209 protein-coding genes, 11 tRNA genes and 2 pseudogenes (1 of these 222 running past the window's edge) are annotated in these 230,686 nt (G+C 59.0%); 136 read left to right on the top strand and 86 right to left on the bottom strand.

The features are described 5' to 3' along the window. From L861_RS11115 to L861_RS11100, 4 genes are all read right to left on the bottom strand, one after another. Positions 1-458: the start of a WD40/YVTN/BNR-like repeat-containing protein gene (locus L861_RS11115; protein WP_144063009.1), read on the bottom strand. The gene continues 580 nt to the left of window position 1, outside the view; 458 of the gene's 1,038 nt are visible here — the first part of the coding sequence; it begins with the start codon at positions 456-458; its stop codon lies beyond the left edge, outside the window. 199 nt (positions 459-657) lie between these two features. Next, the gene (locus tag L861_RS11110; RefSeq protein WP_016416056.1) at positions 658-1,248 is read right to left on the bottom strand and encodes a hypothetical protein; all 591 of its coding nucleotides are present in this window, start codon (positions 1,246-1,248) and stop codon (positions 658-660) included. 241 nt (positions 1,249-1,489) lie between these two features. After that, the gene (locus L861_RS11105; RefSeq protein WP_016416055.1) at positions 1,490-1,771 is read right to left on the bottom strand and encodes a hypothetical protein; all 282 of its coding nucleotides are present in this window, start codon (positions 1,769-1,771) and stop codon (positions 1,490-1,492) included. After that, positions 1,768-2,478 carry a hypothetical protein gene (locus tag L861_RS11100; RefSeq protein ID WP_021029172.1) on the bottom strand — a complete coding sequence of 237 codons (711 nt, stop codon included), beginning with the start codon at positions 2,476-2,478 and terminating at the stop codon, positions 1,768-1,770. The genes L861_RS11105 and L861_RS11100 overlap by 4 nt, the downstream gene beginning before the upstream one ends. Positions 2,479-2,505: 27 nt before the next feature. Between L861_RS11100 and L861_RS11095 the strand changes: the two are divergent. Then, positions 2,506-2,750: pseudogene (locus L861_RS11095) on the top strand (IS3 family transposase); the annotation flags it as partial. A 924-nt stretch (positions 2,751-3,674) separates the two neighbouring features. On the opposite strand, the gene L861_RS11085 reads toward L861_RS11095, so the two are convergent. From L861_RS11085 to L861_RS11065, 5 genes are all read right to left on the bottom strand, one after another. Then, positions 3,675-4,064, bottom strand: coding sequence for a hypothetical protein (locus tag L861_RS11085; RefSeq protein WP_016416051.1), 390 nt, complete (start codon positions 4,062-4,064; stop codon positions 3,675-3,677). Continuing rightward, positions 4,057-5,256 carry a LysM peptidoglycan-binding domain-containing protein gene (locus tag L861_RS11080; protein ID WP_161629061.1) on the bottom strand — a complete coding sequence of 400 codons (1,200 nt, stop codon included), beginning with the start codon at positions 5,254-5,256 and terminating at the stop codon, positions 4,057-4,059. Before L861_RS11080 ends, L861_RS11085 begins: the two co-directional genes overlap by 8 nt. Before the next feature lie 29 nt (positions 5,257-5,285). Then, entirely contained in the window at positions 5,286-6,194 is a 909-nt protein-coding gene (locus L861_RS11075) for a DUF4123 domain-containing protein (protein ID WP_161629060.1), read from the bottom strand. Continuing rightward, positions 6,157-8,253 (bottom strand): type VI secretion system Vgr family protein, encoded by a 2,097-nt coding sequence (locus tag L861_RS11070; protein WP_016416048.1) that lies wholly within the window; start codon positions 8,251-8,253, stop codon positions 6,157-6,159. The genes L861_RS11075 and L861_RS11070 overlap by 38 nt, the downstream gene beginning before the upstream one ends. A 277-nt stretch (positions 8,254-8,530) precedes the next feature. Next, the gene (locus L861_RS11065) at positions 8,531-9,160 is read right to left on the bottom strand and encodes a LysE family translocator (RefSeq protein ID WP_016416047.1); all 630 of its coding nucleotides are present in this window, start codon (positions 9,158-9,160) and stop codon (positions 8,531-8,533) included. Positions 9,161-9,297: 137 nt separating this feature from the next. Between L861_RS11065 and L861_RS11060 the strand changes: the two genes are divergently transcribed. Then, positions 9,298-9,792, top strand: coding sequence for an Lrp/AsnC family transcriptional regulator (locus tag L861_RS11060; RefSeq protein ID WP_016416046.1), 495 nt, complete (start codon positions 9,298-9,300; stop codon positions 9,790-9,792). Positions 9,793-9,810: 18 nt separating this feature from the next. Here L861_RS11060 and cysK read toward each other — a convergent pair whose 3' ends face one another. Further along, on the bottom strand, positions 9,811-11,295 hold the full coding sequence (gene cysK / locus L861_RS11055; protein ID WP_016416045.1) for a cysteine synthase A: 1,485 nt from the start codon (positions 11,293-11,295) through the stop codon (positions 9,811-9,813). Positions 11,296-11,505: 210 nt separating this feature from the next. Here cysK and L861_RS11050 point away from each other — a divergent pair, with 210 nt between their 5' ends. Together L861_RS11050 and L861_RS11045 are read left to right on the top strand one after the other, a co-directional pair. Then, positions 11,506-11,775: a hypothetical protein gene (locus tag L861_RS11050; protein ID WP_016416044.1), complete on the top strand. Its 270-nt coding sequence runs from the start codon at positions 11,506-11,508 to the stop codon at positions 11,773-11,775. Between the two features lie 155 nt (positions 11,776-11,930). Next, complete coding sequence (locus L861_RS11045; protein ID WP_016416043.1) at positions 11,931-12,299, top strand: SPW repeat protein; 369 nt, start codon at positions 11,931-11,933, stop codon at positions 12,297-12,299. Between the two features lie 49 nt (positions 12,300-12,348). Here the strand turns inward: L861_RS11045 and L861_RS11040 are convergent, their stop codons facing one another. Continuing rightward, the gene (locus L861_RS11040) at positions 12,349-13,071 is read right to left on the bottom strand and encodes a YebC/PmpR family DNA-binding transcriptional regulator (protein WP_016416042.1); all 723 of its coding nucleotides are present in this window, start codon (positions 13,069-13,071) and stop codon (positions 12,349-12,351) included. Between the two features lie 234 nt (positions 13,072-13,305). Between L861_RS11040 and dbpA the strand changes: the two genes are divergently transcribed. The 12 genes from dbpA (at position 13,306) to L861_RS10980 (ending at position 28,238) form a co-directional block, all read left to right on the top strand. Further along, on the top strand, positions 13,306-14,691 hold the full coding sequence (dbpA, locus tag L861_RS11035; RefSeq protein ID WP_016416041.1) for an ATP-dependent RNA helicase DbpA: 1,386 nt from the start codon (positions 13,306-13,308) through the stop codon (positions 14,689-14,691). Between the two features lie 85 nt (positions 14,692-14,776). Then, positions 14,777-15,634, top strand: a complete 858-nt coding sequence (locus L861_RS11030; RefSeq protein ID WP_016416040.1) for a PA4780 family RIO1-like protein kinase — start codon at positions 14,777-14,779, stop codon at positions 15,632-15,634. Positions 15,635-15,717: 83 nt separating this feature from the next. Continuing rightward, entirely contained in the window at positions 15,718-16,500 is a 783-nt protein-coding gene (locus tag L861_RS11025; protein ID WP_016416039.1) for a protein-L-isoaspartate(D-aspartate) O-methyltransferase, read from the top strand. Positions 16,501-16,506: 6 nt separating this feature from the next. After that, complete coding sequence (locus L861_RS11020; RefSeq protein WP_016416038.1) at positions 16,507-18,864, top strand: hypothetical protein; 2,358 nt, start codon at positions 16,507-16,509, stop codon at positions 18,862-18,864. Between the two features lie 61 nt (positions 18,865-18,925). After that, positions 18,926-19,684 carry a DUF72 domain-containing protein gene (locus L861_RS11015; protein WP_016416037.1) on the top strand — a complete coding sequence of 253 codons (759 nt, stop codon included), beginning with the start codon at positions 18,926-18,928 and terminating at the stop codon, positions 19,682-19,684. 53 nt (positions 19,685-19,737) lie between these two features. Beyond that, positions 19,738-22,293: an ABC transporter substrate-binding protein gene (locus L861_RS11010; protein WP_016416036.1), complete on the top strand. Its 2,556-nt coding sequence runs from the start codon at positions 19,738-19,740 to the stop codon at positions 22,291-22,293. Next, complete coding sequence (locus L861_RS11005; protein ID WP_016416035.1) at positions 22,290-23,408, top strand: ABC transporter permease; 1,119 nt, start codon at positions 22,290-22,292, stop codon at positions 23,406-23,408. Before L861_RS11010 ends, L861_RS11005 begins: the two co-directional genes overlap by 4 nt. Then, positions 23,405-24,739 carry an ABC transporter permease gene (locus L861_RS11000; protein ID WP_027947838.1) on the top strand — a complete coding sequence of 445 codons (1,335 nt, stop codon included), beginning with the start codon at positions 23,405-23,407 and terminating at the stop codon, positions 24,737-24,739. Before L861_RS11005 ends, L861_RS11000 begins: the two co-directional genes overlap by 4 nt. Next, positions 24,739-25,713 (top strand): ABC transporter ATP-binding protein, encoded by a 975-nt coding sequence (locus L861_RS10995; RefSeq protein WP_016416033.1) that lies wholly within the window; start codon positions 24,739-24,741, stop codon positions 25,711-25,713. Before L861_RS11000 ends, L861_RS10995 begins: the two co-directional genes overlap by 1 nt. Continuing rightward, positions 25,710-26,720: an ABC transporter ATP-binding protein gene (locus tag L861_RS10990; RefSeq protein ID WP_016416032.1), complete on the top strand. Its 1,011-nt coding sequence runs from the start codon at positions 25,710-25,712 to the stop codon at positions 26,718-26,720. Before L861_RS10995 ends, L861_RS10990 begins: the two co-directional genes overlap by 4 nt. Positions 26,721-26,888: 168 nt before the next feature. Next, positions 26,889-27,068, top strand: coding sequence for a hypothetical protein (locus L861_RS10985; protein ID WP_016416031.1), 180 nt, complete (start codon positions 26,889-26,891; stop codon positions 27,066-27,068). A gap of 165 nt (positions 27,069-27,233) precedes the next feature. After that, positions 27,234-28,238 carry a ribose-phosphate diphosphokinase gene (locus tag L861_RS10980; RefSeq protein WP_016416030.1) on the top strand — a complete coding sequence of 335 codons (1,005 nt, stop codon included), beginning with the start codon at positions 27,234-27,236 and terminating at the stop codon, positions 28,236-28,238. A gap of 129 nt (positions 28,239-28,367) precedes the next feature. On the opposite strand, the gene L861_RS10975 is transcribed toward L861_RS10980, so the two are convergent. The 12 genes from L861_RS10975 to L861_RS10925 form a co-directional block, all read right to left on the bottom strand. Beyond that, a complete protein-coding gene (locus L861_RS10975) occupies positions 28,368-29,363 on the bottom strand; it encodes a phosphotransferase family protein (protein ID WP_016416029.1) in 996 nt (331 codons plus the stop codon). A 75-nt stretch (positions 29,364-29,438) separates the two neighbouring features. Further along, the gene (locus L861_RS10970; RefSeq protein WP_016416028.1) at positions 29,439-31,733 is read right to left on the bottom strand and encodes a thioredoxin domain-containing protein; all 2,295 of its coding nucleotides are present in this window, start codon (positions 31,731-31,733) and stop codon (positions 29,439-29,441) included. 70 nt (positions 31,734-31,803) lie between these two features. After that, a complete protein-coding gene (locus tag L861_RS10965) occupies positions 31,804-32,484 on the bottom strand; it encodes a DUF6064 family protein (protein WP_016416027.1) in 681 nt (226 codons plus the stop codon). Beyond that, the gene (locus L861_RS10960) at positions 32,484-33,422 is read right to left on the bottom strand and encodes an aldo/keto reductase (RefSeq protein ID WP_236617144.1); all 939 of its coding nucleotides are present in this window, start codon (positions 33,420-33,422) and stop codon (positions 32,484-32,486) included. Before L861_RS10960 ends, L861_RS10965 begins: the two co-directional genes overlap by 1 nt. 493 nt (positions 33,423-33,915) lie before the next feature. Then, complete coding sequence (locus L861_RS24510; RefSeq protein WP_021029171.1) at positions 33,916-34,641, bottom strand: calcium-binding protein; 726 nt, start codon at positions 34,639-34,641, stop codon at positions 33,916-33,918. A gap of 9 nt (positions 34,642-34,650) precedes the next feature. Next, a protein-coding gene (locus tag L861_RS24145) for an IS3 family transposase (RefSeq protein WP_144062932.1) occupies positions 34,651-35,828 on the bottom strand; the annotation gives its coding sequence in 2 pieces (ribosomal slippage) (positions 34,651-35,532 and positions 35,535-35,828; 1,176 coding nt in all). Next, positions 35,816-36,268, bottom strand: a complete 453-nt coding sequence (locus tag L861_RS24505; protein WP_144063008.1) for a hypothetical protein — start codon at positions 36,266-36,268, stop codon at positions 35,816-35,818. Before L861_RS24505 ends, L861_RS24145 begins: the two co-directional genes overlap by 13 nt. A gap of 309 nt (positions 36,269-36,577) precedes the next feature. Then, positions 36,578-36,988: a hypothetical protein gene (locus tag L861_RS24500; protein ID WP_144063007.1), complete on the bottom strand. Its 411-nt coding sequence runs from the start codon at positions 36,986-36,988 to the stop codon at positions 36,578-36,580. 206 nt (positions 36,989-37,194) lie between these two features. Further along, positions 37,195-38,682, bottom strand: coding sequence for a TolC family outer membrane protein (locus tag L861_RS10940; RefSeq protein WP_016416024.1), 1,488 nt, complete (start codon positions 38,680-38,682; stop codon positions 37,195-37,197). Beyond that, positions 38,682-40,058: an HlyD family type I secretion periplasmic adaptor subunit gene (locus L861_RS10935; protein ID WP_016416023.1), complete on the bottom strand. Its 1,377-nt coding sequence runs from the start codon at positions 40,056-40,058 to the stop codon at positions 38,682-38,684. Before L861_RS10935 ends, L861_RS10940 begins: the two co-directional genes overlap by 1 nt. After that, positions 40,051-41,754: a type I secretion system permease/ATPase gene (locus L861_RS10930; protein ID WP_371827893.1), complete on the bottom strand. Its 1,704-nt coding sequence runs from the start codon at positions 41,752-41,754 to the stop codon at positions 40,051-40,053. The genes L861_RS10935 and L861_RS10930 overlap by 8 nt, the downstream gene beginning before the upstream one ends. A gap of 444 nt (positions 41,755-42,198) precedes the next feature. Next, on the bottom strand, positions 42,199-42,969 hold the full coding sequence (locus L861_RS10925) for an SDR family oxidoreductase (RefSeq protein WP_027948164.1): 771 nt from the start codon (positions 42,967-42,969) through the stop codon (positions 42,199-42,201). Between the two features lie 254 nt (positions 42,970-43,223). Between L861_RS10925 and ada the strand changes: the two genes are divergently transcribed. Further along, positions 43,224-44,324 carry a bifunctional DNA-binding transcriptional regulator/O6-methylguanine-DNA methyltransferase Ada gene (ada, locus tag L861_RS10920; RefSeq protein WP_016416020.1) on the top strand — a complete coding sequence of 367 codons (1,101 nt, stop codon included), beginning with the start codon at positions 43,224-43,226 and terminating at the stop codon, positions 44,322-44,324. A 301-nt stretch (positions 44,325-44,625) separates the two neighbouring features. Beyond that, positions 44,626-45,168, top strand: coding sequence for a hypothetical protein (locus tag L861_RS10915; RefSeq protein WP_144063006.1), 543 nt, complete (start codon positions 44,626-44,628; stop codon positions 45,166-45,168). 106 nt (positions 45,169-45,274) lie between these two features. Here the strand turns inward: L861_RS10915 and L861_RS10910 are convergent, their stop codons facing one another. Next, on the bottom strand, positions 45,275-45,817 hold the full coding sequence (locus L861_RS10910; RefSeq protein ID WP_016416018.1) for an Lrp/AsnC family transcriptional regulator: 543 nt from the start codon (positions 45,815-45,817) through the stop codon (positions 45,275-45,277). Positions 45,818-45,884: 67 nt separating this feature from the next. Between L861_RS10910 and L861_RS10905 the strand changes: the two genes are divergently transcribed. After that, a complete protein-coding gene (locus L861_RS10905) occupies positions 45,885-47,042 on the top strand; it encodes an MFS transporter (RefSeq protein WP_016416017.1) in 1,158 nt (385 codons plus the stop codon). Positions 47,043-47,071: 29 nt separating this feature from the next. Here L861_RS10905 and ftsH read toward each other — a convergent pair whose 3' ends face one another. Further along, a complete protein-coding gene (ftsH, locus tag L861_RS10900) occupies positions 47,072-49,024 on the bottom strand; it encodes an ATP-dependent zinc metalloprotease FtsH (protein WP_081645820.1) in 1,953 nt (650 codons plus the stop codon). Positions 49,025-49,179: 155 nt separating this feature from the next. On the opposite strand from ftsH, the gene L861_RS10895 reads away from it, so the two are divergent. From L861_RS10895 to L861_RS10870, 5 genes are all read left to right on the top strand, one after another. After that, positions 49,180-53,508 (top strand): DEAD/DEAH box helicase, encoded by a 4,329-nt coding sequence (locus tag L861_RS10895; protein ID WP_016416014.1) that lies wholly within the window; start codon positions 49,180-49,182, stop codon positions 53,506-53,508. Positions 53,509-53,663: 155 nt separating this feature from the next. Then, positions 53,664-54,365 (top strand): hypothetical protein, encoded by a 702-nt coding sequence (locus L861_RS24495; RefSeq protein WP_144063005.1) that lies wholly within the window; start codon positions 53,664-53,666, stop codon positions 54,363-54,365. A 98-nt stretch (positions 54,366-54,463) separates the two neighbouring features. Further along, positions 54,464-56,512, top strand: coding sequence for an elongation factor G (gene fusA / locus L861_RS10880; RefSeq protein ID WP_016416011.1), 2,049 nt, complete (start codon positions 54,464-54,466; stop codon positions 56,510-56,512). A 45-nt stretch (positions 56,513-56,557) separates the two neighbouring features. Beyond that, complete coding sequence (locus tag L861_RS10875) at positions 56,558-56,779, top strand: hypothetical protein (RefSeq protein ID WP_016416010.1); 222 nt, start codon at positions 56,558-56,560, stop codon at positions 56,777-56,779. Positions 56,780-56,829: 50 nt separating this feature from the next. Next, complete coding sequence (locus tag L861_RS10870) at positions 56,830-57,048, top strand: GNAT family N-acetyltransferase (protein WP_035568116.1); 219 nt, start codon at positions 56,830-56,832, stop codon at positions 57,046-57,048. Here L861_RS10870 and L861_RS24705 read toward each other — a convergent pair. Then, positions 57,035-57,199 (bottom strand): hypothetical protein, encoded by a 165-nt coding sequence (locus tag L861_RS24705; protein ID WP_016416008.1) that lies wholly within the window; start codon positions 57,197-57,199, stop codon positions 57,035-57,037. The genes L861_RS10870 and L861_RS24705 overlap by 14 nt on opposite strands. Before the next feature lie 209 nt (positions 57,200-57,408). On the opposite strand from L861_RS24705, the gene L861_RS10865 reads away from it, so the two are divergent. Beyond that, positions 57,409-58,416 (top strand): zinc-dependent alcohol dehydrogenase family protein, encoded by a 1,008-nt coding sequence (locus tag L861_RS10865; protein ID WP_016416007.1) that lies wholly within the window; start codon positions 57,409-57,411, stop codon positions 58,414-58,416. A gap of 27 nt (positions 58,417-58,443) precedes the next feature. Here L861_RS10865 and L861_RS10860 read toward each other — a convergent pair whose 3' ends face one another. Continuing rightward, positions 58,444-59,319: a LysR substrate-binding domain-containing protein gene (locus tag L861_RS10860; protein ID WP_016416006.1), complete on the bottom strand. Its 876-nt coding sequence runs from the start codon at positions 59,317-59,319 to the stop codon at positions 58,444-58,446. Between the two features lie 108 nt (positions 59,320-59,427). On the opposite strand from L861_RS10860, the gene L861_RS10855 reads away from it, so the two are divergent. After that, positions 59,428-60,657, top strand: a complete 1,230-nt coding sequence (locus L861_RS10855; RefSeq protein ID WP_016416005.1) for an MFS transporter — start codon at positions 59,428-59,430, stop codon at positions 60,655-60,657. Between the two features lie 164 nt (positions 60,658-60,821). After that, complete coding sequence (locus L861_RS10850; protein WP_016416003.1) at positions 60,822-61,427, top strand: rhomboid family intramembrane serine protease; 606 nt, start codon at positions 60,822-60,824, stop codon at positions 61,425-61,427. Positions 61,428-61,565: 138 nt separating this feature from the next. Here L861_RS10850 and L861_RS10845 read toward each other — a convergent pair whose 3' ends face one another. The 3 genes from L861_RS10845 to L861_RS10835 all read right to left on the bottom strand — a co-directional run bounded on the left by L861_RS10845 (position 61,566) and on the right by L861_RS10835 (position 63,549). Further along, the gene (locus L861_RS10845; protein WP_016416002.1) at positions 61,566-61,991 is read right to left on the bottom strand and encodes a VOC family protein; all 426 of its coding nucleotides are present in this window, start codon (positions 61,989-61,991) and stop codon (positions 61,566-61,568) included. Positions 61,992-62,078: 87 nt separating this feature from the next. Further along, a complete protein-coding gene (locus L861_RS10840) occupies positions 62,079-62,810 on the bottom strand; it encodes a DUF899 domain-containing protein (protein ID WP_016416001.1) in 732 nt (243 codons plus the stop codon). A gap of 100 nt (positions 62,811-62,910) precedes the next feature. Then, on the bottom strand, positions 62,911-63,549 hold the full coding sequence (locus L861_RS10835; protein WP_016416000.1) for an NAD(P)-dependent oxidoreductase: 639 nt from the start codon (positions 63,547-63,549) through the stop codon (positions 62,911-62,913). Positions 63,550-63,677: 128 nt separating this feature from the next. On the opposite strand from L861_RS10835, the gene L861_RS10830 reads away from it, so the two are divergent. Continuing rightward, positions 63,678-64,580: a LysR family transcriptional regulator gene (locus L861_RS10830; protein WP_016415999.1), complete on the top strand. Its 903-nt coding sequence runs from the start codon at positions 63,678-63,680 to the stop codon at positions 64,578-64,580. Positions 64,581-64,595: 15 nt separating this feature from the next. Here L861_RS10830 and L861_RS10825 read toward each other — a convergent pair whose 3' ends face one another. Beyond that, the gene (locus L861_RS10825; RefSeq protein ID WP_016415998.1) at positions 64,596-65,327 is read right to left on the bottom strand and encodes a DUF899 domain-containing protein; all 732 of its coding nucleotides are present in this window, start codon (positions 65,325-65,327) and stop codon (positions 64,596-64,598) included. A gap of 62 nt (positions 65,328-65,389) precedes the next feature. Between L861_RS10825 and L861_RS24695 the strand changes: the two genes are divergently transcribed. After that, complete coding sequence (locus tag L861_RS24695) at positions 65,390-65,533, top strand: hypothetical protein (RefSeq protein ID WP_154658837.1); 144 nt, start codon at positions 65,390-65,392, stop codon at positions 65,531-65,533. Positions 65,534-65,563: 30 nt separating this feature from the next. Here L861_RS24695 and L861_RS10820 read toward each other — a convergent pair whose 3' ends face one another. Next, on the bottom strand, positions 65,564-66,010 hold the full coding sequence (locus tag L861_RS10820; RefSeq protein ID WP_016415996.1) for a GNAT family N-acetyltransferase: 447 nt from the start codon (positions 66,008-66,010) through the stop codon (positions 65,564-65,566). A 98-nt stretch (positions 66,011-66,108) separates the two neighbouring features. After that, positions 66,109-66,828 carry an FMN-dependent NADH-azoreductase gene (locus L861_RS10815; protein WP_016415995.1) on the bottom strand — a complete coding sequence of 240 codons (720 nt, stop codon included), beginning with the start codon at positions 66,826-66,828 and terminating at the stop codon, positions 66,109-66,111. A 139-nt stretch (positions 66,829-66,967) separates the two neighbouring features. Here L861_RS10815 and gcvA point away from each other — a divergent pair, with 139 nt between their 5' ends. Further along, positions 66,968-67,888 carry a transcriptional regulator GcvA gene (gene gcvA, locus L861_RS10810; protein WP_016415994.1) on the top strand — a complete coding sequence of 307 codons (921 nt, stop codon included), beginning with the start codon at positions 66,968-66,970 and terminating at the stop codon, positions 67,886-67,888. On the opposite strand, the gene L861_RS10805 is transcribed toward gcvA, so the two are convergent. Next, positions 67,883-68,128 (bottom strand): sigma-70 family RNA polymerase sigma factor family protein, encoded by a 246-nt coding sequence (locus L861_RS10805; RefSeq protein ID WP_016415993.1) that lies wholly within the window; start codon positions 68,126-68,128, stop codon positions 67,883-67,885. The two genes, gcvA and L861_RS10805, sit on opposite strands and share 6 nt — an antisense overlap. 141 nt (positions 68,129-68,269) lie before the next feature. Here L861_RS10805 and L861_RS10800 point away from each other — a divergent pair, with 141 nt between their 5' ends. Continuing rightward, on the top strand, positions 68,270-68,506 hold the full coding sequence (locus L861_RS10800; protein ID WP_016415992.1) for a hypothetical protein: 237 nt from the start codon (positions 68,270-68,272) through the stop codon (positions 68,504-68,506). Between the two features lie 105 nt (positions 68,507-68,611). On the opposite strand, the gene L861_RS10795 is transcribed toward L861_RS10800, so the two are convergent. Continuing rightward, on the bottom strand, positions 68,612-69,559 hold the full coding sequence (locus L861_RS10795) for a LysR family transcriptional regulator (protein ID WP_016415991.1): 948 nt from the start codon (positions 69,557-69,559) through the stop codon (positions 68,612-68,614). A gap of 110 nt (positions 69,560-69,669) precedes the next feature. On the opposite strand from L861_RS10795, the gene wrbA reads away from it, so the two are divergent. Both wrbA and L861_RS10785 read left to right on the top strand, forming a co-directional pair. Continuing rightward, positions 69,670-70,284 carry an NAD(P)H:quinone oxidoreductase gene (wrbA, locus tag L861_RS10790; protein ID WP_016415990.1) on the top strand — a complete coding sequence of 205 codons (615 nt, stop codon included), beginning with the start codon at positions 69,670-69,672 and terminating at the stop codon, positions 70,282-70,284. Further along, positions 70,281-71,210 carry a glutathione S-transferase family protein gene (locus L861_RS10785; protein ID WP_016415989.1) on the top strand — a complete coding sequence of 310 codons (930 nt, stop codon included), beginning with the start codon at positions 70,281-70,283 and terminating at the stop codon, positions 71,208-71,210. The genes wrbA and L861_RS10785 overlap by 4 nt, the downstream gene beginning before the upstream one ends. A 53-nt stretch (positions 71,211-71,263) precedes the next feature. Here L861_RS10785 and L861_RS10780 read toward each other — a convergent pair whose 3' ends face one another. Both L861_RS10780 and L861_RS10775 read right to left on the bottom strand, forming a co-directional pair. Further along, positions 71,264-71,779: a VOC family protein gene (locus L861_RS10780; RefSeq protein WP_201766422.1), complete on the bottom strand. Its 516-nt coding sequence runs from the start codon at positions 71,777-71,779 to the stop codon at positions 71,264-71,266. Beyond that, entirely contained in the window at positions 71,776-72,729 is a 954-nt protein-coding gene (locus L861_RS10775) for a helix-turn-helix transcriptional regulator (RefSeq protein WP_016415988.1), read from the bottom strand. The genes L861_RS10780 and L861_RS10775 overlap by 4 nt, the downstream gene beginning before the upstream one ends. Before the next feature lie 114 nt (positions 72,730-72,843). Between L861_RS10775 and L861_RS10770 the strand changes: the two genes are divergently transcribed. Then, positions 72,844-73,551, top strand: a complete 708-nt coding sequence (locus L861_RS10770) for a glutathione S-transferase family protein (protein ID WP_016415987.1) — start codon at positions 72,844-72,846, stop codon at positions 73,549-73,551. A gap of 76 nt (positions 73,552-73,627) precedes the next feature. On the opposite strand, the gene L861_RS10765 is transcribed toward L861_RS10770, so the two are convergent. Continuing rightward, entirely contained in the window at positions 73,628-74,032 is a 405-nt protein-coding gene (locus L861_RS10765; protein WP_016415986.1) for a VOC family protein, read from the bottom strand. 239 nt (positions 74,033-74,271) lie between these two features. Further along, complete coding sequence (locus tag L861_RS10760; protein WP_016415985.1) at positions 74,272-74,598, bottom strand: rhodanese-like domain-containing protein; 327 nt, start codon at positions 74,596-74,598, stop codon at positions 74,272-74,274. Positions 74,599-74,733: 135 nt separating this feature from the next. On the opposite strand from L861_RS10760, the gene L861_RS10755 reads away from it, so the two are divergent. Next, positions 74,734-75,630, top strand: coding sequence for a LysR family transcriptional regulator (locus tag L861_RS10755; RefSeq protein ID WP_027948159.1), 897 nt, complete (start codon positions 74,734-74,736; stop codon positions 75,628-75,630). On the opposite strand, the gene betA is transcribed toward L861_RS10755, so the two are convergent. Continuing rightward, positions 75,631-77,319, bottom strand: coding sequence for a choline dehydrogenase (gene betA, locus L861_RS10750; RefSeq protein ID WP_016415983.1), 1,689 nt, complete (start codon positions 77,317-77,319; stop codon positions 75,631-75,633). It abuts the gene before it with no gap. A gap of 37 nt (positions 77,320-77,356) precedes the next feature. Further along, complete coding sequence (gene betT, locus L861_RS10745; protein WP_016415982.1) at positions 77,357-79,435, bottom strand: choline BCCT transporter BetT; 2,079 nt, start codon at positions 79,433-79,435, stop codon at positions 77,357-77,359. Positions 79,436-79,620: 185 nt separating this feature from the next. Between betT and L861_RS10740 the strand changes: the two genes are divergently transcribed. Continuing rightward, complete coding sequence (locus L861_RS10740; protein WP_016415981.1) at positions 79,621-80,499, top strand: bifunctional nuclease domain-containing protein; 879 nt, start codon at positions 79,621-79,623, stop codon at positions 80,497-80,499. A 13-nt stretch (positions 80,500-80,512) separates the two neighbouring features. Here L861_RS10740 and L861_RS10735 read toward each other — a convergent pair whose 3' ends face one another. Then, on the bottom strand, positions 80,513-81,121 hold the full coding sequence (locus L861_RS10735; RefSeq protein ID WP_021029169.1) for a TetR/AcrR family transcriptional regulator: 609 nt from the start codon (positions 81,119-81,121) through the stop codon (positions 80,513-80,515). A 232-nt stretch (positions 81,122-81,353) separates the two neighbouring features. Here L861_RS10735 and L861_RS10730 point away from each other — a divergent pair, with 232 nt between their 5' ends. The 5 genes from L861_RS10730 (at position 81,354) to L861_RS10710 (ending at position 84,773) form a co-directional block, all read left to right on the top strand. Further along, on the top strand, positions 81,354-81,710 hold the full coding sequence (locus L861_RS10730; protein WP_016415979.1) for a YciI family protein: 357 nt from the start codon (positions 81,354-81,356) through the stop codon (positions 81,708-81,710). A gap of 90 nt (positions 81,711-81,800) precedes the next feature. Then, the gene (locus tag L861_RS10725) at positions 81,801-82,349 is read left to right on the top strand and encodes an NADPH-dependent FMN reductase (RefSeq protein WP_016415978.1); all 549 of its coding nucleotides are present in this window, start codon (positions 81,801-81,803) and stop codon (positions 82,347-82,349) included. Between the two features lie 14 nt (positions 82,350-82,363). After that, entirely contained in the window at positions 82,364-83,485 is a 1,122-nt protein-coding gene (locus L861_RS10720) for an arylamine N-acetyltransferase family protein (RefSeq protein WP_027948157.1), read from the top strand. A 140-nt stretch (positions 83,486-83,625) separates the two neighbouring features. After that, entirely contained in the window at positions 83,626-84,366 is a 741-nt protein-coding gene (locus L861_RS10715; RefSeq protein ID WP_016415976.1) for a 3-oxoacyl-ACP reductase family protein, read from the top strand. A gap of 92 nt (positions 84,367-84,458) precedes the next feature. Next, positions 84,459-84,773, top strand: coding sequence for an antibiotic biosynthesis monooxygenase family protein (locus L861_RS10710; RefSeq protein WP_016415975.1), 315 nt, complete (start codon positions 84,459-84,461; stop codon positions 84,771-84,773). 99 nt (positions 84,774-84,872) lie between these two features. Here the strand turns inward: L861_RS10710 and L861_RS10705 are convergent, their stop codons facing one another. From L861_RS10705 to L861_RS10690, 4 genes are read right to left on the bottom strand one after another with little or no spacing between them, the layout of a single operon-like run. Further along, positions 84,873-86,063, bottom strand: a complete 1,191-nt coding sequence (locus L861_RS10705) for a branched-chain amino acid ABC transporter permease (RefSeq protein ID WP_016415974.1) — start codon at positions 86,061-86,063, stop codon at positions 84,873-84,875. 3 nt (positions 86,064-86,066) lie between these two features. Beyond that, on the bottom strand, positions 86,067-87,134 hold the full coding sequence (locus L861_RS10700; protein WP_016415973.1) for a branched-chain amino acid ABC transporter permease: 1,068 nt from the start codon (positions 87,132-87,134) through the stop codon (positions 86,067-86,069). A 2-nt stretch (positions 87,135-87,136) separates the two neighbouring features. After that, a complete protein-coding gene (locus L861_RS10695; protein WP_021029168.1) occupies positions 87,137-87,844 on the bottom strand; it encodes an ABC transporter ATP-binding protein in 708 nt (235 codons plus the stop codon). Beyond that, a complete protein-coding gene (locus L861_RS10690) occupies positions 87,825-88,664 on the bottom strand; it encodes an ABC transporter ATP-binding protein (protein ID WP_016415971.1) in 840 nt (279 codons plus the stop codon). The genes L861_RS10695 and L861_RS10690 overlap by 20 nt, the downstream gene beginning before the upstream one ends. A gap of 221 nt (positions 88,665-88,885) precedes the next feature. Here L861_RS10690 and L861_RS10685 point away from each other — a divergent pair, with 221 nt between their 5' ends. Then, entirely contained in the window at positions 88,886-90,229 is a 1,344-nt protein-coding gene (locus L861_RS10685) for an ABC transporter substrate-binding protein (RefSeq protein WP_016415970.1), read from the top strand. Between the two features lie 130 nt (positions 90,230-90,359). Here the strand turns inward: L861_RS10685 and L861_RS10680 are convergent, their stop codons facing one another. Next, positions 90,360-91,070: an FMN-dependent NADH-azoreductase gene (locus L861_RS10680; protein WP_027948154.1), complete on the bottom strand. Its 711-nt coding sequence runs from the start codon at positions 91,068-91,070 to the stop codon at positions 90,360-90,362. Between the two features lie 151 nt (positions 91,071-91,221). On the opposite strand from L861_RS10680, the gene L861_RS10675 reads away from it, so the two are divergent. Next, positions 91,222-92,136 (top strand): LysR substrate-binding domain-containing protein, encoded by a 915-nt coding sequence (locus L861_RS10675; protein ID WP_016415968.1) that lies wholly within the window; start codon positions 91,222-91,224, stop codon positions 92,134-92,136. A 35-nt stretch (positions 92,137-92,171) separates the two neighbouring features. Here the strand turns inward: L861_RS10675 and L861_RS10670 are convergent, their stop codons facing one another. Further along, positions 92,172-93,239, bottom strand: a complete 1,068-nt coding sequence (locus L861_RS10670; RefSeq protein ID WP_016415967.1) for a patatin-like phospholipase family protein — start codon at positions 93,237-93,239, stop codon at positions 92,172-92,174. Between the two features lie 326 nt (positions 93,240-93,565). Here L861_RS10670 and L861_RS10665 point away from each other — a divergent pair, with 326 nt between their 5' ends. From L861_RS10665 to L861_RS24690, 5 genes are all read left to right on the top strand, one after another. Beyond that, complete coding sequence (locus L861_RS10665; RefSeq protein WP_016415966.1) at positions 93,566-94,717, top strand: TRAP transporter substrate-binding protein; 1,152 nt, start codon at positions 93,566-93,568, stop codon at positions 94,715-94,717. A gap of 142 nt (positions 94,718-94,859) precedes the next feature. Then, positions 94,860-95,474, top strand: a complete 615-nt coding sequence (locus L861_RS10660) for a TRAP transporter small permease subunit (protein ID WP_016415965.1) — start codon at positions 94,860-94,862, stop codon at positions 95,472-95,474. Continuing rightward, on the top strand, positions 95,471-96,892 hold the full coding sequence (locus L861_RS10655; protein WP_016415964.1) for a TRAP transporter large permease: 1,422 nt from the start codon (positions 95,471-95,473) through the stop codon (positions 96,890-96,892). The genes L861_RS10660 and L861_RS10655 overlap by 4 nt, the downstream gene beginning before the upstream one ends. After that, positions 96,882-98,237: an amidase gene (locus L861_RS10650; protein WP_016415963.1), complete on the top strand. Its 1,356-nt coding sequence runs from the start codon at positions 96,882-96,884 to the stop codon at positions 98,235-98,237. Before L861_RS10655 ends, L861_RS10650 begins: the two co-directional genes overlap by 11 nt. Beyond that, the gene (locus L861_RS24690; protein ID WP_016415962.1) at positions 98,234-98,398 is read left to right on the top strand and encodes a hypothetical protein; all 165 of its coding nucleotides are present in this window, start codon (positions 98,234-98,236) and stop codon (positions 98,396-98,398) included. Before L861_RS10650 ends, L861_RS24690 begins: the two co-directional genes overlap by 4 nt. A 19-nt stretch (positions 98,399-98,417) precedes the next feature. Here L861_RS24690 and L861_RS10645 read toward each other — a convergent pair. Then, positions 98,418-98,493: transfer RNA gene (locus tag L861_RS10645), tRNA-Thr, on the bottom strand. Between the two features lie 292 nt (positions 98,494-98,785). Between L861_RS10645 and L861_RS10640 the strand changes: the two genes are divergently transcribed. From L861_RS10640 to L861_RS10625, 4 genes are all read left to right on the top strand, one after another. After that, a complete protein-coding gene (locus L861_RS10640; RefSeq protein ID WP_016415961.1) occupies positions 98,786-99,541 on the top strand; it encodes a TerC family protein in 756 nt (251 codons plus the stop codon). A 106-nt stretch (positions 99,542-99,647) separates the two neighbouring features. Further along, positions 99,648-100,385 (top strand): sulfite exporter TauE/SafE family protein, encoded by a 738-nt coding sequence (locus L861_RS10635; RefSeq protein WP_021029166.1) that lies wholly within the window; start codon positions 99,648-99,650, stop codon positions 100,383-100,385. Positions 100,386-100,542: 157 nt separating this feature from the next. After that, entirely contained in the window at positions 100,543-101,523 is a 981-nt protein-coding gene (locus L861_RS10630) for a multicopper oxidase domain-containing protein (RefSeq protein ID WP_201766421.1), read from the top strand. Beyond that, positions 101,520-102,674 carry a ZIP family metal transporter gene (locus tag L861_RS10625; protein ID WP_016415958.1) on the top strand — a complete coding sequence of 385 codons (1,155 nt, stop codon included), beginning with the start codon at positions 101,520-101,522 and terminating at the stop codon, positions 102,672-102,674. Before L861_RS10630 ends, L861_RS10625 begins: the two co-directional genes overlap by 4 nt. Before the next feature lie 17 nt (positions 102,675-102,691). Here the strand turns inward: L861_RS10625 and L861_RS10620 are convergent, their stop codons facing one another. Beyond that, a complete protein-coding gene (locus L861_RS10620) occupies positions 102,692-103,510 on the bottom strand; it encodes an acyl-CoA thioesterase (protein WP_016415957.1) in 819 nt (272 codons plus the stop codon). Positions 103,511-103,575: 65 nt separating this feature from the next. On the opposite strand from L861_RS10620, the gene tadA reads away from it, so the two are divergent. Further along, positions 103,576-104,043 carry a tRNA adenosine(34) deaminase TadA gene (gene tadA / locus L861_RS10615; protein ID WP_016415956.1) on the top strand — a complete coding sequence of 156 codons (468 nt, stop codon included), beginning with the start codon at positions 103,576-103,578 and terminating at the stop codon, positions 104,041-104,043. Here tadA and L861_RS23615 read toward each other — a convergent pair. Further along, positions 104,040-106,025 (bottom strand): GGDEF domain-containing protein, encoded by a 1,986-nt coding sequence (locus L861_RS23615; RefSeq protein WP_016415955.1) that lies wholly within the window; start codon positions 106,023-106,025, stop codon positions 104,040-104,042. The genes tadA and L861_RS23615 overlap by 4 nt on opposite strands. A gap of 12 nt (positions 106,026-106,037) precedes the next feature. Further along, on the bottom strand, positions 106,038-107,504 hold the full coding sequence (mltF, locus tag L861_RS10605) for a membrane-bound lytic murein transglycosylase MltF (RefSeq protein ID WP_016415954.1): 1,467 nt from the start codon (positions 107,502-107,504) through the stop codon (positions 106,038-106,040). 167 nt (positions 107,505-107,671) lie between these two features. Here mltF and purL point away from each other — a divergent pair, with 167 nt between their 5' ends. The 14 genes from purL (at position 107,672) to nadA (ending at position 126,927) form a co-directional block, all read left to right on the top strand. Next, positions 107,672-111,607, top strand: coding sequence for a phosphoribosylformylglycinamidine synthase (gene purL / locus L861_RS10600; protein WP_016415953.1), 3,936 nt, complete (start codon positions 107,672-107,674; stop codon positions 111,605-111,607). Further along, entirely contained in the window at positions 111,607-113,439 is a 1,833-nt protein-coding gene (radD, locus tag L861_RS10595) for a DNA repair helicase RadD (protein WP_081645845.1), read from the top strand. Before purL ends, radD begins: the two co-directional genes overlap by 1 nt. An 88-nt stretch (positions 113,440-113,527) precedes the next feature. Further along, positions 113,528-114,472, top strand: a complete 945-nt coding sequence (locus L861_RS10590) for a segregation and condensation protein A (protein WP_016415951.1) — start codon at positions 113,528-113,530, stop codon at positions 114,470-114,472. Next, positions 114,469-115,353 (top strand): SMC-Scp complex subunit ScpB, encoded by an 885-nt coding sequence (gene scpB / locus L861_RS10585; protein WP_016415950.1) that lies wholly within the window; start codon positions 114,469-114,471, stop codon positions 115,351-115,353. Before L861_RS10590 ends, scpB begins: the two co-directional genes overlap by 4 nt. After that, the gene (gene rluB, locus L861_RS10580; RefSeq protein WP_016415949.1) at positions 115,350-116,207 is read left to right on the top strand and encodes a 23S rRNA pseudouridine(2605) synthase RluB; all 858 of its coding nucleotides are present in this window, start codon (positions 115,350-115,352) and stop codon (positions 116,205-116,207) included. The genes scpB and rluB overlap by 4 nt, the downstream gene beginning before the upstream one ends. A gap of 171 nt (positions 116,208-116,378) precedes the next feature. Next, positions 116,379-123,212: a two-partner secretion domain-containing protein gene (locus L861_RS10575; RefSeq protein WP_016415948.1), complete on the top strand. Its 6,834-nt coding sequence runs from the start codon at positions 116,379-116,381 to the stop codon at positions 123,210-123,212. Between the two features lie 350 nt (positions 123,213-123,562). Continuing rightward, positions 123,563-124,027 carry a hypothetical protein gene (locus tag L861_RS10565; protein ID WP_021029164.1) on the top strand — a complete coding sequence of 155 codons (465 nt, stop codon included), beginning with the start codon at positions 123,563-123,565 and terminating at the stop codon, positions 124,025-124,027. A 17-nt stretch (positions 124,028-124,044) separates the two neighbouring features. Further along, positions 124,045-124,230 (top strand): endonuclease toxin domain-containing protein, encoded by a 186-nt coding sequence (locus L861_RS25310; RefSeq protein WP_371827877.1) that lies wholly within the window; start codon positions 124,045-124,047, stop codon positions 124,228-124,230. Beyond that, complete coding sequence (locus L861_RS25305; protein WP_371827879.1) at positions 124,203-124,454, top strand: endonuclease toxin domain-containing protein; 252 nt, start codon at positions 124,203-124,205, stop codon at positions 124,452-124,454. Before L861_RS25310 ends, L861_RS25305 begins: the two co-directional genes overlap by 28 nt. Positions 124,455-124,573: 119 nt before the next feature. After that, positions 124,574-124,951 (top strand): contact-dependent growth inhibition system immunity protein, encoded by a 378-nt coding sequence (locus tag L861_RS10560; RefSeq protein WP_016415946.1) that lies wholly within the window; start codon positions 124,574-124,576, stop codon positions 124,949-124,951. A 38-nt stretch (positions 124,952-124,989) separates the two neighbouring features. Further along, the gene (locus L861_RS10555; RefSeq protein ID WP_016415945.1) at positions 124,990-125,325 is read left to right on the top strand and encodes a hypothetical protein; all 336 of its coding nucleotides are present in this window, start codon (positions 124,990-124,992) and stop codon (positions 125,323-125,325) included. Positions 125,326-125,469: 144 nt separating this feature from the next. After that, positions 125,470-125,545, top strand: a tRNA-Lys gene (locus L861_RS10550). Between the two features lie 44 nt (positions 125,546-125,589). Continuing rightward, positions 125,590-125,665, top strand: a tRNA-Lys gene (locus L861_RS10545). A 233-nt stretch (positions 125,666-125,898) separates the two neighbouring features. Then, positions 125,899-126,927, top strand: coding sequence for a quinolinate synthase NadA (gene nadA, locus L861_RS10540; protein WP_016415944.1), 1,029 nt, complete (start codon positions 125,899-125,901; stop codon positions 126,925-126,927). Positions 126,928-126,995: 68 nt separating this feature from the next. Here the strand turns inward: nadA and L861_RS10535 are convergent, their stop codons facing one another. Next, on the bottom strand, positions 126,996-128,444 hold the full coding sequence (locus L861_RS10535) for a M48 family metalloprotease (RefSeq protein ID WP_016415943.1): 1,449 nt from the start codon (positions 128,442-128,444) through the stop codon (positions 126,996-126,998). A gap of 125 nt (positions 128,445-128,569) precedes the next feature. Between L861_RS10535 and L861_RS10530 the strand changes: the two genes are divergently transcribed. Next, a complete protein-coding gene (locus tag L861_RS10530) occupies positions 128,570-128,818 on the top strand; it encodes a sulfurtransferase TusA family protein (RefSeq protein WP_016415942.1) in 249 nt (82 codons plus the stop codon). Continuing rightward, a complete protein-coding gene (locus tag L861_RS10525; RefSeq protein ID WP_016415941.1) occupies positions 128,815-129,915 on the top strand; it encodes an AI-2E family transporter in 1,101 nt (366 codons plus the stop codon). The genes L861_RS10530 and L861_RS10525 overlap by 4 nt, the downstream gene beginning before the upstream one ends. A 2-nt stretch (positions 129,916-129,917) precedes the next feature. Here L861_RS10525 and L861_RS10520 read toward each other — a convergent pair whose 3' ends face one another. Next, positions 129,918-130,391 (bottom strand): peroxiredoxin, encoded by a 474-nt coding sequence (locus L861_RS10520; protein ID WP_016415940.1) that lies wholly within the window; start codon positions 130,389-130,391, stop codon positions 129,918-129,920. Positions 130,392-130,577: 186 nt separating this feature from the next. Between L861_RS10520 and dapA the strand changes: the two genes are divergently transcribed. From dapA to purC, 4 genes are read left to right on the top strand one after another with little or no spacing between them, the layout of a single operon-like run. After that, positions 130,578-131,462 carry a 4-hydroxy-tetrahydrodipicolinate synthase gene (gene dapA, locus L861_RS10515; protein WP_016415939.1) on the top strand — a complete coding sequence of 295 codons (885 nt, stop codon included), beginning with the start codon at positions 130,578-130,580 and terminating at the stop codon, positions 131,460-131,462. Positions 131,463-131,506: 44 nt separating this feature from the next. Continuing rightward, positions 131,507-132,472: a hypothetical protein gene (locus L861_RS10510; protein ID WP_016415938.1), complete on the top strand. Its 966-nt coding sequence runs from the start codon at positions 131,507-131,509 to the stop codon at positions 132,470-132,472. 23 nt (positions 132,473-132,495) lie between these two features. Then, entirely contained in the window at positions 132,496-133,275 is a 780-nt protein-coding gene (locus L861_RS10505) for an MBL fold metallo-hydrolase (RefSeq protein ID WP_027947689.1), read from the top strand. A 22-nt stretch (positions 133,276-133,297) separates the two neighbouring features. After that, entirely contained in the window at positions 133,298-134,011 is a 714-nt protein-coding gene (gene purC, locus L861_RS10500; RefSeq protein ID WP_016415936.1) for a phosphoribosylaminoimidazolesuccinocarboxamide synthase, read from the top strand. A 20-nt stretch (positions 134,012-134,031) separates the two neighbouring features. Here the strand turns inward: purC and tsaA are convergent, their stop codons facing one another. Next, positions 134,032-134,793 (bottom strand): tRNA (N6-threonylcarbamoyladenosine(37)-N6)-methyltransferase TrmO, encoded by a 762-nt coding sequence (gene tsaA, locus L861_RS10495; RefSeq protein ID WP_016415935.1) that lies wholly within the window; start codon positions 134,791-134,793, stop codon positions 134,032-134,034. Positions 134,794-134,903: 110 nt separating this feature from the next. Here tsaA and L861_RS10490 point away from each other — a divergent pair, with 110 nt between their 5' ends. The 4 genes from L861_RS10490 to L861_RS10475 are packed head-to-tail and all read left to right on the top strand — an operon-like array spanning position 134,904 to position 137,334. Then, on the top strand, positions 134,904-135,521 hold the full coding sequence (locus L861_RS10490; protein ID WP_016415934.1) for a methylthioribulose 1-phosphate dehydratase: 618 nt from the start codon (positions 134,904-134,906) through the stop codon (positions 135,519-135,521). Positions 135,522-135,552: 31 nt separating this feature from the next. Beyond that, a complete protein-coding gene (locus L861_RS10485) occupies positions 135,553-136,140 on the top strand; it encodes a 1,2-dihydroxy-3-keto-5-methylthiopentene dioxygenase (RefSeq protein ID WP_016415933.1) in 588 nt (195 codons plus the stop codon). Next, on the top strand, positions 136,137-136,817 hold the full coding sequence (gene mtnC, locus L861_RS10480) for an acireductone synthase (protein WP_016415932.1): 681 nt from the start codon (positions 136,137-136,139) through the stop codon (positions 136,815-136,817). The genes L861_RS10485 and mtnC overlap by 4 nt, the downstream gene beginning before the upstream one ends. Further along, positions 136,810-137,334 (top strand): GNAT family N-acetyltransferase, encoded by a 525-nt coding sequence (locus tag L861_RS10475; protein WP_016415931.1) that lies wholly within the window; start codon positions 136,810-136,812, stop codon positions 137,332-137,334. Before mtnC ends, L861_RS10475 begins: the two co-directional genes overlap by 8 nt. A 53-nt stretch (positions 137,335-137,387) precedes the next feature. Here the strand turns inward: L861_RS10475 and nadC are convergent, their stop codons facing one another. Beyond that, on the bottom strand, positions 137,388-138,242 hold the full coding sequence (gene nadC, locus L861_RS10470; protein ID WP_016415930.1) for a carboxylating nicotinate-nucleotide diphosphorylase: 855 nt from the start codon (positions 138,240-138,242) through the stop codon (positions 137,388-137,390). A 76-nt stretch (positions 138,243-138,318) separates the two neighbouring features. Here nadC and ampD point away from each other — a divergent pair, with 76 nt between their 5' ends. The 7 genes from ampD (at position 138,319) to L861_RS10435 (ending at position 147,069) form a co-directional block, all read left to right on the top strand. Continuing rightward, positions 138,319-138,876 carry a 1,6-anhydro-N-acetylmuramyl-L-alanine amidase AmpD gene (gene ampD, locus L861_RS10465; protein ID WP_021029163.1) on the top strand — a complete coding sequence of 186 codons (558 nt, stop codon included), beginning with the start codon at positions 138,319-138,321 and terminating at the stop codon, positions 138,874-138,876. Positions 138,877-139,224: 348 nt separating this feature from the next. Then, positions 139,225-141,897: a pyruvate dehydrogenase (acetyl-transferring), homodimeric type gene (aceE, locus tag L861_RS10460; RefSeq protein ID WP_016415928.1), complete on the top strand. Its 2,673-nt coding sequence runs from the start codon at positions 139,225-139,227 to the stop codon at positions 141,895-141,897. A 101-nt stretch (positions 141,898-141,998) separates the two neighbouring features. After that, entirely contained in the window at positions 141,999-143,990 is a 1,992-nt protein-coding gene (gene aceF, locus L861_RS10455; protein ID WP_016415927.1) for a pyruvate dehydrogenase complex dihydrolipoyllysine-residue acetyltransferase, read from the top strand. Between the two features lie 249 nt (positions 143,991-144,239). Beyond that, positions 144,240-144,896: an adenylate kinase gene (adk, locus tag L861_RS10450; protein ID WP_016415926.1), complete on the top strand. Its 657-nt coding sequence runs from the start codon at positions 144,240-144,242 to the stop codon at positions 144,894-144,896. Between the two features lie 94 nt (positions 144,897-144,990). Further along, the gene (gene tsaB, locus L861_RS10445) at positions 144,991-145,692 is read left to right on the top strand and encodes a tRNA (adenosine(37)-N6)-threonylcarbamoyltransferase complex dimerization subunit type 1 TsaB (protein ID WP_016415925.1); all 702 of its coding nucleotides are present in this window, start codon (positions 144,991-144,993) and stop codon (positions 145,690-145,692) included. Between the two features lie 26 nt (positions 145,693-145,718). Then, positions 145,719-146,450, top strand: a complete 732-nt coding sequence (locus L861_RS10440) for a class I SAM-dependent methyltransferase (RefSeq protein WP_016415924.1) — start codon at positions 145,719-145,721, stop codon at positions 146,448-146,450. Between the two features lie 304 nt (positions 146,451-146,754). Then, complete coding sequence (locus tag L861_RS10435; protein WP_016415923.1) at positions 146,755-147,069, top strand: hypothetical protein; 315 nt, start codon at positions 146,755-146,757, stop codon at positions 147,067-147,069. A gap of 176 nt (positions 147,070-147,245) precedes the next feature. Here L861_RS10435 and plsB read toward each other — a convergent pair whose 3' ends face one another. Beyond that, on the bottom strand, positions 147,246-149,711 hold the full coding sequence (gene plsB / locus L861_RS10430) for a glycerol-3-phosphate 1-O-acyltransferase PlsB (protein WP_021029162.1): 2,466 nt from the start codon (positions 149,709-149,711) through the stop codon (positions 147,246-147,248). Between the two features lie 124 nt (positions 149,712-149,835). Here plsB and L861_RS10425 point away from each other — a divergent pair, with 124 nt between their 5' ends. From L861_RS10425 to L861_RS10400, 5 genes are all read left to right on the top strand, one after another. Continuing rightward, on the top strand, positions 149,836-150,957 hold the full coding sequence (locus tag L861_RS10425) for a phospholipase D-like domain-containing protein (protein WP_016415921.1): 1,122 nt from the start codon (positions 149,836-149,838) through the stop codon (positions 150,955-150,957). A 390-nt stretch (positions 150,958-151,347) separates the two neighbouring features. Then, a complete protein-coding gene (locus L861_RS10420; protein WP_016415920.1) occupies positions 151,348-153,003 on the top strand; it encodes a methyl-accepting chemotaxis protein in 1,656 nt (551 codons plus the stop codon). A gap of 249 nt (positions 153,004-153,252) precedes the next feature. Then, positions 153,253-154,122 carry a CheR family methyltransferase gene (locus L861_RS10410; RefSeq protein WP_016415918.1) on the top strand — a complete coding sequence of 290 codons (870 nt, stop codon included), beginning with the start codon at positions 153,253-153,255 and terminating at the stop codon, positions 154,120-154,122. 3 nt (positions 154,123-154,125) lie between these two features. Continuing rightward, positions 154,126-155,271, top strand: coding sequence for a protein-glutamate methylesterase/protein-glutamine glutaminase (locus L861_RS10405; RefSeq protein WP_016415917.1), 1,146 nt, complete (start codon positions 154,126-154,128; stop codon positions 155,269-155,271). Between the two features lie 452 nt (positions 155,272-155,723). Continuing rightward, positions 155,724-156,722 (top strand): helix-turn-helix domain-containing protein, encoded by a 999-nt coding sequence (locus L861_RS10400; protein WP_016415916.1) that lies wholly within the window; start codon positions 155,724-155,726, stop codon positions 156,720-156,722. Positions 156,723-156,732: 10 nt separating this feature from the next. Here the strand turns inward: L861_RS10400 and L861_RS10395 are convergent, their stop codons facing one another. Further along, positions 156,733-157,380: a YecA/YgfB family protein gene (locus L861_RS10395; RefSeq protein WP_016415915.1), complete on the bottom strand. Its 648-nt coding sequence runs from the start codon at positions 157,378-157,380 to the stop codon at positions 156,733-156,735. An 84-nt stretch (positions 157,381-157,464) separates the two neighbouring features. On the opposite strand from L861_RS10395, the gene L861_RS10390 reads away from it, so the two are divergent. The 3 genes from L861_RS10390 (at position 157,465) to L861_RS10380 (ending at position 161,078) form a co-directional block, all read left to right on the top strand. Further along, on the top strand, positions 157,465-158,013 hold the full coding sequence (locus tag L861_RS10390; RefSeq protein ID WP_016415914.1) for a SprT family zinc-dependent metalloprotease: 549 nt from the start codon (positions 157,465-157,467) through the stop codon (positions 158,011-158,013). Positions 158,014-158,186: 173 nt separating this feature from the next. Beyond that, positions 158,187-160,136: an acetate--CoA ligase gene (gene acs / locus L861_RS10385; protein WP_016415913.1), complete on the top strand. Its 1,950-nt coding sequence runs from the start codon at positions 158,187-158,189 to the stop codon at positions 160,134-160,136. Positions 160,137-160,412: 276 nt separating this feature from the next. Continuing rightward, complete coding sequence (locus L861_RS10380; RefSeq protein WP_016415912.1) at positions 160,413-161,078, top strand: LuxR C-terminal-related transcriptional regulator; 666 nt, start codon at positions 160,413-160,415, stop codon at positions 161,076-161,078. Positions 161,079-161,271: 193 nt separating this feature from the next. Here L861_RS10380 and L861_RS10375 read toward each other — a convergent pair whose 3' ends face one another. The 4 genes from L861_RS10375 to L861_RS10360 all read right to left on the bottom strand — a co-directional run bounded on the left by L861_RS10375 (position 161,272) and on the right by L861_RS10360 (position 168,139). Further along, entirely contained in the window at positions 161,272-165,222 is a 3,951-nt protein-coding gene (locus L861_RS10375; RefSeq protein WP_016415911.1) for a hybrid sensor histidine kinase/response regulator, read from the bottom strand. A 253-nt stretch (positions 165,223-165,475) separates the two neighbouring features. After that, entirely contained in the window at positions 165,476-165,991 is a 516-nt protein-coding gene (locus L861_RS10370; RefSeq protein ID WP_016415910.1) for a hypothetical protein, read from the bottom strand. Positions 165,992-166,090: 99 nt separating this feature from the next. Continuing rightward, positions 166,091-167,872: a sodium:solute symporter family protein gene (locus tag L861_RS10365; RefSeq protein ID WP_016415909.1), complete on the bottom strand. Its 1,782-nt coding sequence runs from the start codon at positions 167,870-167,872 to the stop codon at positions 166,091-166,093. 6 nt (positions 167,873-167,878) lie between these two features. After that, positions 167,879-168,139 (bottom strand): DUF4212 domain-containing protein, encoded by a 261-nt coding sequence (locus L861_RS10360; RefSeq protein ID WP_016415908.1) that lies wholly within the window; start codon positions 168,137-168,139, stop codon positions 167,879-167,881. A 732-nt stretch (positions 168,140-168,871) separates the two neighbouring features. Between L861_RS10360 and L861_RS10355 the strand changes: the two genes are divergently transcribed. The 3 genes from L861_RS10355 to ttcA all read left to right on the top strand — a co-directional run bounded on the left by L861_RS10355 (position 168,872) and on the right by ttcA (position 172,330). Next, positions 168,872-170,689, top strand: a complete 1,818-nt coding sequence (locus L861_RS10355; protein WP_016415907.1) for a DUF294 nucleotidyltransferase-like domain-containing protein — start codon at positions 168,872-168,874, stop codon at positions 170,687-170,689. Between the two features lie 33 nt (positions 170,690-170,722). Continuing rightward, the gene (locus L861_RS10350) at positions 170,723-171,343 is read left to right on the top strand and encodes a 3'-5' exonuclease (RefSeq protein ID WP_016415906.1); all 621 of its coding nucleotides are present in this window, start codon (positions 170,723-170,725) and stop codon (positions 171,341-171,343) included. Positions 171,344-171,427: 84 nt separating this feature from the next. Continuing rightward, entirely contained in the window at positions 171,428-172,330 is a 903-nt protein-coding gene (gene ttcA, locus L861_RS10345) for a tRNA 2-thiocytidine(32) synthetase TtcA (RefSeq protein WP_371827878.1), read from the top strand. A 182-nt stretch (positions 172,331-172,512) separates the two neighbouring features. Here ttcA and fnr read toward each other — a convergent pair whose 3' ends face one another. From fnr to ccoN, 11 genes are all read right to left on the bottom strand, one after another. Further along, complete coding sequence (gene fnr / locus L861_RS10340; RefSeq protein WP_016415904.1) at positions 172,513-173,256, bottom strand: fumarate/nitrate reduction transcriptional regulator Fnr; 744 nt, start codon at positions 173,254-173,256, stop codon at positions 172,513-172,515. A 71-nt stretch (positions 173,257-173,327) separates the two neighbouring features. Then, positions 173,328-174,749: an oxygen-independent coproporphyrinogen III oxidase gene (gene hemN, locus L861_RS10335; protein ID WP_016415903.1), complete on the bottom strand. Its 1,422-nt coding sequence runs from the start codon at positions 174,747-174,749 to the stop codon at positions 173,328-173,330. An 84-nt stretch (positions 174,750-174,833) separates the two neighbouring features. After that, positions 174,834-175,550 (bottom strand): sulfite exporter TauE/SafE family protein, encoded by a 717-nt coding sequence (locus tag L861_RS10330; RefSeq protein ID WP_016415902.1) that lies wholly within the window; start codon positions 175,548-175,550, stop codon positions 174,834-174,836. Beyond that, the gene (ccoS, locus tag L861_RS10325) at positions 175,550-175,795 is read right to left on the bottom strand and encodes a cbb3-type cytochrome oxidase assembly protein CcoS (RefSeq protein ID WP_016415901.1); all 246 of its coding nucleotides are present in this window, start codon (positions 175,793-175,795) and stop codon (positions 175,550-175,552) included. Before ccoS ends, L861_RS10330 begins: the two co-directional genes overlap by 1 nt. Next, positions 175,792-178,272: a heavy metal translocating P-type ATPase gene (locus tag L861_RS10320; RefSeq protein ID WP_016415900.1), complete on the bottom strand. Its 2,481-nt coding sequence runs from the start codon at positions 178,270-178,272 to the stop codon at positions 175,792-175,794. Before L861_RS10320 ends, ccoS begins: the two co-directional genes overlap by 4 nt. Before the next feature lie 49 nt (positions 178,273-178,321). Further along, complete coding sequence (locus L861_RS10315; RefSeq protein WP_016415899.1) at positions 178,322-178,864, bottom strand: FixH family protein; 543 nt, start codon at positions 178,862-178,864, stop codon at positions 178,322-178,324. Next, complete coding sequence (ccoG, locus tag L861_RS10310) at positions 178,861-180,297, bottom strand: cytochrome c oxidase accessory protein CcoG (protein WP_027947681.1); 1,437 nt, start codon at positions 180,295-180,297, stop codon at positions 178,861-178,863. Before ccoG ends, L861_RS10315 begins: the two co-directional genes overlap by 4 nt. 107 nt (positions 180,298-180,404) lie before the next feature. Continuing rightward, positions 180,405-181,334, bottom strand: a complete 930-nt coding sequence (gene ccoP, locus L861_RS10305) for a cytochrome-c oxidase, cbb3-type subunit III (protein WP_016415897.1) — start codon at positions 181,332-181,334, stop codon at positions 180,405-180,407. Further along, entirely contained in the window at positions 181,331-181,558 is a 228-nt protein-coding gene (locus L861_RS10300; RefSeq protein ID WP_021029161.1) for a CcoQ/FixQ family Cbb3-type cytochrome c oxidase assembly chaperone, read from the bottom strand. Before L861_RS10300 ends, ccoP begins: the two co-directional genes overlap by 4 nt. A gap of 2 nt (positions 181,559-181,560) precedes the next feature. Continuing rightward, positions 181,561-182,169: a cytochrome-c oxidase, cbb3-type subunit II gene (ccoO, locus tag L861_RS10295; protein WP_016415895.1), complete on the bottom strand. Its 609-nt coding sequence runs from the start codon at positions 182,167-182,169 to the stop codon at positions 181,561-181,563. Between the two features lie 22 nt (positions 182,170-182,191). Next, the gene (gene ccoN / locus L861_RS10290) at positions 182,192-183,616 is read right to left on the bottom strand and encodes a cytochrome-c oxidase, cbb3-type subunit I (RefSeq protein ID WP_016415894.1); all 1,425 of its coding nucleotides are present in this window, start codon (positions 183,614-183,616) and stop codon (positions 182,192-182,194) included. Between the two features lie 174 nt (positions 183,617-183,790). Between ccoN and L861_RS10285 the strand changes: the two genes are divergently transcribed. The 10 genes from L861_RS10285 (at position 183,791) to L861_RS10240 (ending at position 192,622) form a co-directional block, all read left to right on the top strand. Further along, positions 183,791-184,513, top strand: a complete 723-nt coding sequence (locus L861_RS10285; RefSeq protein ID WP_236617143.1) for an alpha/beta family hydrolase — start codon at positions 183,791-183,793, stop codon at positions 184,511-184,513. 130 nt (positions 184,514-184,643) lie between these two features. Continuing rightward, a tRNA-Val gene (locus tag L861_RS10280) sits at positions 184,644-184,719 on the top strand. 39 nt (positions 184,720-184,758) lie between these two features. Beyond that, a tRNA-Asp gene (locus L861_RS10275) sits at positions 184,759-184,835 on the top strand. Between the two features lie 84 nt (positions 184,836-184,919). Further along, positions 184,920-184,996: transfer RNA gene (locus L861_RS10270), tRNA-Asp, on the top strand. Between the two features lie 47 nt (positions 184,997-185,043). Beyond that, a tRNA-Val gene (locus tag L861_RS10265) sits at positions 185,044-185,120 on the top strand. Between the two features lie 3 nt (positions 185,121-185,123). Continuing rightward, positions 185,124-185,200 (top strand) — tRNA-Asp (locus L861_RS10260). A 176-nt stretch (positions 185,201-185,376) separates the two neighbouring features. Then, on the top strand, positions 185,377-187,389 hold the full coding sequence (locus L861_RS10255; RefSeq protein ID WP_016415892.1) for an NADPH-dependent 2,4-dienoyl-CoA reductase: 2,013 nt from the start codon (positions 185,377-185,379) through the stop codon (positions 187,387-187,389). Between the two features lie 398 nt (positions 187,390-187,787). Further along, on the top strand, positions 187,788-189,710 hold the full coding sequence (locus L861_RS10250) for a PrkA family serine protein kinase (protein WP_016415891.1): 1,923 nt from the start codon (positions 187,788-187,790) through the stop codon (positions 189,708-189,710). Positions 189,711-189,764: 54 nt separating this feature from the next. Then, positions 189,765-191,048 (top strand): YeaH/YhbH family protein, encoded by a 1,284-nt coding sequence (locus L861_RS10245; RefSeq protein WP_016415890.1) that lies wholly within the window; start codon positions 189,765-189,767, stop codon positions 191,046-191,048. A 23-nt stretch (positions 191,049-191,071) separates the two neighbouring features. Continuing rightward, complete coding sequence (locus tag L861_RS10240) at positions 191,072-192,622, top strand: SpoVR family protein (protein ID WP_016415889.1); 1,551 nt, start codon at positions 191,072-191,074, stop codon at positions 192,620-192,622. A 71-nt stretch (positions 192,623-192,693) separates the two neighbouring features. Here L861_RS10240 and L861_RS10235 read toward each other — a convergent pair whose 3' ends face one another. Continuing rightward, positions 192,694-193,011 carry a high-potential iron-sulfur protein gene (locus L861_RS10235; protein ID WP_016415888.1) on the bottom strand — a complete coding sequence of 106 codons (318 nt, stop codon included), beginning with the start codon at positions 193,009-193,011 and terminating at the stop codon, positions 192,694-192,696. 231 nt (positions 193,012-193,242) lie between these two features. Here L861_RS10235 and L861_RS10230 point away from each other — a divergent pair, with 231 nt between their 5' ends. The 3 genes from L861_RS10230 to L861_RS10220 all read left to right on the top strand — a co-directional run bounded on the left by L861_RS10230 (position 193,243) and on the right by L861_RS10220 (position 195,050). Beyond that, positions 193,243-193,734 (top strand): methylated-DNA--[protein]-cysteine S-methyltransferase, encoded by a 492-nt coding sequence (locus L861_RS10230; protein ID WP_016415887.1) that lies wholly within the window; start codon positions 193,243-193,245, stop codon positions 193,732-193,734. 87 nt (positions 193,735-193,821) lie between these two features. Continuing rightward, positions 193,822-194,097 (top strand): Lrp/AsnC family transcriptional regulator, encoded by a 276-nt coding sequence (locus tag L861_RS10225; RefSeq protein WP_016415886.1) that lies wholly within the window; start codon positions 193,822-193,824, stop codon positions 194,095-194,097. 98 nt (positions 194,098-194,195) lie between these two features. Further along, a complete protein-coding gene (locus L861_RS10220) occupies positions 194,196-195,050 on the top strand; it encodes a DNA/RNA non-specific endonuclease (protein WP_016415885.1) in 855 nt (284 codons plus the stop codon). A gap of 61 nt (positions 195,051-195,111) precedes the next feature. Here L861_RS10220 and L861_RS10215 read toward each other — a convergent pair. The 3 genes from L861_RS10215 to L861_RS10205 form a co-directional block, all read right to left on the bottom strand. Beyond that, positions 195,112-195,198 (bottom strand) — tRNA-Leu (locus L861_RS10215). Between the two features lie 35 nt (positions 195,199-195,233). After that, positions 195,234-195,320: transfer RNA gene (locus tag L861_RS10210), tRNA-Leu, on the bottom strand. Positions 195,321-195,412: 92 nt separating this feature from the next. Then, positions 195,413-195,499 (bottom strand) — tRNA-Leu (locus L861_RS10205). A 221-nt stretch (positions 195,500-195,720) separates the two neighbouring features. Here L861_RS10205 and rnr point away from each other — a divergent pair. From rnr to hemH, 16 genes are all read left to right on the top strand, one after another. Further along, the gene (gene rnr, locus L861_RS10200) at positions 195,721-198,153 is read left to right on the top strand and encodes a ribonuclease R (protein ID WP_035568286.1); all 2,433 of its coding nucleotides are present in this window, start codon (positions 195,721-195,723) and stop codon (positions 198,151-198,153) included. After that, a complete protein-coding gene (gene rlmB, locus L861_RS10195; RefSeq protein ID WP_016415883.1) occupies positions 198,153-198,950 on the top strand; it encodes a 23S rRNA (guanosine(2251)-2'-O)-methyltransferase RlmB in 798 nt (265 codons plus the stop codon). Before rnr ends, rlmB begins: the two co-directional genes overlap by 1 nt. Positions 198,951-199,215: 265 nt before the next feature. Further along, positions 199,216-199,602 (top strand): 30S ribosomal protein S6, encoded by a 387-nt coding sequence (rpsF, locus tag L861_RS10190; protein WP_016415882.1) that lies wholly within the window; start codon positions 199,216-199,218, stop codon positions 199,600-199,602. Between the two features lie 24 nt (positions 199,603-199,626). Continuing rightward, a complete protein-coding gene (gene rpsR / locus L861_RS10185; RefSeq protein ID WP_016415881.1) occupies positions 199,627-199,854 on the top strand; it encodes a 30S ribosomal protein S18 in 228 nt (75 codons plus the stop codon). A 12-nt stretch (positions 199,855-199,866) separates the two neighbouring features. Further along, positions 199,867-200,718 carry a hypothetical protein gene (locus tag L861_RS10180; RefSeq protein ID WP_016415880.1) on the top strand — a complete coding sequence of 284 codons (852 nt, stop codon included), beginning with the start codon at positions 199,867-199,869 and terminating at the stop codon, positions 200,716-200,718. 15 nt (positions 200,719-200,733) lie between these two features. Beyond that, positions 200,734-201,180, top strand: coding sequence for a 50S ribosomal protein L9 (gene rplI, locus L861_RS10175; RefSeq protein ID WP_016415879.1), 447 nt, complete (start codon positions 200,734-200,736; stop codon positions 201,178-201,180). A gap of 141 nt (positions 201,181-201,321) precedes the next feature. Then, a complete protein-coding gene (locus L861_RS10170; RefSeq protein ID WP_016415878.1) occupies positions 201,322-202,098 on the top strand; it encodes a FadR/GntR family transcriptional regulator in 777 nt (258 codons plus the stop codon). Then, positions 202,095-203,243 (top strand): galactonate dehydratase, encoded by a 1,149-nt coding sequence (dgoD, locus tag L861_RS10165; protein ID WP_016415877.1) that lies wholly within the window; start codon positions 202,095-202,097, stop codon positions 203,241-203,243. The genes L861_RS10170 and dgoD overlap by 4 nt, the downstream gene beginning before the upstream one ends. Before the next feature lie 11 nt (positions 203,244-203,254). Then, entirely contained in the window at positions 203,255-204,220 is a 966-nt protein-coding gene (locus tag L861_RS10160; RefSeq protein ID WP_016415876.1) for a 2-dehydro-3-deoxygalactonokinase, read from the top strand. Between the two features lie 12 nt (positions 204,221-204,232). Then, a complete protein-coding gene (locus L861_RS10155; protein WP_016415875.1) occupies positions 204,233-204,844 on the top strand; it encodes a 2-dehydro-3-deoxy-6-phosphogalactonate aldolase in 612 nt (203 codons plus the stop codon). Then, positions 204,841-205,719 (top strand): SMP-30/gluconolactonase/LRE family protein, encoded by an 879-nt coding sequence (locus L861_RS10150; protein WP_016415874.1) that lies wholly within the window; start codon positions 204,841-204,843, stop codon positions 205,717-205,719. Before L861_RS10155 ends, L861_RS10150 begins: the two co-directional genes overlap by 4 nt. A gap of 242 nt (positions 205,720-205,961) precedes the next feature. After that, the gene (locus L861_RS10145) at positions 205,962-207,455 is read left to right on the top strand and encodes a carbohydrate porin (protein ID WP_016415873.1); all 1,494 of its coding nucleotides are present in this window, start codon (positions 205,962-205,964) and stop codon (positions 207,453-207,455) included. A 198-nt stretch (positions 207,456-207,653) separates the two neighbouring features. Next, on the top strand, positions 207,654-209,042 hold the full coding sequence (gene dnaB / locus L861_RS10140) for a replicative DNA helicase (protein WP_016415872.1): 1,389 nt from the start codon (positions 207,654-207,656) through the stop codon (positions 209,040-209,042). Between the two features lie 240 nt (positions 209,043-209,282). Continuing rightward, positions 209,283-209,570: a hypothetical protein gene (locus L861_RS10135; protein WP_016415871.1), complete on the top strand. Its 288-nt coding sequence runs from the start codon at positions 209,283-209,285 to the stop codon at positions 209,568-209,570. A 211-nt stretch (positions 209,571-209,781) separates the two neighbouring features. Beyond that, entirely contained in the window at positions 209,782-210,084 is a 303-nt protein-coding gene (locus L861_RS10130; RefSeq protein ID WP_016415870.1) for a DUF6482 family protein, read from the top strand. A gap of 272 nt (positions 210,085-210,356) precedes the next feature. Then, entirely contained in the window at positions 210,357-211,346 is a 990-nt protein-coding gene (gene hemH / locus L861_RS10125; RefSeq protein ID WP_016415869.1) for a ferrochelatase, read from the top strand. Positions 211,347-211,505: 159 nt separating this feature from the next. On the opposite strand, the gene L861_RS10120 is transcribed toward hemH, so the two are convergent. Genes L861_RS10120 through L861_RS10095 form a run of 6 tightly spaced genes read right to left on the bottom strand, consistent with a single transcriptional unit; the run spans position 211,506 to position 217,446 of the window. Then, the gene (locus L861_RS10120) at positions 211,506-211,898 is read right to left on the bottom strand and encodes a Na+/H+ antiporter subunit G (RefSeq protein WP_016415868.1); all 393 of its coding nucleotides are present in this window, start codon (positions 211,896-211,898) and stop codon (positions 211,506-211,508) included. A gap of 20 nt (positions 211,899-211,918) precedes the next feature. Continuing rightward, positions 211,919-212,188 (bottom strand): K+/H+ antiporter subunit F, encoded by a 270-nt coding sequence (locus L861_RS10115; protein WP_016415867.1) that lies wholly within the window; start codon positions 212,186-212,188, stop codon positions 211,919-211,921. Next, a complete protein-coding gene (locus tag L861_RS10110) occupies positions 212,182-212,679 on the bottom strand; it encodes a Na+/H+ antiporter subunit E (RefSeq protein ID WP_016415866.1) in 498 nt (165 codons plus the stop codon). The genes L861_RS10115 and L861_RS10110 overlap by 7 nt, the downstream gene beginning before the upstream one ends. Then, the gene (locus L861_RS10105) at positions 212,676-214,193 is read right to left on the bottom strand and encodes a monovalent cation/H+ antiporter subunit D (protein WP_016415865.1); all 1,518 of its coding nucleotides are present in this window, start codon (positions 214,191-214,193) and stop codon (positions 212,676-212,678) included. The genes L861_RS10110 and L861_RS10105 overlap by 4 nt, the downstream gene beginning before the upstream one ends. After that, positions 214,190-214,537, bottom strand: coding sequence for a Na+/H+ antiporter subunit C (locus tag L861_RS10100; RefSeq protein ID WP_016415864.1), 348 nt, complete (start codon positions 214,535-214,537; stop codon positions 214,190-214,192). The genes L861_RS10105 and L861_RS10100 overlap by 4 nt, the downstream gene beginning before the upstream one ends. After that, positions 214,537-217,446 (bottom strand): monovalent cation/H+ antiporter subunit A, encoded by a 2,910-nt coding sequence (locus L861_RS10095; RefSeq protein ID WP_016415863.1) that lies wholly within the window; start codon positions 217,444-217,446, stop codon positions 214,537-214,539. The genes L861_RS10100 and L861_RS10095 overlap by 1 nt, the downstream gene beginning before the upstream one ends. 324 nt (positions 217,447-217,770) lie before the next feature. On the opposite strand from L861_RS10095, the gene L861_RS10090 reads away from it, so the two are divergent. From L861_RS10090 to L861_RS10055, 8 genes are all read left to right on the top strand, one after another. Next, a complete protein-coding gene (locus L861_RS10090) occupies positions 217,771-220,101 on the top strand; it encodes a putative monovalent cation/H+ antiporter subunit A (RefSeq protein WP_016415861.1) in 2,331 nt (776 codons plus the stop codon). Then, positions 220,094-220,522 (top strand): Na+/H+ antiporter subunit B, encoded by a 429-nt coding sequence (locus L861_RS10085; RefSeq protein ID WP_016415860.1) that lies wholly within the window; start codon positions 220,094-220,096, stop codon positions 220,520-220,522. The genes L861_RS10090 and L861_RS10085 overlap by 8 nt, the downstream gene beginning before the upstream one ends. A gap of 33 nt (positions 220,523-220,555) precedes the next feature. Beyond that, complete coding sequence (locus tag L861_RS10080; RefSeq protein ID WP_016415859.1) at positions 220,556-220,903, top strand: Na+/H+ antiporter subunit C; 348 nt, start codon at positions 220,556-220,558, stop codon at positions 220,901-220,903. Next, positions 220,900-222,420 carry a Na+/H+ antiporter subunit D gene (locus L861_RS10075; RefSeq protein ID WP_016415858.1) on the top strand — a complete coding sequence of 507 codons (1,521 nt, stop codon included), beginning with the start codon at positions 220,900-220,902 and terminating at the stop codon, positions 222,418-222,420. Before L861_RS10080 ends, L861_RS10075 begins: the two co-directional genes overlap by 4 nt. Then, on the top strand, positions 222,417-222,905 hold the full coding sequence (locus L861_RS10070) for a Na+/H+ antiporter subunit E (RefSeq protein ID WP_016415857.1): 489 nt from the start codon (positions 222,417-222,419) through the stop codon (positions 222,903-222,905). The genes L861_RS10075 and L861_RS10070 overlap by 4 nt, the downstream gene beginning before the upstream one ends. Next, a complete protein-coding gene (locus tag L861_RS10065; protein WP_016415856.1) occupies positions 222,902-223,171 on the top strand; it encodes an MrpF/PhaF family protein in 270 nt (89 codons plus the stop codon). Before L861_RS10070 ends, L861_RS10065 begins: the two co-directional genes overlap by 4 nt. Beyond that, entirely contained in the window at positions 223,164-223,568 is a 405-nt protein-coding gene (gene mnhG / locus L861_RS10060) for a monovalent cation/H(+) antiporter subunit G (protein ID WP_016415855.1), read from the top strand. The genes L861_RS10065 and mnhG overlap by 8 nt, the downstream gene beginning before the upstream one ends. A gap of 78 nt (positions 223,569-223,646) precedes the next feature. Then, positions 223,647-224,939 carry a lytic murein transglycosylase gene (locus tag L861_RS10055; protein WP_371827876.1) on the top strand — a complete coding sequence of 431 codons (1,293 nt, stop codon included), beginning with the start codon at positions 223,647-223,649 and terminating at the stop codon, positions 224,937-224,939. A 3-nt stretch (positions 224,940-224,942) separates the two neighbouring features. Here the strand turns inward: L861_RS10055 and L861_RS10050 are convergent, their stop codons facing one another. Beyond that, positions 224,943-225,656, bottom strand: coding sequence for a 16S rRNA (uracil(1498)-N(3))-methyltransferase (locus L861_RS10050; protein WP_016415853.1), 714 nt, complete (start codon positions 225,654-225,656; stop codon positions 224,943-224,945). Positions 225,657-225,737: 81 nt separating this feature from the next. Here L861_RS10050 and phaR point away from each other — a divergent pair, with 81 nt between their 5' ends. From phaR to L861_RS10030, 4 genes are all read left to right on the top strand, one after another. After that, positions 225,738-226,187, top strand: a complete 450-nt coding sequence (phaR, locus tag L861_RS10045) for a polyhydroxyalkanoate synthesis repressor PhaR (protein ID WP_016415852.1) — start codon at positions 225,738-225,740, stop codon at positions 226,185-226,187. A gap of 105 nt (positions 226,188-226,292) precedes the next feature. Next, entirely contained in the window at positions 226,293-227,579 is a 1,287-nt protein-coding gene (gene purD, locus L861_RS10040) for a phosphoribosylamine--glycine ligase (RefSeq protein WP_016415851.1), read from the top strand. 59 nt (positions 227,580-227,638) lie between these two features. After that, on the top strand, positions 227,639-228,511 hold the full coding sequence (locus L861_RS10035; protein WP_016415850.1) for a phosphoribulokinase: 873 nt from the start codon (positions 227,639-227,641) through the stop codon (positions 228,509-228,511). A gap of 44 nt (positions 228,512-228,555) precedes the next feature. After that, positions 228,556-229,536, top strand: coding sequence for a LacI family DNA-binding transcriptional regulator (locus tag L861_RS10030; protein WP_016415849.1), 981 nt, complete (start codon positions 228,556-228,558; stop codon positions 229,534-229,536). Positions 229,537-229,587: 51 nt separating this feature from the next. Here the strand turns inward: L861_RS10030 and L861_RS24130 are convergent. Further along, positions 229,588-229,704: pseudogene (locus tag L861_RS24130) on the bottom strand (thiamine pyrophosphate-binding protein); the annotation flags it as partial. A 48-nt stretch (positions 229,705-229,752) separates the two neighbouring features. Then, positions 229,753-230,686, bottom strand: a 934-nt coding sequence (tal, locus tag L861_RS10025; protein ID WP_016415847.1) for a transaldolase, incomplete at its 5' end; no start/stop codon positions are given.

The raw sequence follows: 230,686 nt of genomic DNA, 5'->3' as shown, positions 1-230,686 counted from the left end.
TCGTTCCAGTGCTCACCACCATCCGTGGTACGCCAGATCTTCGGCCCCCAGCCGATCAGATAGCCGCGTTGGGCATCGAGAAAGTGCAGAAAGGTGATGTTCTGGTCTTCGGGCCAGCGGAGTCTTTCCCACTCTCGACCCTGATCGGTGGACTTGAACAGCTGGGTGAGTTCGGGGCGGTAGCGCTGCCCAGACGGCATCTCCGTAGTGCGATCCGACCAGCCGGTGGCTAGATAAAGGGTGCTCCAGTCCGGTGCCAGCCACCAGTCGGACCGTTGGGCTGGCTCTTCGAAGCGCCGGGCGATCTCACCATCCAGGTTTCCATCCAGGATACGCACCGAGCGGCGGTTGGCCGTCTCACCCGGGCTATACATCCACTGTTCGGTAAACTCAGCCTTGGTCGGATCACTGCGCTCTTCTTGAGGCTTTGTTGTTACCTCAGGGTTCGTAAGCTTCATGGAAAGCAGCCGATCGTTGCGAATCCGAAAATCTCCCGGCCCATAAGGTCTGTCTTCCTGCATAAAGTCGTTGCTGACGCTCTCCCAATTCGTATCGTTACCCAAAATGGATGAGGCAGCGATTACGGCTGTCAGCAAACTCAACACGCCGAACCTTTTCTTGTGGGTTAACTTGGTTTTTCGCTGACTGTCTCTACGCTTAAACACGTTTTATCTCATTCCCTGTCGAAAATGCTTTTCCCTTGTTTGCCCATGAAGATGCCATGGCAGTCGAGTTTTGTTGTTCCCGATAGACCGCCATCTCGATCTTGCCGAGTTGCGGGGTGAGCTGGCAGCGCTGGCGATTCCAGGGGTAGTCCATTTGTGCCTTGAGCTGCTTGGCACCTTCGTTTTCCTTCCAGGTGTCCAGGTCGAGGTCGCGCCAGTAGCGCGGATTGCGCCCCGTTTGGCGGTCATGCTCGGCGGTGGTGGGGTCAAGGTGCCGGAACGGCTCCAGACGTGGTACGTCGGGCATCGGCTGGCTGACATCCATATAACGCTGCAGCATGTCCCATAGCGCCCGCACTTCATGGTGGTGATCGACGATGGTGCTAAGCGAGGTCTTGTTGAAGACCTGACCGCTATAACGATGCACGAGCATCAATCGGTAGAAGATCCCGCCCCGTTGCACCACGCGTTCCACATAGCCATCAAACTCGACGAAGGGGGCTTCCAACGGCGACTTCTTCTTACCTTGGGCAAAGCGCACCATACCGGTTTGGCGATTGAACTCGCTGCATTGATTCGCCATATGGCGGTCGGCTCGTCTTGCGATGAAATCATGAAAGGGTGTCGTTACTCGGACAACCCCCTTCATGATCCATTGAGCTATATGTGGAATGGTGGCAATAAGGATAAGAAGCCTAATGCAAAAAATAAAAGACCAGATAAAACCCCGAGGGTTGGATGCTCTTCCAGAAAAAATGTGATCTTGATTGCTAAAAATAATAGAGTTGCTCCTAGACCACAAAAAATCAGATAAGGGATCGTCATTAAAAAAATGACATTCCTAAATTGTTTTTCAAGAAACGAATACGTTGATGGTCCCACCACCAGCTATCCGATTCGTAGAATGTCTTGTTCTGTTGGTCCTGCTGTTGAACGAACTCAGTATCCTCACAGAGCTGCTGATAAGGATCGATATCAGCATAATCACCGAAGGGCAACAAGTCCTCGCCAATACGCTCGCGCTTTTTGGGAGAGGGGGGGAGTGAGGGAATGGCTCCGGCGCGATAACTGCCGGAGCCGTAACCTGAGGATGTGTTGGCACTCATACCTGCACTTCCTTGATGTACCAGTAGTCGGGATCCTCATCTTTCCCGGTCAGTGAACGAATGAAGGCGCTGATCGGATTGTCTACCGTGCGGTGTGTACGAGCCGGCAGTTCATCATGCTGGCCTTCTTGATAGGGCTCGTATTGCGTCAGTGTTGGTGTGGGCAGGACCATTTCGCCCAGTTCCCAGTCAACTCTAGCCTGCAAGGCGATGCGCAGCCGTGCTGTGGAAGTAACAGAGGTTCCGCCCATATTGAAACTCTCCTCGACCACCTTGCGCTTGACCAGGAAGCGTACGGCACTTTGCTCGGGCAGTAACTGACGCTTGCCGATTTCGAAGGGTTCCGGTGCATGGGTAATATAGGAAAGTTGGCTATAGGTTCCCAATTGGGTCACGGTGCCACTCGTGGTCTGTTCCAGCTCTTGCACCGCTAGCGTGAGTGTATCGCCGATCTTGTAGCGACTGATTAGTGGCGTGCTGATGGTGACCACATAGTCTCGCCCGCTCGGGATTTCTCTGGGTGTTTCCCACACGCTGGCCAGCAACGTTTGCTTGTCGTTCGCGCTCAAACTTTCATAACGCTGTACATCGATCTCGATGGGACTCAGCAGGGTCATCAGTTGCGGGTAATAGATGGCATCGTCAACCGTACCGATATCCGTATCAGGGTGGGTGCCGATAGGGCCCTGTTTGAGCAGTTGCTTCATGAGCGGCCTCAGCGGTGTGGCAGCGACTTGATCCATCACAGTGACAGGGGCGTGCAGCTTAGGTTCAAGGGCAACTGCTACGACAACGCCTATGCCGAGAGTCTCTTCTATAGCCTCAAGGTCGAGGCGATCCATGGCGAGCGATTCGAGACTCGGGAAACGATGCGCCGGCAGGTGTTCGAGTACGTTGAGTTGGACTACAACCGGCAACGCCGGCACAGTGCGATTGGATGATCAGCCCCGAGGCCTTCGAGGCCAGGAAAGTCACGTAGACCGGTGTCCACGACTACTGGGTAAAATCAGGTGTTTGGGCACGCTACCGCTGGGGCAGGCAAGTAAATGCCTTCCCTGGCGGGCGAGAATGGGGCGCCACGTCCGTATGGCGCTGGGTGTGGATAACTCAATGTGCCCAGTTAGCCCGAAACGTCATGGTACAATGGCTTGCCGAGAGCGTCCGGGTGCCAAATAAACATTACGACATTAAAAAAACCAATCCCTTATGTAAATATACGAACCGCTTATCCATAAAAAAACTGCGCAAGGCATCACTGTATAAATAGGAAATACCACCATGAATCTTATTTTGAAAGGTATTCTGTTGATAATGATGCTTTTACATGCTACGGGGCGCTTTCTTTTAATGTAACCACTGTTTTTGAATAACAAAAAAACACCATAGCTAAGAGACCTCCCCATACCCCATGGCCATACACCAGTATAACCCCTTAATGGAAAGTCAGGGCTGTCAAAGTAAAAGTCCATTTCCTTGATGTTGGAAAAAATAAAAAAGAACCACACAATTAACGACGCAACGCAAAACCACAAATAAATAAAGCTAAAAATATAAAATACATTAAGAAGGTTAATCATCTGAACCTCTGTAAATTAACTCGCCTACAGCTTCACCGAAGGCAGCTCCACCCGCTTGCCCTGCCATCCCTCCGGCATACCCCCGCGCCACCTACCAGCACTACCCCGCACGCAAGGGTAGCTAAACCACCCGTAGGGATCCCCAAAGCTAGACAGATATCTGCAGCGCCCGTTCCTGCAGCAGCGCCTGCTGCAGCACCGCCAGCGACACTGCCGCCGAAGCCAGTCCATTCTCTAACCCGCGCAATATTGCATTCTTCTTCACGCCCGGATGCGCACGCTGCTCGTACAGTAGATTGGGTTGATGCTGCTTGGCAGGTGGTCAATTAAAACAACCATTTCTTTATGTAAAGAACCACCCCTCCCATCAATAGAAATGACGAAGAAGGGACATTCGTATACATAGGGAAGGCCACCATGAGTTTTATTTTTCTGGGTAGCTCGTCAACCTTAATGTTTTTACAGGCATGTGGAAATTTTTTATTAACAAACCTTGAATTTGGAAACAATAAGAAAACACCATAACTAAAGGCCCTTCCCATCTCCCAAGGCCATAACCCTTTATACCCTCTATTTGGAAAATCTGGGCTGTCAAAATAACTGTCTATCTCTTCCATATAAAAAAGCAGCATCACGCCCCATATAACAAGAGATAAGAGGCTAATAACTATTGTTGTAACTATAAATATGCCCAGCATATATTTAAATTCAATCATTTTGATTGCCGTATATGATTTCGCCTACCAACTCTCCACCCAACTCCCCTATCTCTCCCCCTGCAACCCCTCCGGCATACCCCGCGCCGCCTACCAGCACTACTCCACATGCAAGAGTAGCTAAACCGCCAGTAGGAACACCCAGCGCCAGACAGACACCCGACGCACCAGCACCTGCTGCATAGCCTACTGCAGTGCCGCCAGCAACACTGCCGCCAAAACCAGTCCACTCCCTAACCCGCGCAATATTGCATTCTTCTTCACGCCCCGATGCGCACGCTGCTCGTACATTAGAATGGGTTGACACTGCACTAAACCCTAGCCCTACGTAACCGGCCCGTCCTAGCCATTTGCTCGCACTGGCGATGCCCGCATAATTATCAGCATAGCCTGGGATGCCTGATGCTGCTGACCCTGCTTGGCGCCAGTGATGCACCGTACTTTTCGTCGAAAGGCCAAGCGCATGGCGTAGGTCCGGGTGCTCTGGAATTCCTAAGCCCATGCGTGTAACTCGATCGAGCAAGGAGTCTAGCTCTCCAAAAAGAACTCTGCGCCTGGAGTAGAACTCTTCTCCTCCAAGCCGTCCTGTCCGCTCATAGGTACGTTGATATAGTGCTTCTATTTGCCTTAACTTTGACGCAACTTGCTGGGCATGTTGCTTTATACCTGATGCAGTATTACCGATGGCTGCCCCAGCACCTCCTGTGGCTGCTCCTAAAAGGTCATAATAGTCAACCGTTCTCTGAGCTTCTTCGTAGCTCAGCTCCGAATTTACTTCATTGACCTCTTGGGCGATCTGCATCAAAAGGTTTTCTTCTTGCGTGCACTGCATACTCCTGGGATCACTGAGCACAATGACCTGACCAGGACTCACGCCATCCTCCAGCCATGGGTTCAAGCGCTCCAGCATAGCATTTATTTCACCGTCTGCGTGACCTGCGAATAGATAGTCTTTGAGCTCTTCAATCGTCTGCGGGCTTTCCACAATATGGAATCCTGGCTCAATTTCTTCGACTTCGACGCATGGACCAGCCCCCATGATCTCCTCCGGGCAGCGATTATCTCGCACTTCACTGGTCTCTGGGAGAGTCAAGGATTCCCCAGCCTGAATACGATTGGGGTTCCCAAGAGCAGGATTTAACTCCATGATAGAAGAGAGCGACACCCCTTTTTTCCGGGCAATATCCGTCATGGTCTCTCCAGACCGTACCGTGTATTCCATTATGCGCTCTCCTCTTCCCTTATCCCGAAAAGCGCCGACTCTAACTTGTCAAGGCGCTCCATTGGCGGACGTCCGATATCCTCAATTATTACGCGATATTCCGCAGAGTTCATGACATCAGGATATTTCAAGCAAAGAAAAATGAACCTCTCTAACTCAGATGCTCTTTGAAACCCATGTCCTTTAGCAAAATCGAAGAGATTTGAGATGTCATCTCTCAATGGACTTTCTGCCGACAATTCACCCAGCTCCTCATCAGCCCTTTCTTCAATCTGGCGGATGAAGCTCTTTCTTTTACCATTTTTCCACGTCTCAATATACGCATCAGAAAGATGGAGCCAGCCCTCATCTCTACTATGAATTGGGTCTTCAGAAACTGGCGGCCGATATAGCTTCCAACCATTTCCCGTGTATGCAGCCCATTGGTTAATCGGGCCAGTAAAATTTTTCAGGTCTTCTTTCTCAAACACCTCCATTACCGATGCAAGCCAGCTTGGAGAGTAAAACCTCCAGTAAGCAAGCTGCCCAGAAGAAAGGCTCACGCTTATCAGGCTCTGCACATGCCTTAATACGTCAAAAAAAGAGTAGCGACTGGTGAATATGACGACTTTGTCACGCCAATTTTCCGAGCACTCCCATATTTTACTTTCGCTTCTTGGCTCGTATAGGCAAGGGCTTACCTCCAGGGATGTCTCATGACGTGTTCCATAGTATATGGGGCACGCCTGAGGCGATGTTTCATATTCGTATATGCTTTGCATGGCGGGAAAGAGCGCACCATCAAGCAAGACAAATAAGGATTCATCGCTAGGCCTGGCATCTTGTAATCTCCCCAGGATAGTTGACATATCCATTATGCAGACCTCAATCCTATTTGCATGGGCACGAAGCCAGCGGGCAACTGCCATCAGCTTGCTGGTGGCACTGAGCGCTGAGTAATAGCCCATCTACCGCAACTTGCCTTAAATGCTTGGCCGAGCTAGGAAAGACAGGCAGTATCGCCTCGTGACTTTCTGTCATCGCGTCTCTTGATAGTATCGGCCCCTGCACCGCTTGCCCGCTGCCCGTGCCCGGGCTGCCGCCGGAGTTGATCTTGATCTGTGGGCCGACGATGGTCACGCCGCTGGGGTCGAGCTTGAGGAAGCTGCCGCCGGCCTGGAGGGTGATTTCGGCGCCGGCGTCGATGACCGTGGTCTGCCCGGCCTTGTGGTGGACTTCCTGACCGGCTTCGACCAGGTGGGCGCGACCATACTTCTCATGGCGGGTCTGGCCGACGTTCAGGTGATCGTCGCCGTCGATCTGGGTATGGTGCTTGCCATGCACGCTGAGGTGATCGTCACGGTCGATCTCGCTGACTCGGTCGCGCTTTACCTTGAGATGGCTGTCATGGCGGATCTCTTCGGTGCGGTCGTTCTCGGTGAGCAGTTCGAGATCCTTCTGGGCGTGCAGCCAGATCTGCTCGCCATCCTTGGCGTCTTCCAGGCGCAGCTCATTGAAGCCTTCCCCTTGGTGCGTCTGGGTACGGATCACGGTGCGCGTCTTGTGCTCGGGCAGGGCATAGGGCGGGATGTTCGCCGCGTGGTAGGTACGCCCGGTGATCAGCGGCTGATCGGGGTCACCTTCCAGGAATTCCACGATCACCTCGTGGCCGATCCGGGGTAGGGCGAGTATGCCGTAGCCGCCCCCCGCCCAGCCCTGGGCCACGCGCAGCCAGGCGCTGGCGGTGTCGTCGGGGGCCGCGTAGCGGTCCCAGGGGAACTTGACCTTGACCCGGCCATGTTCGTCGCAGTGGATCTCTTCGCCTTCGGGGCCGACCACGAAGGCCACCTGGGGGCCATCGACACGCGGTTTTGGCTCCGGCGCGGGGCGCCAGGCGCGGTCGCCAGGCAGCAAGGTCACCCGGTTGTAGTAGCGGGTGGCGTCGCCCATGCCATCACGGTCGGCGGCAGTGATGCCGACGGCGTCCTCTTCCACGGCCTGGGGCTGGGTGCCGATATGGGTGACCCACACCACCTGCCAGTCGCGATTGCAATCGTCGCTGTCGTGGCCGGTCAGGTCGAAACGCACGCCGGGCCGCAGTTCGGGCAGGTCGCTGGTGGCCGTAGCGACATCGGCCTGGTTGCGCAGGTGCTCCAGACGAATGCGAGTGAAGGCTTGGCCCGAGGCATCCTGCTTGTAGCGCCCCGGGTAGTCGTACCATTCGTAACCGCTGCGCTGGGCGTGATTCTCCAGGCCGTCGGCCTGGTGCTCGTGAAGATGCGCATAGGCAGGGTTCTTGAACGAGTAGTCCTTCAGCGTCGCCGAGGCGGGCATGACCCGTGCGGCGCGCGCCAGTTGACGGATATGCCGCTTGGCGGCGGTGCCCCCGGCTCGAGCGTGATAGAGGCGTTCGCCAAGATTGGGCAGCATTCGCGGGGCATCGGTGAACACCAGTTGGTGGCCGTCTTCGAATTCATGGTGGAAGGCGAGCCCTTCTTCGGCGGCCAGCCGCTGGATGAAGGCCAGATCGCTTTCCCGGTACTGCACGCAGTATTCGCGCTCCAACGGCTCGCGGGTCGCGGCGAAGGCGACATCGGTGATGCCGTGCTCGGCACACAGGGTATTGATGATGGTCAGTGGCGAGACGTGCTGGAAGATGCGCGAATTCTGGCGCAACGAAAGTCGCCATAGCGCGGGGCGGATCGTGACCTGATAGAAAGTGCGGCGGTGGCCGCTATCGCCGCGTTCGAATTCGCTGACGATACCGTGGATATGGCGCAACGGCTCGCCGTGCTCCTCGATCGTCAGGCTCGCTTCGCGGTCCAGCCAGTCGGCGTGCGACAGGTTGGGATTGCGGCTGGCAAAGCGCACGCTGAGCTTGAAGGGGCGGGAAAGGTGCTCACGCTGTTTGAAGGAAACCACCGCCAGGTCGAGACTGTCGGCGCCATTGAGGTGAAGTGTGAAGCGGAGCCCGGTCGAATCGGACATGATAACGTCCCTGTTGCCATGTATCGGAGCGTAACGCTATGCAAAACGACCGGGAAAAGGAAGGGCGAGCGGCTAATTGACGATATGGCTTACAAGGAATGTCGGCAATCTCTTACAAATATCCCCTTAGAACACTCTTCCGGTGCCGGTGACCGGGGCCACTTTTCGAGTCGATGTCATTGTCTGCATCCCTATATCCGGTTGATTGCTGAATGGCCATTGATGGCCGTTAGATAACCTCACCCGGCTGTCGGTCGTCAAACGGGGCGTGTTTCCTTCACTGAGGTAGGCGATGGGTGGCCAGGCGCAGGCCAAAACCGATCAACAGCGAAGCGAAGGTCCAGCGCTGCAGACGTTCCCTCATCGAGCTACCGGCGAGCCATTGTCCCAACCATGTACCGGTGGTGGCATAGAGGGTGTCGAACAGGACTCCCGTGCCGACCAGCAGCACGCCCAGCAAAGCGAATTGCGCCAGTATCGAGCCTTGCCCAGGCAGCACGAACTGCGGCAACAGCACGGAACAGAACAGCAGTGACTTGGGGTTCAGTAGGTTGGTCAGCAAGCCGCGTCGCCAGGCGAGGCGATGAGAGACGGCAAAAAGTCCTTTGCTCGTGTCGTCCGCTGATAGGCCTGGCCCTGAGCGCAGGATCTGCACCCCCATCCAGATCAGGTAGGCGGCCCCCACATAGCGCACCACATTGAACGCCCAGGGGGCCGCCTGGAATAGCGCCGCGAGGCCGAGTGCCGCCAGGGCGACATGTAGCCCGCGGGCCGTGGCCAGGCCGGCCACGGTAGCGAAGGCTTGTGAGCGCCCCTGCAGAGCGCCGGTCTGCAACACGAGAATCATGTCCGGGCCGGGTAGCAGATAGGCTGCTGCCAGGGCTCCGAGGAAGATCCACAGTTCCATGCTCTTGCCCCTTTGGACGTTGCGTCAACAGGGCATCAGTCTATCGCTTGATTCGAGGGCAAGTCCTTGCGAAGTTGACCTCAAAATGGGTTATGGTTGGCATAAAATATCAATAATGTTCTCTATGGATGATATTCATGCCAAAAAATCGACTTGATGCCATTGACAGGCGAATCCTGGCCGCGTTGCAGCGCGATGCCCGACTGACCAATGTGGAGTTGGCCGAGGAGGTCAGCCTGTCGCCGTCGCCCTGCCTACGCCGGGTTCGCCAACTGGAAGCCTCGGGCCTGATACGTGGCTACCATGCCGAGCTGGATCGTGGTGGGGTGGGGTTCGGGCTTACCGTCTTCGTCGGTATCAAGGTCGAACGTCACCATGAAGAACAGGCGCATGCGTTTCGGGAAGCGGTCATCTCGCTACCGGAAGTGATCTCTGCGCATCTGGTCTCGGGTGAGGCCGATTTCCTGCTGCAGGTCGTGGTGCCTGACCTGGCGGCATACGAACGATTTCTGATGCAGACACTGCTGCGGTTGCCCGGCGTCAGCGACATTCGCAGCAACTTCGCCATTCAGACGGTCAAGGACCAAGGGCCGCTGCCGCTGGAGCGTTTGCCTGACGCCGATATGCCCTGAGTTCTTTCGCCCAGCCACTTACCTAGGATGCAACCAACTGGGCAGCATGCTGTAAGGATCGACCGTCTTTCCGGCGTCATGTGGGACGTTCAACGCTTGGAGGCGCTCGAACAATGTGCCTTCCTTGCACAGGTCGAACAACTCGGTGCAGCCGCCGATGAATTCGCCACCGATGAATAGCTGGGGCAGGGTCACGCTGCCGGTCATGTCTTTCAGCACGGCGCGAATCTTGCCGCCTCGGTTGTCCTGCTGATATTCCACCGAGTCCAGGTCGATACTGCGATAAGGGATTTCATAGTGCTGTAGCACCTTGCGCACCGACCAGCAGAATTCACACCACTCCAGGGCAAACATGACGACGGGATGCTCGACGTCGCTGATGATGCGTTCCACCTCGGCTTTCGCTTCCAAGTCGAGTGCCACCGGTTCGGCGCTGGCTGGGGTGGGGGCCGAGGAGGCATCGAATCGATACCCCGGGGTGGAGCGTGACAGCGCCATTTCCTCTTGCGTCATTTCGACGGCGATGCTCTCGAACAGCGGCGTAGTCAGGTAGCGCTCTCCGGTATCGGGCAGCATGCACAGGATATTGGCGCCTGGCGGTGCTTTCGCGGCGATGTGCAGTGCTCCGGCGAAGGTTGCCCCGGCAGAGATGCCGACGAAGATGCCTTCCTTGCTGGCCAGGTCGCGGGCACAGCTCAATGCGTCGTTGCCGTTGATGGCCAAGTATTCGTCAATACGGTGCTCCTCCAGCACTTCCTCTGCCAGTTTGGGAACGAAGTCAGGCGACCAACCCTGCATCAGGTGAGGGCGGAAACTGGGGTGGCTCTGGCGATGAGAACCGTCGCTATTGCGTTGTTGGGGAATACCGCTGGCCAGGATCGCGGAGTTATCGGGCTCGCAGACCACGATGCGGGTTTCGGGGCTGCGTTGGCGCAGCACTCTGGATACCCCATTGAGAGTCCCGGCCGTGCCGAAACCGGTCACCCAGTAGTCGAGCGTGACGTCGTCGAAGTCCTCCAGGATCTCGACGGCAGTGGTGCGAGCATGCATATCCGCATTGGCCGGGTTTTCGAACTGGCGTGACTGCCACCAGCCATGGGCCTCGGCCAGCTCCCGAGCCTTGGCGACCATGCCCGAGCCTTTTTCCGAGGCCGGTGTCAGCACGACCTTGGCGCCCAGGAAGCGCATCAGCTTGCGGCGTTCCACGCTGAAGTTCTCGGCCATGGTCACGACTAGCGGATACCCTTTCTGGGCACAAACCATGGCCAGGCCGATTCCGGTATTGCCACTGGTGGCTTCGACGATGGTTTGGCCCGGCTTCAATTCGCCCCGACACTCTGCATCTTCGATGACGCCCAGTGCCAGGCGATCCTTGACAGAACCCATGGGGTTGAACGCTTCGATCTTGACGAACAGGTTCACCCCGGCGGGTGCCAGGTTGTTGATGCGTACGACCGGTGTATTGCCGATCGTGTCGAGAATGCTGCGGTAACGTTTGGCCATGATTCCTTCCCCGCAAGTGTGATACTGGCGACTCGGATAATGTATTCCCGGCCAGCCTTCGCAGCTATCAGCCGTTTTCCTGAGAATGGGCTGGGAAGAGCGTGGTGGGTGTCGTAGTACTAGCGGTGGGCTAATCTGAACGTTGGTGCTATGAACGATGTGTCGTTGACGGCTTTGCCCACGCCATTCCTGGCGGGGAAGGAGGCAAAGATGGACGATGACCTGGAAGCCATGACACGCGAACAACTCATCGCGGAAGTGAAGGCGTTGCGCGAGGGAATTCGTCGGCACCGGGACTGCAGCAAGCACGAGCTATGCTGGCATCACCCCAACCTATGGGGGTTGTTGCCGGACCCCAGCGATCCGATCCCGGTGGTGCCCGAATGGCCGGAATTCATCAGGGGTTGCATTCGCTACCGGCAATCGCTGGATGAACAGGCACCGAGCGCACCACGCACGGATGAGCCATACGAAGAGTGATGCGTGGCGTTGGACTGGCAATGAGGCCTGCTCATCGGCGTCGATCGCGCCGTCAATGCCCTTGAAACGTGCAAAATCGGCAATACTGTTGTCTAAGTACCTGCCAAAACGGCACTTGATCGGATAAACCGGTATCCGGTTAGGAGGTGGGTAACATGCAATCCATACAGTTGAAGACACATTGGCGTGATTGGTTGATGCTGCTGTTTGGTGTCTGGCTGGTCATTTCACCCTTTGTCTTCGGCCATGCCGAAGCGGGCGCTGGTGCCGTCGTGTGGAACCCGGTGCTCGTCGGTGTAGCGGTAGTGGTGTTTGCTATCGCTGTGCTCAGGAAGACTCAGGAGTGGGAAGAATGGATTCTGCTCGCCCTGGGCGTGTGGATGATCCTCGCGCCTTTCCTGCTGGGCTATGCCGGCATCGTCGAGGCAATGTGGAACAGCGTGATCATTGGCCTGCTGGTGGGAGCCGATGCCATCTGGTCCTTGATCGAGATGCATCGCCACGGCGGCAAGAAGACCGCTTGATGACAATCGCGCCATGAATGGCTGAGAAGGGGGCATGATGCCCCCTTCTTTAGCTTTCCAGCTCGGCGTTGTGGAAGACGTTCTGTACGTCGTCCAGGTCGTTGAGCATGTCGAGGAATTTCTCGAACATCGCCACGTCGTCGCCTTCGACCGGGGTGGTGGTCTGCGGTACGAACTGGATTTCATCGACTTCGAAGTCGAGCTCGCCGAACGCGTCGATCAGCGCCTGCTTGGCCTTGGCATATTCGGTATGGGGAGCGAACACGGTAATTTGCCCGTCTTCGTTCTCGATATCGGTCACGTCGACATCGGCTTCCATCAGTGCCTCGAGGGTGCCTTCTTCGTCTTCGCCCTTGAAGGCCAGGATCGCACAGTGGTCGAACATGTGGCTGACGCTGCCCGGCGTGCCGATCTTGCACTTGGTCTTGGTGAAGCAGGCGCGCACGTCGCCGAAGGTACGGTTGGGATTGTCGGTCAGGCAATCGACGATCACCATGCAGTTGCCCGGCCCGAAGCCCTCGTAGCGGGTCGGGGAGAAGTCCTCGCCACCGGCGCCCTTGGCCTTTTCGAGGGCCTTGTCGATCACGTGCGAAGGCACCTGGTCTTTCTTGGCGCGTTCGATCAGGCCACGCAGGGCCAGGTTGCCGGTTGGATCGACACCGCCCGACTTGGCGCATACATAGATTTCACGACCGTATTTGCTATAGACCTTGGTCTTGGCGGCGGCCGTCTTGGCCATGGATTCCTTGCGGTTCTGGAAGGCCCTGCCCATTTCGTTATCCCGTTACGTCATCATCGAAAGGGCAAATCTTACTCAACAACCGAAATCGGGAACAGGGTTATTTGCCGGGAAGCCTGTCCGTATGATGGGCATTGACGGCCCGTCTCTGTTATTCTGCTCGCCTTTCATCCGGCTCTTCATGGCCTCTGTTTCCAGGTGCCTGTCACGGCTCCCTACTTAGCCCGCTCACCGCACTGCTACTACCTCCATCACAGGACCACCACCGTGCCCGATTCCACTTTTGCCTCCCTGCCATTGGCACCGGAGTTACTGACCAATCTGGAATCGCTTGGCTATCACGCCATGACCCCGATTCAGGCCGAGAGCCTGCCTACGATGCTGGCGGGCCGGGATGTCATTGCCCAAGCCAAGACCGGTTCGGGCAAGACGGCGGCTTTCGGCCTCGGGCTGTTGTCGCGGCTCGAGGTGACACGTTTCCACGTGCAGGCGCTGGTACTGTGCCCGACCCGTGAATTGGCGGGGCAGGTGGCAGGGGAGTTGCGACGGCTGGCGCGAACCCTGGCCAATGTCAAAGTGCTGACGCTGTGTGGTGGCGCCCCCTTCGGCCCGCAGCTCGGCTCGCTGGCGCATGGAGCGCATGTCATTGTCGGCACACCGGGCCGGGTGGAGGAGCACCTGCGCAAGGGCTCTCTGAGCCTGGCCAAGCTCAACACCCTGGTGTTGGATGAGGCCGACCGTATGCTCGATATGGGATTCCAGACTGCATTGGAGGCCATCATTGACGAGACGCCATCCACTCGTCAGACGCTATTGTTCAGTGCTACTTATGCTGACGGCATTCGCCTGATCGCCGAGCGAATGATGCACGAGCCGGTGGCGGTTGAGGTTGCTGAGACCCATGACAGTTCCAGTATTCGTCAGCATTTTCATCGGGTGACAGACGAGCCGGCGCGGCTCGAGGCACTGCATCGGTTACTGCTCACTCACCGCCCCGAGTCCAGCGTCGTATTCTGCAACACCAAGCGTGAGACACAGGAGGTTGCCGATGCCTTGTGCGAGCATGGCTTCAGTGCCTTGGCACTACATGGCGACCTCGAGCAGCGCGACCGCGATCGGACCTTGGAAGTGTTCGCCAACAAGAGCGCTTCGATCCTGGTGGCCACCGACGTGGCGGCGCGTGGTCTGGATATCGAGGCGCTCGACGCGGTGTTCAACTTTCAGATCGCGCGTGATCTCGAGGTGCATGTACACCGTGTCGGTCGTACCGGTCGGGCTGGCAGCACGGGTGTGGCCTATACCCTGATCACCGAGAAGGAAGACTATCGGCTGACGCGACTCGCCGAGTTCCTTGGTCAGAAACTCGAGGCGGAGCCGCTGCCGACTGGTCGGGGGCTCGAACAGGCTCCCTTTTCACCCGCTATGGCGACGCTGCAGCTCGACGGTGGTAAGAAACACAAGCTGCGCCCCGGCGATATCCTTGGCGCGCTGACGGGAGAAGGGGGGATCAACGGCGACCAGGTGGGCAAGATCAAGGTCCAGGAGCGTAGTGCCTATATCGCTATCCACCGTGACGTCGCCAAGGCAGCGCTGCGGAAATTGAGCGAAGGGAAACTCAAGGGACGTTCATTCCGTGTTCGTCGGGTCATCTGAAAAGGTTTACACATTCTGAAAAGGCTTACACATTGCTCGTATCTAGAGAGGGCTGATTACCAAGAACCATGAAAGTACCCAAGAAATGAAAGTACCCAAGAGATTACAGCCGCTGATCGACGACGGCATGATCGATGAGGTCATTACCCAGTTGATGAGCGGTAAGGAAGCGCAGGTGTATGTGGTGCGTTGCGGCGAGCACTTGCGCTGCGCCAAGGTCTTCAAGGAAGCCAAGCAACGTAGCTTCAAGCAGGCGGTGCAGTACCAGGAAGGCCGTAAGGTACGTAACAGCCGCCGTGCCCGAGCGATGTCGAAAAAGACCCGCTATGGCCAGAAAGAGCAGGAACAGGCGTGGTTGAACGCTGAGGTCGAGGCGCTGTATCGGTTGGCGTCGGCCGGCGTGCGCGTTCCCCAACCATACGGTTTTGTCGATGGCGTGCTGTTGATGGAACTGGTAGCCGACGACGAAGGGTACGCTGCCCCGCGGCTGGATGATGTCACCCTGAGCGCTGAGCAGGCTCGCGATTACCATGCCCAGGTGATGGCCGGCGTGGTGCGCATGTTATGCGCTGGCCTGGTACATGGCGATCTTTCCGAGTTCAATGTGTTGGTCGACCGACAAGGGCCGGTGATCATCGATCTTCCCCAGGCAGTGGATGCGGCTGGCAATAACAACGCCGCCATGATGCTGGAGCGCGATGTCGCCAACATGCGTGCCTATTTCGGCCGCTTTGCCCCGGAACTGTTGACTACCGATTACGGCAAGGAGATCTGGGCGTTGTTCGAAACCGGCGAATTGCACCCGGACAGCCCGCTCACCGGTTGTTTCGAGCACGATACGACCAGCGTCGATGTCGAGGACCTGATGGCCGTCATCGATGACGTTCGTGCAGAACAGGCTGAGCGCTTGGCACCGGACTGGGACGCACAGGACGACGATTGACGTAGGCTGCGCAGCTCGGGTTTCGCACGTCACGTGGAAGCTGGCCTATTCTTTGAATTCCGGAGTCCTTAGAGGAGCCGGAAATGGTCCAGGCATACCCACAGGCCGGTTGGATTGGCAGCGTATCGCTGTTGGTCCTGCTTGCTTGCGCTCCCGCCGTCGCGCAGAACGTCACGGTGCTGCTGGAAGCCACGCGTGAGGACGGAACACCCCAGCGCCCGAGTTTCGACGACGAGTTCGCCGAGCTCAGAGCGGAGATGGTGCGTGATCAAATCGAGGACCGAGGAGTGAGTGATGAGACGGTGCTCGAGGTCATGTATCGGGTGCCGCGCCACCGCTTTGCGCCGATGGTCTCGGCGGAGCGCGCTTACCAAGACAGCCCCCAACCCATCGGTCACGGCCAGACGATCTCCCAACCGTATGTCGTTGCCTACATGACCGAGCGCCTGGAACTGGAAGCCGACGATCGCGTGCTGGAAGTGGGCACGGGGTCCGGCTACCAGGCAGCGATCCTCGCCGAGATCGTCGACGAAGTGGTAACCATCGAAATCATCCGCGATCTGGCCGAAAGTGCTGCCGAGCGCCTCGGGCGAATGGGCTATCGCAACATCACCGTGCTGCACGGCGACGGCTACTACGGCCACGAGGCTCGTGCACCGTTCGATGCCATCGTCGTCACGGCGGCGGCGTCGCACACGCCGCCCCCCTTGGTGGCCCAGCTTCGTCCCCACGGGTACATGGTGATTCCGGTAGGGCGTAGCGGCTGGATCCAGAACCTGCTGCTGGTGGAAAAGAACGCCGATGGCGAGGTGAGTAGCCGCAACCTGACCTCGGTGCGCTTCGTGCCACTCACCGGTGGGCACTGAGTGGGGATGATGGGAACGCCGCGTCGACTCGATCTTGTGGCCGTGGCTGGTGTCTCCGCAGCACTGTTGGCCCTGGAAGTCCTGTTGTTGCGATTGTTCGAGTTCAGCCACTGGTATCACTTCGCCGGGCTGGCCATTTCCCTGGCGTTGTTGGGCCTGGGGGCGGCGGGTACTACCCTGGCGCTGGTTGGCCGCTACCGCTTCAGCCGTGGGGATGGCTGGTTTCTTGCTGGCTTGGCCATCACTGGTGGCGGATTCCTGTTGCTGCTCCTGGTGCAATCGAGAGTCGCGTTGCGGCCGGTGTTTGCCGGTTGGAACATGCGCGAGCTCGTGCGCTTGCTGCTGGTGGACTTCGTCGCTTTCATCCCCTTTTATGGCGCCGGCCTGGCGATTGGCCAGGTCTTCCTGCGCTGGCCCGAGAATACCCGTGCGCTGTACGCGGCCAACCTGCTTGGCAGTGGGGCCGGTAGCCTGGGGGCCGCGGCATTGCTGGCCATCGCCCCGGTGGCCATGGCGTTAGCGGTGGTCGCCGCGCTGCTGTTCGCGTTGGGAAGCATGCTGGGGTTCGCTCGCAATCGGTGGCCTACAGGCGTGATATGTTGCCTGGGCTTGGTACTGGCGCTGGTCGCCAGCGTTCGGCCGCCGGAACCAGCGGTGTCGGACTTCAAGGCCTTGTCCGAGATCCGTGACTTGCCGGGTGTCGAGACGTTGGCGGTGCGCTCTGGCCTGCCTGGCCGACTCAGCCTGTTTCGGGCCGACAGCCTGCGCTTCGCACCAGGCCTGAGCCTGGGTTGGACTAGCAGCGTGCCGTCGGTGGATGCGGCCGTCATCGGCAGTGATCGGGTGGTGCCCATGCCTCGTCAGTGGCCAGCGAATGCCGAGTATATGCGCGGCTCGTTGGCCGGATTGCCCTTGCAACTGCGCCCGGAGGGCCGGGTACTGGTGCTGGGTAGTGGCGCCTGGCAGACGCTCATCGCGGCCCAAGGGCGAGATGTCGCCTGGGTGGAGCCCGATGCTCGGCTTCTCGGTATTGCCCAGGCGCGTGGCGCGAGCAAGGCCGGGGTGAGATTGATCGAGGATGGTACCTGGCGCCACCTGGTCATCGCTGCCGATGCGCCTTACTCGATCATCGCTTTCGACGCCGCCTGGGAAGAAGGCGATGCCGCTGCCGAGGACTATACGCTTACGGTAGCCGGCCTGGAGCTGGCGCTGACACGCCTGAACACCAATGGCCTGCTCGCCATTCCGCTGCCGCTCGACTATCCACCCCGATACTATCCTCGCGTGATGGCCACGCTGGATCGGGCGTTACGCCAGCATGGCGCGGCAGAGCCGGGTGATCGAGTGGCCGTGCTGCGTGGCTTGCAAGCACTGTTGATCTTGGCTTCGCCACAGCCATTGGACGAGGCGGATCTCGCTGAGCTGCGGGAGTTTTCGGAGAGGTGGCGGTTCGATACTGCCTGGTTGCCTGGCATAGGACGCGGACAAACCAACCGCTATCATCGGCTGGACACGCCTGTCTTCCACGATATAGCGCGGGCACTATTCGAACGCCAGCCGCTGCCACGAGAGGCAAGCCTGTTCCACGCCGCTCCGGCCGAACTCGACAGCCCTTACCCATGGCGTTCCCTGGCTTGGGGAAAGGCATCGCGGATCGTTCGAGAGCTGGGCGGTCAGGGCTGGAGCTATCTCGACTGGACGTTGATCCTGTTAGTGGTCACCACCGTTGTCGTGGCGATGCTGGCGTTCTTGTTGATCCTGGTGCCCTTGGGCCGGTTGCCGCAGATTCAACGCCCCTTCAGCCGGCTGTCGGTCGCTGGTTATTTCATCGCCCTCGGTATGGGCTACATCCTGGTCGAATTGGTGATCTTCCAGCGCCTGATCCTGTATCTGGGTGAGCCGGTGCTTGTCGCGGCGCTGGTCTTCGCCACCTTTCTGATCGGTTCCGGTATCGGCAGTGCCATGACGCCCGAAACCGCTAGCCATGGCAGTCTGATACGAGTCTATACTGCCGTGGCTCTTGGCCTGGCGTTGGCTTTGGTGCCTTTCCTCGCCGTTCATGCGTTGAGCACTCCGGCCTTCCCTCTGCGCATCGCGTTGCTGGTCATGCTGTTGTTGCCTTTGGCGTGGGCCATGGGCCGTCCTTTCCCCTGGGCGTTGCGTCAGCTTGCCGGCCAGGATCGCTGGATTCCCTGGGCCTGGGGGATCAACGGCTTCGCCTCGGTGCTTGGTGCCGCGCTGGCACCGCTATTGTCCGTCCACTTCGGCCAGAGTTCGACCCTGGCGGCGGGGGGAATCTGCTATGTACTGGCCTTTGCCATTGGCAGCGTCTGGCTATCACGCATGAACCCCAAGCATGCATGAACCCAAGCCAATCTAGCTTGCCCAACCGCAGTGGATAGCCCGACTACACACGAGGTGATACATGGCAAGGCAAGATGCTACACATGGTCGGCAACGGACTGGTCGTTTGCGCATCGGCACGTCCGGCTATCAGTACCGCCACTGGAAAGAGCGCTTCTATCCCACCGATCTGCCGCAGAAGGCGTGGTTTGACTACTATGCCGAACGCTTCGATACGGTGGAAATCAACAACACTTTCTACAACCTGCCGAAAGTCGAGACCTTCGACCACTGGCAGCAGAGTGCGCCTGAAGGGTTCGAGTACGCGCTCAAGTTCAGCCGTTACGGCACTCATATCAAGCGCCTCAAGGACCCGGAACAGAGCATTCCGACCTTCATGGATGTCGCTCAGTGGCTAGGGAATCACCTGGGGTCGATACTGGTGCAATTGCCACCGAAGTGGCAGCCGCAGCCACAGTGTCTGGAACGCTTTCTGGCCAAAGCGCCGAGCCGGATCCGTTGGGCCTTCGAGTTTCGTGATCCCTTGTGGCTCAACGACGAAGTCTTCGCTGTCCTCCGCGAACATGGGGCAGCGCTATGCATTCACGACATGATCGAGGAACATCCACGTGAGTTGACCGCGGACTGGACCTATCTGCGTTTTCATGGCGAGCAGTATGCCGGGAGTTATTCCTCCCAGTTTCTTACCGCTGAAGCGAATCGTATCGTCGCTCTGCTAGAGGAGGGACATGACGTTTACGCTTACTTCAACAACGATGAAGAGGCCCATGCCGCACACAATGCGCAGGCCTTGAAGCGTTATATCAACGATCGACTATAAGCATTTTCCTTATCCCGTCTCCTTCACCTACTGTGATAGGAAAGGGAGATGTCATGCATAAGAGCCTGCTTGTGGCCGTGACGCTGCTGTTCGTAGTGGCGTTGATCGCCGTCCTGGTTCCGGAGCCTACTGCGCCACCTCGACAGGCGGCCGCGCCGGGCGGGACGAGCACTGATTCGAGTACCGAGCGCACTGACAAGAGTGTCGAGCGGGATATCGCCGATCGACGCGGGGCCTTGGTGGATCAGATCGTGTTCACCGAGGAGCCGGACTCCGGCCAGGTGGTGGGACTGATAGAGGCGGGCACTCACCATGCATTCGCTCAGGGGATCACCAATACCACGGTATACCAGCGGCTACGCGATTCTCCGCAAGCGGCGTACAACGTTTCCTATGGCGCCAATGCCGAGCTCACGCTGAATCCTGCGGGGCCGACCTTTTCCAACGGCGAGCTCAACCCCTTTCACGTTCCGGAAATCCGCGAGGCACTCAATCGCCTGATCGACCGTGATTACATCGCCGAGGAGATATACGGCGGTCTGGCCGTACCTCGCTTCCTGCCTTTGAGTACCGCGTTTCCGGACTATGCCCGTTTGGCTGGCGTGGCGCGGAAGCTAGAGCTGCGCTACACACATGATCCGGAGGCGGCACGAGAGGTGATCCACCGCGAGATGCAAGCGCTCGGTGCCCGGTTCGAGAATGGCCGTTGGCACTATGAGGGAAAGCCGGTGCGTGTCATCGTGTTGATCCGCACCGACGACGAGCGTCATCGTGTGGGCGATTACGTTGCCAATCTCATGGAAGAGGTCGGCTTTACCGTCGAGCGGCGTTATCGCACGGCGGATGAGGCTTCACGTATCTGGATCGGCGGCGACCCCAAGGCCGGGCGTTGGCATATCTACACCGGTGGCTGGATCATCGCCGTGATCCAGCGCGATGAGGCGGACAACTTCAGTTATTTCTACACACCGCGAGGTCGCGCCGAGCCGTTGTGGCAAGCTTACGATCCGGTTCCGGAATTCGACGAGCTAGCTGAACGTTTGCAACAGCGCGACTACCAGAGCTGGGAACAGCGTCAGTCCATGATGGCGCGAGCCCTGGAACTGGCGATGCAGAATTCGGTGCGCATCTGGCTGGTGGATCAGCTCAACGTCTCGGCGCGCTCGCGAAACGTCGAGGTTGCCACCGATCTGGCGGGGGGGCTGTCGGGATCGTTTCTGTGGCCTTACACCATTCGTTTCAAGGACCGTGTGGGCGGTGAGATCGTGTTTGGTTCGCCCGGTTTACTGACCGAGCCCTGGAATCCGGTGGCGGGCAGTAACTGGCTCTTCGATCAGATGATCGTCCGTTCGCTACAGGACATGGCGCTGATTCCAGACCCCTATACCGGCCTGTATCGTCCCCAGCGCGTCGAAGCGGCGGAAGTGACGGTTCAAGAGGATGTACCGGTCACCCGCACGCTGGACTGGCTTAGTGTGGAGACCGCTGCCGAGATCCAGGTACCCGAGGATGCCTGGATCGACTGGGATGCCCAGGCCGGACGTTTCGTGACGGTGGGCGAGAAGCACCCCGCTGGGATCACCTCACGCACCTGTGTGCGGATTCATTTCGAGCAAGGATACCTCGAGCGCCGCTGGCACGATGGATCGCAACTCTCGCTGGCCGATGTGGTACTGCCGTGGATTCTGACCTTCGCGCGCGCCGACGAAAACAGCCAACTGTACGACGTGGCTCATCTCCCTACCTTCGAAGCCTTCCAGCGGCATTTCCGGGGCTGGCAAATCGTTTCCACCGAGCCACTGGTAGTCGATATCTACACCAACCAGATCTATCCCGATGCAGAAACCATCGTGGCCTCCTGGGCGGTGGATCCCCTTCCTTGGCATGTGCTGGGCCTGGGGATCCTGGCCGAGCGCAGTGGCGAACTGGCGTTCTCCTCGAACAAGGCCGACCGTTTGCGTGCGGATTGGATGAGTCTTGTGGCGGGCCCCAGTATCCCGGTTCTGGAGCGGCATCTACGCCGTGCAAGCGAACGAGGCTTCGTACTTTTCCCGAAGGTCATGGAAAAGCTGATGCGCGAGGGAGAGGCCGCCGAGCGTTATCGTGCTTTGACCGACTGGCATCGGCAGCGGGGCCACTTCTGGGTCGGGGATGGTCCCTTCTATCTGCACTCGGTGCACCCGGTATCGGGTAGCGTGGTATTGCGCCGAAATGAGGATTTCCCCGACCCGGCCGACAAATGGCTGCGCTATACCCGGCCCGAGGTGCCGGAGTTGGATCTCGATGGCCCCATGGTCGTGGAAAAGGGAGAAGCCGCAGAATTCTCGTTGAATATCACCTTCGAAGGTGAGCCCTATGATCGAGAGGCCATCGAGAAAGTCCGCTTCCTGCTCTTCGACGGCAATGGTGAGCTGGCCAGACAGGGCAATGCCAAGGCTCTTGGCGAGGGCCAGTGGAAGATTTCACTGGCACCGCGGGCGATCGAGGCGCTAGGCGTGGGTGCCAACAGCCTCGAGCTGGCTGTTACCAGCCAGCGAGTGGCGCTGCCATCATTCGCTTCGCATGTCTTTGCCACGGTTCCGGAAAATGGTCGGAGGCCAGCACCATGAACCCGGAAAGCCCGGTGCAACCCCCAGCCAGGCATGGCCTCATGCGCGATTTGCGACGTTTGCTGGTCTATTCGGGCAAGCGTCTGCTGGCGTTGTTTCTTACCGTTCTGGTCGGGGTCTACCTGACCATCGTCGTCGCCAACATGGGCGGGGAAGTCGACGAGCTTCGCATGGTGCAGATTCGCAGCGAGGCGGCTGAGATGGTGCGCGCCAATCCCGACTTCCAGGACATGCCCAGTGAAGAACGCAACCGATTGATCCAGCGTCAGGTGGAACTGGAGGTGGAACGGCTGCGCCTGGACGAACCCTTCATGCTGCGCAGCATCGACTATCTCCGGCAAGCAATCAGCCTCGACCTGGGGCGTGCCGAGCAGATGCACAGTGACCGCGGCTCGCGCGAAGTCTACGACATCATCGTCGAGCGTTTGCCAGCGACATTGTTGCTGTTCGGCACTGCCAATCTGCTGGTGTTCTTCGTCTCGGTGTTCATGGCGCTTTCGCTATCGAGGCATTACGGCAGCTTGCTGGATCGCTGTGTGATCGCCTTGGCACCGAGTTCGGCAGCGCCAGGGTGGTTCTATGGCATTTTCCTGATCCTGCTATTCGCTTTCGTGTTTCCGTTACTACCCGCCAGCGGCATGGTGGCGGCACCTCCGCCTGAAGGCACCTGGGCCTATACGCTGAGCGTACTACGTCACATGCTGCTGCCGCTTGCTGCGATGTTCGTGTCGCAGTTGTTCGTTTCCATCTATTCGTGGCGTACCTTCTTCCTGATCCACTCCAGCGAGGATTACGTGGAGATGGCGCGAGCCAAAGGGCTTCCCGTTGGACTCATCGAGCGGCGTTACATCCTGCGCCCGACCCTGGCACCGATCATCACCAGTTTTCTGCTGATGTTGGTTGGGCTCTGGAGCGGCGCCATCATTCTCGAGCAGGTATTCAATTGGCCGGGGCTGGGGTCGTTGCTGTTCCAGGCCATTGGCCATCGGGATACGCCAGTGATCATCGGCTCGGTGGTGATCTTTGCCTACTTGCTAGCGCTGACGGTGTTCCTGCTGGATATCCTCTATGCGCTGTTGGACCCGCGTATCCGCATCGAGGGGGGCGAGCGATGAGAAGGTGGCTCGGCGGTATGCGGGAATTGCGCCGTTACCCCTCGGCGATCCTGGGCATGGTGGTCATTGCGTTGTTGGTGGGGTTGTCGCTTTATACCGTTATTTCCATTCCCTATCCCCAGGCACTGGAGCTGTGGCGCGGCGGCGACCAGTGGCGGATGACGCCGGCCAATGCCGAACCGGTTTGGCTCGACCGTCTGACCGGTGGCCGGGAGCCCACCACCATCACCGTGTCCAGTGACGATGCCGACATCGAAGAGCAGCCCTTCGAGGGTGGCCGTCGTTTGCGTATCCCGTTGACCTTCGAATACGACTACGAGGGCTTTCCCAGCGAGATCAATCTGTTCTTGCGTGCCGAGGGCCACGAGCAGAGACCTTTCGCGCGCTTGCTTTGGGAGACGCCCGACGGTCGTGAGATATCGCTGGGCGGCTATCGCATCGGTCGCGAGGATCGGGTTTCGATTTCCCAGGATCGCACCCTCGAGCGCCGGCTGGGGGGCATGGTGCCCCACGTGGGATTGCTGGCCGAGCCCGAGACACAGCAGGCTCCTCAGGTCCAACCGGGGCGCTACACGCTGATGCTGGATGCCGTGGTATTTGACGAGCAGGCGGATATCGAGGCCAACCTGGTGCTTTATGGCCGTGTGCATGGCATCGCCGGCACCGACCATCAACGCCGCGACCTGTCAGTCGCGCTGATGTGGGGTACCCCGGTGGCCTTGGCCTTCGGTTTGCTGGCGGCGGTTGGTACCACTGTCACCACACTGATCGTCGCCGCCGTGGGGGTGTGGTATCGAGGCTGGATCGACGCGGCCATCCAACGGCTCACCGAGGTCAACATGATCCTGCCGCTGCTGCCGGTGTTGGTCATGGTCGGTACGCTGTATTCCACTAGCATCTGGCTGATGCTGGGGGTGGTGGTTCTGCTCGGCATCTTTAGTGCCGGTATCAAGATGTACCGCGCGATGCTACTGCCGATCCGCGAAGCGCCATACATCGAGGCGGCTCAGGCGTATGGCGCTGGTAACCTGCGTATCGTGATGCGCTACCTGATTCCGCGCATCCTGCCGGTGCTGATTCCGACCTTCGTCACCTTGATTCCCACCTTCGTGTTTCTGGAGGCTTCACTGGCCTTGCTGGGCCTGGGCGATCCGGTGTTGCCCACTTGGGGCAAGGTGCTCAACGACGCCCAGGCCCAGAGCGCGCTCTACAACGGTTATTACTACTGGGTGCTGGAGCCGGCGGCGTTGCTGATGCTGACCGGGTTGGGCTTCGCCACGCTGGGATTCGCCCTGGATCGTGTGTTCAACCCGCGCCTGAGGAGCCTGTGATGAGCGAGCGGACATTGCTCGAGGTGGAAGATCTTCACCTGCATTACCAGACCCGACGTGGCGTGGTGCGTGCCGTGGATGGGGTAAGTTTCGATGTGCGGCATAACGAAGCGCTGGTGGTGCTCGGTGAGTCCGGTTGCGGCAAGAGCTCGCTGGCCAAGGCACTGATGCGAGTGCTGCCACGCAACGTCCACCAGGTGTCTGGCCGGGTCACCCTGGGTGGGACCGAACTGATGTCGATGAGCGACGAGCGTTTTCGGCGTGATGTGCAGTGGGTGCGTGTGTCGCTGGTGATGCAAGCGTCGATGAATGCTCTCAACCCGGTGGTTCGGGTCGGTGAGCAGGTCGTCGAGCCGCTGCGTGTGTTGCTGGGCTGGCCGCGGGCCCGGGCCATGGCGCGAGCAGCGGAGGTCTTCGAACGGGTGGGGGTGTCGACCGATTTCCTGCAGCGCTATCCCCTCGAGCTTTCCGGTGGCATGCGACAGCGCGTGGTGCTGGCCATGGCGTTGGTCACCGAGCCGGAACTGGTGATTCTCGACGAGCCCACCTCGGCGCTGGATGTGCTGACCCAGGCGAGCATCATGAACTTGCTCAAGCGCCTCAAGCGGGAATTGGGTACCAGTTTCATCCTGATCACCCATGATGTGGCGACCTCCAGCGAACTTGCCGATCGCGTGGCGCTGATGTACGCCGGGCAGATTGTCGAGGTCGCCAATGCCGCGCAGTTTTTCGACGCGCCGGCGCACCCTTATTCGCAACTGCTGATGGCCAGTGTGCCGCGCCTGCATCAGCAGCAACGGCCTGAAGCGATCCCCGGCCAGCCCCCCAGCCTGCTCGAGCCACCGCCTGGCTGCCGCTTCGCTGAACGCTGCCCGTCGCACTTCGAGCGCTGTGCTAAAGATCCTGAATTCTTCCGTCTCGATGATCGCCGACGAGTCCGTTGTTGGTTGTATGAGGGGAGGGGCGAGCCATGAACGAACGGCCAGTGGGCACGAGTGTCGAGGGTGAGGGAGCGTTGCTGTCGGTCAAGGATCTGCACACTTGGTTCGAATTGCGCCAGTGGGGCTTTCTGCGTGTAGGCGCGGTGCGTGCGGTCGACGGAGTGAACTTCGAGCTCGAGCGCGGTGAATCGGTGGCGTTTGTGGGAGAGAGCGGCTGTGGCAAAAGCTCCCTGGCGCGTACCTTGCTCGGGTTGCATCGTCCCACACGCGGTGAGGTGCGCTTCGCGGGGCATTCGTTGGGTGAGTTGAATGCACGCGACCTCAAGGCCTATCGAGCCAAGGTGGGCTACGTCCAGCAGGACCCCTTCGGTGCGCTGCCGCCATTCCTGGACGTACGGCGGATTCTCGCCGAACCGCTGATCGTGCATGGCGTGAAGGGGCGTTCCGAGCGTGAGCGACGCATTCGGAAAGTCCTGGACGAGGTACGGCTGTCGCCGGCTGAGGAGTACTTGGGCAAGTTTCCTCACATGCTCAGCGGTGGTCAGCAGCAACGAGTGGTGATCGCACGCGCGTTGATCCTGGAACCAGCGATGATCGTCGCCGACGAGCCGGTCTCGATGCTCGATGCCTCGGTCCGTGTGGAAATCCTCAACCTGTTACGCCACATTCAGACGCAGCGTGAGCTGACGCTGGCGTTCATCACTCACGACCTGTCCTCCGTCCGCCATTACGCCGAGCGGATTTTCGTGATGTACGCGGGGCGGGTAGTGGAAACTGCCGGGGTAGAGGAGTTGCTGGATCACCCCCAGCATCCCTACACCCAAGCTCTGCTCGCGGCAATCGCCGATCCGGACGCGGCCAATGCCACCAAACAGCGCGAGATACCCGGCGGCGAGCCGCCCAGCTTGTTGCATCCGCCCACGGGCTGCCGTTTCCACCCGCGTTGCCCGCATGCCATGGCTGGCCTGTGCGATGTGGATGAACCGCCCGACTTCGAGCCACGGAGGAATCATTATTCGGCTTGTTGGCTGCATCGCTGAGAGGGCGCTTACAAACTACTGCGCTTGGCCATGCTGTGTTGAAATCAATCTCAAAAATGCTCATTTACAAGCTCGTAAACTCCGCTTTTTCGACTGATTTCGCCTTGCCTGGCCATCGCTCGTCACGTTTGTAAACACCCTCTAAAGAGGCCGTAATGGGGAGGTGTCATGAAACTCATGCTTTGCGGAGCCGTCATTTCACTTTTGGCCTTGCTGTTGTTGCTGGCCATGGTGATTCGCTTGATCGAGCCGAGCATGGCGCTGGCCATGCTCGGCTATGCGGGTTTGCTCTCCGGGATGTTGGTGGCCGTGCTCGGTGCCACTAGCAAGGCGCGACAACGGCGATAAGTGGGGCTTACGGCCAGCGTGGCTCCAGAGGCGTTGTATCGAGAAGCTGCCCCGGCGCCGGACTGGATACGTGTTGAACACTGCCCTGCCTTTCGTTGCCTGATGCATTGAAGGCAACCTATCTTGCGAAGTGTTGGACCCACGATCCGCACGGGAGGGCAGAGGATGACATCGCCACACTCGGTCGAGGCCGCCCCTGCGGTCTTCCTGCTGGATGATGACAGCGAATTCTTCGAGGCGTTGATCCAGCACTTGGGCACCGATCTGGCGCCATTCGAATTGCGTGATTTCGAAGATGGCGAACACAAGTTGCGACCGAAGATCAGCGTACGTGGTCGCGATGTGTATATCGTGTATCGCCTGGTGGGTGGCCAAGAACTGAGCGCTAATGACCGCTTGGTGCGACTGCTGTTCTTCGTTGCCACCCTGCGTGATCTTGGCGCTGCCTGTGTCACGGCGGTCGTGCCCTATCTGCCCTACGCCAGGAAGGACCGGCGCACCAAGTTTCGGGATCCGCTGAACCAGCGTTACCTGGCCCAGTTGTTCGAGGCCGTGGGAGTGGACCGACTGGTGACGATGGACGTCCACAACCAAGCAGCCCTGGAAAATGCCTTTCGCTGCGAGGTCATCCACCTGGAAGGGCGTCGGCTGATGGCGGAAGCGGTGATGGAAGAGCGAGACGGCCTGCCGCTGGCGGTCATGTCGCCCGATACGGGTGGGGTGAAACGTGCCGAGCGCTTTCGCGAGATGTTGCAGCAAATGAGTGATGACGACGTGAACATGGCGTTTCTGGAGAAACGTCGTAGCGAGGGCGTAGTGAGCGGCGATGCGGTGATAGGGGAACTGGAAGATAGGCTGGTGGTGATCATGGATGACTTGATTGCTGGCGGTACCACCATGCTGCGCGCCGTGGAGGCGTGCCGTCATGCTGGCGCGAAGCGAGTGATCGCGTGTGCCACGCATGGCCTGTTTGCTTCGGGCGCCGAGGTGTTGTTCGAACGCTCCGGCCCGGATCGTCTGTTATACACCAATAGCGTTCCCCGACCTCTGCCGGAGAAAGCCAACGAGCGTGCTCGCTTGCTGCGAATCGAGCCACAACTCGCGCGAACCATTTTGGCTCTCAATGGGCAACGGGTGGAGGAGCCGGATCCGCCGTTAGGGCTTGTCTGAAAAGTCGACGAGCGATGGCCAGACAAGGCAAAAATCAGCGAAAAAGCGGAGTTTACGTGGTTGTAAATGAGCATTTTGAGCTGATTTTTAACGCCGTATGGGCGGGCGCAGGCAGTTTTCAGACAGACCTTAAACCATTGAGCGCAGACTGATCTTGCCCATGTCCAGATACAGTCGGGTGCGTTCCAGCCAGCGGGCCCGGCTTTCCGGATTGGTTACCAGGTGATTGGCACTGAGTAGTGCCCAGATCAATGCTCGGCTGGCCTGATAGAAAGGCACCAACCCAGGCGGTGAGATATCGTCACAGAGTAACTCGTAGCGTTCGAGGAAGTGCTCGCCAACCCAGCGCTGCCCCAGCCGGTCACACTCCAGGGTCAGAAAGGCCAGTTCTTCCAGCGGGTCGAGCCGCCGCAGTTGGGCATCGAACTCGAGGCGATCGATGATCAGTGGTTGGTCTCCGAGGTAGATGTGCTGAGGCCGCAAGTCTCCATGAGCATTCACCAGCATGCGCTGCTCGAGTAGTCGGGTATTGGTGTCCATCCAACGAATCAAGCGGTCGCGCAATTCGTATATCCGGCGGTCGTCCACCAGTTCCAACAACTCCTCGGCGGTGTGCGTGCACTGACGGCGACGAGCTTCCACGTCGGTCGTCCCCTTGCTCTCGGTGTGCTGGTAGAACTCCGCCATCCAGTCGGCGGCAGCGGTAACGTCCGTCGGTTGCAGCCCGCCATGGTACATCCGATATTCCAGATTTCGCTCATCGGCCAAGCGCACCATGTGTACCAGGTAGTCGATGATAGTGCCGCTTCGGCGCAGGCTGAGTACTCCCTTGGCGGTGCGGTACAGCGGCACGATTCCCAGATAGACACCGGGGGCAAGTACCCGATTCAGACGATCTTCTTCCTGGCAGTTCGCGAGTCGCGCCTCCAGCGTCGATAGGTCCAGGTAGGGATAGCGCTCGTTCTTCTTGAGCTTGTAGACCTGGGTATCCGTGAGGAAGACGTAGGAGAAATGGGTTTCCACCAGTTGCACCTTGGCTGGCCGATCCGGGTAGGCTTCGGGCTGGCTCAGGAAGCGGACCTTTTCCGAAAGGTCGTCGACCGACGTTGCCTTGCTAGCTGCCATTCGTCATTGTCCCTGTCTGATGGAGTCCAATCATTGCTTCTGTGTCGCAATCGCCCTGATACGGCAGTGAATGCGTCAGCCATGGAGCACGAACGTCCGCCGCTCCACAGGAAGGCATTCCGCCTCTGTACATGGCTGTAGCCAGAGTTCCACCACCGGGGCTCGAGAAGGGGGCGAACTGGCATTTGCCATCAGCGTAGCGGTTACCCTGCCCGAGTGAATAGTTGGTGCGTCATTATTCCCCTCGGACTCGGATGAGCCTCGTTCAGAGATTGGGTAATCGATCTGTTCTTCCTGCCAGTCGTCCGTATTGCGAATGGTGAGCCGTGTCGCCTCGGGGGTGTCGCTGTCGTGGCCTTGAATGTGCCAGCCTGGGGCGATGTCGATGATAAAGGTTGCTTTCAGGCGCGTGTCATCGAGTCGCTCGGAATGACAGCGGACATGGATGGCACCATCGGCGAGGTATTGGAACGGGGCCGGGGTGGGGGACTCCCACTGGCGTATTCCTTGCAGGAAGACGGGCCCGGCCAATGGCGTCTGCGCGATTCGCCCGGAAAAGGCCGTGATTTGGCGTTCGATCAGCGGGCGTAGCCCGGTATCGCCTGTACGCCGGTGGAGGGCGATCAATACCGGTAGTATCAGCGAGTTTCCGCTGATGGTGGCGCTGTCCATCAGGCTCTTGCTGCGCAGCAATTGCGGTCCTTCACTATTGACTGACGCGACGAAGAAGCCGCCGTCGTCCTCGTCCCAGTGGCGCGACACCAGTTCATCGAGCAGCAAACGGGCGCGCTCGAGCCAGCGTCGTTCGCCGGTGGTATCGTACAGGGCCACCAGTGCGTTGAGGTAATGGGCGTAATCTTCCAGTTGTGCGGGAGTCGACGCCACACCGTCGAGGCTTGTTCGCCATAGCTGGCCTTGTATGTTGTCGTGATGGTGCTGCCATAGGAACTCAGCGGCGGCAATGGCGGCATCCCGATAGCCGTCCCGCTTCAATACATCCGCCGCTTGGGCCAGCGCGGCGATGATCATGCCATTCCACTCGGTGATCTGCTTGTTGTCGCGCAGGGGAGCGGGGCGTTTCGAGCGTACGGTGTAGAGCTGACGCTTGAGGTCGGACAGAGCCGTGTCGAGCGATGGACGTGGCAACGCCAAGGCTTCGGCGGCAGTATCCAGCGGTTGGGGCAAGTAGAGCACATTGGCCCCTTCGAAGTTGCCTTTGTGAGTCACCCCGTAGACTTGCTCGCACAGCACCATGGCGTCGCGCTCCAGAAGGGCGCCGAGTTCATCGTGCTTCCACACGAAGAATTTGCCTTCCTCGCCTTCGCTATCGGCGTCGGTGGCCGAATAAAAGCCGCCACTGGGTGCGCGCATCTCGCGCAATACGTAATCCAGGGTCTCCTCGACGATGCGGCGGTACTCATCGTGTCCGGAGAGCTGCCATGCCCACAGGTAGACCATGGTCAACTGGCCCTGGTTGTAAAGCATCTTCTCGAAGTGGGGGACTTGCCATTTCCGATCGGTGGCGTAGCGGTGGAAGCCGCCGCCCACCTGATCGTAGATCCCACCTTGCAGCATGGCGTCGAGTGCTTGGCGCAGCGCCATCCAGGCCGGTTGCCGTGGAAGCAGTTGGGAGTCGCGCTGGATTTGCTCCAGCAGCAGAAGCAGATTGGGTTCCTGGGGAAACTTGGGGGCGTCGCCGAAGCCGCCATGGGTCGTATCGGCATGTTGCACCAAGGCCTCCACCACCTTATCGATCAGTTCGCTGGGCAACTGCGCCGAGGCAGAGGGGGCGAGTTGCTGACGAATTGCCTCATTGAGATCCGCCGCGTCTTCGACCAGATCCGAACGATTCTCGTGCCAAGTCCGTTGAACCTTATCCAGCAACTCCAGGAAATGTTCCTTGGGAAAGTAGGTGGCGCCGAAGAACGGCTTGCCCTGCGGAGTGAGAAAGCTCGACATCGGCCAGCCGCCACGACCAGAGACCAGTTGCACGCCTGTCATGTAGATTTCGTCCAGATCGGGGCGCTGCTCTCGGTCCACCTTGATCGAGACGAAGTGGCGGTTGAGAACGTTGGCCACTTCCTCGTCGTCGAAGCTTTCCTCTTCCATCACATGGCACCAGTGGCAGGTGCTATAGCCGATCGACAGGAACACCGGCTTGTCCTCCCGGGTAGCCTTGTCGAAGGCTTCATCGCCCCAGGGATACCAGTCGACGGGATTGTGAGCGTGCTGGAGCAGGTAAGGCGAATCTTCCAGAATCAGATGATTGGTGTAGGTCGGCTCGCCTCGCTCGTCCTTGAAGCGAGTTCGGACCTCGTAGAGCGAACGTTTACGTTCGCGTGCCTGTTGGAGTGCTTGCGGGGTGGCCATGGGCTATCTCCGCGGTTTTTCGTGGCCTATCAGTCTATACGCATACCGACAAGGGTAGCGGTATCCTCGTTCATCGGACCCTTCCCCAAAGCCTGCCGGCAATGGCAATGACAACCGCCAATAGCGGTATCCAGGCGCCTGGTGCCTGCATGGTGTCGAGCGTGAGCCAGCTCACCAGACACCACAACGCTGGAATTACCAGCAGCGGCCACGCCCAGTGTCTCGGGATGGTTGCCGTCAGCATGCCGAGCGTGGCGATGGCGAGTGGATCGGGAAACATGCCGAACACTTCCGCAGTGTGCAGTGAACGACCTACAACGATGGGCAGCAATGGGTGCAGCAGCAGCGCATAAAGAAATAGCGCGATTCCCAGGAGTCGCGGAACGCTCCAGCGCATCGTCATGATGACCTCGCCTTTGAGGGTGCCGAATCCGATCAGCAACAGAGCCTGCAACACGAATAGCGGTACCACATAGGTCACCGCCCAGTTGATAGTGGCATAGCGCTGCCACAGGAATGTCCAAGCCACGAACACCCAGGCCACCGCCAGTAGCGCAGCGATCAGCCGGTTGGACCAGGGGCGCGGCCGCAGCATGCCCGCCAGGACCAGGCCGCCCAGCAACAGGGCGAGAAGTTGCCACGGCCATAGCGCCTGGTTGTGCAGCTCGATCAGCCGCCAATAGACACGCGGTGAGAACAGCAGGAAGTCTTCGGGCCGGTAAGTCCACCAGTCTGACATCACACCGAACATCACAACTCCCTGACGTAGGCGGCCATGCGCTGGCGCATGGCATCATCGGGTAGCGGCTCCCCGGCTGCGGCCATGTTCTCGCGCACATGATCGACACGGGTCGTGGCGGGAATCGCACAGGTCACTGCTGGATGAGAAATGATGAACTTGAGGATGAATTGCGCCCAGCTATCGGCGCCGACTTCCGTTGCCCATGCCGGCAACGGTTCGCTGGCGAGCCGCTCGGTCAGGCGGCCCTGTTGGAAGGGGCGGTTGACGATCACCCCGATGCCCCGTTCCCTGGCCAGCGGTAGTAGTCGTTCTTCGGCCTCGCGGTCGACGACGTTGTAAGTGAGTTGCACGAAGTCCAGCGGCTCGTTGCGCATGATGCGCTCGAAGCTGTCGTGACGACGGCCGTGCGAGGTGGTGATGCCCACGTAGCGCACCTCGCCGGCTTCCTTCATCTCGAACAACGTCTTCAGGTGCGCTTCCCAGGCGACCAGGTTATGGACCTGTAGCAGGTCGAAGCGCGGCACGCCCCACTCGGCGCGGGATTCCTCGCTCTGTGCTTGCCCATCGTCGGCATCCGATGTCCATATCTTGTCGGTCGAGAACACCTGGTCAATCGCCCCGAGCTGGCTCAGTCCGTGGCCTATCGTTGCCTGGGACGAGCCATACATCGGCGAGGAGTCGATCATGCGACCGCCTTCCTGGAAGAAGTGCTCCATGACTGCCGTGCACTCCTTCAACAGCACTGGATCATTGCCGACGTTGAAGGTGATCCAGCTTCCCAAGCCAACCGCGGGCAAGCGTTCCCCCGTGGACGGGATCGGCCTCGTGCCCGGCTTCTGTTCCTGAGCCAACGCATCCAGGGAAGGCAGCGCCGTCGCGGCTGCGGTCAACAACATGCCTTGCAGTACCGTGCGGCGTGATAGCTTGCGATGACCATCGTGCATCATTCACTCCCGGCATTGCTACGGGTAGTGTAGATTCTTGCCTCAATGCCAACACGGCCAGATCGGACACCCAAGAGCCAAAAAGGCCCCGCGTGGCGGGGCTCTGTAGAGGCATGTATCTAACTTTCCTGAGAAGAGGCCAACAACAAATCTCTCTGTAATTGGGAGAGAAGTTGGTCGGTGTTTGAATGAATTGATGGTTGTAGGTTGATTGAGTTGGTGTCTCTTCCCGCTGATGCAGACGAGTCTGAGGCTTGGGGAGAAGACTCGATGCCGGGAGAAGTTGACTGACTGCCATTGACGGCAGGCTGTGTGGATGGGCGATAACCTACGTAGTAGCCAGCTTCTTTTATTTCGGCCTCAGTGAGTTTTCTTGCAGGCAACTCAGACAAAGCCCTACTATAGCCTGAAGGTTTTCTGTCGCTCTCATGTTGACAATGACAGATACAAGTCTGAGATGCCATGGTATTGGAAATCATGGGTTTATCCTTGCCGGTTAAGCAATGGTTGCTGCAGAGGCTTGTGAGGCTTCATAGGCAGCGTTTATGGCATCAAGGTCAATGTCCGTGAGATCTACTGTGTAGTTGTCTGCCGTGGCAACATTTTCAATGACGTTGTCATTATTAAAAGCGTAACTTCCATCTTTAATTACAAAGAAGTCCTCAATTATGACGCCTGAATCATTTTGACCATCTTCGAGGTCTTCAGAAGAGGACAGCCATAAATCGGTATCGCTATTGTCAATATCAACGTTGAGGCTTATTTCGGATCTATCCAGATCGGTAAACTTTATGGTGTCATTTCCACCCCCAAGTTGCTCATCGATATGATCTGGTCCAGCATCACTGTAACGAGCATTATCGGAAGTGGTTACGGTATACAAATCATCACCCTCGCCACCACTTAGGAAGTCACCACCTTCGTATCCAAACAACTTATCGTTGCCTGTGCCACCATATAGGCTATCACTGCTTTCATTTCCAATTAGTGTATCGTTACCAGATTCACCATAAAGCGTGTCGCCACGAGGTTGGTCGGGCCAACCCCAAGGCTTAGGATATAACGTTAAAGATGAATACCCATTCAGGTAATCATCTCCTGAGCCACCATAAATAGTGTTCGACAGTACTGTGCCACGAACTGTATCGTTTCCTCCTAATGCGTATATGGTATAAGGCTGATATTTTGTAAAAAGGTGATGCTCCCCCAAAAAAATGGACACGCTCTATTCTCACATGACGGCCTCAAACTCTCGCGGAGTCTGATAACCAAGGCCACTGTGTAGCCTCTGGGTGTTGTAGAATCTATCGATGTAATTCCTTATATGTTTTCGCAATTGGCGGATGGTCACAAAGCTGGTGGCGTGTAACAGTTCGCCCTTCAATGTCTTGAAGAAGGACTCAACCTCGGCATTGTCGGTACATTGGCCTGGGCGGTTCATGCTGTGGCGTACTTGGTGGCGTTGTAGCAACGCTTGGGTTTTTCGTGCGCGATATTCAACACCTCGATCCGTGTGAAGCAGTAGTCCTGGTGCCGGTTGCCGCGAAGTGAATGCCTGTCTCAGCGCTCCCCGGGATAAATCACCATCCAAGCGTTCCGCCAGTTGCCAGCCAATCACCCGGCGCGAGTACAGATCCAACACTACCGCTAGATACACCCAGCGTCGCCCCAGCCTGATATAGGTGACATCACTGCTCCACTGCTGATCGATGCCGACCGGCTTCGCTTCCACCAAGCGGTGATTGGGGAGAGCCTTCAACTCCTCCCGGCGTTTGAGCAAACGGCGATACACGCGACTCACACGAGCTTTCATGCCCCATTCCCGCATCAGCCTCGCGATCCGATTTTCGCTGGCCACTATCCCTTCGCGACGGAGTGCCTGGTAAACCTTGGGGCTACCGTAGCGATGATGGCTAGCGGTGTAGATTCGGTGAATGTGGCCCAACAGCTCTGCATTTTGCACTGCTCGCTGACTAGGCTTGCGATGCAACCACGCATAGTAGCCTGACCGAGAGACCTTCAAATGACGGCACAGCGCCTTTACGGAGTATCGTTCCCGGTGTTTCCAGACGAACCGGAAGGCTTCCTGCGTGCTTCCGCCTGGAAACGTTGCCACTTTTTTAAGATGTCATTCTCCTCTTCCAGCTCAGCGACTCGGCGCTTGAGACGGTTGATCTCATCCTGTTCTTTCAGTTGCTTCTTGGCGTCTGGCGGCGCCTTCGGCTTGCTCATGGCAAATTTCCCTTCCCGGTATTCCTTGCGCCAGCGTGACAGCATGAAGGGGTGAATATCCAGCGCTTCGGCTACGCCTTTGACACTTCGGTGGGACTGATGGCTCCACTGGACAGCTTTGACCTTGAATTCAACCGAATACTTTTGAGTCTTCTTCCCCGTATTCATTGCCGGCATCGTTCACCTCCATAGCGGTTAGCGATGCGTGTCCACTGAAGTGGGGGAAGTCCAAACGGAAAGGCTGTAATAAAAAGGTCTTCGAGTATGGCTGGGTTTCCTCCTAAGGGCTCGGGTATTTGTTCAGTGCGCTTGAGAGATGAATTCTCTCCTTCTCCAGGCCTTCTTGATTTTCCCAGGTAAGAGTTTGGCACTTTAGCAATTCCAGAACTCCATGCCTTGGCGACCACTTCTTCACCCACAGCTATTTCTACATATGGATTTATCGGTGAGTTGACGGCGGTCTTGAAATCTGGATCTGTGTTGACGCGGCTGCGAGGCGCCTCGGGCGCTTCGGCTTCAAAGGTAGGCAACTTTCCTGCTGAAAGCTTGCCTTTGACTGCTGGTATCTCGTTGAGTACGATTCGTGTGGCGTGGCTACCGGTCCTTGGTATACCCATCTTACTTCCCTTTAAGAGAGCTTCCTTGTATCAGAATACCTTGATGTACCGGGTCGGGCGATACGTCAAAAGAATGAAAAGAGCCAAAAAGTAGGCTGTGTTCAATGCATTAATATGGCTCGTTTTATGCTTGTGCGTGTTTTTCCGCAAAACCAGGGTTCGTACAGGTCTATTGCGTACTCGGCCAAAGCGTGTACCTTGTGTGGGCTGCCAATCCTTTAGCCTCTCATGCGTGTAATGCTATTTAGCTACACCATAGCGTCTTGCAAGTTGCTTGCCTCGAGTTACTGTCTTGCAAGGTGGTTTATACTAAGTGGATAGAAGTCTTTCGAGCGACTCAGAGAAACTGTAAGAGGAAGCGTTCTGAGTATAGTTGATCCTTCCTCCCAATGTCTCGGCTATCTGCTCGGCACGCTTGCGAGCCAAGCTTTCCCCTCCTCCGGACATACTTAGTTCACCCGAATAAGAGTTTGGTACTTGAGCGATTCCCGTGCTCCATACCTTGGCGACTACTTTTCCACCCACGGTTATTTCCGCATATAGATTTTCTGGAGAGTTGTCTGCGGGCTTGACCTCAGGGTTGGGGTTGATACGCGCATCAAGCGCTGCGATTTCAGAGGGAGATAGTTTTCTTGCTGCAGATGGAGATATTTCTGTTAATAAACGTACATCACCGGTTACAATGTATGCATTGTGGTTGCTGATCCCTGATACACTCATTCTGATTTCCTTTCAGTTTCAAGGGTATGCTTGATTAGCATACATTGATGAGTCAAGTTGGGCGACCTGTCTAAGAAAAAAAAAGAGCCAAAAGTCGGGCTTTGTTCGATGAATTGATATGGATAATTTTGTGCATGTGGAGTATTTCTGCCAAGTTCGGATTCGCGCAGGTCTTTTGAATCCTCGCGTATCTGGGCTGCCAAACACTAGCCTTTCATCCCTGTAATGCTGTTCAGCAACTCCATGGCGTCTTGCAAGTCGCTTGTCTCGAGTTCGCCAACTGCGGCTTCAAGGCTCAATCTTGCGAAAAGATACTGACCGATGGTTTCGACGAATTGGATGCGCAGGTCATACAAATCGGCGCGAGCATCGAGCACGTCGACGAGATCGCGCAGGCCGAGTCGTTCGCCTTTTTCGGCTGCCTCGAGAAACAGCTCACTTGATTCGATGGAGTGCTTGAGGGCTTCGAGCTGACGTACCTCGCCGTTGAGGCCGCGCAGGTACTGACGAACTTCTTGCTGGGCGAGCCTGCGCTCGTTGGAAATAGCGGCTCGCCCGGCGCTGACGGTGAGTTCGCCCTGCCGGACATTGGCTGACGTGTAACCACCACGATAAATGGGTACCTGAACCTCGATACTGGTCCGAGTGTCTTCACTGGCGCGCAGTTGATCGGAACTATCGCGATCGCCGTAACTCAGGTTGAGATTGACCTCGGGGTAGTAGCCAGCGCGACGCACGCTGGTGTCAGCCTCGGCGATCCGCAGTTCCTGTTCGGCCAACAGCACCTGCAAATTGCCTGCCGTGCGCCCCAGCCAGACGTCGGGCTCTCCCCAGTCGGCCTCGATGGCAACGCGCTGTAAATCATGCAGCGAATAGCCGTGTAAATCGGGTAGTACCCCCGTTAGGCGTTCGAGCACGCTCAGGGCATTGTCCAGATCGTTTTCGGCTTGCACCTGGTCGGACATGGCCTGATCGAGGCGTGACTGGGCTTCGAGAAGGTTGATGCGATCTCCGACGCCAAGCTCGAAGGCGCGTTGGGCTTGGCGGCTTTTCAGTACCAGGGCCTCGCGCTTGGATTCGAGCAGGCCCAGCTTGTGTGAAGCAAGGTAGGCGTTCAAATAGGCTTCGATGACTTGCAGGGCGAGATCCTGCTCGGCAGCCGCTAGACGTAACCTTGCCGCGGTCACCTGTACCTCGGCCTGGTCTATTCGGCGCCAGCGTTCCAGGCTGAACAACGGCTGGGTCAGTTGTACCTGCCAGTAGTTTTCCGTGAGCTCGCCGGAGACTCGCTCGTCATAAAGGTCGTTCTGGGCGTAGTTCTCCGGGTTTTCGGTGTAGATATTGCTCGAGTTCTGATAAAGGTAGGAATAGGAGGCGCTCAATTGAGGCTTGAGACCCGCCTGGGCCTTGGGAATTTCCTGGCGGGTAGCCTGCATTTCGAAGCGCTGCCGCCTCAGCCCCGCATCGTTTTCCAGTGCCAACGCCAACAGGCCCGGCAATGACGGGAGCATGCGCCGGGAATCCTCCTGTTGCGGCAGGCTGGCTTCTCCTGTTGCCGATATGGCAATCGACGCATTCTCTTCGCCAATTTCAGGTGGGGCTTGATACTGAGCATGGGCGATCCCCGCACCCGCCATCAATACTGCCGTGCCAAGCCAGTGATGGAACCGTTTCCGTGCATGCCTGGCCTGCATCATCCCTCCCGCATCGCACGTGCCAGCATGTCGGTGATCGGCTTGATGATATAGCTGGCGAAAGTGCGTTCACCCGTACGAATCATCACTTCCGCCGGCATGCCGGCGAGCAACTGCATATTGGCGGTCATTTGCCGCTTGCCTTCCTCGGTAACCTTGATTCGAGCCTTGTAGAAGCGAGCGCCGGTGGCCTCGTCCTGGAAGCTGTCGGCGGAGACATGGATGACTTCGCCCTCGATGACGTTGCTCAGGCGCTGATTGAAGGCGCTGAAGCGGATTTCGGCGAATTGGCCGGAATGGATGCTGTCGATGTCGTGATCCGGGATGCGTGCTTCGACGACAAAGCCATCACCCGAGGGCACGATGTCCATGATGGGATCGCCTGGGTGAATCACGGCGCCTATGGTATGTACCTGCAGCCCCACGACAGTGCCGGAGACTGGCGCGGTTAGTGTGGTGCGTCGAAGTTGATCGCTCAGAGCGGTGATCCGTTCCTCGGCCTCGGCGATTCGGGTTTGAACCTGGCTCAATTGCTCACCGATTTCCTTCTGGAACTCTTGCAGCCTGACTTGCTTCTGTACCTCGTTCTCGCTGATTTGAGACTGCAAACGGGCGATCTCGGATTCGTACTGGGCGATTTCTCTTTCGTATTGAAGTATTCGGCGATCCAACTCTCGTAGATGCTGGTTATCACTTAGGCCTTCCGCGAACAGTGAACGGAAGTCATTCGACTCCGCACTTAGTGACGCCACCAGCTTTTGGTTTACACCGATTTGGGTCCGCAGTCCGTTGATCTGCTCGTTCATTTGAACGATCTGCTGGTCGAGCGCCTCCAAGGCACCCTGCAATGCTTGGCGCCTGGAGAGAAACAGACTCTGCTGTATGGCCAGAACTTCATTGACGCGGGTCGAGTCGCTGTCGAGGAGTTCAGAGGGGAAGGTCAGGGTCTCGGCATTGCTCTGCTCGGCCATCAAGCGTACTTCGTTGGCCCGATTGATAGCGTACTGTGACCTGGCAATTTCCAGTTGTGATAACACCTGGGTAATATCGAGCACGATGAGTGGTGCGCCTGCTTCGACATGATCGCCGTCACTGACCAGAATATCGCTGACAATGCCGCCCTCGAAGTGCTGGATGGTTTTCTTGAACGATTCCACCGAAACGGCACCGGGGGCCACCACGACCACGGCAAGATTGGCCAACAGTGCCCATCCACCAAACCCGCCGAAGGCGATTAGCAGGATGATCAAGCCCAGGCGCTGGTAGCCCCTGTCGCTGACCGGCACCTTGGCGTCTTGAACAACGTCTTTCTCGTCGCTGGATTTACGGGATGGCTGTGCGCTGGCCAGCCGGGAAGAATGATGATTGTCAGCCATCGACTTTGCTCTCGTTACCGGATAGCCGTTGCGGATCGCTTGCATTAGCCGTCCGAGGCTTCAAGCCGGGCTTCTGGTCGGCTTGGGATGTGGCGAGTTTTGCCGCGACTTGATCACGTGGCCCAAACATGCTGATCTGACCGTCTTTGAGTACCAGAAGCTTATCGACGGTTCTGAGTGCGCTGGTGCGGTGACTGATGACGAATACTGTCGTGCCTTCCTTCTTGAGCTGCAGCAATGCTTGGGATAATGCACGATCGCCGCTGTCGTCGAGATTCGCGTTGGGTTCATCCAATACCACCAGTACCGGATCGCCATAAAGAGCGCGGGCCAGTCCCACACGCTGACGTTGCCCACCGGATAGTGCACCGCTGGAGGCTGTGATGTAGGTGTCATAGCCATTCGGAAGACGCAGGATCATATCGTGCACGCCGGCTTTCTTGGCGGCCATGACGACCTTCTGGCTATCGACTTCAGCGAAGCGAGCGATGTTCTCGCTGATGGTGCCATCGAAAAGTTCGATGTCTTGAGGTAGGTAGCCGATATGGGGACCCAGTTCATCGCGGTTCCATTGGGCAATATCGGCGCCATCGAGACGTACTTTCCCCACTTGGGAAGGCCATATCCCCAATAGCACACGGACCAAGGTGGACTTTCCAGCGGCACTGGGTCCGATGATGCCAATGTGTTCGCCTTGGCTGACCGTCATATTGATATTGCGAATGACGGCGAGCTTGGCGCCCGGCGGGGCTGCTGTCACTCCCTCGATAACGATATTGCCGTGAGGGGCGGGTAGCGACATCCGGCTTGATTCGGCAGGAAACTGGCCAAGTAACTCGTTCAGCCGTTGATAGGCATTGCGTGAACTGACGAGCCCTTTCCAACTGCTTATCATCTGGTCGATAGGTGCAAGAGCCCGACCCATGATAATGGAACCGGCAATCATCATGCCCGGTGTCATATCGCCTTGTAGTACGAGAAATGCACCTAAACCCAGTATCAATGACTGGAACAACAGACGCAGCACTTTGGAAGTGTTGGTCATCATTCCAGCACGGTCACTGGCCTGGGATTGCAGCGCCAGGAAGAGGTGATACCTTGTGGACCAACGTGCCATGATGGCGGGAAGCATACCCATGGCGTGCAAGACTTCGGCATTGCGCAGATTGCTGTTGGCATGATCGCGAGCCTTGATGTGCTCGGCATTGGCCTCGGTCAGTAATTTCTTGGTGGATAGTTCGTTGAAGATTGCCAATGCAATCAGCGTGGTGCCTGCGAAAATGGAAAAAACGCCGAACCAGAAATTGAATAAAAACAACACGCCGATATAGATTGGCGCCCAAGGGGCGTCAAAGAAAGCGAATAGGCCATTGCTTGAAAGAAACTGGCGAAGGTTGGTCAAATCGCTCAAGGGTTGAGAGGTCTGGTGAGCCGGTGTGGCCACACTTCCATGGAACATGGTGCTATAGATACGCTCTCTGATTAGCGTATCCAGGCGGTTGCCGACCCTGACCAGAATCCGGGAGCGAACTATTTCCAGGCTGCCCATGACGGCAAACAGAAAAATGACCACCACGGTCAACATCAGCAGTGTGTCCTCACTTCGTGAGGAGATCGCCCGGTCGTAGACCTGTAGCATATAGAGGGCGGGGACCAGCATCAGCAGGTTGATGAACATGCTGAAAAAAGCCGTCATCAAAAATGAGCTTCTGCACTTTCGTAATGCAAGCTGAAGGTCAGTGGCATCCTTGCGCGGGGGCATTCATTTCTCACTATTGAATTGGCGAAATGAAAATAATCATCGTGTCCAGGATGATTCGTAATTCTAGTTTCTGTTTTATAATCGGCTGGTTTGCTATCTTAGCTTGATGTATATAAATATAAATTAATATATAAGATTATCTGGATTTTGTTGAGTTCTATAGGCTGATTAGCAGTCGCTTAAGGTGTTATTTCAATCAATTGACCCTCTGAGAATGAGGTAACTGTCCCGCGTGGCAGCTTGCTGTGGCTGTGACTTTCATGGATTCGGACAAGCAGACGCCTCGGATGGTGCCGAGTGCCCCAGCGATGTCCATCGAAGACCGAGGATCCCGCTCAAGATGAGTGGGATCCTCGGTCATTGGGTGGCAGGGAGTGATTACGTTCGAGTGATGGAGACGCCACCATCGACCAGTAGGGCTGTCCCGGTGATGAAGCTGGAGGCCTCGGACGCGAGATGTAGCGCCGCCCTGGCGATTTCCTCAGGGGCTGCCATACGCTTCAAGGCGTGCAGGTTCTCGACGAATGCTCGCACCTCTGGACCGGCATCGGGAGCGTTGGCGATGTTGGAAGGAGTATCGGTACCGCCGGGCAGCAGGGCATTGGCGCGAATGCCGTTGGCGCCGAATTCCGCTACGAGAGATTGCACGAGACCGACGATACCCGCCTTACTCGCGGCATAGGCCGCCTTGCCTGGAATGCCGACCGAATGGCCGACGAAGCTCGAGGTGAAGATCAGGCTTCCTTGGCCTCGCTCCAGCATAGCGGGTACCTGGTATTTGGCTCCCAGGAAAGCGCTGGTCAGATTGGTATCGAGCGTCTCTCGCCAATCGCGTAGAGTCATATCGGATACCGGTGCCATCGCGCCCATTGCTCCGGCGTTATTGAAGGCAATATCCAGTCCACCGAAACGCTCGAGTGCCGTGTCGACCAGTGCCTTGGCCAGGTCTTCATCGCGAATGTCACCTACCACGATCGCGGCGTCACCGCCTGATTGCTCGATATCGGCGACGAGTGCCTCGAGTGCTGATTGACGACGCCCGCAGACGACGACCTTGGCGCCTTCCTCGGCGAATAGCTTGGCGCTGGCATAGCCGATTCCTGAACTGGCGCCCGTGACGATGGCCACCTTTCCGACAAGTGTTTTCATCTTGAATGTCCTCCGATGGTTTGCATTCAGGGCCAAGATCATGACCCTGACATCCACCATGCGGGACTGGCCTGTCACGCTCACTCCGCTTCTTGCTGCCAAATATCTGCTCTTGGCGATGCTACGCTCTGCCCATGGCATACGCTTGGCAACGGGAATTCGAGAGCAAGAGACGAAGTGCCGGATAAGCACAAGGAAGCCATGCTGTTCAATCATGACAACCGTAGCGCCCGAAATCGGGAAAGGAACCTACCATGGCCATGATCGAGAAGTCTCCGAACCAGGCACAACTATTCATCTCCAACGATGACAAGTGGGCAGCCGTTCTGCAGCGTGATGTTGCCGCGGATGGTGCTTTCGTCTATGCCGTGCGTTCGACCGGCATCTATTGTCGGCCGTCCTGTGCCTCCCGGCGACCACGGCGGGAGAATGTGGAGTTCCATGTCAGTGTCGAAGCGGCCGAGGACGCCGGGTTTCGGCCGTGCAAGCGCTGTCGGCCGCAGGAAATCTCGCTCATCGAGCACCATGCACAAGCCGTGGCCCAGGCATGCCGCTTGATCGAGAATTCCGAAACTACCCCCACCCTTGACGACCTGGCGGAAGTGGCAGGGATGAGCCGGTTTCATTTCCATCGGGTGTTCAAATCGATCACCGGCTTGACGCCAAAGGCTTATGCCGCGGCATGGCGTGCCGGTCGAGTGCGGGATGAACTGCTACGCAGCGAGACGGTGACAGAGGCTATCTATGAAGCGGGATTCAACTCCAATGGGCGTTTCTATGCCGCCTCCTCGCGCATTCTTGGTATGACTCCGACAGCGTTTCGTGCTGGTGGCAATGGGGCGGAAATCCGCTTTGCTCTGGGGGAATGTTCGTTGGGCACGATTCTGGTGGCAGCCAGTGGCAAGGGTATCTGCGCGATCTTCCTGGGTGACGATCCAGATGAGTTACTGCACGAATTCCAGGATCGCTTCTCGACCGCCACTCTGGTGGCTGGTGACGAGGATTTCGACCGGTGGGTGGCATATGTCGTGGGATTCGTCGAGGCGCCACAGCTCGGTTTCGACCTCCCGCTGGATGTCCGAGGGACCGCATTTCAGCAGCGCGTTTGGCACGCCCTGACTGAGATACCGCTTGGTTCGACCGTCAGCTATGCCGACGTGGCAGAGCGGATCGGCTCACCGAAGGCGGTGCGTGCCGTTGCCCGAGCCTGCGCGTCCAACACGATTGCCGTTGCCATTCCCTGCCATCGTGTGGTGCGCACCGATGGCGCGCTCTCCGGTTATCGTTGGGGTGTCGAGCGCAAACGAACCCTGCTCGCCAGGGAGGCTGCCCATACGGAGCCGTCATGCGACTGATGGGATCGGCCGCAAGAACTAGCGTCGTCAGGCGTTGTCAGAAAGGTGTTTTTGGCCAGTAATGTTTCGGACACATTCTTTGGGCAGTCTAGTGGCCGTGGCTGAGGTAGTGGAAGCCACTCAGGGATAACGGCTTGATCCTGTTATTTTCCATTGCTGGGATTCGGGGTCATTACGTCGAAGTGCCAAAGAATTGATATCGGTCAAAGGTGATCCGCAAGAAGTTCACCTACCTTCCAAGGGACAGGCTGGGGAACGAGGCCAAGTAATGGATTCACACCTACGGGAGGCCACGACTGTCATGCCGTACGATCAAAAGGAAGTCGCGAAACTGATTCTGATGCCGGAAGAACTGCTTGCCCTGGCCAACACACATGAAAACCAGGAGATGCATCACTACCGGCGGCTTGCCTTCAGTTTCCTGCCCTATGACTTGGGGATCAGCAAGCTCATGGCGGCATTGGGTATCGAATGCGAACGACGTCTCGATACCCAACTGCAAGTCTCACAAGAATTAGGGCTGGCGGACATTCTCGCCGCTAGCGAAACGGGCCAAACCACTTGTTCTCCCTTTGCCAAGCACTATTTCTTTGTCGTCAATCGCGACATGGCCATGGCCATGCTGGCCCAGGTCATCGCCTCTGCCGATTATTCGTTGCGATTTCATGAGCACTTGCAGAACGCCAACACGATGCCCGAGTTGGGTCCGATGCTGAAGGGCTTCGTCAAGCAGAAGCAGACTGAATGTCGCATCCTGCAAGAGAGCCTGGACAGTCTGGAGTCCAGCGTTGGCAGTTTCTCGATGCCGATAACGGTAGGGTATCGTCAGCGGGCACTCGGTTAACCCGCTTTGCCGCTAGACTCTGTACGGAAAATCGTCAGCAGCTTGCTTCGTACAGAGTCTAGATCCGTCTGAAAGTCAACGAGCGAGCGCAGTTTTCCCCACTCCCCTACGTCGAATGCGTCACCGAGTGCTCACTCTCCAGCGCTTCGGTAATGCCGCCTTGTGGCGTGCGTTCGAGATAGGTCGAGAGCACCACATAACTGCGTGTGGCCTTCACGCCTGGCGTGGCATAGAGCCGGGCGAGCAGGCCTTCCAGCGCTCGGCTGCTCTTGCATCGCACCTTGAGCAGCATGCAGGTGTCGCCGGCAACGGAATGGATCTCTTCCAGTTCCGGAAGCTCGGCGAGCGACAACAGTTCCTGTGTCTTTCCCCACCCCATGGTGTCGACGTGCACGAAGGCGAGCAGCGGCTTGCCTGTCGATGGGCCATCCAATACTGCCACGGTACCGCGCACTCGCCCGGAGGCGCGCAGCCGTTTCACGCGTTCGTGAACGGCGGGTGCCGATAGTCCCACGAGACGCCCCAACTCGGCATAACTGAGGCCGGCGTCCTTGGCAAGCTCGCTTAATATCTTTCGGTCGAAGGTATCGAGTGGACGGCTATCGGTAGGGCGATCCCGAATATCTTCTGTTTTTTCATCATTCGGCATATTTGTGTTTGTCCTGAAGGAGGTTCGTCAACTAAATAATAATACCGAATTCAGTTTAGGGGCGACCATGATTAGCCGCAATGTCTTGCTACTGACCGGATCGATTGCCGTCATTGGCGCCAACTCGCTGGTACTGAGTCCAATCGCCGCTTCGGTGGCTGTCTCGTTTTCAGGCGTCGATGCCGCCGATGTCATGACCGCGGCAGCCATCTATGGGTTGGCGACGGCAGCCAGTGCGCTGACACTGGCCTCGATGGCGGATCGGATCGGTGCTGAACGTGCCTTGGTGCGTGCGCTGTTTGTCTTCGTCATGGCACTGGCGGGAGCGGCATTGGCGCCTTCGCTGCTGGTGCTGTGCCTTGCTCAGGCATTGGCTGGCCTGGCGGCAGGAATGGCGCTGCCGGCCATCTATACGCTGACAGCCCAGGTGGCCGAGAAGGGCCGCGAGAGTGAAACGCTGGGAATCGTGTTGACAGGATGGACGCTGAGCCTGGTGGCAGGTGTCAGCCTTTCGGCCGTGCTGGCCGATATCGTGCATTGGCGGGCGGTGTTCTCGGTACTGGCTTCGGGAGCCATTGCGCTTGCCATCGGCGTAAGCAGGGACAAGGAGTGGGGCACGCCTGTACGCGCAACCGTGCCGACCTCGCCGTTGACGGCGTTGCGGGTGGCTGGAATTCTGCCCGCCTTGCTGAACGTTGCCGCCTACATGACGGCCTTTTATGGCCTCTACACTTACCTTGGCCCACATCTCGGCTCGACGTTGCAGCTTTCCACTACCTTTGCCGGTGCGGCGACCTTTGCCTATGGCATGGGGTTTGGCCTGGCGGCTCCATTGGGCCGGTTGGTCGATCGTTACGGTACGATCGCTGCCGCTACCGTTGCCTTTGCCGCGCTGGCGCTCGTCTATCTTGGTGTGGCGGCGACTGCCGAATGGCCCATCATGCTGCTAATGCTGTGCGTGGCATGGGGGCTTGCCAACCACATCGGCCTCAACCTGATCGTGCGCCGTCTCACGGAACTCGATCCGTCACAACGTGGGGCGATCATGGGGCTCTATAGTGCTATCACCTATCTGTGCGTGTTCGCTGGCGCACTGCTTTATCGCCCGATATTCGAGCAGCTAGGCTTCGCGGCCTGCGCTCTGGTGTCGGCGGCATGTATCGTGCCAGCTCTGGGCTGGTCGTTCAGCCGTCTGTCGCCGCGATTGATGCAAAAGGGAAACTGACCCGGTCGGCGCTCGAGTCAATTGCCCTGTCACTTGGGTTGAGGATCCCGCGAGCGGTGGCTTTCTTCCGGTGTTTCGAGAATACGACGAATCTCCTCGAACTCCAGGGTTTCGTGCTGCTCCAGAGCGCTGGCAAGGGCATCCAGGCGATCACGGTTTTGCTCGAGCAACTCCCGGCCATGGGACTCGATCTCCACCAGCAGCCGGCGAACCTCGTCGTCGATCATGGCGGCTGTGGCGTCACTGTGTTCGCGCCCTTGGGCGAGTTCCTTGCCGAGGAAGACATGTTCCTGACTCTGAGGGAAGGCAGTGGGCCCGATGCGCTCGTTCATGCCCCAATGGGCCACCATGCGCCTGGCGAGTTGTGTCGCTTGCTGAAGATCGTTCTCCGCACCACTGCTGACTTCGCCAAAGACGATGGATTCGGCCAAACGACCGCCGAACATCACGGTGATCCGATCTCGCAAGTAGGACTCGTTGTAGTTGTAGCGCTCTTCCTCGGGAACCTGAGCGGTCACCCCCAAGGCTTGTCCGCGCGGGATGACCGTGACTTTCTCCAGCGGGTCGGCATTGGGCAGCAGGTAGGCCAACAGCGCGTGACCGGACTCGTGATAGGCCACGATATGTCGTTCTTGCTCGGAAAGGGCGGCTTCCCGGACTTCGCCGAGTAAAATGCGATCGCGTGCATCGGCGAAACATGCCCAGTCCACCTGATGTTGTTCGCGGCGCCCGGCGAACAGGGCGGCTTCGTTCGCCAGGTTGGCGAGGTCGGCACCGGAGAAACCGGTGGTGATCTGGGCCAAACGCTCCAGAGAGACGTCTTCGGCCAAGGGAATATTCTTGGTATGGACCTGGAGAATCGCATGACGCGCTTTGCGGTGAGGGCGCTCCATGGTGATCTTGCGGTCGAAGCGACCGGGACGCAGTAGCGCCGGGTCGAGCACGTCAGGGCGGTTGGTGGCGGCTAGCACCACCACCGATTCCTCTACCTCGAAGCCATCCATCTCAGAGAGGATCTGGTTCAGGGTCTGTTCACGCTCGTCGTGACCGCCGCCCATGCCGGCGCCACGGGTGCGGCCTACGGAGTCGAGTTCATCGATGAAGATTACCGAGGGCGCCGCTTCCTTGGCCTGCTTGAAGAGATCGCGTACTCGGGAGGCGCCGACACCGACGAACATCTCGATGAACTCGGATCCGCTGATACTGAAGAACGGCACGTTGGCCTCACCGGCCACGGCACGTGCCATTAGGGTTTTGCCGATGCCAGGTGGTCCCATCATCAGGATGCCGCGTGGGATCTTGGCGCCGAGTTGGCGGAAGCGTTCGGGGTTCTTGAGAAATTCCACCACTTCGGTGATTTCTCGCTTGGCGTTGTCCGAGCCCGCCACGTCACTCATGCGCACATGGCTGTCTTCGCTTTGGATCCTCTTGGCCTTCGACTGGCCGATGCCGAAAAGCCCGCCTCCGGACATCGCCTTTTGCTGCATGCGGTACCAGAACCAGAACAGCAGGCCGAGAATCAGGATCAACGGAAGCATTCCTGTCAGGATCCGCTGCCACCAGGGAGGCTCGGTCGATAAGGCCGTGATGTTCACCCCATGTTGCTCGAGCCGGTCGAGAAGTGGTTGGGCATCGGTATCCGGGCGTACGGTCTCGAATGCCTGAGCGTCACCGACATCCAGGTTTCTTTGGCCTTCCTCAGTCAAGGTGCCATCGACATGCTGACCACGCAGGGTAACCTCACTTACGTAACCCTCTTCCACGGCTTCCACGAATTCGGAGTAAGTGAGTTTGGCCTGTGTCGGCTGCTGCTGGGAATCGAGATAGTAGAAAAGGAGCACGATCCCCAGCGAAAGCCAGACGAACAGCATCCACTGTTGCCGGAATCTGTTCCGAAACTCCTCGTTCAGGCCTGGCGGGTCATTGCCTTGCCCCGTTTGGCCCCGCCGTTTCTCCGGCCGCCTATCGTCCCGTTGTGTCATGGACTCTCCATAGGCAATCAAGCTCTACTTTGACCATGGTTCCGTCAGTAAGGTTTTACAAGGCGATTGATTGGACCAAGCGCCAATGAGTCGTCATCATCAGGAGGCAGGAGAGGTATTCATTCAATGCTTTCTTGGGTGAAACGATATCGATCATGTCGCTCAATGCCTTTCTTCCCGCCGTTCAGGCCTGGTTCGAGCGTGACCTAGGTGCACCCACCGAGGTGCAGGCTCGCGCCTGGCCGGCGATCGGTGACGGCGGACATGTGCTGATCGCTGCGCCCACCGGTTCCGGCAAGACCCTGGCTGCTTTCCTGGCGGCCATCGATGGCTTGGTGCGTCATGGGTTGGAGGAGGCGTTGCCCGACGAAACGGTGGTGCTCTACGTTTCGCCGCTACGTGCGCTGTCCAACGATATCCAGCGTAACTTGCAGATGCCTTTGGCGGGTATTGGAGCGGCGTTGGCGGAACGTGGTCTGCCTGAGCCGGAGATCCGCGCTTGGGTACGCACTGGCGATACCCCGGCCTCGGACCGCGAGCGCATGCGCAAGCGGCCACCGCATATCGTGGTCACCACTCCCGAGTCACTCTATATCCTGCTGACCTCGGAATCGGGCCGCCGCATGCTTTCCAGTGTGCGTTCTGTGATCGTCGACGAGATTCATGCCGTGGCCGGCACCAAGCGCGGTTCGCACCTGGCGCTGTCGCTGGAACGGCTGGCCGCCCTGACCGATACGCCACCCCAGCGCATCGGGCTTTCCGCCACGCAGAAGCCGGTGGAGGAGGTCGCCGCCTTTCTCACCGGCGGCACCCAGTGCACGGTGATCGACACTGGCCATGTGCGAGAACGTGACCTGGCGATTACTGTACCTGGCTCTCCCTTGAGCGCGGTGATGGCCAACGAAGTGTGGGAAGAGGTATACGACCGCCTGGCGGCGTTGGTGGATCAGCACCGTACCACGCTGATCTTCGCCAACACGCGGCGCGTATGCGAGCGGGTGGCGCGCCATCTGGCCGACCGCTTGGGTGAGACGGCAGTGACCTCCCATCATGGCAGCCTGGCCCGTGAACATCGCCTGCAGGCGGAACAGCGCCTCAAGAAAGGGGAGCTGCGTGCCCTGGTGGCCACGGCATCATTGGAACTGGGCATCGACATTGGCGAGGTCGACCTGGTCTGCCAGCTTGGCTCACCTCGCTCGATGGCTGCCTTTCTGCAGCGGGTAGGGCGTTCCGGCCACGGCGTTGGGCGTTTGCCGAAGGGGCGGTTGTTCCCACTGACCCGCGACGACCTGCTGGAGTGCACGGCATTGATGGGTGCCGTGAAAGCGGGTGAATTGGATCGCCTGCATATCCCCGAGGGGCCGCTGGATGTATTGGCCCAGCAGGTGGTCGCTGAGGTCGCCGGTGCCGGCGAGTACGATGAGGAGGCGCTATTCCGGCGGCTGACCTCGGCCTGGCCCTATCGCTCTCTGTCACGCGAGAGCTTCGATGCAGTGCTGCAGATGCTCGCCGACGGCTACACCACGCGTCGTGGACGACGTGGCGCCTATTTGCACCGCGACCGGGTCAACGCCCGCCTGCGGCCAAGAAGAGCCGCACGACTGGTGGCGCTGACCAATGGTGGCGCGATACCCGACCAGTTCGATTACGACGTGATGCTGCAACCGGAGGATATCCGCGTCGGCACGGTCAACGAGGACTTCGCCTTCGAAAGCATGCCAGGCGATGTCTTTCAGCTTGGCAACCAGGGCTATCGCATTCTCAAGGTGGCGACCGGGCGGGTATTCGTCGAGGACGCCAAGGGTGCGCCGCCGAGCATCCCCTTCTGGTTCGGCGAGGCACCGGCGCGTACCGAGGAACTATCCCAGGCGGTGTCGCGTCTGCGTGCTGGCGTGGATGAGCGCCTGGCGGACGGTGGCGAAGACGCCGCGCATGAGTGGCTGGAAACAGCTTATGGTCTCTCTAGCGAGGCGGCCGAGCAGCTTGCTGCATATCTGGCCCGGGCGCGTGCAGCACTCGGTGTGGTGCCCAACCAGGCGCATCTGGTGCTCGAGCGTTTCTTCGATGAGGCCGGCGACATGCATCTGGTATTGCATGCCCCGTTTGGTTCTCGGCTCAATCGTGCCTGGGGGCTGGCGCTGCGTAAGCGTTTCTGTCGCAAGTTCAATTTCGAGCTGCAGGCGGCGGCGCTGGAAGACACCATCGTACTGTCGCTGGGGCCCACCCATAGCTTTCCACTCGACGAGGTATGGAACTACCTGAACAGCAAGACAGTGCGTGAAGTACTGATTCAGGCGCTGCTCGATGCGCCGATGTTCGGTATGCGCTGGCGCTGGAACGCCTCTATCGGCCTGGCGGTGCCGCGTACCCGCAATGGCCGGCGGCGCCCGCCGCAATTGCAGCGCCAGGACGCCGAGGACCTGCTGTCGGTGGTCTTCCCCGACCAATTGGCGTGTGCCGAGAACCTGGCCGGCGCACGCGAGATTCCTGATCACCCGCTGGTTTCCCAGACGCTGCGCGATTGCCTGACCGAGGCCATGGACGTAAGCGGGCTGGAACGTCTGCTCGAACGGTTGGAGCGGGGGGAAGTCGTGGTCAGTGGCAGCGATCTCGCCGTGCCGTCGCCGCTGGCGGAGGAGGTAGTCAATGCCCGGCCCTATGCCTTTCTCGACGACGGCGCCCAAGAGGAGCGTCGCACTCTTAGCGTGCGCACCGGCGACACCATGGATGTGGCGGATGCTGCCGCTTCGGCTCGCTATGACCCAGAGGTCGTACGCCGTGTGCGTGACGAGGCCTGGCCGCAACCACGCGATAGCGACGAGCTTCATGATGCCCTGGTGTTGAGTGGTTTCATTAGCGCTGATGAAGGCGCCGAGTGGCAGTCCTGGTTCGAGTCGCTCGCTACGGCACGCCGTGCCACGGCTGTCTCAATGACCGGCGGCGAGACACTGTGGGTTGCCGCCGAGCGCTTGGCTGAACTGCGCGAGATCCACCCACGCGCAACGCTCGACCCGATCATCGAGGCGGTGGGTGCGGTGCCCGATGATGCCGACACGGCCTTGATCGAGGTGCTGCGCTCGCGCCTGGAAAGCGTAGGGCCGACGACCGCCACGGCACTTGCCATTCCATTGGGAGTGGCACTGGAGCGGGTAACGGCGGCATTGGCGCGCTTGGAGAGCGAAGGCTTCGTGTTGCAAGGCAGTTTTGCCGGGGCCACCAGTGAAGTCGAGTGGTGCGAGCGTCGGTTGCTGGCACGCATGCATCGTTACGCCGTCGATCGCAAGCGCGCCGAGATCGAGCCCGTCAGTATTCAGCACTACCTGCGTTTCCTGCTCGACTGGCATGGTTTGACGGAACGGCCGGAAGGGGTGGAGGCCTTGGCGAGCGCCGTGGAGCGCCTGGAAGGGTTTCCTGTTGCGGCTGGCGCCTGGGAGCAGGACGTACTGCCGGGCCGCGTCGCAGATTACGCCCCCTATCTACTGGATCAGTTGCTCGCCAGCGGCCGTTTCGTGTGGCTGCGCCTAGTGTCGCCGCGCGTGGCGGCGGACGACGAGCGCCACCGCCCGGGACCGCTGCGCAATACACCGATCGCGTTGGTCGAACGGCAAGCGCTGGGCGACTGGCGAGCTGCGGCTCCAGGGCCCGATGCCGAGGCGCTGCCACTCTCCGGCGGTGCCCGCCGGGTGCTGGAGGCACTGCAGGCCGGCGGAGCGATGTTCTTTGCCGACCTGCTTGGACCCACGCGCATGTTGCGCACTCAGGTAGAGGAGGCGTTGGGCGAACTGGCGGCCTGGGGACTGGTGACCTCGGATACCTTCAATGGCCTGCGGGCATTGATCGCCCCAGCCCACAAACGCCCGCCGATCAGTGCTGGTGGCCGGCGGCGCCGTCGTCAGGCACCGGGCGTGGATGCTGGCGGGCGCTGGTCGTGGCTGCCGGTGCCGGAGGGCGAGGAAACCACTCCCCCTCGGCGAATCACCACTGACTTGGAGAGTCTGGAGCATATCGCCTGGGTACTGTTGCAACGCTATGGCGTGGTGTTCCGGCGGGTGCTGGAGCGCGAATCGGCATTGCCGCCCTGGCGTGAACTGCTTTACGTTTATCGTCGTCTGGAGGCGCGTGGCGAGATCCGCGGTGGCCGCTTCGTACAACAGTTCGCCGGCGAGCAATTCGCGTTACCCGAAGCGGTGGGAGCGCTCAAGGCCATGCGCAAGCGCGAACTGGACGATACGCGTGTCGTCGTGTCGGCTGCCGACCCGCTCAACCTGTTAGGGGTGCTGACTCCCGGTGCCCGCCTGCCGGCAGTATCCGGCAACCGGCTACTGTATCGCGACGGCGTCCCGGAAGCGGTACTGCAAAATGGCGACGTGCACGCCTTGAAGCCGCTGCCCACCGAGATTCAATGGCAAGTCACGGAACGGTTGCGACGCGGCTCTGGCTACCGTCCGCAACCTTCGGAAACTCGGACATCCCACTTGGCGTAAGCGGGAACGATGCAGAGAAGGCGACGTCCTATCTGAACAGAGCAGCATATGTGGTTGCTACTCGCCTCGGATGAAGCAATGCGGCGTGCATGTTTGATGTGGGAATAGCGGTACGGTTCTCTCTGATCAAGCCTGCCACCGGGGAGAAGTGCCCCATGAACGTTCTCATCAAGTTTGTTCTTGCCCCCTCGCTGGGTCTGTTGATCTGGTCCTCACCGTTGTCAGCACACGAGCGAGAACTGCCATTACGCGAAATTGAGTCCAGTCAGGTGCAGACGCCGATCGTGTTCCCTGCTGGTGAGCGGGTAGTGTCGGTACCGGGCGTGCAAATCAGCGTCGTGGGAGGTGGTTTCGAGCGGCAACATGGGGTCGTTATCTTTCGAGGGGCCCCTGACATGCAGCATGGGCATGGAACGGTGCGCTTCGGCACTGCCACAGATCGCTTCGATACTACGCCAAATCGCTTCGGTACTGCCCCAGGCATGAGTCATCGTCTGCATCGTGATGGGAAAGCGCCCCGTGTCTGGAGTACTGGCCCTCGGCACCGCGATACCCGTGACTTCGGTCACGAGCGGCGGTCGTCACGACGCTTTGGTGTCGATCATTTTGGTACGCAACGGTGGGGTGATGTTCACGGCATCCACTCTGGAGGGGCTGTCGTCATCTGGCCTCAGGACAGGCACTCCATCGGTGGCGCACGCATCGAGCACAGGGTATGGCCTGGGCACCCGTCCCAATGGCGACCGCATGGTCGAAAGTGGGATCATGGCATACATCGGCACCGCTTCGATGGTCATCGGCGCGCGCCTTTGTTCCGACCTGACAGTCGTCACGACCGTGGAGACTTCATCCGCTAGCTGACCGGCTTGTGTCGCTGCCTTTCCCCGCGCCTGCTACCCTTTTTTAGGTAACTTCCTCATGGTGGCACGCCAACCCAGCAGCGGGGGGAAAACCCATGCCCGAGCGATCCCCTGAACGTATTCGTAATATTGCCCTGACCGGCCCGGCCGGGTCGGGAAAGACGACCCTGGCCGAAGCCTTGTTGACAGCGGCCGGTGTCGTGAATGGTGCCGGCAGCGTGGAGAGGGGCTCCACGATCAGCGACACCACTCCCGAAGAGAAAGCCCTGCAACACTCGATTACGGCCTCGGTGATGGGGCTGGAGTGGAAGGACACATGGATCGACCTGATCGACACACCTGGGTATGCCGACTTCCAGGGGGCCGCATTGTCGATTCTACCCGCCGTGGAGACGGTAGCGGTGGTGATCAATGCCCGTGTCGGTGTCGATGCCACGACACGCCGGATCATGCAATGGGCTGAGGCAAGAGGGCTGTGTCGGCTGATCATCGTCAACCAGATCGATACCGCCCCCTCCGGGCTAGCCATCCTGCTGGAAGAGATCCGCGCCGCTTTCGGTCCTCAATGTCTACCTCTCAACCTGCCTGCTTCAAGCGCAGAGCGGGTTTCGGACTGCTTCTTCGCCCCTGACGGCGAGGCGGACTTTTCCTCTGTCGCTGAAACCCACGAGATGCTGGTCGATCAAGTGGTGGAGTTGGACGAGGAGTTGATGGCGCTGTACCTGGAACAGGGGGAGGAGCTCAATCCAGAGCAACTACATGAGCCTTTCGAGGCGGCATTGCGCGACGGGCACTTGGTGCCCGTTTGTTTTACCTCGGCTATCACCGGTGCCGGGGTAAGTGAGCTGCTGGACATCTTCTCACGACTGATGCCCAACCCCTTGGAAGGCAACCCGTCGCCCTTTCTCCGACAAGACGCTGAAGGTACCCGCGAGTACCAGGCGCTCCCTGACCCGGATGCCCATGTATTGGCGCATGTGGTGAAGATCGAACACGATCCCTTCCTTGGCAAGATGGCGGTGTTCCGCGTCCATCAAGGCACCGTGACCCGCGATACACGACTGTTCGCTGGGGACGCCCGCAAACCGTTTCGGGTAGGCAACCTGTTTCGTCTCCAAGGGCGGCAGCATCTGGACGTGTCACGTTGTGGCCCAGGCGAGATCTGTGCCCTGGCCAAGGTAGATGAGGTGACCTTCGATACCGTGCTGCACGATTCCCACGACGAAGACCATATCCATCTGCGCCCTGTGGAATTGCCTGCCCCGGTGTTCGGGCTGGCGATCCAGGCGATGCGTCACGGCGACGAACAAAAACTCTGGGAAGCCTTGGCGAAGATGGTCGAGGAAGACCCAGGGTTGCGTGTTGAACAGGATTCGGCCACCCAGGAGACGGTGTTGCGTGGATTGGGTGAGTTGCACCTGCGTATGGCCCTGGAGCGCCTGAACCAGCGTTATCGTGTGGAGGTCGAGACCAGCCCGCCTTCCATTGCTTATCGGGAGACTATTACCGGCGTTGCCGAGGGGCATTGCCGACACAAGAAGCAGACTGGAGGTGCCGGCCAATTCGGCGAGGTGTTCTTGCGTGTCGAGCCGTTGCCGCGCGGGGCCGGATTCGAGTTCATGGATACCATTCGAGGCGGCGTCATTCCGGGGTCATTGCTGCCGGCGGTGGAAAAGGGCGTCCGCCAGGCCATGGCGAGTGGAGCGATTGCCGGCTATCCATTGCAGGATGTGCGGGTGACCGTGCACGACGGCAAGACCCACCCAGTGGATTCCAAGGAGATTGCCTTCGTTATCGCCGGCCGCAAGGCCTTCCTGGATGCCGTGCACAAGGCAGGCCCCATCGTGCTGGAGCCGATGGCGGAGTTGGTGGTCGAAGCTCCAGGAAATGCCATGGGGGATATCACGGCCGATCTCTCGGCAAGTCGTGGCCGTATCCAGGATACCCGTTCCATGAGCGACCAGATCAGCATCCAGGCGGTGGTGCCGTTGGCGGAAATCGCCGACTACCCTAATCGCCTCAATGCCATGACCGGCGGCTCCGGCACCTATACCCTGCAGTTCAGCCACTATGAACCGGCGCCCGAGAATGTCCAGCGACAGCTGATGCAGGACTACCGGCCGCACAAGGAAGAGGAGGCGTGATCAGGCAGCGACCATCCATCATCTCTGCGTGTGTCGGAGGACATCATGACCCAGACCGTTACTGCCACGTATGACGACATCCTCAAGGCCATCAATGCGTTTGACGAATTGGTATCCGAAGGGATTGACCGGGAAAAGCTGTTTCTGGACAGGGAGACCAACCAACTCAAGGTGATCGTTCCGGAGGATGTCCAACGCCAAGTGGAGAGTATCCTCGAGCGCCATGAGCCGGAGAAGGTGTGGGCCCAGCCGTATCAGGAGCAGTAGCCGATGGTAGCCTTTGCCATGGCTAGCCGAGGATTGGGACGAGCGCTGGTGTGCGAGTGACAGCTTGGGCCATGGCCGCTCAGTTCAAGGCGCTTACCCTGACCACCTTTGCCAATTTGCCCTGGAATGCTCCTTTCTATGAGCGACGGGGATTCCAGCGGCTAGCACGACATGAACTGAGCGCGGACTTGGCGCGCTTGCTGCGCGATGATACACGCTGCGGATTACGCGAGCGTGTCGCCATGTGCTTGACGTTTACCGACGATTGAACCGGTTCCGCTGTGCGATGCGTTTCTGCTCGTCGTCGATGCGCACTGGCTGACGGATCAGGCGCCGCTTGAATTCAACGCCGGCATAGATGGCGATGGCCAGGACGGCCGCGGTGGCCAGTCCAACAGTGAGAGTCTCGATGGTTCCCATTGGGCTTCTCCTGCTGACGTAGGGGGTGCGACACCCGGTGCGGATTGGTACCACCGATCATATTGTCGATGGACCTTATGTCAGACAGCATCGATGTCATTAGGTGCCCCGCTGTCTTACCTTAAGCTTAGAACATCCTCGCTTTCCGGTATCTTTTCATTGATGGCAGTTGTCAACGGAGAAGCGCGACAACGAAGAGGAGGGTAGCGATGAAGTCCGTAGCAGTGCGCAGTCCCGGTGGTCTGGACCGTCTCGACATCATTGATGTATCGGAACCCGGTGAGCCGGGACCGGGCGAGATCCGCGTTCGGGTACATGCCAGTTCGCTCAATTACCATGACTATGGCGTCGTCTCGGGAAGTAAGCCGACCGCGGATGGACGCATCCCCATGGCCGATGGGGCCGGGGTGGTCGAAGCGATCGGAGAGGGTGTCGAGGAGTTCCAGGTTGGCGATTCGGTCGTCTCCACCTTCTTTCCCACCTGGCTCGATGGCCCGGCGCGAATCGGTGACTTCACCACCGTGCCCGGTGACGGAGTCGATGGCTATGCCTGTGAGCAAGTGGTACGTCCGGCGACCTGGTTCACCCGCGCTCCCGAGGGTTACAGCCACGCCGAGGCGGCGACATTGACCACGGCTGGCCTTACTGCCTGGCGCGCCCTGGTGGTCGATGGCGGCCTCAAGGCCGGCGATACGGTGCTGGCACTGGGTACCGGCGGGGTGTCGATCTTCGCCTTGCAGTTCGCCAAATTGATGGGTGCGCGGGTGATTGCCACCTCGTCGTCCGATGAGAAGATTGAAAAGCTCGTGGAGCTGGGTGCCGATCACACCCTCAACTACAAGACCGAGCCGGAGTGGGGCAAGCGCGTGAAAGAACTCACTGACGGGCGTGGCGTCGACCATGTGATCGAGGTTGGTGGCCCCGGCACCTTGCCGCAATCGATAGAGGCGGTGCGTATTGGTGGACATATCTCGCTGATCGGTGTGCTTACCGGTCGTGCCGGCGAGATACCCACCGCCAAGCTGATGGCCAAGCAGGCCAGGCTTCAGGGCTTGATCGTCGGTAGCCGGCAGCATCAGGCCGAGATGGTCCGTGCCCTGGAGGCTGGCAGCATGCGACCGGTGATCGATCGTAGTTTCACGTTGGACGAGATCGCCGACGCCTTCCGTCACGAAGAAGCGGGACGCCACTTTGGCAAAATCTGTCTGGAGTTCTGATGGCAAAATGGATCGCCATGGAAATCGCTATTCTTCACGAAATGTCTCGACGAGCCAGCGCTTGACAGTGCAGGCGGCAGGGCTGAGCAGCGGCTTTCTGGCATGGGCCAGATAGAGGTGACGTCGAGCGGGCAGTCTGGCCTCGAACGGTACGACCAAACGACCGCTCTCCAGGGCCTGACGGCTGAGTAGGGAATCACCCAGGGCGATACCGAGGCCATTCTCCGCGCTTTGCTGGGCGAGCATGGCCTGATCGACGTGCAACCGCTGAGTGTCGGCGAGTGCCAGGTTGTAGGTCTGGGTCAGGCGGTGCCAGTCCTGGTGCAGGATATCGTTGATTAGAGTGGTGCCGTGCAAGCAACCATGGGCGAGATCGGGGTGGGCGGCCAGATAGGCCGGGCTACACACTGGAAATATCTCGAGTCTAACTAGCAGGGTACAGTCGAGTTGATCGTCGGCTTGGGGCAGATAGCGAATCGCTAGGTCATTGCCGGCTTCCTCCAGCGCGTGGAGCATCGGTGAGGCATGCAGTTGTAGCTCGATGTCCGGATGATGGGCACGAAAGGCGGGCAAGGCCGGACCGAGAAACAGCAGGGCAAAGGCGGGTGGTAGGGATAGGCGCACCACCTTGAGACGATCCACCTGCTGCATCGAGTAGCTGACGCCGACCAGTTCGTCCATCAGTGGCGCGATGCGTCGGTAGTAGGCATTGCCCGCTTCGGTAAGCATGATGGAGCGTGCGCGACGCTCGAACAGCGTCATCCCCAACCAATTCTCCAGGCCCTTGATCTGCTGGCTAATCGCACCTGATGTGACGGCGATTTCTTCAGCCGCCTTCTTGAAACTAAGGTGCTGTGCGGCAAGGCAGAAGCATTGAATGGCTTTCAGTGGTGGTTGGCTCATGACCGAGTTTTTCTAATGCATGGAAGCGTAATTACTCGTTTGTCGGTTTATCAGAAAACACCGAGGATGGCGACTCCTGATGAATTTTTGGCTACTGGAGACGTCATCATGCGTTCTGCTCGCCTGCCTGCTGCCACGTGGTGGTTGATCCTATGTGGCTCACTACTGCTCATGCTCTCGTTTGGCCTGCGTTCCAGCTTCGGGCTGTTCGTACAACCGCTCAACGAGGCCAACGGTTGGGGACGCGACATCATCGGTCTGGCGTTGGCGATTCAAAACCTGAGTTGGGGCGTGATTGCGGTGTTGGCCGGAGGGCTGGCCGACCGCTTCGGTACGGTGCGTGTCCTTGTGGGTGGTGCCGTGCTCTATGCCCTGGGCATGTGGATGACCGCCGACGTGAGTCAGATCTGGGTGCTGCATGGTGGCGCGGGGCTGCTGGTCGGTGCTGGCGTGGCAGGCACGGCATTTGGCATCGTATTGCCGGCGATGGCGCGGGTGGTAGACGAGTCCCGACGCCAATGGGTATTGGGGATCGGAACGGCGGCGGGATCCATGGGTCAGTTCCTGCTGGCGCCGGTAGCGCAGGAGCTGATCGACTGGCTGGGGTGGAGTGGCGCGCTCAATGCCATGGCGCTGATGAGCCTGACGATGGCACTGCTGGCCATGCCGCTGGCCGCATCGGACAAGGGCTCCGGTGGCGCCGCGCCGATCGCTACGCCTGGGGAATTTGCTGCTACGCTCAAGTTGGCCCGCGGCCACGTCTCCTATTGGCTGCTGACCGCCGGATTCTTCGTGTGTGGCTTCCATCTGGCCTTCATCACCGTGCATATGCCAGCCTTCCTGGTCGATGCCGGCTTCGATGCCAAGGTGGGTGCCTGGTCGATCAGCCTAATCGGGCTGTGTAACGTGGTGGGGGCCTACATGGCCGGAGTGATTTCCGGGCGAGCCTCCAAGCGCTTGGTGCTGATTGCGATCTATGCTGGGCGTGCCGTGGCCATTGCGTTGTTCATGTTGCTGCCGCTGAGCCTGACCAGTGTGTTGGCGTTCAGTTGCGCAATGGGCTTCCTGTGGCTGGCCACTGTACCGCCGACCACCGGTCTGGTGGCGACCATGTTCGGCACTCGCTATATGGCGACGCTGTATGGCGTGGTGTTCCTCAGCCACCAGGTTGGTAGCTTTACGGGAGTGTGGCTGGGCGGCTGGCTCTACGAAACCACCGGCTCGTATGATGGGGTGTGGTGGAGCGGCGTGGCACTGAGCCTGGTGACCATGGCGCTGCACTGGCCGATTCGTGAGACAGCCGCTGTGGACGAGCCCAAGGCGGCTGTCGCCACCTGAATTGATTTACCAATGGCTGCATTTCACCGGTCCAGGGAGGGGCGATGAGGAGAACATCGCCTTCTATCGCTCACTTGGTTACGTTCAGGATGAGGTGGTCAGCCTGGGACGCCGGCTGATCGAGGATTGAACGACTTGAAATCAAGGAACGAAGAGCCGCGCCTATGAGCATTACCCTTGCCCTGATTGCCATTACCGTCGCCATCTCCCTGCTGGCCTGGCAGCAGCCGCGTCTGCTCGATGCCCTGATCTTCTGGCCGACTGGTGTGGCGAAGGGCCAGTGGTGGCGCCTGCTAAGCCATGGTTTCATTCACGCTGACGGTGCCCATTTGCTGTTCAACATGGTCACCCTATATTTCTTCGGTACAGTGATGGAGCAGGTGCTGACACCGCGCATCGGCGCCGTAGGGTTCGGGCTCTTCTATCTGGCTGGCATCCTGATCGCGATCCTACCCAGCTTTTTTCGTCACCGGAACGATACTAAATATCGAAGTTTAGGAGCTTCCGGCGCGGTCGCCGCCATGCTCTTTGCCTATATTCTCCTACAGCCGTGGTCGCTGCTGTTCGTGTTCTTCGTCCCGGTTCCGGCCATCGTGTTCGCTGCAGTCTATGTGCTCTATTCGATCTGGGCACAACGCCGCGGAAGCGGCAACATCAACCACAGTGCGCATCTGTGGGGCGGGACCTGGGGCGTGGTGTTCCTGATCTGGCTCGAGCCGAGGCTGGTATCACGGTTCATGAACGAATTGCTGGCACCCTTGGGTATGTGACGAGGCCCTGGTGCCAGCCATACCAGCTTCGCTGCCGTTCGATTTCCTCACTGGGGCCGAAATCCTCCAGTTCGAACAGCTGGCGTACTTCGATCTCGGCTTTGCCGCTATCGACGGCGGGATTGGGGAAGCGCTTCGTTACACCTCCTTCTCGCAGTTGATCATCCATGGCACGCCGTACTTGTCGGTCAGCATGGCGAAACGCTTGGCCCAGAAGGTTTCCTCGAGAGGCATCTGCACCGTGCCGTTGTCCGCGAGGGCCTGAAAGATGCGCTCTGCGTCCTCCGGGGTGTCGATATTAAGCGTAATGTGGGCGCCCTTGATGGCTTCATAGGGGGCCGGGCACTGTGGTGTGATGTCGGAGCCCATTAGCCACTGGCCGTCTATTTCCAGCCGAGCATGCATGATCTTGTCGCGGTGTTCCGGTGGTGTCTCTTGGACGCACTCTTCCGGGGCTTCCGCATAGGTGTGCATCGCCACGATGTTGCCGTCGAGACAGCGTGCGTAGAATTGGAAGGCGGCCTTGCAGTCGCCGTTGAAGATGAGATAGGTACTCAGGCGCATGATCTTGTCCTCCGAATGGGTTTTCACACACTAGTCGAACGGTATTGGGCGAGTTCGACACACCGGTGGAATCTTTTCACTAAGGGGTTAACCGTAGGTCGGTTTCTGGGGCCATCCCGGTGGGGAATCCTCGAAGTCCTCCTGGCGGCCGTATGGGGTTCGATCGAGAAGCGCGTAAGCGTCGGTGAGGCTTTCGCAACCGCGGGCATAGGTCGAGTAGCTGTGGAAGATCTCGTCGCCAAGACGGAAGAACACGCTCAAGCCGTGGCATTCGCCCGACATGAAGTGTGGTTCTCCCATGCGCTGCTCGAGTTCTGCTTTGTTGCGATAGTTATATTCAGGGGAGGCGACGGTCTCGTCGAGGGTGACATGGAAGTCGTAGTTGAAATCGCTGCCGTGAGACGAGACCCAGGGCCAGCGCCAGCCTTGCTGGGCCTTGTAGGTCTCGAGCTTGGCCAACGGCGCGCGCGAGACGAGTGCAAAGCTGGTATCGCGATCGTGCAGTAGCGAGAGATCGCCGAGGGCGTTCACGAAACCCGTGCAGCCGCTGCAGCCTTTATCCCACTCCGGGTCGAACATGAAGTGGTAGACGATGAGTTGGCGGCGCCCCTCGAACAGGTCGAGCAGGCGCGCCTTGCCGTTGGGACCATCGAAGACATAGTCCTTCTCGATCCTCACCATCGGTAGCCGACGACGCTCGGCACTCACCGCATCCATTTGATGGGTCAGGGCCTTCTCTTTCGTCAGCAGCTGCTTGCGAGCCTCGAGCCAAGTGTCTCGGGAGACGATCTCCGGATGAGCTGTCTCGTTGTATGCCATGACGATATCTCCTGTGGCTGTCGTTGCAGGAGATAGTCGTTCGGGGCGCTCAAAAATCGACAGCGGCTGTTATGTCGGAAGGAATGGCGTGAGCCGTGGGTCAATATGCCACGCAGAAGCGCTGATTGAGATGACGTGGTTCTTCCGCTTCGTCGAGCATGGCGACAGCGTAGTCCTGCACCGAGATGAGGCTGTTGCCCTCAGCGTCGACGAGTAGTTGGTCGCTGCCGAGCCGGAAGTTACCGGTGCGCTCGCCGGGGAATATTTCGGCCGCGGGGGAGAGAAAGGTCCAGGTTTGAGCATCCTGATCGCGCAGTTGCTCCAGAGCCGCCTTGGCACCTTCGGCGGAAGTCTTGTATTCGGCGGGGAAATCGGGCGTATCGATCAGCAACTTGCCGGGAGCCACTTCCAGCGAACCGGCACCACCGACGACCAGCAGGCGTTCGACACCGGCGGCCTGGGTGGCGGCAAGGATCGAATCGAACCCTTGGACGTAATAGCCGCGAACGTCCTGCTGGGCATGGCCGCTGAAGGCGCTGAGTACCACGTCGGCCCCACGCAGCTGCTCCGTGAGTGCCTGGCTATCGAGTACGTCACTCTTTTCGATTGTCAGGTTGGGTCGTGCTGCGATGCGCTCGGGTTGGGTGACCAGTGCCTTGACCTGATGGCCACGGTGCAAGGCTTCTTCGCGCAGTGCCGAGCCGATGAAACCGCTGGCGCCGATCAGTGCAATCTTCATAGAGTCCCTCTCCTCAAAGATAAGTAATGACAACAATGGTGCGGCTATTGTTATCTTGAAAATTGATGTGAAAAATATCTCAATCAATATTTTACTGTTGTTGATTGAATAACAATTTAGGAGCCGAGATGGCCAACAGCGATGGTCTGGATCTCAATGGGTTACCGATCTTCGTCGCTCTGGTGGAGGCGGGTAGCTTCACCGCCGCGGCGGAACGGCTGGGATGCACCAAGACCCGAGTGAGTCTACAGATTCGTCAATTGGAAGAGCGGTTGGGTGTCGCGTTGTTTCACCGCACCACTCGCCGGGTCAACCTGACCCAGGCGGGTGAATCCTTCTATCGCGAATGTCGCCCCTTGTTGGATGGGCTGGGAGAAGCGGTAAGCATAGTGGAATCGCATCGGCACACCTTGAGAGGGGAGTTACGCATCACGGCACCGGAAGGTTATGCCGCGCAGGTCATCGGCTCGGCGGTAGTGAAGTTCAGTGCGGAACATCCCGAGCTTGCCATCGAACTGCGTAGCGATGATCGGGTGAGCGACATGATCAAGGAGGGCATCGACCTGGCGATCCGGGCGGGTTGGTTGAGGGATTCTTCTCTACGCTCCAGCCGGCTGGGCAGTTTTCGCCAATATGTGGTGAGCTCGCCGGTTTATCTCGAAAGACACGGCATCCCCCGGCAGCCGGAGGAACTCAGCCGCCTCGACTGGGTCGCCTTCACGCGATTGCCTTCGCCGTTGACTTGGACCTTCCGCAAGGAACAGGAAGAGCGCAAGGTTCAGGTGCATGCGCGTTTGAAGGCCAACTCCGCCGGGGCGTTGAGCACTCTGCTAGCCGCCGGTGCTGGCGTCTCAGTGCTGGCGGATACCCCTGCCGACGCGGAAATCCGCGCCGGCAGGCTGGTGAGAATACTGGAGGACTGGTCGCTCCCTGAAGGTGGTGTTCATGCGGTCTACCCGCCGGGGCGGCACGTGCCCGCCAAGGTGCGTGTTTTCGTGGATTTCCTGCGTGACTATCTTGGGAAACACTGACTTCCCAACCCAGGCCTATCCTGCCACTTCGTACTCGTCGTGGCGTTTCACCCAGTCCATCAGGTTGTGATGAGGCCCCGTTTCGTTGCGACCCTTCGGTGTCATGTCGAGCAGCATGTAGGTGCTGTCGACGAGTTCGTCGCCGCGCCCGTAGGTCGAATAGGTGTGGAAAATGTCGCCACTGGTGTCCCGGAAGAACACACTAAGACCGCTCAGATCCTCAATCGAGACGTCGGTCGTCGTATAGTTGTACTCAACCGCGCCCTTGGCGATCTCCTCGGGGCTGAACGAGACGCGATAGTCATAGTTGAAGTCGCTGTCGTGCGAGGAAACCCACTTCACGCGCCAACTCATGCGCTTACGATAGGCCTCGATCTCGTCGAGTGGGGCCCGCGAGACTCGCACCAGGCTTACGTCATGGTGTTCGAGATGCACCCGTGTGCTTTCGATGTGATCAGCTGTGAAGGAGCAGCCGATACAGCCCGCTTCCCAGCCGGGGCCAAACATGAAGTGGTGGACGATCAATTGGCTACGCCCGTCGAATAGTTCGGCGAGCGTCTTGCGACCCTCAAGCGTTTCGAACACGTACTCCTTCTCGACTTTCACCCACGGCAAGGCGCGGCGCTTGGCGTTCAGGTCGTCGCGCAGGCGAGTCAGTTCCTTTTCCCTTGTCAGTAGCTCCTTGCGTGCGGCGAGCCATTCGTCACGGGAAACGATGCGTTGGGATGTTCGATCATGCGCTGACATGAGGACTTCTCCTGTTACTGACGTTGCACGAGATAGTCGTCTTGGAAGGTCCGGATTCGACAGTGAGTCAAGCGAATTCAGCCATCATTCGCCAGGCACGTCAGCCGCATCGTCTGGGTCTGCAGTTCATCGCCGAGGTGGTGCAGGAGCGCTCGCGCAAGGTCGACCCGGTGACGGACAAGGCGGCGGTGAGCCAAGCTTCTTAGGGTGGTACGTACCGAGGGTCGGCGAGCTAATCAGAACTCGAGGGCCAGCCGCAGCCTGTCCTTGTACTGGATGCCGTTCTCGTAGATTGGCTCGTCGTAGTGGGTGAGGAAGTGATCCCGCTCCACGGCGACGGCCCGAAATCCCGCGCGCTGGTAGAAGGCGAGCTGGTAACCAAAGGTGCCGGTGCCCAGTTCCAGGCGTCCTGCGCCTAGCTCGCGGGCCTTCTTCACGGCATGCTCCAGCAGCTTTGCACCAATGCCTTTCCCTTGATGCGCTGGGGCGACCGCGATGTTCATCAGCTCAAATACGCCATCCATGATGGGCTGAATGACGTAAGCCCCGACCGTTTTATTGCCGATTGTCGCGACGTAGCAGCTCGAATTCTCAAGATAGCGACGGATTTTGTCTACTGATGGATCTGCTTCCAGCAGAAGATCGAGAGGGGCTTTGGCGCTGGGTACGGGTTTGATCAGCATGTCGGTGTCCTTTCGACAAGGCGCTATCCGGTCGAGGCTACAGGAAGGAGGCCGGGGCGTCATACGCCCCGGTGTTGGCTATCCGGCAAAGCTGTCATTCATGCTGGCTGTGACAGACGCGGCATAGCCATTTCACTATGCAAGCTCTCGACCAGCCGGTCGATGCGCGCCAGGGCGCTTTCGGTCGAGGCTGCCAGTGCTTCGCCACCTTCCTCCTGGTGCTCGATGGCGATGTCGTGGAAGCCGCCGATGCCGATGAACTGCAGCGCGGTGCGCACGCTCGGCTCAAGGTGGTTGAAGTCCGCTAGGGGGCCTGGCCGGTCGAAGCCGAATCCGCCGCGTGAGGAGAGCAGCACCGCATGCCGGGGGCGGTCGGCCAGCAGCGGCACGTAGTGTTCCAGCGGCACGTAGGGATGGGCGCCGTACTTCATATCGAAGTCGACGGTGCGACCAATACGGACGATGTTGTCGATCCAGGCCTTGAAGGCGGCCGGCATGCCGAAGTTGTACATGGGCACGCCGAGCACCAGGATGTCAGCCTGGACGACCTCATCGACCAGGGCATTGCTATCGGCAAGGACTGCTTGCATTGACTCCGACTTTTGTTCAGCGGGCGTGAATTCGGCCTCGATCCACTCGACGCTGGTCAGTTGCGGCGGGTTCGCGCCGATGTCGCGATAGACAACTTCGGCATCCGACTCCAGGGCGTGCCAGTGCGAAATGAAATGATGGGTCAATCGACGGGTATGCGAGCCGTGGTCATGTGTACCGGCGCGGCCGGGGCGTGGGCTGGCATCGAGATGAAGTAGACGCGTCATGTGATTTCTCCTTCGCTGAGTGTAGGATCGTTTGAGTGAGTTGGTTTCAGTTATGCTTGTGGCTTAAATCATCAAAACAAAAGCCTTGTGAGGCGACAAACGACGATTCTTTTTCGCTAATGGAAAATAAAACTCAGCCATGATGCCGCGCCGACTACCCTCTCTTTCCGCCCTGCGCGCCTTCGAGGCGGTGGCGCGACACCTCAGTGCCAAGCGGGCGGCCGAGGAACTCTCGGTCACGCCGACGGCTGTCAGTCACCAGATTCGTCAGCTCGAGGAGAGCTTGGGTGTGGTCTTGTTTGTCCGCCGGCCGCGACAGCTGGTGCTGACGGCTCAGGGCCAGACGCTGCTAAGCGTGCTGAGTGACTCCTTCGATGCCATCGCCGAGACGGTAACCAAGCTGCGCCGGCCGCCGGCGCGGCAGGCGGTAACCCTCTCCACCACGCCGGCCGTGGCCGCGCGCTGGCTGCTGCCTTGGGTCTGTCTTCTGCGTGACGCGCATCCGCAGATCGACTTGAGCATCCAGGTCTCTCACGAAGCGGTCGCTCTGGATGGCGTCGTCGCCGATATGGCGATTCGCTATGGTGAGGGCCCCTGGCCCGGCCTGGTGGCCGAGAAGCTGTTCGACAATGTATTCATACCGGCCTGCAGCCCAGTGCTTAAGCTGCGGGAACCTGCCGAGCTGGTGCGCTATACCTTGCTCCACTTCTCTTCGCCCACGCCGGTGGACTGGGCGGCCTGGCAGCGTCAGGTCCAGGTGCCGGGGCTCGACGTTAGCGCCAGGCTATTGTTCTCCGACGAAACCCACGGCATCACCGCCGCGCTGGACGGGCAGGGCGTAGCCCTGATGAGCCGATACCTGATCGAGGAGGAGCTGCGTCAGGGGCGCCTGGTTCAACCGTTCGGCCCCGAGATAAAAGCCGCTCCCTTCCATCTCGTCTACCCACCCGAGCGGCTCGAGGAGCCGGCTATCGCTGCCGTGCGCGACTGGATCATGGGACTGTTGGATTCCCTGTCGAGAGAAAATGCCTGCCGTTCCATTATCGAGCGCGATTCATAACGTCAGCCGTGCCAGCTTGTCGGGATTGCGCACGATGAAGATATCCGTAGCCTGGCCCGAAGGATCGAAGCCGAAGGTGACCACGGCTGTGACGGTGCCTTGTCGATGCATCACGAAGCCGGGGCCACCGTTGATATTGGCTTCGCGCCATTGGTAGTCGGCCCAGTATTGGCTCAACCGGCTGGCCAGGAAACCAAGCACTTCCGTCTGGCCGTGCAGCGGCTCGAGCAGGGTGGGCACCTTGCCGCCACCATCGGCGCGGTCACCGGCAAGCGTCTGGTTAAGGTCTCTACGCCGTGTTTGGTTTCATAGAGGATTGGCTCACCGGAGAACGCCGGTACTCGCGAATATCTTGCTGTTCAACGGGCGGAAACTCGCAACGTGCTTCGTCAGCGTTTGGAGCGTGCAGTGGCGGAAGGCGAACTGGCTGAGGAGACCGGCTGCAATGTCATCACGGCTTACTACACTACTGTATTACAGGGGCTCTCGATTCAAGCGCGGGATGGTGCAACCCGTGCGCAACTTGGGGACATCGCCAAGGCGGCAATGGCAGGCTGGGAAGCATTGACCTCCAAGCCGACTATGTATGACGAGGCTCAGCGCATCCGGACGACCTGAGCCGGTATCGTATCGGCTTGGCCTGAGGCTGGAGGTGGTTGGTTTGGGTTGCACCTCCTATTGTCCAGATAGGCTCCGGATGAACAACCTACCTAGAGGTCACATCTAGCTGCGTCGCCTGTCGCTCTCATGCCGATTATGCAGAATTTGCGGCTCCCAGTACGGCTGGCCGGCGAAGCGCTCGGCGAAGAAGTCGACGACGGTGCGTACCTTGGTCGCGAGGCGCCGTGTCGGCGGATAAACCGCATAGAGTGTCGAATCCTTCAGCGGATAGTCCAGCAGGACCGCCTGCAAGTCGCCGCGGTCGACCTCCTTACCCACGATGAAGGCTGGAAGGGCCGCCAGGCCCAGGCCCCTGAGAGCGGCGTCACGCAGCATCTCGGCGTTGTTGCCCTTGAACCGCCCCTTGGTACGAATCGATTCCCACTTACCGTCGACCAGGAAGCGCCATTGTTCTGCCGGGGTGGCATTAGTGTAAATGAGACAGTCGTGAGCGTGGAGTTCCTGTGGCGTGGCGGGAATGCCATGCCGATTGGCATATTCGGGGCTGCAAACGACCAGCCGGCGAATGGGGGCCAACCGGCGAGCGACCAAGGTTGAATCCTTGAGCGCTCCGATGCGGATGGCCATGTCGAAGCCTTCTGCGACCAAGTCCAGGTAGCGATCGTCCTGCTCAACTTGTACTTCGAATCGAGGATGCTGCTCCAGCAGCGTGGCAACGGCTGGCATCACGTGCATGGTGGTAAAGGCAAGCGGTGCCGCCATGCGCACCAGGCCTCGCGGCTCCGCAGAGGCCGAGGTAACGGCGTCGACGGCTTCATCGAGGTCGTCGAGGATGCGACGGGTGCGCTCATAAAAGGCGAGGGCGATATCGGTCGGGGTGACATGGTGTGTCGTGCGGTTGAACAGTTTCACGTTCAGGCTGGCTTCCAGTGCCGAGATGCGCCGGGTGACAACCGATTTCGATACCCCGAGCCGCTCGGCGGCCCGTGTGAAATTGCCGGTTTCCACCACCAGCGCAAAGGTAGCGAGGGCGCTCGATTCAGGCAGCATTTGCGTTGTCCTTTGATCAACACCATTGTTCATTAACAGCTGTTTCCAATAAATATAGCAACACTACACTGGTTGCCGTACCCACCCAAATCGGAAGACAGGAGCTTACGATGACCAGTGTGCTAGTCCTCTATTACTCCTCCTACGGCCATATCGAGACAATGGCGCATGCCGTAGCCGAGGGGGCCAGGGAAGCCGGTAGTCACGTTACCGTGAAGCGCGTGCCCGAGTTGGTGCCGACGGAAGTGGCACAGGCGGCGGGATACAAGCTCGACCAGCCGGCACCCGTGGCAACGGTCGAGGAACTGGCCGACTACGATGCCATCATCTTCGGTACCCCTACCCGCTATGGGAACATGACTGCACAGATGAAGAACTTCCTCGACCAGACCGGAGATATGTGGTTCGAGGGGAAGTTCATCGGCAAGACCGGGTCGGTCTTCACCTCGTCGGGTTCGCAACATGGTGGTCAGGAGTCGACGATCCTTACCTTTCAAACGGTCCTATTCCATCTCGGCATGGTAGTGGTTGGCCTGCCATATAGTTTCGAGGGGCAGATGGGTATGGACGAGATTCTCGGCGGCTCACCCTACGGAGCCGCAACGATCTCAGGATCCGATGATAGTCGTCGGCCCTCGGCCATCGAGCTGGACGGTGCCAGATTCCAGGGACGCCATGTCGCCGGCATTGCCGGGAAGCTGGCCAACCGAGGGGAGGTCGAATGAGTGAGCGACTCCTTCGGGTGATCGAAGAGGGTTCGGTGCAGCTTGAGTCGCGCGATCATATGGCGGAAAGCGAGTTCCGCCATATGATCTCTGACGACGGTATCGACGAGTTTGTGCCGGAGAAAGGCCGCTACCACCTATTCGTCTCCTATGCCTGCCCCTTTTCCCATTATGTCTTGCTGGGGCGTGCATTGAAGCGGCTTCAGAACATCGTGTCGGTCAGCCGCGTGGCTCCCTTACTGGGCGCACGCGGTTGGCGATTCGACCCACCGGATCCGGTGTCCCGGGCAGATACGCTGGCAGACATCTATCAACAGACTCGTCCGCAATATGAAGGACGGATCACGGTGCCCGTGCTATGGGACAAGAAGACAAGCCAGATCGTCAGTAATGACTCGACGGACATCTTTCTCATGCTGGACAGCGCTTTCGTACGCCTGGCGCCGGCCACGCCGCGCCTTTATCCAGAGGATCTCGCCAAGTCGTTGGGTAAGGTGAGTGCCTTCATACGGGAATATATTAACCATGGCGTCTACCAGGCGGGCTTTGCATCGGATCAGCAGCGCTATGACCGGGCCGTGGCAAGCCTCTTCGAAGCTTTGGACATTCTGGAGGCGACCTTTCCGGACGACGACTGGCTGTTTGGTGACCGTCTCACGGAAGTCGACATTCGCCTCTTCGTCACGCTGATTCGCTTCGATGCTGTCTATCACACTCATTTCAAGTGTAATTGGCGACATGCCTACGATTACCCTCGTCTATGGGCCTTCGCCAGGCGGTTCTATTCATTGCCTGGGGTGAGTGAAACGGTACATATGAAGGAAATACTGAACCATTACTACGCGAGCCAACAGACGATCAATCCAGTTGGTATCGTACCGCGTGGACCTGACATTATCGGTCGTCTGAGTTTGTCGGCCTATTGAGCCAGATGATCGGCGAGGGGAGGGAGCGGGGTCATGACTTTTCAGGCAAAGTCTTAGATGGCTACCTGCGCTTCCTTGTCGTAATTAATCATCCAGGCAACGCCGAATCGGTCCATCAGCATGCCGAAGCGATGCGCCCAGAAGGTCTCCTCGAGCGGCATCTGCACGGTGCCATTGTCGGCCAGGGTGTTGAAGAGCCGTTCGGTCTCCTCTACCGAGTTGACACCAACCGCAATACTCGCGCCCTTGATGCCTTCATAGGGTGCGGGGCAGGCAGGGGAGTTGTCCGAGGCCATCAAGGTTTGGTTGCCGATGCGCAGTCGGGCGTGCATGACCATGTTACCGGCTCCTTCGGGTATCTCCATGCCTTCGCTGGCAGGTATTTCGGCGTAGGTGGCCATGGCCTCTAGCTTGGTATCGAAGCAACGCTGGTAGAACTCGAAGGCTTCGCGGCAATTGCGTCGAAGATCAGGTAGGTAGAAAGCTGTATAGTGGATCTCCAGGGGGTTGTTGTAGGTGTTACTTCCCTTCGTCGATTCACCGTAGTCGATTTCGACTCGATCGCTCATTTTCTTTCCGCTAGCCGCTGAAGGCGGGTGGCTTGCTCCGAGAGGGCATCGCGCAGCCCGGGTGGGTCGAGGATCTCGAAGTCGAAGGGCTGGCGGGCCAACTGGCGGGCAAACCAGGCCAGGCTGTCGGTGTGGGCGTGCAGCATCACTTCGCTTCCGTCGGGCGTGAACACGCCGATATTATGGCCCAGCTCTTCTACGGCATGGGCAAGGTCGGTGTGCAAGCGCACGCTGACGGCGCTGGCGCGAGGCAGGCTGGCGATGCTGCGGTGCAAATGCTCGGCGGGATCGAAATCGACCGGTCGCTCGAAGCTGGCCTCGAGCAGCGTGGCCTCGGCGATGCGATCCAGGCGGAAGCTGCGCAGGTCGCGGCGCAGGTGGCACCAGCCACTGACGTACCAGCGCCCGCCGCGAAAGACCAGCCCATAGGGATTGAGCACACGCCGGGTGTGCTGCTCCCGGTCGTCGCAATAGTCGAGCCGGACCCGCTGGCGGGCCTGGGTGGCGGTAGCGAACAGGATCAGCAGGCGTTCGTCGCCAGGCGCGCGTGCCGAAGGCAGTTCAAGCCGTGCGCTCTCGCTCAGGGCGTGCGCCTGGCGCTTCAACTTGGCGGACATGACCCGCTCCAGTTTGGCCCGCGCGGTTTCCTGCGCCGGAGCTGTCTCGGCAATGCCCAGTCCCCGTATGGCGAGTAGCCCCAGCGAGACGGCAAGCGCCTCTTCGCTGGTCAGCATCAGCGGCGGCAGCTTGAAGCCGGGCATCAGGCGGTAGCCGCCGTGCCGCCCCCGCTCAGTGGTGACGGGAATACCGAGCTCCTCCAAGGCCTGGATGTAACGTCGCAGCGTACGACGGTCGATGTCCAGCCGCTCAGCCAGTTCACGGCCGCTCATGTGGCGGTGGGTCTGCAGCAGTTCCAGTAGCGTGAGGACACGAACGGTGGGGTTGGCCAAGCTGATCTTCCGCCTTTAATAGGACGCTATTTGCCCTATTTAGCCATTACCTTGCTGACAAGGCCAGCCGCAGAGGCCTGGCTTTCATTACCAAACTCAGCAAGGAGCAAGACAATGGAACCCGTTCTCTTCTATGGCGTACCGCAAGGCTGCTCGTTCGGCACTATCGTGGCACTCGAGTGGCTCGGCCAGCCCTACCGGCTGTGCCGCATCGAAATGCTGGAACAACCCTGGGATCCGCTCTTCGCCAAGGTGAATCCCCTGTTCCAGACCCCGTCTTTATTGCTTGAAGATGGCGAGCCGCTTAGCGAGAGCCTGGCGATTCTGCAACACCTGGCGGCACGCGATCTCAGCACGCGGCTGGGCTTCGAGCAGGGCAGCCGGGAATTCGATCGCTTGAACCAGATGTTAGCCTACCTTAACACCGACTTCTTCTCGGCTTTCAATCCGCTATGGGCGCTCTATGAGACCCAGGGATTGAATGGCGTGGAGCAGGCGCTACTGCGCCGGTTGGGCCGCGAGAAAGTCGCTGAGGGCTGTGCTTATCTCAATGGCTTGCTGGCCGATCGTGAGTGGCTGCTGGGCGATGAGCGCAGCATAGCGGATGCCTACTTCGTCGGTATCGCTCGCTGGGCGGAGTATCACCGTCTGTTCGACATGCCCCGCGAATATCCACACTTGGCCCGCCACCTTATCAAGCTCAGGGAGGATCCGGCGGTGAGCTTTGCCGATGCCATCGAGCGCGGCGAGCCCGCCACGGGGCGGGGGCACTTTTATGGCCATGTCACCCTGGAGGAGTTGCGTTCGCGTCTGGTCGCTTGAGAAAGGCGGGACTCCGGGGAGGGTCGTCCTCCCCGGCTTTTTAGCCGAATGGATGCCGACGAGATGATCCCCGATACTAGTCGGCGATCTCGTCATAGCCGCGCCCGAGAAACTGCACAAAGCAAAAACCATGACCGAAGGGGTCGGCCATCAGCGCTAGACGGCCCCACTCATGGGTGGTGATCGGTTGTTCCAACTCGGCGCCGGCAGCGACGGCCGCCTCCACGGCCATGTCGATATCGTCGATCACGAAGTCCAGATGGAGCGGGGTCCAGTGCCGGCCGTAATGGCGGTGCTGTGCTGCGTTCTTCCAGGCCGGAGTGTCGGCGTGTTTGGCCAGCAGATAGAGTGGCGTCGGTCCGCCGACCAATTCCGCGACGTCGCCGCCGAACCGTCGACCGACCTCGAGTCCGAAGGCAGCAGTGTAGAACCCGATGGCTCGCTCGAGATCGTCCACATCCAGATTGACGAGAAACTCCATGATGTCACTCCTGACGGCAAGGTATACCGTTTACTCTGATGGTCTGTAAGTAAGGACTTACTGGGGTGCCTCGGAATATCAGGGAAAGCGTAGCAAGCGTTGCTCGGTTAGTGACGTTACGGCGAAGTAAAGGCTCGCTCAGGATGGCCGAAACATGAAAGCCATCTTTGGAGTGAGAAACCCGCCGGCTTGGAAAGCCGGCGGGCCTGTCAATCGGACGTGTCGAAAGTAAGCAATGTCTAGGCGGTTTCCGCTGGCAGTTGAGCGGCTTCCCAATCCGCCTTGCCTCCCTTGTAGACACTAACGTCGTTATAGCCCAGTGCAACGAGCTGATTGGCGACCATATGCGAGTTCTGGCAGGTCTCGCTGGCGCAATACACCACCAGTTCGGCGTCCTTGTCCGGTAACAGGTCCGAGGCGAGCTGCTTGACCTGATCATGGTTGATGTTGATGGCATTCGGCAGGTGCCACTGTCGAAAATACTTCTCCGGCAGGGCTTCCACCAGCGTCGGCTGATTCGGGCCATTGAGTCGAGCGACAAGCGCTTCACGGCTGATCGTCTTCATTTTCATGCTCCAAGTGTCGGCTATTCGCCATGCCTATGGACTCGTTGTCTTGACAACGTGAAGAGAAGCGTAGGTCTTGCGGTAGCGCAATGAAATGGACGATATTTGCAATCAAGTATTGCAATGGTGCAAAACATGCGTCTTGCCTGGGATGACCTGCGACTGTTTCTTGCGATTGCGCGTGCCGGCACGCTTGCCGGGGCGTCACGCACGCTTGGTGTCAACCACTCGACCGTGTTTCGGCGGCTCAATGCCATGGAAACAGGGCTGGAGGTTCGGCTGTTCGAGCGGCTACCGGAAGGCTATGTGCTGACGGCAGCGGGTGAGATCATGCGGCATCGCGCCGAGCGTGTGGAGGAAGAGACCCAGGCCGTCGAGAGGGAATTGCGCGGGCGGGACGTGCGACTCTCCGGACGGATCTGCGTCACCACGACCGATACCCTGGCAAATGGCTTCCTTGCGCCCTTGTTTGCCGGGTTCTGCGAACGCTATTCAGGCATCGAATTGGAACTATTGATCGTCAATGCCTTTCTGGATCTAGCCCGACGTGAAGCGGATGTCGCCATTCGCCCCACCGAAGCGCCGCCGGAGAACCTGATTGGGCGCCGACTGGGCACCATTCGCTGGGGACTGTATGGCGCTCGCGACTATCTACGTGAGCGTCCTCGGCTACACGACCCAAGTCGGCCGGAAGGTCATTGTTTCATCGCTGGCAACGACATGATTCGTCATCTCGCCAGCAGCCGCTGGCTGAACGAACGGGTGCCGTCAGAGGCCGTCGCGATACGTACCAATAGTGTCGTCGCGGCAATGGGAGCTGCCCGCGCGGGTGCAGGGCTTGCCATGCTGCCGCATTACATGGCCCGCCAAGAACGCGAGCTTGAATGCGTGCTGGCTATTGGCCCGGAAGTGGCAACCGACCTGTGGTTGCTGGTACATCCAGATCTGCGCCATAGTGCCCGCATTCGCGCCTTCATGGCGTTCACCGTCGAGACGGTAGGAGCACGCTGGGCCGAACTCGAGGATGTGTAGTCACCGTTCGGGTGTCCCTTCACGCTGTTTGTCTTGCCACTCTGCCATCGTGAATACTGGCGCCTCGGACGGGGCGGGTGGTTCCCTGCCGAGGATGAGGTCGGCCCCTTTCTCACCGATCATGATGGTGGGGGCGTTGATATTGCCATTGGTAACGCTGGGCATGATTGAAGAGTCGACCACGCGCAAGTTGTCGATTCCATGCACGCGACATTCGGGATCGACCACGGCCATGGGATCGCTGCCCATGCGGCAGCTGCCGCAGGGGTGGTAGGCTGTTTCGGCCGTCTCTGCCACCCAGTCATCGATCTCGGGATCGCTTTGCACCCCCTTGCCAGGGGAAATCTCCTCGCCACGGTAAGGATCGAACGCGGGTTGGGCGAAGATCTCACGGGTCAACCGCAGAGCGGTGCGATAGTCTTGCTTGTCTTCTTCTTCGTGCAGGTAATTGAAGAAAATTTCCGGCGCATCGGCTGGGTCACTGGACTTGAGACGTACCCAGCCGCGGCTCTTGGGCTTGTTGGCGCCCAGATGAACCTGAAAGCCGTGACCTTCGGCGGCGCTGGAGCCGTCGTAGGCGATGGCACCGGCCAGGAAGTGGTACTGCAGGTCGGGGTATTTGAGCCCAGCACGGCTGCGGATATAGGCGTTGGATTCGAAATGGTTGCTGGCGCCCAAGCCACTTTTGAACAAGAACCAACGGGCGCCGATCAAGAACTGTGACAAGGGGTTGAGCCAGCCGTTAAGGGTGATTTTCTGGGTACAAGTTTGCTGGACCCAAACCTCCAGATGATCGTGAAGGTTCTGCCCCACGCCGGGCAGGTCGTGGACGACCTCGACGCCATGTCGCTTGAGATGCTCGGCTGGGCCGATGCCGGAGAGCATCAACAGCTTGGGTGAGTTGAAGGCGCTGGCAGCGAGGATGACTTCGCGCTTGGCTTGTACGCGCACGGTCTTGCCGTGTTGGCGATACTCGACGCCTACGGCTCGAACACCATCCATCAGCACCCGGGTGGTCAAGGCGTGCATCTCGAGCCTGAGATTGTCGCGCTTCAGCGCCGGCTTGAGATAGGCATTGGCGGTGGAGCAGCGCACCCCGTCACGCACGGTCATGTCCATGCGGCAGAATCCTTCCTGGCGGTAGCCGTTGTAGTCCTGGCTTTCGCCATAACCCGCCTGGCGTCCGGCCTCGATGAAGGCGCGGTAAAGCGGGTTTTTCATGTTGTTACCATTGCATACGCCCAGCGGGCCATCGGTGGCGCGATATTCATCGGCACCATAGACACAGTCCTCGGCGCGCTTGAAGTAAGGCAGCACCTCGGCATAGCTCCACCCCTTGGCCCCCAGTTCGACCCATTCGTCGAAATCGCCGGCACAGCCGCGCACATAGGCCATGCCGTTGATTGAGGAGGAACCGCCAATCACCTTGCCGCGGGCCTGATGGATACGGCGCCCATGAAGCCCCGGCTCTGGTTCGGTATAGAACCCCCAGTCGAAGCGTGGCTTGTTGAGGGGGATGGAAAAGGCAGTGGGCATCTGGATGTAGATGGAGTTGTCCTTGCCACCGAATTCCAATACCAGCACTTGGTACTGGCCATCGGCGCTCAGCCGGTCAGCGAGGACCGAGCCGGCCGAGCCAGCGCCGACGATGACATAGTCGGCGGACTGGTCGAAGGCTTGGTTGCTCATGACGTTACTCCTTGTCCTGGGCGAACTCCGCGAAGCTCTAGCGCCCAGCCGTGGAGGGTGTGTCCGGCATGATGGCTTCGCCACCGGGCAGTTCCCGCTGGGTATGCAAGAAGAACAGGTGCCGTTCGTACTGGTCGAGAATGTCGGCAATCAACTGTTCCTTGGTGTAACCGTAGACGTCGTATCCCTGCCCCCCCTCACCAATATGTACCTGCAAACGATAGTAATGGGTGCCGGCACGGGTGGCGCGGATGGAAAAGGCGGGCATGGCGCATTGGTGGGGCCAGATCTGGTAGGTGAAGTCCTGCTCGACGCCCAGGTTCACATTCAGTGCCAAGTGTTCGTCCTTGCCGCTGCCTTCGACGATCTCCACGGGAAATCCTTTTTCGGACAGTACCTCGCGAATATCCTCCATGGCCGGCTTGGCCTCTTCGCTCAGGAAGCGGCGAGCCTGATCATGATTGGGGAAACTTACGGCTCGAGTCAGACGCTGGCGCCAGTTGTGGGCAACGCCTTCGCCAGGCATGGTGCGACCGGACAGGTGGCCGGCCATGCTGCCGCGCAGGCTGTCTTCCTTGAGCCCCTCCACCTTCAGTGCCTTGAACAGGCCGAGCATCATCAGCAGGAGAACGAAAGCGAAGGGCAGGCCCATGACCACCACCATACTCTGCAGGGCGCCGAGACCGCCGGCCATCAGCAGGGCCAAGGTCAGCACACCGATGATCCCGGCCCACAGGATACGCATCCAGGAGGGAGCGTCATGATTGGGGTCGGTGAGTACCGAGGTCAGGTTGGATAGCACCAGCGAACCGGAATCACCGGAGGTAACGAAGAACACGATGGCGAGGATGGTCGTTACCACGGTGGTCAGCCCGACCCACGGGTAGCTCTGCAGGAACAAGTAGATGGCGGAGCCTGGGTTGTTCATGGCTTGTTGGCCGAAATCCATGACGCCGGTGTCGTTCATCACCAGGTCGATGGCGCTGTTTCCCATGATCGACATCCATGCCATCATGAAAGACAGTGGCAGGATCAGGGTGCCGGCTACGAACTGCCGGATGGTGCGTCCTCGGGAAATGCGTGCCAGGAACAAGCCAACGAAGGGGCCCCAGGCAATCCACCAGGCCCAGAAGAACACCGTCCAGGCATTGAGCCAGTCGGTGGGCGGGTCGAAGGCATAGGTATTGAACGACAAGTTGACGAAATGAGCCAGGTAATCGCCAACGTTCATCACCAGTGCGTTGAGCAGGAACAGGGTCTTGCCGCTGAACAGCACGAACAGCATCAGCAGCAGCGCCAGCAGCATGTTGAATTCGGAGAGTCGACGAATGCCCTTGTCGACCCCGGTTACCGCAGAAATGGCGGAAAAGACAACGATCATGACGGCCAGTGCCGCTTGGGTGGCGGTGCTCTCCGGTATACCGAACATGTAGTCGAGGCCGAAATTGAGCTGGATGATGCCAATGCCGAGACTGGTGGCGATGCCGAAAACCGTGCCCAGTACGGCGGCGATATCGACGGTATGGCCGATAGCGCCCTGGATGCGTTTTCCGAAGATAGGATAGAGGGCGGAGCGGATGGTCAGCGGCAGGCCATGGCGGTAGCTGAAGAAGGCCAGTGACATGCCCACCAAGGTATAGATCCCCCAACCGGATAGTCCCCAGTGCAGGAAGGTCAGCTCCATGGCATGGCGTGCGGCCGCCTCGCTGCCGGCAGACCCCGTTGGTGGAGCCAGGAACTGGGTGACTGGCTCGGCGACGCAGAAGAACAGTAGGTCGATGCCGATCCCCGCGGAGAACAACATGGCAGCCCACGTGATCGCGTTGAAGTCGGGGGTGGAGTGTGCCGGTCCCAGCCGAAGTTTGCCAAAGCGCGACAGGCCGATAGCGATGACGAAGACCAGATAGAGCACCACCGCAACGAAGTAGAACCAACCGAAGCTGTCGGAGATCCAGGCCAGCACGGTGTTGATCACGGCGCTGGCTGGTTCGGTGAAGATCATGGTCCACAACGCGAAGGCCACGATGCCGATGGCCGAACCATAGAAGACCACAGGATTGATACGATCTCGCCGGGGAGCGAGAGGAGTCTGCGAATTGGTGGGCTCGTTCGCCATGCCAAGCTCCTTCTGGAATGGGCCGGGAATTCTGTGGGATCTAGCCTCTACCGTTTGCTCTCTACCCTTGTGGTATAGAGGCGTAATGCCGTACCTGTCCAGATTGTCAATGGCGCCTGACCGGTAACGGTGCCATGCTGATTATTGCCACGCATGCGACCGCTCGTCGGTCATGAAGGCTGCCCATGTCAATATCAGCTATCGCGCGTATTACCGTGCCAGCAGTCATCGGGCTTACTCTGCTCGCGTGGTTGCATGTGGCTGTTGGGCGGGAACTTGCCGCCGATATTGATGACATGGTCGAAGTCGAAATCGCGACCGTCGCCATCGCGGGGCCGGCGGGCCCTCCCGTCGTCTTGTTACGGGAGCCGGGGGCGCGTGAAGTGATCCCCATTTTCATTGGTATCACCGAAGCTCAAGCCATCATTCGTGGGCTGCGCGGCGATCAGCCGCGTCGTCCCATGACGCATGAGCTTTTGGGCGATGTACTTGCTGGGGCTGAGGTGCGTCTGGAGCGGGTCTACGTCGACGCCATCGTCGACAATGTGTTTCTAGGCATGCTCGAACTGCGACGGAAGGGGGACGACACGCCGATTCGCATCGATAGCCGGCCAAGCGATGCGATTGCGTTGGCTCTGAAGGCCGGTGCCTCCATCCACGTCGCGCCGCAGGTATTGGAGGCAGCACGGCAAATCGAGTACGAGGGGCTGGAGGAGCAAGTGGTCACCGCCTTGGGAATCACGGTGGCGCCGGCCACCGATGACCTTCGCGATGCACTCGAACTGCCGGATCAGGATGGTGTGCTGGTCAGCGATGTGAGAGGTCCTGCCGTGGATGCAGGAATGGAACCCGGAGCCTTGTTGTTTGAAGTGAATGGCCGCACGCCGGGGACGCCGATGATCTTCCTTGAACTCGTGCGCGATACTCCCGAAGGCGAGGACGCACATCTTCGTTACTGGCAGGCCGGCGAAGAGCACGAGCTTGAACTGTCGACCAAGGTGCCATCACCCAGCCCTCGCGCTCAGCCCCAACCCCGGCAAGAGGAGCCGGGAGTCGAAACGTAAGGGGCTTGCCTATTCAAGGGGGCTGAACCAACTTGTCCCATGTTGCCATGGCACAGTCAGCGATGCTCATCAATGTCTGGCGTGATGCGCCATCGCGTGCCTGGATGGACATGCCGTGCTGCACGGTAGCGAAGTAGGTTGCGATGGCCCGACAGTCCGTGCCAGGTGACAGTTCGCCTTCCTCGACTGCACGTTGCAGACGGCGCTCCAAAACGTGAACGTTGTTAGCGCGACGCTTCTTCAACTCGTCGCAGACTGTCGCATTCGCTCCCTGCATCTGTGGTGCGGCCAGTACTATCAAGCACCCCCGGGATTCCGACCCGCGCGTATAGGCCCTTGCGGAGGCCCGTAATACATGCTCGATGGCTTCACGTGCCGTGGGTACCGTATCCACCTGGTCCCAAATGCCATTGCCTTCCGTACGAACATAGAGGTCCACGGCTTCCTTGAACAACGCTTCCTTGCTACCGAATGCGGCATACAGGCTGGGGGAGTTGATCTGCATGGCCCGAGTAAGATCCGTCATGGAGGCGTTATCGAACCCTTGTGTCCAGAATACCTCCATCGCCCGGCGCAGGGCGTCTTTCCTGTCGAAGTTGCGGGGTCTTCCGCGTGTCGCCATACCAAGAGCCTTTTCTGTTACGAATGATATAAAAATAAATCAATGTTCACGCTGAAGCCAGCCATCACCCTAGATGCTGCTGGATATTGCCATGCTGGCTTCGCTCGTTGTCGCGGCGGTCTTCAGTATCGCGCTTGGGTATCCGCTGTGAATGGGCATCATCTGTGTCGATTTTAGCGTTCACCGAACGACCAGATGATGAACATGGCCGTTGCGATACCGGGAGCCCATCATGAAATACTTGTGTCTGATCTACACCGACGAGCAGAAAGTGAATGCCATGCCTCCCCATGAAGTCGAGATAGTGGTCAACGAATGCCTGGAGCATTGTGAGCGGCTGCGTGCCAATGGCCAACTGATCGCCTCGGCGCGCCTCGGCTCAGTGGCGTCCGCCGCTACCGTACGGACCCAGAATGGCGGTGCGTTCGTCACCGATGGACCGTTCGCCGAAACGAAAGAGCAATTGGGTGGGTTCTACTTGATCGAGGCTCGGGATCTGAACGAAGCGATTCGCATCGCTTCCCATATTCCACCAGGGCGTTTGGGGTGCGTCGAGGTGCGTCCGATCAGCGATCACGATCTCCAGTAAAACGATCTTTGCTTCACACTCTTGACCTCAACTTTACTTGAGGTCTTATAACTGGGCTTACCCGTAAAACCCAGCAAGAGGACGTGACAGATGCATGGAAAGATCAAGCTTGCAGTGATCTACGGCAGCGTACGTGAGGGGCGTTTCTGCGATACCGTTGGTGGATGGGTCGTGGAACAGGTTCGCACAAGTGAAGAATTTGACCTGGATGTCATCGATCCACTCGACGAAAGCGCCAAGGGGGAATCGCTCAGAAGACGGATCGGAGAGGCCGATGCCTTTATCGTGGTGACCCCTGAGTACAACCATTCCTACCCGGCAGCGCTCAAGGGGCTTATCGATGCCGTCAATGCCGAATGGCAGGCGAAGCCCGTCGCTTTTGTCTCCTATGGAGGGGCTTCCGGTGGCCTGCGAGCCGTGGAGCACTTGCGCACCGTGTTCGCCGAACTGCATGCCGTTGGCACTCGCGACGGCGTGAGCTTTCCGAATGTCTGGGAGCATTTCGATGCTCAGGGCGATCTCAAACATCCGGCTCGCGCGCAGCGTGGAATGACGGTCCTGCTCGCGCGTCTCGGCTGGTGGGCACAGGCGCTGCGTGAGGCGCGTACCCACCGGAGCTACTCGGAGGTGGTGGCATGAAGGGAGTCGAACGTGTGTCAAATCAACTGGAAGGGAGCCGTGTCCTGGTCCTCGGGCGTATGCCCGAGGTCCTCGAGACGGTGACGCGGGAACTCGCAGAGTTGGGTGTCGCGGTACAAGGCACGACAGAGGCGGAGAGTGCGACCGAACGATTCGATGCCGCACAGTTCGATCTGATCGCTTTCGGTCGTGGATTGGTCGGGCCCCTTAGCGAGCGTCTCCGTCAAGGCTTTGCGCAGCAAAACCCGAGTGTTCGCTTTCTCGATACCTTCGCGCCCCAGGCCGTAGGACAGATCGTGACAGCACTGGAAGGAAAGGATCGGCGCTCCTTGGTCGACCTCGATGCCTATTGCGCACGAATCGGCTATCACGGAGAGCGAGCGCCGACGCTGGAGACGCTGCGGGCACTGCAGGAATTGCATCCGGCGGCTATCGTGTTCGAGAACCTGGATGTTCTCATGAGGCGTGGCATCGATATCTCGCCGGCCGCGGTCGATGCCAAGTTGATTGCAAGGCGGCGCGGCGGTTACTGCTTCGAGCACAATAGCCTGTTCAAGCGTGTGCTGACGGCGATGGGGTTCGAGGTAGAAGGACTGGTCGCCCGTGTCCACTGGATGGCACCGGCGGGTTCATCACCACGACCGCGCACTCATATGGCGTTGCGAGTCACCGTGGACGGTCAGCCCTGGTTGGCCGACGTCGGTTTTGGCGGCTGTGTACCGACGGCCCCGTTAGCGATGGACACTACCGCTGCCCAGCCGACTCGCCACGAGACGTATCGGGTCATCCCTTTCGGCGATGGACTACTGGTTCAGGCGCAGCTTGGCGAAGAGTGGAATTCACTTTATGAACTGTCGCTAGAGCCGCAGCTCGATGTGGATTACGAGTTGCCCAACTGGTATACGGCGACGCATCCTTCATCCCACTTCCTCACCAATCTGAGTGTCGCACGAACGACCCCTGAAGCCCGTTATACGTTGTCGGATGGACGACTGACTGTACGCACCCCGGAGGGTGACGTGGAAAAACGCTCACTCGCTGCCAATGAGCTCGAACAGGTGCTGCGAGAGACCTTCGGGCTACCCGTGGAGCCCGCTTGGTGGCCGGTGATCGAGCGGGCTGCCTCTGTTACCTGACGCTACTGATGCGGGAGCTCAAGGATTGGGCTCTCGCACTCTTGCCTGTTTTTGTGCTGATCAATTAAAAATTCCTTGACGAGCTGCTCAGCGATTGCCTAGCCTTTTTGTGTCGATTAGCACATAAATCAGGAGGGCCCATGACATCGCTGAAAGGAAAGGTGGCGTTGGTGACAGGAGGAAGCCGAGGCATTGGGGCGGCTATCGCCCGTCGGCTGGCATCGGAGGGGGCTAAGGTGGCCCTGACGTTCGTGAACTCCGAAGCCAAGGCGCAAGAGGTGGTAACCGAGATCAAGGCATCGGGAGGGCAGGCACTAGCGATTCATGCCGATAACCGGGATGCCAAGGCAGTCGAGGCGGCAATCGATAAGACGGTTGCCGCTTATGATGGCCTCGATATCCTGGTCAATAATGCCGGAGTCTTCCTGATCGGAGACATCTCCGAGCTGGGCCTGGAGGATATTGATCGTACTCTCGAGATCAACTTGCGAGCGTCGGTTGTGGCCGCCAAGGCGGCGGCGCGTCACATGGGCGAGGGTGGTCGCATCATCACCATCGGGAGCAATCTGGCTGGGCGCGTACCGTGGCCGGGTATCAGTCTGTATTCGATGAGCAAGGCAGGGTTGATCGGCTTCACCAAAGGGCTGGCTCGAGACCTTGGGCCACGAGGCATCAACGTCAATATCGTGCATCCGGGCTCGACCGATACGGACATGAATCCCGCCAATGGGGAACTGGCCGATATGCAGCGCGGTGTGATGGCCATCCCGCGCTATAATCATGCCGACGATGTGGCAGGTCTCGTGACCTGGCTGGCAGGCCCCGAGGGAAGGTCGATGACCGGGGCCGAGTTCACCATCGATGGCGGAGCCAATGCCTGATCCTCGCTCGATCATGCACAGACCGGGGCCAGAGGGCCCTGGTCTTGGCTCCGGCAACCATATTCTCGCCAAGGCCCTGACAGGAGTCATGCATGATCGCCCACACCCCGAAGCCCCCGTACTATGCCGTGATCTTTACCTCGGTGCGTAACGATCTCGACGAGTCGGACTATCAGGCCATGGCGGCACGAATGGTGGAACTTGCCAGCCAGCAACCTGGCTTCCTGGGTGTTGAATCGGCACGCGAGGAAGTGGGCATTACCGTCTCCTACTGGGAGAGCCTCGAGGCGATCCGGCAGTGGAAAGCGCATGTCGAACACCGCGAGGCACAACGACTGGGACGCGAGCGCTGGTATGCGACGTTCAAGACCCGTATCAGTCGGGTCGAGCGGGATTACGGTATTTGAAACTGGGCCCAGTGGCCGTTCTCTCGCTTCATCTGTCGCTTCGTCTTGGTATTCAGGCAGTCGGAGGAGCGGCATTGAAGCGTAGCTTGGGAGCAGACGTCATTCCCGCAGGTAACGGGACACGCGCTTCTCCTCGCGGATCAATCCTTGGGGCCGGAACAGCACGATCGCCGCCAATAGCAGGGCCACCAGCAACCAGCGGAAGTAGGCCGCACGCCGCGGCAGATCGTCGGCGATCAGCGCGAGCAGCGGCTCGATGGCGTTGGCGAGGAAGGCGGTACCACTCCACACGCCCCACACGATGAAGCCGCCGATGATGGCACCACGGTTGTTGCCGCTGCCGCCGAGCATCAGCATCACCCACACCAGGAAGGTGGCGAACAGGGCGTGGAAGTGGCTGTAATCGATGGTTACCGTGTAGTGGGCATATAGCGCACCGGCGATGCCCATGATCACGGCGCCAACAACGAACGACTGGATGCGCACGTAGGTAATGGGCTTGCCGTTCATCGCTGCCGAGGCCTCCTCATCGCGCACAGCTCGCAGCATCCGCCCCCACGGCGAGCGGCAGGCCCGTTCCATGAGCAGGTAGGCACCGGCGACGAACAGCGAGATGATCGTCAGGTAGAATAGAGGGTAATCGCGCGGTGTAAGCGGTTCCAGCACCGTTGTCGTCCATGGCGGCAGCCAGCCACAACCCTGCGTTTCAACCAGGCAGCGCAGCGGTTGAGGAATGCCCCGCAGCGGTTGTGGCCCATTGGCCAGCCAGCGCTCGTTCTGGAAGATCAGCCGGATGATCTCCGCCACACCGATGGTAGCGATGGCGAGGAAGTCCATGCGCAACCGCAACACGGGAACGGCCACCAGAAACGCCACCACGGCGGACACCAGCGCTGCAGCGGCGACCCCGACCAGGAACGGCAAGCCTAGGCCGAACGCCATCTGGGTGTACTGCGCGGCGATGCCGGTGGGGGCCTCGACGGTCATCAGTGCGGAGGTGAAGGCCCCGACCGCGAAGAAACCGGCGACGCCGAAGTTCAGATGACCGGTGTAACCCCACTGGATATTCAATCCGAGCGTCAGCAGCGCATAGACGCAGCCCATGATGGCGAACGAGACGGAGTAGGCGAGAATGCCGCTGGGTAGTGATGCGCTCAACGCGAAGGCCAATACCACACCGGCGACCACTGCCATCGGCAGGCGCCAGCGGCGTGCGGGCAGCAACAATAACAACAGCAGCACGATCGGGATGATCAGCAATACGCTTTTGATCAGGATCAGCGTTTCCATCGCTTAGCCTCCTCCGCGCCCGAACAGGCCCTGCGGGCGTACCAGCAGCACGATCACCATCAGTACGAAGGCCACGGCCGGCCCGTAGGTCGGGTCCAGGAAGGCGGTGGACACCTGATGCGTGATGCCGATGATCAGTGCGCCCGCTAGTGCCCCGTATGGGTTGCCGATACCGCCCATGATAGCGGCAGCGAACATGGGCAGCAGCAGCCAGAAGCCCATTTCGGGACGCAACTGTGAGGAAAGGCCGTACATGGTCCCGCCGGCGGCGGCAAGCGCCCCGCCGAGTAGCCACGTCCAGGCGATCACCCGCTCGGTATTGATTCCACGTACCTGGGCCAGCTCCGGGTTGTCTGCCGTCGCACGCATGGCCTTGCCGATGCGCGTACGCTCGAGCAGCACATATACGCCGAGCATGAGCATCAGGGCCAGCACCAGGATAAAGAGTTGATCGGCACGCACGCGGATGTTCAACGGCAGTTCCAGGGCGGGATTAGCGCGCCCGGGGAAATAGAAATGGAAGTCCGGCCCCCAGGCGATATAGATGATGCTGCGCAGAAAGAATGCCATTGCCAGCGACGCCATCGCGAACAGCACGAGATGGGCGTTCTGGCGGCGCAAGCGGCGGTAGACGGCGCGGTCGACGGCCACCGCCACGAGTCCCACCAGCGGCATGGAGAGCACCAGTGCGACCGGGAATTCCCAGCCGAACGACAGGGGACGAAGCGGTTCGCTCTGCGGCAGCCAGGCGAGAAAGGCGAAGGTGAAATAGGCGCCCAGGGTGACGAGCGCACCGTGCGAGAAATTGGGGAACTTGAGCACCCCATAGACCAGCGTCAGGCCGATGCTACCCAGGCCGATGATACCGCCGAGCATGATCCCCCAGGCCGCAAGCGACAGCAGCCGCTCGCCGCTTACCCCTTGGAATCGGGCGAGTACAAGCAGCGCCACGAACACCACGGCGATCGAGACAAGCAGGAAGGCGCGCGTCTGCACCACATCGCGCACCCGTTCGCCGAGACGCTTGTCGCGCTTGACCGGTGCGCGATCAGGTTCTTGGCTTATGTCCATCCTCAGCCCCCTAGATACAGTCGACCCACCTCGGGATCGTCGAGCAACGCTTGCCCCGTACCGTCCACCCGGTTCTGTCCGCTGGCGAGCACATAGCCGCGCGTGGCCATCGCCAGCGATTTCCGTGCGTTCTGTTCGACCATCAGCACCGCAAGCCCTGTCTCGTTGATGTGGTGAATGTTGTCGAAGATCTCATCGACGAGCTTCGGCGACAGCCCGGCGGAAGGTTCGTCGAGCAGCAGCAGCTCTGGTTCGAGCATCAGCGCACTACCTATGGCAACCATCTGACGCTCACCCCCTGACATCTTGCCGACGCGCTGGTGCCGGCGCTCACGCAGCTTGGGAAACAGTTCGTAGACCCGCTCCTTGCGCTCAGGCAATAACCGCTCGTCAAGGAGATATCCGCCCATCTCGAGATTCTCTTCCGCGGTGAGCTGAACGAAGACATTGGCAACCTGAGGCACGTAGCACATGCCTTCCTTGACGATATCGTAGGGAGAGCGTCCAGCGATCTCCTTGTCCCGAAAACGGATCGATCCCTGACGTGGGTGGATTAGCCCGAACACCGCTTTCATCAGTGTGGACTTGCCGGCGCCGTTGGGGCCGATCAGCGATACGATCTCGCCGTCGTTCACCTCCAGGTGCACGTCGTGCAGGATGTCGGTGTCGCCGTATCCGGCAGTAATGCCCTCAGCCTTCAACAGTGGCATATTGGCCTCCGAGATAGGCTTCCAGGACTCGTGGGTCGCGACGTACCTCCTCCGGTGAACCTGTCATCAGTTGCCGCCCTTCGCTCATCACCACTACGGGGTCGCACAAGGACATGATCATGTCCATGTCGTGCTCGATGACCAGAAACGTGATCCCACGCTCACGATTGAGATAACGGATGTTGTCAGTGAGGCGGTGCATCAGGGTGGGGTTCACACCGGCACCAGGCTCGTCGAGTAGAACGAGCGTAGGATCGGTCATTAGCGTGCGCGCTAGCTCGAGAAGTTTCTTCTGACCGCCGGAGAGGTTGCGGGCGTACTCATCGCGGACGTGGGAAAGATCGACGAATTCGAGCACTTCCAGCGCCTTCTTGCGGTTTGCCAGTTCCTGACGTCGTACTGCGCCGGGGCGTAGCCAGGCGTTGAACAGCCCCTCTCCCTGCTGACCGATGGGTACCAGCATGAGATTCTCCAGCACTGACAGGCTCTGGTGCTCGCGTGGAATCTGGAAGGTACGGCACAGGCCATGGCGAAAGATGCGATGGGGCGGCAGGTTGGTGATGTCTTGCCCGTTGAGGGTAACACGCCCGCCCTGGGCGAGATGGAAGCCGGTAACGACGTTGAACAGCGTGGTCTTGCCGGCACCGTTAGGACCGATCAAGCCAGTAATGGTATCCGAGTGGACCTCCAGGTCCGCTCCGTCGAGCGCCCGTAGGCTGTCGAAATCTCGTACGAGGCCCTGCACCTTGAGGAGGACTGCGTCATCGGATCGTGACGTCTTGCCATGGGGGCCCCCACTTTCTTCGGTTTCCCTCGTCATGCCATCTCCTGAAGAGGCGGACATGCACCACTATTTTTGAACATAGCAACATGGGGGCAGCGTGTCGAAACGCGGTTACCGGCATTGGGGCGATGGTCGAGTGCCTGGCGTCTACACTCCTTTTAGGGCATTTCCACACCCTGGAGGATGTACCGTATTTCAAGATGGTCCCCGCGTGTGAAAGCCCTGTAGGCAACTGACAGACGCAGGAGGGAGAACCAATGAAAAATACACGACAGCCTGGCTCTCGGCGTGGTCTCGCGCTGGTGCCAGCCGCCCTCGGCGTATTCACCTTGAGTGCAGCACTCGTGACGGGTAGTGCAAGTGCCCAGGATAGTCCACCGGCGATCACGATCGGCCAGATCGCCCCCTTCACCGGTGCCGGTGCAGAGTTTGGCGAGTTCTATCGCGACGGTGCAGCCCTTGGCGTCGAGCATATCAATGCCGCTGCGGAGGAGGCTCTTGGCGGTCCCGTCATCGCCGAGCATCTGAGTGAAGACACCAACACGCTTCCCACGCCGGCGATCGAGGCGGCGCGTCAACTCGTCGAGGTCCAAGGCGTACCCGCCATCATCGGGGGCTGGTCGAGCGGCGTGACCGTGGCGGTCGCCACGTCGGTGACGATCCCGTCGGAGGTGTTGCAGATTTCCAATGGCTCCACCTCGCCGTTGATCTCGGTCCTGCCAGAGGATCGTGACGCAGACATGCTGTTCCGCACCACCGCTTCCGATGCCTTGCAGGGAGTGGTCGCCGCTCAACTCGCCCGCGGAGAGATCTTCGAGGATTACAAGGTGGATAGCGCCTCGACGATCTTCATCAACAATCCTTATGGTCAGGGGTTGTCCAACGCTTTCGCACGGTCCTTCCAGGCTCGTGGCGGCACGGTCAACGCGCAGGTTCCGCATCCCGAGGAACCGCAGCCCACCTACACCTCGCAGCTTGCACAGGCGTTCCAGGGCGAGCCCGAGTTGCTGTTCGCCGCGAGCTATCCCGGGCATAGTGCCACCTTTCTCCAGGAGGCTCGCGATATCTTCGGCCAGACCAACTGGCAGTTCGTCGATGGCAACCGTTCGCAGGAAGTCATCAGTGCGGTGGGTGGCGCGGATCTGGAGGGTCTCATTGGCACTGCGCCTGGCCAGGATCCGAGCATCCCCGGTTTCAGCAATTTCGCCGATGCATTTCGCGAAGCCTATGGTCACGATCGCATTCCGCCATTCACCGAGTCGGCCTATGACGCCGCCGTGCTGATCGGCCTGGCGACGGTCAAGGCCATCGCCGATGGGCACGACAGCGTCGAGGCCATCACCGGGCCGGTGCTCCGCGACCGTCTTCGTGACGTTGCCAACCCGCCCGGCACGGAGATCGTCGCCGGTGATCCGGAGAGCATTGCTGCTGGAATCAAGGCGATCATGAACGGTGAGGATGTCGCTTACACCGGCGCCGCCGGGCCAGCGGACTTCGACGACAACGGCGACGTGATCACCCCCATCGCCATCTGGAAGTACACCGATGGTGGCATCGAGGACGTGCAGATCCAGTCGCCGGAGGACATTCCTGAAGAGTGAGCCCGCGCCTGGAAGGCTGTTATCAACCAGTCCGGGCGGGCTTGTCCCGCCCGGACTGGTTGGTCCAATGTCGTGAGCCATCTGCCACGCAAGGGATCTATGTTTTGATAGTAGGGCGACCTGAAGTCTTTCAGCAGTGCGCTGGGCTTGTCACCTTGTGTTCAGCGATCAGACGGCTCGTCAGTTCTTCCACCAGGGTTTCGATGCGCTGCTCAGCTTGGTTCAAGGAAGCCAGCAGGCGCTCATCGGCGAATTCGTCGTATTCGACGGCGACACTGTGCATGTCGTCGATGCCCAAATAGCCGAAGACCGTGCGGATATGGGGTTCGACATGGTTGATATGACCGATGCGATGCCCGGGCTCATAACCGAAGTCGCCCCGGGCACTGAGCACCACCAGACGCTTGCCCATATCGGTTAGCAGTGGCCAGTAGGGCACGCCTTGGCGTGAACGGTCGAATCCGAAGGTGCGCCCGACGCGCACGATATTGTCGATATAGGCCTTGAATCCGGCCGGCACACCGAAGTTGTACATCGGTACCCCCGCCACGATCACATCCACTTCCAGTAATTCATCGACCAAGGCCTCGCTCTCGGCCAGTGCCTCGTGCATCCAGAGCTCACGTTCCTCCGGTTTGGTGAAAGCGGCATGAATCCACTCGCCAGTGACGGGACGAGGTGGATGTTGCCCGACGTCGCGATAGAGAATTCGGTCATCGGGACGAGCCCGCTGCCAGTGCTCGACGAAGTGGGCGGTCAAGCGCCGTGAGTGGGAGCCATGGGGCTGGGCGCCGGAACGCCCTGGACGGGCGCTGGCATCGATATGCAGCAGGGTGGTCATCGTGATCTCCTTGGTTTCCATCAAGTTAAATTCATTCATTTGGTGAAGTCGACGATAGGATCGATCCGATGACAAGCGACTGACAAACGATATATTCTCAGCAGATGAACAAGTTAATTTTGTCCATGGTGGTGCCATGAGTCGGCGTTTGATGCCTCTTTCGCAACTGCGAGCCTTCGAAGCCGCTGCACGACATCGCAGCTTCAAACAGGCTGCCGAAGAACTGGCGGTCACACCCGCCGCGATCAGCCACCAGGTTCGTGAGTTGGAAAGCCTGCTCGGCATCCCATTGTTCGAGCGCAGGACGCGCCAGGTCGTGCCGACGGCTGCGGCGGAATACCTCTATCCTGTGCTGCGCCGGGGCTTCGATGACTTTTCCAACGCCTTGGAAACACTGCGCGAGCGTGCCACACCAAACAGCGCCACGCTCTCGTGCACGCCGGCCTTCGCCAGCCAGTGGCTGTTGCCGCGCCTTGCCGGTTTCCATGCACGTCATCCCGATATCGACCTGCGTATCCATGCCAGCGAAGCGACCATCGATCTGTCTCAAGGAGACTGTCTGGCGATTCGCTATGGTGTTGGCCCTTACCCGGAGCATAAGGTCACTGAGCTGGCGACCGATGCCTTCGCTTTGGTGGCTAGCCCACGATTGAACCTCACTCGTATCGAGGACTTGAGCGGTATGCGTCATATCCGCTTCGACTGGTACCGTTCAAGCCTTGGGTTACCGACTTGGCCGGAGTGGTGCCACGAGGCGGGATGCTCTATCGCGGATCTAGGCCATAGTCTTGCCTTCACCGACGAAAGCCACGCGATTCAGGCCGCTGTTGCTGGCCAAGGCGTGGCTCTGCTAGGGCTGACATTGGTTCAGGCGGAACTCGAGCGCGATGTGCTGCATGTACCTTTCGGACCAGTACTACCTGGGTTGCGATACCATCTGCTCAGGGAGCAAGGAAGTCTCGGTAATGTTGTTCTGGACCGGGTGGAGTCGTGGTTGAGGGAGGAGTTCGCCGCCATGTCCCATCCTCCTGCGAGTGCAACTCATGAATTGCATCGGTCACGTTAGGGACGATTTATTTTGCCAGTGAATCACGACTTGGTTCACTTTCCTTCAATGGAATTCCTGCATGCGTCGACTAAGTCCATAGTCGAGCGTTTGCCCAGGTCGACGAAATGTTCGTTCAGCCAACGATCCGCCGCTTGATAGCCGATGTCATGCAGGCGCTCGATCAAGGTCATCCTGGTGCTCAAGCGGGTAATGGCATCGAAGTCATCCATTTCCTTGTTGGCCGCGATACGATGGAGATGCAGGCTATCGATCTTGCGGAACAGTTCCCCTTGATAGTGGTGGCCGGCGCTTTCTTCCTCGATCAGCAACCGTTTGATCAAAGCCACGGTCTGTAGCTCCTGGCGCAAGCTACTGTTGAAGCTGACTTCATTGATACGGTCGATGATTTCATGAGCCATTCGAGGAATGCCGGGGCTCTCCACGGGGTTGATTTGTATCAGCAGCAGGTCACCGGGTGGACTCTCCTTGATCAACGGTAACAGTGACGGGTTGGCGCTGTAGCCACCGTCCCAGTAGGCTTTACCGTCTATCTCGACGGCATGGAACAGCAATGGCAGACAGGCTGAAGCCAGTACGGCATCGCATGACAGTTCGGGATTGCGGAACACGCGTGGGTCGCCCGTGCTGACATTGGTTGCGGTCACGAACAGCTTGATCTCATCGAACCGGCGCAGCCGCTCGAAGTCCGCATGACGCTCCAATAGCGTGCGCAAGGGATTGATATTGAAAGGGTTCGTCTGGTAGGGAGAAAAAAGACGGGAGAAAGTATCCAGCATCCGGTACCAGGGGATGAAGGAGAGGCCCCAATGGCCGAAGATCAACTGCGCGGCATTGACGCCTGGTATACCACTCTCGCCGCTGCGTCCCACATCGTTCCAGAATGCCCGGAGTGCATCACGGGCCTCTTGCCTACCGCCTTTGGCCCAGCCAGTGGCCAATACCACGGCATTCATGGCCCCGGCACTGGTGCCGCTGATTCCCCCGATCTCTACCCGTCCATGTTCCAGCAGTCGGTCCAATACTCCCCAGGTGAAGGCGCCATGGGAGCCGCCGCCCTGCAAGGCGAGATCGACGCTTTTGCATACGTGGTTGGATGACATGTGATGGCCTCTTGGGTCGTGTTGCGGCCAGATGAGCGTAACTCTCACCGCGAATGCGTCCAGGATCTCTCAATTATAAGACATCTACGAATTACGCCATGCCACTTAAGGGTCAAGCAGCGCTAGCTAAATCAGATACTTGAAAGGGCATTTCTTTCACTTCCATCATGAAATACGGGCGTTGAAGTTTCTGGATGGAACTTTTTATTACGATGTTCTTGACTATACTTCGAAGCATTGCAGGGACGTGAGTGGCCCGCCGGCCTCGCGGCGATTGGACCGCAAACGATAACGATAATGACGTTGCGTGCAATGGAGAACGAACAATGAAGAACACGACAGACGCCAGCATAGATACCAAGCCGACCTCTCGTCGACAGTTTCTGAAAGGCGGGCTACTGGCCACCGGAGGTGTAGCGGCAAGCACGTTGGCTGCACCAGCGGTTCTGGGGCAGAGCCCGATTGTCATCAAGATGCAGACCTCATGGCCCTCGGGTGATATCTGGATGGACTTCGCTCGCGAATATGTCGAGCGCGTCCAACAGATGTCCGGTGGTCGGCTACAGATCGACCTGTTGCCCGCGGGGGCGGTAGTCCAGGCCTTCCAAGTGCTGGATGCGGTCAATGACGGCATCATCGATGCCGCCCACACCGTGCCGGTGTACTGGTATGGCAAGCACAAGGCAGCATCGCTATTTGGTACTGGTCCGGTCTTTGGCGGTGACGCTACCACCATGCTGGCCTGGTTCCACCAAGGCGGTGGCAAGGAGCTCTACCGCGAACTGACTCAGGATATCCTGGGGCTCAATGTCTATGGCTTCTATGGTTTCCCGATGCCGGCCCAGCCGTTCGGTTGGTTCAAGAACCCCGTCACGACGGTAGATGAAGTTCGAGGTCTCAAATACCGCACCGTAGGGCTTGCGGCCGACCTCATGCAGGAACTTGGCATGAGCGTCGCGCAACTGCCGGGCGGCGAGATCGTGCCGGCAATGGAGCGTGGCGTCATCGATGCCTTCGAGTTCAACAACCCGTCTTCCGACATGCGCTTCGGTGCACAGGACGTGGCCAAGAACTACATGCTTTCCTCTTACCACCAGGCGAGTGAATCGTTCGAGTTCCTGTTCAACAGGGACTTCTTCGACGACCTCGACGAGGATCTGCGGGCGATTTTGCAATATGGGGTAGAGGCAACATCGACGTCGAATACGGCGACGGCGCTCGACAACTATTCGAAGGATCTTCGGACCTTGCAGGAGGAGCACGGGGTCACTGTGCACCGCACCTCGCAGGAGATTCTCGATGCCCAACTCCAGGCGTGGGACAAGCTGATTCCTCAACTGGAGGAAGACGAGTTCATGAAACGCTGCCTCGACAGTCAGCGTGAGTGGGTCGACCGCGTCGTCTTCTACGAGTTGATGAACAAGCCTGACCTGGCATTGGCTTATGAGCACTACTTCCCGGGCAAGCTGAAGCTCTGAAGGCATCCTTCTGTCTCATCCCTCGGCCTTGTGCCGAGGGATGGACAGTGGAAGGCTCTAGCCATGACACGACAGCTTTCATAACTCCCCGGCGCAGTGGCCTTGTGGCTGTTACGCCGGCTTATCGGGCAGGTGTATCCGCGTGTTGACCAAAGTCATCCAGTTCATCGATCGCCTCACGGGGTGGTTCGGCCGAGCGTTCGCTTGGCTGATCCTGCTGATGGCGTTCGGCATGGGCTACGAGGTACTGGTGCGTTATGTCTTCAATGCGCCGACCGCTTGGGCCTTCGACATGTCCTACATCCTTTACGGCACGCTATTCATGGTGGGTGGCGCCTACACGCTGGCGCGCAATGCCCATGTGCGTGGCGACTTCCTGTATCGTCTGTGGAAGCCGCGCACGCAAGCTGCCGTCGAGTTAGTGCTTTACTTCATCTTCTTCTTCCCCGGAATCACCGCATTGGTGATTGCTGGTACGAAGTATGCCGCGCGTTCCTGGCGTTATATGGAGGTAAGCGTCAATTCGCCGGCTGGAGTACCGGTGTTCCATTTCAAGACCATGCTCGTAGTGGCGGGAGCGTTACTTTTTCTCCAGGGTATTGCCCAGGTTTGCCGTTGCATCCTCTGTCTCAGGACTGGCGAGTGGCTGGGTCACGAAGAGGATGCCGAGGAACTCGAGGACAAGCTGCTCAAGCAAGCGGCCTCCGGGAAGATTGATAAGGCGGAGCAATACGTGCACGGGAGAGATGACACATGACGGATCCTCAGATCGCCATCATGATGCTGGGGATCTTCATCCTCATCATCTTCTTCGGTTTCCCGATCGCCTTCACCCTGATGGCGCTGGGCGTCATCTTTGGTTACTTCGCCTACTTCAATCCGGGGCGCATGTGGCGCGATTACGATCGCGCTGTCGAGGCTGGTGCCGGTAATTGGGAGCTGTTCGATACCTGGATTGGAGGCTTCTTCAACAACCGAATCTTCGATCTATTCGTCAACCAGACCTACTCGGTGATGGCAAACGAGGTGTTGACCGCGGTGCCTTTGTTCCTGTTCATGGGCTATATCGTCGAGCGTGCCAACATCGTCGACCGGCTGTTCTCGACGCTTTACGTCGCGGCCAAGCGTCTGCCCGGAGCCATGGCGGTGGCGGCACTGATCACCTGTGCCCTGTTTGCCACCGCTACCGGCATCGTCGGTGCGGTGGTCACGCTGATGGGGTTGTTGGCGTTCCCGGCGATGCTGAAGGCCCGATACAATACAGGCTTCGCTTCAGGGGTGATCTGTGCCGGTGGCACGCTCGGCATCCTGATTCCACCTTCGATCATGCTGATCGTCTACGCGGCGGCCTCAGGGGTTTCGATCGTGCGGTTATATGCCGGGGCATTGCTCCCCGGTTTTCTGTTGGCGGGGCTCTACCTTGTCTATATCATCGGTCGTTCCCTGCTGCAGCCCTCGGTGGCACCGAAACCACGTGAAGAGGACGTCGGCGATATCCCGACGGCAAAGCTGATATTGATGATCCTGACCTCGTTCGTACCGCTGGCGGTATTGATCATGGCGGTACTGGGGTCGATTCTGTTCGGCTTGGCTACACCAACCGAGGCGGCCTCGGCGGGGGCACTCGGCGGCTTGGGGCTAGCGGTGGCTTATCGTGCGCTGACTTGGCAGCGGCTGCGCGAGGCGGTCTACCTGACCATGAAGACCACCGCCATGGTTTGCTGGCTGTTCGTCGGCTCGTGGACCTTCTCCTCGGTATTCTCCTATCTCGGTGGTGAGCATCTGATCACTGAGTTCGTCACTGGACTAGACATTTCGCCACTCACTTTCCTGATCCTGGCGCAGCTCATCATCTTCCTTTTGGGCTGGCCGCTGGAATGGTCGGAGATCATCATCATCTTCGTACCGATCTTTTTGCCACTGTTGCCGCATTTCGGCGTCGACCCACTATTCTTCGGCATTCTAGTGGCACTCAATCTGCAGACCTCGTTCCTGACGCCCCCCATGGCGATGTCGGCCTATTACCTCAAGGGTATTGCGCCACCACATGTGCAACTGGTCGAGATATTCCGTGGCTGCATGCCGTTCCTGGCGATGGTGTTCCTTGCCATGATCGTGCTCTACAACGTACCTCAAATCGTGTTCTGGCTGCCGGAGGTGGTGTATGGGCGTTAAGCGGATCCCGACGGCGGAGTCCAGCTTACTGACAGCGCGTGAAGCGGCTTGGCGTATTGCCGAGGGCGCGCTCACCTCGGCTGAGTTGGTCGCAGCGTCTCTCGAGCGCATCGCGGCGGAGGAACCGCGGGTCGAAGCCTGGGAATTCCTCGATCGCGACAAGGCCATGGCCGAAGCCGAGGAACGCGACCGGCGCCGCCGGCGCGGGTTGCCTCTTGGGCCTTTGCATGGGGTGCCTGTGGGACTCAAGGACATCATCGACGTCAAGGGTATGCCGACAGGTAACGGCACGCCTATCGATGCTGGCAAGCGGCCGTTCGTGGATGCTGCGGTAACCCGTCGGCTGAGGGCCGCCGGAGCGGTGATTATCGGCAAGACGGTGTCCACCGAATTCGCTTATTATCACCCGGGCAAGACATGCAACCCGCATGATCCGACACGGACACCTGGTGGTTCGTCGAGTGGCTCGGCGGCGGCAGTGGCAACTGGCATGGTACCGCTGGCGTTAGGAAGCCAGACCAATGGTTCGGTGATCCGACCGGCCTCGTTCTGTGGCGTGGTCGGCTTCAAGCCCACCTTCGGGGCGATCCCACGCACTGGCGTACTGACACTGGCTCCTAGCCTCGATCACATCGGGATCTTCGCGCGTACGATCGAGGACGTGGCGTTGTCAGAATTGCTGATGGGGCCGGATGAACAGGATATGGATGCACAGGAGAATCCGGGGCCCCTTAGCGACACAGCGTTGGCCGAGCCACCGGTGACACCGACACTGGCCTTCATCAAGACCCCCTTCTGGGAACGTGCAGACGCTACGACTCAAACGGCTTTCGGGGAACTCGTGGAGGCGCTGGGCGAACAGGTCGACGAGGTTGAATTGCCCGAGGTATTCGCTCGTGGGGCTGGTTGGCTAGAAGGCGTGATGGCGGCCGAAATGGCGCGCAATCTCGGTCACTATGTAGACCACACGCCAAACGAGACCAGCGAGAAGTTCCGTACGCTAATTGCCGAAGGGCGGGCGATGAGGGCGCCCGACTATCTGGCAGCACGCGATATGCGCCGCGTGCTGCGCGATGCGCTTGGGCCCATCTTCGACCGTTTCGACGCCATCGTCACACCGGCGGCGCCAGGTGAGGCGACCGAGGGACTGGAGAGCACCGGCGATCCCAGCTTCTGTAGTCTCTGGACCTTCTGCGGTTTGCCAGCCATCAGCCTGCCCCTGATGACTGGGCCGAACGGATTGCCGTTGGGGGTGCAACTGGTCGGCCAGCACGGGCAGGATGCACGGCTGCTCAGAACTGCACGCTGGCTGGTGCGCACGCTTTCCGAGGAGGGAAACGTATGACAGATAAAGTGCTGGCCATCATTGCACTGCTCGGGCTGATAGCCTTTCTGATCACGGTGCCGCTCTTCGTACCGCATATCGACCTGATCATCTTCACGGCCGGTTGCGTGCTGCTGGCCACCTTTGACTTCTGGCGCGAACTGTTTCGCGGTGAGCGCTGACTTGACCCGTTGGTCTGTATGGTGCCGCAAGGCGGATTCGAACCGCCGACCTGCGCATTACGAATGCGCTGCTCTGCCAGCTGAGCTATTGCGGCATGTAGAGGTTGGCAAAATAATAAGAACAAAACGGACGAGGTGCCAGCATCTCCCTGAGAGACCATGACTCGAGACGCTGGCACCTCCTATCCTGGTATTCCCGTCCCGCCCCGATCGAGGAATGAAACTTCCCTCCGTCCTTGGAAGAGGCGATCATGGTCCAAGGCTTGGCTGATTCCAGTGCATCGCTAGAATATGCTGGCCGGTAGGCAAGGACGCCGTTTCCTTTCGCGCGTCACTTGCCTCTTCTCACGGTAATCACAACCTTCTTGGCAAGGGTAGGGATACACAATGGAATGGCTTTCGGACCCTCAGGCATGGGTGGCGTTGGCGACGCTTACGGCACTCGAGATCGTCCTCGGCATCGATAACATCATTTTCATCTCCATTCTGGTGGGCCGGCTGCCCGCCGCACAGCGTCAGAAGGCGCGGCTGATCGGTTTGTCGCTGGCGATGGGCATGCGCATCCTGTTGCTGCTCTCCCTGGCCTGGGTGATGGGACTCACGGCGCCGCTGTTCGAGGTCTTCGGGTTGACGGTCTCGGGTCGTGACCTGGTATTGCTGGGTGGTGGCCTGTTCCTGCTGGCCAAGAGTACCCACGAAATCCATGCCAGCCTCGAGGGTGGGCCCGATGAGCATGGTTCGATCGGGACGGCGAGCATGTATTCCATTTTGATCCAGATCGCCTTGATCGACATCGTCTTTTCCCTGGACTCGGTGATCACCGCTGTCGGTCTGGCCGATCACGTGCAGGTCATGGTGATCGCCATCGTGCTCTCGGTCGGCGTGATGATGCTTTCCGCCAAGGCAATCGGTGACTTCGTCGATCGCCACCCCACCATCAAGATGCTGGCGCTGAGCTTTCTGATCATGATCGGTGTCATGCTGGTGGCCGAGGGCCTCCAATTCCACATCCCCAAGGGTTACATCTACTTCGCCATGGCCTTTTCGGTCGGGGTGGAAATGCTCAACCTGCGGATGCGTTCGAAAACCCGGCCTCCCGTCAAGTTGCAACGCAAGTTGCAGGAGAACGAGTCGACCGAGTGATCTCACCTCGAGGCGGGCTGTCATGCCCGCTTTGCTGGTACCCGCCCGGGCCGCAGGCCGAGTGTGAACGGGCAACGCGAAATCAGCAGGTCGTGGAAAAGCCGAGGTGTCGATTCTTATTGCTGTAGCCTTTCTGGTCGTCGTCTTTCTGACCTCCGCCTTGTCAGGAATCTTTGGCATGGCGGGGGGCTTGATCCTGTTATGGTTCCTGTTACTGGCATTGCCGGCGACAGTGGCCATTGCCGTGCATGGCGTGATCCAGCTTTGCGCCAATGCCTCGCGGGCCTGGTTCTCGCGTCACTACATCAACTTCCGTATCGTTGCCATCATCTCTTCGGGCGGGGCACTTGCCGCCGTGGGGCTGGCGTTGGTCAACTACACACCAAACACAGCCATCGTGTCACTGTTGATCGGATTGATGCCCTTGTTGGTGTGGATTCCAAAGGCGTGGTTTCGCTTCGATGCCGCTCGCCCTGGGCATGCCTTCTGCTGCGGGGTAGTCGCCGGTGGCTTGACCATCGCTTCCGGCGTGTCGGGACCAACCATCGATATCTTCTTCATTCGCACCCATATGGACCGTCGCCAAATCGTGGCGACCAAGGCAGCGGTCCAGGTCATTTCGCACTCGATCAAGATTGTCTTCTACCTAAGTGCTGCCCTGACACTGAATATGGGTCAGTGGGGCCTGATATTGCTGGCGATTCCCTTCGCCATTTTTGGCACGCGTTCGGGCAACGCGATATTGCGTCGCCTGACCGATGCCCGCTTCCGTTACTGGACTCGCTGGATCGTTACCGCGATCGGTGCTTTCTACTTCGTCCAAGGGCTGTTGATGGTCTACTAATCTAAAGAAAGTACACATTTCCAGCTAGCTCTGGGGAGTCCCAATGAAGGTACCGAAGTTCAACCGTCGCGGGTTCATCAAATCGGGCTTCTGGAGCGCGGTTGGTTCCCTGCTAGGAATGAGGGGATACGCGGCGGACGCCTCGGAAACCTATTCAATGCACGAAGGAGACAAGCCACCTCTCCAGGGCTTGCCTTCCTCTGATGGCATGATGACGGTAGGGGAGGTCGATCATGCTCGCAATGGCTTCGATCCTACCGCTATCCTGACCGACTGGGATACGGGGACGGTCGGGCGACTGCCAGACGGGCAACTCCTGCGTGAATACAATATCGTTGCCGTGGATAAGGAGATCGAGATCGCGCCGGGTATTTTCTTTCCTGCCTGGACCTACAATGGTCGAGTCCCTGGGCCTAGCTTGCGGGCGATGGAGGGGGATCGAATCCGTATTCACTTCACCAACCATGGCAGCCATCCGCATACGATCCATTTTCATGGCATTCATCCGGCGCGCATGGACGGTATCCCTGGCGTAGGTCAAGTGGAACCTGGTGAGTCGTTCACGTATGAGTTCGATGCACATCCCTTCGGTTGCCATCTCTACCATTGCCATTCGGTGCCGCTGAAGCGGCATATCCATAAAGGGCTCTACGGAGCCTTCATCGTCGACCCTGACCCGAATCGCCATCCCGAGCACGCCGATGTCGCCCGTTCTCGACTGCTAGGCAGTGAGGAGAATCAGCGCTGGCAGGAGTTCGTGATGGTAATGAACGGCTTCGATACCAACTTCGACGAGGAAAACGAAGTGTATGCCGTCAATACGGTGACTCATGCCTATGCCAATCACCCGATTCGTATCGAACGTGCCAGACCGGTACGGATCTACCTGGTCAACATCACCGAATTCGACCCTGTGAACTCGTTGCATCTGCACGCCAACTTCTTCGACTACTACGACCATGGCACGACGCTCACCCCCACGCTGCATACCGTGGACACCATCATGCAGTGCCAAGCACAGCGTGGGATCCTGGAGTTCACTTTTGCCGATCACGAGCCTGGGCTGTACATGTTCCATGCCCATCAGAGTGAGTTCGTGGAACTCGGTTGGATGGGGTTCTTCGAGGTGGTCGAATGAAGGCACGTTTCTGGAGTTCGCTGCTGCTGCCGATCGTGCTGCTTGGGGTGGCGATAGGCGTTTTTCTGGTTTCTGAGCCGCTGTCGTTGCTTGGTGTCTCGCCGCCGCCGATCGAGCAGCTCACGGTCGAGCGCACCGTTCTCGATGAAAAGGGCATTGACCTCAAGGTTCGTGCCGCTGGCTCAGATCCCATGCATATCGCCCAGGTGCAGGTCGATGGCGCCTACTGGCGCTTCACCCAGGAGCCTGCCGGGGCACTGGCGCGTGGTGAGAGTGCCTGGATCCATCTGCCTTATCATTGGGTGAAAGGCGAGCTCCACGAGGTCACCTTCGTCACCAACACGGGTGTGACCTTCGGTCACACCATCGAGGTGGCTGAGGCAACCCCCAAGATGAGTACCGAGCAATTCTTTGGCTACGGTTTGCTCGGGCTCTACGTCGGCGTACTGCCCGTGGCGCTTGGCATGTTGTTTCGGCCAGCGTTGCAGCGGGCCGGGGCGCGAGGGCTTGAATTTGCGTTGGCGCTGACACTGGGCTTGCTGGTTTTCCTATTGGTGGACACTATCGACGAGGGGCTGGAATTGGGTGAACAAGCCGCCTCGTTATTTCAGGGAACGGCACTGGTCTGGTTGGCGGCATTGGTCACATTTGGCGTGTTGATGGCCGTTGGCCGCCGCCATCGGGAGCCACCTCGGGGGCTGGCTCTGGCCCGCTACATCGCGCTGGGAATCGGCCTGCACAACCTGGGAGAAGGGCTAGCGATCGGCGGCTCGTTCGCGGCGGGGGCTGCGGCGCTCGGCACCTTTCTAGTCATCGGCTTTACCCTCCACAACCTCACCGAGGGGATCGGTATCGTGGCACCGCTTACCCGAGAGCGAGTGCGTTGGGTGGCATGGGTCGGCCTGGTGGCATTGGCCGGCCTGCCAGCGGTGCTGGGGACCTGGATCGGGGCCTATGCTTATGCACCGCACTGGTCGGCACTGATGCTCGGGATGGGAGCTGGCGCCATCCTGCAGGTGGTCGTCGAAGTGGGCGATTATCTGCGACGTACCATCGCCCGAGAAGGCATCCTCATTTCCATCGCGTCGGTTACCGGCTTCACGCTGGGAATCGTGGTCATGTATGCCACGGCCTATTTCGTGCAGGTTTGACTTGAGTGCCTCCGAGGTCAGTCGCGCATGCGGATCAGCCCCTCCTGGGCGGCCGAGGCAACCAAATGCCCGTCGCGGTCGTAGATACTACCGCGTGCGAAGCCTCGGGCACCGCCGGCCCAGGGGCTGTCCATGTCGTAGAGCAGCCAGTCGTTGACGGTGACGTCCTGATGGAACCATAGCGCGTGGTCGAGGCTGGCGATCTGCAACCGAGGGTCTCCGAATGCGATGCCATGGGGCACCAGCGAGGTGGTCAACAGATTGAAATCGCTGCTGTAGGCAAGCAGATAGCGATGCAGGGCGGAATCGTTGGGCAGGGCTCCGGAGAGGCGGAACCACAACCGTTTGCTTGGCGATTGGTCGTTACCGTTGCCGGGATCGTCACCAAGATGCAGGAACTCGATGGGGTGCCAATCGAAGCGTTGCACCTTGGCACCGTTGGCGATCAGGGTATCGGGATCGTCTTGTCCTGGCATGGCAAGCTGGTGATGGAAGCCGTCCTCGACACCATGGAAGGACGCACTGCAGAAGAAGATCGGTTTGCCTTTCTGGATGGCGGTGACACGGCGGGTGGTAAAACTGCCGCCATCACGTACGCTATCGACCTGATAGATGACTGGGCGCTTGGCATCGCCTGGACGCAGGAAGTAGCCGTGAAGGGAGTGCACATGACGTTCGGGAGTTAGCGTCTGGCTGGCGGCGGAGAGTGCCTGACCGAGCACCTGGCCGCCGAATAATTGAGGAAATCCCAGGTCCTGGCTATAGCCGCGAAACAGGTTTTCCTCGATCATTTCCAGGCCCAGCAGGGCGACTAGATCATCCAGGGCTCGAGTCATGGCGCTATCCTCTGCTGAAATATCAGACAATTGTTAAGCCATCAGCATACCGGAGGCGGCCACCGATGCGCAGCGATGAATTCTACATGCACCGGGCACTTGATCAGGCGCGGTTGGGCCTGGCAGCCGGTGAGGTGCCGGTGGGTGCGGTGGTGGTGGATGCCACGGGTGAGATCGTCGGGCTGGGCTACAATGCGCCGGTGGGTGAGTGTGACCCCAGTGCTCACGCCGAGATTCGTGCTTTGCGCGATGCTGCCACCCGGTTGAGCAATTACCGCCTCGATGGCTGCACGCTTTACGTGACCCTGGAACCCTGCCTGATGTGTACCGGAGCGATCGTCCATGCACGCATAGCGCGAATGATCTATGGTGCTGCCGAACCCAAGACCGGTATGGTCGAGTCGAAGGCCAATCTATTCGCCCAGCCATGGCACAATCACCAGGTACAGGTCGAAGGTGGGCTGTTGGCGACCCAGGCGCGTCGCCTGCTGCGCGACTTTTTCGCCGAGCGGCGCGGCAACGACAAGATCTAGCGCCCCGCTTCCAACGATGTGCCATTCGATGCGCAGACCACTCGGTCGCGACCGCTGGCCTTGGCTCGGTAGAGTGCCTCGTCGGCTACTTGCATCAAGGTGGCGATGTCCAATGGTCCGTTTTCCAGGGTGGCCAAGCCGATGCTGACGGTAAGTCGGCGTCCATCATGATGCTGTAGGTTTTCCGCTTGTATTCGCTCGCGCAGTCGCTCGGCGATATCCTGCGCCGTTCGAGCGTTACAAGCGGGTAGGCATGCCACGAATTCCTCGCCGCCATATCGTGCGAACAAACCGCCGGCTTCTTCGACGACGTCACGGCCCACCTCACCCAGGTGCTTGAGATAACGGTCACCGATCAAGTGCCCCTGATGATCGTTGATCTGCTTGAAGTGATCCACATCGCAAATCATCACACTCAATGGGCGCTGCTTGGTCTGAGCCTTCAGCGTTTCCATGAACAGGCGGCGATTGGGTAGTGCCGTCAGTTCGTCATGACGCGCCAGCCACTCGATTTCCTGCTGTAGCTTGGCCCGTGCCTGCACTTCATTACGCAATTCGGCGTTGGAGCGGTGCAAGGCACGATGTTGTAGCGCCAGGTGGCGATAGGCATACAGCACCAGGTAGAGCAGATAGGCGAGGGTCAGGCCAATGGCCAGACTGACCACCGGGAGTCTAGCGCGACGTTCCAGCAGCAGGGCACGGCTGGGGCGTGTGATCAGCTTCAATGAATGGCCGACGACATCAAGCGAAGTTTGATATTGCCAAGGGCCGAGCCCGGTGGTCGGTCCCAGGCTCGCCAAGGTGGTTTCCCCCTGGCGCAGTTCGAGAAATACACGCTTGGTATCGATTTCGTCAAACAGAGTGCCTACCAGAACCGGAAGGCTGACCACCATGGCCGCGGCTCCCATGGGGCGGTTGTCGTCGGTGGAGATGACGGGCAAATAGTGAATGATGCCGGGCCCTCCTTGCAGCAGCTCGACGATCCCGGTGTGTCCTTCTCGGCCATGGAACAAGGCTTGGCTCAGTGCCTCGCGTCCTTCGGGCTGGACATCGAATAAACGCTCCCCGAGAACCTGTCGATTGAGGTTCATGGGGTGCACTCTGATGATTCGACTATCCAGATTGATGAAAGCGATGTTGAGGAAGTATCGGAAGTCGCGATGATAGGGCTCGGCCTGGTGTGTCCATTGCGCGGAAGTGGGCGGCGTGTCGAGCAGGTTCCAGGAATTTGCAAAGCGGCGCATGGCGGCTAGATGATCGTGGATTTCCTGGGAAAAGCGGCCGGCAAGCTGCCGGTTTTGCTCATGCATGTCGGCGCGCAGAGAACGATCTTCCAACCCCTTTTGCTGGTGCCAGAACAGCAGGGATATGCCTACCAAAGCCAGTGCCGGCCATAGCGGGCGGTGCAGGTTGCCGCGCTCGGCATACCAGGTGGGAAGAAAGGCTACGGTTTGCGCGATCAGCAGACCCCACAAGGCAAGTTGTTGCATGAGGGGGGCGGCGTAGCGCAGCACCTGATTGGCGGAAGCATACGGTAGGCTTTCGACACACTGCATTATCAGTAGCAGCGTGATCGTGCCCAGCAACAGGGGGGAGCCCAGACTTGGTGACCGCCCTAGCCAGGCATTGGCGGCCAGTAGTATGAGGCCCAAGACGGTCAGTAATGAGGGCCGCCAACCGTCCAATGAGATGCTGGGAAAAAGCGGGTGGGCGAGATGCTCCCAAGTGGCGAGACTGACCCAGTACTCGGGCAACAGATAACTCAATAGCGCTACCGCCAGGGGCAGAAGTGCACCGGTCAGCAGTAGCCTGCCCAGGGTGGACTGACCCATGAGCCGGATCAATTGACCCATTCCTACCAGGAGGATCAGCAAGGGTTGTGGATCGAGGGATATGGCATCCCGGGCCTGGTACTCGCCAAGCAGAACGATGCCGACCATGCCGAGTGCCAAGCATGTCAGCGCAATGGCGATGCGAATCACGAGACCCTCATCTTAAATTGCCGGTGGGACAGTATTGAACAGGCTGTCATCATCTGCGTCGGGTTGGCGTTGATTGAGTTGAAAGAACTGCTGCTGACTCCGGTCAACGTAGTCGAGAATCTCATAATAGCGCCGAATGTTGCGCACGTAGATCACCGGTTCACCACCGCGAGCATAGCCGTGACGTACCTGACTGAACCATTCACGATTCTGTAGCAACGGCAGGGCTTCGCGAACATCGGCCCATACATGAGGGTCACCACCACGCATCTCGGCGATCTTCTGTGCGTCGTATAGATGGCCCAGGCCGACGTTGTAAGCGGCCAACGCCATCCATTGTCGGTCGACATCGTCGATGTCTTCGGGCAGCCGATCCATGATCTGACGCAGGTAGCGTGCCCCACCGTCGATGCTTTGCGCCGGGTCGAGTCGGTCACCGATATCCATTTCCCCGGCGGTGGCATTGGTCAGCATCATCAAGCCGCGTACACCCGTGGGAGAGGTTGCTTGAGGATTCCAGTGGGATTCCTGGTAGCCAACCGCCGCCAACAGCTTCCAGTCGAAGCCGGTGTCCCGTGCCGCGCGGCGGAACAAGTCGGTGTAGTTGGGCAATTTCTCGTGAATATGGTCGATGAAGATCCTGGCGCCGACGTATTCCAGATAATCGTCATGACCGAAATAGCGCTGCACCAAATCGTCCAGGACCCCTTCGAGTCGCAGGCCGTCGAGGAAGCGGTTGGCTTCCTCCAGCAAGCCTAGCCCTTGGCCCGAGGGCAGTGCCCAGGCCATACTCAGCGGCTCGCCGAGCTCGAAACCGTTCTCGACGCCAGGAAAGAACAGACGGTTCAACTTGAATTGGTGAGCATAGAGAACGGCGGCATCCAGAGTGCCGTTTTCCACTCGTTGTAACAGGTCGGCGACTTCCAGGTCCGGCGTTTCCTTCCAGCTCAGCTCGGGCAGCTCGGCTTGCAACTCGCGCAGGATCAATCCCGCTCCCGATCCTTGTATAGCTCCCACGTTACGACCCATCAGGTCGGCGGGCTCACGTAGCGGTGGCAACCCACGGCGATAGACCACCATCGGCTGCAGTTCGAGAATCGGGCGGCTGAAATATAGGCCAGGAAGAGTAGGGTCCAACGGCAAGGCCGCGGCACCGAGATCACCTTCGCCGCTGCGTACGGCATCCAGCACGCCTGAGATGTTGCGACTGGCATCCATCGATAGGCTGACGCCAAGATGGCTGGCGAAGCGTCGAATCAATTCGTATTCGAAACCGGTGGGACCATGACGGCCTTCGTAATAGGTAGTGGGGGTGTTACGTGTGAACACGGCGATGAAGTCCCGACTGCGAATATCGTCCAGGTGCCGGCCTTGGGAAGAGGGTTGGTGGCTGGGAACGAGCGCCAGCACGAATGCGGACAACAACAGTAGGTACCACCGTCGATAATGATAGAGGTGGCGGAGCAAAGCCTTGGACATGAGCAGTGTGCGGTCGCGATGAGACAATTCACCTTACCGGCCGACGAGCGCTCTGTCACCTCGAGTCGACCACGGATTTCTCCATGCCTACGCTTTCCAGTATCATGTGCGCTCATTGCCGCCCGGCCGCGGCCCCCGTTTTCGCTTTCTTCAGAGGCTCTATCGACATGCTCGAACTGCGAGGCGCGCCTGCCCTTTCCGCTTTCCGTCATGCCAAGCTGCTGGCCGCTCTGCGTGCGCACGTGCCCGAGGTCGAATCGCTGTACGCCGAATACGTGCACTTCGTCGATCATGACGGGGAGTTGACCCGTGACGATCTGGCGATACTCGAGCGTCTGCTGGACTATGGTGCCCATCGGGACTCGACACCGGGGAGCGTGGCGTCCCCACGCGAAGGGCATCTGTTCCTGGTGGTACCGCGCCTGGGCACTCTATCGCCTTGGTCGTCCAAGGCCACCGATATCGCGCGCAACTGCGGCCTGACTCGAGTTCGGCGCTTGGAGAGGGGCATCGCCTATCGCGTCAAGCTCGCCGGCATGCTCTCGGAAGAGGCCTTCAATTCCATCGTTGCCGCTCTGCACGATCGCATGACCGAGTCCGTGCTCGCCAACAAGTCGGACGCCGCCCGATTATTTTCCCACCACGAGCCGGCACCACTGGGGCAGGTGGATGTCATCAAAGGGGGCCGCGAGGCACTTGCGAGAGCCAACGTTGAGCTGGGTTTAGCGTTGGCCGAGGACGAGATCGACTATCTGTGTGATGCTTTCCAAGGGTTGGACCGCAATCCGACCGACGTCGAGTTGATGATGTTCGCCCAGGCTAACTCTGAGCATTGTCGGCACAAGATTTTCAATGCCGACTGGGTGATCGACGGCGAACCTGCCGAGCGCTCGCTGTTCAAGATGATCAAGAACACCTACGAGCAATCGCCGGGGAAGATTCTCTCTGCCTATAGCGATAACGCCGCAGTGATCGAGGGTGCCACGGCGGGACGCTTTTTCCCCACGCCGCTGCTCGGTAAAGAGGGCGAGAAGGCCTCTTACGGTACGCACCACGAGCCGATCCATATCCTGATGAAGGTCGAGACTCATAACCATCCTACGGCGATCGCCCCCTATCCTGGTGCGGCCACTGGTGCCGGCGGCGAGATCCGCGACGAAGGCGCGACTGGCATCGGCGGCAAGCCCAAGGCCGGTCTGACCGGGTTTGCCGTGTCCAACCTGCGCATTCCCGAGTTCGTGCAACCCTGGGAAGCATTCGATTACAGCAAGCCCGAACGTATCAAGAGTGCGCTGGACATCATGCTCGAGGGGCCGATCGGCGGAGCGGCCTTCAACAACGAGTTCGGCCGCCCCAACCTGTGTGGTTACTTCCGCAGTTACGAGCAGGATGCGGTGGGTGCGGGGGGTATCGAACGGCGCGGCTACCACAAGCCGATCATGATCGCTGGCGGCTATGGCAACATCCGTGAGCGTCATGTCGACAAGGGTGAGATTCCCATTGGTGGCAAGCTGATCGTCATGGGTGGGCCAGCGATGTTGATCGGCCTGGGAGGCGGGGCGGCATCCTCGATGGCCTCGGGTAGCTCCAGCGAAGATCTCGATTTCGCTTCGGTACAACGCGACAACGCTGAGATCGAACGCCGTGCCCAGGAAGTCATCGACCGCTGCTGGGCGTTGGGTGAGGCCAATCCTATCCGCTTCATCCATGACGTGGGTGCCGGTGGCCTCTCCAACGCCTTGCCCGAACTGGTCAAGGATGGCGAGCGCGGTGGCGTGTTCGAGCTACGTGCCGTACCCAACGCCGAGCCGGGCATGAGCCCGCTGGAGATCTGGTGCAATGAGGCCCAGGAGCGCTACGTGCTGGCGGTAGCGCCGGAAGACCTCGATGCCTTCGATGCCCTCTGTGCCCGCGAGCGCTGCCCCTATGCCGTAGTCGGTGAGGCCAGCGAGGCGCACCATCTCGAGGTTCGCGATGGTCACTTCGATACCAAGCCGGTGGACCTGCCGATGAGCGTACTGTTCGGCAAGCCGCCCAAGATGCAGCGTGAGTTCCAGCGCCAGCCCCTCGACTTGCCCGGCGTCGCGTTGGACAACCTTGACCTGCGCGAGGCCCTGGAGCGGGTACTGCGTCTTCCCACGGTGGCATCGAAGAGCTTCCTGATCACCATCGGCGACCGTTCCATCACCGGTCAGGTCGCACGTGATCAGATGATCGGCCCCTGGCAGGTACCGGTGGCCGATGTTGCGGTGACCACGGCCAGTTTCGATACCCATGCCGGCGAAGCCATGGCAATGGGCGAGCGTCCTCCGGTGGCGCTGATCGACCCGGCAGCCAGCGCGCGCTTGGCGGTGGCCGAGGCCATCACCAACCTGGCCGCGGCGCCGATCGCAGCACTTTCCGATATCAAGCTTTCCGCCAACTGGATGAGTGCCGCCGACCACATCGGTGAGAATCAGGCGCTCTATGATGCTGTGCATGCTGTCGGTATGGAGCTGTGCCCGGCGCTCGGCATCGCCGTGCCGGTGGGCAAGGACTCGATGTCGATGCGCACTGCCTGGCAGGAGGAAGAGGAAGACAAGAGCATCACTGCGCCGCTGTCGCTGGTGATCACCGGGTTCTCCCCGGTCACCGACGCACTGAAAACCCTGACGCCGCAGATCAATCTGGAACAGGATGAAAGTGACCTGATCCTCGTCGACCTGGGCGCTGGACAGAACCGCCTGGGCGGCTCGGCCTTGGCCCAGGTCTATGGCCAGGTTGGTGACGAGTGCCCGGATCTTGACGATGCCGAGGACCTCAAGGCCTTCTTCAACGTGATTCAGGGACTCAACGCCGACGGCAAACTGCTGGCTTACCATGACCGTAGCGACGGCGGCCTGCTGGTGACGTTGCTGGAAATGGCCTTTGCCGCTCATGCCGGCCTCGAGATCAAACTCGACTGGCTGATCGATGAGCCTCATGAGGCGGTCAACGCGTTGTTCGCCGAGGAATTGGGCGCCGTGATCCAGGTCAACCGCCGCGATACCGAGTTCGTGCTGGCCCAGTTCGCTGCCGCCGGTATCGACACTTGTGGTGTCATTGCCCGGCCGCGCTATGACGACCAGGTGCGCGTGACTCTGTTCGAGGAGCCGCTGCTCGAGACCACTCGCTTGTTGACCCAGCGTACTTGGGCCGAGACCAGCTACCGCATGCAGTCACTGCGCGATAACCCCGACTGCGCCAAGAGCGAGTTCGACGGTCTGCTCGATGACCGTGACCCGGGTTTGTCCGCTCAGCCGAGCTTCGATATCGACGAGGATATTGCCGCGCCTTTCGTTAATATCGCGCGTCCACCGGTGGCCATATTGCGTGAACAAGGCGTCAACGGCCAGGTGGAGATGGCCTGGGCCTTCGACCATGCCGGCTTCGAGAGCATTGACGTGCACATGAGCGATATCCTCGCAGGACGTGTGAGCCTCGAGGAGTTCAAGGGCCTGGTGGCCTGCGGTGGGTTCTCTTATGGCGACGTGCTGGGCGCTGGTGGTGGCTGGGCCAAGTCGGTTCTGTTCAATGACCGCGCCCGTGATCAATTCGAGGCCTTCTTCCAACGCGACGATAGTTTCGCCCTGGGGGTGTGCAACGGCTGTCAGATGCTCTCGCAGCTCAAGGAACTGATCCCCGGTGCGGAGAACTGGCCGCGTTTCGTGCGTAACGAGTCAGAGCAGTTCGAGGCGCGCACGTCGATGGTCCAGGTCGAGAAGAGCCCATCGATTCTGCTGGCCGATATGGAAGGCTCGCGCTTGCCCATCGCCGTGGCACATGGAGAAGGACGCACCGAATTCCGCGATAGCGGTCACTTGCGGGCCATGCAGTCTAGCTCGCAGATCGCCTTGCGCTATGTCGATAATTACGGCCAGGTCACCAGCCGCTACCCAGCCAACCCCAATGGTTCGCCGGCAGGGATCACCGGCCTGACCACGCCGGACGGCCGTGTCACCGTCATGATGCCGCACCCCGAACGGGTGGCGCGTGCAGTGACCAACTCCTGGCGTCCGACCGAATGGACCCGGGACGGTGCTTGGATGCGCATCTTCCGCAACGCCCGCGTCTGGCTGGGTTGATGCTCGAGCACAGTGTCGGGACACAGAAGGCGGCCAAAGGGCCGCCTTCCTCGTCTTCAGAACTGCGGAGAGGGCCGACGCTACGCCCCTATCAGCAACAGGCGGTCAGTCGGGTGGTGGCACACTTTCGTGGGACCGACGAGCCCGCGGTGGTGGTGCTGCCCACTGGCAGCGGCAAATCGCTGGTGATCGCCGAATTGGCGCGGTTGGCTCGTGGCCGGGTACTGGTACTCGCTCATGTGCGTGAACTGGTCGAGCAGAATCATGCCAAGTACCAGGCCTATGGGCTCGAGGCGGATATCTTCAGTGCCGGCCTGGGGCGCAAGGAAAGTGGGCGCCAGGTGGTCTTCGGTTCGGTGCAGTCGGTGGTGCGCAACCTCGACAGTTTCGACGATGATGCCTTCACCCTGTTGGTGATCGATGAATGCCACCGAGTCTCGCTGGACGATGACTCGAGCTATCGCCAGGTGATCGACCACCTGCGCCAAGCCAACACTCGCCTCAAGGTATTGGGGCTGACCGCGACGCCCTATCGGCTGGGGCAGGGCTTCATCTATCACCGCCATCACCATGGCATGGTGCGTGGCGAGTCCGATTGTTTCTTCGCTGACTGCGTGTTCGAACAGCCGCTACGGTTGATGGTCAAGCAGGGCTATCTGGCCGAACCGAAACGCATCGACGTTGCCGTTGAGCGCTATGATTTTTCAGCCTTGGTGCCGTCGGCACGTGGTCTGTTCAGCGAAGACGATCTCAATCGTGTGGTCAGTGGTCAGCGCGTCACTCCCGGTATCATTGCCGAGATCGTCGAGCGCGCTCGCGACCGCCGTGGGGTAATGATCTTTGCCGCCACCGTGGCACATGCCGAGGAAGTTCTCGGTTACTTGCCTAAGAGTGAAGCAGCGCTGATCACCGGTAATACCCCATCCCGCGAGCGGGAACGGCTGATCGTCGCCTTCAAGGGCGAGCGGCTCAAATATCTGGTCAACGTGGCGGTGCTGACTACCGGTTTCGATGCACCACATGTCGACCTGATTGCCATCCTGCGGCCTACCGAGTCGGTAAGTCTCTATCAGCAGATCGTCGGGCGTGGTTTGCGCCTGGCGGCAGGCAAGCGCGATTGTTTGATCCTCGACTACGCTGGTAACCCCTGGGATTTGTACGCTCCCGAGGTCGGCTCTCCCAAGCCTGACCCCAACTCGGAACCTGTGCAGGTCGAATGTCCGGCCTGCGGCCATGCCAACCTGTTCTGGGGCAAGCGTGACGGCGAGATCGTCATCGAGCACTTCGGCCGCCGTTGCCAGGGCCTTGTGGAGGATGACGATGGTCGGCATCAGTGCGACTTTCGCTTCCGCTTCAAGACCTGTGAGGCCTGTGGCGCCGAGAACGATATTGCCGCCCGCCAGTGTCGCGGTTGCCAGGCGCGTCTGGTCGATCCCGACGATAAGCTCAAGGAAGCGCTGCGCCTCAAGGATGCACGAGTGCTCAGGGTGTCCGGCATGCAACTCGAAGCCACACTCAATGGCCGCGGATTGGAGCGACTCAGGGTCACCTACCATGACGAGGACGGTGCCATGCTCAGCGAATGGTTCGCACTGGAAACCCCGCCGCAGCGGGCTGCGTTTGCGGCGGTCTTCCTGCGCGATCACCTACGCGCTCCGGGCACCACTTGGCGGCCTACCTCGCCACGTGAGGTGATGGCTGGCGAACGCCGTCTGCGAGCCCCGGATTTCGTCATCGGGCGCAAGGCCGGTCGTCACTGGCAAGTGCGCGAGAAGTTGTTCGATTACACCGGTCGCTACAGAACGGCAGCGGATGCCGCCGAGACATCGTGAGCGGACTGTGGCTTACCCAAGAGGCCCCGGTCTTGCTAGACTGCACGATTGATCCGAAGACCGGGAACCGCAGGAGGCCAGGCCACGCGTGAGCGATACGCCTTCGACCGCTGTCGCCGATACCTCCGCTGTCCAGCAGGCGGAAGCCTTGGCGCGGCTGTTCGACGAGCCGATTACCGAGCTTCCCGAGGACCTGTACATTCCCCCGGAAGCGCTGCGGGTCTTTCTCGAGGCTTTCGAGGGCCCCTTGGACCTGCTGTTGTATCTGATACGGCGACAGAACCTGGACATCCTGGCCATCGATGTGGCGGCGATTACTCATCAGTACATCGAATACGTGGAACTGATGAAGGCGCTGGAGATCGAGTTGGCTGGAGAATACCTGCTGATGGCGGCGATGCTGGCCGAGATAAAGTCGCGTACCTTGTTGCCACGCCCTCCCAAGGGCGATAATGAGGATGACGAGACCGACCCGCGTGCCGAGCTGATCCGTCGTCTGCAGGAGTATGAGCAGTTGAAGCAGGCGGCCGAGTCGCTCAATGAACTGCCGCGCTTTGGCCGCGACTGGTTTCCTGCACAGGCCGGGTTGCCAACGCTGGAAACGCGAGTGGTGCATCCCGAGGTCGAACTCGACGAACTGCTGCATGCATTGTCGGGAATTCTGCGTCGCGCCGAACTGACCAAGTCACACCAGATCAGCCGTGAGGTGCTCTCCACCCGCGAGCGCATGTTGGCAATCATGGACCGTCTGAGTCACGAGCATTACACGTCTTTCGAATCGCTGTTCACTTTGGAAGAGGGCAAGGCCGGTGTGGTGGTGACCTTCATGGCGATTCTTGAGTTAGCCAAGGAAACGATGATCGAGATCGTGCAGAATGCCCCCTTGTCGCCAATCCATGTGCGGGCGCGACTGGCAACGCAAAGCGAAGCGGCGATGGAGGACACCTTCGAAGAAGGGTCTGAGGCCATGCTGGAAGAAAGCCCGTATGCGAACAATGAGGCCATCGCGGACGATGCGGAGGGCCAACGATGAATAATGCCTTCAAGCCCTTCGATTCCCCGGCGCTCGATGAGATTCTGGAAGGTGTGCTGTTGGCGGCGGGGGAGCCGGTATCACTGGAACGCATCGAGACATTATTTGACGAAGCGCAACCCCCCTCACGTGCCGCCATCCGCGAGTCGCTGGTCAAATTGGGCGAACGACTGGAGAACACCGCACTGGAATTGTGCGAGTCTGCCTCCGGCTATCAAGTGCGTATCCGCCAACGTCTGTCGCCGTGGGTGTCACGGTTATGGGACGAACGGCCGCAACGTTATTCACGGGCACTGCTCGAGACGCTAGCGCTGATCGCCTATCGTCAACCGGTGACGCGTGGTGATATCGAAGAGGTGCGAGGGGTCGCGGTGAGTAGTTCGATCATGCGTACCCTATCGGATCGTGGCTGGATCCGGGTAGTCGGTCACCGTGATGTGCCTGGTCGGCCGTCGGTCTATGCCACCACCCGTCAGTTTCTGGACGACTTCGGGCTCAAGACCTTGGACGCCTTGCCGCCAATGCACGAGTTGAAGGACTTCGATGAATGGCATGCCAGTCTTGAAGCGGCAGGGATCGATGACGAGCCACGCCGTGAGGAGACAACGCTGAGCGATGGTAATCCCGAGGTGGATGAAGATGATGCGGCATCGGCAGTGACACCGCGCGATACGCATGTCGATGAACTGGATCAGGATGATGAACTGGCGACGGCCGGAATGGCCGATGCCGAACCACACGCCGAGAAGGCGTCCAACCGGCCCGGGCTGAGCTTCGCCGATCTCGAAGCCCGCCTGGCCGAACGCGCCCGCGAGACCGTCGAAGAGGATGGACACACGGGCGCGGCAACCCCAAACGATGAGATGTCAGACGACTCATGAGTACTACCAGCGAAAAACTGCAGAAGGTCCTCGCCCGTGCCGGGCTGGGTTCGCGTCGCGAGATGGAAACCGCCATCAGTGACGGACGCGTCAAGGTCAATGGTCAGGTGGCCACCTTGGGCGACCGCATCGAAGCACGCGACAAGGTGACCTTCGACGATCGCCCCGTGACCTTGCGTGGCGCCGAAGAGACATCGCGCCGAGTGATCATGTACAACAAGCCTGAGGGTGAACTGTGTACACGCAAGGACCCCGAAGGACGGCGAACCGTCTTCGAGCGCCTGCCACGACTTAAAGGCGAGCGCTGGATCGCCATCGGCCGCCTGGATATCAATACCAGTGGCCTGCTGCTGTTCACCACTGACGGAGAACTCGCCAACCGCTTGATGCACCCCTCCACCCAGATCGAACGCGAATACGCTGTGCGCGTGATGGGCGAGGTCAGCAAAGAGAACGTGGTGGCCATGGTCGATGGTGTGATGCTCGAAGATGGCCCAGCACGTTTCACCGACGTGCAGGAATTCGGCGGTGAAGGCATCAACACGTGGTTCCACGTGGTGATCATGGAAGGGCGTAATCGTGAGGTACGCCGACTGTGGGAATCCCAGGGCCTGACGGTGAGCCGCCTCAAGCGTGTGCGTTATGGCAACATCTTCCTCGACAAGCGCGCCAAGGCCGGCGAATGGACGGAACTGACCCAGGACGAGATCGACGACCTGTCGACGATGGCTGGGCTTACTCCACGCAAGGTGCCGGAGCTGACCCCGGACGAAAAGAATCGTTGGAGCCGTGACAAGAACAAGCGGCGGCCGGTGCAAGCGATGAGAAAGCCCAAAACGCCACGCAAGCATTGACGACTTCTGATATTTCTCAGATCGCACAAGGCCCGCTTCCGTTGAGGAAGCGGGCCTTGTCAATGTTTTTCTAAAGTATTTCCCCTAGCTGCCGTTATTCCTCATCAAGAACCAGTGTGTCGCAAGGAACGCACAAAACAACGAATAACGTGATGCAGGGACGCAGCCACCATGAATAGCCGTAGCCCGTTGAGCTGCTACGTTGCCATCCTCCTCATCAGTGCCCTGTTCTGGCATCCGGTCATCGTGCTCGCCGACGGCATCGTCGTCGCCCCCGGCAGCGGCAATACCTCCCTGGACCGGGCCGGCAACGGCGTGCCGGTGGTTGATATCGCCACCCCCAACGGGCGCGGGCTATCGCACAACAAATTCACCGACTACAACGTCGGCCGCCGCGGCGTGATCCTCAACAATGCCACCCGCAAGCTGCAATCCACCCAGCTCGGTGGGCTGATCGTCGGCAACCCCAACCTGCGCGGCCAGGCGGCGCGGCTGATCATCAACGAAGTCAACGGCGGCCGGCCCAGTCAGCTCGAAGGCTACACCGAAGTCGCTGGCAGCGCCGCCAACGTGGTGGTCGCCAACCCTTACGGCATCACCTGCAACGGCTGCGGCTTCATCAACAGCCCGCGGGTCACGCTCTCCACTGGCCAGCCCATCATCGAGGACGGCGACCTGGACCGCTTCGCCGTCGACCAGGGGCGGGTGGCGATCGAAGGCCTGGGGCTCAACGCTGCCCAGGTCGATCAATTCGACATCATTACCCGCGCCGCCGAGATCAATGCCGAGATCCACGCCAAGAACCTCAACGTCATCACCGGCGCCAACGACGTCGACGTCGAGAGCCTCGAGACCACCGCTCGCCAAGGCACGGGCGAGGCCCCGGCGCTGGCCATCGACTCCTCGGCCCTGGGCGGCATGTACGCCGGCAGCATCCGCCTGGTCGGCACCGACAGCGGCGTCGGCGTCAAACTGGCCGGCGACATGGCCGCCAGCGACGGCGATATCCGCATCGACGCCAACGGCCACCTGCGTCTGGCCAACGCCTCCAGCAGCGGGACGATCCAGGCCAAAGCCACCTACGCCACGCTCAGCGGCAACGTCCATGGCAGCCAGGCCGTCAGCGTGCGCACCCGCGAAGACCTCGACATCGACGTCACCAGCCGCCTGACCAGCGCCGGCAATATCACACTGAACGCCGGACAGACGATCGACCACCAGGGCATCGTCATCGCCGGCATCGAGAACGACACCTTCCAGCCCGGCGCCGGCCTCACCCTCACGGCCAACCAGCTCGACAACCATGGCCACCTCGCCGCCACTCAGACGCTCACGGTGACCACCACCGCCGCCACCCACAACCACGGCCGGCTGCTGGCCAGCGAAATCGCCGTCGATACCGCCACCCTCGACAACCACCCCGACAGCCTGATCGCCGCCGGCACCATCGAGATCGACGCGGACAGCGTCGACAACAGCGGCGCCACCATCGAAGCCACCAACACCCTCACGGTCGACGCCGACACCCTGACCAACAACGATGGCACGCTCACTGGCGACAGCGCCACGCTCACCGTCACCCAGGACCTGACCAACCAGCGCGGTGTGATCAGCGCCGAGAATGGCGACCTCACCCTCAAGGTCGGCGAACAGTCGGACAACCTCACCGGCTACCTCAATAACGCCGACGGCATGATCGAAGCCAGCGACACCCTCACGGTCGACGCCAATAAACTGACCAATACCAACGGCGACCTGCGCGCCCTGGGCGGTGACACCAGCCGCCTCACCATCACCGGCACCCTCGACAACCACAACGGCCGGCTCGAAGTCGCCAGCGACAACGCCACGCTCGACGCCGGTACCTTGCTCAACGACCAAGGGCAACTCACGCATACCGGCAGTGGGCTGCTACGCCTCGACGCCGATAGCGTCACCAACGCTGGCGGCCAGGTGCACGGCACCGGCAGCGGCCAGGTGACGCTGGACCGGCTCGACGATGTCGGCGAGTGGAAATTCAACGGCGCGCTCGGCTTCACCCTCGACCAGGGCCTCACCCTCGTTGCCGGTGACACCATTACCAGCGCCACGAGCCTGACCCTAAAAATGGCCAGCCTCGACAACCGTGGCGAACTGCTCGCCAACGACGCTCTCGCCATTCACGCCAGCGGCGACATCACCAACCACGGCCTGATCTCCACCCGGGGCGACCTCGACATCACCGCCCGCCACCTCACCCAGCTCGACGGGCGCCTGGCCAGCGGCGGCACCTCCACCTACCACCTCGACGGCAAACTCCTCAACCAGGGCTTCCTCACCGGCGTCGGTGACATCACCATCACCACCGCCCACCTCGACAACCACGGCACCCTCGGCAGCCTGGGCAACCTCAACATCGACAGCAGCGGCCGTATCGACAACCGCGCCGACAGCCTGCTGTTTTCCGGCGGCGACATGACCCTGTTCGGCACGCACCTGCTCAACCGCTACGGCGAGATCTACAGCCAGGGCGATCTCGACTTCGCGCGCAACGACGACCATGCCAGGGCGGAGCGCCTCGAGAATCGTTCGGGGACGATCGAGGCAGAAGGCAATATCGACTTGTTTGCCGATAGTGTCAAAAACGTAAGAGATGTTATCGAAGAAAAATGGGTCGAAGTAGGTGGTAGTGCAGTTAAAAAACTGTATTTGGCCGAGGCATATGAACAAGCAGAATATTATAGCCACGGAGGAGAAAGCGCGCCTCCGGATAGAGTGCCTGAATGGGATGTTGACTTCTACGACTTAACCTTGAAAGAAGCGTCTGAAAAAGTTGTGGTGTCTAGCTCAAAGAGTGGGAGTATTGTATCTGGGGGTAATTTATCGATAAGGGCGTTGAGTGTTGAGAATTCTGCTAGTACTATCGCGGCAAAAGGCAATGTAGATATTGTGTCAAGTAGTCTTGAGAATAGAGGGAGTGGAGAGAGAAGAGAAAGAATCAGAAAGTATGAGTTTGACAGAAGTTATTTTGATGTGAGTAATAGGAAAAGGTTTTTCGAGATCGTTGGTAAGGGGGAAGAAAGTTCTTTTGGAGATAATGCCTTGCCTGAAATTTTGGCAAATCATGAACTAAAAAGTGACATTGTCACAATAGAAGAAAGTGATAGCTCCTTATCAGGCATCATTCAGGCGGGCGATACAGTTTCCTTGCGCATATCTGGCAATGTGGAAAATGGCACGGTCAAGGAAAACGCCCGTGTACAACTGAATGGTAACTTGGGCAATACGGGGACAAACGCTCCCGTTAGTTCGTTGACTATCACCCTCAACCAGCGCACCACGGACGGCGACGGACGCATCTCCCCCGCGGAACTCGACTCGTTCCGTCTGCCACAAGGTCGCTACGGGCTGTTCGTGCGCAATACCTCGCCGCAGAGCCGTTACCTGATCGAGACCAATCCAGAGTTCACCAGTGCCGAGCAACTGATGGGCTCCGACTACCTGCTCGACAAGCTGGACTACACCGCCGACGGCGCCTACCAGCTGCTCGGCGACGGGCGCTACGAGTTGCGGCTGATTCGCGACGCGGTACTCGCCAACACCGGGCAGCGCTTCCTCAAAGACTCGCTGGACGACGACTACGCTCAGTACCGCCAGCTGATGGACAACGCCGTGGCGGCCAAGGACGCCCTGCGGCTCAGCGTCGGCGTCGGCCTGACCCCGGCGCAGACCGCCGCGCTCACCCACGACATCGTGTGGCTGGAAGAACAGCAGGTCGACGGCCAGACGGTACTCGCCCCGGTGCTTTACCTCGCCCAGGTCGACGAGCGCAACGTGCGCGGCGCCAGCCTCATTCAGGGCCGCGATATCGACCTGATCGCCGGCGGCGACTTGGTCAACGTCGGCACTATCCGTGCGACTAACGATCTCGCCGCGACCAGCGACGGCTCGATCCTCCAGGGCGGCCTGCTCGACGCTGGCGAGCGCCTCGACCTCAGCGCCGGCGACTCGATCCGCAACGCCCTGGCCGGCGAGATTCGCGGTGGCCAGGTCAGCCTGACGGCCACCGAGGGCGATATCGTCAACGACCGTACGGCGGTCACTGCCGGTTACGACAAGTCCTATGAAACCTATCTCGACCAGGGCGGCTTGATCAGTGCCCGCGACGGCCTGGAGCTGAACGCCGGGCGCGATATCGTCAACCGCGCCGAGATCGACAGCCAGGGTGATGCCGATCTTCAGGCGGGACGGGATATCGTCACCGAAGCTGTTGTAGATGCATGGCGCGAGGCCCGTGTCCATGAGTATGGATGGCTTAGAGAAAGCTCCTCGCTCTTAGGAGCCAACGTTACTGTGGCGGGCGGTACGGTATTGGATGCGGGGCGCGATGTTCGCCTTGAGGCAAGTGAGATCAGCAGCGGAGCGGGGTTGTCGATCATTGCGGCCAACGATATCTCACTTGAGGCTGGGGATAGCCGGAAGAATGCATCATTCGGTCGAAATTATAGAAAGTCTCTGAATATTGAGCAGTCGGGCAGTGAACTGAGCGCTGACGACGACATCACCCTGAGAGCTGGACGCGATGTCACTGCCATCGCTAGCCATGTCACCGCTGGTAGCAACCTGACGATCGATACTGGCCGTAACCTCACCTTGGCTGCGGCGGCGGAGGTGGACCATAGCGAAGTACACGACTCCACCGCCCAACAGGTCGAGCGTAGAGTTCGTCAGCAGGGCAGTAAATTGGAGGCCGGCAACGATCTTCTGCTGAGCGCAGACCAGAATCTGCAGCTGATTGCCAGTGAGGCCGAGGCGAAGGGTGATGCCTATCTCTTCGCTGGTCACAACGTCGCGCTGTACACCGCCAATAACCAGGACTACTCGCTGTCTGAGAAGAGAAGCGGTGGTGGCTTGTTCGGCAGCAGTAGCTACCGCCGTGATGAGATCAATAACCTGCGTGCTGTGGGTAGCCAGGTTCACAGCGGCAATGATCTCAGCGTCGTCAGTGGGGCCGACCAAACCTACCAAGGCGCCCGCCTCGAGGCTGGCAATGACCTGACGTTGGCCAGTGGTGGCGCCATCCGCTTCGAGACAGCCAGCGATATCCGGACCGAATCTCACGAGAAGCGCAGTGGTAACTTCGCTTGGCAATCCTCAGAGGGGGAAGGCTTCACCCGCGAGACATTGCGCCAGAGCGAACTGGTATCACGAGGCAATCTGGTGATCCAGGCCGCCAACCGTATTGTTGTCGATGTGCCTGAGGTTAATCAGCAGACCGTCAGTGAGATGGTCGATGCCATGGTGGAGGCTGACTCGGATCTCGCCTGGCTTAAGGAGATGGAGACACGCGGCGACGTTGACTGGCGGCGGGTCAAAGCGATCCACGATACTTGGGATTACGAACATTCCGGGATCGGTGCCGGGGCGGCAATGGTCATCGCCATCGTTGCCGCAGCCTTCGGCCAATACTATGTGGGGCCGATGTTGGGCACAGGCACGGCCGCCGCTGCCGGTGGGGCAGCCGCCGGCTCAATGGCCGGCACCGCCGCAGTCAGCATGGTTAATAACCGAGGCGATCTCGGCGCCACGTTAGATGACACCCTCTCAAGCGATAGCCTGCGTAGTGCGACCATCGCTGCTATCAGTGCAGGTATCGCCAAGGGTACTCTGGGAGAGAGCATCAATACCACCACTGGTGCTACCACCGGATTAGGTCTTAGTAAGGTGGGGGATATTGCCCGCTTCGCCGGCCAGCGCGTCACTCAAGCGGTCATCGATGCTGGCGTCCGCACTGCCATTGGTGACGGCAGCCTGAGTGACAACCTCGAAGCCGGCCTCGAAGACGCGCTGACGCACGTGGTCTCCGGCGTCCTGTTCCATGCCGTGGGTGATTATGCTGTCGACCATGACTTGTCAGAGGGCAGCCCAGAGAAAATCGCGCTGCATGCACTGGTCGGCGGTGCGGTTTCCGAAGCCATGGGTGGCGACTTTAAGACCGGTGCATTGGCAGCAGGGGCCAGCGAAGCACTGGCCGACAAGCTGGTTGAGAGTGCTTGGGAGAATCCCCTTCTGTCCAACACCGTGGCCCAAATCGTCGGTATCACGGCAGCCGGCTTCGTTGGCGGTGATGTCGAGCAAGGCGCGTGGATTGCAGGGCAGGCAGAGAGCTACAACCGTTACTTGCATGAGGAAGAGGAGGCTTTGGCCAAAGAATTAGCAACGCAAAGTGATCGTCACGATGCTGATGATATTGCCGATGGATTGCGCTATGCACAAACGGATGCTTATCCAGATCGCGTCGGCATCAACGGTGCTCTGGCAGACACCCAGCAGATGGATACCGGTGCATGGTTCGACACCACGGATGGTCGGCTCCTGGTTTTGTCAGGGGAAGATGGAACCGGTCGTTATCTGATGCAGGACTTCAGTCAGATCCAAAAGCCTGGTGCGGACCTGATCACCTTTATTCAGCAGCACACCGGAGACACGTACCGGTGGCCTGAACCTTCTGGCGCAAATGACAATATTTTACCATCACGCGATCCTTCCACAGGGCGAATTCTGGATGAGACAGGACGTTACTACGTAACTATGCAGGCAGATGGTCGATCGTTTCGTGTTCCTCACTGGCCTTGTGTAGGATATTGTGATGGTGAAAATATGGACTTTAGTGATTCAGCCACGATTGAGTGGGTGAATGCATCAAATGTCGCAACTTTGGATGTAGGAGCAAAGGCTGCAACAGCTGGTCTGTTGGTGACATCAGGAGGGTGGGTAGGTGCTGTACTTAATCTGTCTTCAGTAGGGCTTTCCTTCGCCACTGCTTATCATCGTGATCAAGTGGCTCAACAGACTAGCGCACAAAGCTTCTCTCTCTTGCATAACAAAGTGCTTAATGAGGTTTTTAGAAAGAGTCTGAGCACAAGGCTTGATGCGGCTCTCTCTTTGTCTGGATATTACGACTTTCTGTCTAATGATATTCCCAATGATGTGGAATTGATTGGGGGTTATAAGGATGATGAGTAAGGTGAATTTTATATGGCCTTCCAAGTTTATAGGAGTGCGAGTAAGGGCTTTTGTTTTAGTTTTTTTGATATCCTTGCCTCTTCTTGCATGGGGTGCGAGGGTGATGTTGGACTTAAGATATGAAAATGTAGCCTCAAGATTTTTGATATTTCCTTTGTTGATTTATTATTTTTATGCTTTTTTGTTTGATAAGCATATCCATTCTCCAATGGGGATGGTTGAGTTTAGCTGTCATAATGAAGGGAAGCAATGGGTTAGATTTTGTTTCTTTGTTATCTTTCTTCTGATTTTTGCTTTATTGATTTGACCGTGATCCGCATTGGCAACCTCAATCAAAATGATAGCAGGACGTGGGCGGAGATCGAACAAGGCTAGGAGGCGCTCACCCGTGGCATCGCCAGCCGGCGGCACTTCCGGTGACTGGCCCCTATGCGGCAGCCAACCTGACGGCTCGTGGAGCGGCAGGGATCCTCGCCGGTGTCCCGGTCGAGATGTTGAACAGCGTGGGAGGCCTGCTGGCCCTACTGGATGGAGACACCTACGTCGCGCTTTACGAACTCTTGCAACAGCATGAAGTGCTGTCGATCATTGGCGAAGACCTCAAGGACGATTACACGCAGCGCATCGCCACGCTGCAGGCCGAGTATCAACGGGCCGGTGCCGATGGCGCGTTCAACGCCGGTGTTGAAGCCGGCAGGCTGCTGACCGATGTCGCCGCCGTGCTTACCGGAGGCGCGGGCGTTGCCAGGAACGTGTCAGGGCTTGCTGGCAGGATTGGTGCTATCGGCACGACAAGAGGGATCGGGGGGTTGTAAGCCGGGCCGAAACCGTCATGCAATGGGGGCGGGGGATTCAAGGGCAAGGCATGCCGTGGGAGGATTTTCTTGCTTCACAACTACCAGCCGGCTCTCGCTTGCCGCCGAACTTCAAGACGTTTGATTTTTATGATCCTACAACGAGAACCGTGACCAGCGCCAAGACGTTGGATACATCCATACATCCACGGCGGCTAGAGTAGGGAATCCTCGTCAGGTTTATAATTCTCTGAAGGGAAATATTGACGCAGCGGTTAATTTTACAGAGTATCAGCTGAGAGGAATAATTCTTAACGAATCAAGAATCACAGCACGAGAGTTGAGCGTGGCAGTCCCATCCGGTACAACACGGGCTCAATGGCTCAAATCAGCAGGGCTATCGAGTACGGGAAAACCAAAGGTGTTAATGTTATTGTTACCCAGGTGAGTGATGAGTAATAATGAGCAATGTTTCTGGGCTGGAGCACTTTTCAATGGGGACTTTTTTTGTGTTGAAACTTATTCAGGGCTAGGTTTGATTGGTAGGGATTTGTTGGGGCTCAACATTTGTTAGGGTCTGATTCGGAAGATGAAGAGCTGGGTGAAGCTCTGACAGATGCACTGTCGAAAAGCCGGACACTGACGCTGGATGAGTATGGAGAGTTCTTTGATTATGAAAAAGGTAAAATTCAGTATAAGGATTGGCTTAAAACTTTGATGGAAAGATATGGCTATAAAACTGAGCGAGCCATGTTCAAGAACATGAAGAGCTGTAATATCGAAAGCCAAAACGGCACGATAACTATTCGTCCAAGCCATCATGAAAAGCTTGAAGCTTGGAGTGGTGACGGGATTAGCGAAAGCGATTACGTGGTGATTCCCGCCGATAGTTCGCCTGCCGAAGTAGGAGCTGCGCTCCGACTGGCGTTCAGTCGGTGCACTTAAGATGTTGTGGGGTAGATTAATGCTACCAAGGCGCTCGGTTGAAGGCCGGCAACAACCTGACCCTGGCCAGCAGCGGCACCATCCACTTCGAAGCGGCCAGCGACATCTATATCGAATCCCACGAGAAACGCAGCGGCAACTTCGCCTGGCAGTCGTCCCAAGGCGAAGGGCGCACCGACGAAACCCTGCGTCAGAGCCAACTGATCGCCAAGGGCAACCTCGTGATCCAGGCCGCCGACGGCATCGTCGCCGAGGTGCCCGAGATCAACCAACAGACCGTCAGTCAGACTATCGACGCCATGGTTGCAGCCGATCCCGATCTCGCTTGGCTCAAGGAAATGGAATGGATACTTGGCTGTCATGGTGAACCATGACCAGGCTCCACGAGGGCTACGGCAAGCCTGGATTCGCCGGAAATCATTGAAAAAATACTTGTCAGCCTAGGGCGTTGTCAGTACTATGTGCGCCCTGTCGGGAGGGGAATCGTGATGTGAGCCCCTTTCTGATGGTCCGGCGGCGGGTCGTTAGCTCAGTTGGTAGAGCAGTTGGCTTTTAACCAATTGGTCGTAGGTTCGAATCCTACACGACCCACCATTTCTCGCCGCCGCTTCCCGTACCATCGCCGGTATGGGTGTTGCGGGTCGTTAGCTCAGTTGGTAGAGCAGTTGGCTTTTAACCAATTGGTCGTAGGTTCGAATCCTACACGACCCACCAGATCCCGCCCTCGCCTCCTCGGAGGCGAGGGCGTTTTCGTATACACAGCCGGCTTTTTCCATTGCAAAAGGGAGAAATCCTGGCGCATTCTGGTCTAGAATGAGCAGTGGTCGAATGGTGCGGGAGTCGCGCCACTTGGCCATCAGGGGCGTCGTGGACGGGCAGAGAGCCGGTCGCACGGCGCATCTGGAATCATGCAGGGGGAGCCCCTGCCAGTCACAGTGGTAGACACGATGACGATCATGACCTCCCGAGCCGAGGTGCGCGAGCACCTGGCCCGTGCCTATTGTCCAACGCGTATCCCTGCCGAGGACGAGGCGCGTGTCGATGAAATCAAGCGCCTGTTGCACGATCGGAACGCCGTGTTGGTGGCGCATTACTATACCGACGATGCCATTCAACAGCTTGCCGAGGAAACCGGCGGCTGCGTGGCCGATTCCCTGGAAATGGCTCGCTGCGGCCCCCGCCACGAGGCTTCGACCCTGGTGGTGGCGGGTGTGCGCTTCATGGGCGAGACCGCCAAGATCCTGTCGCCAGAGAAACGTGTGCTGATGCCGACCCTCGAGGCGACCTGTTCGCTCGATGTAGGCTGCCCGGCCGACGAATTCAGTGCTTTCTGCGATCAGCATCCCGACCGCACCGTGGTGGTCTACGCCAACACCTCGGCGGCAGTGAAGGCTCGTGCCGACTGGGTAGTGACCTCATCCATCGCCGTGGATGTGATCGAGCACATGCAGGCGCGTGGCGAGAAGATCCTGTGGGCCCCCGACAAGCATTTGGGGAGTTACATCCAGCGGAAGACCGGCGCCGATATGCTGTTGTGGGACGGTGCCTGCATCGTTCACGAGGAGTTCAAGGCCAAGGGTATTGAGGACCTCAAGTCGCTGTATCCCGATGCCGCGGTGTTGGTGCATCCTGAGTCACCGGCTCCGGTAGTTGAACTGGCGGATGTCACCGGTTCCACTTCGCAACTGATCAAAGCCGCCAAGGAGCTACCCCAGGAACGACTGATCGTTGCCACCGACCGCGGTATCTTCTTCAAGATGCAGCAAGCAGTGCCCGAGAAGATGTTGTTCGAAGCACCCACTGCCGGCAATGGTGCGACCTGCAAGAGCTGCGCTCATTGCCCGTGGATGGCCATGAATGCGTTGGATAATCTGGCGGGGGCACTGCGCCACGGCAGCGGTGAAGTGCTCGTGGATGCTGAGTTGCGAGCCAAGGCGCTCAAACCGCTGGAGCGGATGCTTAACTTTAATTCCTGAGCTACGAGCTACGAGCAATTAAGCTCGCACCGATGTCGCGGGCTATCATCATGCTCGCGGCTCGCGGCTCAAAACTCTTCCATCGTTTCACGATAGTCGAGGAAATCTTCGCGGCGCTGCTCGATGCGGCCCGCGACAGTGGCCTCACCTGTGCGTTCGGCCACGTCTTCTGCGACATCGAGCTGGCGAATCGCACGGTCGATGCGTCCGGTGAGCTGCAGATATTCGGCACGGGCAAGATGTCCCCAGGCCACACGACCGCTGCGCCCGGCCGCTTCGGATAGCAGGGTGAAGAGTTGCGGGTCTTCTGGACGCTGTTCAGTCAGATCGCGTAGCACCTCGAAGGCTTGCTGAGGGTCACGTTGCAGTAGGGCTTCGCCTCGCAGACGTTGGGCGGGCATATAGTCGGGCATGATGCGCAACAAACGACGGGTGCGCTCGAGGGTTTCGTCATAGTCACCTGCCTTGAATGCCACTTCGGCTGCTGAAGTCGGAAGCAGTGGTAGGTCGGGTAACTCTTGGGACAGTTCGTCCAGCACTGTCAGGGCTGCCTGTGTCTGGTCGCGTTCAGCGTCGATCAGTGCAGCCAGGTAGCGCTTGGCAACGTGAGCTGGGTCACCTTCGTTCAACTGAGCGGTTGCCTGGCTCGGATTGTCGCGATGCAGGTCGAGCAGTGCCCGGGCGCGTACCAGGTCATACATTGGATCATCGTCGCGAGGGTGGCTCACGTTCATCTGATTGGCGCGAACTTCTGTATCGCTGATGCGTGACTCGGTCACCGGGTGGGTCAGCAGAAATTCCGGTGGGTTACCGCCCTGAAGGGTGGCCATACGTTGCATGGCACGGAACATGCGCACCATGGCCTGAGGATCGTAACCGGCCTGGACCAGGGTTTGCAGGCCAATGCGGTCGGCTTCTTGCTCGTAGCGGCGGGAATAGGCCAACTGATCCTGGATGAAGGCAGCCTGTGAGCCCATGGCGGTAGCAATACCGGCATCGCCGCCGCCACCGGCAGCGATCAGCATGCCGGCGAGCATTGCTGCCATGGCCGGGATCTGGGTCTGCTCGGCGCGTTCCATACGGCGGGCATAATGGTGTTGCGACAAGTGACCCAACTCGTGAGCCAGTACTGAAGCCAATGATGCCTCGTCCTTGGCGAAGGCGAACAGGCCGGAGTTGACGCCGATCACGCCGCCAGGCACCGCGAAAGCGTTGAGCAGGCGGCTATCGACCAAGGTTACCGTAGTGCGGGCATTGACGATCCCGCTGTGGGGTAGCAGGCGGTCGATCAACGATTCCACATAATCCTGCGCCATGGGGTCCGACCAGACCGGTGCGCGGGCCCTGAACTGACGCAACCAAGCGCGGCCAAGGCGATATTCTTCGTTGCCCGACACACTGGTACTCGCCGTACCTAGCTGCGGTAGGCCATAATCGTCAACAGCCGTGGCTGGCGTTGCCAGAGCGCCAGTCAATGCCAGGGAGCCGGCAACCAGCCAAGGCTTCACGTGTATCATGGGTTGCCTCGTTTAACCCGGACGCTTCTCTGACATTGATTCATTGGTCAAAGTGCCTTTAAATTCCAAGAAATTCCATTGCCAGATGTCTGGCATCTCTGCCCCACATTTTTCCGGGAGTTTGCATGGCCCTGCAACCTGACGATGTGCTCGACGCCCGTGGCCTGCCTTGCCCCTTGCCTTTGCTGAAAGCCAAGCAGGCCTTGTCACGCATGCAAGCCGGGCAACTGCTGGAGGTCATGGCTACCGACGCAGGTTCATGGCGCGATTTTGAATCGTTCATCGCTCAGAGCGAACACGAGATGCCGGCCCGTGAAGAGCGGGGTGAAGTCTACCATTACTGGGTCCGCAAGGGTGGGGAGCCAAGGGCATGACCTTGCGCTCAGTATTCAAGGGCTGGGTCGAGCACTACTTCTCCGACGAAGAGGCGGTGATCCTGCTGGTGGTATTGGTATTGGGATTCGCCATCGTGATCTGGCTGGGGCGTATGCTGGCGCCGTTCTTCACCTCGCTGGTGATCGCTTTCCTGCTACAGGGTGCTGTGAGCTGGCTCGAGCGGCGTGGCATCCCCCATTTGCTGGCGGTGATACTGATCTTCCTGGGCTTCATTGGCATCCTGTTGGCGATGGCCTTCATCGTCATGCCTCTGATCTGGAATCAGTTGGTCAGCTTGGTGCAAGAGACACCGCGGATGTTCGCCAGTGGCCAGGAACTGCTGGACGACCTCCAGGCGCGCTACCCCAATCTGGTGACGCCCGATCAAATCCAAGACTGGATAGGCGCGGCTGGTCGTGAGCTGACCCAGGTGGGGCAGCGTGCCCTGACACTATCGCTGGCGTCGCTGGGCAATGTCCTGGCACTGATCATCTATCTGGTACTGGTACCGATCCTGGTATTCTTCATGCTCAAGGATAGTGACCGGCTGGTCGGTTTCATGCTGTCGCTGCTGCCCCAGAAGCGTACCTTGATGACCCGCATCTGGCAGGAAATGGATGATCAGATCGCCAACTACGTGCGCGGCAAGTTCGTCGAGATCATCATTGTCGGTAGCGTCGCTTTCCTGACCTTTGCCTTCTTCGGCCTGCCTTATTCGGCGCTACTGGCGCTGTCCGTGGGGCTTTCGGTCCTGGTGCCCTATATCGGCGCGGCGGTGGCCACGCTGCCGGTGGCGGCGGTAGCAGGGTTCCACTTCGGCATCAGCGACCAGTTTTTCTATGTCGTGGTCGCCTATGGCGTCATCCAGGCTCTCGACGGTAACGTGCTGGTGCCGATTCTGTTCTCTGAGGCAGTCAACCTCCACCCGGTATCGATCATTCTGGCGGTACTGTTCTTTGGCGGGATTTGGGGATTTTGGGGTATCTTCTTCGCCATTCCCCTGGCGACTCTGTTGAAGGCCTTGGTGCAGGCTTGGCCCCGTGGCATCAAAGGGCATAGCGAGCACCAAGCCGTGGAAGTACTGTCCGAAGAGTGATGTCAGCTGGCGTGGAGAGTCTGGGCAGCCTCTAGGACCTCATCGGCATGTCCAGCCACCTTGACCTTCCGCCACTCACGTGCCAGCTTGCCGTCCTTGTCGATCAGGAAAGTGCTACGTTCGATACCCAGGTGTTCTTTGCCATAGAGCTTCTTGAGTTTGATCACATCGAACAGTTGGCAGACGGTTTCATCCTTGTCAGAGATCAACTCGAAGTTGAAACCCTGTTTGGTCTTGAAGTTTTCCTGGGCACGAAGGCCGTCCCGGGAGACGCCCAGGATCATGGTGTTGGCGGCATCGAAGGCGTTCTTGCGGTCACGGAAATCGCCACCTTCGGTGGTGCAGCCAGGAGTGCTGGCCTTGGGGTAGAAGTAGATCACGACTTGTTTGCCCTTCAGCTCCGACAGAATGAAGGTGGTGTCACCGGTGGCCTGGGCGGTGAAATCGGGTACCGGTTGTCCAAGCGTAATGCTCATCTAGGGCTCCTTTGACTGGTTGAAACGCATGGCGAAGCGGTTCCGATTACACGCAACCACCGAGCCGCTGTAAAGTCGATACGATACAACGGCATTGCCCGCTGTACAGGCTTTCATCGCCTGAGTACCATTTAGCCCTTGGCATGCCTTGCTTTGAGCGTCAATAGAACGAAGAGGATCCTCAGAATGATCACAGGCAGCATCGTCGCCCTGGCGACACCGATGAAGGTCTCTGGCGAGATCGATTGGGAGGCGCTGCGTCGTCTGGTGAACTTCCACCTCGAGAACGGGACGGACGCCATCGTCGCTGCCGGCACCACGGGGGAGCCCACCACCATGTCGTTCGCCGAGCACTTCGATGTGATTCGCACCGTGGTGGAAGAGGTCGCCGGGCGTATTCCGGTCATCGCCGGTACCGGTGCCAACGCCACCTCCGAGGCGGTAGAGCTGGCACGTTATGCCAAGGAGGTAGGAGCCGATTACTGCCTATCGGTCTGTCCCTACTACAACAAGCCGACCCAGGAGGGCCTTTACCAGCATTTCAAGGCCGTGGCCGAAGGCGCCAATCTGCCGGTGATTCTGTACAACGTACCGGGGCGCACCTGTTCGGATCTCTATAACGAGACCGTCTTCCGCTTGGCAGAACTCGACAACATCGTCGGCTTGAAAGACGCCACCGGCAACCTCGAGCGCGCCGAAGATTTGATCGAGCGTCTCAAGGGCAGTGGTTTCATGCTCTATTCCGGCGATGACGCCACGGCCTGCGACTTCATGCTGATGGGGGGGGATGGTGATATCTCGGTAACCGCCAACGTGGCACCGCGTGCCATGCATGAGCTGTGCGTCGCAGCGGTTGCCGGCGATACCGAGACGGCTCACCAGATCAATACCCGGCTGATGCCTTTGCACACCGTGTTGGGGGTGGAAGCCAATCCGATCCCCGTCAAATGGGCCCTGAACCGAATGGGTTATGCCGAGGCGGGCATTCGCCTGCCGTTGACTTGGCTATCCGAAAAATATCATTCCACGGTTGGTGAAGCCTTGCAGCTCGCTGGCGTGATCGAGGCTTGATCCCCGCTTTTCCAAACCGTAGACAGACGACTCAAGGTGGATGCATGAATCCTGCGCTGAAATGGATGCCGCTGGTGGTATCGATCGCCCTGGTGGCGACCGGGTGTGCGCGCGAAGGCTACTATCACGACCGCAATATCGACTATGTCGAAGCCACATCCAGCGCTCCGCTGGTATTACCGGAGTCTCGCGATGAGTCGCATTACGGCAATACCATGCCGGTGCCCCAGGCCAGCAGCGATTTCGTAGCTTCAGAAGACGGGTTCAGCGCACCACGTCCCGAGGAAGTGACGCGTTCGCGGCGCAGCGGCGACGTGGAACGCCGCGATATCGCTGGGGATAGCTGGTTGGTGGTGAATGCGGCACCGAATATGGTGTGGCCACAATTGGAAGATTTTGCGCGCCGCCAGGGAATGAACGTCACTGCCAGTGACCCCCGTCGTGGAGTGCTGGAAACGACTCGTGGTCGTCTCAGTGTTCGTTCGGGGCTGCGGTCCGGTTCCAGTGAAGTGCGTTGTGAGCAGGCTGGGCGTCCCCACGCCGATTGCCTGGCGTCGCTGAATAATTATCTTAGTGGGCAGAGCCAGACAGCCAGTGCCTCGGCATTGGCCAGTCAGCAAATGGCATACGACCCCGATCGTGTCCGGCTTGATTATCGGAATGACGAATGGTTGCTGGTGCTGGACGCCGAACCTCAGCAAGCTTGGGCTGAGCTCGGTTATCAGCTCGAGAGTCATTTCAATCAGGAAGATCGCGAACTGCTGCTCGAACGCAATTCCGGGGCCCGTGATTTCGTTGTCGAGTACAAGACTCGGTCCAAGCGCGAAGGGGGGTTCCTGTCGACCCTGCTGAGTCCGGTGACCGACCAGTCTCCCGCTCGCCTGCGTTTGACGCTGGAGCCAGCCGGAAGCAACCAGACCGTGGTACGGGTAAGTAACGAGAGTGAGCGTGACTTCTCGTCCGATGATACTCGTGAGCTTCTCGAGCGCGTGGCGGCCCTGCTGCGTTGATGGTGGGTGGGGTAGATACCGGTATGCCGGCCCCCCAGTCGCTCAGCTTCGCTTCCTTGGGAAGTGGTAGCAAGGGCAATGCCACCCTGATCAGCGATGGGGAAACCCATGTGCTGGTCGATTGCGGCTTCGGCATGCGTGATACCGAGCGTCGCCTGGCACGATTAGGGCTGCATCCGCGTCAGCTCGAGGCGATTTTGGTCACTCACGAGCACGGCGATCATATCGGCGGGGTCGGTGCCTTGGCTCGGCGCCATGGACTACCGGTGTATCTCACCCCCGGAAGCTGGCTATCCGGGCGTCTGGGTGAAGTACCTCGCCATCACTGGATTACGCCCCAGGCGCGATTTGCCATCAAGGGGCTCGTCATCGATCCGGTGACGGTGCCCCACGATGCTCGGGAGCCAGTACAGTTTCGTTTTCAGGCGCGTGACCGTTGTCTTGGCGTGTTGACTGACCTGGGGCATCCCAGCGCCCATGTGACAGAGGCCTTTCAAGGCTGCGATGCCTTGATCCTGGAATGCAACCACGATCGAGGCATGCTGGCCGAAGGACCTTATCCACCACGGCTCAAGCGACGGGTCGGTGGTGATTGGGGACATCTGGCCAATGTCCAAGCAGCGAAACTACTCAAGGAACTTGGGTTGGATCGACTACAACGTATCGTCTGTTCGCATCTATCGGAACATAACAACCGCCCCGAGTTGGTATTGGAAACCCTGGTACCCTTGCTCGATGGCGATGAATCGCGGTTACTGGTGGCTGCACAGGACTTGGGCCTGGATTGGCAGACTGTCAACTGAGCCACAATTTTCGGAGACCCCCATGGAAAAGCGTCAAGAGCTCTATGCCGGCAAGGCCAAGTCGGTCTATCACACCGACGATCCCGATCGTCTTATCCTGCACTTTCGTGACGACACCAGTGCCTTCGACGGCCAGAAGAAGGAAGCCCTGGCACGCAAGGGTATGGTCAACAACAAGTTCAATGCCTTCATCATGGACAAGCTCGGGGACGCGGGGATTCCCACTCACTTCGAGCAGTTGTTGTCCGACACCGAGTGTGTGGTCAAGAATCTCGACATGATCCCGGTGGAGTGCGTGGTGCGCAATCTCTCCGCCGGCAGCCTGTGCCGACGCCTGGGAGTCGAGGAAGGCCTGGAACTCAATCCTCCGACTTTCGAGCTGTTCCTCAAGAACGATGAACAGCACGACCCGATGATCAACGAATCGCTGGCCGAAACCTTCGGCTGGGCGACGCCGGAACAGCTTGCCGAAATGAAGGCACTGACCTTCAAGGTCAACGATGTCCTCAAGGCATTGTTCGAGGCCGGCGGCATGCTGCTGGTCGACTACAAGCTCGAGTTTGGCTTGTTCCATGGCCAGATCGTGCTCGGCGATGAATTCTCACCCGACGGCTGCCGCCTGTGGGATGCCAGCACCCGCGAGAAGCTCGACAAGGACCGCTTCCGCCAAGGGCTTGGCGGTGTCATTGAAGCTTATGAGGAAGTGGGACGGCGGATCGGTGTCGACTTCGGGTGATCAAACGAAACCGAGGGGGCCTAAGGGCCCCCTCGGACGTTTACGACTTCCACGACCCGCAGGATGATCTCGCCGCTGGCATCCGCTTCAGCACGGAAGCGCACATCCACATCGCGTAGGCGTAGGCCGTATCTGCGGTCTTCGACGCCGTTTCGATAGGCCGGGCGAGGGTCTTGAGCGAGCACCTGCGTGATCAGTTCGCGCAGGGAGTCGCCGTCGGAGCGTGCAGCAAGCATGGCCTCGACCTCGGAAGTGAAGACGACGGGCCGCTGGGGCGGGGCCTCGGGGGCGAAGCCAGTGCGTGCTTCGGGCAGAGATTCCGCCCAAGGCAAATAAGGCTTGATATCCAGCACCGGGGTGCCGTCGAGCAGATCATGGCCGCGCAGCCCGAGACGCACACCCTTCGAAGTGTCGATTCCCGTCAGTTCCACCAGCGACAGCCCGAGGCGGTTGGGACGATGGGTGCTGCGACTGGCGAACACCCCGACCTTGGCGTTGCCTCCGAGCCGTGGGGGGCGTACCAGCGGGGTCCAGCGTGTGGGGCTACGATGAAAGACGAAGGTCAGCCACAGATGGCTGAAGTCTTCCAGAGCACGAACAGTGAGAGGATCATCGTAAGGCGGTAGTAGCACCAGTCTGGCCCGTGAGGCTCTGACCAAACCGGGTTGTCGGGGAATGCCGAACTTGTCCGGGTAGTCGCTTTCGATACGTCCGATGGCGTCCAACGTGAAGGACGATGGAGGTGAATCAGCCTTGATACGGGGTGAAGTCTTGTCGGTCATGTCGGGTATTATGCCGCGCCAGCGATAGCATCGCGATAAGGAAACGCTGAATGAGTTGGCGTAGCGGGCGAGCTTGTGTAGTCTGCGCCTGATATTTTGCCCGTGAGGTGATGACGGTGATCGATCTGGAACATCTGGCCCGCGCTCAGCAGGCTATCGTCGAGGCTGGGCGTGAGCTGCATGCTGCCGGCCAGGTACCGGCCACCGGCGGCAATTTTTCAGTACGCTTGGACGATCGTTACATGGCGGTGACGGCGTCCGGTCGCCACAAGGGGTGTCTGACGCCAGCCGACATCATGGTCACCGATTTCGCAGCGACACCGTTCGGCAGCTCTCTCAAGCCATCCGACGAAGCACGTCTGCACGGCCAGCTTTACGAGGACAACTCTTTCATCGGTGCGATCCTGCATACCCATTCGCGGGCAGCCACGGTGCTGTCGCGTCTGGAATCATCCGCTACCCTTTGGTTGTCTGGCTATGAATTGCAGAAAGCGCTGGAAGGCGTGACCACCCATGAGGCCCGCGTGGCGATACCTATCTTTGATAATACTCAGGATATCGCGGCCTTGGCGGAGGCGGTGCGAACCCGGCTCGCCGATGAGACGTGCTGTGCCTACCTGATTCGAGGCCATGGCCTCTATACCTGGGCTCGCAACATGACGGCTTGCCTACGTCATGTCGAGGCCCTGGATTTTCTGTTCGAGTGCGAATTGGCCCTGCGGCGATGAGCCAATTCCGGAATAAGGGGAAGGAGAGAAAATGAGCTTCCTGCATATCTATCACGAGAGCTATCGCGTCAGCGATGCCGGTGAAGCGCTGCTGACCACCCATGATGGCGAGCGCATCGCCCAGGAACTGGCTGAGCAAGGGATTCGCTTCGAACGTTGGACTACGGATGCTGAACTGGCTCCAGGTGCCGATCAGGACACCGTGCTGGCGGCCTATGCCGACGATGTGGCACGGCTCAAGGCCGAATCCGGTTTTGCCACCGCCGATGTCATCGGCCTGACACCGGATCATCCAGACAAGAACGCCCTGCGTGCCAAGTTCCTCGACGAGCACCGCCATAGCGAGGATGAGGTGCGCTTCTTCGTGCGCGGCGAAGGAATCTTCTATCTGCACTTGGGTGAGAAGGTCTATGTGGTCGGTTGTGCGTCGGGCGACTTGATGTCGGTACCGGCAGGGACTCCACATTGGTTCGATATGGGGCCGAAGCCGGATTTCACCGCGATTCGCCTGTTCACCAATACCGAGGGGTGGGTGGCCAACTTCACCGGTGAATCCATCGCTTCGCGTTTCCCACGTTTCGAGTCGTTACCTACCGAGCAAGGGCGGGGAGCGGCATGATTCGTGCCATTGTTACCGATATCGAGGGCACTACCGGTTCCATCGCCTTCGTCCATGAGGTGTTGTTCCCCTATGCACGTCGGCATCTGGGCGACTTCGTTCGCCAGCATGGCAACGAACCGGTAGTGGCCGAGCAGGTCGAAGCTGTTCGCCACCTTGCCGATGAACCTGAGGCGGATCTTGAGCGTGTGATCGCTATCCTCGAGGGTTGGATCGATGACGATCGCAAGGTGACTCCGCTCAAGGCTTTGCAGGGTCTGGTCTGGGAACGCGGCTATCGTAACGGTGATTTTACCGGTCATGTCTATCCGGATGCCGTCGATGGGCTCCAGCGTTGGCACCAGGCTGGTATCGCCCTCTATGTCTATTCTTCTGGTTCGGTGCAGGCCCAGAAGTTGCTGTTCGCCCATTCGGATGCTGGCGATCTGACGTCGCTGTTCACGGGCTATTTCGATACCACCACCGGGCCCAAGCGCGAGATGGCGAGTTATCGTCGCATCGTGGAGGTGATTGGCGAGCCGGCCGAGTCGGTGTTGTTTCTTTCGGATGTGGTCGCCGAACTGGACGCCGCCGCCGAGGCCGGGCTACGTACGGTACAGTTGGTACGCGAGCCGGGCATGACCACCGGCGCCCACTTCGTAGCGGCAAACTTCGATGCGGTGCCTCTCGATGGTTGAACTGCCGAAGACCAAACCGAACGCATCAGGCCGTATTTGCTATCGTGAGGCTGTGCCGCGGGATGCAGCTGACCAGGCTGAAGTCTTTCACCATGCGGTGATGCAGGGAGCGGCCTCACACTATAGCCTTGCACAGCGCGAGGCCTGGGCGTCGGCGCTGCCGCGTGAAGCCAGCGCTTGGTCAGCTCGCCAGTTGCTCTTCACCACACTGGTGGCAACCTGTGATGGGCGTTGCGTCGGTTTTCTCGAACTCGATATCTCCAGAGCACGCATTGAGACGCTGTATGTCTGGTCTTCATTGGCACGACGGGGCATCGGTTCAACCTTGTTGATCCATGCCGAGCGTCTGCTGCTCGAACAGGATGCATCGCGTGTGACTATCGAAGCCAGCCTGGTGCTGGGCGAGAGTCTGAAGAAGCATGGCTGGACCTGTCACGGCGAGGAGTGGGTGGAACGCGGCGGCGAGAGCCTGCCGCGATTGAGAATGAGCAAGAAGTTGGGTGCAGTGGAGACCTAGGTTGGCTCGTCGATTTATTCAGTGCTGCCGTTCAGCGCTTCTCGGGCGTTGCCTTAACGTAGCTCGGTATGCGTGATGCGCATCGATAGATCGATGGCCTTGACGTCCTTGGTCAGTGAGCCTGAGGAAATACAGTCGACGCCGGTTTCGGCGATATCCCGCAATGTGGCATCGCTGACATTCCCCGATGCCTCCAGAGTGGCTCTCCCGGCGGTACGGCGCACTGCCTCGCGCATATCATCGAGCGAGAAGTTATCGAGCATGATGACGTCGGCTCCCGCCTCGATCGCCTGATCGAGCTCGTCGAAGGTTTCGACCTCGACTTCGACCGACAGGTCGCGTGCGATGTTACGCGCTTCCTTGACGGCAGCAGCGATTCCACCACAGGCGGCGATATGGTTCTCCTTGATCAGGAAGGCATCGTACAAGCCGATACGATGGTTGTGGCCACCACCACAGGTCACGGCGTACTTCTGTGCCAAGCGCAGGCCAGGTAGCGTCTTGCGGGTATCCAGCAGGCGTACGCCGGTATCGGCGATCAGGTCGACATATTGCCGGGTACGGGTAGCGGTGGCTGAAAGCGTCTGCAACAGATTCAGGGCGGCACGCTCGCCGTTCAACAGGCTTCTGGCAGGGCCTTCCAGCTCGAGAAACACACTGCCGGAGCTAAGCCGGTCACCATCGGCACCATGCCAGGTCAGGCTGACACGCGAGTCAAGGCGCCGGAACAATTCATCGACCCAGGCGACGCCACATAGCACGGCATCCTCGCGTGTGGTGACGCTAGCCTTGGCCCATTGCTGTTCGGGGATCAATTGCGCGGTGATATCGCCGGGCCCGACATCCTCGGACAGCATCTTGGCGGCACTGGTGCGGATGTCTTCGGCGAGGGCTTCATAATAGTGCATGGGCGGGTCCGGCTCTCGAATGTGCGACAATATACGTCATTATAGGGAATTCATCGGGTCGACGTCAGGGGAGAGCATGCCGATAGAATCAGGATGGTGGAGCGACGCACGACGAGAGGCATCGCCCAATCACAATGCGCGGCCCGAAGGAGAAGTCTCGACCTTGGTGCTGCACTCGATCAGCCTGCCACCCGGTGAGTTCGGTGGTCCAGAGATCGAGCAGTTCTTCACCAATCGGCTCGATCCCGATGCCCATCCCTATTTCGCCACGATCGCGCATCTGCAGGTTTCGGCCCACCTGTTGATTCGTCGCAATGGTGAGTGTGTGCAGTTCGTGCCTTTCGATCGCCGGGCATGGCATGCCGGTCGCTCGCGTTGGTTCGATGGGGAACGTGAACGCAGTGAGCTCAACGATTTCTCGATCGGCATCGAACTGGAAGGCGACGAGATCAGCCCTTATCGCGACGCCCAGTATTGTGCTTTGGCCCGGGTTACGCGAGAGTTGCTCGCGCATTACCCCAAGTTAGTGCAGGAGCGTATCACCAGTCATGCGAAGATTGCCCCCATGCGCAAGACCGACCCTGGCCCGGCTTTCGACTGGGCCTACTTTCGGCGCTGCCTCGGGAAGAAATGACCGATGTAAAGGAAATGACATGTAGTTTTGCTACATTTTGATGTCACTATTCCAGCCTGATTCGGTGCATTGAAATAGCGTTTATTGCGCCGCAGCAAGGCAAATGGAAAAAGTTTCCATGTTCATCCTAATTGGCATGAGCGCCAGTTTGCGGTATCTTCGAGCCCTGAATTCGAACGATCCGCGGACGTTTCTGTAACTTAGCTACATTCTGTAAATCATCGACATCAGATATTTCCACGGAGATGTGACCCAAAGAAGGTCACGCCCGCACTGAAGAGCGCCACACGCCCCTCCACCCCCGGGTGAGGGCAGACTGACACAATATCTTCATTCGGAGAGACGTCTATGAGTCTGGAGGCAAGAGAAGATCTCGATCCGGTCGAAACCGCGGAATGGATGGAATCCCTGGAATCGGTCTTGGATCGTGAGGGCGAGGAACGCGCCCAACACCTGCTGAGCCGTCTGGCTAATCGTCTGCGGCGCGACGGTATGCAGGTACCCTTCTCGGTGACGACCCCCCATCGCAACAGCATCCCGGTGCACCGCGAAGCGCGTATGCCCGGCGATCTGTTCATGGAGCGGCGTATCCGCTCTTTGATCCGTTATAACGCCATCGCTCAGGTAATTCGTAACAACCGGGCCCATGCGGGGCTTGGTGGCCATATCGCCAGCTTCATGTCAGCGGCCACGCTGTACGATGTCGGTTTCAACCATTTCTTCCGTGCCCCACGGGGCGATTTCGAGGGAGACCTGGTCTACATTCAGGGCCATGTCGCACCCGGCGTGTATGCACGCGCCTTCCTCGAAGGGCGCTTGAGCCAGGAACAGATGGATAAGTTCCGCCAGGAAGTGGATGGCGATGGTCTGTCGTCCTACCCGCACCCTTGGTTGATGCCAGACTTCTGGCAGTTCCCCACCGTGTCCATGGGGCTAGGGCCGATCCAGGCCATCTACCAAGCCCATGTGATGAAGTACCTTGATTCTCGAGAAATCAAGGATATGCAGGATCGCAAGATCTGGTGCTTCATGGGTGACGGTGAGTGCGACGAACCGGAATCCCTGGGTGCCATATCGCTTGCTGGTCGCGAGAATCTCGACAATCTGATTTTCGTCATCAACTGCAATTTGCAGCGTCTCGATGGTCCGGTACGTGGCAACTCGCGGATCATGGATGAACTGGAAGGCGTGTTCCGTGGCGCTGGCTGGAACGTACTGAAAGTGGTGTGGGGGCGTTTCTGGGATCCGTTGTTCGAGCAGGACAAGAAGGGTGTGCTGCAGAAGCGCATGGACGAAGCGGTCGACGGCGATTACCAGAACTACAAGGCCAATGGCGGCGCCTACACGCGCGAACACTTCTTCGGCAAGTACCCCGAGACGGCAGAGATGGTCAAGGACATGTCCGACGAGGACATCTGGCGTCTCAACCGTGGCGGCCACGACCCTTACAAGGTCTATGCGGCCTATCACGAGGCGGTGAATAGCACCAATGGCAAGCCCACGGTGATCCTTGCCCACACCGTCAAGGGCTATGGCATGGGGGGCGGCGATGGCGAGTCTGCCATGGAGGCGCACCAGGTCAAGAGCATGGAATACGAGGCGCTGAAGAAATTCCGCGACCGCTTCGGTATTCCGTTGACCGATGAACAGCTCAAGGAAGTGCCTTACTTCAAGCCGGACGGCGACAGTCCCGAACTGAAGTACATGCACATGCAACGCGAACGGCTAGGCGGTTATCTACCGCAACGCCGTACCGAGTTCGAGTCCCTCGAGATCCCCGATCTCGACGACAAGACCTTCGCTTCCCAGACCGGTGGTTCCAAGGGACGTGAAATTTCCACCACCATGGCCTTCGTGCGGGTGCTCAATGGCTTGGTCAAGGACAAGAAGATCGGTTCGCGTGTGGTACCGATCATCCCTGACGAGGCGAGAACCTTCGGTATGGAGGGCATGTTCCGCCAACTCGGTATCTATACCTCGGAAGGTCAGAAGTACGAGCCGGTGGACAAGGGCCAGATCATGTTCTACCGCGAGGACAAGCAGGGTCAGATCCTCGAAGAGGGCATCACCGAGGCCGGTGCCATGTCGGCGTGGATTGCCGCTGCGACTTCCTATTCGAACCATAACACCACGCTGTTGCCGTTCTATGTCTACTACTCGATGTTCGGCTTCCAGCGTGTCGGGGACTTGGCCTGGGCTGCCGGTGACATGCAGGCGCGTGGCTTCCTGGTTGGCGGTACTGCCGGTCGCACTACCTTGAATGGCGAAGGGCTCCAGCACCAGGATGGCCACAGCCATATCCAGGCGTCGACCATTCCCAACTGCCGCAGCTACGACCCGACCTATGCCCATGAGGTGGCGGTGATCGTCCAGGACGGTCTGAAGCGGATGTTCGCCGACAAGGAAAACTGCTTCTATTACCTGACGGTAATGAACGAGAACTACGAACACCCGGCCCTCGACGAGATCCCCGCCGAAGACATCATCAAGGGCATGTACCTGCTGCGTGAGACGAAGGGTAGCAAGGGACATGTCCAACTGATGGGATCCGGCACGATCCTGCGTGAGGTCGAAGCCGCTGCCGAGATGCTCAAGGACGAATTCGATATCGGTGCCGATATCTGGAGTGTGACCAGTTTCAATGAGCTGCGCCGTGAGGCTCTGGAACTCGATCGCCAGGCATTCCTCAGACCAGAGTCCGAGCCGGCTAAGCCGCATGTGACTCGTTGCCTGGAAGGTCGCAAGGGCCCGGCAATTGCCTCGACCGACTACATGAAACTGTTCGCCGACCAGGTCCGTGCGTGGGTGCCGACCGACTATCATGTCTTGGGTACTGATGGTTACGGTCGTTCCGACACCCGTGAAAAGCTGCGTCACTTCTTCGAGGTCGACCGCTACTTCGTCACGGTGGCCGCGCTCAAGGCGCTGGCCGACCGTGGTGAGATCGACCGCAAGGTCGTGGCGGACGCCATCAAGAAGTATGGCATCGACCCTTACAAGCCCAATCCTTTGGTGTCTTGAGCCGTTGACCAGCGCGGCAGGTGCCATGCCGGGGGCTACGGCCCCCAAACAGCTCAGCTAGGAAGCACCTGCGGCACGCACGATTCGAAAGGAGCGCGACCTTGAGTAGCGAAATCATCAAAGTCCCCGACATCGGCGGCAGCACCGATGTCGAAATCATCGAGATCGCGGTGTCGGAAGGCGACGTGATCGATGCCGAAGATACCCTGATTACCCTGGAGTCCGACAAGGCTAGTATGGACGTACCTTCGCCCAAGGGCGGCAAGGTGCTGAAGGTGTTGGTCAAGGAAGGCGATACCGTTTCCGAAGGCGACCAGATCGTCGAGCTGGACGTGGAAGGCGCTGGCGGCGAACAGGCTGAAGCGAAGCAGGAAGCCGCCGAGCCGGAATCGAAGCCGGCACCAGCTGCGGAGGAAAAGCCTGTATCCAAGCCAGCGGCAGGTGGCAAGCGCACGGTGGAAGTCAGAGTGCCCGACCTGGGTGGTTCCAGCGACGTCGAGATTATCGAGGTGGCGGTTTCCGAAGGCGATGATGTCGCCGAGGAAGATACCTTGATCACTCTGGAGTCCGACAAGGCCTCCATGGACGTACCTAGCCCCTATGCCGGCAAGCTGGTCAAACTGTCGGTGAAAGAGGGCGATACCGTCTCTGAAGGTGATGTGATCGGCAGCATGGAGATTGCTGAAGCTGAGGCTGCCGAGGAAACCTTCGAGCCGGCTTCCGCTGCGGAAGCGGCCCAGGCGCCTGCCGAGCCTTCACCACAGGCAGAGGCCGTTGCCGGAGGTGAACCGCAGCGTAAAGAGATTCGGGTGCCGGATTTGTCCGGCTCCAGCGACGTGCCAATCATCGAGGTCGCCGTCAGCCCCGGCGATGAACTCGAGGAAGAGGACCCGCTGATCACCCTGGAATCCGACAAGGCCTCAATGGATGTACCCAGTCCTTACAAAGGCAAGCTCCTCGAGCTTGTCGTGAAGGAAGGTGACACCGTTTCCGAGGGTGATTTGATCGGCTATATCGAGACAATTGGTGCTACATCAGCTCCTGCAGCCGCTCCAGATAAGTCCGAGCCGGCGCCGCAGAAGCAACAGCAGGAACAGAAGGCAGCGACGCCTGCTGCCGTTCCGAGCCCAGAAGCGCAGATGGCCGAACACAAGCCACGCGAAGGCAAGCTGGTGCATGCCGGTCCTGCGGTACGCATGTTGGCTCGCGAACTGGGAGTCGACCTAGTCTTGGTCAAACCCAGTGGTCCCAAGAACCGGGTGTTGAAGGAAGATGTGCACGCCTATGTGAAGCAGGTGATGTCGCGGCAAGGAACAGCAGCGGCACCGGCACCGGCTGCAGCACCTACCGGCGGTGCCGGTATTCCCCCGATCCCAGAGGTCGACTTCAGTCAGTTTGGTGACGTCGAAGAAAAACCGATGGGACGCCTGCTGAAGATGGGCGCCAATAACCTGCATCGCAGTTGGCTGAACGTACCGCACGTCACTCAGTTCGATGAGGCCGACATCACTGAACTGGAAGCTTTCCGCAAGTCGATGAAGGCCGAGGCCGAAGCCCAGGGGGCCAAGCTCACACCGCTGCCGTTCCTGATCAAGGCTTGCGCCTTTGCACTGAAGAAGTTCCCGCAGTTCAACGTTAGTCTCAAGGGTGACGGCGAAACTCTGGTGTGGAAGAAGTACGTACACATCGGGGTGGCGGTCGACACGCCTGACGGTCTGATGGTACCGGTGATTCGCGATGCCGACCAGAAGTCACTGATCGAACTGGCCAAGGAAAGCGTCGAACTGGCTGGCAAGGCTCAGTCCAAAAAGCTCAAGCGTGAGGAGATGACCGGCGGCTGTTTCACCATCTCCAGTCTGGGCTCGATCGGCGGCACCGCCTTCACACCGATTGTCAACGCCCCGGAAGTTGCCATCCTCGGCATCTCCAAGGCGCAGATGAAGCCGGTGTGGGATGGTCAGGCCTTCCAGCCGCGGTTGATGATGCCGCTGTGTCTGTCCTATGACCACCGCGCTGTCAATGGTGCCGACGCGGCGCGATTCACCGCCTTCCTGGGGCAGGCATTGACGGACATTCGTCGCCTGTTGCTGTAAGGCGCGATCGATTCATTTTTCGATCATCCTACGGCGCCTCCGGGCGCCGTTGGCATATATGCACATTGTGCCTCGCCGAGACCAAAGTGTTATTTGGCAGGCAACTCGTTGTTGAGAAAGGTCAAACTTCTCGTTAGAAGGGCATCGATGTGTACTTGCCCGCTTGTTTGCGCGTGGCACCCCGGTTATCGTCTCGCTTAATTGTCTTTTAACAAAAAGCTTTTCCGACTCATCCAAGGAGCAGTACAGATGCGTTTGATCCTGTTGGGCGCCCCAGGTGCCGGCAAAGGTACCCAAGCCCAATTCATCTGCGAGCGATTCGGTATTCCGCAGATTTCCACCGGCGACATGCTACGTGCGGCGGTCAAGGAAGGCAGTGAGTTGGGGCTCAAGGTCAAGGAGATCATGGCCAGTGGTGGCCTGGTATCCGACGATATCATCATCGCCCTGGTCAAGGAGCGCATCTCTCAGCCCGATTGTGCCAATGGTTTCCTGTTCGATGGTTTCCCTCGCACGATTCGTCAGGCCGATGCCATGAAAGAGGCCAATGTCAGACTCGACCATGTGTTGGAAATTGCCGTGGACGACGAGGAAATCGTCAAGCGTCTGGCCGGTCGCCGCGTACACCCCGGTTCCGGACGTGTCTATCATGTCGAGTACAATCCGCCCAAGGAAGCTGGCAAGGACGATGTCACTGGCGAGTCTCTGGTTCAGCGTGAAGACGATCGCGAATCCACGGTGCGTAATCGTCTGGCGGTATACCATGAGCAGACTGCACCGCTGGTTGATTACTACCAGCGCTGGGCCAAGGAGGATCCGAAGACGGCGCCGGCCTATCATCGTGTCGAGGGCATCGGTAGCGTGGATGAGATCACCCGTCAGGTAATGCAAGCCCTGAAAGGGTAACGCCTCATTGCTGTTTCGTACTCCAGACGGCCCGCAACCTGCGGGCCGTTAGCGTATAATGCGCTCACCTGATCAGCCATGATAAGCGAGATATATGCCGACGCTGCTGGCCTTGGATGCCTCTTCTAATGCCTGTTCCGCCGCCCTGATGATTCATCGGGAGGGGCGCGACGAGGTGCTGTCACGCTTTGCCTTGACGCCCCGTGAACACACCCGTCGACTGATGCCGATGGTCGATGAACTACTGGCTGAAGCCGATATCGGCCTGCACCAGCTTGATGCCCTGGCCTATGGCCGCGGCCCCGGTTCGTTCACCGGCTTGCGCATTGCCGCTGGGGTAGCCCAGGGGTTGGCTTTCGGCGCCGACAAGCCGCTGCTCGGGGTCTCGACCCTGGCGGCCCTGGCGCTCGCTGCCCATCGTCGTTACCACCTGCGCTACGTCTTACCGGCGCTGGATGCGCGTATGGGTGAGCTGTACGTCGGTGCGTATCGCTGTCATAGCGGTGAACTCGAGCCTTTGACCGAAGAGGCGGTATTGCCACCCGAGCGTCTGACCTTACCTAAAGGATACGAAGACGCCGATTGGGTCGGTGTCGGCTCGGGCTGGACTCTGTGGGATTCGATACCAGTGACGGTACAGGCTGGGATCAGTCAGCATCTCAGCGAGCTGGCGCCGGCGGCAGAGGACATGGTGCAGCTGGCGGCCCGTCAGTTCGCCGCAGGAGAGGGACGTGAGGCGCACCTGGTGCAACCGGTCTATTTGCGTGACCAGGTTGCGTGGCAGAAGAGCCGATGACGCCGAATCCTGTCAGTGTCTGTGGCATGGACCTGAAATCCTTGGCCGAGCGCCTGGGGCTTCCTTGGCAAGAGACCCCCGGGGCAGGCCTGACCTTGATGCAGTGTGATGGTGCGCTGGTGCTAGCCGGTGACGAAAGGCGCTATGGCAAGCCGCTCAAGGCCGATTTCGTCGCTGGTAGGGTCGCGCATCGACGGCTTTTCGGCGGCGGGCGTGGCCAACTCGTCGCCAAGGCATGTGGTCTGGGCAAGACTCAGGCACCGTCCATCATAGATGCTACCGCAGGGCTGGGGCGCGATGCCTTCGTACTGGCGAGCCTAGGTGCCGAGGTATTGATGATCGAGCGTGTCCCGGCGATTTTCGCTTTGCTCGAGGATGCCCTGGCGCGTGCCGCTTGCAACCCGGAAACGGCACCCATTGCCGCGCGCCTGCGCCTGGCGCATGGCGACGCCTGTCGTGAGCTGGCGGCAGTGGTGGCCGCGGCCGACTTCCCACCGCAGGTGATTCACCTCGACCCGATGTTTCCCCACCGCGCCAAGTCGGCGCTGGTCAAAAAGGAGATGCGCATCTTCCGCGATCTGGCCGGCGACGATGATGACGCCCCGCGCCTGCTGGAGGCTGCGCTGGATGTCGCTAGCCACCGTGTAGCGGTCAAACGCCCACGTACGGCGCCAGCCATCGATGGCCCGATGCCGCGACACGTCATCGAGGGTAAGACCAGTCGATACGACCTGTATGTGCATAGGGCACTAGCTTGACACAGCTCGTGCTAGCTTCCCGACTTCTTCTGATTCCTCCCGCTTACGCAAGAAACTCACTAGCCCACGAACTATCTAAAAGAGACCGCCAGCTCTCCTGGCCCAGGCACAACGTAGCTTGTGCTGCTGATGTTTCTCCACCGCGAGATGGGGCGCGGGAAGTGGCGGATGGAGTGGCAACGCTGGCACCGGACGATTGGACCATACTCCCGCTGCGTTGCCCGATATGGATGAAACGGTACGGCGCAGCGTGTCGTACCGCGGAAAAGAGTGTTGTGTTGGCGCACTCGAACTGGAGTTGGATATGATGTCTCGAGAGTTTCTCAAGCGAATTGGGATAGTAGGCGTGGTGTTAGGCCTGACGGCTAGCCCACTGGCATTCGCCGAGGATACCGAGAAGGAGGAGGCGTCCGACACCACCGGGCAGGAAGCAGAATGGGAAGAAGAGGAGCACCAAGGCGAAGGTAGCAAAGGTACGGATGACAGTACCAGAGTGAGCCCCGACCCGGATGAGGCCGGTGCTCCAGCCGTCGAAGCCAGTGAAGGCACCCAAGCGGGCGATGAGCCCGATCCTGCCGAGGGTAACGATGCTGATACCCAAGAGGAGAATGCTTCCTGAGCGGCAGGGAGAGAAGAACCACCCTCAGCGTTGTGAACTGACCGGGGGGGTGGAACCAGAGCCCGGCTTGTAAGGCTGGGCTCTGGTCGTTATGGAAGTTCCGATGGCGAAAGAGCGTAGGAATCGAACCGACTCCGTCACACTAGGAGCTGTCTGAAAAGTCGCGCAGACGGTTTTCAGACAGAGCCTTGTGTCTCGGTGATCTGCAGCAGTCGCTGGCGTAGTGCCGGATCGAACAAGGTACTAGCCCGGCGTGCCCCTTGTTCGAGGGTTGATCCGTAATGCACGCGATCCTGCTCCAGCCACAACCACCCTTCATCGTGTAACGACTCGATCAGACCCGCGAAGACTCGCGCATCGAAGAATTCTGGCGCTTCCCTCCCCGAGAGCAATGCCAGGCGCTCGGCGAACTGACGACTCTGCTCAGCAAGGGCGTCTTGGCTCAAAGTCCCGCTAGGCTTGCGCAACAGGGTAGTGAGTAACAGGAAGCCACGTTCCAGCGTCGGTTGCACCAAGCCTCCCAACAGCTGCAACTGTTCATTGACTTCGAGCAGGCCGCTTGGTCGTTGCCAGGCACCATCCTTGAATTCGAGCAAGCCCTGTTCGGCAAATGTCTCGAGCATATCGCGCAGGGTGGTGTCGAGCGCCGTAGGTGATGCAATGAACAGCTCCCTGCAGAGTATCGGCCAACTTGGAGCTAGCAGGTCGTGCAGTTCTGCCTGCCGCAAGCGAGCATTGTTGCGGAAAGCGAAAGCCGTAAGCCCCGCCAGAGCGAACAAGTGCAACACGTTGTTGCGATACCAGCTCAACAGGCTGGCATGCGCCGCGTCGGTCAGTATCAATTCGCCTAGGGCCTGGTCGCGGCGTTCGATGAAACCGAGATCAGCCACTTGCGCGATCCATGTCTCGGCGTCGCCTTTGGGCAGACTGATGTGAGCCCCTCCTGGCAGTCGACGCTGCAGCGTGTCCAGCAGATTCAACTGACGAATGAGCAGTTGGGTCTCAATGGCATGATGTGGCGTGGAAAGTAGTACGAGGGCCACCAGGTTGACCGCATTGAGAGCTGCCGCGTCGTTGATGCGTCGTGCCAGTTCGTTGCCCAGGCGTGGTATGACGTCGGTCATCCAGGGTGAACGTGGCAGATCGCGCTGCAAGCGCCATTGAGGCGTGTGATGGTCGAGAAAGGCGTCCAAATACAAGGGATCGCCGATATTCACCGCTACCCGGCCGAATGGCTGGCGAAGCTGGCCAAGTACACGAACCAGGTCCAACGGTGACTCCTTGCGTTTCTGGTGGCCTTTGAGCTCCTTGAGGTAGGCATTGCTCTCCAGTACCTTTTCGTAGCCGATATAGACCGGTACGAAAACCAGCCCGCGTGCCCTGTCGGTAGCGATGGCAGGAGAAGTGCGGGCGTGGGAGCGCAAGGTCATGGCCAGCATCCCCGGGCGTGGTGAGAGCATGCGACCACTGCGCGAGCGGCCGCCCTCGATGAAGTATTCCAGCGGATGGCCGCGTGACAGTAGACGATGCAGATATTCGTTGAATACCGCTCCATAGAGCCGGTTGTCCTTGAAGCTGCGGCGCATGAAGAAGGCCCCGCCACGGCGTAGCAAACTACCAATCAACGGCATGTCGAGATTACGACCGGCAGCGATATGCGGTGGCATCAAGCCATCGCGGTAGAGCACATAGGAAAGCAGCAAGTAGTCGATATGACTGCGATGGCAAGGCACATAGACCAACGTGTGTTCACCGGCCAGTGCCTTGATGTGCTCCAGCCCATGAACGTCGACCCCTTCATAAAGCCGGTTCCACAATCGTTCGAGCAGGCTGTCCATGAAACGCAGCACTGGGTAGGACATGTTGGAGGCAATTTCATGGCCATAGCGCCAGGCACGCTTCTTGATTCTGGCTGTCGAGCGTCCTTGGGCAGCAGCCACTTCGTCGATGGCTTGTCGCACCGCAGGGCTTCCCACGACACCATCGATCAACGTGCGGCGGTGAGAAAGGTCGGGGCCAAGTACGCGGGTACGCATGCGTCGGAAATGGACACGCAGTAGTCTTGCCACCTTACGGTTAGCCATCGCGCTGGGACGCTCGTCCAGTAGATCCTTGAGATGCAGGGGCGCGCCGAAGTGAAGTTCCACGCTCTTACCGTTGACGATCACTGACAGTGCTCGGCGCAGACTGCCGGTGAATTGCCAGCTATCGGCGGCAAGCATTTTCCAGAAGCCGAACCGCTTTCCGGGGGCTCGGCCCCAGAACACGCTAACCGGGACTAACTGGATATCCTCACCGGGATGGTTGGTGAGATGTTCGATCAGAGCCGTGAAAGGTGGGGTGGGAGGCGCCCGACGGCCAAAGCGGCGACTGGTGGCTGGTAGTGGCAAACACGCGCGCAGGGTAGTGCGCCCAAAGGTGAGGCGCCTAGTTGGTGAGGGTAACCCTCGACGTGAGCAAAGTGACTCCAGCAATAGGGTATCGCTGAGAGCGGGGTGTGGCAGAACATAGAGGATCGGACATTCGGGGTTGAGGTCGAGTCGTTCGGGGCTCGGTTCGATCAGACGTAGCTCTACCCACGTGGCAATCAGGCGACGTAGAGGTGCACGCACTAAGTTCGAGAAAACAGAGTTCCAGGCCATTCCATTGCCTTATATGAGACGATGGCGGCCAGTATAGCGGTAACGGCAGCCTTACCGCAGGGGCAATCTTTCGTCATGCAGGCAAACATGCGTCAATGGAGTTCGAGGAGCGGAGGAGACCACCATGCGCGGCATGTGGAGAGAAGGTAACCACTTCACGCTGTTGCCGGAAGCCAAGCGATTCATCCCCGAGATGTTCGCCGCCATCGAACAGGCCCGTTCCTCGATTCTGATCGAGTTGTATCTGATGGAGTCGGGGCGCCTGGCGGAGGGAATGATCGATGCCCTGGGACGGGCCGCCGAACGAGGTGTTTCGGTGATGCTGATGCTGGATGGCTATGGATCGATGGGACTCGTCGATGAGGATCGGGCGCGTCTGCGCGAACGAGGTGTGGCGCTACGCTTCTTCAATCCCTTGGGATTTCATTCTCTGGCCAAGAATCTGACTCGTGACCACCGCAAGCTGGTGGTGGTGGATGGTCGCCTGGCTTTTACCGGTGGCTTCGGTGCCGTGGATGAGTTTCTGGATGCCTGGTACGAAGTGGCGATACGCATCGAAGGGCCAGTGGTCGTCGACTGGGTGCGATTGTTCTCGCGGCTATGGGATTCTCCCTTGAGCCGTGGTAGAGGGAAAGCCGGTCTGGTACGCAATCTGACGCTGGATGTCTCAACGCATAGCGACGATCAAGGCATGCGTGGACGGGTGGTATGGGGGCAAGGGTATCGTTATCAGGCCATCCGTCACTCGCTGCATAAACAAATATCCTCAGCAACACGCCGTATCTGGATTTGTACGCCCTACTTCGTGCCGACTTTCAGCCTGCGCATGCGTCTGGCTAAGGCCGCGAAACGCGGTGTCGATGTACGCCTGCTGTTGCCAGGCGAGACCCACGATCACCCCATGGTACGTTATGCCGGCCAGCGCTTCTATGGACGCCTGCTGCGTGCTGGTGTACGCATCTTCGAGTTCCAGCCCACTTTCATTCATGCCAAGTTTTCGCTTGTCGACGACTGGACCACTCTTGGATCGTGCAATTTCGACCATTGGAGCTTGCACTGGAATCTGGAAGCCAACCAGGAAGTTCATGATGCTCGTTTTGCCGATGAAGTGGCGGCACTGTTCGAGCGTAATTTCGCGACCAGCCACGAGATCGATCCTGCCCACTGGGCTCAAAGGCCACGGTTGCAGCGACTACGTGAGTGGTTATTCGGTACCCTGGATGCTTGGCTAACCCGGCTTCGCTAAGGCAAGGGAATGTCCGCTTTGCGTAAACGATGTCCGGAAGACGCATTCGTTTGCTTCTAACGCTATTCCTGAAACGTTTCGTTTGATAGCTTCTCCAACCGCAATTCACGTTCCTTATCTGAAATTGTCGAGAAGATAGGAGAGTGAAAGGATTCCGCTACGGGAACTGCTGTAAATGCGAAGGAAGGTCGGGTTCAAGTTACCGAACGATCCGCTCATGCCCTAGTGTCTCACTTATCGAATTCGAGCGGCACGTTTGACGACTGACGTGCTCAAGATCGAGTGCTCCTTCCGTCCGGTGACGAGCTACCCCCACCCGGACGGTTTTTTCTTTTTCGTCGGCAGCATCGATAGAAAGCAGGGAAAGTAGGGGAAGCAGGGAGTATAAACATGTTTCCAAGCTTGAAACTGAGTGCTCGTTTGGCGGTGGGGTTCGGCTTCCTTATTCTGGCACTGGTCGGGATCACGACCTTCGGCATTTGGCAGATGCGGGATTACAACAACCAGGTCAGTCGAATGGGGACTATCTATGCACCGGCTCAGGGGTTGCTGCTCAATGCGGATCGCGATGCGTATCAAGCCCTTGTGGCCGAGCGGACGCTGTTGAGCCTGGCTTCGGATTCTGACGAGTTCGAGTCGCAACTCGCAGCCCATGCTGAAAATATCGAGCAGACTCGCGACCGGATGGAAAGATATTCGGCGATGGTGGACACGGCGTCTTCCCGCGCCCTGATGCAGTCGTTTTGGCCACGCTTCGAAACATGGGAGCAAAACACCAAGCGTTTTGTCGATGCCTTGTCCGGGGAGCATCGCGAGTCGCGTCGCGAAGTGTTCGTTCAAGATAGCCTGACCCGACTTGAAGCGCAGTTCAATGACATGCGCAGTGTCATCGATGAGATAGGCAATGAACTGAACAGCTTGATCAAGGCCGAAACGCAAAAGGCCCAAACCAGTTATGAACGTACCTTTGGGCTGTTGATCGGGATAGGGGCAGGCATCGTATTCCTTGCCATTTGCCTGGGCGTTCTGATTGTTCGTGGCGTCATGAAAGAGCTGGGTGGTGAACCCAGCTACGTACGAGGCATCATGAGTGAGATCGCGGCGGGCAACCTCAGTGTGCAGGTAGCGACTCGCAAGGGTGATACCGATAGCCTGCTGGCTGCGGCACGCGACATGGTCGCCAAGCTGCGTGAGGTGGTCGGCGAGGTGACCGGGGCGGTGCGTAACGTGGCCTCGGGCAGCCAGGAGATGGCCGAGGCCTCCGGGCAGCTTAGTCAAGGCGCCACCGAACAGGCCGCCTCCGCTGAGGAAGCTTCATCCTCGATGGAGCAGATGACCGCCAACATCAAGCAGAACGCCGACTACGCCAGTCAGACCGAGAGCATCGCCCGCGACGCGGCCAGCGATGCCGAGGCCTCGGGCCATGCAGTGGCCGAGGCGGTGGGGGCCATGGAGTCTATCGCCGAGAAAATCCTGATCGTGCAGGAGATTGCCCGACAGACCGACCTGTTGGCGCTCAACGCTGCGGTGGAAGCGGCGCGTGCCGGCGAGCACGGGCGCGGCTTCGCAGTGGTGGCCGCCGAGGTACGCAAACTGGCCGAGCGCAGCCAGGCGGCGGCGCAGGAGATCTCGGGGCTGTCTGGCAATACTGTCAAGGCCGCTCAGGAAGCTGGCAAGATGCTCGCCAAGCTGGTGCCGGACATCCAGAAGAGCGCTGGGTTGATCGCTGAGATATCGGCGGCCAGCAACGAGCAGAACGCCGGTGCCGGGCAGATCAATCTTGCCATTCAGCAGCTCGACAAGGTGACCCAGCAGAATACTTCCGCCGCTGAGGAGATGTCCGCCACCGCTGAGGAACTGTCCAGCCAGGCTGAGCAGTTACAAACCGCCATCAGTTACTTCCGATTTGATGAGAAGTCAATGCAGGTGGCCTTACTAGCAACGGCTAAATCGACATCGACGCCATTGGTAATGATGCCGACATCACGGTCCAAGAGAAATGAATCTGGCAGGAAAAAGCAAAAGGCAGCTCTGCCTTTGACATGAGTGATGACTGGCAGTGGTGATGCATAGAATAACGAATTCTAATGTCGCTTTGGTGCCTGATGCACCAAGGCTATTGTGCCCCTTCCGTCCGGTACAGGATTTTCCAAGCCGGGCGGCTTTTTCTTCCTTTATACGAGAAAGCTCTTTTGGACATCGATGACAAGTGGCTGGTCGAGGCTATCGCTCTGCAAGCGGTGACTGTCGTGATGCTTGGTTGTGATGTGGGTATATCAAGTGAAGAGAGTTAGCGTGTCATCCACGATATATCCACCAGTAATACCGGAATACGATCGTCTGAGTGATCAGGATTTTGGACGCATTGCGGAGTTGATCGGCGAGCATGCCGGTATCAAACTGCCACCGGCCAAGAGACTGATGGTCGAAGGTCGGTTGCGCAAACGCGTACGTGGATTAGGTCATCAAAGTCTGGCGGATTACTGCCGGTTTCTATTCGACGGTCAGGGGCTGGCCAGTGAATTGGTCCACGTGATTGATGCGGTTACGACCAACAAGACCGATTTCTTTCGCGAGCCCGCACATTTCGTGTCTCTCGAAGAAAAAATAATACCTGCATTGCTGGAGCGGCATCCTGGACCGGAGCCGCAGCTCAAGTTGTGGAGTGCGGCATGTTCCAATGGTGCCGAAGTGTATACGATCGCCATGGTGATGGCAGAGATCGCAGCTTGCCACCGTCATCTCCGCTTCTCTGTGTTGGGAACTGATATTAGTACCGAAATGCTCGAACACGCAGCGCGCGCCATCTACCCGGTGGCCATGGTCGAGCCGGTGCCGGCGGCATTGCGCAAGCGGTACCTGATGCATGGCCGAGCGCCGTCACGACGCAGTGAGGTACGTATCGTGCCGGAGTTGCGCCATGCAGTGCGCTTTGCACGCCTCAATCTGATGGATGCTCGCTATACCATCGACCGTGATGTGGATGTCATCTTCTTACGCAACGTGCTGATTTATTTCGAGAGGGCTACCCAGGAAGCGGTGGTGTCGCGACTGGTCGGGCATCTGCGCCCTGGTGGCTTCCTGGTCCTGGGGCACTCGGAATCGATGATTGGCACCAACTTGAATCTACGCCAAGTGGCACCGGCGGTGTTCCAGAATCTCTGAGTAATGGTGAACGGTGTGACTGGAAATTTACGTGACCGCGCGACTTCAGCAGAAAAGATCAGAGTTCTTATCGTCGATGACTCTGCTGCGGTGCGGCAGCTTCTCAGCGATATCATGGCTAGTGACCCGGCTCTCGAGGTCATGGCAACCGCCTCGGATCCTTATATCGCGGCAGAGCGTATCAAACACGAGGTGCCTGACGTCATATTTCTGGATATCGAGATGCCGCGTATGGACGGCCTCACTTTCCTGCGCAAGATCATGGCCCAGCGCCCTATCCCTGTAGTAATTTGCTCGAGCCTGACCGAGAAGGGATCCGTTGAACTGATGCAGGCGCTGGAAGCGGGAGCGGTGGATGTGGTCACCAAACCGCGCATCGATACTATCCGCGCCCTCAGTGAAGCGAGCATGCGCATTTGTGATGTGGCACGTGCGGCAGCGCAAGCCCGTTTCTCACGTACCCGCCGTACCATTCCCCTGAAGGTGGAAACCAAGCTGCCCACCGACATCATCGTTCCTCCTCTTGCTCATCCACGCACGGTGGGTCCGCTTACTGACGAGATCGTCTGTATTGGAGCATCGACCGGAGGCACCGAAGCATTACGGACCATCCTCATGGCGCTGCCATCCGATAGTCCGGGAATTGTGGTCATCCAGCATATGCCGGAACGATTCACTGCCGCTTTTGCCAGTCGTCTTGACAACCTCTGTACCGTTTCTGTCAAGGAAGCAGAAGCTGGAGACCCTGTCATCCGCGGCCAGGTACTTATCGCCCCTGGCAACCGTCATATGCTGCTGGAGCGGGCTGGCAGGCACTATCGTATCGTAATCAAGGATGGTCCCCCTGTCTTCCGGCACCGGCCCTCGGTCAATGTACTGTTTCGTTCAGCGGCGCAAAATGCGGGAAGTAATGCGCTGGGCATTCTGCTGACTGGCATGGGTGATGATGGTGCGCAAGGGTTGCTGGAAATGCGTAACGCCGGTGCTACGACCATTGCCCAAGACGAAGAAAGCTGTGTCGTCTTTGGCATGCCCAAGGAGGCCATTCTATGCGGTGGTGCCGAAAAGATACTTTCGCTTCAAGCCATCGCGGAGCAGATCATGCAGAGGGCTGGCCAAGGAACGTCAGGTGTGTATCGTCAGAGCTAAATAAGATAGTGCTGTTGGTTGTCGATGTTAAAGAGGGTCAATCAGTGCCGTAGGCAGGTTTGAATATGGCGCGATATTGAAGCTTACAAAAACGTAAGGTGAAGGGGGTGAATTAATAACTACTTATGCTTTGGTGATTAAACAGAGATGCTCGCCAAGTGTTCTATATGCGACATATTCTAAAAAGCCGTTGCACTGCCATTTTGGCTGGTTAGAATATTTATCCACGATAATGAGATATTCACACTATTGCTTATTTGGTATGGCATTTCTCAAGTGGTATTTATAGCAATGAAATTAGCATGCTATTTATGAGTAGTGACAAGATGAAACGACTGTATGGAATGAGTTTACGGATAAAAACGTATTGATTTTTTAGCAAGGAGGCTTGGCTGATTTTATTATTCCTAGCCACCGAAAGAGATAGTTGACATAATAATAAGGGAAATTGCATGCAGGAAAATCAGTTGTTTTTTACTCCTCCTGCGCAGTCGGGTAAGGGCTTCGATGACTTTCAAGCGCGTTGCGGGGCCATATTCGAACCGTTCCGAATGTGTCCGGAACGGCGCCGTACCGACTTCCAGTGGTGTACCAATGTCAAAACCGGTCATGGGCTTTCCCTGGTACGCATTCAGTGCAATTCCGGCTGGTCGCTGACCCAGGACGGAGATAGACGCGGGTTCAGTGTGTTCATTCCACGTGTCGGTGGGTACGAAGCGACACTCGACAAGCGGCAGGTCGAGGTGGCGCCCGGCAAGATACTGCTTGCACCGATCCAGCAGGTGCGCCATATCAAACTCTATAGTAACGATATGCGCCCTGGTATCGCCTTGACCTTCGACGACACCACAGTGACCAAGGTGCTCTCGAGCCTGTCCAATGACAAGGTCGTGGATTGTCGCGATGTCATGCCGGTGCTCGAAAGCTCGAGTCAGGTGGGTACGACGCTGAGAGAGATGGCTCAGCTTGTCGAGGCCGGAACGTTCGCCAGCCAGGCGCTACAGAAATCGCCCAAGGCGGCCGCATTGCTGACCGAGGCGGCTTTGACCTTCATCTTCGAGAACGTTCCCCATCGTGGCATCGAACGGATCCAACGACAGGCACCATTGGTTGCGCCGCGCCACGTACGGGCCGCAGTCGATTACATGCACGCCCACCTGCATCAGTCACTGACCATGGCCGATATCGCGGCGGCGGTTGGGGTCAGCGTTCGTTCATTGCAAGCGGCCTTTCGTCGCTTTTACGACACCACGCCGATGAACTATTTGCGCCGGCTTCGACTCGAGGCGGTTCATCAGGAACTCGCGTCTCCGGAAAACCGCTTGCCGGTCAGTGAAGTGGCCTTGAAGTGGGGTTTTGTCCACCTTGGCCGTTTTGCTGCACAGTATCGTGCAGCTTATGGGGTTTACCCTTCCGCAACGGCTACCAAGGCACATCTCATGCTTCACTGACATGTTGACGTTAGGACTTGCCTTTTCTACGGCCTGCAGGCTTCTTCTTGCGGGGGGTAGGTTTAGGCTTTTCCGGCGGTACCCGGTAGTGAAGGTAGAGATCCAGCACCAGTTCGGGAAGCTGCCGGACCAAGCTTTCCAGCCGCGCTGGGTCATTGGCCAGGTCAGCCATGTCGGGTTCGTCGTCGAACAAACCCGATAGCGTCATGAACGGCAGTAACAAGGCGGCAGCTGTTTCCTCCTCGTTCTCGAACCAGGCCACTTCATCGAGAAAGACTCCCTCCATGAAGCCAGCGCACCAATCGCCGATCGGTGTTTCAGCTGGGGCTAAACCGTCCAATTCCAGATCGAAGGGCAACTCGGGCAATAACCCTTCGTCGAGAGCGGTGATGGCATTGTTCTTGAGTGCCTCGAGTAGACCTAGCACCTCGCGACGTTCGGTTGCATCGATGAAGTCCGGTTCGCCATGAAATAGCTCAGCGATCCAGATAGCTGGATCGACCTCCCTGGGGGCGACTGCCAGTGCTACTAGAAAGCCATGAGCGCTTATCAGGTCGAGCCCGTCAGCACAGACCCGGTCGGATTCAAGGAAATCGTCGAGCCGATCGAGATCATCGTCGTCGAGCAAGGGTTGGGGAGGAGGGGGGGTCTCGGGCATCGGTGTTCTCGCAGTCGATGATCGGCAGTCAATGATAACGCAGGTGCTGGACGTGACCGGCGTAGCAAGCCATTCTAGCATCCCATGACGAAACCAGCGCTTTCCACTTTTCCCACCACCGATCTCGAACTTCTCGACGAAGCGGCTTTGTATACCTGCCTGCACCAACAGGTCGAGGCGGCGTGGCGATTAAGTTGTGAAGTCCATCCGGAACTGCCCAAGCCCTTGGTGTGGCTCGACTTACGTGGTAAGAGCGCAGGCCAGGCACACTTCGGACGTAGAGGCTTGCGTTTCAACCCAGTGCTGCTGCGCGAGAATCGCCAGGCCTTCCTGGCCGAGGTGGTGCCTCACGAGATGGCCCACTGGCTGGTGTATCACCTTGAGGATGGGGCGCGTGCTCGACCCCACGGTCATGAATGGCAAACGGTAATGCGCTGTTTGTTTGGGCTCGAGCCCAAGGTTACCCATTGCTTCGATGTGCGCCGCTCCAGCTCGGCTCCTTACTGCTATCGTTGTAGATGCGATGAGCATTTCTTCACTGCTCAGCGTCATGCGCTGGCCCGTCAGGGAAGGCGTTATCAATGTCGACAATGTGCCCAGACTTTGGTCTATGTGGGGTGTTCAAAGGTATGAAGCGACGTATAAGACTTTGATATTAAATGACAAAATGTTAATACCAATGTCTAAAAGGCGTTGTGGTCCCCCCAGTATATGCTGGGTGTGCTTTCAGGGTCGGCTCATCAATGATAACGCAGGGTCGGCGACATGAACTTTCTCGGATCACTCTCCTGAACAGGAGCTTCTTCATGACCGAACAGCAAAACGTCTATCCAGTGCGTGAGGATTTTGCCACCAATGCCTGGGCCGACAACGAAAAGTATCTGGCCATGTACCAGCAGTCGGTTGATGACCCGGCGGCTTTCTGGGCTGAACAGGCCAAACGGCTTGACTGGATCAAGGCACCAACGCGGGTCAAGAACACTTCCTTCGCCTCGAACAACGTCGACATTCGCTGGTTCGAGGATGGAGAGCTCAATGCGAGTGTCAACTGCCTGGATCGCCATTTGGAGCAGCGTGGTGAGCAGACCGCCATCATCTGGGAAGGAGACGACCCAAATGAATCCAAGGCCCTGACCTATCGAGAGCTGCATGCCCGGACCTGCCAGGTGGCCAATGCCCTCAAGGAGTTAGGTGTAAAGAAGGGTGACACTGTCACTCTGTATATGCCGATGATTCCCGAAGCGGCCATGGCCATGCTCGCTTGTGCGCGTATCGGTGCAATTCACTCGGTGGTTTTCGGGGGCTTCTCGCCCGACGCCCTTGCGCAGCGTATCGTCGACTCCCAGTCAAAGGTGGTGATCACCGCTGATGAATCGGTGCGCGGTGGCAAGCGGGTGCCGCTCAAGGACAACGTCGATGCGGCTCTGACACGCCAAGGAACCGATGTTGCCGAGAAGGTGCTGGTCGTCCAGCGTACTGGTGGCGAGATCGACTGGAAGGAAGGACGCGACGTCTGGTTCCACGAACTGGTCGACAGACAGGCAACCGACTGTGTGCCGGAAGCGATGAACGCCGAGGACCCGCTGTTCATCCTCTATACGTCCGGCTCCACCGGCGCACCCAAGGGACTCAAACATACCACTGGCGGCTACCTGTTACAGGCGGCCATGACCCACCAATATGTCTTCGACTACAAGGACGGCGAGGTCTATTGGTGTAGCGCCGATGTGGGCTGGGTCACTGGCCACAGCTATATCGTCTATGGGCCGTTGGCCAATGGCGCCATCACTCTGATGTTCGAGGGTGTGCCCAGCTACCCCACCAATGGGCGCTTGGGCGAGGTCGTCGACAAACACAAGGTGGCGATCCTCTATACATCGCCGACCGCGGTGCGGGCGCTGATGGCACACGGCAACAATGTCATGGATTCCAGCAAGCGCGACAGCCTACGTCTATTGGGCTCGGTGGGCGAACCGATCAACCCCGAGGCCTGGGAATGGTTCTATCGGGTGATCGGCAACTCGAAGTGCCCGATCGTCGATACCTGGTGGCAGACTGAGACCGGCGGCATCATGATTTCGCCGCTGCCGGGTGCTATCGACCTCAAGCCGGGCTCCGCCACGCGTCCTTTCTTCGGCGTACAGCCAGCATTGGTTGATAACGAAGGCCGTCTACTCGAGGGGGCGACCGAGGGTAACCTAGTAATCCTCGACTCCTGGCCGGGTCAGGCGCGTACGATCTGGAAAAACCATGAGCGGTTCGTGCAAACCTACTTCTCCACCTATGAAGGCATGTACTTCACGGGGGACGGATGTCGCCGTGACGAGGATGGCTACTACTGGATCACCGGTCGCGTCGATGACGTGATCAACGTTTCTGGCCACCGCATGGGGACCGCCGAAATTGAATCCTCGCTGGTGGCTCACGAAGCCGTGGCCGAAGCTGCCGTGGTCGGTTATCCGCATGACATCAAAGGTCAGGGTATCTATATCTATGTCACCTTAGGGGATGAGTACGAGCCCAGTGATGAGCTTAAGAAGGAACTCACTCAGTGGGTGCGCAAGGATATCGGTCCGATCGCATCCCCAGATGTGATTCAGTGGGCGCCCAGCTTGCCCAAGACCCGTTCGGGCAAGATCATGCGTCGTATCCTGCGCAAGATCGCTGCCAACGAATGCGAGGGGCTGGGGGACACCAGCACACTCGCCGACCCCAGTGTGGTTGATGAACTGATTGCCAATAGAGTCAACCGCTAGCGCGCTCTCGGACAGGCGATACGTCGCACTTGTGATTCTCGGTGGCCCTACTGGCTACCGAGAATGTAGGAGCGTGTCAGCCATATGTGTCTCTGTCGCTGCACCGGCCTTCTCGGCCGGCTTTTTCTTGTCGCGTCTAGCTGTTGTTGACAGTTGAACCATGTGCTTGGGAATCTTCTGTCCCATGGGGTAACATGCGGACTACAACGGCGAACCAGACCTGCACCGAGACAGTCAGCCACCTTGTTCGCTGCATGAGGAACCGGAGGAGATCCAATGGCCTTTGCCCAGAAATTCATCGTTGCCGATGACCATCCGCTGTTCCGCGCTGCCTTGACACAGGCGCTGCGCCAACTGGCACCCCAGGCCGAGATCGTCGAGTCCGATACCATGGAAGCGACCACCGAAGTGGTGACACGCCATCCCGATGCGGATCTGATTCTGCTTGATCTGCACATGCCGGGTGCTCATGGCTTTTCCGGATTGATTCAGTTGCGCGGTCAGACACCAGACGTTCCCGTAGCGGTGGTTTCAGGCAGCGATGAACCGCATGTGGTCCGCCGAGCCATTGACTATGGCGCTTCCGGCTTCATTCCCAAGTCATCTTCTCTATCGCTGATCGCCGAGGCGGTGGGCGAGATTCTCGAAGGTGAAGTGTGGCTGCCTCCCGAGTTGGCCGAAGCTTTGGGTGAGGCTGACGAGGAGGAAACCCGCTTCGCTGAAGCCATCGCGTCGCTGACTCCCCAGCAGTTCCGGGTCCTCAACATGCTTACCGAAGGGCTGCTCAACAAGCAGATTGCCTACGAGCTGAATGTTTCCGAGGCCACCATCAAGGCACATGTCACGGCAATTCTGCGCAAGCTTGGCGTGCATTCCCGTACCCAAGCAGTGATCGCTGCCCAGAAGCTCGAAGTCGAGCCGCCGAAGGTGGAAGAATCCTAAGCCGCCGCTATGCGGCTCGAAGAACGTTGATTCGCAGCTTGAAGAGGGAAGACATAAGAAAGAAGACGGCACTTCGTGCCTTGAAGAGGGAAGAAAAAACCTTGTGCACTAGTACATCGACTCCCTCATACTTCCTTCTTCCTTCTTCCTTCTTCCTTCTTCCTTCTTCCTTCTTCCTTCTTCCTTCTTCCTTCTAGCCCTCTTGTCGTGCCGCCCGACTGGCTTGCAGCGTTCGGGTCAGCAGTGCGCGCAGTGCAGCGGGGCGCACCGGTTTGAGCAGTAGCTGATAACCGCCGCGCTTGATCTCCTCGGCGACTTCTTCGGTGCGGTCGGCAGTGATGACGATCCCCGGCACAACGCCTTCACAGCGTTCGGCCAGAGCCTCTAGCGCCATCAACCCAGTCACTTCGTTATCCAGGTGGTAGTCGGCGAGAATGGCGTCCGGGTCGCCATCCAGGTGGCGCAGGATCGACTTTGCACCACCAATGGTGGTTGCCGTGAACACCTCGCAGCCCCAGCCGGAAAGCATCGCCTTCATGCCTTCGAGGATTAGCGTCTCGTTATCGATGCAGATGATGCTCGTGCCGGCCAACTTGTTACCAGCTCGCCGAGAGGGCGGTTCATCGGTGCGCCGGGCTTCGCCGGCCTCGACCACCGGCACACTGACCGAGAATACCGTCCCCACGCTCTCCCAGGAGCGCACTCGTATCGGATGATCGAGGACTCGGCTCATGCGGTCAGCGATCGACAGCCCAAGCCCCAGCCCCTTCTCGCTTTCCTTGTGGCGCGAGGCCTGATCGAGACGGCGGAACTCCTGGAAGATCTCAGCTTGCTTGGATTCAGGAATACCCGGGCCACTGTCCCATACCTCGATGGTCAGCCGCTGGCCGTGGCGGCGGCAGCCTAGCAGCACGCGACCATGCTGAGTATAGCGAATGGCATTGGACAGGAAGTTCTGCACGATGCGCCGCAGCATCTGGGCGTCGCTGTCGACCCAGCAGCGGGTTGGCACCACTACCAAGTCCAGGCCTCGCTCCTCGGCCATTACCTCGAACTCGGCGCGCAAGGGGTGGAAGATATCGGCCAGGGCGAAATGGCTGCGCCGCGGTGTCAAGGCACCGGCATCCAGTTTGGAGATATCGAGCAAGGTGCCGAGTAGCTCCTCGGCGGCCTGGAGCGAATTGTCGATATGGCCGATGGTGCGCTTCAAATCGCTGGCATCCATCTCTTGCGAAAGTGCCGAGGTGAACAATCGTGCAGCGTTGAGTGGCTGCAGTAGGTCGTGGCTGGCGGCAGCCAGGAAGCGGGTCTTGGAAGCGTTGGCGTCCTCGGCAACTTGTTTGGCCTGGCGTAGGGCCTGTTCGGCTTCGGCACGTACCCGGTTCTCCTGGCGCAGTGCAGCATTGGCCTCCGACAGGGCCTGGGTGCGTTCGCGCACACGCTCTTCCAGGTTCTCGTTGGTTTCCTTGAGGGCAATCTCGGCCAGGCGGCGTTCAGTGATGTCCTGATAGAGGGCGAAGAAGCCGAGGATGGCGCTGCTATCGCCGAAGTGTGGAGTATAGGTGACCAGCATGTAACGCGTACCACCTTCGCCATCGTCCAGCGAGATCTCGAAGCTTACCCGTTCACCGTGCAGAGCACGTCGCATCCAAGGCGCGCGCTCGCGGGCAATGTGTTCGGGCATCACGCTTTCCATCCGCTCTCCAATCACGGCGTTGCGGTCGACCCCGAATACCTGCTCGTAGGCCCGGTTGGTGAAGAGGTAGCGGCATTCCTTGTCGAAGTAGGCAATCAATGCCGGCACGTTGTCGGTATAGATGCGGATATTGTTTTCCGAGCGGATCAGCGCCTCTTCTATACGCTTCTGCTGCGTGATGTCCTGATAGGTATACACGAAGCCACCACCGGGCATGGGGTTACCCTGCACTTCTAGCACACTGCCATCCTGACGATAACGTACGTAGCGATGCGGCTGGCCTTGGCGGATGTTGTCAAGCAGCAGTTCGACATGCTCTTCGGGATCGCCTGGACCATATTCTCCGTTGTGGGCGTTGTAGCGAAAGATCTTGTCGATCGGCGCGCCGACCCGAATCAGGTGGTCGGGGAAGCGGAACAGCTCCAGGTAGCGCTGGTTCCACACTACCAGGCGCAGATTCTGATCGACCACACTGATGCCTTGGTTGATGTTCTCGATGGTGGCCTGTAGCAGGGCACGGTTGAACTCCAGCACCTGAGAAGCTTCGTCGACGATTGAGATAACGTCGGAGATGCCAATGCCACGGCCTTGCAGGGCAGAATTGACCACGATGCGTGCCGAGGAGGCACCGAGTACCGAGGCCAGGAAACGCTCGGTGAACTGGATGACGTCAATAGAGGCGCGCGTCATATCTTCCAGTGGTTTGCCGGTACGCCGTGCGTAGTCGTCGAAGGCGCGCTCTACCTGGCTGGCTCCGAGAAAACGTTCGCACAGTACCTTCAGGTCGCCGACGGTAGTGGCGCCTGTCCAAGGTCGGTTGACCGAAGTTTGGCGTGTTTCGACGCTATCGACGAACAGCGAAGCCTGGATGCGCTCGACTACCCGTTGCGGTGTCATCTGTGAGACGAAGATGTAGCAGAACAGGTTGATACCCAGTGACAGCATCACGCCGTGGGTGAAGTTGTCGCCGATGTTGAGCCCGAACAAATGCGTGGGAGCCAGCCAGGCAATGCCCAGTGGGCCACCGTCGAGCCAGGCAGTCGGCAGTACTCCCGCATTGATCAATGTCGGTTGCAGCAAGGTATAAGCCCAAATGGCGAAGCCCGCGTTCATGCCGACGATGACGCCCATGCGGTTGCCGCGTTTCCAGTAAAGGCCGCCCAGCAAGGCGGGAGCGAACTGGGCGGCAGCGGCGAACGACAGCATACCGGTCGAGGCCAGAGTGCTGTATTCCGCAATCAGCTGATAGAAGCCATAGGCCAGGGCAAGGATCACCCCGATGGTGACACGTCGGGCGCGCAATACCAGACGGCCATAGTCGCGAGGCTTGGCATCGAACCAGCGCAGCCGGAACAGTGCCGGGATGACGATCTCGTTGGAAATCATGATCGATACCGCCACCGCGGCGACGATTACCATGCCGGTGGCTGCCGAGAAGCCGCCAACGAAGGTCAGCAGGGTCAGCAACTCGTTATTGGCGGCCATGGGAATGGCCAGTACATAGGTATCCGGTTCCACGCCAGTATCGGCAAAGATGGTCAGGCCAGCAGCGGCAATCGGCAGGACAAAGAAGCCGAATGCCACTAGGTATAGGGGGAATAGCCAACGTGCCTTGCTGGCGTCGTCACGATGGGTGTTCTCGACTACCGCGACGTGGAACTGACGCGGTAGGCAGAAGATGGCCAGCATGGCAAGCAGTGTTTGGGCCCAGAAACTATGGCCGAAGTCTTGCTCGGCAAGTTGACGCTGCAATTCGAGTTGGGCGTCGGCCCGGACCAGCAGATCGCCGATGCCGTCGAATAGCCCCCAGGTCACATAGGCGCCGAGAATAAGGAAGGCCACCAGCTTGACCAGTGACTCGAAGGCAATGGCATGCACCAGTCCCTCATGGTGTTCGGTAGCGTCGGTGTGCCGGGTACCGAACAGGATGGCAAACAGTGCCATCACCACGGCGACATAGAAAGCGGTGTCGGCGAACAGCGGTGCCCGGGTCATGTCCGAGGTATCGGTGAGCACCGTGAAGGCCGCCGATACCGACTTCAATTGCAAGGCGATATAAGGCAGGGTACCGATCAATGCCACCAGGCTGGCAAAGGCCGCTAGAGATTGCGTCTTGCCGTAGCGGGAAGCGATGAAATCGGCGATCGACGTCACGTTCTGGTGCTTGGCCACGCGAATCATCTTGGCCAACACTGGCCAGAACAGCATGAAGGTGAGGATAGGGCCGATGAAGATGCTGGCAAAGGACCAGCCTGAAGTTGCCGCCTGTCCCACGGCACCATAGAAGGTCCAGGAGGTGCAGTAGATGGCCAATGCCAGGCTATAGATCACCGGCCGCCGCTGAGTGGCGCCATAACGCAGGGCATGGCGGTCGCCACGCCAAGCAATAGCGAACAGCACGGCGATATAGGCAAGCGAAACGGCAATCAGCAGCCAACCAGAGAACATGCAGTATCCCCCATTAATCTTCGGCCATTCTAGGGAATCGCTGAATAAATGTCTGCGCAGCCCAATCACTGCGTTACGCGGTGCTCACAAGCCTCACATATACCCCATATGCTCCGGTTGCTGCGCTCTGGGCGCCTTGTGTGACCCACAGGGATGTGGGAAATGCGTGGGTCCGTCGGGAACGGACCTAGCCTTGAACTGCTCGTCGGTTTATTCAGTGTTTCCCTGGGCAATGCTGGCCGGGAGGGCAGGGTCATGCGTCTGGACAAACCGCCTGAAACAATGGATCGGAGGCATCGACGCGCCGCAATTCCGAAAGTCGTGGCCGATGTCCTTCGCCCATGAGCGGCAGCATCTCACCTGCCGTGCAGTTCATCAGGTATGCCTGGTGCTGCACCACATCGATATACTCCTTTTCGAAGCGATAGAGGATGAACTCGACCACCTGCTCCTCGTTCGCCTGCATGTTCGCCATGCTATCCCGGTCGATGACGCTGAAGGCGGTGGTCAAGGGAAACAGGTAAGTCCAAGGGCGCCAGAACATTCGCTCTTCCTTGGTGGATACCACCGTGGCCGATTCCGGCAATTGCTGCTGTTTGTAGTGAAACCATGAGTATTCGTGATGTATCTGAAACGCCAGTATGCCCAGGCCACCGCATACCGGAATGATCCAGCGTGGCAGCCGCTTGCCACTCAAGGAACGCAATAGCAGCCCCACTCCCGCCGTTCCCAGGCCGGCAAACAGTGCTGCAATCAGATGCCAAATCATACATCGCCCTTTCTGAAAGCAATCGGGCTTCCCGGAGGGAAGCCCGATATGGTTTTCGATCCCTTGCCCCGAGGCTACCGGGGCGTGGACCATTATGGCTTAGTGGCCGATCGCACCGCCAGCACCTTTCGGATAGCGCACGCTATCCACCAGATCCTGGATTTCCTGCGGAGGCTCTTCGGTGGCGCTTGAGACAGCGTAGGCTACGGCGAAGTTGATCAAGGCACCCACCGCGCCGATGGACAGCGGTGAGATGCCCAGTATCCAGTTATCCGCGGTATCTGGCAGGTTGTTGGTACCCGGGATAAAGAACCAACCCTTGTAGACGAAGATGTACACCAGGGTGAAGGTCAGGCCGGTGAGCATGCCTGCGACCGCCCCTTTGTTGTTCACTCGCTTGGAGAAGATCCCCATCATCAGGGCCGGGAACAGGGACGCAGCGGCGATACCGAAGGCCAGCGCCACGACCTGGGCGGCGAATCCGGGTGGGTTGGCTCCAAGGTAGGTGGCCACGACGATAGCGAGGGACATCGATATCCGGGCGGCCAGAAGCTCACCCTTCTCCGTGATATTGGGATTGATCGCCCCCTTGATCAGGTCATGACTGATGGCCGAGGAGATCGCCAGCAGCAGGCCAGCTGCGGTGGACAGGGCCGCAGCCAAGCCGCCAGCGGCAATCAGGCCGATCACCCAGCCGGGCAAGTTGGCAATCTCCGGGTTGGCCAATACTAGGATGTCGTTGTTGACTTCCAACTCATTACCTTCCCAGCCACGCTCGGAGAAGTCGGCCGCACCGTTATAGAGCTGGATGTTTCCATCGTTATTCTTGTCCTCGAAAGTGATCAGGCCGGTCTCTTCCCAGGTCCTGATCCAGTCGGGCCGTTCTGCGTAGGCGATGGGGTTCGTTGCAGCTTCTTCATAGTTCTCGACCTGGCCCGCCATGTCCGGATAAATGGTGGTTACCAGATTCAGGCGCGCCATGGAAGCCACGGCCGGTGCGGTCAGGTAGAGCAGGCCGATGAACACCAGAGCCCAACCTGCGGACCAGCGCGCATCAGCCACTTTGGGGACCGTGAAGAAGCGAATGATGACGTGGGGCAGGCCGGCGGTACCGATCATCAGCGACAGGGTGAACAGCACCATGTTCAGCTTGTTGTCCACGTCCGCCGTGTACTGATTGAAGCCCAGGGCAGTAACCACTTCGTTGAGCTTGGCCAGCATCGGTACGCCCGACTCGCTGTGCGTGGAGAACAGGCCGAGTGGCGGTAGTGGGTTGCCGGTCAACTCGAGGGAAATGAACACCGCCGGGATGGTGTAGGCGATGATCAGCACGATGTACTGGGCCACCTGGGTGTAGGTGATGCCCTTCATGCCTCCCAGAACTGCATAGACGAACACCACAACGGCGGCGATGATCAGGCCCATGGTGGCATCGACTTCCAGGAAGCGCGAGAAGGCCACGCCGGCACCAGCCATCTGGCCGATGACGTAGGTGACCGAGGCCACGATCAGGCAGACCACCGCCACCAGACGCGCCGGTTTGCTGTAGAAACGGTCGCCGATAAATTCCGGGACTGTGAACTTGCCGAACTTGCGCAGGTAGGGGGCCAGCAGCGTGGCCAGCAATACATAGCCACCTGTCCAGCCCATCAGGAAGGTGGAGTTGGCATAGCCCCCGGCGGCGATGAGACCCGCCATGGATATGAACGATGCGGCAGACATCCAGTCGGCCCCGATCGCCATGCCGTTGGTAATGGGGTGTACCCCACCGCCGGCAACATAGAAGTCTTTGGTCGAACCGGCCTTGGCCCAGATCGCGATGCCGATATAGAGGGCGAAAGAGGCGCCCACGAATAGCAAGTTGATTGCAAATTGGCTCATGCTGGCTTACTCCTCAAGGCCGAACTTCTTGTCGAGCCGGTTCATTTTCCATGCGTAGAAGAAAATGATGCCGATGAACGTCAGGATGGAACCTTGCTGGGCGAACCAGAAGCCGAGGTCCGTGCCTCCGACAGGAATGCCTGACAGCATCGGGCGTAACAGGATGGCGAAGCCGTAGGACACTAATGCCCAGACGATCAGGCAACCGGTGATCAGACGGATATTCGCCTTCCAGTAAGCAGCGGCATTGGATTTATCATCTGCCATAGTGTTGCTCTCCACTTGTTGTGATGATGAGGGGTTGCACTAAAAATGAGAGGTTAAGCATTTCCTTTGCTGGCTCTACAGGGCAATCGCTCGTAAACAACTGCCCACCTCGGCTCGATGTGTTAGTCATCCATGCGCGACTAAAGTCGTCCTTATGTTCCGCTTTTTTGCTTCTCGCGAGGTGCATTATCAACGTGCGATTGGCCTGCATGAGTTAAGAGCAATACTGGTCAACAAATGGAAAAAATAAAATCCCATACTTTGGTATTATAAGGGGAAGCTGATCTAGAGGGCTGATAAAATAAAGTCTTTTAAGACAATGAGTTATATCTTTTTGATGCAGATGGTAGCAGGAAGGGGTAGCCATTCATAGGACGATGGTCTAGGCCTGTTGCATATAGGATAATAGTCTAGTCCGCATTGTCTAGAACGATGGTCTAGCTTTTTTCTTAAAACATGACGTTGTTATTCTGGCGAGATCATTACCTCGACGGCTCGTGATGGTGGACCGTTGAAGTTTTTCCATGCAATTGACGAAGTGTTTTATCAGGCGCCACAAGACAATTGCTCGATGAAAGCCGTATTTTCCTCAAGGCTGATGTGCAGCCGGCATGTCGACTCCCAAGAATGACTCCGGTGACCAGGGAATGGGGCGGCATTATCCAAACATCCCTGGACCTGGCGTCGAAACAATGGTGAGCGACGCAGGTTCAACATAAGGAAGGCAGTCTCATGGTCGATGTCGATCTCACTCAACCTCCCTTCCTCTTGCTCGATGAGGCGGGGCGGGAGCGTGTACGCAGTGGCATCGACCTGGCCTATTTCGATCGTGACGAGATCATTCTGGATGCTGGCCAGCCCGGTGAGTTCGTTTTTCTGATCCACAAGGGCGAAGTCGCGGAGTTGGATACTAACGCTCCGAGTGCGCAAGCGCGCATCGGCCATTACACCGCGGGCGACCTGTTCGGTGCTATCAGCATTCTCAATGGCAAAAGCCGTTATCGCTTCAAGGCAGAACAGGAAAGCCTCTGCTATCTGATGCCCAAGGCGCTGTTCGAGCGCTTATGTAACGATTATCCGGCCTTCGCTGCCTTCTTTCGACAGAGCCTGACCCACAAGGCTCGGTTATTGACCGAACGCCGTGCCGAAGGTGGGGTGACCATGGCAGGCTTCATGCTGGCCAAGATCAGCGAGTGTATGCGTGAGCCGCTATTGGTTGACGAAGCCACCAGCATCGCAGAGGCCGTCAACACGCTCAACGATAGCCATGCCGACAGTCTATTGGTGGGCAGTGGTGACCGTTTTGGCATGGTCACCAAAACCGACTTGCTCAATGCCTTGGTGGTAGAAGGCCTCGAGCAGGCCAGTCGAGTCGTTGGTATTGCACATTTCGAACTGGTGACTGCCAACCCCGACCAGTATCTGTTCGAGGCATTGGTACGCATGACCCGGCACAAGGTGGCCAGGGTCGTGGTCGTTGAGCAGGGCAAACCGGTGGGGGTCGTCGAGCTTACTGATGTGCTCAGCTACTTTTCCAGTCGCAGCTATGTCGTCAGTTTGCAGGTCGAGCAGGCCGATAGCCTTGACGAACTCGTCAGAGCCAGTGCCCGAACCCCGGAGCTGGTGCAGGCATTGATGGCCCAAGGGGTCAAACTGCGTTTTGCGATGGGACTGCTGGCGGCGCTCAATGGGCGCATCATGGCCAAGGCTTTCGGCTTTATTGTCGAGCCACGCCATCTCGAACATAGCTGCCTGATGGTAATGGGAAGCGAGGGGCGTGGTGAGCAGATCCTCAAAACCGATCAGGACAACGGCCTGATCTTGGCCGACGACGCCGACTGGCCCGACTGCCAGGAGCGGATGCAGCGGGTCACCGAGACCCTTATCCGGCTCGGCTATCCGCGTTGTCCTGGCAATATCATGGTGTCCAACCCGGCTTGGGTAGGCAGCGAGTCGGAGTGGCGCGGCAAGATCGCACGTTGGGCCAGTAGCCGTGACGGCGACAGTCTGATGAACTTGGCGATTCTGCTCGATGCCCATGCGGTAGCGGGCAATTCCAGCCTGTTGGAAGATCTGCGCGACGAACTGTTCGAACGTTGCTCGCGCGATGAGATCCTGCTCTCGCATTTCGCGCGCACGGTGTTGCGTTTCTCCACACCGCTGACGCTATTCGGTTCGCTGAAGAAGCCCCAGCACGGCATCGACATCAAGAAAGGCGGCATTTTCCCCATCGTGCATGGCGTGCGAACTCTGGCACTGGAGCGCCGCATACGTCCTACCTCGACGCTGGAACGGCTCGATGCCTTGGCCGAGGAGGGGCGGTTGGAGGAGAGCTTCGCCGAGGATCTGGGGGAAGCGCTGTCGTTATTCACCGAGCTGCGTCTCAAGCAGCAATTGGCACGCCTGGACGACCAGAGCGACGGGCGCGACACCAATCGTGTGGTAGTGCAGCAGTTATCTTCTTTGGAACGGGATCTGCTGCGAGAGGCATTGCATATCGTCAAGGACTTCAAACAGCGTCTTTCTCATCGTTTTCACCTTGAGTACTGACATGACAATGGCAAGCAAGACAGGAGCATGGTGATGCTAAGGACGCTGAGGCGTGTCGCCGACCGCCGCCGCCAGGCTGGTGGCGACTATGGATGGTTGTTCAACCCCTACACTGGCGACGAACTGGTGTCCATTGACTGTGAAACCACTGGTCTCGATCCGCGCAGCGCTGAGTTGGTGTCGATTGGGGCGGTCAAGGTGCGTGGCGATCGTGTATTGACCAGCGACTCCCTGGATCTACGCCTGCAGCGCCCAGCGAGCCTGACCGGTGACTCGATCTGCATTCATGGCTTGCGTGGCGTTGATCTCGATGGTGGTGAATGTGTACGCGATGCGCTGGTCAAGCTGATAGATTTTGTCGGTACTCGTCCTTTGTTGGGCTGGCGAATCGACTTCGACCTGACAATAATCAACCGTCATCTTCGGCTACTGCTGGGATTCGATCTGCCCAATAGTGTGATCGACGTGGAGCAGCGCTACGCTCGTGACCTGCGACGTAGTCACCCCGTGATCGAAGCTTACCTGGGGTTCGATAAGGTGGCCGAGGCCTTGCAGGTGCCCATCATGGGACGCCATACGGCATTGGGTGACGCAGTGACGACCGCGTTGATGTACGTGCGTCTGCAGCAGAAAAGCGTGCGACCTGCAGGCTGAATCGAGATCGTCAGCACGTGCGGGCAATGCTAAGATATACGCCCACTTACCGTCAGTCTCCGTGTGATCATGTCCGACGCCATCATGACCCATGCTGCTTTCCCGACCCGCCCTGATGAGGTCGCGTGCAATACCGCCGAGGCACCATCCGCCAAGGAAAAGCGTGAATTCAACAAGCTGCAGAAGCGCTTGCGGCGCCAAGTCGGCAACGCGATCATCGATTATGGGATGATCCAGGATGGCGACAAGGTGATGGTATGCCTGTCTGGTGGTAAGGACTCATACACCATGTTGGAGATCCTTAGAAACCTGCAGCGTAACGCGCCGGTCGATTTCTCTCTGGTAGCAGTCAATCTCGATCAGAAGCAGCCAGGCTTCCCTGAACATGTGTTGCCGGAATATCTTGAGTCGATAGGTGTCGACTACCACATTCTCGAGCGTGATACCTATTCGGTGGTCAAGGAGAAGACACCGGAAGGCAAGACCACCTGTGCGCTGTGCTCGCGGCTGCGGCGTGGCTCACTGTATGGATTTGCCGAAGAAATCGGCGCCACCAAGGTGGCGCTTGGTCACCATCGCGAAGATATACTCGAGACCCTGTTTCTGAACATGTTCTTCGGCGGCACACTCAAGGCAATGCCACCCAAACTGCTCTCCGACGATGGCAAGAACATCGTCATCCGACCACTGGCCTATTGTCGCGAGGCGGATATCGTTGAATTCGCGCGTCAGATGCAGTTTCCGATCATCCCCTGCAACCTGTGCGGCTCTCAGCCCAACCTGCAGCGCCAGGTCGTCAAGGAAATGCTTGCCGAGTGGGAGGCGAAGCACCCCGGGCGTCTGGAAACCATGTTCAAGGCCGTGACCAACGTTTCACCTTCGCAGCTTGCCGATCGCGACTTGTTCGACTTCCAGGGGCTGGAAGCCAAGCAGGCGAAGATGCGCGAAACGCGGATAGATGCCCTGGATCTGGGGCGCGAGGTTTAATTACGCTCGAAGAGGGAAGAGGGAAGAGGGAAGAGGGAAGAGGGAAGAGGGAAGAGGGAAGAGGGAAGAGGCGATAAGTTCTTAATTTCTTATTTCTTCAAGCTGCAAAGCAGCGATCTTATTTCTTCCAGGCGCGGAGCGCCGCTCTTCCAGCTTCAAGTCGCGAAGCAACGTCTCCCTTCTTAGGCACCCCCTTCCCCCTCCGCCAATGCCTCCAAGGCTGCCAGGTCGAGGATATTGACTTCACGACCGGAGACGGTAACCAGTCCCTGTTGTTGGAAACGGGTGAGAATACGGCTGACGGTTTCCACTGCCAGGCCCAAGTAATTGCCGATATCGCCTCGCGACATCGAGAGGCGGAAACTGTAGGCGGAATAGCCACGCCGCCGGAAGCGTGCCGAAAGGCTAGTGAAAAAACTGGCTAACCGTTCATCGGCGGTCTTGCGCGACAACAGGCGTAACATGCGTCGGTCTTCGTGCATCTCCTTACTCATGCTGCGGTAGATCTGCGCACGCAGTTCGGGGAGTCGTTCGGAGAGAGCGTCGAGACGGTCAAAGGGAATTTCGCAGACTGTCGTGGTCTCTAGAGCGATCACCGACCCCGGATAGCGTTGTGCATCGATTCCATCCAGTCCCACCATCTCACTTGGCAAATAGAAGTTGGTGAGTTGGTCGTCACCGCGGCCCTCACTGGTCACTTGTTTGAGGCTGCCCGAACGCACAGCATATACGCTGGTGAAGGGAGCATCTTGTCGCACTAGGGGCTCACCCTTTTTTAGCGGTGCACGACGCCGGATGATGGCATCGAATTGGTCCATGTCTTCAATGTCCAGGGCCAGAGGTAGGCACAGCGAGGCGAGGCTGCAAGTTTGGCAGCGTGTCTCATGCAACAGGGCACGACGCTGTCTGAGAGCGGTGTCGAGCATGGTCCTATCCTCGCCAATGGCATTATCACCATTATGGAGGATGGGACGATTAGGGCAAAGAGTGGAGGCGCTCATGGCCAAAGAATTCTTGAGTCGTCCAGAGACTGCTGATCGGTCAGATGAGCGTCAAAAGCCATGGCTAGATAACGGATCAACAATCTACCGACGGGTGTCACGATCAACCGGTTGCCGTAGCGTTCGATCAGACCATCGCGTTTGGCGTCGGACAGCCGTTCCAATGCGCCGGCCAGATAGCGTGGCGCATCGATGTCAAAGGTTTGGCTCAAGGCATCCAGGTCTAGCGTCATGTCACACATCAGCCGCTCGATGGCATGTCGACGCACTCGGTCGTCGAAGGTGAGTCGTAGCCCACGGGCCGTGGCCAATTCGCCGGTATCGATGGTTGTCTCGTAACAGGTCAAGTCGGTGGAGTTCTGGGCATAGATGTCATCCACGTCGCTGATCGCTGAGACTCCCAGGCCAATCAGATCGGTATTGCCGTGGCTCGAGTAACCCTGGAAGTTACGCCGCAGGGTGCCCATACGCTGTGCTACGGCCAGGCTGTCGCTCGGCAGTGCGAAATGATCCATGCCGATATGCACATAACCGGCTTCCTCGAGCATGACGATAGTAGTGCGCAGGATGGCTAATTTTTCCTCGGCACTAGGAAGCGCCGCTGTTTCGATGTGCTGCTGAGAGACGAAACGCTCTGGTAAGTGGGCATAATTGAAGATCGACAGTCTCGCCGGCGCCATGGCGATGACTTGCTCGAGGGTCTCAGCGAAGCTGTCGCGTGTCTGGTAGGGCAAACCATAGATCAGGTCCAGGTTCAGCGAGCGAAAGCCAAGGCGTCGGGCTTCTTCGATGAGGTTCTCGGTTAGCACACGAGGCTGTACACGGTTGATAGCCTGCTGCACACGTAGATCCAGATCCTGAACGCCAAGGCTCACACGATTGAATCCCAGGGCCTGCAAGTGACGAAGCGTCAGGACATTGGCTGCGCGTGGATCGATCTCGATGGCGTAGTCGCGACTACGGTCGCCGGACAGACCGAACTGATCGTCGAGACGGTCGATTAAATCGCTCATCTGGTCCAGCGTAAGGAACGTTGGTGTCCCGCCTCCCCAATACAGTTGAGTCACTGGGCGTGAGGTGTCCAAATGGCTTGTGACAAGGCGCATTTCCTGCTCCAGGCGGTTCAGGTAGGGGTCGGCCAACTGGGTGTTCCTGGTAACGATCTTGTTGCAAGCGCAGTAGAAGCAGTTCTCGCGACAGAAGGGGATATGAACGTAGATCGACAGCGGCTTACCGTCGACATTACTGCGCGCTAATGCCGTGGCGAAGTCCGTGGCAGCGAAGCTGGAGTGGAAGGAAAGTGCCGTGGGATAGGAGGTATAACGCGGCTCATTGACGTCGTAACGACGAATGGTGCCTGCATCCCAAGCCTGCGGAGTTTGGTGGTGTGAGTTGGACGAGGAAGTAGAGTTCGACATGGCGCGACACTCCGCAGAATACGTTGTGTCGATATTAGCCCGCTGCCATCGCTGATGGTTTGAGTTGGATCAAGCAGGGATGATTCAGTGATGCATAGGGGTCGATGAGGTAGAGGCAGGCCACAGATTCCACAATTGCCATACGGCGAACGCAATGATCAGTGTGGCGGCAAGCGTGCGGGTAGCGGGGTGACGGATCAAGTTGCCGAGGCTGTGGGCGGCAAAACCGGTAGCCAGCAGTGCTGGCAGGGTGCCGAGTCCAAAAGCGCCCATCAGGGTCGCGCCTTGTAGTGGGTTGCTCATGGCCAGGCTCCAGGCCAGCATCGAATAGACCAGCCCGCAGGGTAGCCAACCCCAGATGGCGCCCAAAGCGACTGCCTGAGGAACCTTGACCACCGGCATCAACCGGCGGCCGAGTGGCTCCAGATGGCGCCACAGTCGGCGGCCCAGGGCCTCCACGCGTAGTAGTCCTTTCCACCAGTTAGCGATATACAGTGCCATCAGGATCAGCATTACCGCAGCCAGCACCTGCAATGCCAGGCGTAGTTCACCAGCCAGCCCGCCCACCAAGGTACCTAGGCCAGCGGCCAGGGCACCAGCGATCATGTAACTGGAAACACGGCCCAGGTTGTAGCCGAGCATCAGGCTGGTAAGCCGTGCCGGATGGCGCATGCTGGGTGGTACGGCGAAGCTCAGGGCGCTCATGATGCCGCCACACATGCCAATGCAGTGGGCACCCCCCAGCAAACCGAAGACGAAGGCGGCCATCATGGGGGGGAGGTCGAGGCCGGTTGGATCCATCAGCGATGCGCGTCGTGGTTGTCTGAGGTTGGTTTGGAGGGGGGAGCGTTTCGATCAGTACGAGCAGAAGTGCGTTGGGACCGCTCCTCGGATGTCAGGTCATTTTCGTCCTCGTCGAACAGGATGCGATGTGCCGGACCTTCCAGATCCTCGAACTGGTCGTTTCTGACCGCCCAGAAGAAGGCCCAGACAGCTAACGATAGCAGGATCAGCGTCAGCGGTATCAGCAAGTAAAGTATGCTCATGCGGGCTCCGCTTGGACACGGGGGCTGGTGCCAGTAAGACGCGGGCTGCGCATGCGGCCGATGCGCAAGGCATTGCCTACGACCATCAAAGAACTGGCCGACATGCCAAGTGCCGCCACCCAAGGTGGCACCACGCCGATAGCAGCCAAGGGCAGGGCGGAGACGTTGTAGCATACCGCCCAGATCAGATTCTGGCGAATGATGCGACGCGTGGCGCGGGCGATCTCGATGGCCTCGACGATACGCAAAAGCCGGGGACTCAGCAACACAGCATCGGCACTGGTGCGAGCCAAATCAGTGGCGCCGTTCATGGCGATCGACACATCGGCGCCGCCCAGCACGGGGACATCGTTGATGCCGTCGCCGACCATTACCACGGTCTCGCCGGTCTCCTGTAGAGCCTTGAGACGAGTCAGCTTGTCTTCTGGGCTGGCGGCGGCATACCAAGTCTCGATTCCCAGCTTTGTCGCCAACTCACCAACCGCCGCTGGAGTATCGCCGGACAGCAATTCGACATTGATTCCCAAGTCTTTGAGTGTATCCACGGTGTCGGCGGCGTCCCCGCGCAGGTGATCGTGCAGTGCGAACCAGGCGAGAGGGACACCTTCTTCAGCGAGCAGAAGCCACTGGCCATGGTCGGGAGCAGTAGGCGAGTGTCCGGGAGCGGCGAAGTCCGGCTTGCCGAGACGATAGAGACGATCATCGATGCGCCCTTCCAGGCCTAGCCCAGGGTGATTGATCACATCGCTGGCACGCACCGTCGTCTGTCGATACGGACGGAAAGCACGGGCAATGGGATGCTCCGAGTGTGCCTCCAGTGCGGCGGCAAGACCGCGCAGACGATCGTCGCCAAGTGGTGCCAGAGCCCGGGTATCGGTCAAATGCATCTGACCAGTCGTCAGGGTGCCGGTCTTGTCGAAGATCACCCGTGTCGCCTGCGAGAGCGTTTCGATGACGTGAGCGCGAGTGATCAGCACACCGCGCCGACGCAACTGGCCATGGCCGGCGGTTAGCGCCGTGGGCGTGGCCAGTGCCAAAGCGCATGGACAGGTCACCACTAACACCGAAAGTGTGACCCACAGCACCCGGGTAGGATCGATGAACCACCACACTGTTGCCACCCCCGCAGTGACGAACAACAAGCGCAGTACGAATAGGTGAGCCATACGCGAGGCCATTTGAGCGATCTTGGGCCGACTGGCGAAGGCTCGATCGGTGAGGTCGACGATACGTGCGATACGTGCGTTCTTGCCGGCGTGCGTTACGCGAACCACCAACGGGCTCTCGATGTTTTGGCTGCCACCTGTAACGTGGTCACCGGCACGGCGGGTCACTGGCAGGTATTCACCGGTGAGCATCGACTCGTCGAGACTCGACTCGCCGTCTACTATCATCCCATCGGCAGGCACACCATGGCCGGGTTTGATCAGTACCCGGTCACCGGCCTGGAGTTGGCTGGCTGGCAGGATGCGCTCTTCATCGTTCTCGGTAAGCCGTATTGCCGACATCGGCAGTGCGCTGGATAGTGCATTGCCGGTATGACCACTGCGGCGGCGGGCACGTACTTCGATATAGCGACCGAACAGCAGGAAGAAAGTGAACATGGTCACCGAGTCGAAATAGACATCACCAATATCGGAGATTACCGCATAGCCACTGGCCAGATAGGCGCCACCGATGGCGATCGATACCGGTACGTCCATACCCAATACTCGCGAGCGCAGATCTCGGATGGCGTTGCGAAAGAAAGGTTGAGCCGAGAACAGTACCACTGGCGTAGCGAGGGCAAACGAGAGCCAGTGGAAAAGAGCGCGAAAGTCGGGGGTGAGCTGGCCGGGCTCGGCGACATAGACCGGAATCGAGAACATCATCACTTGCATCATCGCCACAGCGGCCACGATCAGTCGACGCACGTTCATGCGCTCTTCGCGCTGCAAGCGAGCTTGGGCTTGGTCCGGCTCGTAAGGCTGTGCAGCGTAACCGATGGATGCCATTTCGGCGAGGATCCGTGACAACTTGATCCGCATGGGATCCCAAGCGATGCGTACCCGGTGATGAGTCAAGTTGACGGCGCTCGAGACGATGCCGTCGAGTGCATTGAGGTGATGTTCGATCAGCCAGGCGCAAGCGGCACAGGTGATGCCATCCACTGCCAGGGTTGCAGCTACATGGCCGTTGTCGCCCTCAGGGTGGACGAAGGCCTTCTGCAAGCCCGGGTCGTCGAAGACCGCCCAGGTCTCGGCCTGGGCGGCCCGGCGCTCATCAGGGCGTTCAGGCAATTCGGTACGATAGCGGTAATAACTGGCCAATCCTCCATCGACGATGGCATGGGCCACAGCATGGCAGCCAGGGCAACACAATGGATGGGAGGCGTCATCCAGGTCTATCTTCCACGGGGCGTCGTCGGGCACGCGGCTGCCGCAGTGGTAGCAGCTTTCCGGGTCATAGGGCAACGTTTCGGCACCGACACTTGTCATTAATGTCTCCCAGCAAGGGATGCCGTCCCCGTCAGTCTTGAGATGAGCATCAACCTTCGTCTGTTTCTACAGGAGTTTCGTCTGTCTCTCCAGGAGTGAGGAGAATAGGGGCGTCCTGAGGGAAGCTGGCTTCGCCGCTCAGACGCCACTCAGGGGCTTCTTGGTCGGGTTGCAGCTGCAGGTACCAGCGGTATTCCAGACGATTGGGAGCCTGGCCGGTGTAGAGACCATTACGCACGTGTTCGAGAGTCAGGTTCAGGTCGCGATCGCCTCGGGTGGGGAATATCAGTGCCAGCAGCAGGCGTTCGGGGTGGTGCTCTCCGTCCAGGTCAACGGTAATGTCACCGGTCAGGTCGTCGATGCGCAGCTCAGCCGATAGCCCCAACTCGGCGGCACGGCGGTCCTGCTCGATAACCTGATTGATGGCCAGGCCCTGCTTGTAATAGTTGTCCGCGACCATGCCGTCGTAGCTCTTGATCGACAGCACGAGAAAGGTGGTGCTCACCGCTACCGACGAGAGCAGGATGCCAAGCAGGAACCATGGCCAGAACTGCTTGTACCAAGGGGGGATGGAGCGGGGTTCCACGGTCATCTCTTGATCTCTCCGATAAAGCGCGTTTCGCGCTCCTGGCGTATGGAAGCGTCGTCCACGGCCTGCAGACTGACCTGCACCGGCACACTAGGGCGATCGATGACACCGGTCTCGAGGCGCAGTTCGATGGCCGCCATTCGGGTGCTGCCGGCATTGACGGTGACCCGGTCGTCGCCAACCAGGGTTAAGCCTGGCAATCCCTCGGCACTCAACTGATACGTATGCTCGCTATCGTCGAGATTGCGGATATTGAGGGTATAGACGTTGCTAACGCGCCCGTCATGGGTCACTTGGTAGAGTTGATTGCGGTCGCGCTCGATATCGAACTCCAATGGTGTGCGTTCGCCAAGCGTCCAGATGAAGAGCCCGATCATTACCAGCAGAGCCGCCAGGTATCCTATCAGGCGTGGGCGCAGGAGATGCGTTTTGCGACCTTCCAAGGCATGTTCGGTGGTATAGCGGACTAGTCCACGAGGATAGCCCATCTTGTCCATCACGCTATCGCAGGCGTCAATGCAGGCTGCGCAGGTAATGCACTCGTATTGCAGGCCTTCGCGGATGTCGATGCCGGTAGGGCAGACTTGAACGCAGAGGTCACAGTCGATGCAGTCACCGAGCCCTTGTTGGCGGGGATCGATACCACGCTTGCGGGCTCCCCGCGGTTCGCCGCGCGCCGTATCGTAGGATACGATCAGGGTGTCCTTGTCGAACATTACCGCCTGAAAACGGGCATAAGGGCACATATAGATGCACACCTGTTCCCGCAACCAGCCAGCGTTGAGGTAGGTGAATACGGTGAAGAAGCCGATCCAGAAGAGTGCCCAGCCGCCGACGTTGAATGAGGCGAAATCCAGGATCAGCCCACGGATCGGCGTGAAATAGCCGACGAAGGTGGCTCCGGTGGCAAAGGCGATAACAAGCCAGATGGTATGCTTGGCGCTTTTGCGCCAGAGCTTATCGAAGGACCAGGGCTGCTTGTCGAGTTTGATGCGGCGGTTGCGAGGGCCTTCGAGGCGGTGTTCCGTCCAGATGAACAGGAAGGTCCAGACACTCTGTGGGCAGGTATAACCACACCAGACCCGACCGGCAAAAACGGTGATCAAAAAGAGGCCGAAGGCGCAGATGATCAACAGCCATGCCAGCAGAAAGAATTCCTGAGGATAGAAGGTGCCGCCAAAGACGTGGAACTCCCGGTCTGGGAGGTTGAACCATACGGCAGGGCGGTCGCCCCAAGATACCCAGGGTAGACCAAAGAACAGCGCCATCAACGCCCAGTTGGAACTGCGTCGAATGCGCTGGAATATACCTTTGATTTCACGGACGTAGAGATGTTCGCGCTTGGCGTACATCGCTTGAGTGGTCGTACCGCGAGGATCGTGTTGACCGACCGCAGGGTCTGGTGTCACGTCCCGAGTCGGAATCTTGTCAGTCATGGCATTACCACGAGGGCTCTGGCGAGCGTGAGGATATAGTTATTATTCTACCGTTTGGTGGGGGGAGAAAAGAACGGGTGCGACCCCTGGCCGCACCCGCTGGACGCTTAGTCCTGCAGACTCAAGCTGTAGACATAGGCGGCGACCAGATGGACCCTGTCTTCGCCAATGTAGGCGGCTTGCGCCGGCATGTGGCCATTACGGCCGTTGCGCAGGGTCTGGCGCACGGCGTCGGCCACGCTCTGGCCAGGAGCCTGGTACAGCCAGGCATCATCGGTCAGATTAGGGGCGCCCAGTGCCTGGTTGCCAGTAGCGTCCGGTCCGTGACAGGCGACACATGAGGCGGCGAAGATCGACTGTCCCTGCTCAGCACGCTGTGCGTCATGCTCGAGACCCGACAGCGACAGCACATAGTTGGCAACGTTTTCGATGTTGTTGCTTCCCAACTGTTGCCAGGATGGCATCAGACCGTTGCGACCATTGGTAATGGTAGCCACGATGTTTTCGGGTTGGCCACCATACAGCCAAGCGTCATCGGTTAGATTAGGAAAGCCGTAGCCGCCCTGCGCATTGGCGCCATGGCAGATCGCGCAGTTGTTCTGGAAGATCCTTTCGGCTACCCGCATGGCGTCGGAATTTCGGGCCAGTTCGGGAACCGGGATTTCCTGATATTGCGCAAAGATCGGTGCATAACGCTCTTCGGCTCGAGCGACTTCTTCTTCCCATTGGTTTTCCTGGGTCCAGCCCAAAGCACCGCGGAAGTTACCCAGGCCTGGATAAAGCGCCAGATAGCCCAAGGCAAAAACGATGGTGGCGATGAAGAGCAGGAACCACCAACGGGGCAGAGGGTTGTCATACTCCTCGATACCATCAGCAGCATGTCCGGTGGTATCCACGTTGCCCTCGGCATCGGGTACCTTGTCAGTCTTGCGATTGGCGCACAGCACCCAGGCGCTGAAGGCGATGGTGCCCAGCGTGATGACGATGATCCAGACACTCCAAAAGCTGGATAGGGAGTCAGTCCATAGGTTGTTCATGCGTTGTTGTCTCCCTTGTCTTTGCGGGAATCGGCATGGCGGGTATCGGCTTCGCCATTAGAGACACGATTGTCACGGTTCGGTAGTTCATCATCAGCGAAGGGCAGGTGGGCGGCCTCGTCGAAATCTTTCTTACGACGCTTGGAGTATGCCCACCAAACGATCCCGAGAAAGGAAATCAGTGTCAGCAGCGTGATGATGCCGCGGAAGGTCCCCATATCCATGATCAGCGCGTACCCTCGAGCACGGTGCCCAGTTGTTGCAGATAAGCGACCAGCGCGGTGATCTCCTGTTCGCCGCGCACTGCACGGGTGGCATCTGCGATGTCTTCGTCGGTGTAGGGAACTCCCATGCTGCGCAGTACCCTCATTTTGCGCGGTGTGTCACTACCATCGAGCGTATTCTCGAACAGCCAGGGGTAGGCCGGCATGATCGATTCGGGCACCACGTCACGTGGGTTGTACAGGTGGGCACGATGCCAGTCGTCGCTATAGCGGCCACCGACACGGGCCAGATCCGGGCCGGTACGCTTGGAGCCCCACAGGAAGTTGTGTTCATAGACGAACTCCCCCGCCACACTGTAGTGACCGTAGCGCTCGGTTTCAGCGCGGAACGGGCGGATCATTTGCGAATGGCAACCCATGCAACCTTCGCGGATATAGATATCGCGCCCTTCGAGTTCCAGTGCAGAGAGCGGCTCGAGCCCCTCTACCGGCTCGGTGGTTTCCTTCTGGAAGAACAGAGGGACCACCTCGGCTAGACCGCCGAAGCTGATCACCACCAGGACTAACACGGCCAGCAGCCCGACATTCTTTTCGACAATCTCGTGTTTCATCGCTATCTGGTTTCCTGGTTGCTCAGGCAGCCTGAGGAATCGGCTGGCCGATGGATTCGCGGCGCTTGATGGTCATGTAGGAATTGAAGGCCATGATCAGCATACCGGTGACCCAGAACACACCACCGACCCAGCGCACGACATAGCCGGGATGGCTGGCTTCCACTGCCTCGATGAAGGTGTACATCAAGGTGCCGTCAGCATTGACGGCTCGCCACATCAAGCCTTGCAGGATACCGTTGACCCACATCGCAGCGATATAGAGTACGGTACCGATGGTGGCCAGCCAGAAGTGCACGGCGATCAACTTGACCGAGAACATCTCAGTCTGGCCGTACAGGCGCGGCAGCAGGTGATAGATGGAACCGATAGTGATCATGGCGACCCAGCCCAGCGCGCCGGCATGGACGTGACCGATGGTCCAGTCGGTGTAATGGGACAGGGCGTTGACGGTCTTGACGGCCATCATTGGACCTTCGAAAGTCGACATGCCATAGAACGACAGTGCCACCACCAGGAAGCGCAGGGTGGGATCGGTGCGCAGCTTATGCCAGGCGCCGGAGAGCGTCATCATGCCGTTGATCATGCCGCCCCAGGAGGGGGCGAGCAGGATAATCGACATGATCATGCCCAGTGACTGGGCCCAGTCGGGTAGGGCGGTATAATGCAGATGGTGCGGGCCGGCCCACATGTAGATGGTAATCAGTGCCCAGAAGTGCACGATCGACAGTCTGTAGGAGTAAATCGGGCGCTCGGCCTGTTTGGGCACGAAGTAGTACATCATCCCCAGGAAGCCCGCAGTAAGGAAGAAACCGACCGCGTTGTGGCCATACCACCACTGCACCATGGCATCGACAGCCCCGGCGTAGATGGAGTAGGACTTCATTCCTGAGATCGGCACTTCCGCGCTGTTGACGATGTGCAGTACCGCCACGGTGAGAATGAACGCGGCGAAGAACCAGTTGGCAACATAGACATGAGAGGTCTTGCGGATCTTGATGGTACCGAGGAAGACCACGGCATAGCTGATCCAGACCGCAGCGAGCAGAATGTCGATAGGCCATTCCAGCTCAGCGTATTCCTTGGAGGTGGTATAGCCAAGCGGCAGGCTGATCGCGGCGGAGAGGATCACTGCCTGCCAGCCCCAGAACGTGAAAGCAGCGAGCTTGTCGGAGAACAGGCGGGTCTGACAGGTCCGCTGTACCACGTAGTAGGAGGTGGCGAACAGCGCCGAGCCGCCGAAGGCGAAGATCACGGAATTGGTATGCAGGGGCCGTAGACGGCCAAAACTAGTCCAAGGAAGTCCAAGGTTCAGTTCCGGCCATACCATTTGAGCGGCGATGGTGACACCGAGGGTCATGCCCACGATACCCCATACCACTGTCATGATCGCGAACTGCCGAACTACCTTGTAGTTGTAGGTCGGGTGCTCTAGTGCTGTGCTCATGTCAAGTTCCCATCGAACGCGGTGTTGGGGAGACGTCCCGGGCGCTAGTGTGCCTGGGCTCGACCGCCCGCATGATGATGCAGATCAAGATTCAGGGCGCCGATTCTAGCGCAGCCTGAGTGTAAGCTGAACATGCGATGCCGCTTAAAGGGTAGTCACCAATAGGAGAATGGCGTGTCGAAGGAACAATACCGGGACCACGGCCAGTTGATGCCCGAAGAGCTCCCGGAGCGATTGGGACGTGGCGAACGTGGGCGCTTCCAGATCATGGGGCAGGGAGCGCTGGAGGTATGGGGAGAGGCTCGTCATGGCCGGTTGCTGTTAGCTCATGGCGCAGGTGCTGGTCAGGATTCATCTTTCATGCAACGGTTGCGTTCAGCCTTGGCGGAACGGGGAGTGCAAACCCTGGCCATCGAGTTCGCCTATATGCAGCGCATTCGAGAGGAGGGACGTCGTCGGCCACCCCCCAAGATCGATCGGCTGGTAGACGAATTGGCTACTTGGTGCGACATCGTGTCACATCCGAGCATGTCGCCACCTTGGTTGGGTGGCAAGTCTATGGGAGGCCGTGCTGCCAGTTTGTTGGCGGCACGAGATGGTGCCGCGGGATTGATCTTGTGTGGCTATCCCTTCCATCCGCCAGGCAAATCGGAGAACACTCGTCTGGCGCATTGGCCGTTGCTTGCATGCCCGGTATTGGTGGTGCAGGGGACTCGCGATCCTTTCGGAGGGCGTGACGAAATCGAAAACTATGATCTGCCATCTCGCACACGAGTTCATTTTCTCGAGGATGGTGAGCACGACTGGAAGCCGCGCAAGGTCTCTGGACGGACTCAGGCATCGCTTATCGATGAGGCGGCTGGGGCTATCTATGAGCATATGACAGCGCACCATTGAGAGTCCGTGCAGATCCGGGCAAGTCAATGAAAGCGAGGCAGAATCGGCGTACCATGATGATACCTGCCAAGGCGACGAAAAGCGTTGACATTGGCGGCTGCCTCTGTAGAATGCAGCGCCACGTGACCGAGGGTGGTTAGCTCAGCTGGGAGAGCACCAGCCTTACAAGCTGGGGGTCACAGGTTCGAACCCTGTACCACCCACCATCGCTTGGCGATGCGCTCGTATCACGTGAGGAAACATGCGGACCGGTAGTTCAGTTGGTTAGAATGCCGGCCTGTCACGCCGGAGGTCGCGGGTTCGAGTCCCGTCCGGTCCGCCACTTTCCGTTCGACAGCGCAAGGCCGCTGTCACTGTCAGATGCCAGGATCCGCGTCGACGGCCATACCGGCCAGATTCGCAAAGGGGACCGGTAGTTCAGTCGGTTAGAATGCCGGCCTGTCACGCCGGAGGTCGCGGGTTCGAGTCCCGTCCGGTCCGCCACCTTGCATTGACATCGGGTATCCACAGTACCCTCCGCCCGATCGATAGGGTGATTAGCTCAGTCGGTTAGAGCACCAGCCTCACATGCTGGGGGTCACTGGTTCGAGTCCAGTATCACCCACCATGCGGACCGGTAGTTCAGTCGGTTAGAATGCCGGCCTGTCACGCCGGAGGTCGCGGGTTCGAGTCCCGTCCGGTCCGCCATCATCGATATCACGCCTTTCGACCCCGAGCCAACGAGGCTTGGGGTTTTTCGTTATTCGCCTGAAATTTCACGACACGATCTGCGCCCTTGGTCGGGATGGTCTATCTTGCAGGCTCGGCTACACTGTCATACGGTAGTTTGAATTTGGCCAAGATGGTGTAAGCGAGGACGTCCCGTGACTCAATACCCCTATTTGTTCCGCCCGCTGGATCTGGGTAGCGTGATACTTCCCAATCGAATCTTGATGGGGTCCATGCATACCAATCTGGAAGAGGCCCCTGGTGGCTTCGCACGGCTGGCGGCTTTCTATGCCGAGCGAGCCCGGGCCGGCGTAGGGTTGATCGTCACCGGAGGGATCGCGCCTAACGCGGAAGGCGCGGTTTTCCAAGGGGCGGCCAAGCTGACCACAGCCGAGGAGGCCGCTTGTCATCGTCAGATCACTGAGGCCGTGCACGCTGAGGAGAGCCGGATCTGTCTGCAGATCCTGCATGCCGGTCGCTATGCCTACTCGCCCGAACTGGTGGCTCCCTCAGCGGTTCGCGCGCCGATCAACCCTCACACACCACGGGAACTGTCTGCCGACGATATCGAAGGGCAGATCGCTGATTATGTGCGCTGTGCTCAACTCGCCCGTGAGGCTGGCTATGACGGGGTGGAGGTGATGGGCTCGGAAGGTTATCTGATCAACCAGTTCATCTGCTCACGCACGAATCATCGCGATGACGATTGGGGCGGAGCCTTCGAGAACCGCATTCGCTTTCCGGTGGAGATCGTCAAGCGCGTTCGTGATGCTTTGGGGCCTGACTTCCTGGTGATCTTCCGTCTGTCGATGATCGACTTGGTCGAAGAGGGTAGCTCGTGGCAGGAAGTGGTGGCGCTCGGCCGTGCCATCGAGGCTGCCGGTGCCGACTTGATCAACACTGGAGTTGGCTGGCACGAGGCGCGGGTTCCCACCATCGTCACCAGCGTGCCGAGGGCGGCGTTCACTGAGGTGACGCATCGCATGAAGGCCGAGCTGTCGATCCCTTTGATCACCACCAACCGCATCAATATGCCCGAGGTCGCCGAAAAGGTGCTCGCCGAAGGCCATGCCGACATGGTGTCGATGGCCAGACCGTTTCTGGCTGATCCCGAGTGGATACTGAAGGCGCAAGAAGGGCGCGCTCAGGAGATCAATACCTGTATAGCCTGTAACCAGGCCTGTCTCGACCATACCTTCCAGGGCAAGCTGACGTCATGCCTGGTCAACCCGCGAGCCTGCCACGAAACAGAACTCGTCATTGCTCCCGCTGAAGAGCCGAAGGACATCGCCGTGGTCGGGGGTGGTCCGGCGGGTCTTGCCACCGCCATCACTGCTGCCAGCCGTGGGCATCGTGTGGTGTTGTTCGAACGCACCGGTATGTTGGGCGGCCAATTCAACTATGCCCGCAAGATCCCTGGCAAGGAGGAGTTCGACGAGAGCTTGCGTTACTACAAGGTGATGCTCGACAAGCACGAGGTGACGGTGCGCCTGAATACCGAGGTGGATATACAGACGCTCAAGGGCTTTGATGCGGTGGTATTGGCCACTGGTGTAAGGCCGCGTGAACTCGATCTGCCAGGCATTGAGCACCCTAAGGTGATGAATTATCCGATGGCTATCGTGCATCCTGAACGAGTCGGTCGTCGTGTAGCGATTATTGGTGCTGGGGGAATTGGCTTCGATGTCGCTGAATTGCTGACCCATGTTGGCCATCCGGCTCAGGATATCGCGAAATGGTGTGATGAGTGGGGAGTGGATCTGAATGTAACGGCGCGCGGAGGTCTGAAAGTACCGGTACGTCCTGAAACGCCGCGACAGGTGTTCCTGTTGCAACGCAAGACCACGAAACCCGGTGCCGGGCTGGGTACGAGCACCGGCTGGGTGCACCGTGCTTCGCTCAGGCATCGTGGCGTCGAGGCAGTGGCCGGATGCGAGTATGTGGGGGTCGACGACGATGGGTTGCATATCCGTGTCGATGGAGAGCCACGCCGGCTCGAGGTCGATAACGTAGTGGTCTGTGCCGGTCAGGAGTCGGTGCGTGACATGCTCGAGCCGTTGCGGGAAGCCGGGGTCACGGTGCATGTGATCGGTGGTGCCGATGAGGCGGCTGAGCTTGATGCCAAACGAGCCATTGATCAGGGAACCCGTGTGGCCGCAGCACTCTAGGCCTTTCCTGAAAAGGCGCTGACTATCGAACAGTTGCGTGAACGCAGTTGGACCTTCTATACCTTTATCGGGGCTGGTGGTGTGCCACCACCGAACTGCTCGATGCCTTGCTGACCGATATCCGCGAGTCACTGGCTACCCTTTGACGCGGTGGCACCGCGACCGGTTAATATGACCGAAGCGGTGCTGCTTGCACTTGCGTTCAAAACACGACGTGAGATTCAACGAACCTTGTTGACGCTGCGCCGCTCTGATGGGTAGATGGCGGGTATTCGTGCGTTGCGTTGAAAAGCTTGATCAACCTTCGGCAATTAAATCTGTCTACGCTGATAGATACGCCACCTCGGCAGTCGTGATGTCCGTTTTCAGGCCGGGGAGTTGCGCTTAAGGAGGCTTCAATGAGCATCTTCGATCATGTCCAGAATCGCTACGAACAGGTTCAGCAGGAGGAGATGAGCCTGCAGGAGTATCTGGAGCTGTGTCGCAGTGAGCCATCGGTCTATGCTTCGGCCGCCGAGCGCATCCTGGAGGCGATTGGCGAGCCCGAGGTGATCGATACCGCCAAGGATTCTCGCCTGTCACGGATCTTCTCCAACAAAGTGATCCGGCGTTATCCGGCATTTTCCGAGTTCTATGGCATGGAAGAGGCCATTGAGCAGATCGTCGCCTACTTCCGTCATGCTGCCCAGGGCCTGGAGGAGAGAAAGCAGATCCTCTATCTGCTGGGCCCCGTGGGGGGCGGCAAGTCGTCGTTGGCCGAACGACTCAAGCTGTTGATGGAGCGTGTGCCCTTCTATGCCATCAAGGGCTCGCCGGTATGTGAATCGCCACTCGGCTTGTTCTCTCCGGAAGAGGATGGCGAACTGCTGGAGAAGGAGTACAACATACCGCGCCGCCACCTGAAGAGCGTGATGTCCCCTTGGGCCGCCAAGCGTCTCAAGGAGTACGGTGGCGATATCTCGCAGTTCCGCGTCGCGCGCCTGTACCCGTCGCGTCTCAACCAAATTGCCATTTCCAAGACCGAACCGGGCGACGAGAATAATCAGGACATTTCTTCGCTGGTAGGCAAGGTCGACATCCGTCAACTCGAGATGTATGCCCAGGACGATCCCGATGCCTACAGCTTCTCCGGTGGACTGTGCAAGTCCAACCAAGGGCTGATGGAGTTCATCGAGATGTTCAAGGCACCGATCAAGGTGCTACACCCGCTACTGACTGCGACCCAGGAAGGCAACTACAACCCCACCGAGGGTATGGGGGCGATCCCATTCGACGGTATCGTGTTGGCCCACTCTAACGAGAGCGAGTGGCAGACGTTCCGCAACAACCGCAATAACGAGGCGTTTCTCGACCGCGTTTATATCGTCAAGGTGCCGTACTGCCTGCGGGTCACGGAAGAGATCAACATCTACAAGAAACTGCTCGAGCACTCTTCGCTCTCGGAAGCCCCTTGCGCACCGGATACCCTGCGCATGCTGGCGCAGTTCTCGGTACTGTCACGACTCAAGGAGCCGGAGAACTCCAGCATCTACTCCAAGATGCGTGTGTATGACGGGGAGAATCTCAAGGACACCGACCCCAAGGCCAAGTCGATCCAGGAGTATCGCGACTCCGCCGGAGTCGACGAGGGTATGGACGGTCTATCGACACGTTTCGCCTTCAAGATCCTGTCCAAGGTATTCAACTTCGACAACCATGAGATCGCCGCCAACCCAGTGCACTTGCTGTATGTACTGGAGCAGCGCCTGGAGCAGGAGCAGTTGCCCAAGGACACCTTTGAACGTTACCTACGTTTCATCAAGGAGTTCCTGGCGCCGCGCTACGTCGACTTCATCGGCAAGGAGATCCAGACCGCCTATCTCGAGTCCTACTCCGAGTATGGCCAGAACATCTTCGACCGTTATGTCACCTACGCTGATTTCTGGATCCAGGATCAGGAGTATCGCGACCCCGAGACCGGCGAGTTGTTCAACCGACAGGCCCTCAACGAGGAGTTGGAGAAGATCGAAAAGCCGGCTGGTATCTCCAATCCCAAGGACTTCCGTCACGAAGTGGTCAACTTCGTGCTGCGGGCCAGGGCACAGAACAACGGTATGAATCCGAGTTGGCAGTCCTACGAGAAACTGCGTGGGGTAATCGAGCAGAAGATGTTCGCCAACACTGAGGAGCTGTTGCCGGTGATCTCGTTCAACGCCAAGGCTTCGGCAGCGGACCAGAAGAAGCACGAAGACTTCGTGGCACGGATGGTCGATCGTGGTTATACCGAGAAGCAGGTTCGACTGCTGTCCGAGTGGTACCTGCGTGTGCGCAAGTCGCAATGATGTTCCGGGTCGAGGGGACAGGCTGGCAACCGGCTTGCGCCCCCGGGAGGAAGCATGAGCTACTTCATCGATCGACGAGCCAACGCCAAGAACAAGAGTGCGGTCAACCGGCAGCGCTTTCTGGATCGCTATAGGACGCATATCAAGCGTTCCGTGGAGGAGGCAGTCAATCGTCGTTCCATCACCGATATGGAACGCGGCGAGAAAGTATCGATTCCAACCCGTGATATCTCCGAGCCGGTGTTCCAGCACGGTCCGGGCGGCAAGCGCAGTATCGTCAGCCCCGGCAACAAGGAGTTCGTCGAGGGTGATCGCCTGCGGCGGCCCGGTGGTGGCGGCGGTGGTGGTGGTTCAGGAGAAGGCGGGGCGTCGAACCAGGGTGAAGGCATGGACGAATTCGCTTTTAGCCTGACTCGCGAGGAATTTCTCGATTTCGTCTTCGATGGCCTGGAACTGCCACATCTGGAACGTAAGCAATTGCTGGACCTCGAGGAAGTGCGACCGGTACGGGCGGGGATCTCCCGCGATGGTGTGCCGGCGCGTATCAATATCGTGCGCTCCATGCGTGAAGCTCAAGCTCGGCGCATTGCCATGCGTGCGCCGATCCGGCGAGCTCTGCGCGAGGCTCAGGAAGCGCTGGAAGCCGAGGAGCGCAAGGACTCGGTGCTGCGCAATCCGTCGCGAATAGCCGAACTCAAGGAAGAGATAGAGCGTCTCGAGAAGCGACTGGAAGCGGTACCGTTCATCGATACCTATGACCTGCGCTACAACAACCTGATCAACCAGCCTCAGCCGTCCAACAAGGCGGTGATGTTCTGCGTGATGGACGTCTCCGGTTCCATGACCCAGTCGCACAAGGACATTGCCAAACGTTTCTTTCTGTTGCTGTACTTGTTCCTCGAACGCAACTACGAGAAGGTCGAGTTGGTGTTCGTGCGTCACCACACGGCAGCCAAAGAAGTCGATGAAGACGAGTTCTTCTATTCGCGCGAAACCGGTGGCACCATAGTGTCCAGTGCCCTGTCGCTGGTCGACGAAATCGTCACCGATCGCTACCCGCCCTCTCAGTGGAACCTCTACGTAGCCCAGGCTTCCGACGGTGACAACTGGGACGACGATTCCACTACCTGTCGCGACCTGTTGCTCGATTCCTTGATGCCGCGGTTGCAATACTTCACCTACGTAGAAATTACCCCGCATGCGCATCAGGCGCTGTGGGAGGAGTATGAGACGGTGGCCGCTGAATATCCGACCCGCTTCGCCATGCGTCAGATTGTCGAAGGGGGCGACATCTATCCGGTATTTCGTGAGCTATTCCGTCGTCGCGCCGAAGCCTGAGCCGGTTCGTCCCAGGAGGATGTATGACCCGACGCAAGCCCCTCGCCACCGGTTCCGACTGGAATTTCGATATTCTGCACGACTTCGAGAAGGAAATTGCTCGTCTGGCCGACGAGTATCGCCTCGATACCTACCCCAATCAGATCGAGGTGATCACATCCGAGCAGATGATGGATGCCTACGCCAGTGTGGGGATGCCGGTGGGATACCATCACTGGTCGTTCGGTAAGCAGTTTCTGGCGGTGGAGCAGGCCTACCGGCGTGGTCAAATGGGCCTGGCCTATGAGTTGGTGATCAATTCCAACCCCTGCATCGCCTATCTGATGGAAGAGAATACCCTGATGATGCAGGTGCTGGTGATGGCGCACGCCTGCTACGGGCACAACTCCTTTTTCAAGGGCAATTACCTGTTTCGCACCTGGACCGATGCCGGATCGATCATCGACTATCTGGTATTCGCCCGGAAATACGTCGACGAGTGCGAGGAGCGGCATGGTGTGACAGCGGTCGAGCAGCTTCTCGACGCCTGTCATGCGTTGCAGAATTACGGTGTCGACCGTTACAAGCGGCCCTCACCGATCTCTCCCGAAGAAGAGGCCCTGCGTCAGGCGGAACGCGAGGCTTACCTGCAAACCCAAGTCAATACGTTATGGCGTACCATTCCTAACCTCAAGGATGGAGCGCGCGAAGAGGATGCCTTAGACGAAGAGGATCCATTGGGCCTTCATCGCAATGGCCGTTACCCGCCGGAGCCTCAGGAGAACCTGCTCTATTTCATAGAGAAGAACGCGCCACTGTTGGCGCCCTGGCAGCGCGAGATCGTGCGTATCGTGCGTAAGCTGGCCCAGTACTTCTATCCTCAGCGTCAGACCCAGGTGATGAACGAAGGGTGGGCGACGTTCTGGCACTACACCCTGATGCATCGCATGTTCGACGAAGGGATGGTCGACGAAGGGATCATGCTCGAGTTCCTGCAGTCGCACACCGCGGTGGTCAACCAGCCGGGATTCGACAGCCCCTACTACAGTGGCATCAACCCTTACGCGCTGGGATTTGCCATGTTCTCCGACATCAAGCGTATCTGCCAGGAGCCGACGCAAGAGGATCGCGAGTGGTTCCCCGATATCGCCGGAAGCGACTGGCTGGATACCTTGCATTTCGCCATGCGCAACTTCAAGGACGAGTCCTTCATTCAGCAGTTCCTGTCGCCCAAGGTGATCCGCGATCTCAAGCTGTTCACCGTGGTCGATGACGATCAGGACGAAATGCTGACCGTCAGTGCCATTCATGATGAACGTGGCTATCAGCGTATTCGCGAGGAGCTATCGACGCAGTACGCATTGTCTGTTCGTGAGCCCAATATCCAAGTCTATTCAGCCGATATACGCGGTGATCGCTCGTTGACCCTGCATCATGTCCAGGATCGCCGACGGCCGTTGGCCAAGAGCGTCTATCCGGTGATGCGGCATCTGCATCAGTTGTGGGGTTTTCCGGTCAAGCTGGAGTCGATCGACAATGGCGAAGTGGTGCGCCGTTACCAGTGGCCTTTACCCGATGATGACCCTCATGACTGAGAGGAATACTCAAAGCGAATGCGCCGCTGGAACACCAGCGGCGCGTTGAGGGTAAAGCGGGTATGACGCGATCACCCGCTTTTCGCGGTCCAGGACTGGCACCAGCCACCTGGTTCGACACTATTGTTGGGGAAGAGCTGACAGCCTTCGGTATCCTGCTGGAAGAACATGCAGTTGGCGCAGGTCTCACCTTCCTCGTAGGCGGGATGGTCGCTAGCGTTGCTGGCGTTCTCTACATAGTTGAGCGCTTTGGCTTCCGGGGCTTCCGGGTCCAGGCGTGGCAGGTCCTGTGCAAAAGCGGTCTTGGACAACACGCCAATGCCCAAAGGGAGGGCGGCCAGGCCCATCAGGCTGTTGCGCATGAAGTCACGACGACTGTGGTTTGCCATGGTCTCTCCTTAACGTCCTTGGTGAGCGCCGGTCATGCCAGGGGCATGCGGTACTCTCGTCACGGTGGTTATATGATCTTGTTATGTTGAAGCTTCCGACAATCGCCTACATTGAGGGGTCGGCTTTTTTATCCTAGACGAAGGGGCCCAGGGGGCGCGAATCCCGCCCATGGCATTGCGGCAATCAGTCGCGGGAGACGCTGAAGATAGGCCTGTGACAAGGAGCCATACATGTACTACTGTCGCTTTGCCTCGCCGCTGGGCGAGATTCTGATCGCTGGTCATGAAACAGGGTTGACCCACTTGGCTTTCATGGAGAGTGACGGTGCCCTGGCGGTACCCGATGACTGGCAACGTGATGATGAGTGCTTTGCGGAAGCTCGCGAACAGGTGTTGGCATATCTTGATGGTCGCCGTCGCTCGTTCAGCCTCGAGCTCGGTGTCGAAGGCAGTGGCTTCCAGCGTGAAGTGTGGGCGGCATTGCTGCGTATTCCCTATGGTGAAACTCGTACCTATGGTGATCTAGCTCGGCGCTTGGGAAGCGAGCATCCGGCACGGGCTATCGGTACAGCGTGCAACGCCAACCCCGTGCCGGTGCTGATACCCTGTCACCGGGTGGTGGCTGTCGATGGCATAGGAAGCTATAGCGCTGGTGCGACACTCAAGGAACAGCTATTGGCCTTGGAAGGCGCTATTCCATCCAGGCAAGGAGCTCGCCGTTGATTCTGTCATGAAGAGAGCGCTGCTATACTCGCGCCATCGTCATTATTGCCATGCCGTCAGATTGGTAGTTACTGGAGAGGAGCGACCATGCAGAATGCCGTAATTCTGATCAACACCGAGAAAGGCCAAGTCAAGGCTGTCGCCGAACGCTTGGCCGACATTGAGGGCGTCAGTGAGGTCTACTCCACCTGTGGTCGTTACGACTTGGTGGCCATTGCCCGTACCCGCGACTTTGAAAGCCTGGCGACACTGGTGACCGAGCGTTTGAACCTGGTTGAGGGCATTCGCGAGACGGAGACTCTCAATGCGCTTCAGGTACATTCTCGCCACGATCTCGAAACCATGTTCTCGGTCGGTTGGTAAGTCCTTACTGGGGCGGTATCCGGTTGATGAGTTTTGTTGCCCATTTTCTTGCCGAGGCCGGGTTGCCGGTGTATCGGTAGTGAGTAAGCAGTCACTTGATGAGAAAGCGGATTTCCTTTTGGCGTCGTCAGGCGCGCAATGTTGGCGTCAGCCTGGTGTTCGTGATGGTTGCTACCGGGCTGTGGTACACCCAGGAACAGGGGTATCGGGATCAACTGAGCTGGATGGGGGTGCCAACGTGGGAAACCTTGACTCCCACCAGTGTGCATCGCGTATTGCGTAACGACGGCTTCCTGGTCGGTTGGTCAGATCTGCGTGTCAATCCCTTGTGGGTAAGTTATTACCTACATGCCGTGGAAGATCCTCACGCTGGGGCGCGGCCGGACTTTCAGCGTGACTGGCGTACCTTGTGGCCGATTACCACCGATAGCTACTTCGGCAGTGGCTACGATCGTGGTCACCTGGCACCCAACTATGCCATCGCCGCCGTGCATGGGCGCGTTGCCCAGAGCCATACCTTTCGCATGAGCAATATCACGCCGCAGCGGCCGGACCTCAACCGGCGCCTGTGGCAACGATTGGAAGAGGTGGTAATCGATCATTTCGTACCACGTTTTGGCACATTGCAGGTGATCGCCGGGCCGGTGTTTCCCGAGCGATATCTCGATAATGCTCTCAATCGCGTGGGGTTGGTGGAAGTTCCCGAGGCTTTCTACAAGATCATTGTGGTGCCCGCCGAACAGCCTTTGGCCCTGGCTTTCCTGATGCCTCAGAATGTTAGAGGTAACGAGCCTCTGGATCGCTATGTCGTGAGCATCGACGAGATCGAGATGCGTACGGGGCTGGACTTCTTCCCCAACCTGTCCGAAGACATGGCCGGGAGACTGGAAGGGCAGGTGCGTACCCAAGGATGGGAATTGGAGAAAGTGGCTAGGCTGCCATCGCGCTTTTAGGCCGCAAATGACATCTGGATGTTGGTTCGAGGATAAGGGGAGCATGACACGGATGTGGGCATGGTGCCCAGGAGAGGACTTGAACCTCCACGTCCGTAAGGACACTAGCACCTGAAGCTAGCGCGTCTACCAATTCCGCCACCTGGGCGTGTCATGCATGTCGTGTTCGCTTGGCTGGGCCGATGGTGCCCAGGAGAGGACTTGAACCTCCACGTCCGTAAGGACACTAGCACCTGAAGCTAGCGCGTCTACCAATTCCGCCACCTGGGCGAACACGAATCTTTCGACTTGTTGCCACGCTATCAAGCGTTGCGATGAGGTCTTCACCTCTGATATCACAACATTGCCTGCTGAGATATCGATGGTGCCCAGGAGAGGACTTGAACCTCCACGTCCGTAAGGACACTAGCACCTGAAGCTAGCGCGTCTACCAATTCCGCCACCTGGGCAAGTGGCCGGTATGATACCGATTCCATCGCACAATGCAAGCCTATGGCGACGTGAGTGAACCACTTTCAGCTCCCGATATTTCCGGTCTTGCGAGACATCACAGGAGTGGAGTGGTTGGGTCATGACTTGTGCGGCGCTATACTGCTGGCATGATCATGAATCCTCGCATTATTGCCTCACGCTCGCGGCTCCTCGCCATTTCATCAAGGACGTTTACCGCATGAACTATTGGACGCTACGCGACGATCCGCACGCGGAACGTGAAGCCCGCAAATACGACAAGCCGGTTCCCAGCCGCGAATATCTGCTCGCCCGGCTGGAGGAGTACGGTAAACCCATTACCCATGAAAACATGAGTCGCATGCTGGGCCTCGAGGATGAGGCGCAGATGGAGGCTGTGCGTCGTCGCTTGGCGGCCATGGAGCGAGACGGCCAGGTGCTGCGTGACCGGCGAGGCGCCTACGCGCTGATCGACAAGCTGGATCTGATCAAGGGCAAGGTCCTGGGTCATCGCGATGGCTTCGGTTTTTTGTTGCGTGACGACGGTAAGAAGCCGGATCTAGTGCTACCACCGCGACAGATGCGCCGCGTTTTCCATGGCGATCACGTGCTGGTGCGCATCAGTGGACGTGACCGTCGCGGTCGTGATGAGGCGACTATCGCCGAGATCATCGCCCGCAACACCCAGACTATCGTAGGGCTCTACCGTCAACATAACGATGAGTTCGGCATACTGATCCCCGAGAACCCCCGTATCACCCAGGAAGTGTTGATTCCGCATAGTGCTTGCGGTGGTGCCAAGGATGGTCAGATCGTCTCGGCACATATCGTCCAGCAGCCTGACACTCGAGTACAGCCGGTAGGCGAAGTGGTCGAGGTGCTTGGTGAGCGCATGGATCCAGGGATGGAGATCGATATCGCCATCCGCAGCTACGACATCCCTGCCGATTTTTCTCCTGAGGTGGACGAGCAGATTGCCGGCATGTCCGCTGAGGTGGCGGAAGCCGACAAGGGCCATCGCATCGACCTGCGTCATCTGCCGTTGGTGACTATCGATGGCGATGATGCCAAGGATTTCGATGATGCCGTGTGCGCCTGGAAAACCAAGTCCGGGAGTTGGAAGCTGGTGGTGGCCATCGCCGACGTCTCGCATTATGTACACACCGGCAGTCCGCTCGATCAGGAAGCGCATATCCGCGGTAACTCGGTGTACTTTCCGGGACAGGTAGTACCGATGTTGCCGGAACTGCTTTCCAATGGCTTGTGCTCGCTGAACCCCGGTGTCGATCGCCTGGCCATGGTTTGCGAGTTGAATATCTCGAAGACTGGTACCATCAGCCGCTATCGCTTCTACGAAGCCGTTTTTCAATCGAAGGCACGTTTGACCTACACCAAGGTTGGCAAGATCCTTCAGGAGCCCGATAGCCCCGAAGGGCGTGAGTTGCGGCAGGAGTATCGCAGCCTGGTGCCTGCGCTGGAAAAACTGCATGCGCTTTACCAGTTGTTGCGCCGCTCGCGCAGTGATAGAGGTGCCATCGATTTCGAAACCACCGAAACGGCGATCATCTTCAACGATGAACGCAAGATCGAGACCATCGTGCCGCGGGAACGCAATGATGCGCACAAGATTATCGAGGAATGCATGCTGGCAGCCAACGTGGCCACTGCGCGTTTCCTCGACAAGCACGACTTGCCGGCGCTGTATCGCATCCACGAGCCGCCGCCTCCCGAGCGTCTCGATAAGTTGCGCCTGTTCCTCAATGAATTGGGATTGTCGCTGGGCGGTGGCGACGAGCCCACACCGCAGGACTATCAGGCGTTACGAGAGGTGATCAAGGATCGCCCCGATGCCGACATCATCCAGACAGTGATGCTGCGCTCGATGAACCAGGCGGTTTATTCGCCGCATAACGAGGGGCATTTTGGCCTGGCCTATCCCGCCTACGCGCACTTTACTTCGCCAATCCGGCGTTATCCGGATCTGTTGGTGCACCGTGCCATTCGCTCGGTGATTCGCGGGCCGCGTCAAACAGCCACTGTGCTGCGCGCTGAAGGTGCACCCGTCGATCCGCCCAGCAAATGGTGTCCCTATACCTTCGAGCAAATGCTTGAGCTCGGCGAACATTGCTCGATGACCGAGCGACGTGCCGATGATGCGACACGCGATGTGGAAGGCTGGCTGAAGTGCGAGTTCATGTCTGACAAGATTGGCGAGGTGTTCGATGGCACCATCGCTTCGGTCACTCAGTTCGGTATTTTCGTGCGTCTCGACGAGGTCTATGTCGAAGGCTTGGTGCATGTCACTTCACTGCCTTCCGACTACTACCACTATGAGCCTGAGAAGCATCGCCTGAAGGGAGAGCGTTCAGGGGTCGGCTATCGTCTTGGAGACGGGGTCACGGTGCAAGTGGCGCGAGTCGATCTCGATGAGCGCAAGATCGACTTCGATTTGGTCGGTGACAAGCCGAGACCGCGTCGCGCTCCACGTCGGCGCAAACCGGGGCTGGACCAGAAAGACGCTGGACCGGCCAACGCGGATGCCAAATCAGGCGCCAAGCCCAAGGGTCGACGCCGCAAGCCTCGTAGTAGTGAGGGAGAGGCCACCAAGGGGCCGCGCCGTGGGCCACGCAAGTCGCGAGGTGGGAAGCGCTGATGTCGATCAGAAAGCGACGCCCCACCCGTACGGGTATTCGCCCTCCGAGTGGTCTCGATGCCGTGTATGGCGTACATGCCGTACGTGCGCTACTCGAGCGTGACGAGACACCCCGAGAACTGTGGGTTCAGGAGGGTGGTGCGGAGACGCGACTCGGTGAACTGGTCGACCAGGTTCGCTCACGCGGCGCTCACGTCCGCCGTCAGCCGCGCGAGGTGCTCGATGACCTGGCGCAGGGGGCGGCTCATCAGGGAATTGCGGCTTTTTGTGCGCCCCTGGCTGCGGAGGGTGAGGAGTCGTTATGGCTCAAATTGGGCGCCTGGTCGAAAGACGCCCCCCCCTTGTTGCTGATTCTCGATGGAGTCACCGACGTGCACAACTTCGGCGCTTGTCTAAGAAGTGCTGATGCTGCCGGTGCGCATGGCGTGATCGTACCCAAGGACAAGGCGGCACCGCTCAATGCCACGGTGCGCAAGGTGGCCTGTGGTGCCGCGGAAGCGGTGCCGGTCTACCAAGTTACCAATTTGGCGCGAGCCATGGCGCGCCTCAAGGAATTGGGAGTATGGATTACCGGGACCGCCGGCGAAGCCGAGATCAGTGTCTATGACGGTGACTATACAGGCCCTTGCGCCTTGGTGATGGGGGCAGAGGGCAAAGGGTTGCGGCGTCTGACACGTGAAGCCTGCGACAACCTGGTCAAATTGCCCATGGCGGGGCAGGTCTCCAGTCTCAACGTGTCGGTGGCGACCGGCATCTGCTTGTTCGAGGTGGTCAGGCAAAGACGCTTGAAGCCATAAAGCCATAAAGCCATAAGCTGGAAGAACGCCGCTTCGCGGCTTGAAGAAACCCCAGCCGGCTGCGGCTGGGGAATTGCTGTGGTGAGCGGCATCGGAAAAGCCGTGTCTACGGCGCTCTCCGGCTTGCAACGAGCTAAGGCGATCACTACAATGACGCGGCCCATCGGCGTGCTTGGATGGGCAATTCATCCGAAAATCAGCTCCTTGCTTCCCTGGCGTCGTTCACACGGCCCCGCTGGAAGCTGCCAAACCGTAAGGAGAACCCATGCGTCACTACGAAATCGTGTTCATGGTCCACCCGGACCAGAGCGAACAGGTTCCGGCGATGGTCGAGCGTTACACCAGCCTCGTCACTGAGAGCGGCGGTAGCGTGCATCGTCTGGAAGATTGGGGTCGCCGCCATCTGGCCTACCCGATCAACAAGATCCACAAGGCCCACTACGTGCTGATGAACGTTGAATGCAGCGGCGAGACGCTCGACGAAATCGAGAACATCTTCCGTTTCAACGATGCCATCATCCGTAGCCTGGTCGTGCGCTGCAAGGAAGCCATCACCGAAGCTTCTCCGATGATGAAGCCGGCGGAAGAGAAGCGCCCGCGTCGTGAAGACAAGCCCCGCGAGCGCAGCCCTGAAATCGCCGAAGCCGAATAACGCACGTCCAGAGGAGATTCATCAATGGCACGTTTTTTCCGTCGCCGTAAGTTCTGCCGTTTCACCGCTGAAGGCGTGAAGCAGATCGATTACAAGGATATCGATACGCTCAAGGCCTACATCACCGAGACTGGCAAAATCGTTCCGAGCCGTATCACCGGTACCCGGGCCCGTTACCAGCGCCAACTGTCAACCGCTATCAAGCGGGCGCGTTACCTGGCGCTGCTGCCGTACACCGATAGCCACCAGTAAGCCTGGCTCGTGATGCTCCCGATCGCCCGCTGGCTGATGCGTGGCACCCCCTATGCAACGGGGGCGGCGGTGCTTGCGGCTGTGGTTCCCTGGCTGTTCTGGCTGAGTGCCGCCATTGCCGCGCTGGTAACGCTGCGTCGTGGGTTGGCTCCGGCGATACCGGTGATCCTTGGCGCCGCCCTGCCTTCCGGTTGGTGGTGGGTACAAGGCGACGCCATTCCACTGGCCACGGTGTTGCTGGTGACCTTGATGGCAGTGGTGCTGCGTTCGCGGATGAGCTGGAGCGAAGCGCTGATTGTAGGAGCCTTGGTAGCTGCCGGCATGGTGCATCTAGGTGTATTCCTCCCGCCGGGTGGAGCCGGTCCCCTGCTCGAGCAGGTGCGACAGAGTTCTCCGGAAGTCGATCGCATGCTCCAGGAGCTTGCTGGTCAAGGGGTTGCCGCTGAGCAACTGGCGGCGCTGCTGATCGGAGGAATCACCGGGCTGATCGTGCTATTGGCCTCAGTGGTTTGCCTGGCCCTGGCGCGAAGCTGGCAAGCGGGACTCTACAACCCCGGTGGCTTTCGCGAGGAGTTTCATGCGCTACGCCTGGCGCCCAAGGAACTCTCCATCCTGGTGGTCCTGGGTGTGGTTGGGATGGTGCTGGGGCTCCCGGCACTGGCCATGCTGGCCTGGGTGCCACTGCTGGTGGCGGGCATCGCGCTGGTACATGGTGTTATTGGTCTCAAGGGGATGAACGGGCTCTGGCTGGTGGCCTTTTATGTATTGCTGGTGACCACCTGGCCCATGATTCTGATTGTGCTGTTGCTGGCCTTCATGGATACGCTAGCGAATTTCCGCGCGCGGTTGGCCCGCAGCAACTGACAAGAGGTTAACGAGATGGAAGTCATTCTGCTCGACAAGATTGGCAAGCTGGGCGGCCTGGGTGACAAGGTCACCGTCAAGCCCGGTTATGGCCGCAACTACCTGGTGCCTTACGGTTTGGCCGTACCGGCAACCAAAGAAAACGTGGAAGCCTTCGAAGCCCAGCGTGCTGAGCTCGAAGCTCAGGCTGCCGATCGTAAGGCCGAAGCTGAAGCACGTGCCGCTCAGCTCGCCGAGATCGAGCTGTCATTGGTCGCCAAGGCCGGTGACGAGGGCAAGCTGTTTGGTTCGATTGGCCCGCGTGACCTGGCTGAAGCCATCGCTCAGGCCGGTATCGATATCGCCAAGAGCGAAGTGCGTATGCCGGAAGGTCCGATTCGCCAGACCGGTGAATACGACATCGCACTCCAGCTGCATGCTGAAGTCAGCGCGAGCGTTCGCGTGGTGGTCGTGGCTGAGTAAGCCGTGATCGTCATTTGACGCAACGAAGGGCGCAAGGAGTCTGACTCCTTGCGCTTTTTTTGGCTTGCTTAAATGTCTGACATTTTCTAGTATTTATCTGACAAATGTATTTATGCTTGATTCATGAAGAGATTGGATGTCATGCCTCTGTCTTCCATGTTTACCTTGTCGCCTGATGCTGATGCCAGAGAATTGGCCACAGTGCTGGCACGGGGCATTCTCTCAGGGCAATGGAGGCCTGGTGATGGATTCCCCCGTGAACTGGACTTGTGCCGACATTTCGATGCCAGCCGCAATCTGGTGCGCAATGCCCTGGCTAGTCTGACCAGTGCCGGCTTGATCGAGCGCAGTGCCGGCCGTGGCTCCTGGGTCCGCGAGATCGGTGATTGGCACCTGCTCGACCCTCAGATGAGTGTCTGGATGACAGGGCTCGAGGCGCCGCACCCGCAATTGATGCGCGAGATATTTGCCTTCCGGCTGTCGGCTGAGCCGCATGTGGCTGAGCTTGCCGCATTGGCTGCCGATGCCGAGGATCTGGCGCGCCTGGAGCGTGCCTTGCATGGCATGCGCGATAGTGCGGGGGACCCTTCACGCAGCAACGAGCACGCCGAACACGACGTGGCCTTTCATGCTGCCATCTACCGTGCCAGCCACAATCTTGTGTGGCGCCAGATGGGGCATTTGCTTCGCCCCTCGATCATTGCCTTGATTCAACACTCACAGCATCAGGCGAATGCCCTGGAAGATAGTCTCGAACGCCATCGACGGGTGATGGAGGCGATACGCCTGCGCCAGCCTCGAACGGCTCGCCTGGCGGCAGCGCAGGTGCTCGAGCGCACGGCTATCGATTTAGGTCTGGCATCGGATGCTACCGAGATGTCTTCCTCAATTCCTCAACCACAAGGACCCAGCCTATGAAAATCACTCGTCTCAGGACCTGGCAAATCCCACCACGCTGGCTGTTTCTCAAGATCGAAACCGACGAGGGCTGTTACGGCTGGGGGGAGCCGGTTATCGAAGGGCGCGCTGCGACCGTGGAGGCCGCCGTGCATGAATTAGCCGACTATCTGGTCGGTCAGGACCCGCATCGTATCGAGCATTTGTGGAATACCCTCTACCGTGCCGGCTTCTACCGTGGTGGACCGATCCTGATGTCGGCCATTGCCGGGATCGACCAGGCGTTGTGGGATCTCAAGGGGCGTGACCTCGGGGTGCCCGTCCATCAACTGCTGGGTGGCGCGGTACGCGACAAGATGCGTATGTATGCCTGGACGGGTGGCGACCGCCCCAGCGACGTGGGTGCTGGGGCCAAGGCGCTGGTCGACCAGGGCTTCACCGCCTTCAAGATGAATGGTACTCCGGAGCTGGCGATCGTCGATTCGCACCAGAAAATCGATGATGCCGTGGCGCGTGTAGCCGAGGCTCGCGAAGCAGTGGGGCCGGATGTGGGGATCGGTATCGACTTTCATGGCCGCGTGCATCGACCCATGGCCAAGGCTTTGCTGCGTGAATTGGAACCGTTTCATCCCATGTTCGTCGAGGAGCCGGTGGCACCGGAACACTTACCGTGTCTGACGCAGATCGCTGGTGGACTTGGCTATCCCATCGCTACGGGGGAGCGACTGCACACCCGCTTCGAATTCCGTGACTTGCTGCGTGACGGCATGGTTGACGTGGTGCAACCGGACCTGTCGCATTGTGGTGGTATCAGCGAGGGACTGAAGATTGCCGCCCTGGCATCGGCCCACGATGTGGCTCTCGCCCCGCACTGCCCGCTTGGCCCTCTGACCCTGGCTGCCTCGCTGCAACTGGATGCGGTGTGCCATAACGCTTTCATCCAGGAACAGAGCATGGGCATCCACTACAACCAGGATAACGATGTGCTCGACTATCTTGTCGACAAGAGCGCGCTCAGGATCGAGGACGGCTTCTGTGCCATTCCCCAGGGGCCAGGGTTGGGGGTCGAGATCGATGAAAGCTTCGTCGAGGAGCGAGCCAAGGTGGGGCATCGTTGGCGCAATCCGGTGTGGACCCACGAAGACGGCTCGATCGCCGAATGGTGAGGGAGACAAGTATGACCACTCATAAGCGCCTGGCGTGGATCGCCGTGGACTGGGGCTCGAGCAATCTACGCGTCTGGACCATGAGCGATGCCGATGAGGTACTGGCTCATCGTGGCACGGAGCGGGGCATGCTGGGTCTGACCTCGACGCAATATGAGGCGGCCCTGCTGGATGTCGTGGGCGATTGGCTAATGAGTGATGGTCAAGTGGATGTGATCGTCTGCGGCATGGCCGGGGCTCGACAGGGCTGGCGGGAAGCGCCCTATCTGGCGGTTCCTGCTCGACTGGAGGCCTTGGCCGAAGGAGCGGTTGCGCCGCCGGTTCAGGACCCGCGTTTGCGAGTTCGCCTGTTGCCGGGCCTCTGCCAGCGTTACGACGAAACGGGGCGCGAATTCGACGTAATGCGTGGTGAAGAGACCCAACTCGCTGGCTTGGTAGCCCATGAGCCGGAATTCACGGGTCGGGTCTGTCTGCCTGGCACCCATGCCAAGTGGGCGCGTCTCGTCACAGGAGAGCTGCAGGATTTCCAAACCTTCATGACGGGTGAACTCTACCGCCTGTTGGCCCACCAGTCGGTACTGTCGCATTCGCTGCGTGAGGACGACCTTGCGGATACTGCATGTCGAGAGGCTTTTGTGACCGCGGTACGCGACGTCAGCATTAAGCCGGCACGTGTTACCCAGTGGTTGTTCGGCATTAGAGCCGGCGATTTACTTGACGAACGGCTGCCGGCTGGAGAGGTCCGTGGAGCGTGCCTGGCGGCACGCCTTTCCGGGCTGATGATCGGTCTCGAACTGGCGGGTGCCCTCGATGGGGTGGACGAGAATGAGCGAGTGTGTCTGATCGGCGCCAAGTCGTTGTGTCACCGATATGCCCTGGCGCTGGAAACCTTGGGCCACCCCAGCCGAGTCATCGACAGCGAACGGGCGGTGCTGGCTGGCCTCGCGCTGGCCAGAGGTACCCTCAACCGTAATTGAATGGAGTCTCGGATGTCTCTTCCCCTGATTGGTATTTTGCGTGGTATCACCCCGGACGAGGTCGTCGACGTTGGTGAGGCACTGCTCGAAGCCGGCATCGAACGTATTGAGGTGCCCCTCAACTCGCCTGAACCGCTGGAAAGCATTCGTCGCTTGAGCGAAGCGCTTGGCGAACGCGCGCTGATTGGTGCTGGCACCGTGCTGTACGTTTCCCAAGTGCGTGAAGTGCACGCTGCTGGGGGGCGGTTGATCGTCTCGCCCAACTGCCGACCCACTGTGATCGAAGAGAGCCGGCGCCTGGACATGGTGTCACTGCCGGGGATCGTCACTCCCTCCGAGGCTTTCGATGCTCTGGACGCTGGTGCCAGTGGGCTCAAGCTATTTCCTGCGATACAGGTCGGCATTGAAGGCATGAAAGCGGTGCGTGCCGTGCTGCCTTCGGGTACTGAACTTTACGCCGTCGGTGGTATCGATACCGGTAACTTCACCGAGTGGCGAGCCGCGGGTGTGGATGGCGCCGGGCTTGGCAGCGCACTTTACAAGCCTGGGCGCAGTGCCGCGGAAGTCGGCGCCAAGGCCCGTAAACTGGTAGCCGCTTGGCAGAGTGCTGGAGAGAAGGCATGAAGCGACACGAAGCAAGTCAGGCCCTGGCTTGTGGCTGTGAGTTAGGAGAGGGACCCCAATGGCACGCCGATAGCGGCCGGCTCTATTGGTGTGACATTCTGGCCGGGCGGTTGCATTGGTTGACTCCAGCTAGCGGCGATAATGGCCACCTGGATTTCGGTCACTATATTTCCCTGGCAGCGCCGCTGGAAGGAGGCGACTTGTTGATCGTCGGCGAGAACTCTCTGGAACGGTTCGATCCGTTCCGTGGCTCACGCACGCATTTGATGGACTTCGAAGCCGACAATCCTGTCACTCGCTCCAACGATGGGCGTGTCGACCGACATGGGAGCCTGTGGCTCTCCAGTATGGGCAAGGCCGCCGAAGCGGGTGCCGGTAGTCTGTATCGCCTGCATCGTGGGGAACTGGTCAAACTGCGTGACGGCCTTACCATTCCCAATGCCATCTGCTTTTCACCTCTTGGCGAGCGTGCCTATTTCGCCGATACCGCGCGAGATATCGTCTACTGTTGGGCTCTGGACCATGAGGGGTGGCCGCTCGGTGAACCGATTCCTTGGCTTGACTGTACCCAATGGGGAGGCAGCCCCGATGGCGCGGTAATCGACCGCGACGGTGCCATGTGGCTAGCGCTATGGGGGGCTGGCAAGGTGGTGCGCCTGACACCGGATGCCCGCGTGGTCGCTGAAATTCACTTACCCACCTCGCAACCTTCCTGCCCCGCCTTCGGTGGTGAACGCCTCGATCGGCTGTACATTACCACCGCGCGAGAGGGGATGGATGCTGCCCGGCGTCAGGGCGATCGCATGGCTGGTAACTTGTTTGAAGCCGTGCTGGCGACGCCGGGCTTGGCTGAGATGCCATTACGTCTCAAATGAGTTGTGCTTATATCTAATAATTAGACATTGGTAGTAATATTACGGTTTTCTTTTTGCGATCACGTCCTTAAACGATTAAGTTTCTGTTGACGTCGAGTCGCCAAGTCGCGATTCCACCACGTCGGATGCCGGAGAGATGAAGGCGAGGAACCCTATTGGGACTATCGTTCGACTTTTGTCTTAAACGATTAAGTTCCATTCCTTACTTTCCCATGAAAACAACCATAAAAGGATTCGCTTCAATGAATGCAGCTATGCTCAGAACCCCACTCGCTGCCGCCATTGCGGCTGCCAGCCTGGCAGTGAGTGGTATTGCCGCCGCCGATACTGCCAGTCTAGAGCAGCGTCTCGCCGACCTGGAAGCACGGGTCGCTGCTGCCGAGCAACGCGCCGAGGACGCCGAACTGCGGGCAGCGCGGGCTGAACAGCAGGCTGAGTCACGCCTTAGCGATGCAGAGGTCGAGGAGCGTTTGGCCAAGGTCGAGCGTCAGGCCAGCGGTGAGGAGGGCTTTTCCTTCAATGCTTATGCCCGCTCCGGCCTGTTGATCGGTGAAGACGGCAAGAGTGCCGAGGGCGGTCCCTATGTGACCCCTGCAGGGGGGCTGGGCGGTGCCGTGGGCCGCCTGGGCAATGAACCCGATACCTATGCCGAGGCCATTCTCAACTACAAGACCCAATACGAGAACGGTGCCAAGGCCCAGTACACCACCATGCTGGCCGACGGCACCACCACCAGCAACGACTGGAATGACGACTCCAATATCAACGTGCGCCAGGTCTATGCCGAGTTCAGCAATCTGCCTAGCTTCACCGGAGCTTTCGAGAACGCCTCGATCTGGGCCGGCAAGCGTTTCGACCGCGACAATTTCGATATCCATTGGCTCGATAGTGACTTCGTGTTCCTGGCCGGTACCGGCGGGGGTATCTACGACATGCAGTTTGCCGACAGTTGGAAGTCTAACTTCTCGCTCTATGGTCGTAGCTTCAGCGACTTCCCCGTCAGCCGGGAAAATCCCGGCGATTCGGGTGACACCGACAACCTGATCCTCACTTCCAACAACTACTTCGGTAACTGGCAGTGGATGATCAATGGCATGTCCGCGGCCGACAATGACGAGCGAGTGTTGGATAGTGGTGACGAGGCTGCGGACACCGGCGTGCATACCATGGTGGCTTATCATGGCGACAGCTTCTTCGGCATCAGCGAGGGCAATTTCAAGGTTGCCTTGCTGCACGGACAAGGGTTGGGCGCCGAGACCAAGGGTATTGGCAGTGACGGTAACCTTACCGAGGACGCTAACTCCACACGTCTTGGCCTGTATGGTACCACCTACTTTGCGCCGCGCTGGCGCATTGCCCCGGCGATCCTGGCCGAAACCAGCAAGGACCGCTACGCCGAAGACGACGAATATCGCTGGTTCACTTTCAATACTCGCCTCGCCAATGAGATCACCCAGAATTTCGAGATGCAGTACGAGGCCAGCTACCAATACATGGATCTCGATCAGGGGGCGGGTGGTAACGCGGCCAAAGGCGATTACACCAAGCTGACCATCGCGCCGACCTTCAAGCCCCAGATAGGTGGCTTCTGGCAACGTCCGGAAGTCCGCTTGTTCGCCTCCTGGAGCGACTGGGACGAGGAACTCAACGACTTCAGCGACAGCGATGCCTTCGGTAGCGAGGAATTCACTGGCGGTCAGTGGAGCTTCGGGGTGCAGATGGAGACCTGGTTCTAATTCAAATTCGGACCATACTAAGAGTAACGGTGTCCCGGCTGTGTCGCGACGGTCGGGGATACTGAGCACACCGTTTCGATCTTTTCCCCGTGGGCATCGCTGCCCACGGGGATTTTCATGTTGGCTCGGCATAGGGTGCAGCGGGCTGATGGGGTAGAATGGGCCCGCTTCCCGTTTTGTCGAAGGTCCCAGGCCGCCATGAACGAATCCGTCGAGCTCGATCAGGAAACTGCCGCACTGAAAGTGCCGCCGCATTCTCTGGAGGCCGAGCAGTCAGTGCTCGGTGGGCTGATGCTCGATAACCAGGCCTGGGACACCGTCTCCGAGCGCCTGACACCCGGCGATTTCTATCGCTACGAGCATCGCCTGGTCTTCAATGTCATGCAGTCACTGGCTGAAGGCAGCCATCCCCTGGATGTGGTGACGCTCTCCGAGGCCCTGGAAAATCGCGATCAACTCGATACGGTGGGAGGGCTGGCCTATCTAGCTGAACTGGCGCGTAACACCCCTTCGGCGAGCAATATCCGCGCCTATGCCGATATCGTTCGCGAACGGGCTACGCTGCGCAAGCTGATCCAGGCGGCCAATCAAGTGGCCGAGAGCGCGTTCAGTCCCCAGGGACGCCCTGCTGACGAGTTGGTCAACGAGGCCGAGCGGCTGGTGTTCCAGATCAGTGAGGAACGCCCCAAGACCGGCGGGCCCGTCGGTATGAGCGAGCTGCTTGCCAAGGCAGTGGACCGTATCGATGAACTGTTCAACATGCAGGGCGAGATGACCGGGCTTTCCACCGGCTTCCGCGATCTGGACGACATGACGTCGGGCTTGCAGCCCTCGGATCTGGTGATCATTGCCGGACGCCCGTCGATGGGTAAGACCACATTCGCCATGAACGTGGTCGAGCATGCGGTGATTTCGAGCGACAAACCGGTGATGGTGTTCTCGATGGAAATGCCCGCCGAGGCGCTGATGCTGCGTATGCTCTCTTCGTTAGGACGTATCGACCAGACTCGTGTGCGTACCGGCCAACTCGAGGATGAGGATTGGCCGCGGTTGACCTCGGCGGTCAATTTGCTCAAGGACAAGCAGTTGTTCATTGACGACACCGCCGCGCTGTCACCCAACGAAATGCGCTCGCGAGTGCGTCGTGTCGTTCGTGAGCACGGCAACATGGGCCTGATCATGATCGACTATCTGCAGCTCATGCAGATACCGGGTTTCTCAGAGAACCGTACCGGGGAGATCTCCGAGATTTCTCGCTCGCTCAAGGGTCTGGCCAAGGAGTTCGGTTGTCCGGTCGTCGCCTTGTCGCAGCTCAACCGTTCCTTGGAGCAACGTCCCAACAAACGCCCGGTCATGTCGGACCTGCGGGAGTCGGGGGCTATCGAGCAGGATGCCGACCTTATTGCCTTCGTCTATCGCGACGAGGTCTATAATCCCGATAACCCCGACAATCAGGGCCTGGCCGAACTGATCATCGGTAAGCAGCGTAACGGGCCGATCGGTACCGTACATATGGCGTTCATTGGCAAGTACACGCGCTTCGAGGACTTGGCCCCGGATAGCTACGGTCAGCACTTTGGCGAGTGAGCGGCCTCGACGGGGTTGCCTGATTGTACGAGCTTGAGCCTGATCGTACGGGGCTTATAATGCCGCCCCCAGAGGGTGATTACAAAAGTGACGAGCGATGGCCAGGCAAGGCGAAATCAGCCGAAAAAAGCGGAGTTTACGGGCTTGTAAATGAGCATTTTGAGGTTGATTTCAACACAGCATGGTCAAGCGCAGTAGTTTGTAAACACCCTCTCAACACCAGTATCGAAAGGAGAGGATATGGCAGGCGGATTCCGACGCGGCAAGCGCACTCCCAAGCTGGAGGCTAGAGGGGAGCTGCAGGAAGTCGAGCGCGAAGGCCCATTCAAGGAATGGCTCGGCATGCCGGACCTTTATCGCTATCGGCTGGTGGTCGACGGCGAAACGTACAGCTATCAGACCGAAGAAGCCGAGATCCCGGTGCAGGTCGGTGATCGGGTGGTGTTCCGGTATCGGGAAACCAAGGCCGGTAAATGGGTTGACCGCAATTCCCTGGGCAAGGCTATCGACCCCTCCAGCTACCAGTAGGCAGTAAGAGAGAAACGGACGAATACTGGCAGGGAAGTGTTGTCTACGCTCTGTGCGGTGAGTCGTTTCGAGATGACGGCAATTGGCATCTTGCGGAACCATCGATGGATGGAAACTGTCACAAAACCTAAATCATTGTGACTTTGCATCGTCACAGGGCACAGCCAGGCTGTGCCCTAGTCATATCGACAGGAGTATCCGGGAGGACGCCATGGAACTTCATGAATTCAAGGCCTTTGTCAGTGAAGACGATAACTTCGAGATTCGTGTGATCACACATGCCGGCAGCCGCTGTTACCAGATCGAGCTGGAAGATGAAACTGGTGGTCGACATATGCTGACCCAGCGCGGCAAGCCAATGCTGTTTCGTACGCTCGATGATATCTATCTCGAACTCAAACGCAGCGGCATCAATCGTGCCTATTTGGTGCAGCATGATGCTCACGACGAAATGATCGGTCGTGAAGCGCACTACCACGCTCCCCTGACGTCGCGGATGCCATTGGTATTCTGACCCACTGGTATTCAGAGCATTGCCACTTGGTGCCGCTGATCACTCTTTCCCATTTCTCAAACCGCTCTATTCTTGCCCCGGCATTCATGTCCTGACTCCCGTCACGGCATCCTTGCCGGCAGGGGGTTAGCCCCACCATCATGACGATGATCCTGGGATCAATACGTCTTTCCAATAGTTCTACAAATAGTGGCAATAGTATCACTTCATTCCTTGGGCCAGGGTCTGGGCTGTTACAATGCGTCCGTCTCTGATTGCGCAAGGAATCTTCCATGCCCCCCCCCCGTTTTGGTGTTCTACTGGTCAACCTGGGCACCCCCGAGGCACCGACCGCGGAAGCCGTGCGCCGTTACCTTGGCGAGTTCCTGTGGGACAAGCGAGTCGTGGACGCTCCCCGGCCATTGTGGTGGCTGATCCTGCATGGGGTGATCCTGCGTCTGCGCCCGGGGCGGGTGGCCAAGGGCTATCAGGCAGTGTGGACGGATGAAGGCTCACCGTTGCTGGCAATCGGGCGACGTCAGCAGTGTGCCCTGGCTGCGGCATTGGAGCACCATTATGGTGAAGCAATCCCGGTGGAATTGGCCATGACCTATGGCAGCCCCTCGCTTCGTGAGAGTGGGCTGCGCCTGCGCGATGCCGGCGTGGAACGCATTCTGGTACTGCCGCTTTATCCGCAATTCTCGCGTTCGACTACCGCGGCAGTCTTTGATGGGCTAGCCCGGGCCTTGGCGTCTTGTCCGCACTTGCCGGAACTGCGCTTCGTGCGCGACTACCACGATCATCCTGCTTACATTGGGGCACTTGCTACGAGCATTCGTCAGCATTGGGAGGCCAATGGCGGTGAGCAGGGCAAGCTGATGCTCTCCTATCACGGAATTCCCAAGCGTTACGCCGAGCAAGGCGACCCCTATCCGCGTCATTGCGAAACCACTAGTCGATTGGTGGCTGAGACCTTGGGGCTTGCCGATGACGATTGGTTGATGAGTTACCAGTCACGTTTCGGTCGCGAGGAGTGGCTCAAGCCTTATACCGACGAGACGCTCAAGGCCTGGGGGCGAGAAGGGGTCGAGCATGTCGATATCATCAGCCCCGCCTTTGCCGCTGACTGCCTCGAGACCCTGGAGGAGCTCGAAGTGGAAAATCGCGATAATTTCCTTGGTGCCGGTGGCAAGACCTACCGCTACATCCCCGCTCTCAATGACCGTGCCGAACATATCGATATGTTGGTCCAACTCGTCGAGCAACATGCCAAGGGCTGGTAAGGGGTACAGCGTGAATGGTCCAATGGCTACGGGCTCGGGCTCGGGCTCGGGCTCGGGCTCGGGCTCGGGCTCGGGCTCGGGCTACGGTTTGCCTTTGAACAGTTCCAAACAGGTTACACTTCCCACTTCCCACTTCCCACTTCCCACTTCCCACTTCCCTCAGCCGTGGCCCTTGTCGGGGTGTGGCACGGGCTTCTCGCCGACTTCTTCCTCGTATAACTCCAGCGGCTTGCCACGCGTCTTGTCGACATGCATGAGCTGCATATGCAGCCCGGTCTTGGCCAGCAGGTGCGCCGAGACTGGTGCGGTGATGAACAGGAACAGCGTGATCAACATCTCCTGGATATCGGGTTTGCCTTCGGTGACCCAGAAGTACAGCATCGAGGCGATCAGCATGCAGCCAATCCCCAGGGTGGTGGCCTTGGTAGGCCCATGCAGGCGCATGTAGAAATCGCGCAGGTGTGCCATGCCCAGCGAGCCGATGAAGGTAAAGGCGCCGCCGGCAATCAGGAAAAAGGCGATCACGCCTTCCAGAATCACGTAATGGGTCATATCGTATTCCTTGCCTCGGCTTATTCGATGATGTCGCCGCGCAGCAGATATTTGCACACCGCCACAGTGCTGATGAAACCCAGCATGGCAATCAGCAGTGCTGCCTCGAAATAGACCTTGGTATTGAGCCATAGTCCCAGCAATACAATCAGAGCGATGGAATTGACGTACATGGTGTCCAGCGCCAGCAGGCGATCGGGCATGTCCGGGCCCACGGTGAGGCGATAGACGTTCAGGGTCAGAGCCATCAGGATCAGCGCCAGGCTGATCCACAGCGCCATATCTAACATTCGTAGATCTCCTTGAGGGGCTGCTCGTAGCGCTCGCGAATTTCCTCGATCAAGGCATTCTCATCGTCCATATCCAGGACGTGTATCAGCAGGGTACGCCCATCCATACGTAGGTTGGCCGACACCGTGCCGGGCGTCAGGCTGATGGTATTGGCCAACAGGGTGATGGGGAAACTGTGTTCCAGCGTCAGTGGATACTCGATGAAGGCCGGGCGGGTGCGCCGCCAGGGATTGATGATGATCCAAGAAACCTGGAGGTTGGCGATGATGATGTCGATTAATACTCGCAGCACGAAGCGCAGCAGCAGCCAGGGTTTCCTGACCATTGGCTGGTCATCCCAGAAGCGTCGGGTCACCAATGGGATGGCGATACCCAGGACGGCCCCGAGCAGGACATGACCGAAGGCCATGCTTCGTACCAGCAGCAGCCATACGATCAATAGCAAGAGCGACAACAGGGGGGTGGGTAGCCAAGCGCGCGGTGTGATCATGAGTCACCTCCAGCAGCGGTTTCAGGCAGCAGCGCCTGGATATGCGGGGCGGGGCTGGACAATTGCTCGGCCGTGGCTTGGGTGTAACTACTCACCGGACCGGCGAGTATCATCAGCAACGGTGAGGCGCCCAGCAACCACGACACGCCGAATAGTTGACGTCGTGCCAAAGAAACACGGTTGGGGTCGCCTTCGTGGCTACGCCAGAATAGTGTCGAGCCGGCACGCGATAGGGCAACCAATGAACACAAGCCTACCCCCAGCAAAATGGGCCATAGCCAAATCTGTTGGTCGGGTGATGCAGATTTGAGTAGCAATGCCTTGCCCAGTGCGCCGGATAGCGGTGGCAGCCCGGCCACCGCGATGGCGCCAATGAAGAACAGCGCCGCTAACAGCCCTCCGTTTTGCAGAGGGCGTCCCTTGACCAGGCGTGTGTTGGCCTTGCCGCGTTGCAAGCCGATCAAGTCGGCGAGCAAGAACAAGCCACCGGTCACCAGAGTGGTATGGACGAGATAGAAAAGCAGCGCGCTGGTGGCTTGTGGTGAACGCATGCCGATACCTGCCAGCAGGGTACCCACTGACACCAGCACCAGATAAGCGACCAGCAAGCGCAGATCGCGTGCCGCCAATACGCCGATGGCGGCGACTACCAGCGTCGCTAGTGACATCCACCATACCCAAGGCTGCTCCAAGGCTGCCAGTGCCCCGGCATGGTCACCGAACACCAGGTGATAGACCCGCAGAATGGCATAGATTCCCACCTTGGTCATGATGGCAAATAGCGCCGCCACCGGTGCCGGTGCTGCGGCATAGGCGCGTGGCAGCCAGAAATAGAGTGGTAGGATGGCGGCCTTGAGACCGAACACCACCAGCAGCAACAAGGCGCCAGCACTGACCAGGCCGATGCGTTCGGGATCGAGTGCGGTAAGGCGTACGGCCATATCGGTCATGTTGAGGGTGCCGGTGGCACCGTAAAGCACACCGACGGCAATCAGAAATAGTGCCGAGCCGGCCAGGTTGAGCACCACGTAATGCAGGCCGGCCTGAATACGTGCCTTGCCGCCGCCGTGCATCAGCAGGGCGTAGGAAGCCAGCAGTAGTACCTCGAAGAACACGAACAGGTTGAACAGGTCGCCAGTGAGAAAGGCACCGTTGATGCCCATCAGTTGCAACTGGAAGAGGCCGTGGAAGTTGCTGCCTTGCTCATCGTCACCAGCGCAGGCGAACACCACGCACCCCAGTGCCAGTATCGCGGTAAGCAATATCATCAGTGCCGAAAGGCGGTCGAGCACCATGACAATGCCGAAAGGAGGCTGCCAGTCGCCTAAGGCGTAATAGCTCACTTCGCCGCTCGATGCCTTGATCACCAAGGCGATGGCGACTGCCAGCAGTGCTGTGGTGGCGCCAACGCCAATCACACGCTTGTGGTGGGTGGCGCCGTGTCGGCTGCGCAACAGAATGATACCGACCACCAGTGGTAGCACGATGGGCAAAATGATCAGGTGCTGCATCATCGACGGTCCTCCCGAGACTCTTCGAGCTTTCCTCCGTCGACATGGTCGTTGCCCAGGTCGCCGCGCGCACGCATCGCCAGGATGACCGCAAAAGCCGTCATGGCGAAGCCGATAACGATGGCAGTAAGCACCAAGGCTTGGGGCAGAGGGTCGGCATATTCGTTGGGGCCGTCGATGATGACCGCTCCGTCAGTGGTCAGTCCGCCCATGGAAAACAGGAAGAGGTTGACCGCATAAGACAGCAGCGTCAGGCCGACGACCACCGGAAAGGTGCGTCCTCGCAGGGTCAGAAACAGGCCGCAGGCAGTCAGGATACCGGTGGTAATGGCATAAAGGCTTTCCATCAGACTTTCTCCTTGCTAGGACGCTGGGGTGCCTTGTCATCGGTGATTGCCGGTGCATCCTTGTCAACAGGGGGTGACGCTTCCGTGCCGGGAGGTAGCAGTGTTTCCTTGCGGGAGATGCCGGGTGTCTCCTTGGTTGGGCGATGTGGTGTGGTCAGCTTGCCCAGGTTAGCCAGGATCATCAGGGTTGCTCCCACTACCGCCAGATAGACGCCCAAGTCGAATAGCATGGCGGTGGCCAGTTCGATATCGCCGATCAGCGGGATATGAAAGTGCCCGAAGGCCGAGGTCAGGAAGGGGCGGCCGAACAGCCAACTCCCTAGACCCGTCAGGGTGGCGATGGCCACCCCGCCAATGGCCACTGGCTGATACGGGAAATCGAGCCGTGCTTGGGTCCAGTCCACACCGCGTGCCATATATACCAGAATCAATGCCACTGCCGTAATCAATCCAGCGATGAAGCCTCCACCCGGCAGGTTGTGGCCGCGCAAGAAGATGAAGGCGGCGACCAGTAGCGCCAAGGGCAGCAGCGCCTGGGACACGATGGTGAGGATCATCGGATAGCGGTCCGGCGACCATAGCCGACCTTCACCGTCACTATGAGGCATGAACAGGCGCAGACGATTCAACAGCTTGAAAATCGCCAGGCCGGCTAGTGCCAACACAGTGATCTCACCCAAGGTATCGAAGCCACGGAAGTCGACCAGAATCACGTTGACTACATTGTGGCCGCCCCCACCAGGGACACTGTTGGCGATGAAGAAGCCGGCGATGCTATCGATTTCGCGAGTCAATACCGCGTAATTGAGACTCGCCACCACCATACCCAGCGTACCGGCTAGAGCCAGATCGCGGATAGTGCGGCCTGCCGAGGATTCCTGAGGCGTCTTCTGTGGCAGGAAGAACAGCGCCAGCATCAGCAGGATCATGGTCACCACTTCCACCGATAACTGTGTCAGCGCCAGATCAGGGGCGGAGAAACGGGCGAAGGTCAGCGATACCACCAGTCCTACCACCGATAGCATCAACAGCGAGATCAGGCGGTAACGGTGCGTGACAACGGTACCTATGGCACCAAAGATCATCAGCGCAGCTCCAAACAGCAGCATGCTGTCAAGCGATTGGGTGGCCTTGCTGCCGGCGAGTTCGGGGAGTTGTACCACCCCCAGCGCGGCCAATAGCAGCGCCGCCGACAGTAGCAGGCTCATATAGCGTTGCAGCGAGCCATTCTCCAACTGCCGGGTCAGTGTCTGGGTGCTGGCCACCAGGCGCTGGATACAGCCCTCGAACACCCGTCGGGAATCCACTGAGGTGAACTGACGAGCGAAGCGTCTTACATGCTGGTGCAGTCCGTAGGTAGCAACACCGATGACCAACGCGGCGAGGCTCATTGCCAGCGGTAGATTGAGGCCATGCCAGATGGCCAGATGGAAGTCGAGTGGTTCGTGCAACACGGCACGAGTGGCCAGATCGAGTATCCCGGTAGCTAGGACGGCGGGGAATAGTCCCACAACGACGCACAAGGTGGCCAGGAACTCTACTGGCGCGCGCATCAGGCGTGGTGGCTCATGGGGAGATTTGGGCGGAGCCTCCTTGGCGGGCTTGAAGAAGACGCTATGCACCAGGCGCAGGGAGTAGGCCACCGACAGGATACCCCCGAGAGTTGCCAAAACGGGCAACAGCCAGCCCAGGCCGCCCAGCAGCGCGGTATTCAGGGTCTCGGTGAAGAACATCTCCTTGGACAGGAAACCGTTGAGCAACGGTACCCCAGCCATGGATGCCGCCGTGATACTGGTCAGCAAGGCGGTAATCGGCATGGCCCGGCGTAATCCGCCTAGCTTGCCGAGTTCACGGGCGCCGGTTTCATGGTCGATGATTCCGGCACTCATGAACAACGCCCCTTTGAAGGTGGCGTGATTGAGAATATGAAACAGCGCGGCAAGGATCGCCATGGGACTGCCGATACCCAACAGTGCCGTGATCAGCCCAAGGTGGCTGACGGTGGAGAAGGCCAGGATAGCTTTGAGGTCGGTCTTGAGCAGGGCGAACCAGGCGCCATACAGAAAGGTGGCCATCCCGGTCAGGGTCACTAGCCATCCCCATAGTTCACTGTCGCCGAGTGCTGGATGCAGGCGTGCCATCAGGAAAATGCCGGCCTTGACCATGGTGGCCGAGTGAAGGTAAGCGGAAACCGGTGTTGGTGCTGCCATGGCATGAGGCAGCCAGAACTGGAATGGGAACTGCGCTGACTTGGTGAAGGCACCGAGCAGCACCAGCACCAGCATGATGGGGTAGCGTGGGTCAGCGAGGATGACATCGGCGCTAGATAGCACCACGCCCAGATCGAAACTGCCGACCATATCGCCTAGCAGTAGAAAGCCTGCCAATAGCGCTAGCCCGCCGGCCCCTGTCACCGTCATGGCCATACGGGCACCCTTGCGGGCGTCCGTCCAGTGGGACCAGTAGCCAATCAGCAGAAAGGACGACAAGCTGGTCAGTTCCCAGAATAGCCACAGCAACAGCAGGTTATCGGCCATCACGATGCCGAGCATCGACAGCATGAACAGTATCAAGTAGGTATAGAAACGGCCGTAGGGTTCCTTTGCTGCAAGATAGAAATGAGCATAAAAAATGATCAGCAAGCCGATACCGAGAATCAATATGGCGAACAGCAGTGACAGTCCGTCAAGACGAAAGGCCAGGTCGAGCCCCAGGCTGGGGAGCCAGGGAAGGGCAATGCGGGGGAGCTCTCCGTCGAGCAGTGCGGGCACCTGGCTCAGAGTGAGGAGCAGGGCCATGGCGGGTAGCGTTGCTGTGGCTAACGTGCAGAAGCCACGTCCGCGTCTTGTGGTGAACGCGGGGATCAGCACGCCTAGCAGGGTCAGCAAGGGAATCCATAGCAATGTCATCGATCGATCGTCCTGCGAGGGTCCATGAAAATAGGGGGTGATACCCGTTATCACGCGCCAGAGCAAGGGGCCGTTCAGGCCTTGAGCAACCCTGGCATCGCTCCATTTGGGGCCATCGACGCCGCCATACTCTATCGTAAAGGGGACGGGCTCGCAGGCTTTCCGATCCAATTGTTGCTTATCGGCGACGTGAATCGATAGAGTCTAACCAACTCTGCAGGGGAGCGCAGCGCCGCTGCGAACGATGTCCCAATACCTCTTCCGACAACCTGGAACGGGCGTTGACGTGTTGGGTCGGGTCACGGCGACAGGAGATCAAGGGTCATGCAACTGGCCGTATTGGGAGGCTTCGTATTGGCGGCCTTCGCGCCGTTGTTGCATCGCTGGTTCGGCGAACGTGCCGGCCTGGTCATGGCCTTATTGCCTGCCTCCTTGTCCTTGTGGCTGTTTTTCCAGTTGCCGGCGGTGACCGCCGGCGAAGTACTGGTATTCGAGTACCCGTGGGTGCCGGGGCTGGATATCAGTCTTACCTTTCTGCTCGATGGCTTGTCACTGCTGTTTGCCTTGATGATCAGCGTGATAGGTGTCTTCGTGCTGATCTATACCCGTGGTTACCTCAAGGGGCATCCGGATCTGGCGCGTTTCCATGTGGTGCTGGTCGCCTTCATGATGTCGATGCTCGGCCTGGTACTGGCCGACAACGTGGTGACTCTGTTCGTGTTCTGGGAGCTTACCAGTATTACGTCCTACTTGTTGATCGGCTTCAATCATACCGACCCGGAGGCCCGCAAGTCGGCCTTGCAGAGTTTGTTGATCACCGCTGGCGGTGGATTGTCGTTGTTGGCAGGGCTGATCATGATGGCACTCATTGGCGACAGTTGGTCGCTACAGGGCCTGACCTCGCAGGGCGATGTGATACGCGAGCATGGCTTCTATCTGCCCATATTGTTATGTGTGCTGGGCGGTGCGTTCACCAAATCGGCCCAATTTCCTTTTCATTTTTGGTTACCCAACGCCATGGCGGCGCCGACACCGGTTTCCGCTTATCTGCATTCGGCCACCATGGTCAAGGCCGGCATCTACCTGCTGGCACGTTTGCAGCCGGGATTGGGGGGCACTGAAGCCTGGATGACGCTACTGTCGCTATTCGGCGCCGTGACCATGGTGACGGGAGCATTTCTGGCGCTGCGCCATACCAGCATCAAGTCTCTGTTGGCTTATTCTACGGTGATGGCATTGGGTACCCTGACCATGTTACTGGGGATTGGCACCAAGGAGGCCATGGTCGCCTTTGCTACCTTCCTGCTGGCGCATTCGCTGTACAAGGGGGCACTGTTCCTCGTTGCCGGGATTCTCGACCATGAAACCGGCACCAAGGATATCGCCGCCATGGGAGGGTTGCGTCGAGCGATGCCGGTGACGGCCACATGCGCTGGCATTGCCGCATTGTCGCTGGGCGGCGTCATCCCGCTGTTCGGTTTCATTGGCAAGGAGTCGATGCTCGAGGCGGTGCTGCATGCCGAGCGCTTCAGCCCTTTTCTGTCTGCCTTGAGCCTGTCTGCTGCGATCATGACCCTCGCTGCAGCAGCGATCGTCGCGCTGCGCCCTTTCTTCGGTACGCGACGTGAAACGCCTAGGGCCCCCCATGAAGGTCCACCCGAAATGCTCGTTGGTCCCATATTGCTGGCTGGCTTGTCGCTGTTGCTGGGAGTGGCGCCGGAGCTGGCTTCCGGGCTGATAGCGGCCGCTGCCAGCAGCGTGAATGGAGAACCTCTGCACGCTTCGCTGTCGCTCTGGCACGGCATCAACCCAGCGCTGATGCTATCGCTGGTGAGTCTGGTGTTGGGGCTACTGATCTTTCGGTATTGGGGCCACTGGCGGGCTTGGCTGCGGCCGTTGGAGCCACTTTTCGCACGAGGTCCGGAAGCTGGGTATTTCAAGTTCATGGACCTGATCGTAACGGTTTCGATCTGGCAGACGCGCATGTTGCAGAACGGCTATATCCGCAATTATCTGGTCATGACGCTGCTGGTGCTGGTTGGCTTGACAGGCTACACCCTATTGGCCCGGCAGGGATTGACCTTCGATTTTGCCCTCGACGTGCATATCCACGAGGTACTGGTGGTGGGCTTGATGGTGTCGGGAGCGATCACGGCCTGCATCATGCGCTTGCGATTGGCCGCAGTGGCCGCGGTAGGGACCATGGGCTTTTGCATAGCGCTGATCTTCGTGACATTCAGTGCGCCGGATTTGGGTATCACCCAACTGCTGGTCGAGACCCTCACGGTGATCCTGCTGGTGCTGGTGCTGTTTCGCTTGCCGCGTTTCGCCAGCCTGTCCACGTCGCTGGAGCGTGTTCGCGACTTGGTGGTCGCCGGTAGCACTGGGCTTCTCGTGACGCTTTTGATCTTGACGGTCCTTGATGGAAGGCTGTTCCCGAGCATTTCCGATTACATGATTGCCAACAGCCAACCCGAGGGCCATGGCCACAATATCGTCAACGTGATTCTGGTTGATATTCGTGCCCTGGATACGCTGGGAGAAGTGTTCGTGTTGGCCCTTGCCGCCATTGGTGTCTATGCCATGTTGAGGTTCCATTCCAGTGAACATGATGATCGACACCCGCCCTCTCGCAAGGAGTCGCGAAATGGTTAGATCGGGGACTCTGATTCTCAGTGTCGCGGCGCGGCTATTGATGCCATTGCAGTTGCTGTTTTCGGTGTTTCTACTGCTGCGCGGTCACGATGAACCGGGCGGTGGTTTCATCGCGGGCCTGGTGGCATCGGGGGGCTTTGCGCTTTATCTGTTCGCCTATGGCATTCGGGCGACGCGTACCATGTTACGTGTTGCCCCTCAGGATCTGATCGGGATGGGGTTGTTCCTTAGCGTGGTGTCGGCCTTGCCGGCCTTGTGGCACGGTCAACCTTTTCTGACCGCCCAGTGGTGGACGATCCCCGTTCTTGGTTTCAAGTTCTCGACCCCGCTGCTCTTCGATATTGGTGTCTATCTGATCGTGCTGGGGTCGGTGCTCACCGCCGTGGTGGCGCTGATGGAGGGTGACCACGATGATGACTGACAGACGCTTGTCGACAGGGAGGGGAGGAAAATCATGGAACCGCTGATGGCTGTGGCAATCGGCATTCTCTATGCAGCAGCTATTTACATGATGCTGCGCCGTTCGATCGTCAAACTGGTGATCGGCTTGATGCTGTTGTCCAATGCGGCCAACCTTCTTATTTTCACCTCCGCCGGTTTGACCCGTGGTGCGCCGCCGTTGGTGCCCACTGGGCTCACCGCGCCTGCGGGGCAGGTCGCCGACCCCTTGCCGCAAGCGCTGGTGCTGACCGCCATCGTGATTGCCTTCGGGGTGTTGTCCTTTGCCGTAGTGCTGATTCGTCGAGCCTATGAAATCGTCAAGGCCGACGATCTCGACCGGATGAAGGATACCGATACGTGAGTCCCGAAGTCGCGCTTCCGATCTTCATTCCGCTGCTCTCGGGGGCGTTATCGCTGTTGTTCTGGCGATTGCACACGGTTCAGCGTTTCATTGCCGTGGTTGGTACCGGCAGCCTGCTGGTGACCAGTTTGTGGTTACTGTCATCGGTGGATGAGCACGGCATCCTGGTGATGCAAATGGGCAATTGGGAAGCCCCCTTCGGCATCAGTCTGGTCGCTGATCTATTTGCCACCATCATGGTGATTCTGACCGGCATCATCGGATTTAGCGTAGCGCTATACTCGCTGGCCACCACCAGCCGCGGGCATGAAGCCTTCGGTTACTTTCCATTGATGCACTTGCTGCTGGCCGGTGTCGCTGGCGCCTTTCTCACCGGTGATATCTTCAATCTCTACGTGTGGTTCGAGGTGATGCTAGTGGCATCCTTCGCGCTGCTGATTCTGGGCAGCGAGAAGGCACAGATGGAGGGTGCCATCAAATACGTGACCCTCAACCTGTTGTCCTCCGTTATCTTCCTTACCGCAGTAGGCCTGCTCTATGGCCTGGTGGGAACGCTCAACATGGCCGACATTGCCCAGCGCTTGGGGCAGGTCGAAGATAACGGCATGGTCGATGTCCTGGCCGTGATGTTCATGGTGGCGTTCGGTATCAAAGCGGCCGCTTTCCCCCTGTTCTTCTGGTTGCCGGCTTCCTATCACACGCCCCCTGTGGCGGTATCGGCGCTATTTGCCGGACTGTTGACCAAGGTTGGCGTCTACGCTCTGTTTCGGATATTCACCCTGATCTTTACCCAGAGCCCCGGTTATACGCATGAGATCCTGCTGTGGGGGGCGGGAATGACCATGCTCTCAGGAGTGCTCGGCGCCACGGCCCAGTTCGAATTCCGCCGGATCCTGTCGTTCCACATCGTTAGCCAGATCGGTTACATGATTCTGGGATTGGCGCTGTACACGCCATTGGCGGTGCTTGGTGGGGTTTTTTACATCTTGCACCACATTATCGTGAAGGCGAATCTGTTCCTGATCAGTGGCGTCGTCCATCGACTGTGTGGCAGTTATGAGCTCAAGCGGCTAGGCGGATTGTACCGTAGCCACCCTTGGCTTGCGGTGCTGTTCCTGATACCGGCACTGTCACTGGCGGGTATGCCACCGTTGTCGGGATTCTTCGCCAAGTTCATCGTCATTCGTGCGGGCATCGAAGCCGAGGCCTACGGGGTAACTCTCATTGCCTTGCTGGTGGGGCTGTTGACGCTATATTCGATGGTCAAGATCTGGGCGGAAGTCTTCTGGAAGGCGCCGCCCGAGCCTGATGAGGACAAACCTGAGCTTGCCTCCCCTGGTCAGCGAGAGTTATGGCAGATGTACCTGCCTATCGTCGGCCTGGCGCTGTGTACTTTGTTCATCGGCCTCAATGGGCAACCGATCTATGCCCTGGCGGAGTCATCGGCCGAACAGTTGCTCGATCCCAGTCGCTATATCGAAGCGGTGATGGGGGATGCAACGAAGGAGGCACCATGATCGGCGCGATCTGGAATCTGTTGCTGGCACTGGCATGGGTGGTCCTGACCGGTGATTTTAGTGGGCATAACCTGCTGGCAGGGTTGGTCTTCGGGTATCTCACCCTGGCGTTGATCCAGAGCCATGACGAGGCGTTGAGTGGTTACGCCCAATGGTTGCCGCGCCTGATCCTGTTCATCGGTTTCTTTCTCAAGGAATTGGTCAAGGCCAACCTGCGGGTGGCTTTCGACATCGTGACACCCCCTTGGTACATGAAACCAGGGGTGATCGCCATGCCGCTCAAGGCGAAGACCGATCTGGAAATCACGTTCTTTGCCAATCTGATTTCGTTGACACCCGGAACCTTGAGCCTGGACGTATCCGACGACCGCCGGGTGCTGTATATCCATGCCATGTTCCTCGACGATGAGCAGGAATTGCGCCGAGGATTGGAAGAGCTTGAACGTCGAGCCCTGGAACTGTTCCGGCGGGAGGAAAGCGTGTGAAGATTGTGATCTTCATAACCCTGGCTGTGATGACAGTGGCCTTGTGCCTGGCGTTCGTGCGCCTGGTCAAGGGGCCGTCGCTTCCGGACCGAGTCGTGGCGCTGGAACTGTTCTCGACATTGAGCGTCGGTATCATCGGGGTGAGCGCCATCATGACCGATGTCGCCAGCTTTCTCGACGTGTCCATCGTCATGGCACTGATGGCGTTTCTGGCGACAATCGGTTTCTCGCGCTTCCTGGAAAGGGGAGGGCCGCGAGATGATTGATGTGATCAAGGGAGCGCTGTTGCTCGGAGGGGCGGCCTTCATGCTGTTGGCAGCCGTGGGGGTATTGCGCTTACCGGATCTGTTGACGCGCCTACACGCCACTACTAAGTCCGCCACTCTGGGCGTGGCCATGATCATGCTGGCCGTCGCGCTGCACTTTGGCGAGGTAGCCGTGGTGGCCAGGGCCTTTGGCGTCATCCTCTTCCTGCTGATGACAGCGCCGGTGGCTGCTCATACCATTGGGCGTGCCGGCTATTTCGTTGGTTCCAAGCTGTGGAGCGGCACGCTCAAGGATGAATTACGCCCCAATTACGACCCATTGACCCACGAACTGAAGAGTGGGATGGAAACCGAGGCCAATGCAACACGTCAGTCCAAGGATTCCGACACTCGCTGAACCACAGTATCATGCCCCGGTCTTTTCGCGGTCCAAACGATTGGTTGCTTTCCCGGACCGTCAAGCACGTTCACAAGGATGACCATGCGCAAGATTCTGATTCCGACCATGTTACTGGCGGCCTTGGCCGGTTGTCAGGCCGCCCCCGGAACCTCTCAACCTGCCGCAGCGCAGGCAAACGAAACGACGTCTTCTCCTGCCACCGAGACCATGGCTTCGGATGGGACACAAGCGGTAGTGTCCCATGCTAGCTTCGAGGCTTGGGTCGAGGATTTCCGCGCTCGCGCCCGAGCTGACGGTATCGACGAAGCCACTCTGGCGGCGGCCTTCGACGAGGTGCGCTACCAACCGAGAATCATCGAACTCGATCGCTCCCAACCGGAGTTCGTGCGCCCGATCTGGGAATATCTGGATATCGCCGTGTCATCGACTCGGATCGGCCAGGGGCGAGCCAAACTCTCCGAACATGCTGGTACGGCTCGGGAGATGGAACGTCGCTACGGTGTACCCCGGGAAATCGTGACGGCCATCTGGGGCATCGAAAGCAATTACGGTGGCAACTTCGGCAGCTTCTCGACCATCGATGCGCTGGCCACCTTGGGGTATGACGGTCGGCGTCGGGACTTTGCCCGTGGCGAACTGATGGCGGCACTGCGCATTCTGCAACAGGGTGACATCAGCCGTGAGCGCATGCAGGGGTCATGGGCCGGGGCCATGGGACATACCCAATTCCTGCCATCGAGTTTCGAGCGCCACGCCGTCGATGGCGATGGTGATGGACGCCGCGACATCTGGGGCAGCATTCCCGATGTCATGGCCTCCACTGCCAACTATCTCGCCGAGGCCGGGTGGCGCTCCGGTCAGCCATGGGGTGTGGAAGTCGTGTTGTCCGATGGCTTCGATTATGCTCAGACCGAACTATCTACCCGCCTGTCCAGTCAGGAATGGGCAGCGCAGGGTGTGCGACCGCTGGCGGGGAAGGTCCTTCCGGATTTCGACGCCGCCTCGGTGATCGCACCAGCCGGCGCACAGGGGCCAGCGTTCCTGGTCGGCCCCAATTACCGAACTATCCTGCGTTACAACAACGCTACCAGCTATGCCCTGGCGGTGGGCACACTCGCCGATGGCATCGCCGGTCGTGGTCTGATAGTTCAGGCTTGGCCCCGCCATGAGCAGCCACTGTCACGCAGCCAGGTGCGCGAGATGCAACGGCGACTCAATGCCGAGGGTTTCGATACGGGCTCCCCGGACGGTGTATTGGGGCCCAACACCCGTCGTGGGCTGCGCCAATACCAGCGCAGCATCGGCCAAACGCCAGATGGCTTTGCCACCCGGCGGTTGTTGGAGCGATTGCAGTCGGAACAGTCGTGAGTGTCAGAACAGCCGTGACAGCAACGCTGTCACGGCGGTTTCCACACGCAGGATGCGCTCACCCAGATGGATGCCCTGGCAGCCAGCCTCGAGCAGTCGTTCGACTTCGTAAGGTATGAAGCCGCCTTCGGGGCCGATGACCAGAAGAGTGGGCTCGTCGATGCCTCGTGGGCAGGCATCGGGCATCCCAGGGTGTGCCAGCAGGCCCCGACGATGCTCGAGCAGGGCGGGCAGGCGGTCTTCGACGAAGGGTTTGAAGTGCTTTTCCAGGCTGACCTCGGGCAAGAGGGTATCGCGGGCCTGTTCGAGCCCCAGTACCAGGTGTTGGTGAATCTTTTCGGGCTTGAGTTCCGGTGACTGCCAGTAGCTCTTTTCCACGCGTCGGGTGTGCAGCAGGGTGATGTGCTTTACGCCCAGCGCGGTAACATGTTCCAGTGAACGGGCCAACATGCGTGGCCTGGGCAAGGCGAGTACCAAATGTACCGGCAGTGCGGCGGGAGGCATTTGATCGAGGCTGTCGATTTCGAACTGTGCCAGATCATCTTCGATGCGAACCAGCCGCCCTTTGCCAAGCTTGCCACCGGCCAAGCCCAGAGTCAGTTCGTCGCCGATGTTGGCACGGTGCACCTCGCGTAAGTGGCGCAGGCGGCGTGGGTCTCGAACCACGGCGCAATGGTCGTTGAGCAGATCTTGGGCGGCGAGCAGGATCAAGTTCATGTGGTCTCTAGGCACGCGGATTGGCTTGAAAGCTTAGCGCGGTGCACAATAGCAGCAAAGACGACAATTAGGAGCAGCGCCGTGCGCGTGATTCGCAAGTATGCCAACCGTCGGCTCTACGATACCGAACAGAGCCGCTACGTGACCCTCGAAGACCTGCGTCGACTGATTCTCGACGAGGTACCGTTTCGTGTCGAGGATGCCAAGACCGGTGAGGATCTGACGCGAACGATTCTATTGTCGATCATCATCGAACAGGAGCAGGCCGACAGCGAGGCCGAGGTTTTTTCCAACGATCTGCTGGAGCAGCTGATTCGTGTCTATGCCATGTCGCAGCCGTTGCCTTTGGCGCGTTACCTGGAACAGGGCACGCGTCTGATGCTGGAACAGCAGCAGCGCATGCAGGATCAGTGGCAGCAGGCCATGCGCCATTCGCCCATGGAGTTCATGCGCGAATTGGCCGAAGAGAACATGCGCTTCTGGCAGCAGACCATCAATCAGCGAAACCGCAAGGACGACGACGAGGACTGACCTGGACCGTCGCTGTCCTCGGTCGGTCGATGTTCCCGGGAAGGAGCGATCACTTTCTGGCATAATGCGCCGATTTTCCATAACCATCGATCAAGGTTTCCCCAGATGAAGGTTCTGATCATCGGCGGCGGTGGCCGCGAACATGCTTTAGCCTGGAAGGTTGCTCAATCCGCGCAGGTGGATGAGGTCTACGTTGCACCGGGTAATGCCGGCACGGCGCGGGAGCCGGGGTTGACCAATGTGGCGATCGATGCCTCCGACCTCGAGGGGCTGGAAGCCTTTGCCAGCCGGACAGGGGTCGATCTGACCATCGTCGGCCCCGAGGCGCCGTTGGTCGCAGGTGTCGTCGATCGCTTTCAGGCAACTGGGTTGACCATCTTCGGTCCAACCCAAGCCGCCGCCCAACTCGAGGGCTCCAAGTCCTTCACCAAGGACTTTCTGGCGCGTCATGCCATTCCCACCGCCGAGTACCGGACTTTCACCGCCGTGGAGCCCGCACTGGCCTATGTGGCCGAGAAAGGGGCTCCCATTGTCATCAAGGCCGATGGCTTGGCGGCTGGCAAGGGGGTGGTCGTGGCCATGACCGAGCAGGAAGCCGAAGCGGCGATCCGCGACATGCTCGAGGCCAATGCCTTTGGAGGAGCCGGTGCACGCGTGGTGGTCGAGGAATTTCTCGAGGGCGAAGAGGCCAGCTTCATCGTCATGGTCGATGGCCAGACTGTCTTGCCGATGGCCACCAGTCAGGATCACAAGCGTGCTCTCGATGGTGACAAGGGGCCCAACACCGGTGGCATGGGGGCTTATTCGCCAGCACCGGTGGTAACTCCCGACGTGCACCAGCGCATCATGGACGAGATCATTTTGCCCACCGTGCGTGGCATGGCTGATGAAGGCCATCCTTACACCGGCTTTCTGTATGCCGGGTTGATGATCGATGCAGAGGGAGCGCCCAAGGTCATCGAATACAACTGCCGTTTCGGCGATCCGGAAACCCAGCCGATCATGCAGCGCCTGACCTCCGATCTTGCCGTCTTGTGTCTGGCTGGAGCTCAGGGGCGTCTGGCGGGTGAGAGTTGCGATTGGGATCCGCGCCCAGCCGTGGGTGTGGTGATGGCCGCCGGCGGCTACCCTGGAGACTATCGCAAGGGCGATGTCATCGAAGGGCTCGACGCACTGGCTAGTTCCGACTGCAAGGTCTTCCACGCCGGAACCGCCCATGACGACCAAGGTCGAGTCGTCACCAGTGGAGGGCGCGTGCTATGTGTGTCTGCCTTGGGTGAAAGCGTGTCTCAGGCGCGCGACACAGCGTATCAGGGAGTCGCCGCCATTCATTGGCCCGATGCACAGTATCGGCACGATATCGCCTATCGCGCCATTGCCAGGGAGTCCTGAAACGGGGGAGCCACAATGAAACGCGTGCGCGAGATGCTGACCTGCCAGGGTGATGACTAATGTCTCGGGAATATCCGATCATTGCCGTGACCGGCTCTTCGGGAGCCGGTACCACGACGGTTCGACGAACTTTCGAGCGCATGCTCACCCGCGAGGACGTGCATGCTGCCTTCGTCGACGGTGACGCCTTCCATCGCTACAGCCGTAACGAGTTGGCGAAGATTTTCCGTGAGGAACCCGAGCGCGCGGGCGAGCTATCGCATTTTGCTGTGGAAGCCAACCTGCTCGATCGACTAGAGGAGTTGTTCCAGGAATATGGCGATAGTGGCACCGGGACCTATCGCCACTACATTCATGCCGAAGACAAACGCATGATCGAGTGCGGTCATCAGGTTGGCACCTTCACCGACTGGCAGACATTGCCGTGTGGCACCGATCTGCTGTTCTACGAAGGGCTGCACGGAGGCTTGGTCACTGCCGAGCACGATATTGCTCGCCATGTGGATTTACTGGTGGGGGTGGCGCCGACCATGAATCTGGAGTGGATCCAGAAGATCGATCGCGATACCAAACTACGTGGCTACTCTCAGGAAGCGGTGATCGACACCATTCTGGGGCGCATGCACGATTACGTGCGCTATATACAACCGCAGTTCTCGCGTACCCATATCAACTTCCAGCGTGTGCCGACGGTGGATACTTCCAACCCCTTCGAGGTGCAGGATATTCCCACTGACGCCGAATCCTTCGTGGTGATCCGCTTCCGTGATCCTTCCACGGTGGATTTTCCCTATCTGTTGGCGATGATCCAGGATTCCTTCATGAGTCGCCCACACACGCTGGTGGTGCCCGGCTCACGCATGCCGCTGGCCATGGAACTGATTCTTGCACCGCTGGTGCGGCACCTGCTTGCTCAGCGGCGTTTTCGCTGAGTGGCTCCGATATTTCCGAGTGAGAGATGTCAAGAAGTAGCAAGGTGACCATCACAGACATCGCCAAGCATGTGGGCATGACCAACATGACGGTGTCGCGTGCCTTGAACAAACCCGACAAGGTCAAGCCGAAGACGCGGGAAAAGATCCTCGCCGCGGCGCGCGAGCTGGGCTATGTCCCGAATGCCTTCGCCAGCCATCTTCGGAGTCGCAAGAACCGACTAATCGGCCTGGTCACGGCCAGCGTGGATAACCCCTTCTACAGCGAGGTAATCAAGGCGATTTCCCGTGCGGCCAAGGAGCATGACTACACCATCATGCTGATCGATACTGATGGCTCGCCGGAACTCGAGGAAGTAGCGATCGAGACCCTGCTCAGTTATCAGGTGGCCGGTATCATCCTTTCGCCGGTCTCCGATGCTGCCGGCTATCGCCCAGCCTATCTCGATCGCCTACGTGCTACCCAATTGCCGGTGGTAATGCTGGATCGTACTTTGAATGTGCCGGATTTCAGCCGTGTGGTGCTGGACAATCATCGCGCTGGTAGGCTGCTCGGCGAGTTGCTGGTGAAGGAAGACATCCGCCAGGTGCTGGTGTTGACGGGCCCGCGGGAGTCTCGAATCACGCAACATCGCCTGGCCGGCCTCAAGGAGGCCTATGACGCTGTAGGCGTCCCCCTGACGCTGGAACAGCGTCCTGGGGACTACACCCTGCAGCCGGCCTATCGTGAAATGGCCGATTACCTGCGCCAGGACATGCTCCCCGAGGCCGTCTTCGGCTTCAACCAGCTGATTACCCTGGGCGCGATGCGGGCCCTGCACGATGCCCACATCGGCCGTGCTGATGTGTTCGTGGTGGGCGTGGACCGCCTTCCTTATGCCGACATCTTCGATGTTTCGGTCCCCTGTGCCGGGCATGATACCTACCGGGCGGGCCATGAGGCGTTTCGCTTGCTCTTCGAACAGATCAAGGACCCCACGGCCGCCGGCCGTGAGGTTGTGATCTCCGCCACACTGATACATTAAGGGGGAAATGAGGGCTTCCGGTCGTCAGTGTGCGACGCCCAGCGCTCCCTCGACCTTGGCGATGCCGGCTATAGCCATGGGGGCGCCGGGGTGGCCGGACTTGGCCTTCTGTGTGGCGTCCATCGACAGCACACGGATGGCGTTGGCTAGTTCGAAACGTGACGGCAATTGGGATTCCCAATCGGTAGCTGGTTGGCGATTCAGGCTGTCAAGGGGTCAGAGGGTCGCCAAACGGTCGGCGATCTGCTCCTCCAGGCGTTCCTGGTCGTCGGCGAATCGGCGAATGCCCTCGGCCAGCTTGTCGTTGGCCATGGCATCCTGGTTGTGCCCCCAGCGGAAGTCGGGTTCGGTGAGCGGGGTCGGCCGGGGACCGCCGCTGCGTGCCATGAGCACCCTGGGTTTCACCTCGCCCGGTGTGGTAGCCAGCTCCTCGAACAGCGCCGGCGAGATGGTCAGTCGCGGGCAGCCGGCCAGCGCCAGCACCTGACCGGTATTGCGGAAGCTGGCGCCCATCACCACGGTGTGGTAGGCGCCCTGGTTGACCCGATGACAGACGCCGCGTACGAACTGCACGCCGGGGTCAGTGTCGGGGGTGAAGTCCTGGCCGGTCGCCTGCTTGTACCAGTCGGTGACCCGGCCTACGAACGGCGACACCAGGAACACCCCGGCATCGAAGCAGGCCTGCGCCTGGGTGTCGCTGAACAGCAGGGTCAGGTTGCAGTTGATGCCTTCCTTCTCCAGCACCTCGGCGGCGCGGATGCCTTCCCAAGTGGCGGCCAGCTTGATCAGCACGCGATCCCGCGAGACGCTGTGTCGCTCATACAGCTCGATCAGCTCGTGGGCCTTGCGGACGCTGGCCTCGGTGTCGAAGGACAGCCTGGCGGCTACCTCGGTGGAGACCCGGCCGGGCACCAGCTTGGCGATCTCGCTGCCCATGGCCACGGCGAGGCGGTCCACCGCGTGTTCGGCCTGGGCCTGGCGGTCGCCGCCCTCGGCCCGGATCGCCGCCAGCTCTGCGTCGATCAGCGCCTGGTAGCCCGGCATGTCGAAGGCCTTGAGCAGCAGCGAGGGGTTGGTGGTGGCATCGTGGGGCTGGTAGCGCTTGATGGCCTCCAGATCACCGGTGTCGGCGACCACCACGGAGTGCTGA

It is taken from the genome of Litchfieldella anticariensis FP35 = DSM 16096, assembly GCF_000409775.1.
GTDB classification, from domain to species: Bacteria; Pseudomonadota; Gammaproteobacteria; order Pseudomonadales; family Halomonadaceae; genus Litchfieldella; species Litchfieldella anticariensis.
The sequence above is the reverse complement of the archived record's forward strand: the minus strand, read 5'-3'. Positions and strand labels throughout refer to the sequence as shown.

What these genes read in the sequence shown, in the direction of transcription:
- L861_RS11110 (WP_016416056.1), bottom strand. Translation starts at nt 1,248, where the DNA reads ATGGCGAATCAATGCAGCGAGTTCAATCGCCAAACCGGTATGGTGCGC.
- L861_RS11105 (WP_016416055.1), bottom strand. Translation starts at nt 1,771, where the DNA reads ATGAGTGCCAACACATCCTCAGGTTACGGCTCCGGCAGTTATCGCGCC.
- L861_RS11100 (WP_021029172.1), bottom strand. Translation starts at nt 2,478, where the DNA reads ATGAAGCAACTGCTCAAACAGGGCCCTATCGGCACCCACCCTGATACG.
- L861_RS11085 (WP_016416051.1), bottom strand. Translation starts at nt 4,064, where the DNA reads ATGATTGAATTTAAATATATGCTGGGCATATTTATAGTTACAACAATA.
- L861_RS11080 (WP_161629061.1), bottom strand. Translation starts at nt 5,256, where the DNA reads ATGACGGATATTGCCCGGAAAAAAGGGGTGTCGCTCTCTTCTATCATG.
- L861_RS11075 (WP_161629060.1), bottom strand. Translation starts at nt 6,194, where the DNA reads ATGGCAGTTGCCCGCTGGCTTCGTGCCCATGCAAATAGGATTGAGGTC.
- L861_RS11070 (WP_016416048.1), bottom strand. Translation starts at nt 8,253, where the DNA reads ATGTCCGATTCGACCGGGCTCCGCTTCACACTTCACCTCAATGGCGCC.
- L861_RS11065 (WP_016416047.1), bottom strand. Translation starts at nt 9,160, where the DNA reads ATGGAACTGTGGATCTTCCTCGGAGCCCTGGCAGCAGCCTATCTGCTA.
- L861_RS11060 (WP_016416046.1), top strand. Translation starts at nt 9,298, where the DNA reads ATGCCAAAAAATCGACTTGATGCCATTGACAGGCGAATCCTGGCCGCG.
- cysK (WP_016416045.1), bottom strand. Translation starts at nt 11,295, where the DNA reads ATGGCCAAACGTTACCGCAGCATTCTCGACACGATCGGCAATACACCG.
- L861_RS11050 (WP_016416044.1), top strand. Translation starts at nt 11,506, where the DNA reads ATGGACGATGACCTGGAAGCCATGACACGCGAACAACTCATCGCGGAA.
- L861_RS11045 (WP_016416043.1), top strand. Translation starts at nt 11,931, where the DNA reads ATGCAATCCATACAGTTGAAGACACATTGGCGTGATTGGTTGATGCTG.
- L861_RS11040 (WP_016416042.1), bottom strand. Translation starts at nt 13,071, where the DNA reads ATGGGCAGGGCCTTCCAGAACCGCAAGGAATCCATGGCCAAGACGGCC.
- L861_RS11030 (WP_016416040.1), top strand. Translation starts at nt 14,777, where the DNA reads ATGAAAGTACCCAAGAGATTACAGCCGCTGATCGACGACGGCATGATC.
- L861_RS11025 (WP_016416039.1), top strand. Translation starts at nt 15,718, where the DNA reads ATGGTCCAGGCATACCCACAGGCCGGTTGGATTGGCAGCGTATCGCTG.
- L861_RS11020 (WP_016416038.1), top strand. Translation starts at nt 16,507, where the DNA reads ATGATGGGAACGCCGCGTCGACTCGATCTTGTGGCCGTGGCTGGTGTC.
- L861_RS11015 (WP_016416037.1), top strand. Translation starts at nt 18,926, where the DNA reads ATGGCAAGGCAAGATGCTACACATGGTCGGCAACGGACTGGTCGTTTG.
- L861_RS11010 (WP_016416036.1), top strand. Translation starts at nt 19,738, where the DNA reads ATGCATAAGAGCCTGCTTGTGGCCGTGACGCTGCTGTTCGTAGTGGCG.
- L861_RS11005 (WP_016416035.1), top strand. Translation starts at nt 22,290, where the DNA reads ATGAACCCGGAAAGCCCGGTGCAACCCCCAGCCAGGCATGGCCTCATG.
- L861_RS11000 (WP_027947838.1), top strand. Translation starts at nt 23,405, where the DNA reads ATGAGAAGGTGGCTCGGCGGTATGCGGGAATTGCGCCGTTACCCCTCG.
- L861_RS10995 (WP_016416033.1), top strand. Translation starts at nt 24,739, where the DNA reads ATGAGCGAGCGGACATTGCTCGAGGTGGAAGATCTTCACCTGCATTAC.
- L861_RS10990 (WP_016416032.1), top strand. Translation starts at nt 25,710, where the DNA reads ATGAACGAACGGCCAGTGGGCACGAGTGTCGAGGGTGAGGGAGCGTTG.
- L861_RS10985 (WP_016416031.1), top strand. Translation starts at nt 26,889, where the DNA reads ATGAAACTCATGCTTTGCGGAGCCGTCATTTCACTTTTGGCCTTGCTG.
- L861_RS10980 (WP_016416030.1), top strand. Translation starts at nt 27,234, where the DNA reads ATGACATCGCCACACTCGGTCGAGGCCGCCCCTGCGGTCTTCCTGCTG.
- L861_RS10975 (WP_016416029.1), bottom strand. Translation starts at nt 29,363, where the DNA reads ATGGCAGCTAGCAAGGCAACGTCGGTCGACGACCTTTCGGAAAAGGTC.
- L861_RS10970 (WP_016416028.1), bottom strand. Translation starts at nt 31,733, where the DNA reads ATGGCCACCCCGCAAGCACTCCAACAGGCACGCGAACGTAAACGTTCG.
- L861_RS10965 (WP_016416027.1), bottom strand. Translation starts at nt 32,484, where the DNA reads ATGTTCGGTGTGATGTCAGACTGGTGGACTTACCGGCCCGAAGACTTC.
- L861_RS10960 (WP_236617144.1), bottom strand. Translation starts at nt 33,422, where the DNA reads ATGATGCACGATGGTCATCGCAAGCTATCACGCCGCACGGTACTGCAA.
- L861_RS24505 (WP_144063008.1), bottom strand. Translation starts at nt 36,268, where the DNA reads ATGGGTATACCAAGGACCGGTAGCCACGCCACACGAATCGTACTCAAC.
- L861_RS24500 (WP_144063007.1), bottom strand. Translation starts at nt 36,988, where the DNA reads ATGAGTGTATCAGGGATCAGCAACCACAATGCATACATTGTAACCGGT.
- L861_RS10940 (WP_016416024.1), bottom strand. Translation starts at nt 38,682, where the DNA reads ATGCAGGCCAGGCATGCACGGAAACGGTTCCATCACTGGCTTGGCACG.
- L861_RS10935 (WP_016416023.1), bottom strand. Translation starts at nt 40,058, where the DNA reads ATGGCTGACAATCATCATTCTTCCCGGCTGGCCAGCGCACAGCCATCC.
- L861_RS10930 (WP_371827893.1), bottom strand. Translation starts at nt 41,754, where the DNA reads ATGACGGCTTTTTTCAGCATGTTCATCAACCTGCTGATGCTGGTCCCC.
- L861_RS10925 (WP_027948164.1), bottom strand. Translation starts at nt 42,969, where the DNA reads ATGAAAACACTTGTCGGAAAGGTGGCCATCGTCACGGGCGCCAGTTCA.
- ada (WP_016416020.1), top strand. Translation starts at nt 43,224, where the DNA reads ATGGCCATGATCGAGAAGTCTCCGAACCAGGCACAACTATTCATCTCC.
- L861_RS10915 (WP_144063006.1), top strand. Translation starts at nt 44,626, where the DNA reads ATGCCGTACGATCAAAAGGAAGTCGCGAAACTGATTCTGATGCCGGAA.
- L861_RS10910 (WP_016416018.1), bottom strand. Translation starts at nt 45,817, where the DNA reads ATGCCGAATGATGAAAAAACAGAAGATATTCGGGATCGCCCTACCGAT.
- L861_RS10905 (WP_016416017.1), top strand. Translation starts at nt 45,885, where the DNA reads ATGATTAGCCGCAATGTCTTGCTACTGACCGGATCGATTGCCGTCATT.
- ftsH (WP_081645820.1), bottom strand. Translation starts at nt 49,024, where the DNA reads ATGACACAACGGGACGATAGGCGGCCGGAGAAACGGCGGGGCCAAACG.
- L861_RS10895 (WP_016416014.1), top strand. Translation starts at nt 49,180, where the DNA reads ATGTCGCTCAATGCCTTTCTTCCCGCCGTTCAGGCCTGGTTCGAGCGT.
- L861_RS24495 (WP_144063005.1), top strand. Translation starts at nt 53,664, where the DNA reads ATGAACGTTCTCATCAAGTTTGTTCTTGCCCCCTCGCTGGGTCTGTTG.
- fusA (WP_016416011.1), top strand. Translation starts at nt 54,464, where the DNA reads ATGCCCGAGCGATCCCCTGAACGTATTCGTAATATTGCCCTGACCGGC.
- L861_RS10875 (WP_016416010.1), top strand. Translation starts at nt 56,558, where the DNA reads ATGACCCAGACCGTTACTGCCACGTATGACGACATCCTCAAGGCCATC.
- L861_RS24705 (WP_016416008.1), bottom strand. Translation starts at nt 57,199, where the DNA reads ATGGGAACCATCGAGACTCTCACTGTTGGACTGGCCACCGCGGCCGTC.
- L861_RS10865 (WP_016416007.1), top strand. Translation starts at nt 57,409, where the DNA reads ATGAAGTCCGTAGCAGTGCGCAGTCCCGGTGGTCTGGACCGTCTCGAC.
- L861_RS10860 (WP_016416006.1), bottom strand. Translation starts at nt 59,319, where the DNA reads ATGAGCCAACCACCACTGAAAGCCATTCAATGCTTCTGCCTTGCCGCA.
- L861_RS10855 (WP_016416005.1), top strand. Translation starts at nt 59,428, where the DNA reads ATGCGTTCTGCTCGCCTGCCTGCTGCCACGTGGTGGTTGATCCTATGT.
- L861_RS10850 (WP_016416003.1), top strand. Translation starts at nt 60,822, where the DNA reads ATGAGCATTACCCTTGCCCTGATTGCCATTACCGTCGCCATCTCCCTG.
- L861_RS10845 (WP_016416002.1), bottom strand. Translation starts at nt 61,991, where the DNA reads ATGCGCCTGAGTACCTATCTCATCTTCAACGGCGACTGCAAGGCCGCC.
- L861_RS10840 (WP_016416001.1), bottom strand. Translation starts at nt 62,810, where the DNA reads ATGGCATACAACGAGACAGCTCATCCGGAGATCGTCTCCCGAGACACT.
- L861_RS10835 (WP_016416000.1), bottom strand. Translation starts at nt 63,549, where the DNA reads ATGAAGATTGCACTGATCGGCGCCAGCGGTTTCATCGGCTCGGCACTG.
- L861_RS10830 (WP_016415999.1), top strand. Translation starts at nt 63,678, where the DNA reads ATGGCCAACAGCGATGGTCTGGATCTCAATGGGTTACCGATCTTCGTC.
- L861_RS10825 (WP_016415998.1), bottom strand. Translation starts at nt 65,327, where the DNA reads ATGTCAGCGCATGATCGAACATCCCAACGCATCGTTTCCCGTGACGAA.
- L861_RS10820 (WP_016415996.1), bottom strand. Translation starts at nt 66,010, where the DNA reads ATGCTGATCAAACCCGTACCCAGCGCCAAAGCCCCTCTCGATCTTCTG.
- L861_RS10815 (WP_016415995.1), bottom strand. Translation starts at nt 66,828, where the DNA reads ATGACGCGTCTACTTCATCTCGATGCCAGCCCACGCCCCGGCCGCGCC.
- gcvA (WP_016415994.1), top strand. Translation starts at nt 66,968, where the DNA reads ATGATGCCGCGCCGACTACCCTCTCTTTCCGCCCTGCGCGCCTTCGAG.
- L861_RS10795 (WP_016415991.1), bottom strand. Translation starts at nt 69,559, where the DNA reads ATGCTGCCTGAATCGAGCGCCCTCGCTACCTTTGCGCTGGTGGTGGAA.
- wrbA (WP_016415990.1), top strand. Translation starts at nt 69,670, where the DNA reads ATGACCAGTGTGCTAGTCCTCTATTACTCCTCCTACGGCCATATCGAG.
- L861_RS10785 (WP_016415989.1), top strand. Translation starts at nt 70,281, where the DNA reads ATGAGTGAGCGACTCCTTCGGGTGATCGAAGAGGGTTCGGTGCAGCTT.
- L861_RS10780 (WP_201766422.1), bottom strand. Translation starts at nt 71,779, where the DNA reads ATGAGCGATCGAGTCGAAATCGACTACGGTGAATCGACGAAGGGAAGT.
- L861_RS10770 (WP_016415987.1), top strand. Translation starts at nt 72,844, where the DNA reads ATGGAACCCGTTCTCTTCTATGGCGTACCGCAAGGCTGCTCGTTCGGC.
- L861_RS10765 (WP_016415986.1), bottom strand. Translation starts at nt 74,032, where the DNA reads ATGGAGTTTCTCGTCAATCTGGATGTGGACGATCTCGAGCGAGCCATC.
- L861_RS10760 (WP_016415985.1), bottom strand. Translation starts at nt 74,598, where the DNA reads ATGAAGACGATCAGCCGTGAAGCGCTTGTCGCTCGACTCAATGGCCCG.
- L861_RS10755 (WP_027948159.1), top strand. Translation starts at nt 74,734, where the DNA reads ATGCGTCTTGCCTGGGATGACCTGCGACTGTTTCTTGCGATTGCGCGT.
- betA (WP_016415983.1), bottom strand. Translation starts at nt 77,319, where the DNA reads ATGAGCAACCAAGCCTTCGACCAGTCCGCCGACTATGTCATCGTCGGC.
- betT (WP_016415982.1), bottom strand. Translation starts at nt 79,435, where the DNA reads ATGGCGAACGAGCCCACCAATTCGCAGACTCCTCTCGCTCCCCGGCGA.
- L861_RS10740 (WP_016415981.1), top strand. Translation starts at nt 79,621, where the DNA reads ATGTCAATATCAGCTATCGCGCGTATTACCGTGCCAGCAGTCATCGGG.
- L861_RS10735 (WP_021029169.1), bottom strand. Translation starts at nt 81,121, where the DNA reads ATGGCGACACGCGGAAGACCCCGCAACTTCGACAGGAAAGACGCCCTG.
- L861_RS10730 (WP_016415979.1), top strand. Translation starts at nt 81,354, where the DNA reads ATGAAATACTTGTGTCTGATCTACACCGACGAGCAGAAAGTGAATGCC.
- L861_RS10725 (WP_016415978.1), top strand. Translation starts at nt 81,801, where the DNA reads ATGCATGGAAAGATCAAGCTTGCAGTGATCTACGGCAGCGTACGTGAG.
- L861_RS10715 (WP_016415976.1), top strand. Translation starts at nt 83,626, where the DNA reads ATGACATCGCTGAAAGGAAAGGTGGCGTTGGTGACAGGAGGAAGCCGA.
- L861_RS10710 (WP_016415975.1), top strand. Translation starts at nt 84,459, where the DNA reads ATGATCGCCCACACCCCGAAGCCCCCGTACTATGCCGTGATCTTTACC.
- L861_RS10705 (WP_016415974.1), bottom strand. Translation starts at nt 86,063, where the DNA reads ATGGAAACGCTGATCCTGATCAAAAGCGTATTGCTGATCATCCCGATC.
- L861_RS10700 (WP_016415973.1), bottom strand. Translation starts at nt 87,134, where the DNA reads ATGGACATAAGCCAAGAACCTGATCGCGCACCGGTCAAGCGCGACAAG.
- L861_RS10695 (WP_021029168.1), bottom strand. Translation starts at nt 87,844, where the DNA reads ATGCCACTGTTGAAGGCTGAGGGCATTACTGCCGGATACGGCGACACC.
- L861_RS10690 (WP_016415971.1), bottom strand. Translation starts at nt 88,664, where the DNA reads ATGACGAGGGAAACCGAAGAAAGTGGGGGCCCCCATGGCAAGACGTCA.
- L861_RS10685 (WP_016415970.1), top strand. Translation starts at nt 88,886, where the DNA reads ATGAAAAATACACGACAGCCTGGCTCTCGGCGTGGTCTCGCGCTGGTG.
- L861_RS10680 (WP_027948154.1), bottom strand. Translation starts at nt 91,070, where the DNA reads ATGACCACCCTGCTGCATATCGATGCCAGCGCCCGTCCAGGGCGTTCC.
- L861_RS10675 (WP_016415968.1), top strand. Translation starts at nt 91,222, where the DNA reads ATGCCTCTTTCGCAACTGCGAGCCTTCGAAGCCGCTGCACGACATCGC.
- L861_RS10670 (WP_016415967.1), bottom strand. Translation starts at nt 93,239, where the DNA reads ATGTCATCCAACCACGTATGCAAAAGCGTCGATCTCGCCTTGCAGGGC.
- L861_RS10665 (WP_016415966.1), top strand. Translation starts at nt 93,566, where the DNA reads ATGAAGAACACGACAGACGCCAGCATAGATACCAAGCCGACCTCTCGT.
- L861_RS10655 (WP_016415964.1), top strand. Translation starts at nt 95,471, where the DNA reads ATGACGGATCCTCAGATCGCCATCATGATGCTGGGGATCTTCATCCTC.
- L861_RS10650 (WP_016415963.1), top strand. Translation starts at nt 96,882, where the DNA reads ATGGGCGTTAAGCGGATCCCGACGGCGGAGTCCAGCTTACTGACAGCG.
- L861_RS24690 (WP_016415962.1), top strand. Translation starts at nt 98,234, where the DNA reads ATGACAGATAAAGTGCTGGCCATCATTGCACTGCTCGGGCTGATAGCC.
- L861_RS10640 (WP_016415961.1), top strand. Translation starts at nt 98,786, where the DNA reads ATGGAATGGCTTTCGGACCCTCAGGCATGGGTGGCGTTGGCGACGCTT.
- L861_RS10630 (WP_201766421.1), top strand. Translation starts at nt 100,543, where the DNA reads ATGCACGAAGGAGACAAGCCACCTCTCCAGGGCTTGCCTTCCTCTGAT.
- L861_RS10625 (WP_016415958.1), top strand. Translation starts at nt 101,520, where the DNA reads ATGAAGGCACGTTTCTGGAGTTCGCTGCTGCTGCCGATCGTGCTGCTT.
- L861_RS10620 (WP_016415957.1), bottom strand. Translation starts at nt 103,510, where the DNA reads ATGACTCGAGCCCTGGATGATCTAGTCGCCCTGCTGGGCCTGGAAATG.
- tadA (WP_016415956.1), top strand. Translation starts at nt 103,576, where the DNA reads ATGCGCAGCGATGAATTCTACATGCACCGGGCACTTGATCAGGCGCGG.
- mltF (WP_016415954.1), bottom strand. Translation starts at nt 107,504, where the DNA reads ATGTCCAAGGCTTTGCTCCGCCACCTCTATCATTATCGACGGTGGTAC.
- purL (WP_016415953.1), top strand. Translation starts at nt 107,672, where the DNA reads ATGCTCGAACTGCGAGGCGCGCCTGCCCTTTCCGCTTTCCGTCATGCC.
- radD (WP_081645845.1), top strand. Translation starts at nt 111,607, where the DNA reads ATGCTCGAGCACAGTGTCGGGACACAGAAGGCGGCCAAAGGGCCGCCT.
- scpB (WP_016415950.1), top strand. Translation starts at nt 114,469, where the DNA reads ATGAATAATGCCTTCAAGCCCTTCGATTCCCCGGCGCTCGATGAGATT.
- rluB (WP_016415949.1), top strand. Translation starts at nt 115,350, where the DNA reads ATGAGTACTACCAGCGAAAAACTGCAGAAGGTCCTCGCCCGTGCCGGG.
- L861_RS10575 (WP_016415948.1), top strand. Translation starts at nt 116,379, where the DNA reads ATGAATAGCCGTAGCCCGTTGAGCTGCTACGTTGCCATCCTCCTCATC.
- L861_RS25310 (WP_371827877.1), top strand. Translation starts at nt 124,045, where the DNA reads ATGCAATGGGGGCGGGGGATTCAAGGGCAAGGCATGCCGTGGGAGGAT.
- nadA (WP_016415944.1), top strand. Translation starts at nt 125,899, where the DNA reads ATGACGATCATGACCTCCCGAGCCGAGGTGCGCGAGCACCTGGCCCGT.
- L861_RS10535 (WP_016415943.1), bottom strand. Translation starts at nt 128,444, where the DNA reads ATGATACACGTGAAGCCTTGGCTGGTTGCCGGCTCCCTGGCATTGACT.
- L861_RS10530 (WP_016415942.1), top strand. Translation starts at nt 128,570, where the DNA reads ATGGCCCTGCAACCTGACGATGTGCTCGACGCCCGTGGCCTGCCTTGC.
- L861_RS10525 (WP_016415941.1), top strand. Translation starts at nt 128,815, where the DNA reads ATGACCTTGCGCTCAGTATTCAAGGGCTGGGTCGAGCACTACTTCTCC.
- L861_RS10520 (WP_016415940.1), bottom strand. Translation starts at nt 130,391, where the DNA reads ATGAGCATTACGCTTGGACAACCGGTACCCGATTTCACCGCCCAGGCC.
- dapA (WP_016415939.1), top strand. Translation starts at nt 130,578, where the DNA reads ATGATCACAGGCAGCATCGTCGCCCTGGCGACACCGATGAAGGTCTCT.
- L861_RS10510 (WP_016415938.1), top strand. Translation starts at nt 131,507, where the DNA reads ATGAATCCTGCGCTGAAATGGATGCCGCTGGTGGTATCGATCGCCCTG.
- L861_RS10505 (WP_027947689.1), top strand. Translation starts at nt 132,496, where the DNA reads ATGCCGGCCCCCCAGTCGCTCAGCTTCGCTTCCTTGGGAAGTGGTAGC.
- purC (WP_016415936.1), top strand. Translation starts at nt 133,298, where the DNA reads ATGGAAAAGCGTCAAGAGCTCTATGCCGGCAAGGCCAAGTCGGTCTAT.
- tsaA (WP_016415935.1), bottom strand. Translation starts at nt 134,793, where the DNA reads ATGACCGACAAGACTTCACCCCGTATCAAGGCTGATTCACCTCCATCG.
- L861_RS10490 (WP_016415934.1), top strand. Translation starts at nt 134,904, where the DNA reads ATGACGGTGATCGATCTGGAACATCTGGCCCGCGCTCAGCAGGCTATC.
- L861_RS10485 (WP_016415933.1), top strand. Translation starts at nt 135,553, where the DNA reads ATGAGCTTCCTGCATATCTATCACGAGAGCTATCGCGTCAGCGATGCC.
- mtnC (WP_016415932.1), top strand. Translation starts at nt 136,137, where the DNA reads ATGATTCGTGCCATTGTTACCGATATCGAGGGCACTACCGGTTCCATC.
- L861_RS10475 (WP_016415931.1), top strand. Translation starts at nt 136,810, where the DNA reads ATGGTTGAACTGCCGAAGACCAAACCGAACGCATCAGGCCGTATTTGC.
- nadC (WP_016415930.1), bottom strand. Translation starts at nt 138,242, where the DNA reads ATGCACTATTATGAAGCCCTCGCCGAAGACATCCGCACCAGTGCCGCC.
- ampD (WP_021029163.1), top strand. Translation starts at nt 138,319, where the DNA reads ATGCCGATAGAATCAGGATGGTGGAGCGACGCACGACGAGAGGCATCG.
- aceE (WP_016415928.1), top strand. Translation starts at nt 139,225, where the DNA reads ATGAGTCTGGAGGCAAGAGAAGATCTCGATCCGGTCGAAACCGCGGAA.
- adk (WP_016415926.1), top strand. Translation starts at nt 144,240, where the DNA reads ATGCGTTTGATCCTGTTGGGCGCCCCAGGTGCCGGCAAAGGTACCCAA.
- tsaB (WP_016415925.1), top strand. Translation starts at nt 144,991, where the DNA reads ATGCCGACGCTGCTGGCCTTGGATGCCTCTTCTAATGCCTGTTCCGCC.
- L861_RS10440 (WP_016415924.1), top strand. Translation starts at nt 145,719, where the DNA reads ATGGACCTGAAATCCTTGGCCGAGCGCCTGGGGCTTCCTTGGCAAGAG.
- L861_RS10435 (WP_016415923.1), top strand. Translation starts at nt 146,755, where the DNA reads ATGATGTCTCGAGAGTTTCTCAAGCGAATTGGGATAGTAGGCGTGGTG.
- plsB (WP_021029162.1), bottom strand. Translation starts at nt 149,711, where the DNA reads ATGGCCTGGAACTCTGTTTTCTCGAACTTAGTGCGTGCACCTCTACGT.
- L861_RS10425 (WP_016415921.1), top strand. Translation starts at nt 149,836, where the DNA reads ATGCGCGGCATGTGGAGAGAAGGTAACCACTTCACGCTGTTGCCGGAA.
- L861_RS10420 (WP_016415920.1), top strand. Translation starts at nt 151,348, where the DNA reads ATGTTTCCAAGCTTGAAACTGAGTGCTCGTTTGGCGGTGGGGTTCGGC.
- L861_RS10405 (WP_016415917.1), top strand. Translation starts at nt 154,126, where the DNA reads ATGGTGAACGGTGTGACTGGAAATTTACGTGACCGCGCGACTTCAGCA.
- L861_RS10400 (WP_016415916.1), top strand. Translation starts at nt 155,724, where the DNA reads ATGCAGGAAAATCAGTTGTTTTTTACTCCTCCTGCGCAGTCGGGTAAG.
- L861_RS10395 (WP_016415915.1), bottom strand. Translation starts at nt 157,380, where the DNA reads ATGCCCGAGACCCCCCCTCCTCCCCAACCCTTGCTCGACGACGATGAT.
- L861_RS10390 (WP_016415914.1), top strand. Translation starts at nt 157,465, where the DNA reads ATGACGAAACCAGCGCTTTCCACTTTTCCCACCACCGATCTCGAACTT.
- acs (WP_016415913.1), top strand. Translation starts at nt 158,187, where the DNA reads ATGACCGAACAGCAAAACGTCTATCCAGTGCGTGAGGATTTTGCCACC.
- L861_RS10380 (WP_016415912.1), top strand. Translation starts at nt 160,413, where the DNA reads ATGGCCTTTGCCCAGAAATTCATCGTTGCCGATGACCATCCGCTGTTC.
- L861_RS10375 (WP_016415911.1), bottom strand. Translation starts at nt 165,222, where the DNA reads ATGTTCTCTGGTTGGCTGCTGATTGCCGTTTCGCTTGCCTATATCGCC.
- L861_RS10370 (WP_016415910.1), bottom strand. Translation starts at nt 165,991, where the DNA reads ATGATTTGGCATCTGATTGCAGCACTGTTTGCCGGCCTGGGAACGGCG.
- L861_RS10365 (WP_016415909.1), bottom strand. Translation starts at nt 167,872, where the DNA reads ATGAGCCAATTTGCAATCAACTTGCTATTCGTGGGCGCCTCTTTCGCC.
- L861_RS10360 (WP_016415908.1), bottom strand. Translation starts at nt 168,139, where the DNA reads ATGGCAGATGATAAATCCAATGCCGCTGCTTACTGGAAGGCGAATATC.
- L861_RS10355 (WP_016415907.1), top strand. Translation starts at nt 168,872, where the DNA reads ATGGTCGATGTCGATCTCACTCAACCTCCCTTCCTCTTGCTCGATGAG.
- L861_RS10350 (WP_016415906.1), top strand. Translation starts at nt 170,723, where the DNA reads ATGCTAAGGACGCTGAGGCGTGTCGCCGACCGCCGCCGCCAGGCTGGT.
- ttcA (WP_371827878.1), top strand. Translation starts at nt 171,428, where the DNA reads ATGACCCATGCTGCTTTCCCGACCCGCCCTGATGAGGTCGCGTGCAAT.
- fnr (WP_016415904.1), bottom strand. Translation starts at nt 173,256, where the DNA reads ATGCTCGACACCGCTCTCAGACAGCGTCGTGCCCTGTTGCATGAGACA.
- hemN (WP_016415903.1), bottom strand. Translation starts at nt 174,749, where the DNA reads ATGTCGAACTCTACTTCCTCGTCCAACTCACACCACCAAACTCCGCAG.
- L861_RS10330 (WP_016415902.1), bottom strand. Translation starts at nt 175,550, where the DNA reads ATGGATCCAACCGGCCTCGACCTCCCCCCCATGATGGCCGCCTTCGTC.
- ccoS (WP_016415901.1), bottom strand. Translation starts at nt 175,795, where the DNA reads ATGAGCATACTTTACTTGCTGATACCGCTGACGCTGATCCTGCTATCG.
- L861_RS10320 (WP_016415900.1), bottom strand. Translation starts at nt 178,272, where the DNA reads ATGACAAGTGTCGGTGCCGAAACGTTGCCCTATGACCCGGAAAGCTGC.
- L861_RS10315 (WP_016415899.1), bottom strand. Translation starts at nt 178,864, where the DNA reads ATGACCGTGGAACCCCGCTCCATCCCCCCTTGGTACAAGCAGTTCTGG.
- ccoG (WP_027947681.1), bottom strand. Translation starts at nt 180,297, where the DNA reads ATGACTGACAAGATTCCGACTCGGGACGTGACACCAGACCCTGCGGTC.
- ccoP (WP_016415897.1), bottom strand. Translation starts at nt 181,334, where the DNA reads ATGAACAACCTATGGACTGACTCCCTATCCAGCTTTTGGAGTGTCTGG.
- L861_RS10300 (WP_021029161.1), bottom strand. Translation starts at nt 181,558, where the DNA reads ATGGATATGGGGACCTTCCGCGGCATCATCACGCTGCTGACACTGATT.
- ccoO (WP_016415895.1), bottom strand. Translation starts at nt 182,169, where the DNA reads ATGAAACACGAGATTGTCGAAAAGAATGTCGGGCTGCTGGCCGTGTTA.
- ccoN (WP_016415894.1), bottom strand. Translation starts at nt 183,616, where the DNA reads ATGAGCACAGCACTAGAGCACCCGACCTACAACTACAAGGTAGTTCGG.
- L861_RS10250 (WP_016415891.1), top strand. Translation starts at nt 187,788, where the DNA reads ATGAGCATCTTCGATCATGTCCAGAATCGCTACGAACAGGTTCAGCAG.
- L861_RS10245 (WP_016415890.1), top strand. Translation starts at nt 189,765, where the DNA reads ATGAGCTACTTCATCGATCGACGAGCCAACGCCAAGAACAAGAGTGCG.
- L861_RS10240 (WP_016415889.1), top strand. Translation starts at nt 191,072, where the DNA reads ATGACCCGACGCAAGCCCCTCGCCACCGGTTCCGACTGGAATTTCGAT.
- L861_RS10235 (WP_016415888.1), bottom strand. Translation starts at nt 193,011, where the DNA reads ATGGCAAACCACAGTCGTCGTGACTTCATGCGCAACAGCCTGATGGGC.
- L861_RS10230 (WP_016415887.1), top strand. Translation starts at nt 193,243, where the DNA reads ATGTACTACTGTCGCTTTGCCTCGCCGCTGGGCGAGATTCTGATCGCT.
- L861_RS10225 (WP_016415886.1), top strand. Translation starts at nt 193,822, where the DNA reads ATGCAGAATGCCGTAATTCTGATCAACACCGAGAAAGGCCAAGTCAAG.
- L861_RS10220 (WP_016415885.1), top strand. Translation starts at nt 194,196, where the DNA reads ATGAGAAAGCGGATTTCCTTTTGGCGTCGTCAGGCGCGCAATGTTGGC.
- rnr (WP_035568286.1), top strand. Translation starts at nt 195,721, where the DNA reads ATGAACTATTGGACGCTACGCGACGATCCGCACGCGGAACGTGAAGCC.
- rlmB (WP_016415883.1), top strand. Translation starts at nt 198,153, where the DNA reads ATGTCGATCAGAAAGCGACGCCCCACCCGTACGGGTATTCGCCCTCCG.
- rpsF (WP_016415882.1), top strand. Translation starts at nt 199,216, where the DNA reads ATGCGTCACTACGAAATCGTGTTCATGGTCCACCCGGACCAGAGCGAA.
- rpsR (WP_016415881.1), top strand. Translation starts at nt 199,627, where the DNA reads ATGGCACGTTTTTTCCGTCGCCGTAAGTTCTGCCGTTTCACCGCTGAA.
- L861_RS10180 (WP_016415880.1), top strand. Translation starts at nt 199,867, where the DNA reads ATGCTCCCGATCGCCCGCTGGCTGATGCGTGGCACCCCCTATGCAACG.
- rplI (WP_016415879.1), top strand. Translation starts at nt 200,734, where the DNA reads ATGGAAGTCATTCTGCTCGACAAGATTGGCAAGCTGGGCGGCCTGGGT.
- L861_RS10170 (WP_016415878.1), top strand. Translation starts at nt 201,322, where the DNA reads ATGCCTCTGTCTTCCATGTTTACCTTGTCGCCTGATGCTGATGCCAGA.
- dgoD (WP_016415877.1), top strand. Translation starts at nt 202,095, where the DNA reads ATGAAAATCACTCGTCTCAGGACCTGGCAAATCCCACCACGCTGGCTG.
- L861_RS10160 (WP_016415876.1), top strand. Translation starts at nt 203,255, where the DNA reads ATGACCACTCATAAGCGCCTGGCGTGGATCGCCGTGGACTGGGGCTCG.
- L861_RS10155 (WP_016415875.1), top strand. Translation starts at nt 204,233, where the DNA reads ATGTCTCTTCCCCTGATTGGTATTTTGCGTGGTATCACCCCGGACGAG.
- L861_RS10150 (WP_016415874.1), top strand. Translation starts at nt 204,841, where the DNA reads ATGAAGCGACACGAAGCAAGTCAGGCCCTGGCTTGTGGCTGTGAGTTA.
- L861_RS10145 (WP_016415873.1), top strand. Translation starts at nt 205,962, where the DNA reads ATGAATGCAGCTATGCTCAGAACCCCACTCGCTGCCGCCATTGCGGCT.
- dnaB (WP_016415872.1), top strand. Translation starts at nt 207,654, where the DNA reads ATGAACGAATCCGTCGAGCTCGATCAGGAAACTGCCGCACTGAAAGTG.
- L861_RS10135 (WP_016415871.1), top strand. Translation starts at nt 209,283, where the DNA reads ATGGCAGGCGGATTCCGACGCGGCAAGCGCACTCCCAAGCTGGAGGCT.
- L861_RS10130 (WP_016415870.1), top strand. Translation starts at nt 209,782, where the DNA reads ATGGAACTTCATGAATTCAAGGCCTTTGTCAGTGAAGACGATAACTTC.
- hemH (WP_016415869.1), top strand. Translation starts at nt 210,357, where the DNA reads ATGCCCCCCCCCCGTTTTGGTGTTCTACTGGTCAACCTGGGCACCCCC.
- L861_RS10120 (WP_016415868.1), bottom strand. Translation starts at nt 211,898, where the DNA reads ATGACCCATTACGTGATTCTGGAAGGCGTGATCGCCTTTTTCCTGATT.
- L861_RS10115 (WP_016415867.1), bottom strand. Translation starts at nt 212,188, where the DNA reads ATGTTAGATATGGCGCTGTGGATCAGCCTGGCGCTGATCCTGATGGCT.
- L861_RS10110 (WP_016415866.1), bottom strand. Translation starts at nt 212,679, where the DNA reads ATGATCACACCGCGCGCTTGGCTACCCACCCCCCTGTTGTCGCTCTTG.
- L861_RS10105 (WP_016415865.1), bottom strand. Translation starts at nt 214,193, where the DNA reads ATGATGCAGCACCTGATCATTTTGCCCATCGTGCTACCACTGGTGGTC.
- L861_RS10100 (WP_016415864.1), bottom strand. Translation starts at nt 214,537, where the DNA reads ATGGAAAGCCTTTATGCCATTACCACCGGTATCCTGACTGCCTGCGGC.
- L861_RS10095 (WP_016415863.1), bottom strand. Translation starts at nt 217,446, where the DNA reads ATGACATTGCTATGGATTCCCTTGCTGACCCTGCTAGGCGTGCTGATC.
- L861_RS10090 (WP_016415861.1), top strand. Translation starts at nt 217,771, where the DNA reads ATGCAACTGGCCGTATTGGGAGGCTTCGTATTGGCGGCCTTCGCGCCG.
- L861_RS10085 (WP_016415860.1), top strand. Translation starts at nt 220,094, where the DNA reads ATGGTTAGATCGGGGACTCTGATTCTCAGTGTCGCGGCGCGGCTATTG.
- L861_RS10080 (WP_016415859.1), top strand. Translation starts at nt 220,556, where the DNA reads ATGGAACCGCTGATGGCTGTGGCAATCGGCATTCTCTATGCAGCAGCT.
- L861_RS10070 (WP_016415857.1), top strand. Translation starts at nt 222,417, where the DNA reads ATGATCGGCGCGATCTGGAATCTGTTGCTGGCACTGGCATGGGTGGTC.
- mnhG (WP_016415855.1), top strand. Translation starts at nt 223,164, where the DNA reads ATGATTGATGTGATCAAGGGAGCGCTGTTGCTCGGAGGGGCGGCCTTC.
- L861_RS10055 (WP_371827876.1), top strand. Translation starts at nt 223,647, where the DNA reads ATGACCATGCGCAAGATTCTGATTCCGACCATGTTACTGGCGGCCTTG.
- L861_RS10050 (WP_016415853.1), bottom strand. Translation starts at nt 225,656, where the DNA reads ATGAACTTGATCCTGCTCGCCGCCCAAGATCTGCTCAACGACCATTGC.
- purD (WP_016415851.1), top strand. Translation starts at nt 226,293, where the DNA reads ATGAAGGTTCTGATCATCGGCGGCGGTGGCCGCGAACATGCTTTAGCC.
- L861_RS10035 (WP_016415850.1), top strand. Translation starts at nt 227,639, where the DNA reads ATGTCTCGGGAATATCCGATCATTGCCGTGACCGGCTCTTCGGGAGCC.